The organism is Rhodoferax sp. AJA081-3 (assembly GCF_017798165.1).
In the GTDB taxonomy this organism is placed as follows: Bacteria; Pseudomonadota; Gammaproteobacteria; order Burkholderiales; family Burkholderiaceae_C; genus Allorhodoferax.
The window spans coordinates 111,590-342,275 of sequence record NZ_CP059068.1; the positions used below are offsets into that span (position 1 = coordinate 111,590).

199 protein-coding genes, 2 tRNA genes, 1 other RNA gene, 2 pseudogenes and 3 riboswitches (2 of these 207 cut by a window edge) are annotated in these 230,686 nt (G+C 60.7%); of the genes and pseudogenes, 115 read left to right on the forward strand and 89 right to left on the reverse strand.

Features of this window, described 5'->3' with window-relative positions; genetic code table 11:
• The 11 genes from HZ993_RS00585 to HZ993_RS00635 all read right to left on the reverse strand — a co-directional run.
• A protein-coding gene (locus tag HZ993_RS00585) for a response regulator (protein WP_209395344.1) crosses the window boundary here: on the reverse strand, positions 1-49 show its start. 332 nt of this gene lie to the left of the window's left edge; only the first 49 of its 381 coding nucleotides appear in the window; its start codon is at positions 47-49; its stop codon lies off the left edge, out of view.
• An 8-nt stretch (positions 50-57) separates the two neighbouring features.
• Entirely contained in the window at positions 58-1,680 is a 1,623-nt protein-coding gene (locus HZ993_RS00590; RefSeq protein WP_209395345.1) for a HAMP domain-containing sensor histidine kinase, read from the reverse strand.
• Positions 1,681-1,682: 2 nt separating this feature from the next.
• The gene (locus HZ993_RS00595) at positions 1,683-3,995 is read right to left on the reverse strand and encodes a PAS domain S-box protein (protein ID WP_209395346.1); all 2,313 of its coding nucleotides are present in this window, start codon (positions 3,993-3,995) and stop codon (positions 1,683-1,685) included.
• 30 nt (positions 3,996-4,025) lie between these two features.
• A complete protein-coding gene (locus tag HZ993_RS00600) occupies positions 4,026-6,224 on the reverse strand; it encodes an ATP-binding protein (RefSeq protein ID WP_209395347.1) in 2,199 nt (732 codons plus the stop codon).
• A 35-nt stretch (positions 6,225-6,259) separates the two neighbouring features.
• Positions 6,260-6,853: a DUF4337 domain-containing protein gene (locus tag HZ993_RS00605; RefSeq protein ID WP_209395348.1), complete on the reverse strand. Its 594-nt coding sequence runs from the start codon at positions 6,851-6,853 to the stop codon at positions 6,260-6,262.
• 12 nt (positions 6,854-6,865) lie between these two features.
• On the reverse strand, positions 6,866-7,357 hold the full coding sequence (locus tag HZ993_RS00610) for a dihydrofolate reductase (protein ID WP_209395349.1): 492 nt from the start codon (positions 7,355-7,357) through the stop codon (positions 6,866-6,868).
• 34 nt (positions 7,358-7,391) lie between these two features.
• Entirely contained in the window at positions 7,392-8,291 is a 900-nt protein-coding gene (locus HZ993_RS00615; protein WP_209395350.1) for a DMT family transporter, read from the reverse strand.
• Entirely contained in the window at positions 8,288-9,118 is an 831-nt protein-coding gene (locus tag HZ993_RS00620; RefSeq protein WP_209395351.1) for a thymidylate synthase, read from the reverse strand. The genes HZ993_RS00615 and HZ993_RS00620 overlap by 4 nt, the downstream gene beginning before the upstream one ends.
• Positions 9,118-9,432 (reverse strand): CcdB family protein, encoded by a 315-nt coding sequence (locus HZ993_RS00625; RefSeq protein WP_209395352.1) that lies wholly within the window; start codon positions 9,430-9,432, stop codon positions 9,118-9,120. The genes HZ993_RS00620 and HZ993_RS00625 overlap by 1 nt, the downstream gene beginning before the upstream one ends.
• Before the next feature lies 1 nt (position 9,433).
• Positions 9,434-9,706, reverse strand: coding sequence for a type II toxin-antitoxin system CcdA family antitoxin (locus HZ993_RS00630; RefSeq protein WP_209395353.1), 273 nt, complete (start codon positions 9,704-9,706; stop codon positions 9,434-9,436).
• Positions 9,707-9,772: 66 nt separating this feature from the next.
• Positions 9,773-10,621, reverse strand: coding sequence for a helix-turn-helix domain-containing protein (locus tag HZ993_RS00635; protein WP_209395354.1), 849 nt, complete (start codon positions 10,619-10,621; stop codon positions 9,773-9,775).
• A 128-nt stretch (positions 10,622-10,749) separates the two neighbouring features.
• Between HZ993_RS00635 and HZ993_RS00640 the strand changes: the two genes are divergently transcribed.
• Positions 10,750-11,184, forward strand: coding sequence for a hypothetical protein (locus tag HZ993_RS00640; RefSeq protein ID WP_209395355.1), 435 nt, complete (start codon positions 10,750-10,752; stop codon positions 11,182-11,184).
• Between the two features lie 11 nt (positions 11,185-11,195).
• Here the strand turns inward: HZ993_RS00640 and HZ993_RS00645 are convergent, their stop codons facing one another.
• A complete protein-coding gene (locus tag HZ993_RS00645) occupies positions 11,196-11,921 on the reverse strand; it encodes a carbonic anhydrase (protein ID WP_209395356.1) in 726 nt (241 codons plus the stop codon).
• A 104-nt stretch (positions 11,922-12,025) separates the two neighbouring features.
• Positions 12,026-12,625 (reverse strand): LON peptidase substrate-binding domain-containing protein, encoded by a 600-nt coding sequence (locus HZ993_RS00650; RefSeq protein WP_209395357.1) that lies wholly within the window; start codon positions 12,623-12,625, stop codon positions 12,026-12,028.
• A 43-nt stretch (positions 12,626-12,668) separates the two neighbouring features.
• Between HZ993_RS00650 and HZ993_RS00655 the strand changes: the two genes are divergently transcribed.
• Complete coding sequence (locus tag HZ993_RS00655) at positions 12,669-14,441, forward strand: ABC transporter ATP-binding protein (RefSeq protein ID WP_209395358.1); 1,773 nt, start codon at positions 12,669-12,671, stop codon at positions 14,439-14,441.
• A gap of 81 nt (positions 14,442-14,522) precedes the next feature.
• Here HZ993_RS00655 and HZ993_RS00660 read toward each other — a convergent pair whose 3' ends face one another.
• Together HZ993_RS00660 and HZ993_RS00665 are read right to left on the reverse strand one after the other, a co-directional pair.
• Entirely contained in the window at positions 14,523-15,944 is a 1,422-nt protein-coding gene (locus HZ993_RS00660) for an FAD-binding oxidoreductase (protein WP_209395359.1), read from the reverse strand.
• Between the two features lie 8 nt (positions 15,945-15,952).
• On the reverse strand, positions 15,953-16,381 hold the full coding sequence (locus HZ993_RS00665) for a DUF2069 domain-containing protein (RefSeq protein WP_209395360.1): 429 nt from the start codon (positions 16,379-16,381) through the stop codon (positions 15,953-15,955).
• 20 nt (positions 16,382-16,401) lie between these two features.
• Here HZ993_RS00665 and HZ993_RS00670 point away from each other — a divergent pair, with 20 nt between their 5' ends.
• From HZ993_RS00670 to HZ993_RS00685, 4 genes are read left to right on the forward strand one after another with little or no spacing between them, the layout of a single operon-like run.
• Entirely contained in the window at positions 16,402-17,619 is a 1,218-nt protein-coding gene (locus HZ993_RS00670) for a YihY family inner membrane protein (protein WP_209395361.1), read from the forward strand.
• A complete protein-coding gene (locus tag HZ993_RS00675; RefSeq protein WP_209395362.1) occupies positions 17,616-17,852 on the forward strand; it encodes a hypothetical protein in 237 nt (78 codons plus the stop codon). The genes HZ993_RS00670 and HZ993_RS00675 overlap by 4 nt, the downstream gene beginning before the upstream one ends.
• A gap of 43 nt (positions 17,853-17,895) precedes the next feature.
• Positions 17,896-18,375 carry a CYTH domain-containing protein gene (locus HZ993_RS00680; protein ID WP_209395363.1) on the forward strand — a complete coding sequence of 160 codons (480 nt, stop codon included), beginning with the start codon at positions 17,896-17,898 and terminating at the stop codon, positions 18,373-18,375.
• 5 nt (positions 18,376-18,380) lie between these two features.
• Entirely contained in the window at positions 18,381-19,478 is a 1,098-nt protein-coding gene (locus tag HZ993_RS00685) for a DUF1176 domain-containing protein (RefSeq protein WP_209395364.1), read from the forward strand.
• A 2-nt stretch (positions 19,479-19,480) separates the two neighbouring features.
• Here HZ993_RS00685 and HZ993_RS00690 read toward each other — a convergent pair whose 3' ends face one another.
• Positions 19,481-20,464 carry a GlxA family transcriptional regulator gene (locus tag HZ993_RS00690; protein ID WP_209395365.1) on the reverse strand — a complete coding sequence of 328 codons (984 nt, stop codon included), beginning with the start codon at positions 20,462-20,464 and terminating at the stop codon, positions 19,481-19,483.
• A gap of 101 nt (positions 20,465-20,565) precedes the next feature.
• Here HZ993_RS00690 and HZ993_RS00695 point away from each other — a divergent pair, with 101 nt between their 5' ends.
• A complete protein-coding gene (locus HZ993_RS00695; protein WP_209395366.1) occupies positions 20,566-21,039 on the forward strand; it encodes a tautomerase in 474 nt (157 codons plus the stop codon).
• 2 nt (positions 21,040-21,041) lie between these two features.
• Positions 21,042-21,866 carry a dienelactone hydrolase family protein gene (locus HZ993_RS00700; protein ID WP_209395367.1) on the forward strand — a complete coding sequence of 275 codons (825 nt, stop codon included), beginning with the start codon at positions 21,042-21,044 and terminating at the stop codon, positions 21,864-21,866.
• A 415-nt stretch (positions 21,867-22,281) separates the two neighbouring features.
• On the opposite strand, the gene HZ993_RS00705 is transcribed toward HZ993_RS00700, so the two are convergent.
• Both HZ993_RS00705 and HZ993_RS00710 read right to left on the reverse strand, forming a co-directional pair.
• Positions 22,282-23,394 (reverse strand): hypothetical protein, encoded by a 1,113-nt coding sequence (locus tag HZ993_RS00705; RefSeq protein ID WP_209395368.1) that lies wholly within the window; start codon positions 23,392-23,394, stop codon positions 22,282-22,284.
• 461 nt (positions 23,395-23,855) lie between these two features.
• Entirely contained in the window at positions 23,856-25,013 is a 1,158-nt protein-coding gene (locus HZ993_RS00710) for an alkane 1-monooxygenase (protein ID WP_209395369.1), read from the reverse strand.
• Between the two features lie 94 nt (positions 25,014-25,107).
• On the opposite strand from HZ993_RS00710, the gene HZ993_RS00715 reads away from it, so the two are divergent.
• Both HZ993_RS00715 and HZ993_RS00720 read left to right on the forward strand, forming a co-directional pair.
• Positions 25,108-26,139 (forward strand): AraC family transcriptional regulator, encoded by a 1,032-nt coding sequence (locus HZ993_RS00715; RefSeq protein ID WP_209395370.1) that lies wholly within the window; start codon positions 25,108-25,110, stop codon positions 26,137-26,139.
• 55 nt (positions 26,140-26,194) lie between these two features.
• Positions 26,195-26,974, forward strand: coding sequence for a hypothetical protein (locus HZ993_RS00720; protein WP_209395371.1), 780 nt, complete (start codon positions 26,195-26,197; stop codon positions 26,972-26,974).
• A 26-nt stretch (positions 26,975-27,000) separates the two neighbouring features.
• On the opposite strand, the gene HZ993_RS00725 is transcribed toward HZ993_RS00720, so the two are convergent.
• Genes HZ993_RS00725 through HZ993_RS00735 form a run of 3 tightly spaced genes read right to left on the reverse strand, consistent with a single transcriptional unit; the run spans position 27,001 to position 29,938 of the window.
• Positions 27,001-27,795 (reverse strand): ABC transporter substrate-binding protein, encoded by a 795-nt coding sequence (locus HZ993_RS00725; RefSeq protein ID WP_209395372.1) that lies wholly within the window; start codon positions 27,793-27,795, stop codon positions 27,001-27,003.
• Positions 27,796-27,803: 8 nt separating this feature from the next.
• A complete protein-coding gene (locus HZ993_RS00730) occupies positions 27,804-28,631 on the reverse strand; it encodes an alpha/beta fold hydrolase (protein WP_209395373.1) in 828 nt (275 codons plus the stop codon).
• Complete coding sequence (locus HZ993_RS00735; protein ID WP_209395374.1) at positions 28,628-29,938, reverse strand: O-acetylhomoserine aminocarboxypropyltransferase; 1,311 nt, start codon at positions 29,936-29,938, stop codon at positions 28,628-28,630. The genes HZ993_RS00730 and HZ993_RS00735 overlap by 4 nt, the downstream gene beginning before the upstream one ends.
• Positions 29,939-30,108: 170 nt before the next feature.
• Here HZ993_RS00735 and HZ993_RS00740 point away from each other — a divergent pair, with 170 nt between their 5' ends.
• The 5 genes from HZ993_RS00740 (at position 30,109) to aroQ (ending at position 34,037) form a co-directional block, all read left to right on the forward strand.
• Positions 30,109-30,573 carry a CBS domain-containing protein gene (locus HZ993_RS00740; RefSeq protein ID WP_209395375.1) on the forward strand — a complete coding sequence of 155 codons (465 nt, stop codon included), beginning with the start codon at positions 30,109-30,111 and terminating at the stop codon, positions 30,571-30,573.
• A gap of 418 nt (positions 30,574-30,991) precedes the next feature.
• Entirely contained in the window at positions 30,992-31,453 is a 462-nt protein-coding gene (locus HZ993_RS00745) for a hypothetical protein (RefSeq protein WP_209395376.1), read from the forward strand.
• 97 nt (positions 31,454-31,550) lie between these two features.
• Positions 31,551-32,093, forward strand: a complete 543-nt coding sequence (locus tag HZ993_RS00750) for a hypothetical protein (RefSeq protein WP_209395377.1) — start codon at positions 31,551-31,553, stop codon at positions 32,091-32,093.
• 297 nt (positions 32,094-32,390) lie between these two features.
• Positions 32,391-33,485: a chorismate synthase gene (gene aroC / locus HZ993_RS00755; protein WP_209395378.1), complete on the forward strand. Its 1,095-nt coding sequence runs from the start codon at positions 32,391-32,393 to the stop codon at positions 33,483-33,485.
• Between the two features lie 105 nt (positions 33,486-33,590).
• Positions 33,591-34,037 (forward strand): type II 3-dehydroquinate dehydratase, encoded by a 447-nt coding sequence (aroQ, locus tag HZ993_RS00760; protein ID WP_209395379.1) that lies wholly within the window; start codon positions 33,591-33,593, stop codon positions 34,035-34,037.
• Here aroQ and HZ993_RS00765 read toward each other — a convergent pair.
• The 8 genes from HZ993_RS00765 to gcvT all read right to left on the reverse strand — a co-directional run bounded on the left by HZ993_RS00765 (position 34,020) and on the right by gcvT (position 45,085).
• Positions 34,020-35,654 carry a diguanylate cyclase domain-containing protein gene (locus HZ993_RS00765; protein WP_245213768.1) on the reverse strand — a complete coding sequence of 545 codons (1,635 nt, stop codon included), beginning with the start codon at positions 35,652-35,654 and terminating at the stop codon, positions 34,020-34,022. The two genes, aroQ and HZ993_RS00765, sit on opposite strands and share 18 nt — an antisense overlap.
• A gap of 35 nt (positions 35,655-35,689) precedes the next feature.
• Positions 35,690-37,066: a type II toxin-antitoxin system HipA family toxin gene (locus HZ993_RS00770; RefSeq protein ID WP_209395380.1), complete on the reverse strand. Its 1,377-nt coding sequence runs from the start codon at positions 37,064-37,066 to the stop codon at positions 35,690-35,692.
• Positions 37,067-37,069: 3 nt separating this feature from the next.
• On the reverse strand, positions 37,070-37,345 hold the full coding sequence (locus HZ993_RS00775) for a helix-turn-helix domain-containing protein (RefSeq protein ID WP_209395381.1): 276 nt from the start codon (positions 37,343-37,345) through the stop codon (positions 37,070-37,072).
• Between the two features lie 97 nt (positions 37,346-37,442).
• Positions 37,443-38,831: an L-serine ammonia-lyase gene (locus tag HZ993_RS00780; RefSeq protein WP_209395382.1), complete on the reverse strand. Its 1,389-nt coding sequence runs from the start codon at positions 38,829-38,831 to the stop codon at positions 37,443-37,445.
• A gap of 1 nt (position 38,832) precedes the next feature.
• The gene (locus tag HZ993_RS00785) at positions 38,833-40,146 is read right to left on the reverse strand and encodes a D-amino acid dehydrogenase (RefSeq protein ID WP_209395383.1); all 1,314 of its coding nucleotides are present in this window, start codon (positions 40,144-40,146) and stop codon (positions 38,833-38,835) included.
• 179 nt (positions 40,147-40,325) lie between these two features.
• A riboswitch (glycine riboswitch) is annotated at positions 40,326-40,427 on the reverse strand.
• A gap of 54 nt (positions 40,428-40,481) precedes the next feature.
• Positions 40,482-43,379: an aminomethyl-transferring glycine dehydrogenase gene (gene gcvP / locus HZ993_RS00790; protein ID WP_209395384.1), complete on the reverse strand. Its 2,898-nt coding sequence runs from the start codon at positions 43,377-43,379 to the stop codon at positions 40,482-40,484.
• A gap of 113 nt (positions 43,380-43,492) precedes the next feature.
• Positions 43,493-43,861, reverse strand: a complete 369-nt coding sequence (gcvH, locus tag HZ993_RS00795; RefSeq protein ID WP_209395385.1) for a glycine cleavage system protein GcvH — start codon at positions 43,859-43,861, stop codon at positions 43,493-43,495.
• 51 nt (positions 43,862-43,912) lie between these two features.
• Positions 43,913-45,085 (reverse strand): glycine cleavage system aminomethyltransferase GcvT, encoded by a 1,173-nt coding sequence (gene gcvT / locus HZ993_RS00800; RefSeq protein ID WP_245213769.1) that lies wholly within the window; start codon positions 45,083-45,085, stop codon positions 43,913-43,915.
• A gap of 73 nt (positions 45,086-45,158) precedes the next feature.
• A riboswitch (glycine riboswitch) is annotated at positions 45,159-45,290 on the reverse strand.
• 20 nt (positions 45,291-45,310) lie between these two features.
• Positions 45,311-45,413: riboswitch (glycine riboswitch) on the reverse strand.
• A 126-nt stretch (positions 45,414-45,539) separates the two neighbouring features.
• On the opposite strand from gcvT, the gene HZ993_RS00805 reads away from it, so the two are divergent.
• From HZ993_RS00805 to HZ993_RS00825, 5 genes are all read left to right on the forward strand, one after another.
• Positions 45,540-47,144 (forward strand): methyl-accepting chemotaxis protein, encoded by a 1,605-nt coding sequence (locus tag HZ993_RS00805; protein ID WP_209395387.1) that lies wholly within the window; start codon positions 45,540-45,542, stop codon positions 47,142-47,144.
• An 80-nt stretch (positions 47,145-47,224) separates the two neighbouring features.
• A complete protein-coding gene (locus tag HZ993_RS00810; protein ID WP_209395388.1) occupies positions 47,225-48,379 on the forward strand; it encodes a hypothetical protein in 1,155 nt (384 codons plus the stop codon).
• Positions 48,380-48,405: 26 nt separating this feature from the next.
• Positions 48,406-49,323 carry a MotA/TolQ/ExbB proton channel family protein gene (locus HZ993_RS24915; protein WP_209395389.1) on the forward strand — a complete coding sequence of 306 codons (918 nt, stop codon included), beginning with the start codon at positions 48,406-48,408 and terminating at the stop codon, positions 49,321-49,323.
• 2 nt (positions 49,324-49,325) lie between these two features.
• Positions 49,326-49,766: a biopolymer transporter ExbD gene (locus tag HZ993_RS00820; RefSeq protein ID WP_209395390.1), complete on the forward strand. Its 441-nt coding sequence runs from the start codon at positions 49,326-49,328 to the stop codon at positions 49,764-49,766.
• Positions 49,767-49,780: 14 nt separating this feature from the next.
• Positions 49,781-50,218: a biopolymer transporter ExbD gene (locus HZ993_RS00825; RefSeq protein ID WP_209395391.1), complete on the forward strand. Its 438-nt coding sequence runs from the start codon at positions 49,781-49,783 to the stop codon at positions 50,216-50,218.
• Here the strand turns inward: HZ993_RS00825 and HZ993_RS00830 are convergent, their stop codons facing one another.
• Positions 50,219-50,920, reverse strand: coding sequence for a PilZ domain-containing protein (locus HZ993_RS00830; protein ID WP_209395392.1), 702 nt, complete (start codon positions 50,918-50,920; stop codon positions 50,219-50,221). It lies immediately after the preceding gene.
• Between the two features lie 108 nt (positions 50,921-51,028).
• On the opposite strand from HZ993_RS00830, the gene HZ993_RS00835 reads away from it, so the two are divergent.
• Both HZ993_RS00835 and HZ993_RS00840 read left to right on the forward strand, forming a co-directional pair.
• Positions 51,029-51,562 carry a hypothetical protein gene (locus tag HZ993_RS00835; RefSeq protein WP_209395393.1) on the forward strand — a complete coding sequence of 178 codons (534 nt, stop codon included), beginning with the start codon at positions 51,029-51,031 and terminating at the stop codon, positions 51,560-51,562.
• A gap of 25 nt (positions 51,563-51,587) precedes the next feature.
• Positions 51,588-52,691 carry an NAD(P)/FAD-dependent oxidoreductase gene (locus tag HZ993_RS00840; RefSeq protein WP_209395394.1) on the forward strand — a complete coding sequence of 368 codons (1,104 nt, stop codon included), beginning with the start codon at positions 51,588-51,590 and terminating at the stop codon, positions 52,689-52,691.
• Position 52,692: 1 nt separating this feature from the next.
• Here HZ993_RS00840 and HZ993_RS00845 read toward each other — a convergent pair whose 3' ends face one another.
• Together HZ993_RS00845 and HZ993_RS00850 are read right to left on the reverse strand one after the other, a co-directional pair.
• Positions 52,693-53,694 (reverse strand): tripartite tricarboxylate transporter substrate binding protein, encoded by a 1,002-nt coding sequence (locus HZ993_RS00845; RefSeq protein ID WP_209395395.1) that lies wholly within the window; start codon positions 53,692-53,694, stop codon positions 52,693-52,695.
• Positions 53,695-53,781: 87 nt separating this feature from the next.
• Positions 53,782-54,843: a quinone-dependent dihydroorotate dehydrogenase gene (locus HZ993_RS00850; RefSeq protein ID WP_209395396.1), complete on the reverse strand. Its 1,062-nt coding sequence runs from the start codon at positions 54,841-54,843 to the stop codon at positions 53,782-53,784.
• Positions 54,844-54,891: 48 nt separating this feature from the next.
• On the opposite strand from HZ993_RS00850, the gene rpiA reads away from it, so the two are divergent.
• A complete protein-coding gene (gene rpiA, locus HZ993_RS00855) occupies positions 54,892-55,605 on the forward strand; it encodes a ribose-5-phosphate isomerase RpiA (protein ID WP_209395397.1) in 714 nt (237 codons plus the stop codon).
• Positions 55,606-55,623: 18 nt separating this feature from the next.
• On the opposite strand, the gene HZ993_RS00860 is transcribed toward rpiA, so the two are convergent.
• The 5 genes from HZ993_RS00860 to HZ993_RS00880 all read right to left on the reverse strand — a co-directional run bounded on the left by HZ993_RS00860 (position 55,624) and on the right by HZ993_RS00880 (position 62,636).
• A complete protein-coding gene (locus HZ993_RS00860; protein ID WP_209395398.1) occupies positions 55,624-56,283 on the reverse strand; it encodes a DUF4124 domain-containing protein in 660 nt (219 codons plus the stop codon).
• A 54-nt stretch (positions 56,284-56,337) separates the two neighbouring features.
• A complete protein-coding gene (locus HZ993_RS00865) occupies positions 56,338-58,386 on the reverse strand; it encodes a M3 family metallopeptidase (RefSeq protein ID WP_209395399.1) in 2,049 nt (682 codons plus the stop codon).
• Positions 58,387-58,434: 48 nt separating this feature from the next.
• Complete coding sequence (folD, locus tag HZ993_RS00870) at positions 58,435-59,325, reverse strand: bifunctional methylenetetrahydrofolate dehydrogenase/methenyltetrahydrofolate cyclohydrolase FolD (protein ID WP_209395400.1); 891 nt, start codon at positions 59,323-59,325, stop codon at positions 58,435-58,437.
• Positions 59,326-59,458: 133 nt separating this feature from the next.
• Positions 59,459-60,085 carry a response regulator transcription factor gene (locus tag HZ993_RS00875; protein WP_209395401.1) on the reverse strand — a complete coding sequence of 209 codons (627 nt, stop codon included), beginning with the start codon at positions 60,083-60,085 and terminating at the stop codon, positions 59,459-59,461.
• A 16-nt stretch (positions 60,086-60,101) separates the two neighbouring features.
• Positions 60,102-62,636: a PAS domain-containing sensor histidine kinase gene (locus HZ993_RS00880; protein ID WP_209395402.1), complete on the reverse strand. Its 2,535-nt coding sequence runs from the start codon at positions 62,634-62,636 to the stop codon at positions 60,102-60,104.
• Between the two features lie 154 nt (positions 62,637-62,790).
• Between HZ993_RS00880 and aceE the strand changes: the two genes are divergently transcribed.
• The 8 genes and pseudogenes from aceE to HZ993_RS00920 all read left to right on the forward strand — a co-directional run bounded on the left by aceE (position 62,791) and on the right by HZ993_RS00920 (position 76,886).
• A complete protein-coding gene (gene aceE, locus HZ993_RS00885) occupies positions 62,791-65,496 on the forward strand; it encodes a pyruvate dehydrogenase (acetyl-transferring), homodimeric type (RefSeq protein WP_209395403.1) in 2,706 nt (901 codons plus the stop codon).
• A gap of 21 nt (positions 65,497-65,517) precedes the next feature.
• The gene (gene aceF / locus HZ993_RS00890; RefSeq protein ID WP_209395404.1) at positions 65,518-67,194 is read left to right on the forward strand and encodes a dihydrolipoyllysine-residue acetyltransferase; all 1,677 of its coding nucleotides are present in this window, start codon (positions 65,518-65,520) and stop codon (positions 67,192-67,194) included.
• Between the two features lie 82 nt (positions 67,195-67,276).
• Positions 67,277-69,166, forward strand: a complete 1,890-nt coding sequence (lpdA, locus tag HZ993_RS00895) for a dihydrolipoyl dehydrogenase (RefSeq protein ID WP_209395405.1) — start codon at positions 67,277-67,279, stop codon at positions 69,164-69,166.
• Positions 69,167-69,375: 209 nt separating this feature from the next.
• Positions 69,376-70,344 carry an ABC transporter ATP-binding protein gene (locus HZ993_RS00900; RefSeq protein ID WP_209395406.1) on the forward strand — a complete coding sequence of 323 codons (969 nt, stop codon included), beginning with the start codon at positions 69,376-69,378 and terminating at the stop codon, positions 70,342-70,344.
• On the forward strand, positions 70,341-71,111 hold the full coding sequence (locus HZ993_RS00905) for an ABC transporter permease (protein WP_209395407.1): 771 nt from the start codon (positions 70,341-70,343) through the stop codon (positions 71,109-71,111). The genes HZ993_RS00900 and HZ993_RS00905 overlap by 4 nt, the downstream gene beginning before the upstream one ends.
• A gap of 35 nt (positions 71,112-71,146) precedes the next feature.
• A pseudogene (locus HZ993_RS00910) lies at positions 71,147-71,623 on the forward strand (dihydrolipoyl dehydrogenase); the annotation flags it as partial.
• A 75-nt stretch (positions 71,624-71,698) separates the two neighbouring features.
• Complete coding sequence (locus tag HZ993_RS00915; RefSeq protein ID WP_209395408.1) at positions 71,699-74,692, forward strand: hypothetical protein; 2,994 nt, start codon at positions 71,699-71,701, stop codon at positions 74,690-74,692.
• A gap of 274 nt (positions 74,693-74,966) precedes the next feature.
• The gene (locus HZ993_RS00920; protein ID WP_371816955.1) at positions 74,967-76,886 is read left to right on the forward strand and encodes a DUF4832 domain-containing protein; all 1,920 of its coding nucleotides are present in this window, start codon (positions 74,967-74,969) and stop codon (positions 76,884-76,886) included.
• 48 nt (positions 76,887-76,934) lie between these two features.
• On the opposite strand, the gene HZ993_RS00925 is transcribed toward HZ993_RS00920, so the two are convergent.
• Positions 76,935-79,181: an ATP-binding protein gene (locus HZ993_RS00925; RefSeq protein WP_209395410.1), complete on the reverse strand. Its 2,247-nt coding sequence runs from the start codon at positions 79,179-79,181 to the stop codon at positions 76,935-76,937.
• Positions 79,182-79,446: 265 nt separating this feature from the next.
• Positions 79,447-80,523, reverse strand: a complete 1,077-nt coding sequence (locus HZ993_RS00930) for a tartrate dehydrogenase (protein ID WP_209395411.1) — start codon at positions 80,521-80,523, stop codon at positions 79,447-79,449.
• Positions 80,524-80,632: 109 nt separating this feature from the next.
• Here HZ993_RS00930 and HZ993_RS00935 point away from each other — a divergent pair, with 109 nt between their 5' ends.
• Complete coding sequence (locus HZ993_RS00935; RefSeq protein WP_209395412.1) at positions 80,633-81,556, forward strand: LysR family transcriptional regulator; 924 nt, start codon at positions 80,633-80,635, stop codon at positions 81,554-81,556.
• On the opposite strand, the gene HZ993_RS00940 is transcribed toward HZ993_RS00935, so the two are convergent.
• On the reverse strand, positions 81,516-83,126 hold the full coding sequence (locus tag HZ993_RS00940) for a methyl-accepting chemotaxis protein (RefSeq protein ID WP_209395413.1): 1,611 nt from the start codon (positions 83,124-83,126) through the stop codon (positions 81,516-81,518). The two genes, HZ993_RS00935 and HZ993_RS00940, sit on opposite strands and share 41 nt — an antisense overlap.
• 250 nt (positions 83,127-83,376) lie before the next feature.
• Between HZ993_RS00940 and HZ993_RS00945 the strand changes: the two genes are divergently transcribed.
• Together HZ993_RS00945 and HZ993_RS00950 are read left to right on the forward strand one after the other, a co-directional pair.
• Positions 83,377-84,159: an MBL fold metallo-hydrolase gene (locus HZ993_RS00945; RefSeq protein WP_209395414.1), complete on the forward strand. Its 783-nt coding sequence runs from the start codon at positions 83,377-83,379 to the stop codon at positions 84,157-84,159.
• A gap of 38 nt (positions 84,160-84,197) precedes the next feature.
• Positions 84,198-85,067, forward strand: coding sequence for a DMT family transporter (locus HZ993_RS00950; RefSeq protein WP_209395415.1), 870 nt, complete (start codon positions 84,198-84,200; stop codon positions 85,065-85,067).
• A gap of 17 nt (positions 85,068-85,084) precedes the next feature.
• Here the strand turns inward: HZ993_RS00950 and HZ993_RS00955 are convergent, their stop codons facing one another.
• Positions 85,085-85,801, reverse strand: a complete 717-nt coding sequence (locus HZ993_RS00955; protein ID WP_209395416.1) for a GGDEF domain-containing protein — start codon at positions 85,799-85,801, stop codon at positions 85,085-85,087.
• Positions 85,802-86,202: 401 nt separating this feature from the next.
• Between HZ993_RS00955 and HZ993_RS00960 the strand changes: the two genes are divergently transcribed.
• Positions 86,203-88,059: an ATP-binding protein gene (locus HZ993_RS00960; RefSeq protein WP_209395417.1), complete on the forward strand. Its 1,857-nt coding sequence runs from the start codon at positions 86,203-86,205 to the stop codon at positions 88,057-88,059.
• The gene (locus HZ993_RS00965; RefSeq protein WP_209395418.1) at positions 88,052-89,398 is read left to right on the forward strand and encodes a sigma-54 dependent transcriptional regulator; all 1,347 of its coding nucleotides are present in this window, start codon (positions 88,052-88,054) and stop codon (positions 89,396-89,398) included. The genes HZ993_RS00960 and HZ993_RS00965 overlap by 8 nt, the downstream gene beginning before the upstream one ends.
• A gap of 13 nt (positions 89,399-89,411) precedes the next feature.
• Here HZ993_RS00965 and HZ993_RS00970 read toward each other — a convergent pair whose 3' ends face one another.
• Genes HZ993_RS00970 through HZ993_RS00985 form a run of 4 tightly spaced genes read right to left on the reverse strand, consistent with a single transcriptional unit; the run spans position 89,412 to position 93,559 of the window.
• Positions 89,412-90,335, reverse strand: coding sequence for an amino acid ABC transporter substrate-binding protein (locus HZ993_RS00970; protein WP_245213770.1), 924 nt, complete (start codon positions 90,333-90,335; stop codon positions 89,412-89,414).
• A gap of 31 nt (positions 90,336-90,366) precedes the next feature.
• Entirely contained in the window at positions 90,367-90,765 is a 399-nt protein-coding gene (locus HZ993_RS00975) for a hypothetical protein (protein ID WP_209395419.1), read from the reverse strand.
• Positions 90,762-92,294, reverse strand: coding sequence for a S41 family peptidase (locus HZ993_RS00980; RefSeq protein WP_256440955.1), 1,533 nt, complete (start codon positions 92,292-92,294; stop codon positions 90,762-90,764). The genes HZ993_RS00975 and HZ993_RS00980 overlap by 4 nt, the downstream gene beginning before the upstream one ends.
• 47 nt (positions 92,295-92,341) lie before the next feature.
• The gene (locus HZ993_RS00985; RefSeq protein ID WP_209395421.1) at positions 92,342-93,559 is read right to left on the reverse strand and encodes a M23 family metallopeptidase; all 1,218 of its coding nucleotides are present in this window, start codon (positions 93,557-93,559) and stop codon (positions 92,342-92,344) included.
• A 177-nt stretch (positions 93,560-93,736) separates the two neighbouring features.
• On the opposite strand from HZ993_RS00985, the gene HZ993_RS00990 reads away from it, so the two are divergent.
• The gene (locus tag HZ993_RS00990) at positions 93,737-94,879 is read left to right on the forward strand and encodes a hypothetical protein (RefSeq protein WP_209395422.1); all 1,143 of its coding nucleotides are present in this window, start codon (positions 93,737-93,739) and stop codon (positions 94,877-94,879) included.
• Positions 94,880-95,514: 635 nt separating this feature from the next.
• Here HZ993_RS00990 and HZ993_RS00995 read toward each other — a convergent pair.
• The 3 genes and pseudogenes from HZ993_RS00995 to HZ993_RS01005 form a co-directional block, all read right to left on the reverse strand.
• Positions 95,515-96,726 (reverse strand): IS91 family transposase, encoded by a 1,212-nt coding sequence (locus tag HZ993_RS00995; RefSeq protein WP_209395423.1) that lies wholly within the window; start codon positions 96,724-96,726, stop codon positions 95,515-95,517.
• A gap of 9 nt (positions 96,727-96,735) precedes the next feature.
• Positions 96,736-97,610, reverse strand: a pseudogene (locus HZ993_RS01000) (tyrosine-type recombinase/integrase).
• A 441-nt stretch (positions 97,611-98,051) separates the two neighbouring features.
• A complete protein-coding gene (locus tag HZ993_RS01005; protein WP_209395424.1) occupies positions 98,052-100,877 on the reverse strand; it encodes a DEAD/DEAH box helicase in 2,826 nt (941 codons plus the stop codon).
• A 187-nt stretch (positions 100,878-101,064) separates the two neighbouring features.
• On the opposite strand from HZ993_RS01005, the gene HZ993_RS01010 reads away from it, so the two are divergent.
• Positions 101,065-101,658, forward strand: a complete 594-nt coding sequence (locus HZ993_RS01010) for a hypothetical protein (protein WP_209395425.1) — start codon at positions 101,065-101,067, stop codon at positions 101,656-101,658.
• Between the two features lie 13 nt (positions 101,659-101,671).
• Here HZ993_RS01010 and HZ993_RS01015 read toward each other — a convergent pair whose 3' ends face one another.
• Together HZ993_RS01015 and HZ993_RS01020 are read right to left on the reverse strand one after the other, a co-directional pair.
• Positions 101,672-101,848 (reverse strand): hypothetical protein, encoded by a 177-nt coding sequence (locus tag HZ993_RS01015; RefSeq protein WP_209395426.1) that lies wholly within the window; start codon positions 101,846-101,848, stop codon positions 101,672-101,674.
• 181 nt (positions 101,849-102,029) lie between these two features.
• Positions 102,030-103,730, reverse strand: coding sequence for an electron transfer flavoprotein-ubiquinone oxidoreductase (locus HZ993_RS01020; protein ID WP_209395427.1), 1,701 nt, complete (start codon positions 103,728-103,730; stop codon positions 102,030-102,032).
• A gap of 136 nt (positions 103,731-103,866) precedes the next feature.
• Between HZ993_RS01020 and HZ993_RS01025 the strand changes: the two genes are divergently transcribed.
• Together HZ993_RS01025 and HZ993_RS01030 are read left to right on the forward strand one after the other, a co-directional pair.
• Positions 103,867-104,649, forward strand: a complete 783-nt coding sequence (locus HZ993_RS01025) for an SDR family oxidoreductase (RefSeq protein WP_209395428.1) — start codon at positions 103,867-103,869, stop codon at positions 104,647-104,649.
• 15 nt (positions 104,650-104,664) lie between these two features.
• Positions 104,665-105,564, forward strand: coding sequence for a DMT family transporter (locus HZ993_RS01030; RefSeq protein WP_209395429.1), 900 nt, complete (start codon positions 104,665-104,667; stop codon positions 105,562-105,564).
• 104 nt (positions 105,565-105,668) lie between these two features.
• On the opposite strand, the gene HZ993_RS01035 is transcribed toward HZ993_RS01030, so the two are convergent.
• Entirely contained in the window at positions 105,669-106,427 is a 759-nt protein-coding gene (locus HZ993_RS01035; RefSeq protein ID WP_209395430.1) for a 3-hydroxyacyl-CoA dehydrogenase, read from the reverse strand.
• Between the two features lie 134 nt (positions 106,428-106,561).
• On the opposite strand from HZ993_RS01035, the gene HZ993_RS01040 reads away from it, so the two are divergent.
• The 3 genes from HZ993_RS01040 (at position 106,562) to rimO (ending at position 108,680) form a co-directional block, all read left to right on the forward strand.
• Positions 106,562-106,638, forward strand: a tRNA-Val gene (locus HZ993_RS01040).
• A gap of 142 nt (positions 106,639-106,780) precedes the next feature.
• Positions 106,781-107,230, forward strand: coding sequence for a polyhydroxyalkanoate synthesis repressor PhaR (gene phaR, locus HZ993_RS01045; protein ID WP_209395431.1), 450 nt, complete (start codon positions 106,781-106,783; stop codon positions 107,228-107,230).
• Positions 107,231-107,285: 55 nt separating this feature from the next.
• Positions 107,286-108,680 carry a 30S ribosomal protein S12 methylthiotransferase RimO gene (rimO, locus tag HZ993_RS01050; protein ID WP_209395432.1) on the forward strand — a complete coding sequence of 465 codons (1,395 nt, stop codon included), beginning with the start codon at positions 107,286-107,288 and terminating at the stop codon, positions 108,678-108,680.
• A 125-nt stretch (positions 108,681-108,805) separates the two neighbouring features.
• On the opposite strand, the gene HZ993_RS01055 is transcribed toward rimO, so the two are convergent.
• Both HZ993_RS01055 and HZ993_RS24230 read right to left on the reverse strand, forming a co-directional pair.
• Positions 108,806-108,892: transfer RNA gene (locus tag HZ993_RS01055), tRNA-Leu, on the reverse strand.
• Positions 108,893-108,981: 89 nt separating this feature from the next.
• Entirely contained in the window at positions 108,982-109,164 is a 183-nt protein-coding gene (locus tag HZ993_RS24230; protein ID WP_245214025.1) for a hypothetical protein, read from the reverse strand.
• Between HZ993_RS24230 and rnr the strand changes: the two genes are divergently transcribed.
• Positions 109,117-111,381, forward strand: coding sequence for a ribonuclease R (gene rnr / locus HZ993_RS01060; protein WP_245213771.1), 2,265 nt, complete (start codon positions 109,117-109,119; stop codon positions 111,379-111,381). The genes HZ993_RS24230 and rnr overlap by 48 nt on opposite strands.
• 21 nt (positions 111,382-111,402) lie before the next feature.
• Here the strand turns inward: rnr and HZ993_RS01065 are convergent, their stop codons facing one another.
• Together HZ993_RS01065 and HZ993_RS01070 are read right to left on the reverse strand one after the other, a co-directional pair.
• On the reverse strand, positions 111,403-112,953 hold the full coding sequence (locus HZ993_RS01065; RefSeq protein WP_371816992.1) for an NAD(P)H-hydrate dehydratase: 1,551 nt from the start codon (positions 112,951-112,953) through the stop codon (positions 111,403-111,405).
• On the reverse strand, positions 112,847-113,734 hold the full coding sequence (locus HZ993_RS01070; RefSeq protein WP_209395435.1) for an MBL fold metallo-hydrolase: 888 nt from the start codon (positions 113,732-113,734) through the stop codon (positions 112,847-112,849). Before HZ993_RS01070 ends, HZ993_RS01065 begins: the two co-directional genes overlap by 107 nt.
• A gap of 255 nt (positions 113,735-113,989) precedes the next feature.
• On the opposite strand from HZ993_RS01070, the gene rpsB reads away from it, so the two are divergent.
• The 16 genes from rpsB (at position 113,990) to HZ993_RS01150 (ending at position 129,031) form a co-directional block, all read left to right on the forward strand.
• Positions 113,990-114,742, forward strand: a complete 753-nt coding sequence (gene rpsB / locus HZ993_RS01075; protein ID WP_209395436.1) for a 30S ribosomal protein S2 — start codon at positions 113,990-113,992, stop codon at positions 114,740-114,742.
• Positions 114,743-114,827: 85 nt separating this feature from the next.
• The gene (gene tsf / locus HZ993_RS01080) at positions 114,828-115,751 is read left to right on the forward strand and encodes a translation elongation factor Ts (RefSeq protein ID WP_209395437.1); all 924 of its coding nucleotides are present in this window, start codon (positions 114,828-114,830) and stop codon (positions 115,749-115,751) included.
• Positions 115,752-115,802: 51 nt separating this feature from the next.
• Positions 115,803-116,525, forward strand: a complete 723-nt coding sequence (gene pyrH / locus HZ993_RS01085; RefSeq protein ID WP_209395438.1) for a UMP kinase — start codon at positions 115,803-115,805, stop codon at positions 116,523-116,525.
• 47 nt (positions 116,526-116,572) lie between these two features.
• Complete coding sequence (frr, locus tag HZ993_RS01090) at positions 116,573-117,133, forward strand: ribosome recycling factor (protein ID WP_209395439.1); 561 nt, start codon at positions 116,573-116,575, stop codon at positions 117,131-117,133.
• 32 nt (positions 117,134-117,165) lie between these two features.
• Entirely contained in the window at positions 117,166-117,891 is a 726-nt protein-coding gene (uppS, locus tag HZ993_RS01095; RefSeq protein ID WP_209395440.1) for a polyprenyl diphosphate synthase, read from the forward strand.
• Positions 117,892-117,902: 11 nt separating this feature from the next.
• Positions 117,903-118,748, forward strand: coding sequence for a phosphatidate cytidylyltransferase (locus HZ993_RS01100; protein ID WP_209395441.1), 846 nt, complete (start codon positions 117,903-117,905; stop codon positions 118,746-118,748).
• Positions 118,745-119,944 carry a 1-deoxy-D-xylulose-5-phosphate reductoisomerase gene (locus tag HZ993_RS01105; protein WP_209395442.1) on the forward strand — a complete coding sequence of 400 codons (1,200 nt, stop codon included), beginning with the start codon at positions 118,745-118,747 and terminating at the stop codon, positions 119,942-119,944. Before HZ993_RS01100 ends, HZ993_RS01105 begins: the two co-directional genes overlap by 4 nt.
• A 21-nt stretch (positions 119,945-119,965) precedes the next feature.
• Entirely contained in the window at positions 119,966-121,396 is a 1,431-nt protein-coding gene (rseP, locus tag HZ993_RS01110; protein ID WP_209395443.1) for an RIP metalloprotease RseP, read from the forward strand.
• A 40-nt stretch (positions 121,397-121,436) separates the two neighbouring features.
• Positions 121,437-123,740 (forward strand): outer membrane protein assembly factor BamA, encoded by a 2,304-nt coding sequence (gene bamA, locus HZ993_RS01115; protein WP_371816993.1) that lies wholly within the window; start codon positions 121,437-121,439, stop codon positions 123,738-123,740.
• The gene (locus HZ993_RS01120) at positions 123,740-124,249 is read left to right on the forward strand and encodes an OmpH family outer membrane protein (protein WP_209395445.1); all 510 of its coding nucleotides are present in this window, start codon (positions 123,740-123,742) and stop codon (positions 124,247-124,249) included. Before bamA ends, HZ993_RS01120 begins: the two co-directional genes overlap by 1 nt.
• 24 nt (positions 124,250-124,273) lie before the next feature.
• A complete protein-coding gene (gene lpxD, locus HZ993_RS01125) occupies positions 124,274-125,248 on the forward strand; it encodes a UDP-3-O-(3-hydroxymyristoyl)glucosamine N-acyltransferase (protein WP_209395446.1) in 975 nt (324 codons plus the stop codon).
• Positions 125,245-125,685: a 3-hydroxyacyl-ACP dehydratase FabZ gene (gene fabZ / locus HZ993_RS01130; RefSeq protein WP_209395447.1), complete on the forward strand. Its 441-nt coding sequence runs from the start codon at positions 125,245-125,247 to the stop codon at positions 125,683-125,685. The genes lpxD and fabZ overlap by 4 nt, the downstream gene beginning before the upstream one ends.
• Positions 125,686-125,708: 23 nt before the next feature.
• Positions 125,709-126,497, forward strand: a complete 789-nt coding sequence (gene lpxA, locus HZ993_RS01135) for an acyl-ACP--UDP-N-acetylglucosamine O-acyltransferase (protein WP_209395448.1) — start codon at positions 125,709-125,711, stop codon at positions 126,495-126,497.
• Between the two features lie 2 nt (positions 126,498-126,499).
• Positions 126,500-127,654 carry a lipid-A-disaccharide synthase gene (lpxB, locus tag HZ993_RS01140; RefSeq protein WP_371816956.1) on the forward strand — a complete coding sequence of 385 codons (1,155 nt, stop codon included), beginning with the start codon at positions 126,500-126,502 and terminating at the stop codon, positions 127,652-127,654.
• Positions 127,626-128,264, forward strand: coding sequence for a ribonuclease HII (gene rnhB / locus HZ993_RS01145; RefSeq protein ID WP_209395449.1), 639 nt, complete (start codon positions 127,626-127,628; stop codon positions 128,262-128,264). The genes lpxB and rnhB overlap by 29 nt, the downstream gene beginning before the upstream one ends.
• Positions 128,261-129,031, forward strand: coding sequence for an RNA methyltransferase (locus tag HZ993_RS01150; RefSeq protein ID WP_209395450.1), 771 nt, complete (start codon positions 128,261-128,263; stop codon positions 129,029-129,031). The genes rnhB and HZ993_RS01150 overlap by 4 nt, the downstream gene beginning before the upstream one ends.
• Before the next feature lie 21 nt (positions 129,032-129,052).
• Here the strand turns inward: HZ993_RS01150 and HZ993_RS01155 are convergent, their stop codons facing one another.
• Positions 129,053-129,736: an ABC transporter substrate-binding protein gene (locus HZ993_RS01155; RefSeq protein ID WP_209395451.1), complete on the reverse strand. Its 684-nt coding sequence runs from the start codon at positions 129,734-129,736 to the stop codon at positions 129,053-129,055.
• Between the two features lie 67 nt (positions 129,737-129,803).
• Entirely contained in the window at positions 129,804-130,724 is a 921-nt protein-coding gene (locus HZ993_RS01160) for a LysR family transcriptional regulator (RefSeq protein ID WP_209395452.1), read from the reverse strand.
• A 117-nt stretch (positions 130,725-130,841) separates the two neighbouring features.
• On the opposite strand from HZ993_RS01160, the gene HZ993_RS01165 reads away from it, so the two are divergent.
• From HZ993_RS01165 to HZ993_RS01180, 4 genes are read left to right on the forward strand one after another with little or no spacing between them, the layout of a single operon-like run.
• Positions 130,842-131,042: a hypothetical protein gene (locus HZ993_RS01165; protein ID WP_209395453.1), complete on the forward strand. Its 201-nt coding sequence runs from the start codon at positions 130,842-130,844 to the stop codon at positions 131,040-131,042.
• A 2-nt stretch (positions 131,043-131,044) separates the two neighbouring features.
• On the forward strand, positions 131,045-131,467 hold the full coding sequence (locus HZ993_RS01170) for a tautomerase family protein (protein WP_209395454.1): 423 nt from the start codon (positions 131,045-131,047) through the stop codon (positions 131,465-131,467).
• Positions 131,468-131,499: 32 nt separating this feature from the next.
• Positions 131,500-132,378 (forward strand): DUF3365 domain-containing protein, encoded by an 879-nt coding sequence (locus tag HZ993_RS01175; protein ID WP_209395455.1) that lies wholly within the window; start codon positions 131,500-131,502, stop codon positions 132,376-132,378.
• Positions 132,379-132,380: 2 nt separating this feature from the next.
• Positions 132,381-134,540 carry a protein kinase gene (locus HZ993_RS01180; RefSeq protein ID WP_209395456.1) on the forward strand — a complete coding sequence of 720 codons (2,160 nt, stop codon included), beginning with the start codon at positions 132,381-132,383 and terminating at the stop codon, positions 134,538-134,540.
• A gap of 4 nt (positions 134,541-134,544) precedes the next feature.
• On the opposite strand, the gene HZ993_RS01185 is transcribed toward HZ993_RS01180, so the two are convergent.
• Entirely contained in the window at positions 134,545-135,291 is a 747-nt protein-coding gene (locus tag HZ993_RS01185; RefSeq protein ID WP_209395457.1) for an ABC transporter substrate-binding protein, read from the reverse strand.
• 332 nt (positions 135,292-135,623) lie between these two features.
• Here HZ993_RS01185 and carA point away from each other — a divergent pair, with 332 nt between their 5' ends.
• The 5 genes from carA to HZ993_RS01210 all read left to right on the forward strand — a co-directional run bounded on the left by carA (position 135,624) and on the right by HZ993_RS01210 (position 141,794).
• Complete coding sequence (carA, locus tag HZ993_RS01190) at positions 135,624-136,793, forward strand: glutamine-hydrolyzing carbamoyl-phosphate synthase small subunit (RefSeq protein WP_209395458.1); 1,170 nt, start codon at positions 135,624-135,626, stop codon at positions 136,791-136,793.
• Positions 136,794-136,798: 5 nt separating this feature from the next.
• Complete coding sequence (gene leuE, locus HZ993_RS01195) at positions 136,799-137,458, forward strand: leucine efflux protein LeuE (protein ID WP_209395459.1); 660 nt, start codon at positions 136,799-136,801, stop codon at positions 137,456-137,458.
• A gap of 28 nt (positions 137,459-137,486) precedes the next feature.
• Complete coding sequence (gene carB / locus HZ993_RS01200; protein ID WP_209395460.1) at positions 137,487-140,762, forward strand: carbamoyl-phosphate synthase large subunit; 3,276 nt, start codon at positions 137,487-137,489, stop codon at positions 140,760-140,762.
• Positions 140,763-140,892: 130 nt separating this feature from the next.
• A complete protein-coding gene (gene greA, locus HZ993_RS01205; RefSeq protein ID WP_209395461.1) occupies positions 140,893-141,369 on the forward strand; it encodes a transcription elongation factor GreA in 477 nt (158 codons plus the stop codon).
• 17 nt (positions 141,370-141,386) lie between these two features.
• Positions 141,387-141,794 (forward strand): DUF4149 domain-containing protein, encoded by a 408-nt coding sequence (locus HZ993_RS01210; protein ID WP_209395462.1) that lies wholly within the window; start codon positions 141,387-141,389, stop codon positions 141,792-141,794.
• An 83-nt stretch (positions 141,795-141,877) separates the two neighbouring features.
• Here the strand turns inward: HZ993_RS01210 and yhbY are convergent, their stop codons facing one another.
• Entirely contained in the window at positions 141,878-142,354 is a 477-nt protein-coding gene (gene yhbY, locus HZ993_RS01215; RefSeq protein ID WP_209395463.1) for a ribosome assembly RNA-binding protein YhbY, read from the reverse strand.
• A 59-nt stretch (positions 142,355-142,413) separates the two neighbouring features.
• On the opposite strand from yhbY, the gene HZ993_RS01220 reads away from it, so the two are divergent.
• The 6 genes from HZ993_RS01220 to HZ993_RS01245 all read left to right on the forward strand — a co-directional run bounded on the left by HZ993_RS01220 (position 142,414) and on the right by HZ993_RS01245 (position 148,508).
• On the forward strand, positions 142,414-143,079 hold the full coding sequence (locus HZ993_RS01220) for an RlmE family RNA methyltransferase (protein WP_209395464.1): 666 nt from the start codon (positions 142,414-142,416) through the stop codon (positions 143,077-143,079).
• Positions 143,080-143,236: 157 nt separating this feature from the next.
• Complete coding sequence (ftsH, locus tag HZ993_RS01225; RefSeq protein WP_209395465.1) at positions 143,237-145,156, forward strand: ATP-dependent zinc metalloprotease FtsH; 1,920 nt, start codon at positions 143,237-143,239, stop codon at positions 145,154-145,156.
• A 77-nt stretch (positions 145,157-145,233) separates the two neighbouring features.
• Entirely contained in the window at positions 145,234-146,106 is an 873-nt protein-coding gene (gene folP / locus HZ993_RS01230; protein WP_209395466.1) for a dihydropteroate synthase, read from the forward strand.
• Between the two features lie 37 nt (positions 146,107-146,143).
• Positions 146,144-147,475, forward strand: a complete 1,332-nt coding sequence (gene glmM / locus HZ993_RS01235; RefSeq protein ID WP_209395467.1) for a phosphoglucosamine mutase — start codon at positions 146,144-146,146, stop codon at positions 147,473-147,475.
• Between the two features lie 12 nt (positions 147,476-147,487).
• Entirely contained in the window at positions 147,488-148,012 is a 525-nt protein-coding gene (locus tag HZ993_RS01240; RefSeq protein WP_209395468.1) for a GNAT family N-acetyltransferase, read from the forward strand.
• Between the two features lie 73 nt (positions 148,013-148,085).
• The gene (locus tag HZ993_RS01245) at positions 148,086-148,508 is read left to right on the forward strand and encodes a response regulator (protein ID WP_209395469.1); all 423 of its coding nucleotides are present in this window, start codon (positions 148,086-148,088) and stop codon (positions 148,506-148,508) included.
• Here HZ993_RS01245 and HZ993_RS01250 read toward each other — a convergent pair.
• Together HZ993_RS01250 and HZ993_RS01255 are read right to left on the reverse strand one after the other, a co-directional pair.
• Positions 148,505-149,521 carry a M14 family zinc carboxypeptidase gene (locus tag HZ993_RS01250; protein WP_209395470.1) on the reverse strand — a complete coding sequence of 339 codons (1,017 nt, stop codon included), beginning with the start codon at positions 149,519-149,521 and terminating at the stop codon, positions 148,505-148,507. The genes HZ993_RS01245 and HZ993_RS01250 overlap by 4 nt on opposite strands.
• A gap of 443 nt (positions 149,522-149,964) precedes the next feature.
• The gene (locus HZ993_RS01255; RefSeq protein WP_245213772.1) at positions 149,965-150,915 is read right to left on the reverse strand and encodes an alpha/beta fold hydrolase; all 951 of its coding nucleotides are present in this window, start codon (positions 150,913-150,915) and stop codon (positions 149,965-149,967) included.
• An 84-nt stretch (positions 150,916-150,999) separates the two neighbouring features.
• On the opposite strand from HZ993_RS01255, the gene HZ993_RS01260 reads away from it, so the two are divergent.
• Both HZ993_RS01260 and HZ993_RS01265 read left to right on the forward strand, forming a co-directional pair.
• Positions 151,000-151,758, forward strand: coding sequence for a helix-turn-helix domain-containing protein (locus tag HZ993_RS01260; protein WP_209395471.1), 759 nt, complete (start codon positions 151,000-151,002; stop codon positions 151,756-151,758).
• Positions 151,759-151,833: 75 nt separating this feature from the next.
• On the forward strand, positions 151,834-153,702 hold the full coding sequence (locus HZ993_RS01265) for a diguanylate cyclase (protein WP_209395472.1): 1,869 nt from the start codon (positions 151,834-151,836) through the stop codon (positions 153,700-153,702).
• Positions 153,703-153,736: 34 nt separating this feature from the next.
• Here HZ993_RS01265 and HZ993_RS01270 read toward each other — a convergent pair whose 3' ends face one another.
• The gene (locus HZ993_RS01270; RefSeq protein ID WP_209395473.1) at positions 153,737-154,624 is read right to left on the reverse strand and encodes a CHAD domain-containing protein; all 888 of its coding nucleotides are present in this window, start codon (positions 154,622-154,624) and stop codon (positions 153,737-153,739) included.
• A 293-nt stretch (positions 154,625-154,917) separates the two neighbouring features.
• On the opposite strand from HZ993_RS01270, the gene HZ993_RS01275 reads away from it, so the two are divergent.
• The 6 genes from HZ993_RS01275 to HZ993_RS01300 all read left to right on the forward strand — a co-directional run bounded on the left by HZ993_RS01275 (position 154,918) and on the right by HZ993_RS01300 (position 160,563).
• On the forward strand, positions 154,918-155,148 hold the full coding sequence (locus HZ993_RS01275) for a hypothetical protein (RefSeq protein WP_209395474.1): 231 nt from the start codon (positions 154,918-154,920) through the stop codon (positions 155,146-155,148).
• A gap of 98 nt (positions 155,149-155,246) precedes the next feature.
• Positions 155,247-155,990, forward strand: a complete 744-nt coding sequence (locus HZ993_RS01280) for a GNAT family N-acetyltransferase (protein WP_245213941.1) — start codon at positions 155,247-155,249, stop codon at positions 155,988-155,990.
• Complete coding sequence (locus HZ993_RS01285; RefSeq protein ID WP_371816957.1) at positions 155,990-156,865, forward strand: UDP-2,3-diacylglucosamine diphosphatase; 876 nt, start codon at positions 155,990-155,992, stop codon at positions 156,863-156,865. Before HZ993_RS01280 ends, HZ993_RS01285 begins: the two co-directional genes overlap by 1 nt.
• Positions 156,862-157,944 carry a glycosyltransferase family 1 protein gene (locus HZ993_RS01290; protein ID WP_209395475.1) on the forward strand — a complete coding sequence of 361 codons (1,083 nt, stop codon included), beginning with the start codon at positions 156,862-156,864 and terminating at the stop codon, positions 157,942-157,944. Before HZ993_RS01285 ends, HZ993_RS01290 begins: the two co-directional genes overlap by 4 nt.
• 39 nt (positions 157,945-157,983) lie before the next feature.
• Positions 157,984-160,098, forward strand: a complete 2,115-nt coding sequence (gene ppk1, locus HZ993_RS01295; RefSeq protein WP_209395476.1) for a polyphosphate kinase 1 — start codon at positions 157,984-157,986, stop codon at positions 160,096-160,098.
• 3 nt (positions 160,099-160,101) lie between these two features.
• Entirely contained in the window at positions 160,102-160,563 is a 462-nt protein-coding gene (locus HZ993_RS01300) for a histidine phosphatase family protein (protein WP_209395477.1), read from the forward strand.
• Positions 160,564-160,565: 2 nt separating this feature from the next.
• Here the strand turns inward: HZ993_RS01300 and HZ993_RS01305 are convergent, their stop codons facing one another.
• Positions 160,566-161,015 carry a hypothetical protein gene (locus HZ993_RS01305; protein ID WP_209395478.1) on the reverse strand — a complete coding sequence of 150 codons (450 nt, stop codon included), beginning with the start codon at positions 161,013-161,015 and terminating at the stop codon, positions 160,566-160,568.
• 156 nt (positions 161,016-161,171) lie between these two features.
• Between HZ993_RS01305 and HZ993_RS01310 the strand changes: the two genes are divergently transcribed.
• The gene (locus HZ993_RS01310; protein ID WP_209395479.1) at positions 161,172-163,040 is read left to right on the forward strand and encodes a phosphodiesterase; all 1,869 of its coding nucleotides are present in this window, start codon (positions 161,172-161,174) and stop codon (positions 163,038-163,040) included.
• Here the strand turns inward: HZ993_RS01310 and HZ993_RS01315 are convergent.
• From HZ993_RS01315 to HZ993_RS01340, 6 genes are all read right to left on the reverse strand, one after another.
• Positions 163,033-163,719 (reverse strand): hypothetical protein, encoded by a 687-nt coding sequence (locus HZ993_RS01315; protein ID WP_209395480.1) that lies wholly within the window; start codon positions 163,717-163,719, stop codon positions 163,033-163,035. The genes HZ993_RS01310 and HZ993_RS01315 overlap by 8 nt on opposite strands.
• A complete protein-coding gene (locus tag HZ993_RS01320) occupies positions 163,716-164,678 on the reverse strand; it encodes an MlaD family protein (RefSeq protein ID WP_209395481.1) in 963 nt (320 codons plus the stop codon). The genes HZ993_RS01315 and HZ993_RS01320 overlap by 4 nt, the downstream gene beginning before the upstream one ends.
• A 17-nt stretch (positions 164,679-164,695) precedes the next feature.
• The gene (locus tag HZ993_RS01325; RefSeq protein WP_209395482.1) at positions 164,696-165,517 is read right to left on the reverse strand and encodes an ABC transporter permease; all 822 of its coding nucleotides are present in this window, start codon (positions 165,515-165,517) and stop codon (positions 164,696-164,698) included.
• A 20-nt stretch (positions 165,518-165,537) separates the two neighbouring features.
• The gene (locus tag HZ993_RS01330) at positions 165,538-167,049 is read right to left on the reverse strand and encodes a Ppx/GppA phosphatase family protein (RefSeq protein ID WP_209395483.1); all 1,512 of its coding nucleotides are present in this window, start codon (positions 167,047-167,049) and stop codon (positions 165,538-165,540) included.
• A 152-nt stretch (positions 167,050-167,201) separates the two neighbouring features.
• Positions 167,202-168,338, reverse strand: coding sequence for an ABC transporter substrate-binding protein (locus HZ993_RS01335; protein ID WP_209395484.1), 1,137 nt, complete (start codon positions 168,336-168,338; stop codon positions 167,202-167,204).
• A 147-nt stretch (positions 168,339-168,485) separates the two neighbouring features.
• Positions 168,486-168,986, reverse strand: a complete 501-nt coding sequence (locus HZ993_RS01340; RefSeq protein ID WP_209395485.1) for a fasciclin domain-containing protein — start codon at positions 168,984-168,986, stop codon at positions 168,486-168,488.
• 206 nt (positions 168,987-169,192) lie between these two features.
• On the opposite strand from HZ993_RS01340, the gene pstS reads away from it, so the two are divergent.
• From pstS to phoR, 7 genes are all read left to right on the forward strand, one after another.
• Positions 169,193-170,236 (forward strand): phosphate ABC transporter substrate-binding protein PstS, encoded by a 1,044-nt coding sequence (pstS, locus tag HZ993_RS01345; RefSeq protein WP_209395486.1) that lies wholly within the window; start codon positions 169,193-169,195, stop codon positions 170,234-170,236.
• 111 nt (positions 170,237-170,347) lie between these two features.
• Positions 170,348-171,313 carry a phosphate ABC transporter permease subunit PstC gene (gene pstC / locus HZ993_RS01350; protein WP_245213774.1) on the forward strand — a complete coding sequence of 322 codons (966 nt, stop codon included), beginning with the start codon at positions 170,348-170,350 and terminating at the stop codon, positions 171,311-171,313.
• Entirely contained in the window at positions 171,310-172,170 is an 861-nt protein-coding gene (gene pstA / locus HZ993_RS01355; RefSeq protein WP_209395488.1) for a phosphate ABC transporter permease PstA, read from the forward strand. The genes pstC and pstA overlap by 4 nt, the downstream gene beginning before the upstream one ends.
• Positions 172,171-172,204: 34 nt before the next feature.
• Entirely contained in the window at positions 172,205-172,984 is a 780-nt protein-coding gene (pstB, locus tag HZ993_RS01360; protein ID WP_209395489.1) for a phosphate ABC transporter ATP-binding protein PstB, read from the forward strand.
• A 59-nt stretch (positions 172,985-173,043) separates the two neighbouring features.
• Positions 173,044-173,745 carry a phosphate signaling complex protein PhoU gene (gene phoU / locus HZ993_RS01365; RefSeq protein WP_209395490.1) on the forward strand — a complete coding sequence of 234 codons (702 nt, stop codon included), beginning with the start codon at positions 173,044-173,046 and terminating at the stop codon, positions 173,743-173,745.
• A complete protein-coding gene (gene phoB / locus HZ993_RS01370; RefSeq protein ID WP_209395491.1) occupies positions 173,742-174,464 on the forward strand; it encodes a phosphate regulon transcriptional regulator PhoB in 723 nt (240 codons plus the stop codon). The genes phoU and phoB overlap by 4 nt, the downstream gene beginning before the upstream one ends.
• Before the next feature lie 17 nt (positions 174,465-174,481).
• Positions 174,482-175,825, forward strand: coding sequence for a phosphate regulon sensor histidine kinase PhoR (phoR, locus tag HZ993_RS01375; RefSeq protein WP_209395492.1), 1,344 nt, complete (start codon positions 174,482-174,484; stop codon positions 175,823-175,825).
• Here the strand turns inward: phoR and HZ993_RS01380 are convergent.
• The 4 genes from HZ993_RS01380 to trxA form a co-directional block, all read right to left on the reverse strand.
• Entirely contained in the window at positions 175,758-177,545 is a 1,788-nt protein-coding gene (locus HZ993_RS01380; RefSeq protein ID WP_245213776.1) for a hypothetical protein, read from the reverse strand. The two genes, phoR and HZ993_RS01380, sit on opposite strands and share 68 nt — an antisense overlap.
• An 82-nt stretch (positions 177,546-177,627) precedes the next feature.
• On the reverse strand, positions 177,628-177,894 hold the full coding sequence (locus tag HZ993_RS01385) for a type B 50S ribosomal protein L31 (protein ID WP_209395493.1): 267 nt from the start codon (positions 177,892-177,894) through the stop codon (positions 177,628-177,630).
• Between the two features lie 210 nt (positions 177,895-178,104).
• Entirely contained in the window at positions 178,105-179,367 is a 1,263-nt protein-coding gene (gene rho / locus HZ993_RS01390; protein ID WP_209395494.1) for a transcription termination factor Rho, read from the reverse strand.
• 276 nt (positions 179,368-179,643) lie between these two features.
• The gene (gene trxA / locus HZ993_RS01395; RefSeq protein ID WP_209395495.1) at positions 179,644-179,976 is read right to left on the reverse strand and encodes a thioredoxin TrxA; all 333 of its coding nucleotides are present in this window, start codon (positions 179,974-179,976) and stop codon (positions 179,644-179,646) included.
• Between the two features lie 85 nt (positions 179,977-180,061).
• On the opposite strand from trxA, the gene HZ993_RS01400 reads away from it, so the two are divergent.
• From HZ993_RS01400 to HZ993_RS01410, 3 genes are read left to right on the forward strand one after another with little or no spacing between them, the layout of a single operon-like run.
• Positions 180,062-182,677, forward strand: a complete 2,616-nt coding sequence (locus HZ993_RS01400) for a PD-(D/E)XK nuclease family protein (RefSeq protein ID WP_245213777.1) — start codon at positions 180,062-180,064, stop codon at positions 182,675-182,677.
• Complete coding sequence (locus HZ993_RS01405) at positions 182,674-186,252, forward strand: exodeoxyribonuclease V subunit beta (protein WP_209395496.1); 3,579 nt, start codon at positions 182,674-182,676, stop codon at positions 186,250-186,252. The genes HZ993_RS01400 and HZ993_RS01405 overlap by 4 nt, the downstream gene beginning before the upstream one ends.
• The gene (locus tag HZ993_RS01410) at positions 186,249-187,529 is read left to right on the forward strand and encodes a TIGR03862 family flavoprotein (protein ID WP_209395497.1); all 1,281 of its coding nucleotides are present in this window, start codon (positions 186,249-186,251) and stop codon (positions 187,527-187,529) included. The genes HZ993_RS01405 and HZ993_RS01410 overlap by 4 nt, the downstream gene beginning before the upstream one ends.
• A gap of 67 nt (positions 187,530-187,596) precedes the next feature.
• Here HZ993_RS01410 and ffs read toward each other — a convergent pair.
• The 3 genes from ffs to HZ993_RS01425 form a co-directional block, all read right to left on the reverse strand.
• Positions 187,597-187,693, reverse strand: an RNA gene (ffs, locus tag HZ993_RS01415) — signal recognition particle sRNA small type.
• A 31-nt stretch (positions 187,694-187,724) separates the two neighbouring features.
• Positions 187,725-189,464, reverse strand: coding sequence for a GGDEF domain-containing protein (locus tag HZ993_RS01420; protein ID WP_209395498.1), 1,740 nt, complete (start codon positions 189,462-189,464; stop codon positions 187,725-187,727).
• Complete coding sequence (locus HZ993_RS01425) at positions 189,461-190,534, reverse strand: extracellular solute-binding protein (protein WP_209395499.1); 1,074 nt, start codon at positions 190,532-190,534, stop codon at positions 189,461-189,463. The genes HZ993_RS01420 and HZ993_RS01425 overlap by 4 nt, the downstream gene beginning before the upstream one ends.
• 111 nt (positions 190,535-190,645) lie before the next feature.
• Here HZ993_RS01425 and dnaX point away from each other — a divergent pair, with 111 nt between their 5' ends.
• The 4 genes from dnaX (at position 190,646) to HZ993_RS01445 (ending at position 194,110) form a co-directional block, all read left to right on the forward strand.
• Entirely contained in the window at positions 190,646-192,550 is a 1,905-nt protein-coding gene (gene dnaX / locus HZ993_RS01430; protein WP_209395500.1) for a DNA polymerase III subunit gamma/tau, read from the forward strand.
• Between the two features lie 93 nt (positions 192,551-192,643).
• A complete protein-coding gene (locus HZ993_RS01435; RefSeq protein ID WP_209395501.1) occupies positions 192,644-192,976 on the forward strand; it encodes a YbaB/EbfC family nucleoid-associated protein in 333 nt (110 codons plus the stop codon).
• A gap of 22 nt (positions 192,977-192,998) precedes the next feature.
• Positions 192,999-193,589 (forward strand): recombination mediator RecR, encoded by a 591-nt coding sequence (recR, locus tag HZ993_RS01440; RefSeq protein WP_209395502.1) that lies wholly within the window; start codon positions 192,999-193,001, stop codon positions 193,587-193,589.
• A gap of 107 nt (positions 193,590-193,696) precedes the next feature.
• Positions 193,697-194,110 carry an MAPEG family protein gene (locus HZ993_RS01445; RefSeq protein ID WP_209395503.1) on the forward strand — a complete coding sequence of 138 codons (414 nt, stop codon included), beginning with the start codon at positions 193,697-193,699 and terminating at the stop codon, positions 194,108-194,110.
• 24 nt (positions 194,111-194,134) lie between these two features.
• Here HZ993_RS01445 and HZ993_RS01450 read toward each other — a convergent pair whose 3' ends face one another.
• Complete coding sequence (locus HZ993_RS01450) at positions 194,135-195,688, reverse strand: transglycosylase SLT domain-containing protein (RefSeq protein ID WP_209395504.1); 1,554 nt, start codon at positions 195,686-195,688, stop codon at positions 194,135-194,137.
• A complete protein-coding gene (gene gloB, locus HZ993_RS01455) occupies positions 195,685-196,455 on the reverse strand; it encodes a hydroxyacylglutathione hydrolase (protein ID WP_209395505.1) in 771 nt (256 codons plus the stop codon). Before gloB ends, HZ993_RS01450 begins: the two co-directional genes overlap by 4 nt.
• A gap of 19 nt (positions 196,456-196,474) precedes the next feature.
• Between gloB and HZ993_RS01460 the strand changes: the two genes are divergently transcribed.
• The gene (locus tag HZ993_RS01460) at positions 196,475-197,227 is read left to right on the forward strand and encodes a class I SAM-dependent methyltransferase (RefSeq protein ID WP_209395506.1); all 753 of its coding nucleotides are present in this window, start codon (positions 196,475-196,477) and stop codon (positions 197,225-197,227) included.
• A 20-nt stretch (positions 197,228-197,247) separates the two neighbouring features.
• Positions 197,248-197,697: a ribonuclease HI gene (gene rnhA, locus HZ993_RS01465; RefSeq protein ID WP_209395507.1), complete on the forward strand. Its 450-nt coding sequence runs from the start codon at positions 197,248-197,250 to the stop codon at positions 197,695-197,697.
• A 25-nt stretch (positions 197,698-197,722) separates the two neighbouring features.
• Here rnhA and moaA read toward each other — a convergent pair whose 3' ends face one another.
• The gene (moaA, locus tag HZ993_RS01470) at positions 197,723-198,883 is read right to left on the reverse strand and encodes a GTP 3',8-cyclase MoaA (protein WP_209395508.1); all 1,161 of its coding nucleotides are present in this window, start codon (positions 198,881-198,883) and stop codon (positions 197,723-197,725) included.
• Between the two features lie 91 nt (positions 198,884-198,974).
• The gene (locus tag HZ993_RS01475; protein ID WP_209395509.1) at positions 198,975-201,053 is read right to left on the reverse strand and encodes a sodium-translocating pyrophosphatase; all 2,079 of its coding nucleotides are present in this window, start codon (positions 201,051-201,053) and stop codon (positions 198,975-198,977) included.
• Between the two features lie 247 nt (positions 201,054-201,300).
• Between HZ993_RS01475 and ppa the strand changes: the two genes are divergently transcribed.
• Positions 201,301-201,840, forward strand: coding sequence for an inorganic diphosphatase (gene ppa, locus HZ993_RS01480; RefSeq protein WP_209395510.1), 540 nt, complete (start codon positions 201,301-201,303; stop codon positions 201,838-201,840).
• 137 nt (positions 201,841-201,977) lie between these two features.
• A complete protein-coding gene (locus HZ993_RS01485; RefSeq protein WP_209395511.1) occupies positions 201,978-202,484 on the forward strand; it encodes a chemotaxis protein CheW in 507 nt (168 codons plus the stop codon).
• A gap of 36 nt (positions 202,485-202,520) precedes the next feature.
• On the opposite strand, the gene HZ993_RS01490 is transcribed toward HZ993_RS01485, so the two are convergent.
• From HZ993_RS01490 to HZ993_RS01510, 5 genes are all read right to left on the reverse strand, one after another.
• Positions 202,521-203,930 (reverse strand): wax ester/triacylglycerol synthase family O-acyltransferase, encoded by a 1,410-nt coding sequence (locus HZ993_RS01490; RefSeq protein ID WP_209395512.1) that lies wholly within the window; start codon positions 203,928-203,930, stop codon positions 202,521-202,523.
• A 13-nt stretch (positions 203,931-203,943) separates the two neighbouring features.
• The gene (locus HZ993_RS01495) at positions 203,944-204,768 is read right to left on the reverse strand and encodes a metal-dependent hydrolase (RefSeq protein ID WP_209395513.1); all 825 of its coding nucleotides are present in this window, start codon (positions 204,766-204,768) and stop codon (positions 203,944-203,946) included.
• On the reverse strand, positions 204,765-205,679 hold the full coding sequence (locus HZ993_RS01500; RefSeq protein ID WP_209395514.1) for an alpha/beta fold hydrolase: 915 nt from the start codon (positions 205,677-205,679) through the stop codon (positions 204,765-204,767). The genes HZ993_RS01495 and HZ993_RS01500 overlap by 4 nt, the downstream gene beginning before the upstream one ends.
• An 11-nt stretch (positions 205,680-205,690) precedes the next feature.
• Positions 205,691-207,850 (reverse strand): 3-hydroxyacyl-CoA dehydrogenase NAD-binding domain-containing protein, encoded by a 2,160-nt coding sequence (locus tag HZ993_RS01505; protein ID WP_209395515.1) that lies wholly within the window; start codon positions 207,848-207,850, stop codon positions 205,691-205,693.
• 84 nt (positions 207,851-207,934) lie between these two features.
• Positions 207,935-209,140 carry an acetyl-CoA C-acetyltransferase gene (locus tag HZ993_RS01510; RefSeq protein WP_209395516.1) on the reverse strand — a complete coding sequence of 402 codons (1,206 nt, stop codon included), beginning with the start codon at positions 209,138-209,140 and terminating at the stop codon, positions 207,935-207,937.
• 183 nt (positions 209,141-209,323) lie between these two features.
• Between HZ993_RS01510 and HZ993_RS01515 the strand changes: the two genes are divergently transcribed.
• The gene (locus HZ993_RS01515; RefSeq protein ID WP_209395517.1) at positions 209,324-210,487 is read left to right on the forward strand and encodes an acyl-CoA dehydrogenase family protein; all 1,164 of its coding nucleotides are present in this window, start codon (positions 209,324-209,326) and stop codon (positions 210,485-210,487) included.
• A 58-nt stretch (positions 210,488-210,545) separates the two neighbouring features.
• On the opposite strand, the gene glpK is transcribed toward HZ993_RS01515, so the two are convergent.
• Positions 210,546-212,036 (reverse strand): glycerol kinase GlpK, encoded by a 1,491-nt coding sequence (gene glpK, locus HZ993_RS01520; RefSeq protein WP_209395518.1) that lies wholly within the window; start codon positions 212,034-212,036, stop codon positions 210,546-210,548.
• Positions 212,033-212,833: a DeoR/GlpR family DNA-binding transcription regulator gene (locus HZ993_RS01525; RefSeq protein ID WP_209395519.1), complete on the reverse strand. Its 801-nt coding sequence runs from the start codon at positions 212,831-212,833 to the stop codon at positions 212,033-212,035. Before HZ993_RS01525 ends, glpK begins: the two co-directional genes overlap by 4 nt.
• A 152-nt stretch (positions 212,834-212,985) precedes the next feature.
• Here HZ993_RS01525 and HZ993_RS01530 point away from each other — a divergent pair, with 152 nt between their 5' ends.
• From HZ993_RS01530 to HZ993_RS01575, 10 genes are all read left to right on the forward strand, one after another.
• On the forward strand, positions 212,986-214,059 hold the full coding sequence (locus tag HZ993_RS01530) for an ABC transporter ATP-binding protein (RefSeq protein WP_209395520.1): 1,074 nt from the start codon (positions 212,986-212,988) through the stop codon (positions 214,057-214,059).
• Between the two features lies 1 nt (position 214,060).
• Positions 214,061-215,137 carry an ABC transporter ATP-binding protein gene (locus HZ993_RS01535; RefSeq protein WP_209395521.1) on the forward strand — a complete coding sequence of 359 codons (1,077 nt, stop codon included), beginning with the start codon at positions 214,061-214,063 and terminating at the stop codon, positions 215,135-215,137.
• Complete coding sequence (locus HZ993_RS01540; protein WP_209395522.1) at positions 215,134-216,027, forward strand: carbohydrate ABC transporter permease; 894 nt, start codon at positions 215,134-215,136, stop codon at positions 216,025-216,027. The genes HZ993_RS01535 and HZ993_RS01540 overlap by 4 nt, the downstream gene beginning before the upstream one ends.
• Positions 216,020-216,832, forward strand: a complete 813-nt coding sequence (locus HZ993_RS01545; RefSeq protein WP_209395523.1) for a carbohydrate ABC transporter permease — start codon at positions 216,020-216,022, stop codon at positions 216,830-216,832. The genes HZ993_RS01540 and HZ993_RS01545 overlap by 8 nt, the downstream gene beginning before the upstream one ends.
• Positions 216,833-216,846: 14 nt before the next feature.
• Complete coding sequence (locus HZ993_RS01550) at positions 216,847-217,155, forward strand: DUF2160 domain-containing protein (RefSeq protein WP_209395524.1); 309 nt, start codon at positions 216,847-216,849, stop codon at positions 217,153-217,155.
• Between the two features lie 96 nt (positions 217,156-217,251).
• Complete coding sequence (locus HZ993_RS01555; protein ID WP_209395525.1) at positions 217,252-218,982, forward strand: ABC transporter substrate-binding protein; 1,731 nt, start codon at positions 217,252-217,254, stop codon at positions 218,980-218,982.
• An 84-nt stretch (positions 218,983-219,066) separates the two neighbouring features.
• Positions 219,067-220,674: a glycerol-3-phosphate dehydrogenase/oxidase gene (locus HZ993_RS01560; RefSeq protein ID WP_209395526.1), complete on the forward strand. Its 1,608-nt coding sequence runs from the start codon at positions 219,067-219,069 to the stop codon at positions 220,672-220,674.
• Positions 220,675-220,853: 179 nt separating this feature from the next.
• Positions 220,854-222,557 (forward strand): methyl-accepting chemotaxis protein, encoded by a 1,704-nt coding sequence (locus tag HZ993_RS24815; RefSeq protein ID WP_305847091.1) that lies wholly within the window; start codon positions 220,854-220,856, stop codon positions 222,555-222,557.
• A 48-nt stretch (positions 222,558-222,605) separates the two neighbouring features.
• Positions 222,606-223,775: an FIST N-terminal domain-containing protein gene (locus tag HZ993_RS01570; protein WP_209395527.1), complete on the forward strand. Its 1,170-nt coding sequence runs from the start codon at positions 222,606-222,608 to the stop codon at positions 223,773-223,775.
• Between the two features lie 27 nt (positions 223,776-223,802).
• Positions 223,803-225,131 (forward strand): sensor histidine kinase, encoded by a 1,329-nt coding sequence (locus tag HZ993_RS01575; RefSeq protein ID WP_209395528.1) that lies wholly within the window; start codon positions 223,803-223,805, stop codon positions 225,129-225,131.
• A gap of 80 nt (positions 225,132-225,211) precedes the next feature.
• Here the strand turns inward: HZ993_RS01575 and HZ993_RS01580 are convergent, their stop codons facing one another.
• The gene (locus tag HZ993_RS01580; RefSeq protein ID WP_209395529.1) at positions 225,212-225,772 is read right to left on the reverse strand and encodes a PadR family transcriptional regulator; all 561 of its coding nucleotides are present in this window, start codon (positions 225,770-225,772) and stop codon (positions 225,212-225,214) included.
• Positions 225,773-225,870: 98 nt separating this feature from the next.
• Between HZ993_RS01580 and HZ993_RS01585 the strand changes: the two genes are divergently transcribed.
• Both HZ993_RS01585 and HZ993_RS01590 read left to right on the forward strand, forming a co-directional pair.
• A complete protein-coding gene (locus HZ993_RS01585) occupies positions 225,871-227,892 on the forward strand; it encodes an NADPH-dependent 2,4-dienoyl-CoA reductase (protein WP_209395530.1) in 2,022 nt (673 codons plus the stop codon).
• Positions 227,893-227,924: 32 nt separating this feature from the next.
• Positions 227,925-228,365, forward strand: coding sequence for a nuclear transport factor 2 family protein (locus HZ993_RS01590; protein ID WP_209395531.1), 441 nt, complete (start codon positions 227,925-227,927; stop codon positions 228,363-228,365).
• Here HZ993_RS01590 and HZ993_RS01595 read toward each other — a convergent pair.
• Positions 228,355-230,686, reverse strand: the 3' portion of a protein-coding gene (locus HZ993_RS01595; protein ID WP_371816958.1) for an EAL domain-containing protein. Its footprint extends 407 nt past the window's final position; 2,332 of the gene's 2,739 nt are visible here — the last part of the coding sequence; the start codon falls outside the window, past its right edge; it ends in the stop codon at positions 228,355-228,357. The genes HZ993_RS01590 and HZ993_RS01595 overlap by 11 nt on opposite strands.

The following is a 230,686-nucleotide window of genomic DNA, read 5'->3' on the forward strand; positions in this document are numbered from 1 at the left end:
AATTCTCCCGAATCGGGGCTTCGTCGTCTATGACCAGTATGCGTGCCATGTACAGCCTCAAACAGTGGATGAAGGAGTGGATGCCAGTGTGACACGAAAGCAGGTACCGTGCCCAAGTTCGCTCTGCACGCGTATGTCACCGCCGTGCATTTCTACCGATTTTTTTACGATGGTCAAGCCCAGGCCGGTGCCCTTGATGTCTGCCACATTGCTGCCCCTGTGGAAGGGTTCAAACAGTTCGGGCAGGTCGCTGGCCGGAATACCAATACCCTGGTCCTGCACCTCGAACACGGTGCTGCCGGCCTCACTGTGGGCCCTGAAAACAACTTGCCCATGCCCCGCGGAGTATTTGATGGCGTTGGACAACAGATTGCCCAGTATGTGGCGCAGCAGTTTGGGGTCGTAGTCGCCCATGGGGTCTGCCAGCGCAAATTGGCGGTCGACGCCGGGCTGTGGGTTGCCAGACTGTTGCTCCACTTCATCCACAATGGCGTGACATAGGGCAATGACATCCAGCCGCTCGGGCTCAAACTCCAGCATCTGGGCGTCGGCTTTGTTGATCAGCAGAATGCGGTCCAGCATGGCGGTCATGCGCTGCACGCCAGTCTCTACACTTTGCAACAGCTCTTCCCGGTCCTGCGCCGCCAGCCTGTCCTGGTATTGCTTGATCAACTGGGCGGACGACAGAATGGTGGCCAGCGGCGTGCGGAACTCGTGGCTTGCCATGGCGACAAAACGTGCGCGCAAGTCGTTGAGCTCCTTTTGCCGGTGGAGGGCGGCCAGGGTGTCAGCTTGAGCGGCGCGCAGCTGGGTGACGTCCAAAAACGTGGCTATGAATTTCTGTGTGCTGCCATCGGCCGACCCCACGGCTATGGCCTCTGCATGCACCCACAGGGTTTGCCCTTGCACGGTCACCAGGCGAAAACTGTGGGCCCGGGTCTGCCGCACCTCACCCGGCTGGGCACGGCTGTGTACCAGGCTGAAAAAGTCGTCAACCATGCGCTGGCGGTCGTCCGGGTGAACACACTCCAGTATGTCCCAACCGGGCTGGCTGGCGCCTGAAGGGTTGCCCAGCATGTCCAGCAAACGTGCGGACGGGTGCATGGTGCGCGACTGGGCATCCCACTCCAGACCACCCACGTTGGCACACCGCACCATCAGGTCCAGGTGTTGGCGTTGTTCCTCCTGCCGCGCCTGGTGGGACGCCATGATGCGTGCATAAATGTGCGCAAAAGCACCACTGATGCACAGGATGGCGCCCACCCGAAAGGCCGTGACCCCGTCAAACTGGTAGTAGGTCATGACCACGGCAATCAGCACGGCGGCTGCATCAAAGGTGGCCGACGCCCACTTGTTGGCCACCAGGTGCAGCATCAGCATCAAGGGCGGTGTCCACAAAACACCCACCAATCCACGTCGGTCAATGGTCACGGTCAATACACACACAGCGATGGCGGTGAGCACCGTGTCCGACATGGGCCGTGGGCGGGCGCGGTAGATGGCCTGCGCATAGGCCAGTGCCACCACCATGGCGATCACGCACAGGCCGCCTGTAATGTATTCGCGGTCAACAAAATTCTTGCCCGCCAGCAGCACAAAAAAACCGGCTGCGGCGGCCAGTGCATAACTCACCGGCACACGTTGGGTGTCGATCACACCGGCGCCCACCGGGGTGTCCACGTTCAGGCCTCTTGGCTTTCCAGGCGCACCGTAAAGCAGGTGCCTTTGCCCAGTTCGCTACGGACTTCGATGCGCCCGCCGTGCAGGTCCACCGAATTTTTCACAATGGCCAGCCCCAGGCCAGTGCCCTGGATGTTGCCCACATTGCTGGAGCGGTGGAAAGACTCGAACAAATGGGCGATCTCGTCGCTGGGTATGCCTATGCCTTGGTCGGAGACTTCGAACACCATGTCTCCCGCCTGTTGGTAGATCCTGAAGCCTACCTCACCGCCGTTGGGCGAGTATTTGATGGCGTTGGACAACAGGTTGCCAAAGATGTGGCCCAGCAGTTTTTCGTCGTACACACCCTGGCCGACACCCACTCCAAAATCCGTGCGGACTGTGCAGGTGGAGTCGGGCAACTGGGTGCGCGCCTCTTCCACCAGGCTATGGCACAGGGCAACCAGGTCGATCTTCTCGGGGTTGAACTCCAGCATATGGGCTTCCACCTTGCCGATCAACAACACACGGTCCAGCATGCGTGTCATGCGTTGCACGCTGCTTTCAATGCTTTGTATCACCTCGTTCTTTTCCTGCGTGGGCAGGCGGTCGCCGTAGTACTTGAGCAGCTCCGCCGACGACAGAATGGTGGCCAGGGGTGTGCGGAACTCGTGGCTGGTCATGGCCACAAAACGCGAGCGCAATTCATTGAGCTCTTTTTGCCGGTCCAGCGCATCGCGGATTTCCTGCTCGGCCTGTTTGCGCTCGGTGATGTCCAGAAAGGTCCAGATCACGCCAGAATCAGGGTCCAGCGGGCGCACACAGCGCCCAGCCAGGTGGGCCCAGAACAGGTCACCGTTCTTGCGTTTGAGTTGGCGTTCTGCGGTAAAGGTGCCGACGGTAGACAGGGCCGCACGGGTGGGCGGGCCCGCCAACCTCCACTCGGCTTCACTGGCGTGTACCAGTTGCGAAGACTGGCCTATCAGTTCCTCCCGCTGGTAGCCGACCATTTCGGCGAATTTTTCATTCACCCATTCGTGCTCGCGGTTGCGCGACAGAACAATCCCCACCAGCGCACTGTTGAGTATGGCTTCGCGTTCAGATGAGGTGCGGTGCAGCTCTTCTTCCAGCAGTTTGCGGTCGGTGATGTCGGAGTAAAAGGTGAGTGTGGCGGGCTGGCCCTCCCACGGAACGATGGTGACGCCGATTTCCAGCCACTGGACCTCTCCATCGGGCTGCAACAGCCGGATCTGGTAGTGGTTGATGACATCTTCACCCGCCAGACGGCGGCGTCGTCGTTCCTGGACGATGGCATGGTCGTCTGGGTGTACGCGGTGCAAGAACCCTGTCGACAAAAATTCCTCGTGTGAGATGCGGGCAATCTCGGCAGCACGCTGGTTGGCAAACACGATGTGTTCACCCTGCAGCACGATCATGCCTTCACCCACGTTCTCAATCACCAGCCGGTAGCGTTCTTCCGAGCGGTGCAGCGTATCGATCATCGCTTTGCGGTCGGTGATGTCGGAGAAAAAGGTCATGGTTGCCGTCTGACCCTTCCAGGGGATGACGGAGGCGTGTGCCTCCAGCCAGCGCACACTGCCGTCGGGCTGTATGCAGCGGATCTCGAATCGCTCCGGAATGACTTCTCCCTGTCGGCTCTGGCGGCGCAGTTCGGTGACATAGGCCTGGTCATCCGGGTGTACCCAGGTCATCACACTATGGCCCACCACAGACTCCATCGGCCTTTTCAGGATTTGCAACGCCATGCGATTGACGTACAACACCACCCCGTCTTGGTTGATGGACATGCCTTCACCCAGGTGTTCCACCACCACACGGTTGAAGTCTTCGGACAGCCGGATAGCCTCCTGCGCGGCGCGCCGGTCCGAAATGTCGCGGATGAAGGCCCCAAAGCCCAGGCTTTGACCGGACGGAACAGACCAAATGGCCAATTCAACAGCGATCAGAGTTCCATCCCGGTGCCGCGCCTCGACTTCAATCAACTGGTTCAAGATGGTGGGTTGGCGCGTGGACAGAAACCGTCGCAAGCCGGCCTCGTGCGCCGCACGCTGGTCCTCGGGAACGATCAGGTCGGAGAGTTTGGCGCCCACGGCCTCGGCATGGCTGTAGCCCAGCAGCTTCTCGGCGGCAGGGTTCCAGTCGGTGACAAAACCCTCGGTGTCCATGGCAACCACGGCGTCCCGCGCCAGGCTCAGCAGGTTGAGCAAATGGCTTTCACGTGCCTGCAGGCGTTCAACGGTTTGTTGCAGATCCTGCACGTTGGGCACAAGCGCTGCTGGCGGTACAGAACCAGGTCCGGAGGGGGCGTTTGGCATGGTGTTGAGAAGTCTGGGTTGTACGGGCGACTACAGGGTGACGGTAAAACAGCTTCCTTCACCTATTGTGCTGCGCACGGCAATGGTTCCGCCATGCAATTCCACGGATTTTTTGACGATGGACAGACCCAGGCCCGTCCCAGCGATAGCTCCCACATTGCTGGCGCGGTGGAAGGAGTCAAAGAGATGGTGCAATTCGTCGGCCGGTATACCGATGCCCTGGTCCTGCACCTCCAACACGGTGCGCTCCAATGCGCTGTAGACGCGAAACTGCACCGCTCCGCCCACCGGTGAATATTTAAGTGCGTTGGACAGCAGGTTGCTGAAGATGTGGCGGAACAGTTTTTCGTCATACCCCTGGTTGCCGGGTTCCACGTTCCAGTCCAGCGTGATGCGGCTCTTGGCATCAGCATGTTGCAGCGCGGCCTCCTTGATCAACTGTTCACACAGCGCTTTGAGGTCAATTGGCTTGGGATGGAACTCCAGCATCTCGGCCTCGGCCTTGCCGATCAAAAGAATGCGGTCCAGCATCAGTGTCATACGTTGTACCCCAGCCTCTATGGATTGCAACAGGTTGTCGCGCTCCGCCGCGGATACACGCTCGCTGTAGTAGCGCAGCAACTCGGCGGACGATAGTATGGACGCCAGGGGTGTACGGAACTCGTGGCTGGTCATGGCCACAAAGCGGGAGCGCAACACGTTGAGTTCGCGCTGGCGCTCCAGCGCTTCGCGGATATCGTCTTCGGCCTGCCTGCGGGCAGTGACGTCCAGCAGCGTCCAGATGACACCAGCGTCAGGGTCGTTGTTTTCCACGCAGCGCCCGGCCAACAGCACCCAGATTTTTTCGCCATTTTGGCGCCGTGTATACCGCTCGCCGCTGTACGTGCCGTGTTGGCGCAGGCTGGCTTCGGACCGGGCTTTCTCGGCGACAAAGGCTTCATCGGATTCGTAAAAAATGCGGGGAGACTGGCCTATCAGATCCTCGCGCTGGAAGCCCGACATCTCCGCACATTTCTCGTTGACCCAGACGATTTTGTCTTTGACATTGAAGCTGATGCCCACCAAAGCGGTGTTCAACATGGCCTCACGTTCATAGGTGGTACGCCGCAAGGCCAGCTCAGACCGGTGCACAGCCTCAAAAGCCTGCATGCGTGCAATCGCGCCGCTGACGTGGTGGGCCACGTGTGCCAGCACTTCGGCATCGGCTTCGAAATATTTGGCTCCGGGTGCGTAGCTTTGCACCGCCAACACGCCGTCCGCATGGCCGCGAATGTGCAGGGGCACGCCCAGCCACGCCGTAAAGCTCAAGTCGCCCTGGGCCTGGGTGATATGCCCATCGGCCTGAAGTTGGGCCAGCCGTGCCTGGTCGATTCTCTGGGGTCGGTCGGTGTTCAACACAAATTCGGTCAGCCCCTTGCGCAGAGGCACGTCGGTCTTTTGCAGTGTCTCACCGTCACGTTCGTCCACGTAATAGGGGAAGTGTTTGACGCCCTTGGCCACGTCGCACAGGCTGATATAACAATTGGGCGATGACACCAGTTGCCCCAGCAGCTCATGCACCTTTGCGCAAAAATCGTGCAGGGAATCACCCTGCGCGGCCTGTACCGCCAACTCGTAGAACACCCGGTACATGGCTTCACTTTGGCGGCGTTGTTTGGTTTCGCGCTCCAGCTCCATGTGGGCGGTGCGCAGCGCGTCAAACGACTGTTTGCGCTCTATAGCCGTAGCCACATGGCGGGCGACAAAGGCCAAGAGATGGGCGTCAGACGCCTGGTAGGCCACATCGGCGTCGTAACTCTGCACCGTCAGCACACCGCCTATGCGCCCATTGATGTGCAAAGGCACACCCAGCCAGCTGTTGAAGCTCAGGTCGCCCGTTGCCTCGGTGATGTCGCCACTCTGTTGCAGTGCCATGTAACGCTCGGCACTGATGAGCTCCGTCACGCCGCTGTGCAAGACAAACTCGGTGAGCCCCTTGCGCATGGGCACATCCATCTCCTGCATGGAGTCGCCGTCGCGCTCGTCCACGTAGTAGGGAAAGTTCAGGCGCCCGGGGTGTTCGCTGAGCAGGCAGAGGTACAGGTTTTTGGCGGGTATCAGCTCGGCCAGCAGGCGGTGCAAGGTGCCGCCAAACTCAAACAGGGTCTCTTCCGTCGCCGCACTTTCGGCGATCTGGTAGAGCACCTTGTAGGTCGCGCTGCTGAAGCCCGTTTCGTCAAATGCGTCCATGGTCGGGTTTCAGTGCGCTGGTTAAAACGGCAGGTTTAAATATGCAATGCGGCCAATACACCCACAACCAGGCCCGCTGCACCAGCGACAAACATGGCGTATTCCAGCCACCGTTTTTTGGTCAGCAGGGCAATGGCGGCCAGTGCAATACACACCTGCAGCACGGTGGTGGATTGGGCCCAGCGGTGGTGCTGGTGCATTTGTTGGTCGCTCTTGCGATCCCATTCCGTGGCCTCGGCCTCCAGCTTGTCGGCGCCCAGCTTGATCTCGTTCTTTTCTTTCTCGTAACGGTCAACCTTGGCCTGGTATTTGGCCCGGTCTTCGTCTTTGGTCGACAGGTCGCGCGACATTTCGGCCAGAGACTGCTTGGTGCTCTTGGACTGGAAATAATTCCACTGGTTGGACGCTTCGGTCTTCTTGATGGCCGCATTGTTTTTGTACAGGCCCGCATTGGCTTGGGTGGCGCCACCCATATAACCAAAAATGGCGCCTATGGTGGCGATGATGGCGGTGAACATGGCAATCTGGTTGATCATGCCGTTGCCCTCGTGGTCCCCATGGGCACCTTTTTGTGCGTGCTCCAGCTCGTGGTCGTGGGGACCATGTACGTGAAAACCGTGTCCTGACATCCTGAATTTTCTCTATGGTTTGAAGTGTTGGTAGGTCACAAAGCTGAACTTCAGCCCGTTGACTGAGGTGTGGGGCTCCCGGCTGGTTTCCCGCCACTGTGGACCGAATTGTGGAGCAAACGCGTCGCCCTCAAAATCAGCATCGATTTCGGTGACCACGGCGGTATCGGCTAAGGGCAGGGCCTGGGCATAGATCTGGGCACCACCTATCACCCACACGTGTTCGAATTGCTCACAAAAGGATAGCGCATCATCCAGACTGGACGAGGGATGGGTGCCATTTTCGTTCCAAGCCTCCTGGCGAGTAACGACTACGTTAACGCGACCAGGCAGCGGGCGAAAACGGGGTGGCAAAGAGTCCCAGGTCTTGCGCCCCATGATGACGGGGCTGCCCATGGTGGTGCGCTTGAAATGCGCCATGTCCTCCGGCAGATGCCAGGGCAGGGTGTTGTTGATGCCAATGACGCCATTTCGGGCCTTGGCAAATATCAGATGCAGTTGCATGGGTGACAGATTGTGTATCGGTTTTTTCTTGTATTCAGGCCGCAGGCTGCTTGGGTGCGCTGGCTTGACGTGCCGGCAACAAGACGGCTGCGATGGCCGCCATCACAAACACCATTGCCAGGTAATCTTCCCAGTGTGGCCACTCCCCCACAATCACCGTGGCGGCCAGTGTGCCAACCAGCGGAACCGCCATGATACTCATGGCACTGGTGGCCGGCGGCAAGTTGCGCGCCATGCCAAACCAGATGATCTGGGAGAAGCCGTAGTTGATGAAGGCGCCATACAGCAGACTGCCCCACATGGGCGCGGAGAACTGCCAACGGGGCCAGGGTTCCATCACAAACGCCAAGGCCCACAAGCACAGGCTGGTCAGTATCAGCATCCAGACCGTCAGGGTCTCCACCGGCAGGGTGATGCGGGCGCGCCGCATCATCAGCGTGCCCACCGCCCACAGGATGGCAGCCAGCTCCATCCAGACAATGCCCACCGGCCGTCCGGCCAGAGCACCCAGCTCATTGGAAACCAGCAGTCCTACAGCTGCGGCTACGGCCAGCACGGCAATACCAATGCGCAGCGTCAACTTTTCACCCAGAAACAGCGTGCCCAGCAGCACGGTCCAGATGGGCATGGTGAAGCCCAAAATGGCGGCGCGGCCCGAGGCCAGCTCTTTGACACCCAAAATGGCCGCGGTGTGCCAGCCCAGCATATTGGGCAGGCCCAGCGTCACCACGGTGCGCCATTCGGCGCCCTGCGGCAACATGCGCAGGCCACGGGCACGGTAAAAGAAGAACAGCCACAGGGCACCACCACTCATGGTCAGCGCCCGAAAGTACAGCGGCGACATTTCGCGCAGCGAATACTTCATCATGGGCCAGTTGATGCCCCACATCAGCGTGATGGCCAGCAAGGCCAGCAGTTGTTTGCGAGAAATCAAACGGCGACCGGCGCCTTGATGGCAGCGTGGCTTTGGTAGTCCAGCACTTCAAAATCTTCGAACTGGTAGTCGAAGATGCTGTCCGGCTTGCGCTTGATGTTCAACGTCGGGTAGGGGTAGGGCGCGCGGCTCAACTGCAATTCCACCTGCTCGTGGTGGTTGCTATAAATATGGCAATCGCCCCCGGTCCAGATGAAGTCGCCCACATCCAGGTCACACTGCTGCGCCACCATATGGGTCAGCAGCGCATAACTGGCGATGTTGAAGGGCACGCCCAGAAAAATATCGGCGCTGCGCTGGTACAGCTGGCAGCTCAGTTTGCCTTTGCCACCAGGCTCGGTCGCTGGGGCTACGTAGAACTGGAAGAAGGCATGGCAGGGCATCAGCGCCATCTTGTCCAGATCTGCCACGTTCCAGGCACTGACGATGATGCGGCGCGAATCGGGGTTGCTTTTGAGAGTCTGGATGACCTGGGCGATCTGGTCGATATGGCCACCGTCTGGCGTGGGCCAGCTGCGCCACTGCACGCCGTAGACCGGGCCCAGGTCGCCGTCTGGCCGCGCCCATTCGTCCCAGATGCTGACGCCGCGTTCCTTCAGCCAGTTGTTGCTGGAAGAACCGGTCAGGAACCACAGCAGCTCCTGAATGATGGAGCGCAAATGCACCTTCTTGGTGGTCACCAGCGGAAAGCCCTCGTTCAGGTCAAAACGCATCTGGTGGCCAAACACGCTGCGCGTGCCGGTGCCGGTGCGGTCGGTCTTGGCTACGCCCGTGGTGTACACGTGGCGCATGAAGTCTTCGTATTGGGAGCGGACGGGGTGTTGCATTAATAGCTTCCGAACAATGTATCCAGGGCGTTTTGAATAACCAGTTGATGGGCGCTCAAATTATCGATCGCCCGATTGCACGCGGCGACCGGAACAGCGCCGAGTGCGGGCGTATCCATCACGACGCGCTGTCCCTTGACCTGAAACACAGGGTTGAGGTCCGCAGTCAGTGGTGAGAGTGTCGCAGCGTCCCATAAGGGCACCATCACGCGGGTTTGAAATCCCTGGATGTGGTCATTTTGAACATCCAGGAAGAACGGAATGAGCTTGCGCTCGCGTACGTCAGGGTTGGCATACACATCGAAACGTGCCACCTTAGCTTCCTTCGCGCCCGTCACCCAAGGATTTGCCCCAGGTGCGGTACTTGGCCAGTGGCAAGCCGTGTTTGACAATGCGCGCGTTGTAGGCTGCAACGGCTTCTTTGTTGTCCTCGTTCCACTTTTCCCAGTAGAGCCTTCTGACTTCATCCGCCAGCAAAGTGTCCACGGTTTGGGAAATATTGATACCCATCTCGCGTGCGGCTTCCAAGACTTTGGAGTTCAGCGACAGGTTGGTGGCTTTTTTGGGGGCGTTTTCAAAGTGAAGCATGGGAGGTCTCCAGGAGGTCTGCGCACAGTATATGCGCATCAGCCGTGTTGTTCTCCGATGAAATCCTCAGTCCATCTCAGTTCTACTCTGCTCTGCCAGGGCCAGCAATGCCTGCCGCGTGAAGTCGTCCGCTGGGAAGAAGGTCTCCATGGCCAGTTCTTGCAAGGTCACGTCCACCGGATTGCCGAAGATGGTGATGGTGCTGATGAAGCTCAAAACGCCCTGGGGCGTGCTGAACTGGAAAGGCATGACCACGCCCGGGTGCTCGCCCTCCAGCTGCAGGTCGGCGCCAGCGGGCGTGGGATAGGCCTGCAATTCCTTGAGCAGTGTTTCCAGCGCCGGGTCTGCGCTGGCTGCAATCTGGTGGCGAACCCGCTCAAACAAATGGGTGCGCCACTGCACCAGGTTGGCAATGCGCGGTGCCAGGCCGAGCGGGTGCAGGCTCAGGCGCAATACGTTCATGGGCGCCTGCAGAAGTTCGGGGTCTACACCGACCAACAGATGCGGCACCACGCTGTTGGCAGCAATCAGGTTCCAGTGCCGGTCGATGGCAATGGCGGGGTAGGGCTCGTGGCTTTTCAAGATCAGCTCCACGGCCTGGCGCGCGGGGCTCAGGGCCGGGTCGTCCAGTGCGCGCTCGCGGTACATGGGTGCATACCCAGCAGCCACCAGCAAGGTGTTGCGTTCGCGCAGCGGTATGTCCAGCCGCTCGGACAAGCGCAGCACCATCTCGCGGCTGGGTACGGAGCGACCGGTTTCCACAAAACTCAGGTGGCGGGTGGAAATTGCGGCGTGCATGGCCAGATCCAGCTGGCTCAGGCGCCGGTGCTGGCGCCAGTGGCGCAGGTGTGCACCAAAGGGTTGCGGGGGTTGGCGCGGTGTGCGGGCAGTGGGGTGTTGGCTGGTGGCAGTCATGGCGCGATGGTAAAGCGTGTGGTGACGGTGCGCCCATTACCTCCCAGGTCATCGCATTGCATCGTCTGCGACCCGATGATTCAGCCCAGACACCGCGCTGCGGTTGTCACCAACCCAAGGAGTCTGTCATGTCCTCATCATCTTCTACATCTGTTGTGTCATCGTTCTTTGCGTCCCCGCACTTTTTGCGCCGCGTGTTGTGGGCGGATGCCGCCAGTGGCGTAGGCACTGCACTGCTGCACTGGGAGCTTGCCGATGTACTGGCGCCTGTGCTGGGCTTGCCGGTCAGTTTGCTGCAGTGGTCAGGCTTGGCCTTGGTGGGTTTTGTGCTGTTCATCAGCTGGATAGCCAGCCGCCGCACCATACCCGCGGGCCTGGTTTGGGTATTGATCGCTGCCAACACGGTGTGGGTTTTGGGTTGTGTGGGGCTGCTGGCCAGCAGCCTGGTGGCACCTACCACGCTGGGGATCGCCTTTCTGATCGTGCAGGCAGTGGCGGTGGGGGTGCTGGCCGAGCTGGAGTGGATCGGCGTGCGCAAGATCCAGCCGGCGCACGCCTGGTGACTGTCTGACCCTCAGCTGAAGAACTCGACGCGCCCGTCCTCCAGGTCGTAGCGGCCGGCGATGACTTTGACCTTGCCACTCTTGACCAGCCCGGCCACGATGCTGCTCTTGGTGGCGATGCGGCTGGCGGTACGCATGGCGCTTTCGCGTACGGCGTTGTCCAGAAAGTCACCCGGTTTGCCGTGCACGGCCTTGGCCGCTGGAACAATGGCCTGGACCATCGGGCCGATGGACGCAGGGAATTTGGTCTTCTTCTCGACCACTTCGCAGGCAGCTGCCACAGCGCCACAGCGTTCATGCCCCAAGACGATGATCAGCGGCACACCCAGCACGCCCGAGCCGTATTCAATGGTGCCCATGGTTGCGCTGTCCACTGCCATGTTGCCGGCGTTGCGGGCCACAAAAAGTTCACCCAGGCCCAGGCCGCCAAAGAGCAGCTCGGGTGGCACACGGCTGTCGGCGCAGGACACAATCGTGGCCCACGGCGCCTGTCCTTTGGACACCTGTTCACGTTGGGTACTGAGTTGTGCCGCGCACAGCTCAGGGCCCTTGGTGTATTTCTCGTTGCCTTCCTTGAGCTTGGCCAAGGCTTCGTCGGCCGTCAGGCTGGTTCCCTTGCCGCTGGCGGCCCATGCCGGCACGGCCGACAAGCCCAGCCCGGCCAAGGCGCCGGTTGCAGTCAAGGACAAAAAACCGCGCCGGGAAGCCTGGCGCTCTGCATCACAAACGTGGCACATGGCGAATCTCCTCATTCAAATAGTTGTCAAGGATTGTTCGGCCAAGCGCAGGGCAGTCAGCCGCAAGCCACTATATCCACTGGCTTGCGTTCCGTCACACTTTTTTACAGTTCGACGAAACCGGCGATGTGGCGCAAGCGCTGGGCGGGGTCCAGCTCTGCCAGCAACTGCTGTTTGGCGTCTGCCGGAATGGGCAGCAACTCGGTCCACCGGTTGGCAACCCACCCACATTCTTCCAGGCGGTAGGGTGCAAAGATGGGCAGTGCATGGCGCGACCCGGCCTGCTGCCCATCGGCAATGAGTCGGCCCAGCATATTGGCCAATGGCTGCAGGTCTGGGGGAATGGGCTCGGGCGCGTCGGCGGGCAGGTATTGCACCTGTGCGTACCACACGCCGTACGGGCCCCGCTCGGTGTCTACCAGCGCAAAACGCAGGCCGCCCTGGCAGACCACCTGCAGCAGGGCGGGTTGCACGGTGTCCACCGTTTGCACGTGGGCCAGCGTGCCGATACGGTGTAACTGCGGCACTTCGTCCGGCACCTGCACCTCATGGCCCTGCACCAGGCCCACCACCCCAAACGGGATGGCTTCGCGTTGGCAGCGTTTGATCAGGTCCAGGTAGCGCACTTCAAAGATATTGAGGTGCAACATGCCGTCGGGCAATAAACCCTGGGACAAGGGGAACAGGGGGATGCGGGTGGGCATTGGGGGATTCTAGGCAAAGTGCTCAGCCACAATAGTGACCACCATGCACCCCATTCAGAAATTACTGGCCTATGCCAGCCCCTACCGCCGTGACATCCGCCTGGCCACCGTCTATTCCGTTCTCAACAAGTTTTTTGACATCCTGCCCGAGGTGCTGATCGGCGCAGCGGTGGACGTGGTGGTCAAAGGCGACCAGAGTTTTTTGGCCAAACACATCCTGGTGGACTTCGGCATCACCAGCACCTGGCACCAGCTGCTGGTGCTGGGCGGCTTGAATGTGATGATCTGGGGCGGGGAGTCGCTGTTTGAATACCTGTACCACCTGAAGTGGCGCGGCCTGGCGCAGGACATTCAACACGACCTGCGGCTGGACACCTACCGCCACGTGCAGAAGCTGGAGATGGCCTACTTCGAGAACCAGCGCACCGGCAATCTGATGTCCATACTGAATGACGACATCAACCAGATGGAGCGTTTTCTGAACGGTGGCGCCAACAACATCATCCAGGTGTTCTGCTCGTCGCTGATGATCAGCGCGGTATTCTTCGCATTGCAGCCTGGCATCGCGGTGATTGCCTTGCTGCCCGTGCCTGCCATTCTGTTTGGCGCCTTCTGGTTCCAGAACCGACTGGCGCCGCACTACACCGAGGTGCGTGAAGCGGCAGGAGATGTCAGCGCCCGGTTGAACAACAACCTATTGGGCCTGGCCACCATCAAGGCCTTTGCGACCGAAGGTGTGGAGGCCGACCACATTGCCCAGGCCAGCAATGGTTACCGCGCGGCCAATGCCCGCGCGATTCGCCTGAGCTCTGCCATCACGCCGGTTATCCGCACTGCGATCCTGGCAGGCTTTACCGCGACGTTGTTGTACGGCGGCTGGCTGACGATTGAGGGTGAGCTTGCTGTGGGCGCCTATTCGGTGCTGGTGTTTCTGACCCAACGCCTGCTCTGGCCACTGACCGGCCTGGCTGAGGTGGCCGATATGTACCAGCGCTCCATGTCGTCGATAGACCGGGCGATGGGCTTGCTGCAGACCCCCATCAACATCCCCTACGAAGGCCAGCATTTCCCCATCGACACCGTGAAAGGCGAACTGCGCTTTGAGCAGGTCTGTTTTGCCTATGACACCGTGCCCACGCTGCAGGACATCGACCTGACGATTCCCGCCGGCAAGACCACGGCATTTGTCGGCTCCACTGGCTCGGGCAAGTCCACACTGGTCAAGCTGCTGCTGCGTTTTTACATCGCCCAATCCGGCCGCATCCTGCTGGACGGCCAGGCTATCGACGGCCTGAACCTGCAAGACCTGCGCCGTGCAATCGGTTATGTGTCGCAAGACACGTTTTTGACCGACGGCACGGTGGCGGAGAACATCGCTTATGGCGCAGCCTGGGCCACCGATGCACACATTGCCGAGGCAGCACGCGCGGCGGAGTGCACCGAGTTCATCAACCAACTGCCGCTGGGTTTTGCCACCCGCATTGGCGAGCGCGGCCAAAAGCTCAGTGGCGGCCAGCGCCAGCGCCTGGCTTTGGCTCGCGCCATCCTGAAGAACCCACCGGTGCTGGTGCTGGACGAGGCCACCAGCGCGGTGGACAACGAGACCGAGGCGGCCATCCAGCGTTCGCTGGACGTGGTCAGCCGCAACCGCACCACCATTGTCATCGCCCACCGCCTGTCCACGGTGCGCCAGGCCGATTGCATCCACTTGCTGGAGGCAGGGCGCATTGTGGAGAGTGGCACACACGACGCGCTGGTGGCGCAGGGTGGCGGTTATGCCGCGCTGTGGCGGCTGCAAACGGGGGAGCGGAGCTAGGGTCCGAGGCGGTTGTACGGAGAGCTTGCAAGCCAAATATGGCCCTAGCCCCCTAGAAATATGGCTATACAGCTATCGTTTTTATAGTACCCGCCCCGGGTTCATCGTATTCAGCGGGTCCAGCGCCTGCTTGATGGCGCGCATCATGTCCAACGCGACGGGGGATTTGTGCTGCACCAGCTTGTCGCGTTTGAGGCTGCCCACACCGTGTTCGGCAGAGATGGAGCCCCTGAACTGGTCCACCATGTCGTAGACGATGGCATTGACGCCTTTTTCGTCGTCGCGCAGAAAGGCCTCGGCATCCGCACCCGCAGGGGCCTGCACGTTGTAGTGCAGGTTGCCATCGCCCAGGTGGCCGTAGTTGACCAGGCGCACGCCTGGGTAGGCCTGCTCCAGCTGGGCGTCAGTCAGGCGCACAAACTCGGGGATGCGGGACACGGCAATCGAGATGTCGTGTTTGATATTGAGCCCCTCTTGCGCCTGCGCCAGCGGAATGCTCTCGCGGATATGCCATAGCGCCCGGGCCTGGGTGATGCTCTCGGCCACCACGGCATCGACCACACATCCTTCTTCCATGGCCACCTCCAGCAGGCGCTCAAAGCGTTCGCGGGCATGGGCTTCGGATTCCTGGTCGGAATTCTCCAGCACCACGCAGTACGGCGCGTCACTGTCCTGGAACGGTGCGCGCTGCTGGGGGAAATGCTTGGTCACCAGGCTTAGTGCAAATTTGCCCATCACCTCAAAACCGGTCAGCCCGGCACTCAGGTGCTGGTGCGCCAAGCCCAGTAGTTGCACTGCGGCATCCAGCGACGGCACGGCGGCCATGGCGGTGAGCTGCGCCACAGGCAGAGGGTAAAGCTTCATGGTGGCGCCAGTGATCACCCCCAGCGTGCCTTCGGAGCCAATCATCAAATGGCGCAGGTCGTAACCGGTGTTGTCTTTTCGCAGGCCGCTCAAGCCGTCCCAGATCTCGCCCTGGGCGGTGACAACCTCCAGGCCCAGGCACAACTCGCGGGTATTGCCGTAGCGAACCACCTGCGTGCCACCGGCGTTGGTACCCAGGTTGCCGCCAATGGTGCAACTGCCTTCGGCGGCCAGGCTCAGGGGGAACAGGAAGCCTGCCTTCTCGCAGACTTCTTGCAGGGTTTGCAACACACAGCCGGCGTCCACCGTGACGGTCAGGTTGCCGCCATCCAGTGTTCGCACACTGTTCATGCGCAGCAGGCTCAGCACAACCTGGTTGCCGCTGGCATCGGGCGTGGAGCCGACCACCATGCCGGTGTTGCCGCCCTGGGGCACGATGCTGACGCCAGCCTGTACGCAGGCCTTGACCACCGCAGCCACCTCCAGGGTATTGGCGGGGCGCACCACGGCGAGGGACTTGCCGGTTTCGCGTTTGCGCCAGTCTTGCTCGTACGCGCTCAGGTCGCCATCGGTCAGTACGTTGGCGGTGCCTACGGTCTGACGCAGTTGGTCCAGGAGGGCAGTGTGGGCTGTGGTCATGGTGTGGGCTATAGAGTAGTTGGTGTCACTGGCAGGGTAGCTTCTGCGGCGGCCTGTGCGCGGGCATTGGCCTGGCGCAGTCGCACATGGGCAGCGCAGGCTACAAACAGGGTCATACACAGCAGAATTTCCAGCATGGCCAGATAGTTGCCGGGCGGCTTGTCGCTCCAGGCGCGCACCACACCTTCAATAAAGTAGAGCCACACCACCAGACTGACCCAGCGGTAGGTGTACATGCGGTTTTTCAGCAGACCGGCCAGCGGAATGCACAGCGGCAGCGCCTTGAGCACCAGCCAGGAGCCACCGGGGCGCAAGGGTGCCAACCATAGCTCCCAGGCCAGGGCCAGCAGAATCAGGGCCATAACACTGCCCACGGCAAGCCATCGGGTGAGGTCAACGGAGAAAGAAGTGGGCTGGGGGCGGGTAGGCGTGTTCATGTCGGTGGCATCATAGCGGCATGCATCCAATCGAACGTCTAAGAGGCTGGCTCCATGAAGTCGCCCAAGTACCCTGGCTTGAAGCCATCCGCACCCTGCGTGAGCGTTTCCGCGAGGACCGCCTGGGCCTTACCGCCAGCAGCCTGACATTTACCACCACCATTGCGCTGGTGCCTTTCATCACTGTGGCGCTGGCCGTGTTCACCGCCTTCCCCATGTTTGCCAAGTTCCAGGATGTGCTGCAAAAATGGTTGATCGACAGCCTGGTGCCCGACAACATTGCCCGCCAGGTGCTGGGTTACCTGAACCAGTTTGCCGGCAAGGCCAGCAAGCTCGGCGGCGTAGGGTTGGCTGTGCTGCTGGGTACAGCGCTGGCCCTGGTGTTCACCATAGACCGCACGCTCAACAGCATCTGGCGGGTGCGCAAGCCCCGGCCGGTTGCGCAGCGCGTGTTTTTCTATTGGGCCGCCATCACACTGGGCCCACTGCTGCTGGCGCTGAGCCTGAGCGTGACCTCGTTTGCGGTTTCTTACTCCAAAGGCGTGGTGGGCGCCATGCCCGGCGGGGTGTCGTTGCTGTTGAATGTGTTGCAGTTTGTACTGGTGGCGGCGGGTATGGCGTCCATGTTCCGTTTTGTGCCCAATACCCATGTGCGCTGGGGCCACGCCTGGATGGGCGGCGTATTTGTGGCTACCGGGCTGGAGCTGGCCAAACGCGGGCTCACCGCTTACCTGAGCAGTGTGCCCACCTATTCCGCGGTATATGGTGCGTTTGCCACACTGCCGATCCTGCTGATCTGGATTTATGTGGCATGGGTCATTGTGCTGCTGGGTGCTGCCCTTACCGCCTATTTGCCCAGCCTGCTGGCCGGAAGCACCCTGCGCCGATTGCCTCACGGCTGGCGGTTCCAGTTGTCGCTGGAGGTGGTACAACAACTGGAGCGCACCCGCGGGGCGGACGCCAAAGGCCTGACCTTGGACCAATTGTGCAAAACCTTGCATGTGGACCCTCTGCGCCTGGAGCCGCTGATGCAGACCCTTATTTCCTTTGACTGGATAGGGCAGTTGCGCGAGGTGGTTCAGCCCGGCGCCGAGGCCCGTTATGTACTGTTGGTGGATCCTGAAACCACCTTGCTTGAGCCCCTTTTGAGTGCCTGGCTGGTTGAGCGCACGGCAGCATCGGAAAAAATCTGGCAGATCGGCCGCTGGCACTCTATAACTTTGCGCGAGGTTTTATGAGTACAAAACCCTACTGGACCCACCCCGATGGCTCATGCGCCTGGTACCGCGTGCATATCCACGAAAAGAATTACTCGGTCAAAGTGACCGAGTCGCCGTTTGAAGAGGATGTGGCTGTTACCGAGATCAAGCAGGAGTGGAGCGGTGGCAAGACCGCCTCGCGCAAGGTCGAGGCGGGAGAAGAATATGACCGCGTGAGCGCTGCCTATTTTGCGGCGCGCAAGGCGGGATAACCCAACCGTATCAACAACATGCGGATTGCAAAGAGAGGACCACGTGGCCACTGAAATCGAGCGTAAGTTTCTGGTGATGGGTGACGCCTGGCGCACGGGTAGCGGCACCCGCATCTGCCAGGGATATCTGAACCGCGATAAGACCCGCACCGTGCGTGTACGCATTGCAGGCGAGCAGGCCTACCTGACCGTGAAGGGCGCCACGCAGGGCAATACGCGGGCCGAGTTTGAATATGAGATTCCCGTGCAGGACGCCGAGCAGTTGTTGACCCTGTGTGACGGCCCCACCATCGACAAAGTCCGCCGCAAAATTACGCACGGTGACCATGTGTGGGAGGTGGACGAGTTCCTGGGCCTGAATGCGGGTCTGGTGGTCGCCGAGATTGAACTGGCGTCTGAAGGCGAGGCATTCGCCAAGCCGGCGTGGGTAGGGCGCGAGGTCAGCGACGACGCGCGCTATTTCAACTCGCAACTGGCCACCAACCCCTATGGCAACTGGCGTGACCAGGCCGCATCCACCTAAAGCCCATGACTCGTTCTATGTGTTTGATGTCCAAAGGTTTCGTCGTAGCCTGCCTGGTCATGTTGTCGCTGGGTGCGCAGGCTGCAGCACCATCTACCGCTACCGGATTTAGTTTTTCACACCACGACTGGCAGCTCGTTTGCGACAACACCCGTACTTGCAGGGCTGCGGGCTACAGCAGTGATGGAGACGCCAACCCGGTAACCGTGCTGCTGACGCGCAATGCGGGGCCCGGTCAACAAGTGACGGGTCAGCTGATGTTGGGCGACTATGGCTCCGAAAGCATCACGGCCAAGCTGCAGGCTGTGCTCAAGCTCAGCATGCGCGTCAATGGGCGTACGGTGGGACAGATCGTTATCGAAACCAAAAGCACGATGTCAGCCGATTTGTCCACTGCGCAAGTGAATGCCTTGCTGGCAGCGCTGCCACGCGACAGCACCATCGAATGGGTGGGTGGTGGCAAGAATTGGCAACTATCCGACAAAGGTGCAGCAGCGGCGTTGTTGAAGATGGATGAGTTCCAGGGTCGGATCGGTACTACCAGTGCCCTGATCCGCAAAGGTCCTCGCGGCGATGAAGGTGTTTTGCCGCCGCTGCCCGCGCCGGTCGTCGTGGCTGTTGCACCGGCCAAGCCGCTGCCGGGTGACACAGAGTTTGCCAAAAGGCATGGCAAAGCCTTGCGCGCTGCGCTCTTGCCCTCGGTGAAGGAAGACGGCAACTGCACCAAGCTGACCGAACCCGAAGTAGGGGTGCAGGAAGAGCTCACCGTCTACCGGCTGAGCGCCAGCAAGCTCCTGGTGTCCATGCCCTGCTGGCTGGCCGCCTACAACTTTGGCTCCGGATTTTGGGTGATCAACAGCGCACCCCCTTTCAGCCCTGTGCTGGTGACGGACTCGGGTTCGGACTACAGCGACGGTAGTATTTCTGCTTCGCACAAGGGCAGGGGGCTGGGGGACTGCTGGTCGTCCGATACCTGGACTTGGGACGGCAAGGACTTCGTCCACACAGAGTCATCCACTACTGGCATGTGCAAGCTGATCGCGGCCGGTGGAGCTTGGAGTCTGCCCACGCTCGTCAGCGGGGGCAGTTCTGCGAGCCGCTGATATCAGGTTCCAGCAATCGCAGGCCTGAAACGGCTGGGGTTGGCCCCCGCCACCCTTCGCATCAGCCTGCGCAGCGCAGTCGCATCCTGGTAGCCCACTGCGGCCGCCACCTGCTCCACGGTCATGCGGCTACCCTCCAGCAGCGCCCGCGCCCGGCGTTGCTTGACGCTTTGCACCAGCGCCAGCGTGCTCTTGCCGGTAGCCTTTTGCACATGGCGTGACAGTGTGCGCTCGGACATGCAGAACTCCTGGGCCAGCACGCTGATCTTGGGCGGCGTGGGCAGGGCTGCTTCTATGCGGGCGGCCAGCCGGCCCACCAGATCATCGCCAATGGAGAAGGCCTCGGGCACGATGAACGGCGCCTGGGCCTGGCGGCCATCGAGCAGCAGTACGCGCGATATCGCGTCCACCAGCGCTGCACCACATAGCTTGCGCAGCAGGTGCAGCATCAGGTCCGTCTGCGCAAATGCGGCCCCTGCGGTGATGACCGTCCCGTGGTCACAGACCATCCGGTCAGCGTCGACCTTGCAGGCGGGCTCCAGCCGCTGTAGCGCCGGCGCTAGCCACCAGGTGGTGGTGACACGCTTGTCCCGCAATAATCCCGCCGCCTGCAGCAGGAACACACCGGAGCAAGACGCCGCCACTGTGCCCCCGGCCTGCGCATGTTTGCGCAGTGCCGCAATGGTGGCCTTGGCATCGTCCATAGCGAAGCGCCGAGTTATGGCCGAGAGGGTGTCCAGCCCCAGGCCCGGAAGAACCCACGCCGAGGTGTCTGATACCGCCGCACGTCGGGGGAGCCTTGATGTGTTGACGCTGATGCCACTGTGCAGCGCCACCGCACCGCCTTCGACCGAGCAAACCCGCCAAGTGGGCGGTGCAAGACCGTGTCGGGGTGCAATGGTTGCTGCGGCGCGCAGGATGTCCAGCGTCGCCGCCACGCTGCTGGAATAGGCGCCCTGCAGTACCAGAATCGTGAAATCGTACATTGTCTGAATAGGCCTTAAAACAGTCATAACGGACACTGTCATTGTGACCCGCGCGGTGCTGCAATACAAGCTTCTTTCACAAACCAACCGGAGCGTTTTCTATGCCTAATATTGTTCTGAGAATCCCCAAACACGCGTTCCCTGGCGCGCAACGCGCCGCGTTGGTACACGGCATCAATGAAGCGGCCGCTGCCGCGGAACGCTTACCGGTCGACCCTCGCAAGCGCTTTTTGTGCTGGGTGTTGATTGAAGAGATTGAAGTTGGCAACTGGACCTGTGGTGGCGCCGATGTAAGCAGCCAGTTCCTCCCCTGTATGGCTGTTATCCATGTGCCGGATGGCGTGTTGGACGATGCTGCGCGGGCCGCCTACACATGTTTGCTGCATGCTGCCTTCCAGAACGCGATGCCCGTCGATGAAAAACGCAAGCTGTTGACCTCCATCGTGTTCAATTCGGTGGAGGATGGTTCTTGGGGCGTGGGGAATGAGGTCTGGCGCCTGCCGGACTTTGCGCGCGCCGCAGGTTTTGAACACTTGCAGCATCTGGTGGCGGTTGCAGCGCCCCAAGGAGCCTGACCATGGCCACCGACACCCTGCAGCAGAACGACACGCTGGCTGACTTTGACGCACGGTCTGTCACCCTGGGCGGCATCTGCAAAAAAGTTTATGTCGCCGGCAGCGGCCCTGCAGTCATTGTGATGACCGAGATGCCTGGCATCAGCCCACACGTAGCGCGCTTTGCCCGCTGGGTGCGCGATGCGGGCTTCACCGTTTATATGCCTTCGCTGTTCGGCATAGACGGCGCGGTGCCCAGTGCGAAGGAGGGCATGGCGGTGATGCAGCGGGCCTGTGTCAGTGCCGAGTTTCGCGCGCTGGCTGCCAATCAGACCAGCCCGGTAACCCTGTGGCTGCGCGCACTGGCCCGGTTGGCGCACCAGCAGTGTGGTGGCCCCGGCGTGGGCGCCATCGGCATGTGCTTCACAGGTAACTTCGCGTTGACCATGATGCTGGAGCCCGCGGTGCTGGCCCCCGTGTTGTGCCAGCCCTCGTTACCCTTCAACGACCCCGCGGGCCTGGAGATCGCCCCGGACGATCTAGCCGCCGTGCGCGACCGCCTGGAGCGGGACAAACTCACCGTGATGGCCTACCGCTTTGCGGGCGACAAGTACTGCAAGGCGGAGCGCTTTGCGGCCTACCAGGCTGCCTTGGGCGAACGCTTCGTGGCGCGGGTGCTGCCGGACAGTGCGGCCCAGCGCGAGGGTCTGTCGCCGTTCTTCGAGCACGTGGTGGCCAGCCCGCACAGTGTGGTGACAGCCCATCTGATCGACGAGGCGGGTCAGCCCACGATTGCCGCGCGGGACGAAATACTGGGGTTCTTTGCAGAGCGGCTATTGGGAACTTAGTTGGTTAACAACCATTTTGGTCAAACTGGGCTGTAGCCCCCGTGAAATATGGTTGTATAGCTATAAACTGCATAGCGTTTTTCGCCTCATTTCGCTCAGATCAGCGGTTGAGGCGCTGGCGCGCGGGCTATGCTGGCCCCTGGGGACGCTGGGGATTTGCCATACAGACTACCGGACTGCTGCAGTGGGGCGGAAGCCGATGGCAACCAATGCCGGCTTTCTGGAAATCCAGTGGAAGAGCTCCGCCTCCTCAAAGACCCCTTGGGGGCCTCTAAATCTGCTTGACCTGAGCTGTCTGCGGCCTCCCAAACACTACCCAACACTACACGTCTAGCGTGGTGTCAGAGTTATTGATTTCTATGATTTTGCGGGCTAGCGATGGCAGGGCCCCAGCTAGGAATATTCAAACGCAACTTTACCGATTTGGCATTTTCTGGATGGCTTGTACCGCGCGTTTGCCTTCTGCCGACAAGAAAGGGGCAAGGCGGTCATAGGGCAACGAGACATCCACCGCGCCTTGGCAAAATTGGAAAGGTGTTGGCACGATACCCCTGAATACAAAACCCTCTCGACTGGGATATACATCGGATAGCCTGTATTCGGCAGCTTCAAAGCACGCGACGTCATCTTTGTGCATTTGGGTGCTACCCACTCTTAAGACCAACTTTGCCAACGGCGTTGTTCGCCATTCCTTTTTCCAAAGCGCGTGGAGTTCCGGCTTAAACCATTGACTGGAATCTACCTTCTGGCCATCGGTCAGTCGATAGGTTGCCATCTCTACCCCATACCGCATGCCATAACCACATTCAAATCCACTGTGAGAACTCACAACGACATATGGCCCTGCGGCATGCGAAAACCTCTGCTCGAACCCAAGCGCAGGTGGGTTCTCGCCAAATCGCTGCCGAAATTCGAGCGAACAGCTCAAAATGGATTCCGTGTTGGCCAATAAGTCCGCCCAAAGCAAGCGGTTCACTTTTGCCACACCGGGCTCGGTGCCGAACAATTGAATGCCCCGAATCACGGGTTCATCGCTGCCCTGTATCTTCGGCCCTGTGACAGGGAAAGCTTCACTCCTGCTCTGTGGCTCTTTCGGAGTTTTGATTGGCTTTAGCGCGGAAAAGCGTCGAGCGTTGTATTCATCTTCTGGGCTGCGACTTGCGACCACGGGAAAGCGCTTTTTTCCATCTAGAGAGTGCCATTCGCCAAGGAGTTGCTTGTCATGGCATGTCAGCGTGATACGTCCTGAAGGCTTGTTGTCGCCATCGAACTCTGTCCAAATCGGTTGCATCGACTCTTGCTTGAGCAGCATGTCAACCATGCTCACGCGGTAGTACATGCTCCCAACGCGGCGCTCTTCCAATGATTTTTCGGGTGTGGGGTCTAAGGCCATGGTGATGGGTACGTTACCGATCTTGCCGACATAAACACCCGGATCGCAACTGCTCTCCTGGGCATTGACCGCACCTGCAATGCAAAACCAAACAGGAACAACGAATTTTTGATATCGAAACATCGGCTTTTTCAAGGCGGATTCCCTTCTAGTGCAATCTGCGTTTCACCCCAATCACGCGTTGGGCGAAGACTGGGCAAACTTGCATCGAAATTGAGAGTAGTTTCAAACTGCCACCTAGAGCGCCTACGACCTGACGAATGAGAAGTTCAACCACATTACGCCAAGTATGGCAGGGGTTTGAGCCTCCCATAATCTTTGACCTGTGCAGCTAGGGCCGTCGTAGCAGCTCAAACGCGAGACCTTTGGCGAATGAAATGCTTTGGATCTGCCGCGCACACCGTCAACTCCGTGACGCATGTGAATCGCCGTTTCGCTTCGTTACCAATCTGCGCGTCATCGTCCTCCCCCGCGAAGGCCCGTGTGCAGAGGCGAAGTGCTTATTAAAGTCAGTTATGGAGCGACCAGTTGGCAAACCGCTGCATCCGCTATGTGTCTTAAACGGCTGTTGCCCCCAACATCCCAATCGATACAGCCTAAACGTCGCGCAACCCGTATTTCACAATCAGGCGTGCCCGCCGCTCAGGATCAAAATTGATCCGACTCGGGTCCCGGTTCACCGCAGCCAAGAGCCTTTTGTCCATCACCGCAAACCACAACGGCGGCATATAGGCCAATGGGAACATGCCAAAGTAGCCATTGGGCAGTTGTGGCGCTTCTTCAAAATGCCGTAGCGACTGAAAGCGCCGCAGCGGGTGGGCGTGGTGGTCTGAATGGCGTTGCAGGTGGAAGGTGGCCCAGTTGGAGAACACGTGGTTGCTGTTCCAGGAATGCTGGGGTTTGCATGGCTCGTACCGGCCTTGCGCATTCTTCTGGCGCAGCAAGCCGTAGTGTTCGATGTAGTTGGCGGAGGTAAGTTGAAAGTTGGACCACAGTGCCGCCGGCACCAAAAACCACAACACTCCGGCGCCCAGCCATACACACAAGCTGCCCCACAGTAGTACCGTTATCAGCGCGGGCTGCAGGATCTCGTTGTGCCATGACCAAAAGGCCTGGCCATCAACGCGCATGCGTTCGCGCTCCAGTGCCCACGCACGGCGAAAGGCACCGGGCATCTCGCGCCACACAAAGCGCCAAATGGACTCACCCATGCGAGACGAGGCGGGGTCTTCGGGCGTGGCTACATCGCGGTGGTGGCCGCGGTTGTGCTCTACCGTGAAGTGCCCATAAAACGTGGGTGCCAGGATCAGTTTGGCCAGCCATCGTTCCAGAGGCGCACGCTTGTGGCCGATTTCGTGGCCCAGGTTGATGCAGAAACCGCCTACGCCGCCGGTAGAAATAACCAAGCCCAACAGGCCGAGCCAGGTCAGCGGCGCCGTCTGGCTGAACCATGCTGCGTAGATGAACGCACCCCAGAGCAAGGGCAACAGTGCAAAGGTTACGCGCCGGTAGTACGGGTCGGCCTCCAGGGCTGGCACGGCCGATTCGGGTGGGTTGCTGGTGTCAGTGCCCAATACAAAATCCAGCAACGGGGCTACCAGGTAGGTAAACACCACGGGTATCCACAGCATCAGGGTTATCGGGTGCCATTGCCACAACAGAGGCCCCGCGGCTATGGACAACGGAACGAGCAGCGACACGATCCAGGCCAGGCGTTTGTTGTCACGGTAGGGTGCGGCAGTGGTGTGGGGCATGGCTAGGGTCTCCGGTAGTCAGCGCAGTGTGGATCACCTGGGAGTGGGTAACCACCGATGCAATGGTCAATAAATCGTCATAAAGTGCCAAGCTATGGTTTCCACCTATGCAACCGCAGCCAACCCATCTGGCGTCCACCCCGTCTACGCACGGCTGTTGCGCATGTTGCTGGAACGGTCCGATGTGGACAGCGACCGGGTGTTGGCCAGTGCCCATTTGCAATGGGACTCCCTGGTGCGGGACGAGGCCCGGCTGGAGTCCGCTACGGTGGTCTGTCTGGTGCAATCGGCCATTGCCGCTACGGTCAAGCCATGGTTGGGACTGGATTTGGGCTGGCAGGCACCTATCTCGGCGCATGGTGACCTGGCCTATGCCGCCGTCACCGCCCCCGATCTTGGTACGGCCTTGACGGTGCTGGCGCGTTATGGCGTGTTGCGTGACGACACCTTTAGCTGGACCCTGGACCACAGTCCCCAGGGCGCCACCCTGCACGCCGTGCAACGCACCGATTGGGGTGCCGCCAATGCCTTTGTCATGGATACCGTAGTGGCCGCCTTTTTGCGGGTTATTGAGGCCGCGCTTGGCCAATGGCCCAATGGTGTGCGGCTGGACCTGCCAACGCCCAGGCCACCGTGGGCCGCGCAGTATGCGCGTGTATCGCCGCTGGAAGTGCGTTTTGCGCAGCCAGCCCTGTCGTTCACATTTGCGCGCGCCGCACTGGCGCTGCCGTGTATAGGTAGCGATGCACAGGCCCATGCGAATGCATGCCGTGCCTGCGAGACCCAGCTGTCGGCCATCGGATCGGCAGGTTACACCCACAAGGTGGCGCGCGCACTGGCCAACGCTGGTGCGGGACGCTACCCGCAACTGGACGCGGTGGCAGGGCAGTGCGGCGTCTCTGCCCGCACCCTGATGCGCCAGCTGCGTGCCGAAGGCACATCCTTCCAGGCGCTGTTGGATACAGATCGCAAAGCACGCGCACAATGGCTTTTGCAGCAAAAACGTCTGAGTGTGGAAGAGGTGGCCGCGCAGTTGGGTTATGCAGACACCTCCAACTTCAGCCGCACTGTGCGCCGGTGGTTTGGCGTGACACCACGGGCGCTGCGCCAGGCCCTGCCGTCCTGATCCGGCTAGGATCGAAGGTTTTTGTCGACCGATGCACCCCGGAGTACGGACCCCTATGCACTTCACCCATTTGACCGACCGAGCGCTGGCGCTTGTTCGGCGTGTTTTTTCCATCGGCTGTGCTGCAATGCTGTTTTCTGCCCTGGCATTCGCGGCGGAGCCCGTCGGTTTTGGCTCCCACGGCATGGCCGTGTTTGGTGGGCGCGACGGGCTGTATGCCTCGCACCTGCCCATGTTCCATGCGCCGCACGATACCCAGGTGTTGTTGCGCTTCCACCTGGCAGACCCCCGTGTGGACGCAAGCTTGCGCGCCCGGTTGGCCCTGCGGCCGCAGTTGTGGACGCTGGACCCCGAGCACTTTGACCTGCACCGGCTGCAGCCCGGTCACGAGCAGCCGTTGAAGCAATTCAACGCCCGTTTTGTGCAGGGCCATTTTGAGCGCGGTGGCGTTCAGCGTTTTGCAGGGCAGACCGTGGTGGTGGACGAGGTGTTGCTGTTCAAGCCGCTGGACTTCACGCCCGCCATCGATTCCCAAGTGGCGCGCAGCGCAGGTAGTTATCTGCTGCTGGGCGCTGGGCGGGAGTTTTTTGCGGTGAAAGAGATTGACCGCCGCCCCGACTTTGACACCATTGTGGCCATGAAGCCACTGCCCCATGCCAAACAGCCCAAGTCGGATGGCGGGCAAGCACGCACGCAGATCAGGCGTTTTCTGCTGCCCACCGATGATTTAAAAGCCCCGACCCGGCCGTCTTTACAAACGGCGTTGCAGGCGCAGGTGGGCGGTGCACTGCAGGTGGGTAAAACGCTGTACTTCGAGACCGAAGATCTGAAGTAGCAGGCAAGCCCTCTGGTCGGGGTGGCTCAGGGTGAAACGTTGGGCTCGGGCCTGATGCGCGTTGGCGTTTCGCCTGGCAGCCACTTGGCATAAATGGCGGCGTAACTGCCATCACGTTTCATGCTGTCCAGTGCAGACTGCCACTTGGCCACGATGTCCTTGGAGGTTGTGGCAGAGAAGGCGATGTAGGTCTGTATGCTGGTCACCGTGTACAGCAGCTCCAGGTCGTTGGGCTGGGCACCGGCTTTTTCGAGCAGGTCGGGCAGGGTTACGTTGGACGTAAACATCAGCGGAGCCCGGTCGTTCAGGGCCATCTTCACCATGGTCTCCGGTTTGGGGACCAGCTCCAGATTGGTGAAGCCCAGCTTTTGCAGTAACTGGTGGGTATAAAAGTCTCGCACCACCATGATGCGCTCGACCGACTTGGCGTCGTCCAGGCTGGCAATCGCCAAGCCCGATCCGCGTTTGCCATACAACGACGCCCGGGACGCAGAGATGGGCCCCACCCATTGAAACAATTCCTCACGGGCAGCCGTGCGGGCCATGGCAAAGATCGCCACATTGGGCTCCGAGCTGACCGCACGGTAGGCACGGGTCCACGGCTGTATCTCTATGGTGTTTTTGTTGCCCACGCGGCGCTGTATTTCTTGCACCACGACCACCCCCAAACCCTTGGTCTGGCCGTTCTCAGAAAAACTCAGGGGCCGGTTCTCGTCCGCCAGAATCTGCAAATCCGTAGCAAGCGCACCGCAGGCCAGCAGGGCCAGCCAACCGGCAACAAGGCTGGGCAGGGCGTATCGGCGGAAGGCGAAATCTGGCATTCGGTGGCCTAGGCAGATGGGGTGCGTAAAAAATCGCGGATGGCGAAGAGCGTATTGTCCGGCGTTTCGGTCATTTGGTGGTGGCCTACGGGTAAGTTGACCACTTGCACCGCCTTGCCGCTGGTTTTTGCCTTGGCAATCAGCGGCTGCGCGGCCTTGGCGGCCGTCATTTGGTCCTGCTCACCCAGCACAAACAGCACCGGGCAGGTGAGGGCCTCCATGGCGGCATCCCCATTGGCATATCTATCGCAGGCCACAAAACCACGGTGGAAGACGTTGACGGCCGTGTTGCTGGCCAGCACACGTTTGCCCAGCGCCATGCTGTTGCCAAACACCCAGGTTCCAGGCCCCAGTGCCGAAGGTGGCGCGGCCAGCGTGCTGCGCGAGAACACGTTGATCATGTTCAGCGCCTTCAACGGCTCGTTGAGCGATGTCTCTATCAGCACCGGCGACACCTTCATGGGAAACGCCGTGCCCACCAGCACCAGGTGGGTGACACGTTCCTTGAGCCGCGATGCCGCTTCCAGCGCAATCAGTGAGCCCCAGCTGTGCCCCACCAGCGCGGCCTTTTGCACACCCGCCGCATCCAACAAGGCGGCGATGAAGTCGGCGGCTTCTTCTACCGACGACGGCGCCTCGCCGGCGCTGCGGCAGTGGCCGGGCAGGTCGACAGCCAGCACGTTGTAGCCATGGTTGGCCAGGTAGCGGCTTTGCAGATTCCACACACTGTGGTCGTTGAGTACGCCGTGTATGAACACGACCGTGGGTTTGGCCGGGTCAAGCGCCTTGCCGCCGGTGTAGCAATAGGTCGAGTAGTTGTTGACGGTGAAGATCATGCTGCTTTCTCCGCCACCTTCAGGGCCCGCTTCAGGTCGTCAATCAAGTCATCGGCGTCTTCCAGCCCAATGGAGAGGCGAATCGTGCCCTGGGTGATGCCGGCGCCGGCCAGCGCCTCGTCCGTCATACGAAAGTGGGTGGTACTGGCGGGGTGGATCACCAGGCTGCGGCAGTCCCCCACATTGGCCAGGTGGCTGAACACCTTCAGCGTCTCAATAAACTTCTTGCCTTGCTCGCGGTTGCCCTTGAGGTCAAAACTGAACACCGAGCCCGCGCCGCGTGGCAACAGTTTTTGCGCCAGCGCATGGCTGGGGTGGCTCTCCAGCAGGGGGTGGCCCACGCGGTCCACAAAAGGCTGACTGGCCAGGAACTGCACGATCTTCTCGGTGTTGCGCATGTGGCGCTCCATGCGCAGGCCCAGCGTCTCCACACCTTGCAAGATCAGCCATGCGGTGTGCGGGCTCATACACGCGCCAAAGTCGCGCAGGCCTTCGCGCCGCGCGCGCAGCAGGAAGGCGCCTACCGTGCTTTCCTCGCTGAAGTTCATGTTGTGAAAGCCGGCATAAGGCGCGGCCAACTCTTCGAATTTGCCAGTTCGTTCGTAGGACCGGGCCCAGTCAAAACTGCCGCCGTCGACGACGATGCCGCCCACCACCGTGCCGTGGCCAGACAAAAATTTTGTGGCCGAGTGGTAGACCAGATCGGCGCCCAGTTCTAAAGGCTTCATTAGCCAGGGGGAGGTGAGGGTGGAGTCCACCAGTAGCGGCACACCGGCCTCGTGCGCTATTGCACTGACGGTAGGAATGTCCAGCACATCCAGCCCGGGGTTGCCCACGGTTTCGCCAAACAGCAGTTTGGTGTTGGGCTGTATAGCGGCCTTCCAACCATCCATATCACCGGGTTTGACAAAGGTGGTCTCAATGCCAAAGCGGCGCATTGTGTAGTGCAATAAGTTTTGCGAACCGCCATACAGCGCCGTGCTGGCCACAATGTGTGAACCTGCGCCCATCAGTGTGGCAATGCTCAGGTGCAGCGCGGCCTGACCGCTGGCAGTGGTGATGGCGCCAATGCCGCCTTCGAGTGCCGCTACCCGCTGCTCCAGTACGGCATTAGTCGGGTTGCTGATGCGGCTGTAGACGTGTCCCGCACGTTCCAGGTTGAACAGCGATTGCGCGTGTTCGCTGGACTCAAAAACAAACGAGGTGGTCAGGTGGATGGGCGTGGCCCTTGCACCCGTGGTCGGGTCGGGTGATGCGCCTGCGTGCAGGGCCAGCGTGTCAAAACCGGGGTCGGCGTAGCCGGGCATAAAGTCTCCACGGAGTGTTTGGGTTGTGATCCAGTGATTGTGGGCTATATTTGGGTGAGATTTTTCACCATGCGCCACAGGAAAATAGCTATGAATCCCCACGCTCACAAGTGTTCGCTGCCCCCCGGGGGGGCGCCTGCCTCCTTTGAGGCGGCTCGGCAGGAGGCAATATGAAAGTCAGCGATATTCTGCGCGTCAAGGGCAGCACGCTTTACACCACCACCCCAGAAGACACGCTGGCCGATGCCGCCCAACTGATGGCCGAAAAGGACATTGGATCGCTGGTGGTGATTTCACATGGTCTGGTCGTCGGCATGCTGACTTTCCGCGAAGTGATTCAAGCCACCGTCAAAAACGGCGGCACCTTTGGCACCACCACGGTCTACCGCGCCATGGACTCCGGTCCGCTGATCTGCACCATGGAAACCGAGCTGGACGAAGTGCGCCGCATGATGCTGGAGCGCCATGCACGTTACATGCCAGTCATCAACAACCGCATGCTGATGGGCGTGATCAGCTTTTACGACGTCGCCAAGACCGTGGTTGATAGTCAGAATTTTGAGAACAAGATGCTGAAGGCCTACATCCGCGATTGGCCTGAGGGTGAAGGCGGGGACGCTGCTGCAAAGGTTTGAGTTTGCGTTTGTGTGTGGCAGCAGAGTTCGGGGCAGTAGCCGCCGCCTCATGGTGTCAAATGCCCACAAATCGGCGGCGGCCACTGCCCCGAACTCTGCAGTCGGCTGGCCCGGTTGAATCGATTGACTGATGGCAGTGGGGCGGAAGCGGCCATACAGATTGGGCTTCCAATTCCCCGGAATCGCCCAAAATGGGCGCTAATCTTCTCGGCGACTTTGTCGATTTCAATACACTTGTACATTCACTCATTCGCCAGACGCAAGTACATGATTTTCAAAGAGATTTGTGAAATTCTTCCACGGTGTTGTCTGACTGGTTGCCTTGCTTTACCGTAAAACTGCGGCATTCGTAAAAGTTAGGCAGCCAATGAAACGATTACTAGCGGCAATATCTCTACTCACCTGCATAGAATTCGCCATGCCTGCAGATACCGCCGTCGTCCCGCCCGGTCACAAGGTCACAGTGATTAACCCAACCGCTAACGGCCATGTAAACGTTGTGTCATCGGGTGCTCTGATCATGGACTATGGGCGTAACGGCAACTGGCGGCTCACGAACGCTCAATTTGAGGCAGCGCTTGCGAGGCGCTCCGCGTCGGCAGTCGTAATTCTTCAAGACGAAATGATCGTTGCGCTCAAGCAGTCCAATGACCTTGGCGACTTTTTCGCTTATTGGACAGCGGCGAGAGCAAAAGGTATTTCCGCAGTTTGGGTATTGCCGCTACGCGCGTCAGAGCAGACATCCATCATCAGCTCAATACACAGCGCGGGCTATGGCGTTCACGCATCTGCACCAGACGGCGCCTGCTTCGTAGAGGTACATAAGCCTGATGGAAGCGTTGTCGTGGGCATGCCCGGTGCTTCCCTGCAACCCAAATAGAGACAAGGCGTAAGAAAGAGCTATGCACTTCTGCCCAACATTTCCTTCCAAAGGACTTGCTACGCAAGCCGCTGAAGTCAGGCGTTAACTTGTGCGCATGCAGCTCACATTTGACTATCAATCCGATTGGCGTGCTCAGGCCGTGCTCTTCCGCATTGGTGGAGGCGCTGCCGAACTCGCTAAAGAGGCCGTCTCACTGAGATTGCGCCAACTTGTTTGGCTTTCCCTCTGGGTTCTTATCGGAACGATCGCGCTACACATGCGCTGGTGGCTGCCATTCGCGCTGGTCGTAGTGTTCGTGCTGGCGCTAGTCGCGCATTCGTTTCTTCTGTCCAACCTTGGTCGGAAGGCTGCTTTTGCGTTGCGTGCGCAATGGCGAGAAAAGCCCACAAAGGCAATCCGCCTCGAAGTCTTAGATGAAGGACTTAGAGAAACTGACGGTGGGGTCGTATCCCTCGCGCCGTGGGAAGCAGTAAAGAGTTACTGGCTGTTCCGGAAGGTGCTCTGTATCGAGCTTACTAATGGACAGTCTGCGTTGATACCAATCGCAACGCTAGTTTATGGTTGCGAGCATGCGGAATTGCTGATTGACGAACTCAAGAAGCATGGCATTCAGCGGCGAGAGCCGGTGGATAAATGACCGCTTCCGGGAAACTTCTAGGTCAGCTATGTGTCTTGGATTCAACTGATATTTCACCGACCTCCCAAATCACACCAGTCCAAGGCGGATGGCGGGGCTTGCGGGCGCAGGCCGCATTTGCGGTTGCCATAGAGTGGGGCTACCAACCAAAGCGTTGACGCAACAACATTTCCATGCAAGTAGCGCCCGCCCGCGAGGCGAGCCGAAGAACGTGAGCCCCGCCGTCCGCCGTGCGTGCACCACAAAACCCCCGCACACAATGAACCCACCCCCTCCGCTCTGGGATAATCCCACCCTATGAGCGGAAACACCTTCGGAACCCTATTCGCAGTCACCAACTTTGGTGAATCCCACGGCCCAGCCATTGGCTGCGTGATTGACGGCTGCCCACCGGGCATGGAACTCTCGGAGGCCGACATCCAGGGTGACCTGGACCGCCGCCGCCCCGGCACCAGCCGCCACGTCACCCAACGCAACGAGCCCGACGCGGTGCAGATATTGAGCGGCGTCTACCAGGGCAAGACCACCGGCACGCCGATTGCGCTGCTGATCCAGAACACCGACCAGCGCAGCAAGGACTACGGCAACATCCTCGAATCCTTCCGCCCCGGCCATGCCGACTACAGCTACTTCCAGAAATACGGAATCCGCGACCCGCGTGGCGGTGGCCGCTCCAGTGCGCGGCTGACTGCACCCATGGTGGCGGCGGGTGCGGTGGCCAAGAAATGGCTGTTTGAGAAATACGGCACCGTCTTTCGCGGCTGCATGACGCAGATTGGCGATGCCGTCATTCCTTTCGAGTCGTGGGACCACGTACCCAACAACCCTTTCTTTGCCCCCGTGGCCGACGTGCAGTCTTTGGAAGACTACATGGACGCCCTACGCAAGGCTGGCGACTCGTGCGGTGCGCGCATCCGTGTGAGCGCATCACGCGTGCCGGTGGGCCTGGGCGAGCCGCTGTTTGACAAGATGGACTCCGACATTGCCTACGCCATGATGGGCATTAACGCTGTCAAAGGAGTGGAAATTGGCGCCGGTTTTGCCAGCGTGGCGCAGCGTGGCACCACGCACGGCGACTCGCTGACACCCAACGGCTTTGCCACGAACAATTCGGGTGGCGTGCTGGGTGGCATCAGCACCGGGCAAGACCTGGAGGTCAGCATTGCCATCAAGCCCACCAGCTCCATCATCACGCCGCGCGATTCGATCGACACCGCCGGCAACGCCACCCAGGTGATCACCAAGGGCCGCCACGACCCCTGTGTGGGCATACGCGCCACACCCATTGCCGAGGCCATGCTGGCCCTGGTGGTCATGGAGCACGCGCTGCGCAACCGCGCACAGTGTGGGGATGTGGTGCCCGCGCTGACACCCATACCGGCACAGGCTTGACGCCAGAAGGCTTTAAGCAAAATATGCCTCTAGCCCCCGTGAAATAAGCCTGTATAGCTATTAAATTTATAGTATTTGCCGTCTGCCAACCGAAAGCACCAGCCCATGAAAACCGTGTTTGTCCTGAATGGCCCCAACCTGAACCTGCTGGGCACACGCGAGCCCCAGGTCTACGGCTCACAAACCCTGGCCGACGTACAGACGCTGTGTGAGCGCGCCTGTGCAACCCATGGTTTTGCGCTGGATTTTCGCCAGACCAATACCGAGGGCACACTGGTGGACTGGCTGCACGAAGCCGGGCGCCTGCAGGCCGCAGGCACGCTGGCCGGTGTGGTGCTGAACGCCGGGGCATACACCCACACCAGCGTGGCCCTGCATGACGCCATCAAGGGCACGGGCATCACACTGATTGAGCTGCACATCAGCAATGTGCACGCACGCGAGGCCTTTCGCCACCACTCCTACATCTCGCCCGCGGCCAAGGCCGTGATGGCGGGTTTTGGTGTCAACGGTTACGCGTTGGCCATCACCGGCCTAGCCGGTATGCAGTAAGTAGGGCGACCCGGCCAGCACATAACGCTGGCCACCCGCATGTTTGGCCTGGTACATGGCGCTGTCGGCCGCCAGTTGCAGGGCGTGGGGAGATACCGTACCGTCACCCATGGCAATGCCTATGGATGCACCCATGCTGCGGGTTTGCGACTTCAACAACATGGGTGGCGCAATGGCCTCCAGGCATTTGGTGGCAACGGCTTTGGCGGAAGCCTCTGCAACCTTGGGGTCGGTATCCAGATCAGCCAGCAACACCACAAACTCGTCGCCGCCGATGCGGGCCAGCGTGTCCGACTCGCGCACGACCGCAGCCATACGGCGCGCCACTTCCACCAAGGCCACATCGCCCGCCTCATGTCCCATCTGGTCATTGATGGGTTTGAAATGGTCTAGGTCCAGGCACAACAAGGCCACACGTGTCTTGTTGCGGTCTGCGCGGGCCAGGGCCTGGGTCAGGCGGTCAGCCAGCAGTGCGCGGTTGGGCAGACCGGTGAGCACGTCGTGGTGGGCCATGTGGGCCATTTCGGATTGGCTGGCCCGCAATTTGGTCAACAGGCGGTTAAAGGCCTCGGTCAGATGGCCGACCTCGTCCTGGCGCACCACAGTCAGCGGCTGCAGCGGTGCTTCGCCCCGGGTCATGCGATCGGCCTGTTGGGCCGCACGCAGCAGCGGGCGAAACACGTAGTACAGACCCAAACCTGCCGCCAGCATGAATGCAAGCACGGCCAACACACTGTTGACCGCAATAAACCGCTTGGTTCGGGACACGACGGACAAGGCTTCCTCCGTGGGCAGGCGTGCCACCACAAACCAGCCCGTGCTGGGGACCGATGCAATCGCCGAAATCTCTTCCACGCCAAACGCATTCACGGTTGTGCCGCTGCCACGGTAGCCCTGCATGGCGCGGTCGTGCAGCAGGTTGACGCCGGGCTTGGGTGTGGGCTTGAGCACCATTTCGGGTTTGGTGGAGGCAATAAACAGCTGGTCGCGTGGCGAGATCAGCAGAAAGCCCCCCAGCCTGCCAATACGATCTTGGTCGGTAAACGACAGAAAACCAGGCGCAGACAAGGCGGTGACCCCTACCAGCACCGCGCGCGTGGTGCCCGTTGCGTCCTTTACGGGAGTGGCCATGGGCAATACGGCCTGTTGGCTGCTGGTGTCTATCTGGGGGCGCCCGGTTGTCAGACCGTCAGCGATGGCGGCGTGCACCAAGACCTCCCCACCGTAGTCGGGCCAGTTGTCTTCGTCGCGTTGGGCAAAACCGATGATGGCTTTGCCATCCGGGTTGCTGACGACAAGGCCGCGCGTAAACAGCGGCTGGTATTGGTGGCGCTGGGCCAGCCAGTTTTGCAGGGCCTTGGGCTGGCCCAACAGCTCCAGCGGTAACGAGGCCGCCATCTGCGTCAGCATGGCCTGGCGATCCTGCATTTTCTGATCAACTTCGCGGGCCACATAGTTGGCCAGGGTCAATTGTTGCGAGGCCATCACCGACGTGATTTCTTCGCGCAGATACTGGGATAACACGGAATACCGCAGGCCATTGCCCAGCATCAGCAAGATCACACCCAGCACAATGATGCGTGTGGTGAGGCTATTGGTGATGCGCGTGAGGGTCATGCAAAGATGATAGCGGAGCGGTTTGTTCTGGGGACTTACGGATGTGGCAACTGCGCCTCGCGCAAGAACTGGGCGGCATGTTTTTGTGTACCGGTGCGTATGCTGTCCCACACGGACGCCGGAAAGTTGGCAGGCAATTGCCCTTCAACCGCGCTAAAGGCCTTGTCGACACGGTGGACCATGGCCAGCATGTGCTCCCACATGCCGTCTACACCACTGGTTTGCGCCAGGTGTTTCCAATGCCGTACGCGCATATCGTTTAGCTTGTAATGGGCACTTTTGGCATGTAAGGCCATGGCGAGCTTGACATCTTGCTGGGCCAGCCGGTTGCTGCCTTTGCCGATGATGGGCCATGCGGACAACACGTCGTACAGGGGCGTCATGCGGTACGTGGTGCCACGTTCCAGGAACACCGAAAAATTCTTGGCATGGCCGTCTGTTGCGGCCAGCAGCCAAAACGCCAATTGGGCCAGCACAAAGCTGGCCCGGTCTGCACCGGCATCCTCGCTGCCTGCCAGGTAGCCCAGGCCTTCGCGTATGCCTGGCCCGCCGTCGGTCTCGTATTTTTGGCTGGATGCAACACCGGCTATCTGGCAAAAGTCTTCCTGCGGCAGGCGTGCGATCCAGCTATCGGGGCCCGGCACAAAACCGCGCTTGTCCTTTGCGCCCGCCGGTGTGTTTTGCCATCGCCGGTCGAAGCGCTCCACGACCAGGGCCTTCTGGTCTTCAAACACCTGCATGTCGGTATTGGCCACTTTGAACCCCAGGGCCTGCAGGATTTTCGAGCATAGCCATTCGTTCTCCACCGAGTCATGCATATCGGCGCGCATATTGCCCACCAAGCCAAGTGGCAGTTTCAGAATGTGGGTGGTGGGTGTGGAGCCCAGTGGGCTCCGCCAGCGGCCGCCGAAGCGAAGCAAAGCGGTCTTTTCTTGCGCACCGGCAATGGATATCCGAAAACCAGTGTCATCGGCATGGCGCTGCCCCAAGGGAATGCTGGTGGATGCCGCACGCAGTTGCGAGGCCACCTGGGTCGGCGTCAGCGCTTCGCTGTGGATCGTGTTCCAGCCAGTGGGCTCTATGCCAGGGGGCAGCAGCTGCACGGCACCAACGCAGTCGCGGCCGATGGCCTCCAGCAGTTCAAAGGCCCGTGTGGATGGTGTGCGAAACCTTTGACGGATGCGGTCGCGTAGGGGTTGGCTATCCGGCAGCAGGTTGTCAAAGTAGTTTTCGACGACGGGTCCGCGTATTTCTGTATTGCCAGCTGTCATGGGCAGTGACAGTGACAGGGCGCGCGCTCCTGGGGACTGCACCCACGCAGCCGCATACTGAAAAACCGAAACCTTGTTGCGTGAATGGCTCCACACACCCACATGCTGGCCATTCATCCATACCCAGAGTTCGCTGGCCATGCCTTACCAAGTGTCCGAAGGGCCTGGTTCTGCAACCCCTGGCGCCGGTGAATGGGTGGAGTTGTCTGGGGCTTGCAAGACGACGCTGGTATCCAAAACTGCCAACACGTGCAGAAGCTGGTCCACGCTGATGCTCAGCGGGTCTTTTTCAATGCGGGTGATTCGGGTTTGACTCAGGCCCAGCTTGGCGGCCAGTTGCGCTTGTGTCCACCCTTTGGCCAAGCGCAGCGCACGCAGGTGCGTGGAAAGCTGGTTGGGGGTCTGGATGGCGTAGAACATGGGTGCACTATATGCCGTATTTGGCATATGTGCAATTCATGCTCTATTCGGCATATTTGTCACTTATGCCACATAAAGCATAAATGCAGGTGATGGCTCAGCACTCCACAATATTCACCGCCAGCCCGCCACGCGCTGTTTCCTTGTACTTGGTCTTCATGTCCGCGCCGGTTTCGCGCATCGTCTTGATGACCTTGTCCAGGCTCACAAAGTGGCTGCCATCGCCGCGAAGCGCCATACGGGCGGCGTTGATTGCTTTCACGGATGCGATGGCGTTGCGCTCGATACACGGGATTTGCACCAGGCCGCCGACCGGGTCGCAGGTCAGGCCCAGGTGGTGTTCCATGCCGATCTCGGCGGCGTTCTCCACCTGCTCGGGCGTGCCACCCATCACCGCGCACAGGGCGCCGGCGGCCATGGAGCAGGCCACGCCCACCTCGCCCTGGCAGCCGACTTCGGCACCGCTGATGGACGCGTTTTCCTTGTACAGAATGCCGATGGCGGCTGCCGTCAGCAAAAAGTCGATGACACCTGCGTCGTTGGCGCCCGGCACAAAACGTGTGTAGTAGTGCAGCACGGCGGGAATGATGCCGGCCGCGCCATTGGTCGGTGCCGTCACTACGCGGCCACCGGCAGCGTTTTCTTCGTTCACGGCCAGCGCGTACAGGTTGACCCAGTCCAGCACCTGTAGCGGGTCGCGTAGCGCGGCTTCAGGGTTGTTGCTCAGCGCCTGGTGCAACGCGTGGGCGCGGCGCTTGACCTTGAAGCCGCCGGGCAACACGCCATCAGTACGGCAACCACGCTTGACGCAGTCCTGCATGACCTGCCAGATGCGCAGCAGGCCGGAGTCAATCTCCGCGTCGCTGCGCCAATGCTGTTCGTTCTTGCGCATGATCTGCGCGATGCTCAAGCCGTGTTGCTGCGCCAGAACCAGCAGCGCGTCGCCGCTGGTGAAGGGCAGGGGCAGCACGGTGGCATCGGGTGCAATCACCTTTTGGCGGCTGCCGTCTGCGGCTACTTCGTCGCTGACGATGAATCCACCACCCACCGAGTAATACACACGGTTCGCCAGCTCGTTGCCGGCGGCGTCCAGCGCCACAAAGCGCATGCCGTTGGCATGGAAGGGCAGTGGCGCACGCATGAAGAGCAGGTCTTCTCTTTCATTGAAGCTTATGCCAAGCACGCCGCCCAGGTTCAGGCGTTTGTTACCGCGGATTTCGGCCAGCAGGGCAGGGATCTGGTCCACGTCCACCGTGTCGGGCTCATGGCCACACAGCCCAAGAAGCACGGCCACATCGCTGGCGTGGCCCTTGCCGGTGGCGCCTAGTGAACCGTGGAGCCAGCAGCGCACGGTGACCGTATTCGCCAGCAAGTCCGCATGCTGCAAACGCGCCACAAACTGCCGCGCCGCGCGCATGGGCCCCACGGTGTGGGAGCTGCTGGGCCCCATGCCAATCTTGAACAGGTCGAATACGGATACTGCCATGTCATGCCTCCTGACGGATGTGTTGTGTTTCGGGGTTCATTGTTTTTCCCAGCTCCAGTAGTGTGTAGGATTTGAATGCCTGTGCAAAGTGCGCCTGCACATGGCCCACCAATTGGTGGGCGGTGATGGCCGACAGCGTCCAGCCCAGATGCCCATGGCCGGTGTTGTAAAACACATTGGCCTGACGACCGGGCCCCACGCGCGGCAGCATATTGGGCATCATGGGCCGCAGTCCGGCCCAGGGCTCGACGCGGCGGGTGTTGACGCCCGGAAAGCACTGGTTGACCCAGTCCACCAGCGGGCGGATGCGCTCGGCGCGGATGTCGCGGTTGATGCCGTTGAACTCCGCCGTGCCAGCCACGCGGAAACGGTCCGTGCCTAGGCGGCTGGTCACCAGCTTGGTCTCATCGTCCAGCAGGCTGACCATGGGTGCGGCCTGCTGGCTGGCGGCGTCTTGCAGGTCTACCGTGATGGAGTAGCCCTTGACCGGGTAGATGTTGAGCCGGTCGCCCAGTTGTGCGGCCAATGCCCGGCCCTGCACACCAGCGCAGACCACGACGGCGTCGCACACCAGGGTCTCGTCGCCGTGTTCACTGTGCATGTGCACCAGCGCCGTTTTGCCATTGGACGAGGTGCGCTGCACCGATGTGCCATACAGCGTGCGCACACCCAAACGTGCGCAGGCCTGGGCCAGGCCATGGGTGTATTTGTGGATGTCGCCGGTGGAGTCGCTCTCGGTGAAATAACCACCGTAGTAGTTGCCCTGCAGCGTGGGCTCAATCGCGCGCATTTCTTCGGGTGTGACGGCGCGGCGTTCCAGGCCGCCCGCAGCCAGCAGCTTGGACACTTCACCCGCATGCTCAAAACCGGCCTTGTTGCGGTAGATGTGCAGAATGCCCTTGCGCTCGTGGTTGAAGTCAATGCCCTCGGCCTCGGCCCAGTTGAACAGGTGCTGGCGCGCGGCAATGGCCAGGCGTGTGGTGGCGATGGTGTTGTCGCGGTACTTGGGTATGGCGGCTACAAATTCGGCCATCCAACTGATCTTGTGCCAGGTGGGTGTGGGGTTCATCAAGAGCGGAGCATCCTTGGTGAACATCCACTTCAGGCCCTTGACAATGGTGCTGGGGTGGGTCCAGACCTCGGCATTGGACGCCGACAGTTGGCCGCCGTTGGCATAGGACGTTTCCATCCCCGCGTAGCGGTTTTTCTCGATCAGCGTGACGCGGTAGCCGGCCTTGGCCAAGGTGTAGGCGCTGGTGACGCCGGTGATACCGCCGCCAATGATGGCGATGTGTTTTTGCTGGTGGTTTTGCATGGTGGGCACTCTTCTTTCAGAAGCTGTCGGAAACAGAAAAAGTCGCCTGCCGCACCGCATGTGTGGCCGACGACCCCCTCTGTTTGCGACCTGAGAGATTCGCGTGTTGCCTTGTGGGCTACACGCTTGCTCCTGCGGTGTGCCGGGTGACAAATTCCCGGCAGCTCTTCAGAGTGCTGATGACTGCAGCGGTCCTTTTGCCTGAGAGTTTCCGGGGTGGTTGCTCCTTCGGCGTTGGCACGTTTTTTTATCAACGTACCAAGCTCTCCCGCTGCAGTGCCAGAGCTAGTCTGGCAAGGACGGCTGCATGCAATGCGGTGCCGTCCTTAAGGTTTTTAACTTGCGTATTCGGTCAGGGGAACGCAGCTGCAGAACAGATTGCGGTCACCGTACACGTTATCCACCCGGCCCACGGGCGGCCAGTACTTCACGGCCTTCAGTGTTGCCAGAGGGAATGCACCCACTTCGCGGCTGTAGGGCCTGTCCCATTCGCTGCCCAGCAGGCTGGCCGCGGTATGCGGGGCGTGTTTGAGCGGGTTGTTGTCCTGTGGCCATTCACCCTTCTCGACCTTGGTGATCTCTCCACGGATGGCGATCATGGCGTTCACAAAGCGGTCGATCTCGGCCAGGGTTTCGCTTTCGGTGGGTTCCACCATCAGCGTGTTGGGCACGGGGAAGGACAGGGTGGGCGCGTGGAAGCCATAGTCCATCAGGCGCTTGGCCACGTCTTCGGCCATCACGCCGCTGGTGTCCTTCAGGTTGCGCAGGTCCAAGATGCACTCGTGTGCCACATGTCCGTTGGCTGATGCGTACAGCGTGGGGTAGTGGTCCTTCAGCCGGGTGCTGATGTAGTTGGCCGCCAAAATGGCCGCCTCGGTGGCGTGCTGCAGGCCTGCGGCACCCATCATGCGGCAGTACATCCAGCTGATCGGCAGCACGGCTGCATTGCCCAGCGGGGCTGCGCTGACAGCGCCCGTACCGGGCACGCCGCCAGTGGCGTGTCCAGGCAGGAAGGGTACAAGGTCTTCCACCACACACACAGGGCCGACGCCGGGGCCGCCACCGCCGTGGGGGATGCAGAAGGTCTTGTGCAGGTTCAGGTGGCTCACATCGCCGCCGAACTCGCCGGGCGCGGCCACGCCGACCAGGGCGTTCATGTTGGCGCCGTCCACGTACACGCGGCCGCCGTGCTGGTGCACCAGTGCGCACAGTTCTTTGACCGAGGTTTCGAACACGCCGTGTGTGCTGGGGTAGGTGATCATCACGCAGGCCAGATTGGCGCTGTGCTGTTCACACTTAGCCTTCAGGTCGGCCAAGTCCACATTGCCCATGTCATCGCACTTGGTGACGACCACGGTCATGCCCACCATCTGCGCGCTGGCGGGGTTGGTGCCGTGTGCGCTGCTGGGTATCAGGCAGATATTGCGGTGCGCATCGCCTTTGCTGGCATGGAAGGCCTGGATGGCCAACAGCCCGGCGTATTCACCCTGGCTGCCCGCATTGGGCTGTAGGCTGATGCCGGCATACCCGGTGGCGGCGCACAGCCAGGCGCGCAGTTGTGCGTCCAGCTCGGTGTAGCCCTGGCGCTGGTCGGCCGGGCAGAAGGGATGGATATTGGCGAACTCTGGCCAGGTGATGGGGATCATCTCGCTGGTGGCATTGAGCTTCATGGTGCAAGAGCCCAGCGGGATCATGCTGCGGTCCAGTGCCAGGTCCTTGTCCGAGAGCATGCGGATGTAGCGCAACATGCCGGTCTCGGAATGGTGGGTGTTGAAGACCGGGTGGGTCATGAACTTGGATGTACGGCGCAGCGCGGCGGGGATCAGCGGTGCAGCGCCAGCTTCAAAGTCTGCGAACTTGGGCAATGCCTGGCCGGGCTTGGCGAAGAAGGACCAGATCAGCGCCACGTCGTCACGGGTGCTGGTTTCGTCCAGCGACAGGATGATGTACTCACCCCAGGCAATCTGGATGTTAGCCCCCGCGGATACTGCGCGAGCCGCGATCTCTTTCGTAGCACCTTCGGTCTTGATGGCCAGCGTGTCGAAGGCTTGCAGGAAGGTGTCGCGGTGGCTCATGGTGTAGCCAAGCGCCTGCAGACCCTTGGCCAGGATGGCGGTCAAGGTGGCGACACGGGTGGCGATACGGGTCAGGCCTTCGGGGCCGTGGTAGACGGCATACATACTGGCCACCACGGCTGGCAACACCTGCGCGGTGCAGATGTTGGACGTTGCCTTTTCGCGGCGAATGTGCTGCTCGCGCGTTTGCAGCGCCAGACGGTAGGTCGGGTTGCCGTGCACGTCGATGCTGACGCCCACCAGGCGGCCGGGCAACGAGCGCTTGTATTCGTCGCGGCAAGCCATATAGGCGGCGTGGGGGCCACCGTTGCACAGCGGCATGCCAAAGCGCTGGGTGGTACCGACCACAATGTCGGCGTTCCACTCACCCGGGGGCACCAGCAGTGTCAGCGCCAGCAGGTCGGCGGCCACGATGAAGGCGGCGTTCTTGGCGTGGACCTTGACCACTTCACCCCGCAGGTCACCAATGGCGCCGCTGGTGGTGGGGTACTGGTCCATGACCGCAAAGTAGTCGCGGTTGGCCAGCCAGTCGTTCCAGTCTTCGCCGTTCATGGCCACCAGCACCTCGATACCCAGCGGCTTGGCGCGGGTCTGCACGACCTCGATGGTTTGCGGGTGGCAGTCACCGCTGATGATGAAGGTATTGCCCTTGGCCTTGACCGAGCGCTTGGCCAGCGTCATGGCTTCGGCAGCGGCCGTGGCTTCGTCCAGCATGGACGCGTTGGCGATGGGCATGCCGGTCAGGTCACAGACCATGGTCTGGAAGTTGACCAGCGCTTCCATGCGGCCCTGGGAGATTTCGGCCTGGTAAGGCGTGTAGGCGGTGTACCAGGCGGGGTTTTCCAGGATATTGCGCAGGATGACGCCAGGCGTGTGTGTGCCGTAGTAACCCTGGCCGATAAAGCTCTTGAGCACCTTGTTCTTGCCCGCCAGTACCTTGATCTCGGCCAACGCAGCGGCCTCGGTGATGGCATCGGGGATATCCATCGCCTCGCGGCGCGCAATGGAGCGCGGCACGATGCTGTCGATCAGCTCGCGGCGCGAGCTTTCGCCAATGGTTTTGAGCATCAGCGCTTCGTCGGCGGCGTCGATACCGATGTGGCGGGCGACGAACTCGCTGGCGTTTTCGAGGTCTTTGAGGGTGGGTGTCGAGGACATGGGCGTGGAACAGTGGTGTTGGGGGAGGAGAGGGCAATTTTTCGACGGGCCGCCCCTAGAAAAATTCGCCCCCTCGGGGGGCAGCGACCCGCGAAGCGGTGGAGCGTGGGGGCTTAACCTGCAGCGAAACTGGTGTAGCTGGTTTCGTCCATCAGAGCGTCCAGTTCAGCAGGCGCAGACAGCTTGACCTTGAAGAACCAGCCTGCACCCATGGGATCGGTATTGGCCAGCGCCGGGTCGGCGCGCAGGGCCTCGTTCACTTCGGTGATCTCGCCGGTCACGGGCATGTAGACATCGGCCGCCGCCTTGACGGACTCGACAACGCCAGCAATGTCCTTGGCAGCAAACGACTTGCCCACTTCGGGCAGGTCCACAAACACCACGTCGCCCAGCGCGTCTTGCGCGTGGTGGGTGATGCCGACGGTGGCGATGCCGCCTTCAACGTTCAGCCATTCGTGGTCGGGGGTGTACTTGATGGACATGGTGCTTGGCTCCTGAATTAAGGGATGAATAAATGAGGGGAGTGGAAGAGGTTAACCGCGGAAATAGTTGGTCGGCACAAAAGGCATGGCGCTGACCACCATGGGCACCGGCTTGCCGCGCACGATGGCCACCACCTGGGTGCCCAGCGCACTGAAGGCTGCGTCCACATAGGCCATGGCCACGGGTTTGTCGATGGTGGGGCCGAGCAGGCCACTGGTGACTTCACCGATGCGCTTGCCATTGCCGTCCTGCAGCTCGGTGTGGTCCCGCACAGGCACACGCTCCAGCGCGATCAGCCCTACGCGTTTACGGGATTCTTCCAAGGGTTTTGAGCCTGTAGCCCCCGTCGACGCTGATAGTGCTGCTAGTATTTTGGTAGCACCTGGGAATCCACCTTCGCGTGCACCCCCTGTGCGGCGCACCTTTTGTATGGCCCAGTTCAGGTTGGCTTCTACCGGGTGGGTGGTCTCGTCGATGTCGTTGCCATACAGGCACAGGCCTGCTTCCAGGCGCAGCGAGTTGCGGGCGCCCAGGCCGATAGGCTTGACTTCGGGTTGGGCCAGCAGGGCGCGGGCCAGGGCTTCTGCCCGATCCTTGTGCACTGAAATTTCAAAACCGTCTTCACCGGTATAGCCGCTGCGGGTCAGGAAAACATCGATCTTTTGCGTGCCGGTATCCACCGTGAAGTTGCCGCCGGTCATAAACACCAGCTTTTCGACACCTGGCGCCAGGCGGGCCAGGGCGGTGACAGCCTGCGGGCCTTGCAGCGCCAGCAACGCATGGTCGGGCATGGTGATGACTTCGCAGCGGTGGCCTATGCGGTACTGGATGTGGGCAATGTCGTTGACCTTGCAGGCGCCGTTGACGATCACAAAAATCTCGTTGTTGCCCTTGTTGAAGAACATCAGGTCGTCGATGATGCCGCCATCGTCATTGAGCAGCAGGCCGTAGCGTTGTTTGCCCACCGGCAGGTCGATGACGTCTACGGGGATCAGGGATTCGAACGCCGCTGCGGCATCCGGGCCGACCAGGCGCAGTTGGCCCATGTGGGACACGTCAAACAGGCCGGCTGCCTTGCGGGTGTGGTGGTGTTCGGCCATCAGGCCCGCGGGGTACTGCACTGGCATGGAGTAACCGGCAAAGGGCACCATGCGGGCGCCCAGTTCGATGTGCAGGGCGTTGAGGGGCGTTATCAACAGCGGGGATTCGGTGGGAGCGGACAAGGGCAGTCTCCAGACGGCTGGGGGGCAATGGACTATCCACGGCAATAACTGTTTAGTCAATGCCATGGGCTGGTTTGCCCCCGCTGTCCGCTTTACCTGAGAGATTCGCCGGGCTTGCTGCACACAAACGGTGCGCAAACTGCGGTTTGCTCCTTCGGTGGACGGCATCACGTGTGGTGTGCCGCCTCTCTCCAGTGGGGATCGTCCTGCCCTATCGCTAGGGCAAGGCGTTTGTCAGTCCTTTTGCCTGAGCGTTCAGACTGCTGCAATCAGCGGTCCTGCGCCTTCGGCGGTTTCCTCGGGGGAAACTCTCTCCTGACCCGCGGATTCTAAACCAGTGTGTGCGAAAGTCCGACCAAGACCAAACTGTCATGGAATCAGTGCATGATGTTTGGGTACGCAGTCGCGGGGGCGACGATCTGTACCACCAGAGGCCGATTGAAGAGGAATTCATATGAACTTTTTATTCAACATTCGCATCCGGTCCCGATTGCTGTTGCTGCTGGCGTTTTCGCTTGCAGCACTGTTGGCGTTGGGGGCTTTCTCGTCACTGACCATCCAACGCGAGACCGATCGCGCCACGGCGTTTATTGACGGCGAGTTTGAGGCGGTCCAGGCGGTGAGCGAGGTACGTGCGGCCATTGGCAATGCCCGCCGTTACGAAAAAGACGTGTTTTTGAACATGGGCGACGAGAAGGAAACCCTGCGTTACACCGATCTGTGGAAGGCTGAGATTGCCGTGATACGCGGGGCGATAACACGGGGCCTGACCTTGGCCAGCCCTTCAGAAGCGGCCATGCTGGAGGGCATGCTCAAAGGCATTGACGGGTATGACAAGGGATTCAGGGGCATTCTGGGCCAGTTGGAGCGTGGGGAACTGAACGACCCCTGGGCTGCCAACAAGGCCATGACCCCACTCAAGGCCGACATACGGCAGGCCGACAAGGCGCTAGCTGACCTGAGCGTTTCAATCTCCACCCGGGCGGTTGAACAGCGCAAGGCGCTGGCGGTCACGGGCAACCAGGCGCCCTGGTTGGTGGCGGGTGCCACGGTTGGTGTGTCGGTGTTGGCCACGCTGCTGGTGCTGGCCATCATCCATTCGATTGTGTCGCCCATCAAACATTTGCAGGACACGGCCGATGCATGGGGCAACGGGGATCTGACCGCGCATCTACAAGCAGGCGGCAGGGACGAGATTGGTGACGTGCAGCGCGATCTGGGCAGCATGCATACGGCATTGGTTCGGTTGGTAAGCGAGGTTCAAAGTGGTGTGGACATTGTGCGCAACAACACCGCGGAAATCACCCACGCCAACGGTGATCTGTCGGCCCGCACCGAGCACGCAGCGGACTCCCTGCAACAGGCGACCGCATCCATCGACCAGCTCTCGGTGGCCGTGGAACACACCGCTGGCTCTGCCCTGCAGGCCGTTCGCACCGCCGCACAGGCCATGCAAGATGCCCAGCGCGGCGGGCACGTGGTGGCCGAAGTGGTTCACACCATGAAGGACATCAATACGTCGTCGCACAAGATTGCAGACATCATCAGCGTGATCGATGGCATTGCGTTTCAGACCAATATCCTGGCACTGAATGCCGCCGTGGAGGCTGCGCGGGCCGGAGAGCAGGGTCGTGGTTTTGCCGTGGTGGCCAGCGAGGTGCGGAGTCTGGCCGGGCGATCCGCAGAGGCTGCGCGCGAGATCAGGGCGATTATTGTTTCCTCTGTAGAAAAGGTTGAACAAGGCTCCGCGCTGGTGGAGACTGCGGGGCAGACCATGCGCGAAATTGTTTCCAGTGTGGGCAATGTTTCAACGGTGATCGAGGCGATCCGTGTGGCTGCCAATGAGCAGGTCGAAGGCATACGCGCTATCAGTGCGGCGATGGGCGGGCTGGACCAGTCCACCCAACAGAACGCGGCCATGGTGCAGGAGTCAGCAGCTGGAGCCCGGGGCCTGTCGGCAGAGGCGGATCAGCTGCATGCGGCGGTTTCGGTGTTCCGGTTGACGTCGGGTAGCGGTGTGGGGCGTGGCCCGTTTGCCGTGTTGCCGGCACACGGTTAGTCCCCCGCAATTGGGCAGATTAAACTCAGGCCATTGCAGGCCCAAAGGGCATGCGCCCGTTCTGAGGAAAATCCCTGCCGATGTTTGATCCACTGTCCAAAGCCGAGCTGCAGCAGGAACGCGTGTCCCTGCCCGTGCTGGTGACGGTGGGGCTTGTCCACATTGCGCTGTTGTGGATGATGTTGCAGGCGGCGGCGCCCGCCCTGCAGGTAACGCGTAATGTGGTTTACCAGCTGCTGAATCCCATCACCCCGCCCAAAGAGCGCCCGCCCACCCCGGCGGTGAAGGCGCCACGCGAAGTGCGAGATGTCAAGGCCCCGGTCTCCACCACCAACGCCATCCAGGTCGACAGGGTTGCCAAACGCCCGGTGGAAAAACCACCGCAGAAAATTGCCGAAGTGGTGCCGGTGGTGAAACCCGTGCAGCTTGCGCTGGAGCCCGTGCCCGTTCCGCCCCCCACGGTGGTGCCTCCCCCACCGCCTGCTCCTGCGCCAGAACCGATTCCAGTACCCGTGCCCGTGCCGGTGGTGGAGCCTGCGCCGGCCCCCACGCCAGTTCCGGTGCCCGCCCCGGCGCCTCCACCGGTGCCTGTGCCCACGCCCGAGCCAGCACCCGTGCCAGTGCCAACACCTACTCCGACACCCACTCCGGCGCCTGCGCCAGCCCCGACCCCAGCGCCTGCACCGGCACCTACGCCACCAGCGCCCGCGCCCGCGCCCGCGCCCGCGCCGGCTCCACCGGCCCCTGCGCCAGCACCCAGTCCCGCACCGGTTGCGCCCACCCCAGCACCAGCCCCGGCCCCAGCGCCCAGTCCCGCGCCCGCCCCGGCCCCGGCCCCAGCCCCGGCGCCCGCACCCACAGCCGCTCCCGCACGGGCTTTGGCCATCACGCCGGTGGAAAAACCCGCTGCTTCCGGCCCCGCCGCTGCGGCGCCAGGTGGCGGACCTGCCGGTGGATCGCCAGCAGCCGCTGGCGGCCCCAGTGGCTCCGGCATCATTTACCCGGACTACATGAAGATGCAGCCGCGCCAGAAGAGTTTTGCCGAGCTGGCCAATGAGCAACTGAACCCGGGTGGCCGCAAGAATAAGTTTGTCGCGGCCATGGAGGGTGCAGCCACCCCCGATTGCCTGGGCAAGGAGCAGACCGGCACGGTCAGCCAGGGGCAGGTTAATTTTGGCGGTCTGCTGGCGGGCCCGGCGCTCGCCGCGCAGGCTCTGCAGGGCAAATGCAAATGAATACACATTTCACAGGAAAACTGGTCATGAACCCTATCTCCTCTTTCGTTGTTGTGCCCCGCTCTGTGCGGGCTTTTCAGACCGTTGTGGGTGCCAGCGCATTGGCCGTGGCTTGCCTGTGCAGCGCGCCTGCACTGGCACAGGCGCCTGCGGCAGCCCCCACAGCAACCGCGCCGGCTCCGGTTGGAAATGTGGTGGCGGGTGACAACGCGGCGCAGGCCATGTCACCAGCGTTGGGCAGTGCGGCCACCAGCGCCCACCCCAATCCCTATGGTTTGCAAGTGGCCTGGGGGCAGGGCGATATCGTGACCCGCACAACCCTGATCCTGCTGGTGCTGATGTCGTTGCTGAGCTGGTATGTGATCGTGTCCAAGCTGCTGGAGCAGCGCCGCCAGGCCGCGCAGGCACTTGCGGCCCGCACGGCTTTTTCCAACGCAGACTCATTGCAGAAAGGTGCCACCGCCTTGAGCAAGGAAAGCCCGTTCCGTTTTCTGGTCGACTCCGCGATGGACGCACTGCGCAAATACGAGGCGCTGGCCGGTCAGGTCGAGGTGGGCGCCTGGTTGAGCCAGGACATTGTGCGCAACGTCAGCACCCTGCAGATGCGCATGCAGTCCGGCCTGTCCATACTGGCCACGGTGGGTTCCACCGCGCCGTTTGTAGGCCTGTTCGGCACGGTCTGGGGCATTTACAACGCGCTGGTCACCATTGGCTCTACCGGCCAGGCCTCCATCGACAAGGTGGCTGGCCCGGTGGGTGAGGCGCTGATCATGACGGCACTGGGCCTGGCCGTGGCCGTGCCCGCCGTGCTGGGCTACAACTGGCTGGTGCGGCGCAACCGGGTCGCCCTGCACAGCGTCAAGGGTTTTGGCTCAGATCTGCACACGCTGTTCCTGATCGAGATTGAAAAGAGCCGGCGCGTTGCCAGCCGGACCGCCGCCTAACCATGGCCATCAGTTTCGACTCCGCCGGTGATGGCCTGCACGGGCCGGACAGCGACGACGAGATGTTGTCCGAGATCAACACCACGCCCCTGGTGGACGTGATGCTGGTCCTGCTGATCATCTTCTTGATCACTATTCCCGTAGTCAATGCGGCGGTTGCCGTGAAGCTGCCACGCGAAAGCAACCAGTTGCGCCAGTTGTTTCCCGAGACAGTCATTGTGTCGGTGGATGCAGCTGGTTCCAGCTACTGGTTCGATGTCAAACTGGCTACGCCAGACCTATTGCGTCAGCGACTGGCCAAGATCGCTGCGCAAACGCCGCAGCCCGAGGTCCATATCCGCGCCGACGCAGGGTCCGACTTTGCGGCCGTGGCCCGGGTGGTGCTGGCCTGCCAGACAGCGGGCATAGCGCGTATAGGTTTCCTGACCGAACCGCCCCCCTGAGCCGAGCACCCACCATGGCCATTGAATTCCACGACGACGAAGCGGGTGAAGACCAAGACCACGCCGAGCCCAGCATGAACACCACGCCGCTGATCGACGTGTTGTTGGTGTTGCTGGTGATGCTGATCATCACCATTCCTATCCAGTTGCATTCGGTCAATATGGATTTGCCCGCCGGTCTGCCGCCGCCCGACGCGCCCGAGCCGGTGGTCGTGCGGCTGGAAGTGTCCAGTAGCAACCAGGTGCAATGGAACGGTGAGCCGGTGGCCGACCGCGCCGCGCTGGATGCGCGCTTCATGCAGGCGGCCCAGCAGGCAAAGCAGCCCGAGATCCATGTGCATGCGGATGCCAAGACCAAATACGAAACGGTAGCGGCCGTCTTGACTGCAGCGCAACGCCAAGGCTTGCTGAAAATTGGTGTGGTGGGGCTGGGCGCTTACGCTAATCCCTGACTAAGCGGCTGCAGGTGCCTGGGGTGCCTGCGTGACGAAGTGCAGCACCAGCTTGTCATGCTGGGTCAGGTTCTTGAACGCCAGGCCTATGTAATACGACGCATCGTTGGCGCCGCGGTTGTTGTGGCAAATGCTGGCGGTCAGGTTCAACTGCACCGGTGCGTTGTCAAACGTCACCGTCAGGCCCAGCGTAACCATATCGCCCACGGTGGCCAATGCCGAGCTGGTCTTGATCATGGCGCCCTGCAGGCTGATGTCGACCAGACTGGCCTCTTGAGGGCCTATATCGGCACCGCCGTTCTTGGGGGGTACGTGCACGGTGGACGGCCATGAGGTCTTGGTGCGCATGCTTTGCCGCACCAGCGTGGCATCCACCTGGGCCGGGTAGGCCAGCAGTGCGTAGGCAAAGGGTTTTTGGAAGGTTTGCAACACCTTGCTCAGGAATGAAAACTCGTACTGGCCGGTAAAACCCCGCACCACGCAGATGTCGCCTTCGTCCAGCTCGGTTTTCACACCGTCAGGCCCCAGCGGACCCACCATGACTCCCTTGCCTTCGATGGCACCGTAAAACTGCGCCTCCTTTTTGCTGGCACCTTCCGCCAGGCGGCGGGTCTGTAGCGCCATGCCGGTGCGCAGGCCCAGGGCTTTCAGGGGTACGCGGCTGACATTGGGAGTGGCTGCGGCGGCGTCTTCTAGGCTCATGGGTGCGCTTTCAAGTGCTTTATCGGGCTTACACGGCTTGGCTACTGGCTAAGATAGTACACCGGCAAAGCGTCGGTTTTGGGCGTTGGCCGACTCAAGGAGACCAGAATGAAACACTCGCGCACCCTGACCACTCTGTGCATGTTGGGGCTATTGTCAGCCTGCGCGGATATCAATGACACAGGTCTGGCAGCCCTGGCCACCCGTGTGACGGCCTATGCCATCGTCAACGAACAGTTGGTTCAGGGCGAAATGACGCTGTACACCGACCGCACCGGCACCGTGGCCTTGCGGGTCGACGTGGCAAAACCGGCGAATGACAACCCGTTTGACTTTATGAGCCCCGCAAAACCCTTAGCAAGCCCCGTGGAGCGCCCCATCCTGAACAGCTGCCTAGGCCGTTTTCGTTATACGGCCACAACCTATGGCGTGATTGACCTGCGCTGCAACGAAGGCTCCACCGCCGAAATACGCATGGCGCTGATTGGTGAAACACGGGGTTATGGCTACGGACAAACCGCCACAGGCCAGGCCAGCCTGACCTTTGGCATGGCGCCCACCGAAGCACGGGCGCACCTGAGCGTCCCGCCCGGAAAACAGCTGTGGGAAACCAATAGTGCATCGGGGCTGGAGATGCGATGAGCGATAGCGCGCAGTGGGGTAGCCGGTGAGCGCAGAACACGTCGACTGTGTGGTCGTAGGTGCCGGTGTGGTGGGGCTTGCCGTGGCGCGCGCCCTGGCGCTGGCTGGGCGCGAGGTGCTGGTGCTGGAGGCCTGCCATGCCATCGGCACCCAGACCAGCTCGCGCAACAGCGAGGTCATCCACGCCGGCATGTATTACCCCACGGGTTCACTGAAGGCCGAACTGTGTGTGCGTGGTAAGGCGTTGTTGTACGCCTACTGCGCGGAGCGCGGCATCGGCCACAGCCGCTGTGGCAAATTCATCGTTGCCACAGTGCCGGACCAAGTGGCCAAGCTGCAGGCGATTCAGGACCGCGCCATTGCCAACGGTGTGCACGATCTGGTGTGGCTGGACGCCGCCCAAGCCCAGGCTGAAGAGCCCGAACTGCACTGCATCGCCGCATTGCATTCGACTTCCACAGGCATTGTGGACAGCCATGGGCTGATGCTGTCGCTGCTGGGGGATATTGAGAACCTGGGCGGGATGCTTGCGTTAAATTCGCCTCTAGCCCTCGCGGAATATAAGGATAGTGCTATTGAATTGGTAGCGGTTGACGGAACCCGGCTACTTGCCAAAACGGTGGTCAATGCTGCGGGCCTGCAGGCGCCAGCCCTGGCTGGGCGCTTTGCCGGACTGGCGCCGCGCCATGTGCCCCAGGCTTACTTCGCCAAGGGCAGTTATTTCACCCTGAGTGGCCGCACGCCATTTTCACGCCTGATCTACCCGGTACCGGAAGAAGCTGGCCTGGGTGTACACCTGACGCTGGACCTGGGTGGCCAGGCGCGTTTTGGTCCGGATGTGCAGTGGGTGGACACGCCCGACGACACCGAGGTGCAGGCTGCACGCGGCGACGCGTTCTATGCCGAAGTGCGCAAGTACTGGCCAGACTTGCCCGATGGCGCCCTGGTACCGGCCTACGCAGGCATTCGCCCCAAGATCAGCGGCCCCGGCGAGCCCGCCCGGGACTTCTGCATCCAGGGACCCCAGGTCCATGGTGTGCACGGTCTGGTCAACCTGTTTGGTATCGAGTCTCCGGGTTTGACCAGTTGCCTGGCAATCGCCGAAAAGGTGGTGGCTTTGACGCGGTAAGTCAGGTCTTGAACTTCAGAAGGTGCACCATCACACGTGCGGTGGTGAGGTCAAAGTCGATAAAACTGTTCAGATCGGCACCGGCCAACCACGATGCGGCCCAGTGGTTTTGTTTCAGCGTGTTTTTCCACACGTCCTGCACCGTGGCACGTTGCACGGCATCGACCATTTCTTCGCGGCGTGCGGCGGCCACGCCGGTCCCGGTAAAAACGCCCCGCCAGTTGGCCATTTCCACCTGCACACCCTGTTCACGAATGGTGGGGATGCCAAACATGCTGCGCCTGGACGACAGGCCGATGGCGCGCAACTTGCCTTCGGCCAACTGCGTGCTGAATTCACTGAATCCTGAGATGCCCACCATCGCCTTGTCGGACAACACGGCAGACACCACGTCTGCACCACCGGCAAACGGCAGGTAGTTCAGGTCTTGCGGGTTGGCGCCCACCGCGCGCGCCAGCACACCGGCAAACATATGGTCCACGCCGCCAGCCGAGCCTCCGGCAATGGGCACGGTTTTGAGGTTCTTCTGCATCGCGCTGGCCAGGTCGGCCACGGTCTTGATGGGTGAATGGCTGGCGACCACCAGCACCTCGAAATCACTGGTCAAACGCGCCACGGGCTGGATGTGGCCCAGGTCCACGGCGGGTTTTTGCAATGCCACCGCGCCCACCATCACTGCACCACCCATCAACAGACTGTTGGGGTCGTTTGGGTACTTCTCGGCGTAGTAGGCCAGGCCCAAGGTGCCACCCTTGCCACCCTTGTTTTCATACTCGACCTCGTCCACCACCCCGCTGGACACCATGGCACTGCCCAGGGCGCGGCCCGTTTGGTCCCAACCGCCACCCGGGTTGGCGGGGATAACAATGCGCAGTTTTTGCGCCAGTTTGGAGGCGTTCTTTGGCTTGACCGCTGCAGTTTGTGCCATGGCAGCGGGCCATGTGCTCCCTAACCAGGCAGCGGCGGTAGCGCCCAGGATGTGGCGACGTTGGGGGTGGTACATGACAGGTTTCTCCGATGGGTGGGCGTGGGGCCGATGGTGCGGCTCCAGCCTGTCAATCGGCTGTCCAAAACCCTAGGGAGAAACCCGCTATGGCTTGCGCGGCGCCTGGCTTTTGATCGCCTGGGCCGCGTCCTTCACAAGTGGTGGCCCTTGGTAAATCAGCCCGGTATAAATTTGAACCACGTCGGCCCCGGCCTGGATCTTGGCCACGGCATCGGCCGCACTCATGATGCCGCCCACCCCAATGATGGGGAACTGTGGCCCCAGTGCCGCACGCAGCTGCGTGATCACACGGTTGCTGGCCTCAAACACCGGCGCACCTGAGAGGCCTCCGGCTTCTTCGGCATGGGGTAGGCCCTTGACCGCATCGCGACCCAGGGTTGTGTTGGTGGCCACCACGCCATCCATGCCGTGGCGCATCAACGTGGCGGCAATCACGCCGACCTGGGTTTCGTCCAGATCGGGTGCGATCTTCACAAAAATCGGGATGCGTTTGCCGTGTTTTTGGGCCAGCACCGCGCGCCGCTCGGCAATCGCGCCCAGCAGGCCGTCCAGTGCCTCATCACTCTGCAGGGCCCGCAGGTTCTTGGTGTTGGGGCTGGAGATGTTGACCGTCACATAGTCGGCATGGGGGTAGACGCCGTCCAGGCAGATCAAATAGTCTTCGGTCGCGTTTTCAATCGGTGTGGCGGCGTTTTTGCCGATGTTCAGGCCCAGCAGCAGGCTGTGGTTTTTCTGGCGGCGCAGGGCCGAGCGCTGCACATTCGCCACAAAGGCGTCCAGCCCGTCGTTGTTGAAACCCAGGCGGTTGATCAGCGCGTTGGCCTTGGGCAGGCGGAACATGCGCGGCTTGGGGTTGCCCGGCTGGGCCTTGGGGGTGACCGTGCCCACCTCGACAAAACCAAAACCCATGGCGCCCAGGCCGTCGATGCAGCGGGCATTTTTGTCCAGCCCGGCGGCCATGCCCACGCGGTTGGGAAAGCGCAGACCGGCCAGTTCGATGGGGTCGTCCACCCGGCTCTCACAGTAGGCCATTTGCAGGGGTGTGCCCTGGGTGTGTGCCAGGCCGGCCATGGTGATGTCGTGGGCGGTTTCGGCATCCAGGTTGAAGAGGGCAAGACGGGCCAGGCCGTAGGGGACAAGAGACATTGGATAATTCCTGTAGCAAATAATTTCTAACTTCCCCAATTTTCGCTTATGACCCTATCCAACTCTCCCGCAGCCGCACCGGCAACCCCGCTGACCCAGGATCAGCTCAAAACCCTGGTGGGCCAGGCGGCCCTGCAATACGTGGTGCCCGGCGAAATTGTGGGCGTGGGCACCGGCTCCACGGTCAATAAATTCATCGACGCACTGGCTACCATGAAAGACCAGATCAAGGGGGCCGTGTCCAGCTCGGTGGCTAGCACCGAGCGGCTGCTGGCACTGGGCATTCCGGTGTTTGACTCCAACGATGTGCCACGTCTGTCTGTCTATATCGATGGTGCTGACGAGATTGATGGCAAAGGCCACATGGTCAAGGGTGGCGGCGCAGCACTGACACGCGAGAAGATTGTTGCGGCCCAGTCCGACCGTTTTGTGTGTATTGCCGATGAATCCAAGCTGGTGCAGACACTGGGCGCTTTCCCACTACCCGTCGAGGTGATTCCCATGGCCACGCAACGTGTGATTGCCCAGTTTGCGGCCAAGGGAGGGGTAGCGAAAGTGCGCCTGAAAGACGGCAAACCGCTGGTCACCGACAACGGCCAGGTCATTGTCGATGTGACCGGTTTGCAGATCACCGACCCGGTGGCGTTTGAAGCCGAGGTCAGCCAGTGGCCAGGTGTCGTGACCGTAGGCGTGTTTGCGTTTCAGCGGGCCCAGGTCTGCCTGCTGGGCACGGCCAGCGGCGTGAAGACTCTGACGTTCTAAAAGCCCAAAGCCCCCGCGTTAAAACGTGATGCCGGCTGGGTTTGCCGGGTTGGCGGTGGGTTGCGGTGGGGCTACGGGCTCAGAGGCTGTCGCCGAAGCCGCTTTTTCGGCAGCTTTGGCGGCGGGTGAGCCCGTTGGCAGCGGAACCAGGGGCGTGGGGGGCGCATTTTTGTAGGCTGCGGGCAGGGCTGAGCTCTTGGGGTAACCCGCCGCATCCAGGTACTGCGTCCACTCCGAATCCGAGTAACCGCGGATGCGTTGGCCGCCCACCGTAAGGTATGGCAGGGATGTATCGCCTGTCAGGCGTTGCAGGGCAGCCCTGTCTTCATTGGTGATGACGGTGCGCTCACTAAAGGGTATGCCACGGCTGGTCAACATGGAGCGGCCGCTATCACAGGGCGCACACTTTTCAGAGGTGTACAACACCACCGGATACTTGGTTGCGACCTGGCGCAACTCAAAGGGCAGGCTGCCATTGTTGCTGGCCGCAGCGGCGGCACCCACTCCGGTGGTAGCCACCTTGCCTTGCTGGGCATTGGCGGGTGGTTTGTCCGAAAAAGTGACTTTGCCGTCAGGTCCGACGATGCGGTAAACAGCCTGTGCCTGGGCGCCCAGAGCGCAGAGCAGGGCTGCGCCGCCCAGCAGCAAGGCGGTAGTGCGTTGTGAATTGTTGTTCATGTGCGAGCTCCTGTTCGATAGGCGTAGTGTTGCATAACACGCATGCTAGTGGCTTTATGCCGCCATGCCCTGGTGGCGCAACAGGGCATCCAGCGAAGGTTCGCGGCCGCGGAAGGCCTTGAAGGACTCCATGGCCGGCCGGCTGCCGCCCGACTCCAGGATGGCTTCACGGTACTTTTTGCCAGTTTCCAGGTTGGGCGTACCGTCGGGCCCGGCGGTTTCTTCAAACGCTGCATAGGCGTCTGCGCTCAGCACCTCGGCCCATTTGTAGCTGTAATAACCCGCCGCGTAGCCGCCGGCAAAAATATGGCTGAAGGTGTGGGCGGTGCGGCTCCATTCCGGCGGCATCATCACCGCCACCTCGGCGCGCACCTGGTTCAGCAGGGGCATGAAATCCTGCTGCGGATCATGCGCCGTGTGCAACAGCATGTCGAACAGCGAAAACTCAATCTGGCGCAGGGTCTGCAGGCCGCTTTGGTAGTTGCGTGCGGCCAGCATCTTGTCGAACAGGGCGCGGGGCAGGGACTCGCCGGTTTCCACATGGGATGTCATGTGGCGCAGCACGCTCCACTCCCAGCAGAAGTTTTCCATGAACTGGCTGGGCAGCTCCACGGCGTCCCATTCCACACCGCTGATGCCGGACACGTCGTGTTCGTTGACCTGGGTCAGCATGTGTTGCAGGCCATGGCCAAATTCGTGGAACAGCGTGGTAACGTCATCGTGCGACAGCAGGGCAGGCTGCTTCTTGCCATCGACCTCGATCCCGTCGGCAAAGTTGCACACCAGGTGGGCCACCGGCGTTTGCAGTTGCGCGGTGTCAGGGCGCAGCCAACGGGCGCAGACGTCGTCCATCCACGCGCCGCCGCGTTTGCCCACGCGGGCGGTCGGGTCCAGATAAAACTGGCCAACAAGCTGGCCTTGGCGCTCGATGCGGTAGAACTCCACATTGGCATTCCAAACGGGTGCCTGATCCCGGCGGATGGCGATATCAAGCAGGGTTTCGGAAATCTTGAACAAACCGGCCAGCACCTTGGGGAAGGTGAAGTACTGCTTGACCTCTTGTTCACTGAAGGAGTAACGCGCTTCCTTGAGCTTTTCACCGATGTAGGGCCAGTCCCAGGCCTGCGGGTCGTTGATATGGAGCTCGTCTTTGGCAAAGGCGCGCAGGTCGGCCAAGTCTTTTTCGGCAAAGGGGCGGGCCTTGCGGGCCAGGTCGCGCAGGAAACTGATGACGGCGTCGGGCGATGGTGCCATCTTGGGCACCAGAGACAAGGCGCCAAAATTGGGGTAACCCAGCAACGCGGCTTCTTCCTTGCGCAGGGTCAGTATGTTGCGAATGCCTTCGCTGTTGTCAAACTTCTTCGTGTCAGCATCACCACCTGCCTGGTCCGAGGCACGGGTGACGTAGGCACGGTACAGCGTGGCGCGCAGCGCACTGCTATGGGCGAATTGCATGACGGGCAGGTAGCAGGGCATCTTCAGCGTCAGTTTGTAACCCGCCTTGCCTTCGGCTTGCGCGGCGGTCAGTGCAGTCTGCTGCACGTCATCCGGCACGCCAGCCATCTCGTCGGCCGTGGCGAAGTAGCTGAAGGCATCGGTCGCGTCCAGCGTGTTTTCGCTGAACTTCTGGCTCAGGGCAGCCTGTTGCTCCTGGATCTCGGCAAAACGCTCGCGCTGGGCACCCACCAGGTCGGCGCCGCCCAGCACAAAATTGCGTAGCGCGTTCTTGTGGGCCTGGCGCTGTTCCGGGTTTAGCGTCTGCACGTCGATGGCCTTGTACTTGGCGTACAGCCGCTCGTCGGCACCCAGGCGGGTCCAGAACTCCGTCACCGTGGGCAGGGCCGCGTTGTAGGCGGCGCGCAACTCGGGGGTATCGGCCACATTGTTGAGGTGGCTCACCGAACCCCAGGCGATACCCAGCTTTTCCGTCGCCACGTCCAGCACCTTGGCAATGGCCGCCCACTCGGCGGGGAACTCTGGTGCAGTCACCGTTTCCAGTGCCGCGTTGGTTTGCGCCAACAGGGTGTCAATCGCGGGGCTCACGTGTTCGGGTTGAATCTGGTCAAACAGGGGCAGGGTGGAGGACATCAGCAATGGGTTCATAGGGGCGTTCGCTTGTGGGCTTATAGATAGGGGCAGCGTTACGTTGCTTTATTTGGGGGCTTTGACTGTGGAATCAAGTTGGGCTGCGTTGCGCTCCGCCGCTTCCAGCGTATTGACCAGCAGCATGGTGATGGTCATGGGGCCCACGCCACCGGGCACGGGTGTAATATGGCTGGCTACCTGGCGCACCCCGGCGAAATCCACATCGCCGCAGAGTTTGCCGGCATCGTCCCGGTTCATGCCCACGTCGATAACGATAGCACCGGGCTTGACCATGTCGGCCGTCAACACATTGCGTTTGCCCACCGCAGCAACAATCACATCGGCCTGCCGGGTGTGGTGGCCCATGTCGGCCGTGGCGCTGTGGCACACCGTGACGGTGGCATTGGCCTGCAACAGCAACAGGGCCATGGGTTTGCCCACCGTATTGCTGCGCCCAATCACCACCGCGTGTTTGCCGCGCAGGTCTATTCCGGTGGTCTCGATCAGCTTCATACAACCGTAGGGTGTGCAGGGGCGGAACCCGGCTTGACCCGTCATCAGTTCTCCGGCGCTCAAAGTGCCATAGCCGTCCACATCCTTGCTGGCAGAGATGGCTTCGATAACCTTGTGCGGATTGATGTGTTTGGGCAAGGGCATCTGCACCAGGATGCCGTGGATGCTGGGATCGGTATTCAGGGCGGCAATGCGGGCCAGCAATTCTGCTTCACTGAGCGTTGCCTCATATTTTTCAAAGACCGAACGGATGCCGGTATCTGCGCAGGCCTTGACCTTGTTGCGCACATACACGGCGCTGGCCGGGTCTTCACCGACCAGGATAACGGCCAGACCGGGCGTGACCCCGCGTGTGGTGAGGGCCTGGGCGCGGGCGCCGATGTCTGCACGCAGCTTGGCAGAGAGGGCAACGCCGTCAATGTTTTGGGCAAGGGGTGTGGTCATGTGCTGCTTTCAAATAGAAAACGCCCGCAGTCCTTGTGGGGCGGGCGTGGGGTGCTATGAATAAATAGCTTTGCGGGACAGACCGCAGTGCGTAGCACAAGCTCTGTCCCCAACATATTAAAGGCTTCGGGCTTCAAGCTTTGGGTGCGGCTTGGCCCAGTGCAATCTTCAGCAAGTCTGCCACGGTGTTGGCGCTGAGTTTTTCCATGATGTTGGCGCGGTGCGCCTCTACCGTCTTGATGCTGATGCCCAGGTCGTCGGCAATCTGTTTGTTCAGGCGTCCGGCGACGATGCGCTCCAGCACCTGGGATTCGCGCAGGGTCAGCTTGGACAACAGGGCGTCGCGGCTGGCGGCCAGCTGGAAATCGCTGAAGGAGTCTTTGGCATGGTCCAGCATGCGCTCCACCAGGCCCACCAACTGGTCTTCGTTGAAGGGCTTCTGGATGAAATCCATGGCGCCTTTTTTCATGGTGTCCACCGCCATGGGTACGTCGCCATGGCCGGTGATGAAGACGATGGGCAGTGGCGAGCGGGCTTCGATCAAGCGGCTTTGCAGCTCCAACCCGGTCATGCCACCCATGCGGATGTCGACAATCAGGCATGCGACTTCGCGTGCGTCGTAACGGCTCAGGAAGGATTCGGCAGAGTCAAAACAGCGGACCCTGAAGCCCTTGCCTTCGAGCAGCCATTGCAGCGAATCGCGCACGGCCTCGTCGTCGTCCACAACGTAAACAGTACCTTTTTTGGGAAGCAGGCTCATTCAGGTTTCCAGGGTTTTAGTTGTTTTTGCGCGGATGTCTCGTCAAACTGGGGCTAACTTCGGTCAGCGGTATCCAGAATGAGAATCGGCACCCCGCTACTTCGTCGCCATTGTAGAGGTTCTCTGCCGACATCCGCCCCAAGTGGGATTCCACGATGGAGCGGCACAAGGAGAGGCCAATGCCCATGCCATCGGACTTGGTGGAGTAGAAGGCTTCGTACAACCGGGCCATGACCTCGGGTGCCAGGCCCTTGCCGGTATCCTGCACCGAAAACTCGACAACATGTTTGTCGTCCATCACCTTGGGCACCACCCGTAACTCCACAATACGCTGCGAGGTCTGGCGCAGGGCCATGTCTATCGATTCCGCGGCATTGCGCAGCAGGTTGATTAGCACCTGCTCAATCAATATGGGGTCCACCATCAACGTGGGCAGGCGGGCGGCCACGTAGTGGTTCAGGCGCACATTGAATTTGCGCAGTTCAATTTCGGCCAGTTCCACCGCTTCGGCCACGATGTTGGTCACCTCCGACGGCGTACGGTTGGGCTCGCTGCGTTTCACGAAGGAACGTATGCGGTGGATGATCTGACCGGCCCGCTGGGCCTGTTTGGCAGTCTTTTCCAGCGCACCCAGCAGCTCCTCTTCATTGATTTGTTGCGCCTTGATGCGCGAGACCATGCCGTTGCAATAGTTGTTGATGGCGGTGAGCGGCTGGTTCAGCTCGTGGGCCACACTGGACGCCATTTCGCCCATGGTGATGAGGCGGCTGGCGGTTTGGGCGCGCTCAGTCTGGCTGGCGGCCTGTTCTTCGGTCAGTCGCCGGGAGGTGATGTCGGTGGCAATGACCATCTGGGCCAAACGGCCGTCCACCCAGCTCAGGTAACGGGTGCGCACCTCCAGCCACTGGTTGAGTTCGGGTATAAAAATCTCGGCACTCTCGGTTTCGGTGTCGGGCAGGGCGGTGGTGGGTAAGCCGGCAAAGGAATCCACACTGTCGGATGCCTCGTCGTTGGGCGGGCTGTCCGGCACACCGGCCTGTGCCACCAGCTGCAGGTGGCCGTGGGCCTGCAAACCAAACCACTGGCGGTAGAGTTTGTTGGCAAACAGCAGTTCGTCACTACCCAGGGGTGCCACGGAAATGGAAGCATCCAGCGCTTCTAGCACGGTGGTGAACCGTTCGTGGGATGCCGACAACTGCTCCCGCACCCGGTTGGGTTCGGTGATGTCGGTCATGGAGGTCATCCAGCCCGTTTGTTTGCCCACGGCATCGATCAGAGGCGACACGTAAAGGCGGGCGTCGAACAGGCTGCTGTCACGCCGCTGCACCCGCACCTGTATGCCGCCGGGCGCGCTATTGCCCGCCAGCTCTTCATTCAACAGGGAGTGCAACTGCTCCCGGTCGCTTTCGGGCCAATAGGGAAAGGGAGCGGTGCGGCCCACCAGTTCGGGTTCGGTCCAGCCGGTCATCTGGCAAAAGGCTGCGTTTACATAGGTGATGCGGCCTTGCAAATCCATGGCCCGCATGCCGGTCAACATGGAATTTTCCATGGCGCGGCGGAAGGTGGTCTCAGAAATCAGGGCCTGCTGCGCCTGCATACGCCGGCGCGTGTGGCGCCAGTTGGCAATCAGCATCCAGGCGGTCATCACACTCAGGGTGCTGACCAGCCAGAACAGTCCGCTACCTATGACACCCAATGACGCGCGGTAGGCCTGGCCCCGCACCACCAATGCACTGCCCACGGGAGAGACCGGCATGGAGTATTCATTGGTCGGGCCTGCCCAGGGCAGAAGATTGTCTACCGTTTGTTTGGCGGGTATGGCGATACCCGCCAGCAGCCCGCCCTTGGCGTCTTGCAAGGATATGGCGTAACGGGACGTGACCTCGGTAGGCACACCATACCGGAACAGACCGTCTATGGAGTATTCCGCAATCAACACGCCCGAGAAACGCGTGCGGTCGGTTAACGGCAAGTGCATTTGCAGAAACGGTGTGTCCTGGGGCGTGCCCAGGGGCTGCACGTAGACGGGCTGCTCCAGTTCGCGAGCCGCCAGAAAACCGCTCAGGGTTTCATTACGTTGGCCACCATCGCTGGGGGCATTCAACTGGGCGGCGATCAAAACGGCAGTACCCTGCGCCGATTTGACGCGGCGGCGTTCGTCTACCCAGGCCAGCCCCTGCAGTTCAGGGTATTGGTTGAGCAGGGAGCGCGCGCGGTTGCGAAACTCGTCCACATCCAGCTCACGGTTGGATATCTCCCGTGCAATACGCATCAACTGTTCCTGGCGCTCCAGCAAGCGCAAGCGCAGACGCTGTTGGGTGTACTCCACATCGCGTTGTACGGCCTGTTGTTCGCGGTCCATTTCCTCCAGTCGCAAGTAACCGAGGGCGGCCACGATGGCGGCAAAAAACAACAACACAGCCGCCAAAGGGGCGAGCACGGCCAAGCGGTCCTGGCGGTGGGGCGCGAGCATTTGCCACCAGCGGCGGGCTCGCTCCATGGCTGGCAAGGCCAGCGGGTTTGGCAGGGAAATCAGCTTGGGCAAAGGCATTTCTCTAGTGTAGGTCAGCTCCTAGAAGAGCATTGTTTTGAAATTCATAATATGAAATCAATATGCGCCAGTTGAAATTTTAAAAAACTTATGTGAGAATAGGTAGAACGACCTAAAACGTACTAAATTGCTTCAAAACAACGAGGAGACATCCATGTCAGCAGTTCCCCCTGGCGCCACCAGCGTGCCCAATTCAGATCTGGACAGCCAGGAAACCCGCGAATGGATGGACGCCTTGTCCGCCGTCATCGAGGCCGAAGGCCCCGAGCGGGCGCACTTCTTGTTGGAGCAATTGCTCGAACATGCCCGCCAGAAGAGCATCGACATGCCTTTCTCGGCTACCACCGGTTACGTCAACACCATTGAGCCCGATCAGGAAGAGCGATCCCCCGGCAACCTGGAAATTGAAGAACGCCTGCGCGCCTACATGCGCTGGAACGCCATGGCCATGGTCGTCAAGGCCAACCGCCACCACCCCATTGACGGTGGTGATTTGGGCGGCCACATTGGCTCCTTCGCATCCCTGGCCAGTCTGTTTGGCGCCGGCTTCAACCACTTCTGGCACGCCGAGAGTGAAAACCATGGCGGTGATTGCCTCTACATCCAGGGCCACGTGTCCCCCGGTGTCTATGCCCGCGCCTTTATGGAAGGCCGCCTGACCGAAGAGCAACTGCTGAACTTCCGCCAGGAAGTGGACGGCAAGGGCCTGTCCAGCTACCCACATCCCAAGCTGATGCCCGAGTTCTGGCAGTTCCCCACGGTGTCCATGGGCCTGGGCCCCTTGATGGCCATCTACCAGGCCCGTTTCCTGAAATATCTGCACGCCCGCGGCATTGCCAACACCGAAAACCGCAAGGTCTGGGTGTTCTGCGGCGACGGCGAAATGGACGAGGTCGAATCCCTGGGCGCCATCGGTTTGGCAGCCCGTGAAAACTTGGACAACCTGGTGTTTGTCATCAACTGCAACCTGCAGCGCCTGGACGGCCCGGTGCGCGGCAACGGCAAGATCATCCAGGAGCTGGAAGGCGAATTCCGCGGTGCGGGCTGGAACGTCATCAAGCTGATCTGGGGCTCCGGTTGGGACCCGCTCTTGGCGCGCGACAAGGACGGCGCGCTCAAGAAGGTCATGATGGACACGCTGGACGGCGACTACCAGGCCATGAAAGCCAACGACGGCGCCTATGTGCGCAAGCATTTCTTCGGCAAGGACCCGCGCACGCTGGAAATGGTCGCCAAAATGAGCGACGAAGAGGTGTTTGACCTGCGCCGCGGCGGCCACGATTCCAAGAAGGTCTATGCCGCCTTCCACAAGGCCGTCAACCACAAGGGTCAACCCACGGTGCTGCTGATCAAGACCGTCAAGGGCTTTGGCATGGGCAAGGCTGGCGAGGGTAAGAACAATGTGCACCAGACCAAGAAGCTGACCGACGAAGACATCAAAGCCTTCCGCGACCGCTTCAATATCCCGATTCCCGACAGTGAACTGCCCAAGCTGCCGTTCTACAAGCCGGCCGACGACACGCCCGAAATGCGCTACCTGCATGAGCGCCGCAAGGCGCTGGGTGGCTACTTGCCGCACCGCCGCACCAAGTCGGACGAGCAGTTCACCGTGCCGTCGCTGGAGACTTTCAAGTCCGTGATGGACCCCACGCCCGAAGGCCGTGAAATCTCCACCACCCAGGCCTATGTGCGTTTCCTGACGCAGTTGCTGCGCGACCAGGCCCTGGGCCCCCGCGTCGTACCCATTCTGGTGGACGAGGCCCGTACCTTCGGTATGGAAGGTCTGTTCCGCCAGGTGGGTATCTACAACCCTGCGGGACAGCAGTACACCCCGGTCGACAAAGACCAGGTCATGTACTACAAGGAAGACAAGGCCGGCCAGATCCTGCAAGAGGGCATCAACGAAGCCGGCGGCATGAGCAGCTGGATTGCGGCTGCCACCAGTTACAGCACCAGCAACCGGATCATGATCCCGTTCTATGTGTACTACTCCATGTTCGGCTTCCAGCGCATTGGTGATCTGGCCTGGGCTGCTGGCGACATGCAGGCCCGCGGCTTCCTGCTGGGCGGCACCTCGGGTCGTACCACGCTGAACGGCGAAGGCCTGCAGCACGAAGACGGCCACAGCCATATCATGGCTGGCACCATTCCCAACTGCATCAGCTACGACCCCACCTTCGCGCACGAAGTGGGTGTCATCCTGCACCATGGCCTCAAGCGCATGGTGGAGAAGCAGGACAACGTCTACTACTACCTGACGCTGCTGAACGAAAACTACGCCATGCCCGGCCTCACACCCGGTACTGAAGAGCAGATCATCAAGGGCATGTACATGTGCAAGGAAGGCGCCAAGCTGACACCACGTGTGCAGTTGCTCGGCTCGGGCACCATCCTGCGCGAAAGCATTGCAGCGCAAGAGCTGCTGGAAAAAGACTGGGGCGTGGCGGCAGACGTGTGGAGCTGCCCAAGCTTCAACGAGCTCACCCGTGACGGCCAGGACGCCGAGCGTTGGAACCTGCTGCACCCGCTGGAGACACCCCGCGTGTCCTTTGTGGCGCAGCAGTTGGACAAGGCCAAGGGTCCGGTGGTTGCTTCCACAGATTACATGAAGGCCTACGCCGAGCAGATCCGCCCCTTCATCCCCAAGGGCCGTACCTACAAGGTGCTGGGCACCGACGGTTATGGCCGCAGCGATTTCCGCTCCAAGCTGCGCGAGCACTTTGAGGTGAACCGCCACTACATCGTTGTCGCCGCTTTGAAGGCGCTGAGCGAAGACGGCACCGTGCCGGTGGCCAAGGTGGCCGAGGCGATTGCCAAGTACGGCATCAAGGCTGACAAGATCAACCCGCTGTACGCATAAGAAAAACCGGAGACAACAAAAATGGCATCTATCGATATCCAGGTTCCCGACATTGGCGACTTTGACGAAGTCACCGTCATTGAACTGATGGTCAAGGTTGGCGACACCGTCAAGGCTGAACAATCGCTGATCACTGTGGAGTCTGACAAGGCCTCCATGGAAATCCCGTCCAGCCACGGTGGTGTGGTCAAGGAGATCAAGGTCAAATTGGGCGACAAGGTCAAGCAAGGCTCGATCGTCGTCTCGCTCGAAAGCGCTGAGCAAAATCAGGCTGTAGCCCCCGCCGCCGCTGTACCTACCGCTCCTGTTTCTGTAGCGCCAGCTGCAGCTCCTGCTGCTGCAGCACCCGCACCGGTGGCCGCGGCATCCAGCGGCCCGGTGGAAGTGCGTATTCCCGACATTGGCGATTTCAAGGACGTCACCGTCATTGAACTGCTGGTCAAGGTGGGCGACATGGTCAAGGTGGAGCAAAGCCTAGTGACCGTGGAGTCGGACAAGGCATCGATGGAGATCCCGTCCAGCACCGCGGGTGTGGTCAAAGAGATCAAGGTCAAGCTGGGAGACACCGTGAACATCGGTGACCTGGTGGTGATTCTCGAAGGCGTGGCTGGTGGCGCGGTGGCTGCACCGGCTGCTGCTCCCGCAGCGGCACCTGCAGCGCCTACCGCGGCTGCTCCTGCGGCAGTCTCTGCCCCCGCAGCTGCCGCAGCTGCGCCCGGCTTCGCCGTGCCTGCGCACGCGCCCGGCGCTGCACCCGTAGGCTTGCCGCATGCATCACCGTCGGTCCGCAAGTTTGCCCGCGAACTGGGCGTGCCCTTGAACGAGGTCAAAGGCAGTGGCCTCAAAGGCCGTATCACCGAGGCAGACGTGCAAGGCTTCACCCGATCCGTGATGAGCGGCGCCATCCAGACCTTGGCTGCTGCGGCGCAGAACAAGCCTGCAGCGGGCAGTGGCGACGGTGCCGGACTGGGTCTGATCCCCTGGCCCAAGGTGGACTTCGCCAAGTTCGGCCCCATTGAGCGCAAGGAACTGAGCCGCATCAAGAAGATCAGCGGCGCCAACCTGCTGCGCAACGCCATCATGATTCCCGCCGTCACCAACCACGACGATGCCGACATCACCGACCTGGAAGCCTTCCGCGTCTCCACCAACAAGGAGAACGAGAAGTCTGGTGTCAAGGTGACGATGCTGGCCTTCCTGATCAAAGCTTGCGTGGCCGCGCTGAAGAAGTTCCCCGAGTTCAATAGCTCGTTGGACGGCGACGCGCTGATCTACAAACAGTTCTACCACATCGGTTTTGCGGCCGACACGCCCAATGGCCTGATGGTTCCGGTCATCAAGGATGCCGACAAAAAAGGCATCTTCCAGATCAGCCAGGAGATGAGCGAACTGGCCAAGAAGGCGCGCGATGGCAAGCTGAGCCCGGCAGAAATGTCCGGCGCCAGTTTCACTATCTCCAGCCTGGGCGGCATTGGCGGGCGTTACTTCACGCCCATCATCAACGCGCCCGAGGTCGCCATCCTGGGCGTCTGCCGCTCGACGATGGAACCCGTGTGGGACGGCAAGGCATTCCAGCCGCGTCTGATGTTGCCCTTGTCGCTGACCTGGGACCACCGCGTCATCGACGGCGCCGCCGCTGCGCGCTTCAACGTCTACCTGGGCCAGATCCTGGGTGACTTCCGCCGTGTGTTGCTCTAAGCAGCCAGTCCTTTGTAAAACTCCTTGTGGGACAGACCGCAGAGCAGCGTAGCTCTGTCCCCAACTGATTGGTAAGAACACTATGGCAATCGTAGAAATCAAAGTCCCCGATATCGGCGACGTCACCGACGTCAGCGTTATCGAACTGATGGTCAAACCCGGCGACACCATCAAGGCCGAGCAAAGCCTGATCACCGTGGAGAGCGACAAGGCCTCCATGGAGATCCCGGCCAGCCAAGGCGGCGTGGTCAAGGAACTCAAAGTCAAGCTGGGCGACAAGGTCAGCGAAGGTTCGGTTGTGTTGATGCTGGAAGTGGCCGGTGCAGATGCCGAGCCCAGCCCGGCTCCAGCCAATGCTTCAACGTCAAATCAGGCTGTAGCCCCCGTCGCTGCTACACCAGATGCTCCTAAAACAGTAGTAAATGCACCGGCACCGGCACCGGCAGAGGTCGCTGTGGCTGCACCCGCTGGCGCCAGCTACGCCGGTACCGCAGACTTGGACTGCGACGTGCTGGTTATCGGTGGCGGCCCTGGCGGTTACTCGGCTGCGTTCCGCGCGGCCGACCTAGGCCTGAAGGTCATCCTGGTCGAACGCTACGCCACACTGGGTGGCGTCTGTCTGAACGTGGGTTGTATCCCATCCAAGGCGCTGCTGCACGTGGCGGCCGTCATGGACGAGGTGAGCCACATGTCTGCCCTGGGCGTGGACTTTGGCGCACCGGTGGTCAACGTCGACAAGCTGCGTGGCCACAAGGAAAAAGTCATTGGCAAGCTGACCGGCGGTCTCGCCGCCATGGCCAAGATGCGCAAGGTCACCACCGTGCGCGGCTACGGTGCCTTCGTTGGCGCCAACCATGTGGAAGTGGAAGAAACCAGCGGTGGCGCGCAAGAGAAGACCGGCACCAAGAAGGTCATCGCCTTCAAGAAGGCCATCATTGCTGCGGGCAGCCAAGCGGTGCGCCTGCCTTTCATGCCCGAAGACCCACGCGTGGTGGACAGCACTGGCGCGCTGGAGCTGAAAGAAGTCCCCAAGCGCATGCTGATCCTGGGTGGCGGCATCATCGGCCTGGAAATGGGCACCGTCTACAGCACGCTGGGCGCACGCCTGGACGTGGTGGAAATGCTGGACGGCCTGATGCAGGGCGCCGACCGCGACCTCGTCAAGATCTGGCAGAAGATGAACGCCAAGCGTTTTGACAACATCATGCTCAAGACCAAGACCGTCTCCGCACGCGCCTTGCCCGAAGGCATTGAGGTCACGTTCGCCGCAGCAGAGGAGGGCGGCACGGCCCCCGCGCCCCAGGTGTATGACCTGGTGCTGCAAGCCGTGGGCCGCACGCCCAATGGCAAGAAGATCGCCGCCGAGAAAGCCGGGGTGGCGGTCACCGACCGTGGTTTCATCAATGTCGATATCCAGATGCGCACCAACGTGCCCCACATCTTCGCCATCGGCGACATCGTCGGCCAGCCGATGCTGGCCCACAAGGCGGTGCACGAGGCCCATGTGGCGGCCGAAGTGATTGCCGGTGAATTGCAGGGCAACAAGGAGCTGGCCGCAGCCGCCTTCAACGCCCGCGTCATTCCCAGCGTGGCCTACACCGACCCCGAAGTGGCCTGGGTTGGCCTCACTGAAGACCAGGCCAAGGCCCAAGGCATCAAGGTCAAGAAGGGCCTGTTCCCGTGGACGGCATCGGGCCGCGCCATTGCCAATGGCCGCGACGAAGGTGTCACCAAGCTTTTGTTCGACGATTCACCCGAGGCGCATGGTCACGGCAAGATCCTGGGCGGCGGCATGGTCGGCACGCATGCGGGCGACATGATCGGCGAGATCGCGCTGGCGATTGAGATGGGCGCGGACGCGGTGGATATCGGCAAGACCATCCACCCCCACCCCACGCTGGGCGAAAGCATCGGCATGGCGGCGGAGATTGCGCATGGCAGTTGCACGGATGTGCCGCCAGCGAGAAAGTAAAGTTGGTCTAACCACCAGGTGCTACTGAATCAGTAGCTGGCCGCGAAGTTCCGAAGAGGGCTGCGCGGTTTTCTTTATTGCACTGGTGGCGAAAATGCGGCAGCATTTTTGTCGATCATTCGAGCAATGACCCCATCAGCCCGGAGCGGCGCGGGCTGGCGTGACAATATGCGGTGCCGCTAGTCCTCAACCGCCAATCACCACTCTACATGCTTGCCAATCCCCCCATCGTTTCCGCCGCGGACCCCATAGTCTGCGTGCGGGACCTCAGCAAAACCTATGCGGACGGTTTCCAGGCCCTCAAGACCATCAACCTGGACATCCGGCGCGGCGAGATTTTTGCGCTGTTGGGCCCCAACGGTGCAGGCAAGACCACGCTGATCAGTGTGATCTGCGGTATGAGCACCGCCACCCTGGGCACGGTCACGGCCGACGGCCACGACACGGTGCGTGACTACCGTGCGGCGCGTTCCATCATTGGTCTGGTTCCCCAGGAGTTGCACACGGATTCGTTTGAGACGGTGTGGGCCACGGTGAGCTTCAGCCGCGGCCTGTTTGGCAAGGCGCCGAATCCGGCGTTCATCGAGAAAATCCTGAAAGACCTGTCGCTGTGGGACAAGAAGGACAACAAGATCTTGCAGCTTTCCGGTGGCATGAAACGGCGTGTGCTGATTGCCAAGGCCCTGTCACATGAGCCGAAGATACTGTTCCTCGACGAACCCAGTGCGGGTGTTGACGTGGAGTTGCGCCATGACATGTGGCGCCTGGTGCGCCAACTGCGCGATGCTGGCACGACCATCATCCTGACCACCCACTACATCGAAGAAGCCGAAGACATGGCCGACCGCATCGGCGTGATCCGCAACGGCGAGCTGATCGTGGTGGAAGACAAGCACGTGCTGATGCGAAAGCTGGGCAAAAAGCAACTGACGCTTACGCTGCAGCACCCCTTGGAACGGGTACCGGAGGCCTTGGCATCCTGGTCTCTCGAACTGTCGCAGCATGGCCAGCAGCTGACCTACAGCTTTGACACCCAGCAGGAAGACACCGGCATTGCCGCACTGTTGCGTGCCCTGGGCGAGGCAGGTATTGATTTCAAGGATCTGCATTCCAGCGAAAGCTCGCTCGAAGACATTTTCGTCAGCCTGGTCCACGATACGAAAGCAACGCAAGCATGAACGGCCTCAACCTGCACGGCGTGCGCGCCATCTACCGCTTCGAGATGAACCGCGCCTTTCGCACCTGGATGCAAAGCCTGATTGCGCCCGTGCTCTCCACAGCTTTGTATTTCATCGTCTTCGGCTCGGCCATTGGTTCGCGCATGGGCGACATCGGGGGGGTAAGTTATGGCGCCTACATCATCCCGGGGCTACTGATGCTCTCGCTGCTGTCGGAGAGTATTTCAAACTCTGCCTTTGGTATCTATATGCCCAAATGGTCTGGCACCATTTACGAGCTGCTGAGCGCACCGGTCGGATGGGTGGAGGTGCTGCTGGGCTATGTGGGCGCTGCGGTGAGCAAGTCACTCATGGTGGGCACCCTCATCCTCATCACAGCGCGATTTTTCGTGCCGTATGAGGTGGCGCATCCGCTGTGGATGATGGGCTTTTTGGTACTCACCGCCACAACTTTCTGCCTGTTCGGATTCATCATTGGTCTGTGGGCCGACAGTTTTCAAAAACTGCAGGTCATCCCGCTGCTGGTGATCACCCCGCTTACCTTCCTGGGTGGGGCGTTCTACAGCATCAGCATGCTGCCGCCGCTGTGGCAAGCCGTGTCGCTGTTCAACCCCGTGGTGTATCTCATCAGTGGGCTGCGCTGGGCGTTTTACGGCCAAGCCGATGTGCACATTGGCATCAGCGTGGGCATGACGCTGGGGTTCATGGTGGCATGTCTTGTGGTGGTGTGGTGGGTGTTCAAGACAGGCCGCCGCATCCGCAAGTGAGCCCTTGACTCGACAAAAACCTGGACGTGTCCTTGGAAGCGACCAACCTGGCCGAAGTGGCAGCCGGTGAATTGCAAGGCAACAAGGAGCTGGCCGCTGCCGCCTTCAACGCCCGTGTGATCCCCAGCGTGGCCGACACCGACCCCGAAGTGGCCTGGGTCGGCCTCACCGAAGACCAGGCCAAGGCCCAAGGCATCAAGGTCAAGAAGGGCCTGTTCCCCTGGACCGCATCCGGCCGCGCGATTGCCAACGGCCGCGACGAAGGCGTTACCAAACTGTTGTTCGACGATTCACCCGAGGCCCACGGCCACGGCAAGATCCTGGGCGGCGGCATGGTCGGCACCCATGCGGGCGACATGATTGGTGAGATCGCGCTGGCGATTGAGATGGGTGCGGACGCGGGGGATATCGGCAAGACGATTCACCCACATCCCACGCTGGGTGAATCCATTGGCATGGCGGCGGAAATTGCGCATGGCAGTTGCACGGATGTGCCACCGGCGCGCAGGTGATCTGAGCTAAGCTCCAATCATAATTAGCCCGGACTGGCAACAGTTCGGGCTAATTTTTTTCTGTCTGCGTGTTGAGTGTTGGTTTTTGACTTGGCGGTTGATCAGTTGTTGATAACTGTGCAAAACTTTTGCTCGGATGGGGCGAATTTTTTTCTGCTCATCGCAGGGGGGCGCGGCGGCGTCTATGGCATCCGCGAGACCACCAAATACTTACTTCAACTGTGTGGAGGTTTGTCACTTATGCCATTAGTTCTATTCAACGCGCGGCAAAGAGCCCACCGACGGCTGCTCCGCATGATTCCGGTCCTCAGCGCACTGGTTGCGGGCGTGTTGTTTTCCTCCTCAGCTGCCGCGCAGGCGACTGCCGCCAATTCCACCGTTGACGTGCTGAGCAATGTCCTGAACGTTGGGGCGACCACGACCGCAACGCTGACCCTGAAAGATGCCGGCGGTGTCGCACTCGGCGATGTCAGCGGCAGTGGCGCCACCATCACCAGCGACAGCATCAATTGCACCGTGGGTGTCATAACCCGCAGTGCGACCGATGGCACAGTGACCGCTTCGATCACCGGCGCTGGCGCCGGTTTTTGCATGATCGGTGGGACGCTTGAAGGCTCTACGCCTGTCACTGCCACGCAAGCCGTCACGGTGACCGCAGTGGCGACTGCAGGCAACTCCACGGTTGATGTGCTCAGCAATACCCTGAACGGGGTTGGCGCAACCACCACCGCGACGCTGACGCTACGGGACTCCGGCAATGCCCCGCTCGGCGATGTCAGTGGCAGTGGTGCCACCATCACCAGCAATAGCGGCAACTGCACCGTGGGTAGCTTTACCCGCAGCATGGTCAACGGTACGGTGACCGCCACGATTACCGCGGCCAGCGCAGGCTCCTGCACGATTGGTGGGACGCTTGACGGTACTACTCCCGTCATCGCCACACAGGCAGTCACGGTGACCGCTGTCGCGACTGCCGCCAACTCGACACTGGTTGTGGGCAGTAATACCCTGAACGGGGTTGGCGCCACCACCACCGCGACGCTGACTCTGCGCGACTCCGGCAATACGGCCCTCGTTGACGTCAGTGGCAGTGGCGCCACCATCACCAGCAACAGCGCCAACTGCACCGTGGGTAGCTTTACCCGCAGCATGGTCAACGGTACGGTGACCGCCACGATTACCGCCGCCAGCGCCGGATCCTGCACGATCGGGGCGACGCTTGACGGCACTGCTGCTGTTACCGCCACGCAGGCAGTCACAGTGACCACGGTGGCGACCGCTGCCAATTCCACGCTGACCGTAGGCAGCAACAGCCTGAGTGGGGTTGGTGCTACGACAACCGCTACGCTGACCCTGCGGGACTCCAGCAACGCTGCGCTCGGCAATGTTCTTGCCAGCGGAGCCACCATCACCAGCAACAGCGGCAATTGCACCGTGGGCAGCATTACCCGCAGTTCGTTCAATGGAACAGTGACCGCCACGATTACCGCAGCCAGCGCCGGAACCTGCACGATTGGAGGGACGCTCGACGGCACTGCTGCTGTTACCGCCACGCAGACCGTCACGGTGACGGTTTCCATCACGATCAGCGGCGGTAGCGGCACTATCCCCAGTGGCGGCAGCGGTACGATCACTGGCCCATCTACCGTCACCGTTGGCACGGGTAGCACGGTAGATGTTTCGTCGAGCAACGCTGGCGGTAGCACATTGACGCTCTCGGGCAACAGCTCTGGCGTATCCGTCAATCTGGGGGGTGGGTCGTCGCTCGGAATATCCACTGGCAGCACCGGCGCTACCTTGAGTGTCTCTGCCAGCGGCAGCGGAAATGCCTTATTGGTGACTCAAGGCAGTGCAACGTTGACTGGCTCGGCAGGTGGTCTAGTCCTGCAAGGTACTTCTGGGCAAAATGTTGTAACCGGTAGCAGCGGTGCAACGATCGTCGTAACTGGAAACAGTGGAAGCGGTGGAAGCACCCAGGTCACTGTTCAATCCGGTACGGTGACCGCGCCCCGTAACTGTGGAGTGCGGCCCACGCTCCCCTCTACGCCGCCCTCGGGCAGCAAGAGCAGTGTATGGAATACATACTTCGCAAGCGTCTCAAGTTATCAACGCAATTTGTTGGCGTTCTCGTTGTGTATAGCGCAGGCTGACCAAAGTGTTGACGGTCTACGAGTTGTGCCCCTTGCTACACCACTATCAATGGTTTTGTACAGGGGTGAAAGCATCACTTATGACGTGAACGGTGTCGTGACCGACACGTCGCTGGTGGACGGTGGTGCAGGGGTGGCACAAAATCTCACCTTGCCCATTGGCTTTAGCTTGGAGAGTGTGCCGGTATCCATTGACGGGACTCCGGCACGCCTGAATGGCGCCAATCTGGGCAGCAGCGTGGTCAATGCGCTTCAGACGCTGCTTGGTACAACCCCAACACGCCTGAGCAATAGCAGCATCGGCGGCATTGTCACTTCACTGACAGATGGCACAGTGATCACGGGAGTGCCGATTGGTCAGTTGCAAGTCTCCTCTCGGGACAACAGTGAACTGCAGTCCAACGGCTTGGCAAGGGTCGTCACGAATGGTGTGGTGGTCAATCTTGCGCCGACCGTGGCCAATCCAGACGCAATGGTTAGCCAGATCAAGGGCCTGGATGCACAAGCAACTGTGACGGTGATGGCCAGCGGTTTGCTCAAGGCGACGGTCAGCGGCGTACAGTACTTCTTCCGCCCATCTTGGACGGCAACCCCCAGCACGGCTAGCGGTTTTTCGCCAGATGCAGCTGGTAATCTGGTGTTTGGCGATAGCAAGTTGAAACAGACGCTTTACCCTGCGTTTGCTGACCCTAACAAAGTGATTGCTGTGCTAAGCACGATCTCAGGTGCTGGTTCGCCGGTGCAAGAGGCTGACGGCACGATTTCCGTCGCGGTCGGTAACCAGACCCTGACGCTACGGCCCGGCTACAACCTCATTAGCCGGCCGGTGGCCGACACTGATGTTTTGTGGTGGGTGGATGGTGGCGTCTATTACGTGAATTATTTGGACGGTACTGCTCAGTCATTTACAGTGAAATAAGCCCGTAAGCGGGATGTGGGGCGCAATGTCCGCAAGGCATTGCGCCCCTTTACGTTGGGCGCTCAGCTGCATCGGTCAAATCGGCAATCCTTTTAAAAGACCGACCTGGTTTTGAACGTGATGCCATCCGACCAAGCCGAATGGGGCACTTTCTATTGTTTTCTAGAATACCGCTGGCTCTCAAAGGGAGCCCACCCCACGCCCAGTGTTCCACTGGGCAGCCAGAGTGTTGAGTCTTTGCATTGTTTTTCCGAGAAAGTCGAAAGTTCGCCCTATGAATATCCCACTCAACCGAACGATCTGGTCCGGCGTCGTTGCGCTCGCTTTGGTGGCTTGTGGTGGTGGAGGTAGTAGTGCGCCCAGTGCACCAGCGACAAACTCGGGAACCCCCAGCACTGCGGCTCCCACGGCGACGGGCCAGACACCAGTGTCTCAAAACACCACACCAACCGATGGAACAACAGCGCCTACGGGAACCTCCCCATCGACCGGAGGCACACCTCCTACGTCCACCACACCGCAAGCGAACATCGTTCCGGTTGCATTCGCGGGGGGCGCACAGAACGTTGGCTTGGGTCTTGTCACCGTCAATGGCGGTGGCAGTTCAGACGCTAATGGTGATCCAATAACCTATGCTTGGACGCTGACATCCAAACCGGCAGGCAGCACGGCTGTGTTGACCACCACCACGGCCGTTGCAACCAGCTTCACTGCGGACATGGCCGGAAGTTATGTGGTGTCGCTGACCGTCCATGACGGCAAAGTCAGCAGCAGCGCAGCCAGCGTGACCATTACCGTCGCCGCTGCCGCTTGGCAGGCGCAGTCCACATCTAAGGTTTTCACGGCCCTCGCGCCCACCACGGACGACACGGTCAACCCCATGCGCGGTTATTACCGCTGGCGCGGGCAGGAGAAAGTCACCCAGGTCAGCCCAGCGCTGGATGCCTACCAACGGTACCGCTGGAAGGATCTGGAAACCGGTTTGGGCACTTATAACTTTGCCACCGTGCTCAGTGACCTGCAGACCGCCAAAAGCCAGGGCCGCAAATTCGCGCTGCGGGTGCAAGCCATGTTGGGCTACGACGACGGCCAGGTCTACATTCCCAGCTACGTGGTCAACCATGCCAGTTGCCTAAATGGCTGCGGTTGGTGGGCGGATTACGACGCGGGCACACCCGGGCTGACCTTTGTGCCTGATTGGAACGACCCCTACCTGCAACAACGCGCCAGTGCCTTGCTGCTTGCCCTCTCGACGGCCCTGGGTAGTCAGGACGACATCGCCTGGATTGACATCGGCATGTTTGGACAGTGGGGCGAATGGGCGCTGTCGTCGGGCATCAACTACGCTACCGCGCCGGCAGGCATTGTGGCGGCCACCGATGCCAGCAAACGCGAGTTTGTGGACATGCATTTGCGTGCCTTCCCAACCCGCCAGATGGTGATGCTGGCCATCTACAGCCGCTACAACGAAGTGCGGTATGCCACCACACAGCAAACCATCGCCAGCAAACCGGTTGGCATGCGTATCGATTGCCTGGGGCGTGGCGGGTTCATGAACCAGTGGACGCACCACCCCACCGAGTGGGCCACGCTGCAAGACGTGTGGAAGACCGCACCCTTTGTGGCTGAGTATTGCCAGTTTCCCAGTGGCGACCCCGCCGACACCCCGTTGGTTGCACAACAGCAGGTGCGCGACTTTCATATCAGCACCGTAGGCAATGGCAACATTGGTGATGGAAGCGCCAACAGCTGGGCATCGTATACCCCCACAGAGCAACAACAACTCATCCAGGTTGGCCGCGAGGCCGGTTACCGCTACCGGGTAGACACGGCCAATGTCGGCTTGACTGGCAGCGGGCTTTTGTCCGTGTCTGCTGTGGTGCGCAATGACGGCAATGCGCCCACGTATGAACCTTGGGAGGTGCTGCTGGAACTGACCAACAGCTTGGGTAACACCGTCTGGTCGCAAACAATGGTCGGTGATCTGAAAACCAACCAAGGTGCCGGCAGCATCCAGAGCTTCAGCACCACGGTGCAGTTGCCGTCTCAAAGCACTGGCGACTACACCTTGAAGTTGATCGCCCGTGATGCCCGCCGCCTCAGTGCCACCCCTGTGCGCGCGCCTCTGCGCTGGACAGTGGCAGAACGAACCAGCGATGGTGGTGTGGACTTGGCGAGTTTGCGTAAAAACTAGCAGAGGTGCGTCGTGGCCTCTTGCGTGTTTGGGTGCGCAGGGTACCGGTCAAGTCGCCACGCCGCTGGTACAGCGCAGCAGCACGTCCACCAGGGTGTTGATGTCAAAGGGCTTGCCCACATGGGCGTCCATGCCCGCTTCCACACTGGCCTGGCGGTCGGTGTCCATCACGTTGGCTGTCATGGCGACCACTGGCAACAACCGCAAGCCCAGGTCGGCGCGAATGGTGCGTGTGGCAGTGTAGCCATCCATGACCGGCATTTGAATGTCCATCAACACGACATCCACGTCGCCAGCGTGCGCACGCAGAAAGTCCACGGCCTGCTGTCCATCTGCACGGTGGATGACATGCGCACCTTCACCCTCCAAGGATAGTTTGGCCACCATCACATTGATGGGGTTATCTTCCACTAGCAAAACGCGAAGGCCCTGCAGACGCCGCTGTTTGTGTGTGGGAGGCGGGGTTGCGGGCTGCAGCTCCGCGTCCGACAATCCCAAGGGCAGGATCAGTGCAAAACGGCTGCCCGCGCCCGGTTCACTGTCCACGCTAAGGCTGCCGCCCATCAGATCGGCCAGACGCCGACAAATCGCCAGGCCCAGACCGGTTCCACCAAACTGGCGCGTGGTGGAAGCATCGGCCTGGGAGAACGGCTCAAACAGCCGGGCCAGTTGCTGCGGGCTGATACCGATGCCGGTGTCCTGCACGGCAAAGGTCAGTCGCACGCCCCCAGCTGGCGCTACCGGCGCATCGGGCTCACGCAAAATCTGCAAGCGCACCGTGCCCGTATGTGTGAATTTCACAGCATTGCTCAGTAAGTTGTTGAGCACTTGGGTGAGACGCAAGGCATCTCCACGCAAAGCCAGCGGCACGTCGGGCGCCACTTCCACAACGAAACAGATGCCCTTGTTGCCCGCCATTTGTTCGAACAGGTTGCGCGCCTGATCCAGCGTGCGGGTCAGGTCAAACGGGGCATCCTCCAGTACCAGTTTGCCTGCCTCGATTTTGGAAAAATCCAGCACGTCATTGACCACACCCATCAAGGTCTGGGCCGATGCATGGCACTTCTCGATCAAGTCGCGTTCCCGTGCTGGCAGGTCGCCTTGCAGGCACAACCGGGTCAGACCCAGAACGCCATTCATGGGTGTGCGAATTTCGTGCGACATATTGGCCAGGAACTCGGATTTGGCGGTATTGGCCCGCGTTGCCGCTTCGCGCGCCAGGTTGGCCTGCTCGGTCGCTTCACGGAACGACGAAACATCCAGTGCCGACAATATGAGCTGCTGACGTCCTGCGGCATCCTTGCCAATGCCGCCGTGTACCGACAGCCAGCGCGATTGGTCGGCCACCGCCATGCGGCATTGCCCGGACCAACCGGAGCCACCGTGGTCCAGCAATTGGCGAACCTGGTCGGTCAGCCAGGCCCGGTCTGGTGGATCGAAGAGGGAAACAAAGCCCTCCAGGGTCAAGCCATGCGCCGCATCCGGTCCCAGCCATGCGGCCAGAACGCGGTTGGGGGTTACACGCCCGGTGCCTGGATCCACCACCAGCGATGCCACCTGGGCCAGTTGCTCGGTCGCGTCCAGCAGTTCCTGGCTGTGCTGCAACTCGCGTTGGTTGCGCCGCGAAATCAGCAAAGGCAAACTGGTTGCCAAGGCAATGTTGAAGATCACGCCCATCAAGAAAGAAAGGCCCCAGGTGCGTCCCCCCAGGGTGGCAGTGTCGATCGGGCCGTGCACACCCCAAAATACCGTGCCCCGCCAGGCAAAGGACAGCGCGCCCAGCCCGAATACCGCCACCAAGCCCCACAACACACGCCGCTCTGCTCGGGTCTGGTCTTGCGCGTCGGCGCGTAGCCGTGCGATTTCTGCCAGAAACAAGCCGACCAACACGGTTGCCACGATTCCAACAAAGATCGACGAAATCAGCACCCGCTGACTGGCGTCGGGCTCCACCACCACACACCAGTACAGCCACGGCGCTTGCAGCAACAGCAATGTAAATGCCCAGCCCCGGTGGATGACACCGCGAAAGTACTGGCCAAAGCCCACCGTGAGTTCGGCAAAGCCACCCAATACCAGCATGTTGCCCACTAGAAAGGTCAGCCAATCTGGTGCGATGCCGCGCAAAGACAGCAAGAAGAAACCCAGTGCATAGATCACCGCCCCCCGGGTTATGGTGCGCGTGGCCAGCCGATTGGCCGTGGAAAAACTGGCGCTGCTCGCTAACACCAGTGGTAAGACCAGGCTGGTGAGCAGGGCGACGACACTCAGAGTCGGAATGTCCAATGCAATCATGGGGCCATTCTGGCCCAATTGTCCGGAATCTGTCGATGTTCGATTCTTCCTGGACCAGTGCGCAGTTCTTACAAGGCCCCGTTCTTGCGCGATGTGACCAGGTCTGAGCCGCTATCAACACCGACAAGACCAAAGCATCAAGGTCAAGAAGAGCCCGGTGCTCAGCGCGGTTCGTAGAGTACCGAGAAATCTCATCGGCCATTGGTTGCACCCAATAGGTCGTGCAACTCTAGGCTTTCAGATTTCGAAAGGCTGCGCTGACGCATCAAAGCGCAGCGGCTACCGCAAGTCCTAAGTCGGTCGTGCTGGCCTTGCCACCCATGTCCGGGGTTCGTGGGCCGGTGGACAGGGTGGTTTCGATTGCGCGGACGATGGCGTCGTGGGCGCCGGTGTGTCGCGCATCGCCATTGCCCAGAAAGTCGAGCATCATTGCGCCGGACCAGATCATCCCGATGGGGTTGGCGATGTTTTTGCCGTAAATGTCGGGGGCTGAGCCGTGCACGGGCTCAAACAGCGATGGGTAGGTGCGCTCTGGGTTGAGATTGGCCGACGGCGCAATGGCGATGGTGCCTGTACAGGCGGGCCCAAGATCAGACAAGATATCTCCGAACAGGTTGGATGCCACGACGACATCAAAACGCTCTGGACTCAGCACGAAGCGCGCTGCCAATATGTCAATGTGGTATTTGTCCCAGCGCACGCCAGGGTAGGCCGCCGCCATGGCTTCTACGCGTTCGTCCCAATAGGGCATGCTGATGGCCATGCCATTGGATTTGGTGGCCGACGTCAGATGTTTCTTGGGACGTTGCTGGGCCAGCTCGAACGCATATTGCAGGATGCGATCCACACCTTTTCGGGTGAAAACCGATTCTTGCAGCACCGTCTCGCGGTCGGTGCCTTCAAACAAACGTCCGCCAATCGCGGAGTATTCACCTTCGGTGTTTTCGCGCACCACGTAGAAGTCGATGTCGCCCACCTTGCGATTGACAAGCGGGCAAGGAATACCCGGCATCAGGCGCACCGGGCGCAGGTTTACATACTGGTCAAATTCGCGACGGAACTTGAGCAACGACCCCCACAAGGAAATATGGTCGGGGACGGTTTCGGACCATCCTGCTGCGCCAAAATAAATGGCGTCAAAGTCTTTGAGTTGATCAAACCAGTCGTACGGCATCATCTGCCCGTGCTTGACGTAGTAACCGCAGTGGGCCCAATCGAAGCTTGTGAATTCCAGGGCAATACCGAACTTGCGCGCAGCGGCCTCCACCACGCGCAGCCCTTCGGGCATGACTTCGTTGCCGATTCCGTCACCGGCGATGACGGCGATTTTGTGTGCTTGCATCCCAATCCCTTTTTCCTGTGGAAGTACGGCTGTGCTGCCGTGCCAGGATGCTAGTTTGTGAGGCTGATGAATACAATCTTCTTGAATGTTGACCCAGAGGACACGAAACGTGAACAATCGCCCCTTGTTGGAAGACTTGCGCTTTTTTTGCGCCGTGGTGCGTGCCCAGGCATTTGCCGCGGTGGCGCGTGAGTTGGGCGTGTCAAAGGCCGTTATCAGCAAGCGCATCAACTTGCTGGAAAAGGCACTGGACGTGAAGCTGCTGCACCGCACTACGCGGCGCCTGACCGTCACCGAACAAGGGGAAATCGTTTACCAGCGTGCGGTGCGTATCCTGGAAGATGTGGACGCGATGGCGCAAGCCATCACGACCCACCGGCTTGAGCCCAGCGGCCTGCTGCGGCTGTGCAGCAGTTCGGGGTTTGGCCGCAACCAACTGGCACCTGCGCTGTCGGCGCTGGCACTGCGCTACCCGAAGCTGGAGCTTCAACTGGAATTGCTGGACCGCCCGGTTGACCTGATCGGCGAAGGTTTTGAACTGGATATCCGCGTAGGCGAGGTCAGAGAGCCCAACCTGATCTCCCGCCGTATTGCAAGCAACCGCCGTGTGTTGTGCGCGGCTCCGCGTTATCTGGCGCAGCAAGGTTTTCCATCGGATCTGCAGGCCTTGGCCGGGCACCATTGCATGGTGATCCGTGAACGCGACCAGGACTTTGGGCGCTGGGTACTGAAAGGGCCAGAGGGCCTGGAGACCGTGAAGGTTCGTGGCCCGCTGTCGGCCAACAACGGCGAGGTTGTCCACCGATGGGCCATTGATGGCCTGGGCATCATCTTGCGATCAGAATGGGATGTTGGCCCCAGCATTGCCAGTGGCGCTCTGGTGCACCTCTTACCCGCGTTTGCCCAAGAGGCCCATGTGTGGGCGGTCTATCCAACACGCCTGTCCAACTCGGCCAAGGTTCGCGTGTGTGTCGAGTTTTTGGTGGATTGGTTCAGGTCAGCAAATGGTTACCACCCTGACGGTCCAATTTGAAATGGCTGACGGCCTGTGCCAGGCCCACCGCCAAATCCTTGAGCCCATCGGCCGCCGCAGCACTCTGCTCAACCAAGGCGGAGTTTTGTTGTGTCATTTGGTCTAGCGATGCGATAGACGCATTGATCTGGCTGATGCCGCTGCTCTGGCTGGATGCCGCCGCCGTGATCTCGCCCAGGGTGCTGTTCACGTTGTTGACCGAGCCCACGATGTCCTGCATGGTGGTGCCCGCTTCACCGACCAGGCGTGCTCCGCGCTCTACGCGCTCCACACTGGCGCCTATCAAGGCCTTGATCTCGCGCGCTGCCTCGGCCGAGCGGCCTGCCAGGCTTCGCACCTCACCGGCCACAACGGCAAAACCACGGCCCTGCTCACCCGCACGGGCGGCCTCCACCGCAGCATTCAGTGCCAGGATATTGGTCTGAAAGGCGATGCCGTCAATGACCCCGATGATGTCTGAAATTTTGCGTGAGCTGGTGTTGATCTCGTCCATCGTGGTCACCACCTCGGCCACCACCGCTCCGCCGCGTGCCGCTACGGTGGCAGCGGTCAAGGCCAGGCGGTTGGCTTCTTTGGCGGATTCAGCGCTTTGCTGCACGATGTGGGTCAGGTGGTCCATGGACTGCGCAGTCTGCTGCAAACTGCTGGCGGCTTCCTCGGTGCGGTGGCTCAGGTCCTGGTTGCCGTTGGCCACTTCGCCGCTGGCCAGTTCTATCGAATCTGCGGCCTGGCGTATTCCACCAACCAGGCTGCGCAAGCGATCTTGCATGGCACGAATGGCCTCCAGCAGGCGCCCGGTTTCGTCGTGGATGCGCACCTCGATTTCCGACGACAGATCACCCTGTGCAATACGTTCCGCCACCACCACCGCGCGGCCGATGGGTTGCGTGACGCTGGTGGTGATGCTCCAGGCAATGGCACCACCCAGCACCAAGGCGACCACCACCAGGGTGACCGAAATCACCTGTGCGCGGCGCTCCAGTGAGGACATGGCTGAATTGGCGTCTTCGGTCAGTTGGCGCTGCATCGCCACCAGGGCCTCCACCTTTTGGCGCATTTTTGTCTCTACGGGACGTACGTCATTGACCAGCGTCAGCACTGCGGCTTCGGTCTCCCGGTTGGAGCCCTGTTGTATGGACGTGCGAATGGCAGGCAGCGCAATGGCGGCTGCGGCCGTTACTTCGGCCAGCAGCGCCCGTTCGCTGTCGCTGGAGCCAACAGTGGCCAACAGGTCAGCTAGTTTCTTCTCGGCCGCCAGATACTTGGTTTCGGCTGCCTTGGCCAGGGCTACTTCGGCCTCGGCCTGCTTGCCATCCAGATCGGTTTCCAGGTTCGCAAACAGTGCCACTGAACGGGTCTGGATGGCCAGGTTGTCGATGCTGCTCATCAAATCATTGGCAACGCCGGTCTTGACGTTATTGACTTCCACGATGTTTTGCACCTGCCGCTTTAGCGACTGCACCGAATAGGCACCCGTGACGGCCACCGTAACCAGCAACAACAAAATGCTGGAGAAGCCAAAGCTCAGGCGTTTGGCCAGCGACAAAGATCGGAGATTGAAGGAGTACATGCGAGCCTGCGTTAAAGGTGTGGCGGGACTACCCCGCTATCGTCTGGCCAGTATCAGAAGCGCCCCTAGTGGCGTCAAGGGCGTATACCCCAGCAAGCGCCCGGCTTGTCAGTTCTGCGTCAGATTTACTTCAGCCGCCGCTTGGGACCGGTATGTTGACTTGTGTCAATGCGCGGTCCTGGTAATAACCCTATAGTTTCTCGGTCATTACTTCTTCTGCGGTGCCCCGCACCGCCTAACCCCATCTCCCATGCCAGTAGAACTCTATCGCGACACCCAGCACGCCTGTTTAATGTTTACCGACCTGATCGACGGCGATGCCCAGGCGGTGCAGTCCAACCAGTTCTTGATCATCGACAACGGTACCGCGGCCATCATTGATCCGGGTGGCAACCTGGCGTTCAACGAATTGTTCATGGGTCTCAGCTGCCACTTCAGCCCGCAAAACCTGAGCTACCTCTTGGCCTCCCACGCAGACCCGGACATCATCGCGTCGCTGGACCGTTGGTTGACGTCTACACCGGCCAAGCTGGTGATCTCGCGGGTCTGGGAGCGTTTTGTGCCGCATTTCACCAAGGTGGGTAAAACCGATAACCGCATCATCGGTGTGTCGGACCGTGGTGGACGTTTGCCCCTGGGGAAAAACGAGTTGTGGGTGTTGCCCGCGCACTTCTTGCACTCCGAAGGCAATTTTCACTTCTACGATCCGGTGAGCCGCATTCTCTTTACCGGAGACCTCGGCGTGTCCATGACCAGCGGACTGGATGCCCAGACGCCGGTGACCAGTCTGGCCGCGAACATTCCCCGTATGGAGGGTTTTCACAAACGCTACATGGTGTCCAACAAGGTGCTGCGCCTGTGGGTCCAGATGGCGCGCAAGCTGGACATCAGCATGCTGGTGCCCCAACACGGCGCACCCATCACCGGCCCCGCCATTGCCGAGTTTTTTAGCTGGGCTGAAAACCTGTATTGCGGCGTAGACCTGTTTGATGAGCAGAACTACCAGCTACCCACGGCACGGCTGCCGGTGTGACGGTGTGATACAGCGGGGCGGCTATCATCGCCCGCTCCATGCACTTTAATCTGGTTCTTTTGTTGATCGTCACCCTGGTCTGGGGCACGACGTTTCCCTTGCTCAAAACGGCGTCCAGCACGCTCAGCGGGGTTGAGATTTCCGGCATTCGCTTTGCACTGGCCGCGGTCTGCATGGCGCCGTTCATGCGCAGGGTGCCTAAGCGCACCTGGGTGGACGGTGCGGTATTGGGTGCATTGGCCCTGGTGTCGTATGTGTCGCAGGCCTACGGCATGCAATACATCTCCTCCAACCGCAGCGCATTTTTAACCAGTCTGGCGGTTCTTATGGTGCCCTTTCTGGGTTTGTTCTGGGGTGCCCGGTTGACGGCCACCACGCTGAGTGCGGCCTTGCTGGCATGTGTAGGTATTGGTTTTATGTCCTGGGAGGGCGGGGCGCATTGGCTGGGTGATAGCGCCACGGTTTTGTGCGCCCTGGCCTATGCCTTGTACGTGATCGTGTTGTCGCAGCGTTCCAGCGGTCACGACCCTCGCCAGCTCACTGCTACACAAATTGCGTTTATGGCGGCGTTTTCTGCATTGTGGATTGGCGGTGCAGGCATGGGCAACGACGCACTCAGCACGCTCCCAGAGCGGTTGGCGCCCCATGGGATGATTCTGCTGTACCTGGGCGTGGTGGCTACAGCCGGCATGTTGTGGTTGCAGGCTATTGCGCAACGCCAGGTACCGGCCGACAAGGCCTCGGTCATTTATGCCATGGAGCCCGTTTTTGCTGCGCTGTTTGCCTGGCTGTGGCTCCATGAAGTGCTGAGCAGCCGTGCCACCTTGGGCGGCGCTCTGGTGGTGGTGGCGGTTTTGATCAGCGAGATCAAACCCGGGCAGGCGCGCACCGAAAAGTCGAGCGCCTGATTTAAGAGGCTAAGAGGCTAAGAGGCGTGCTCCAGCGCGCCGAATTCAAACGAAAACAGGCAGTTGCCGCCGGCCTGTTTGGCGTGGTCGGTCACCAGCTCTGCGCGGTCGATCAACACGTCGGTACTGATGAAGTCCTGCAGGCCAATCAGGCACAGGCCCATGCTGACCGAAAGCTGCACCGATGTGCCATTGGCGTCGAAAGTCTCGGCCAAACTATTGCTGATGCGGCTTGCTGTTTGCTGCGCGTTGGTTCCCGCATCTTCTGCCACTGGTCCCAGTTCTTCCAGCACGATCACAAACTTGTCGGCAAAGAGCCGTGCAACCGCCACGTCGGGCCCCAGGGGCTGGCTGATGCGCCGGGCAACCTGCTGTAACAGTATGTCGCCTGCCAGGTGGCCCAGGTGTACGTTGTGGCTTTTGAAATCGTCAATGTCTACCATCAAGACGGCCGCATAACTTTGCAACTCATGGCACTTGTCAATGGCACGTTGCAGGCTGATGAGCAGGGCCGCACGGTTCTTCAGACCGGTCAAGGCGTCAGCGAAGTTGAGTTGGGCCAACTTCTTCTGCAGTGCCGAGTGGGCGCTGAGGAGGCGTGCAAAGGCCTTGTCGAAATTGGGGCTGCAGAAGTCTGCATCCAGATCAATTGATATGCCACCAAGCTCTGGCAGGCCCAGGCCGGGCAGCATGCTCGGTGCATGTTTGCGCTCTGGTGCATAGGCGCGGGTCATGCTTGTGGATCGTCTGGGTTTGGATCCCGATTTCGGCGTTAGCTGGATGGGTGCGCTCGTTGATTCCACGACTGATCTCCTGGTAGTTGTTGGTGTCTGACCCAGGTCTCACCCGGTGAGGGGCAGGCGATGTTGGCGCAGACAATACAAACATCCTGAGCACGGAACATGCCAGCTTTGGCGACCGTCCAACGCTTCCAAGCCATTGATTTGTAAGCAAATTGGTGCGTTTTTCCGAGCCTGTGGGTGCTGCTTGTGTAGAAATCTGCACGGGTGCCGCCGACGGTGTGCGGGTATCTACACAGTCCGAAAAAGTGCACCAGAATTAATTTCTTCGGACCGGCGAAGAGGTGGTGCCTGGTGCCCATTTTGGGGTCATACTGCGCGCATTTGTCGATGATATGCACGGCCCCTTAACCCTGAAACGCCGCCCCGTTCTGCCGCGCTGGCTAGGCTCTGCAATTGCATGGCTGGTGCTGAGCATGGCCGTAGCGGCGAGCATGGCCGTGGCCTATGTGTGGAGCGAACGTTTGGGTTTTGAGAAGCTGGATGACATTGCGAACCGCCATCTGGACCTTTATGCGTCCACACTGGAAAGCGAATTGGGTAAGCATGCCTACCTGCCCAGCCTGATCGAGATAGACCCCGACATCCGGCAACTGTTCGAAACCCCTGACGACCCCATTGCCCGTGCCAATGCCGCCCGCAAGCTGGCCAGTTTCAAGGTCCGCTCCAGTGCCATCACCACATTTGCGTTGGACCCTGTCGGCACCCCACTGGCGTCCAGTGACGGCTACAAGGAGGCTGGCGCCTTGGGACTGCCTTCGTTGTTGTCACGTGCCTTGCAGGCGCAGCGCACGCAGGTCTTTGTTGCCAACCAGGAGAGTGGTGCGTCGGAGTATTACTTCGCGCAGACCGTGTTGCACGACGCGCAGCCGGTGGGTATTGTGGGTGTCAAGCTGAGCCTGGACCCGCTGGAGGCAACCTGGATTGACCTGGGGCTGCGGTCCGAGAGCGAAAAGCTGTTGGTCATTGACGAAGAGGGTGTGGTCATCATGTCGTCCGTGCGCCAGTGGAAGTACAAGTCTGTCGGTGTTGATGGCTCGGAGCCCGGAGTCTTACTGCGCTTCACGGAGCAATATCCGCGGCAGCCAATTCGTCCGCTGAGCATGGTTGTGGAGAGAGTCGGGCCACGCGGCGCACGCCAGGTGCGTATTGTGGAGCCTGATGGCTCGTCCAGCTTTCACGTGGCGCAGGAGCGTGCCATCCCCCTACTGGGTTGGCGTGTCATGATTCTGTCCAACCCCCAGGACATGTGGCGCAATGCCCGCTATAGCGCATGGGGTGGTGGCGCTGTGGCTGCATTTTTTGGCTTGCTGACTCTGTACTTGTGGCAACGCCGGCGGGCCTTGCGTCAGATATCACGGGCCCGCAACGCCTTGCAGGAAGCCAATGCCCAGCTGGAACGCCGTGTGGCGCAACGCACCGATGAGTTGCGCCTGGCCAATGCAGAGCTGGTGGGTGAGATGCAAGAGCGCCAACTGGCACAGGACGAGCTGGTACAGGCCGGGAAACTGGCCGTTCTGGGTCAGATGTCTGCCGGCATCGCCCATGAAATCAACCAGCCCTTGACGGCACTGCGTGCGTTGGCCAAAAACACGTCCATGCTGCTGACCGCGGGCCGCATGGCGGATGTGCATGAAAATCTCCATGCCATCAGCGAGGTGACCGAGCGCATGGGTAGCATCACGGCGCAATTGAAATCGTTTGCCCGCAAGTCACATGGCCAGTACCAGGCGGTATCGTTGGCCGATGCTGTGCACTATATGCAGCGTTTGCTGGAGCACCGGTTCCGTGCCGAAGCGGTGCGTGTGGACTTCAATGTTCCCGAGCAATTGCGGGTCCGTTGCGACCTGAACCGCCTGGAGCAGGTGCTGGTGAATCTGGCGAGCAATGCGCTGGATGCCATGCGGGACCAACCGTTGAAGGTGCTTACCATTAGTACCTTGCCCGCAGAGGGCGGGCGAGTACGGGTGTGTGTTGAAGACACGGGTGCGGGCATGCCCGATGAATTGATGGCACGTTTGTTCGAGCCCTTCTTCACCACCAAGGCCAGTGGTGAAGGGCTGGGGCTGGGCTTGGTGATCTCGTCCAACATCGTGCGCGAGTTTGGCGGCACCTTGCGGGTCCACAAAGGGCGTCAGGGGCTGGTGTTTGAATTTGATCTGGAGTTGGCGCAAGGGGAAAACCATGTTTGAGGGATTCAAGGTGGTGTTTGTAGAGGATGACGCCACGGTGCGGCGCAGCCTGACCCAAACACTGGAGCTGACAGGTATTGAGGTGGAGGCCTGTGCCTCGGCAGAGGCTGCGTTGCCCCATCTGTGGGCGGGCCTGCAAGGCATTGTGATCAGTGACATCCAGCTGCCCGGCATGGACGGCTTGCAGTTGCTGGAGCACATGACAACGGTCAACCCTGCCATTCCGGTCATCCTGATAACGGCCCATGGCGATGTGGCCATGGCCGTGCAGGCCATGCGGGCGGGCGCTTACGACTTTATCGAGAAGCCTTTTTCCCCAGAACGCTTCATCGAAACCGCCCAGCGGGCACTGGAAAAACGGGTGTTGCGCATGGCCGTGGAAGACCTGCGCGCCCAGTTGCAGCAGAAGATCGGGATTGAAGTGGCCCTGCTGGGCAACTCGCCGTCCATGGTCCGCGTGCGGGAGCAGGTACTGCGCCTGGCCAGCACATCGGCCGATGTGATGATTGTGGGTGAAACCGGCACCGGCAAGGAACTGGTCGCGCGCTGCCTGCATGACCACAGCAAACGCCGCGACCGCAACTTTGTTGCGCTCAACTGCGGCGGCTTGCCGGAGACGCTGTTTGAAAGTGAACTCTTTGGGCACGAGGCGGGTGCATTCACCACGGCCAGCAAGCGGCGCATCGGAAAAATAGAACATGCCAACGGCGGGACCCTGTTGCTGGATGAGATTGAAAGCATGCCCTTGCTGTTCCAGGTTAAGCTGCTGCGCGTTTTGCAAGAACGCAAGGTCGAGCGCCTGGGCTCGAACGATGAGGTCAAAGTGGATATCCGTGTGGTGGCGGCCACCAAGAGCGATTTACTGGCACTGAGCCGCGAGCAAAAGTTTCGCAGCGACCTCTACTACCGGCTCAATGTGGCGGTGCTGCAATTGCCGCCCTTGCGCGAGCGCAAGGAAGACGTGCCGCTGCTGTTTGAACACTTTGTGAACCAGGCCGCCCAGCGCTACGGCTGTGCAGTGCCCAAGCTGACAGGGCCGCGTATGCAAGACCTGATGGCCCATGACTGGCCGGGCAATGTCCGCGAAGTCCGCAACGTTGCCGACCGGTATGTGCTGGAGCTGCCGCAGGCCGGCGAGGGGGATATGCCCGTAGCCGAAGAAGACGGATCGTCCACCCTGATGCGGCAAATGGACGTTGTGGAAAAGGTGCTGATCGAGCAGGCGCTCAAAGAGCACAAAGGCCGCCCCGTCGCGGTGGCCCAGGCTCTGGGTATTGCCAGAAAAACGCTGTACGACAAACTACACCGACACGCACTGTCCATCGACAGCTACCGCTGATTGCGGCTATGCGCTACTCATAATGTTTGGGGTCGCCGCTGTCGCTGGGGGCGGCTATGGCCCGCTTCAATGCGGCACTCATGGGCAACTGCAGGTTGATTCCCTTGGGTGGCAAAGGTGATTGGAACCACTTGTTGTAGATGGTGTGAATTTCACCACTGCGAAACAGTCCAATCAGCACATCATCCGCAAGTTGCTTGAAGACTGTGTCGCCCTTGATCATGGCGATGCCGTAGGGCTCAATGGACAGGCTCTCGGCGGCAATGCTGAATTCGCCTGGATTCTTGGCACCCGCCACCAGGCTGCGCAGCAACACATCATCCATGACATAGGCTACCGCACGGTCGGTCTGCACCATCTGGAACGAATCGGTATCGTCCAGCCCTGCAAGGATTTTCATGTCCAACTTCTGCGCCTGGTTTACTTCGTGCAGATGGCGGATGCTGGTGGTCCCCACGGTGGAGGCCACGGATTTGCCCTGCAAGTCGCTGAGCGATTGGATGTCGGAAGACTTTTTGGCCAGCAGGCGGCTCACCGCCACAAACGTGGTCACAGAAAAGCTCTCGCTCTTTTGGCGCTCCAGGGTGTTGGTGGTGACGCCACATTCCAGGTCCACCGTGCCATTCACGACCATAGGAATACGTGTCGCCGACGTCACCGGGATCAGCTTGACCTGAAGGTGCCGCAGCTTCAGTCGGGTCTTGACGGCATCCACAATTCGGTAGCACAGGTCCATCGAGTAACCAATGGGGTTGAGCTTTTCGTCCAGATAGGAAAAGGGCACGGAACCCACGCGATAACCCAGTGTGATGATGCCCGTTTGCTCAACCTTGTTCAGGGTTGCAGAGCCCTGGCCCCAGGCACTGGACGCCAGCATGATCACCAGCCATGGCACAACCAGTGCACGGCGAAGATGTGTCAGGGCGTTGCTTTTCATCCGTTTATGCTAGCACGCACCACGTGCGGCGCTACGGAATGGCCACGCAGGCACAGGCCGCAAGCGCTGTGGCCTTCGCATCGGCCTCGCGAACCAGGGTGCACACACCCTGGTTCAACGTCAACCGAAAACTGTCAGGCCGACCGAGCAGGCGTCCACTGGCGACCTGGCCAGCAGCATCGGCAACAGACTCTGACGGCACAAGGCTTAAGCGGTCATCTTCGGTAAACGCCGCTGGGCTCAGCACCACCGCACTGCCGCCCGGTCGCTGCATGGCCGCCTGCATTTGTGCGATGCATTGCGCATCGTTTTTACCGACCACTCTGAGCGCGCGCGCCGCATCAGCCGCGGGTGCATGGCTGCTGCAGGCAGCTAGCACCAGCACGCTGACACAGCAGGCTGTTCGGCAAGGCACCGCGGGCATGTTCATTGCCGCCACTGGACACCACGCACGATGCGAACAGCCTCTGATGGACTGCGTTCTATCGCATAGTCGCCACCTTGCAATACCTGCTGTACCAAGCCCTTGTCCGCCGCAGTTGGTGTTGCGGGGCAAGCCCCTGTTCGTATATAGCTGAGCGCGCCACTCAGCATGGCCTCCGCAGGGTCACCCCGCTGCCGGGTCAGGTCGTCTGCAACCGCGCAGTGGGGGGCGAAACCGTCAGCATAGTCCCCAAAGCCCAGCGCGTTGAGACCCTTGAACTGCATCGCAGCGTAAGAGGTGCCGCAGTTGTTCTCATAAGAAAACCCATAAGGCTTGCCGCAGCTGGTGTTGCCAATCCGAATGACTTGCATGAATGGTGACAGGCCGTTGAAGACCGACTCACTGGCGGAGCAGGTGCTGCCGGTGGTCAACATGAACACCCGCTTGAGCCCCAGCTGCGGAAGTGTTTGGCCTTGCGCCACCGAGAACCCCTGGCTCGTCTGGTGAAAGGCGCTGGTTGTGTTGCAAAAGGGCAGGTTGTTTTTGTCGTTGCAGGTCAGCTTTTCAAACGTCTTACCCGCCAGGCTGGCATCACCAATCATCCAGGCCAGCTCATTGGCCAGGTCCAGGTAGCCTCCACCGTTGTAGCGCAGGTCTACGACCACTTCATTCACCCCGGCGTTCTTGAACAGCGTGATGGCGTCAATCAGTTGTTTCTCTGCGCTGACCACGCCAAACGAATTGAGCACCAGGTAGCCCACCGTGTTGCCCCCGTCGGTGATCACGGTCGACAGCGCCACAGGTGTTACCGCAATGGTTTGTGAAGAAGTGATGTTGACGAACCGCGGCGTGCTTGTATTCGCTGCCACCAAGCCAAAGCGGGTGGTCTTGTTGGCCACGGTGGGCGCCAGACCGGCGTTGAGCGCGGCGATACCGGCACTGCTGGTGTCGTTGATGTCGACACCGTCAACCGATGTGATGGTGTCGCCCCGCGTGACACCCGCCAACTGCGCAGGTGAGCCTTGTTCCACGTACAGCACCCGCACCACCCGTGGCAGGGAGCTGGTCAGCGTTGAACGGCGAAAACCGTAGCCAGACGTGATGCCCGACTGTTGGTTTTGCAGATCTACCGTAGAGAGGGTAAAGCTGAACTGGTCCACCGGCTTGCCCGAGGCGGTGGTGTTTTTGGTTTTAAGCGCCTGAAAATACGCATTCACGGTTTGCAGGACGCTGTTGCCATTGCCCGCCAGGGTGTAATTGGCCGCATTGACAACCGGCACATCCTTGTACCAAAGGTAGGTCTCGTCCATAAAGGACCGTACCCATGCCTTCTCTGTGTCTATGGATCCCTGGCGATCTGCAGTACCGGCCCGTGGGGCTGTGCATTGGTGCGCCAACGATGCGGCGCTTGGCAGAACCGTGGGTGCTGGCTCTGTGGGGGCGGGTGTGGACGCAGTTGGGCTGGAGTTCCCACCGCCACCGCAGGCTACAAGTAGCCCAACAATAGGGAGGATGGCGATGAGCGTCCGTGGCATGGTTGGCGGTTGTGGTTTTGTTTAGAAGATGGCGGGGAGTGTATCGCTCACTTTTTCTTCGTTGCAGATGGGAAATCGACCACGTAGGCATCCATGGGCAGTGCCGCCCGCTGCGGGCCTTGTTGGGGCAGCGGCTTCACCGTCACCTTGCCCTGCTCGGTCACGTCCACACCGATGCCCTGAACGCTGAAGGCATCGATCACATAGGGCAGACCTTGGGACGACAGGGGGCCGACACCATCTGACACGTGGAAGTGCAGATGGGGTGCCGTGGTGTTGCCCGAATTGCCCACCCGTGCCAGCACATGGCCACGTTTGACGCGGTCGCCCACCCGCACCTTGATGGAGCCGGGCTGCAAGTGGGCATAAAACCCGTAGTGGCCTCGACCCAGGTCCAGGATCACATGGTTGCCGGAGGCATTTTGCACATTGGTGTCATCTGGCAGCGCGTTGGCCACGCGCTCGGGCAAGTCGTCCAGCACGGAGACCACCGTGGCATCCGCCACCGCGATGGCGTTTTGGCCATAGGTGGGCCAGTTTTCATTCTTGCTGCTGTCGCCATAACTTTGTTGGGCGTTGGCGTCCATCTTGACCCAATCAATCGCAAAGCGCTGGCTGACGTAGAGGATGCCATTCACCGGGATGCCAGCCCGGCGGTGCGGGGCCTCTTTGCAGCAGCCGTTAAACGCAATCCAGCCCGTGCCCTCCAGTGGCGGGCCCAAGACCAGCGCCGGTTGCTGGTTCAGTGCGACCGTGCCACCGGTTTGTGTGATCTGGACCGTGCCTTCGCTGGTCGCTTTGACCGCCGGGGTGAGGCGCATTTCGGCCGTGGCGCTGACCACGCGGTGCGACAGGGCCTTGGGCAGGGCCTGCCCGGGCTCCAGCACCACATCGATCCAGAAGTAGCCCGCCTGGGCACCGTCGAGCGCATCGCTGGCTGCGCCACCCATAAGAGAAAAGTTGCGTGCGAGCTCTGAACCCGATACGGTGCCCAACACCTGGCCCGAGGCCGCGTCCAGCACCTCCAGCGAGACCAGCTTGGCCGGCGTTGCCCGTGCATTGATGACCAGCAACTCGTAGTCGATGTGTACCCGGCCATCGGCGCCGCGAAAAGGTGTGGGCCGAACGGTGGCACTGAGCAGCAGAGGCGTGTTCTGGTCGTGAACGCCCGCATAAGCAGGTGGTGCCAGTTGGTTTTGGGGGCCTGCCGCGAGGGCTTGCATGTTGCCGGCCAGCGCCAGCAAGACCATCAGAAAGTGCCGCATGCGATCCTCCTTGTGTGGGGTCGCTCCATCATAGAGGGAAGCGCTGCCTGCGTATTGGTACCAGACGCCTACCGTTTCCGGTCTGCATCCTGCGGGGCCGGTTTTGGCCCACAGCTCTGTTTGCAAGAACGCGGGTTGTGGGTTTTTTCGTGCGGCACGGGTGCGATACTTGCCCTCATGCTGTTATTTGACGCCACCCAACGCACCCTCAGACCCATCGTTGCACAACTCCAGCAAGCCGGCCGCAGTGGCCGCAGTGCAGCCCTGTACAACGAATGCCTGGCCGCACTGGAGCAGGCCCGCAGCCTGGGCGACGACGCAGCCCTGGTGCTGATTGCACAAACTTTTGGCCTGGTGATTGACCAGGACGGCTACTCCGACGCGTCCATCGCTTGGTTGCTGGAAGCCGTGGAATGTGCCAAGCGCTGCGGCGAGTTTGGCGAGCAGGCCCACATGCTGTATCTGGTGGGCCGCGCCTATTACTCCCGCGCCGAATATGGCGCAGCCTTGGCCTACTGGACCGAAGGCATGGAGGTCGGCACGCGCGACGGCGACCGTATCAGCTGGAGCTGGTGCAAACTGGGCATAGGCCAGATTTGCGATGCGCTGGATGCACCGGCCATTGCTGTGAAATTGTTCTCGGACCTGGGTGCCAACCTGGCCCGGCTGGACAGCTCCACCCAACGCCTGCCCATCAGCCAGTGGGCCCGGTTTGACCTGCGCCTGCGCGAGCTCAAAGCCGTCAACACCGTGAACCTGGGGGTCAACCAGATGCACCAGGGCCAATACGACGAGGCCTTGGCCAGCCTGCGCCAGGGGCAAACCATGGCCCAGGCGCAAAAAATGGACGATATCGCTAGCGAATGCCTGGTGCGCATCGCCGAGATCGCCGCGCTACAGGGCGACCACGCCCAGGCGCTGGAACTGCTGGTGCCCGCCCAAAAGGCGCTCAAGGCCTGCTCCCACGTCTGGGGCCTGGCCACGTTATTCCTGCTGCGTGCGCAGTGCCAATCGGCTTTGGGTCAGCTGGCACAAGCCAGTGTGTCCATCGCCTCCGCACGGCAGGCGGCCAAGCAGGCCAATGCCCAGCACATTGCGCTGCGCATTGAGCGCGAGAACGCCCTCATTGCCGAGAAGTCTGGTGACCTGGCCCACGCCCTGGAATCCATGAAAACCGCCGCCGCCCTGCAGACCGCGCTGGACCGCGGCAGCAAAGCCCACCTGCTGCGCCACCTGCAAACCTTGGCCGAGCAGAGTAGTGCCGCTGATCGGGAGGCGCCGGGGTATTCGATGGGGCTTAGGCGCAAGCTTTCGGTTTGATGGGTTTGCTATTGTTTATATAGCGATACTGCTATATTTCTCGGGGGCTAGAGGCATATTTGGCTTGTAAGGCTTTGGGCGGATAGGCACGTGCACGGCGGGCGGCGTGGCTTGCGTTCTCCGGCTCGCCTCGCGGGCGACTGGGTTGGTGCGCTGGTGCTGCTGCGTTAAGGCGGTGACTGCGACGCCGGCTCTTTGGCAACCGCGACTGCGGCCTGCGCCCGCAAGCCCCACCACCCGCCTTGGGTGGGTTACGGCGCTAAATTAAACAGCCGTTTAAGTTTAGGTTTGTAGGATGCCCGCCCGCGCAGGCATGCCAAGGGCGCCACGATCACCCATGAAGGGTGGGCGTCGTACAAGCCTCGAAGGAGGAAACCGCGGCGAGTGCCAATACTGGTTGAGGCCGCTACAAGACTATGGCGATTGGATGCGAAACAGTGCAGCTGGAACCAGAAACGGCGGCCCCCACTGCACGCGCACCAGGTTCAGATCGACGAATCGGCGGGTGAGAAACAGGATACTGCGGTGTGAATGAAGACCCTTCAGATCACTTTTGCACCGTGTGGCAACACCTATCCCCACCAACTGCGCTGAATGCATAGTCAGCCTGCAATAGGTGCTCTTTGGGCAGTGCGTCATAGTGACACCCGCTTTGGCGGTGGCGCGCGAATGGCGTGCCCCCGCACCAAGGTCTCGAGGACGAGCATTGCCGCGCCACAGTGGGCGCAAACAAAGGTCGGGCGAACCCCATCGACTTCAGTTTCAGTGCCGACCTCAGAGGCTTCGGTGATGACCGCTGGCGCAACGCCGAGCAACTCCCGAGCGCGGGCGAGCTTCTCTGTGCGCCCATGGTTGGCGATCAATCCAAAGTGGCGGATGCGGTGAAACCCGCCGGGCAGCACATGCAACAAGAAACGGCGCATGAACTCATCGGCACTCAAGGTCATTGTCTTGTGGCGTGGTCTGTCCGGCTCGCCCTTGTCCCGGTAGTCCTTCCAACGGAAGGTTACCCCACGCTCGTCCATTGTCAGCAAGCGGGAGTTGGCAATCGCCACCCGGTGCGTATAACGCGACAGATAGGCCAGCACGGCCTCAGGCCCGGCAAACGGACGCTTGGCGTAGACAACCCATTCGCATTGGCGCAGTGGCGCCAGCCACTTCGCAAAGGCCTTTGGATCAGCCAGGCCTGCATGGTCACCAAAGAACTGCAACTTGCCGTCATGGTGCGCCTCCTCCAGTGATTCAAGAAACCGCCGGCGAAACAAACGCGAGAGCACCCGCACCGACAGGAAGAAGCCCGGCTTGCAGGATACCCACCGCTTGCCATCGAGCGAGATTCCACCGCCTGGGACGATGCCGTGCACATGCGGGTGATGCGTCAGTGCCGAGCCCCAGGTGTGCAGCACTAACGTCACTCCCACCTGTGCGCCCAAGTGCTTGGGGTCGGCGGCAATGGTGATCAGCGTTTCAGCCGCGATCTCAAACAACAAGCCATAGACCACCGCCTTGTTGTAGTACGCAATATCGCTGATAGGTGCTGGCAGCGTGAAGACCACGTGGTAGTAGTCCACCGGTAGCAGATCAGCTTGTCTGGCTTCCAACCAGCGCTTGGCGGCATTAGCCTGGCACTTCGGGCAATGGCGATTGCGACACGAGTTGTAGGACACCTGATCCTGCTGGCAGTCCGGACAGCGCAAAACGTGTCCCCCCAGTGCCGCCGTGCGGCACTGTTCAATGGCTGACATGGCCTTGAGCTGGCCCAGGCTCAGGTGTGAGCGTTGCGCCGCTCTAAAGGCTGGCCCATGGGTGCGGAAGATGTCCGCCACCTCCAGGGCACCAGGCCCCATGGAGGTGGCCTATGCTGCTTGTAGCGTTTCCAGAGGAGACAGCACTTCGCGCAGGATGTCGGTGGCCACCTGGACATACTTGGAGGTGGTTTCCAGCTTCTTGTGGCCCAGCATGACCTGGATCACGCGGATGTCGACCTTCTGTTCCAGTAGATGTGTGGCAAAGCTGTGGCGCAAGGTATGCATGGATACGCGCTTGTCGATGTGGGCCAGTGTTGCGGCTTCGTGGATGGCGCGGTTGAGTTGCCTGGCCGTCAACGCTTCGATGGGGTCGCGCCCGGAAACAGCCAACCGCCGTCAAGCATCTTGCCCTGGGCCCGTGCCACGCGCCACCAGACCCGTAGGCGCTCCAGCAATATGGGCGAGAGCATGGCATAGCGGTCCTTGCTGCCTTTGCCTTGTTCCACGCGCAGCGTCATGCGCTCGCTGTCGATGTCCGTTACTTTGAGCGCCACCACTTCGCTGACACGCAATCCGGTGCCGTAGGCCACCGATAGCGCGGTCTGGTGCTTGATGTGGCCGACCGCGCCCAGCAGTCTGGCCACTTCCTCGCGGCTCAGGACCGTCGGTAGTTTCTGAGGCACTCGAACCGACTGCATCCTGGCCATCACGTCGGGGCGGCCCAGCGTGACGTCAAAGAAGAACGTCAGTCCGGTGATGGTGGCGTTGAGCGTGATGGGGGAGGTGCCGGCATCGACCATGTGCAACTGGAACCGGCGCAGGTCTTCGGCGCTGGCGGTGTCGGGGGACTGCTTGGTAAACGCCGCAAGTTTGGAGACGGCGCGGATGTAGGCGGCCTGGGTCTTGGGTGCGAGTTGGCGCAGGCGCATGTCTTCGAGCATGCGTAGGCGCAAGGGTGAGACCGGGTGGTTGGGTGATTGCATGGCTGTGCTCCTGTTGTGAAACGAGGCCAATTGCCTCAGTTCACAACATAGGTATGCACAGGTCCTCAGCGCAAACTACATGCGCTGGCGTGGGGACTACCGCGGGAGCGGTTTAGTCCGACGCCCCGCAGCGGACTCACCGACGGAGAGACTCGTCCGAATCTTATCCCGACCACCAACAACGCCCCCCAGGCTGGCGGTCCGGGTGTCCGTTCATCGGCCCCTCATTCGCGGTTGCCACAGAACAGGCGTGCCCACCAAGGTGTTAACGGACCCATGCCCGCTCACCCAAACCGTCCGCCCGCGAGCAAGGGCCAGGGAACGGATACCCGGTCCGCCAGCCCCGCACACACCATGGCGCGCAACCCACCGCTAACCAAAAACGCTCCTTAAAACATAGCGCTACCATCATATTTAACGAGGGATACAGCCCATTTCACCTCATAAGGGTTCTACTAAAACCCCGTGTACCCGCCTTCCACTACTGCCCCAGCGCCGCGCCGCTTCTTCTGGTGTTTGTGAGCCGGCAGTCAAAGCGCCCAGCGGTGCCAATAGCGCTTGCAGATCCGCTTCATCAAACTTCAAGGCACCTGCCGCGTCGTGCCCCAGCACGCTATCGGTCAGCGCCAGTTTGCGCGCCTGCAGCTCCAGCATGCGCTCCTCGATACTGCCTTCCACCACCAGCTTGTAGACAAACACCGGCTGGTCCTGGCCGATGCGGTGGGCGCGGGCGGTGGCCTGTTCTTCCACCGCCGGGTTCCACCACGGGTCCATGTGGATCACCGTGTCGGCGGCGGTCAGGTTCAGGCCTATGCCACCGGCTTTCAGGCTGAGCAGAAAGATAGGTACCTCTTGCGCCTGGAAGCGTTGCACCACACTGGCGCGGTCCTTGGGTGCGGTCTTGCCGGTCAAGCTCAGGAAGGGCAGAGCCTGTGCCTGCAGCTGATCGGCGATCAGGTCCAGCAGCTCGGTGAACTGCGAGAACACCAGCACGCGCCGGCCTTCCTCTACCAGCGCGGGCAACATGTCGGCCAGCAACTCCAGCTTGGCGCGCTCCATGGTGCTGTCGGCCTTGCCGCCCTTGACCAAATGCGGGTCGCAGCAGACCTGGCGTAGCTTCAGCAATGCATCCAGGATGCTGATCTGCGCGCCATTAAAACTCTGGCGCTCCAGTACGCGGCGCACCTGCACATCGGCGGCCACGCGCACGCTCTCGTACAGCTCGCGCTGCTGGCCTTGCAGCTGCACCCGCTTGATGACCTCGGTGCGCGGCGGCAGCTCGCTGGCCACGTCCTGCTTGCGTCGGCGCAGGATGAAGGGTCGCACGCGTTGGGCCAGCAGCGCGGCGCGCAGGGTTTCACCATTTTCTTCAATCGGCTTGCGCCAGCGCGCGGCAAAGTGGCGCGCATCGCCCAGAAAACCAGGCATCAGCCAGTCGAACTGCGCCCACAGCTCGCCCAGGTGGTTCTCCATGGGCGTGCCGGTCAGGCACAGGCTGTGGCGCGTTTGCAGGCGGCGCAGCGCGCGGGCGCTGCGGCTGCCGGCGTTCTTGACCATTTGGGCTTCGTCCAGGATGACGAGGTGAAAGTGCTGCGCAGCCAGCGCATCCATGTCGCGCCACAGCAGGGGGTATGTGGTCAACACCAGGTCGTGTGCGGGCATCTGCGCAAACAGGTCCGCACGGTCCGGGCCTTGCAGCGTCAGTAGGCGCAGCCCGGGCGCCATGCGTTGTGCTTCCGCCTGCCAGTTGAAGATCAAGGAGGTGGGCAGCACCACCAGCACCGGCTGGTCGAGCCGCCCGGCGTGTTTTTCGGTCAACACGTGGGCCAGTGCCTGCGCGGTTTTGCCCAGACCCATGTCGTCGGCCAATATGCCGCCCAGGTTGTGGGCGCGCAGGTACTGCAGCCAGGCCAGGCCCTCCAGTTGGTAGGGGCGTAATTGCACCTGCAGGTCTTGTGGCGCAGGCACGGCTTGCGGTGTGCCAATCGCCTTGAGGCGTTGGGCCAGGCATGCCAGACCCACATCACCCTCCAGCTGCCAGGCGTTGTGCGGGCCCACGCGGTGCGCGTCCAGCAGGCTGGCGCGCAGGGCATCCAGGCGGCGCGCCTCCCACGCGCCCAGCTTCAGCAGGCGCTGGTCCTGGTTGCGCAGCGGGTCGGTCAGCAGGTCCACCATGGCGCTGACGATGGCCTTGATGGGTGCGGCCGGCGCGTCTATGCGTTTGCCACCGGGGGCGCGCAGCGAGACGATGGCCAGGTCGTCGATGGCGGCCATCATGGCGGAATTGAGCCAGCGGGCGTCGCGGCGCAGCAGGTCGGCCAGCATGGGCGCCAGGTCCAGTGTTTGGCCATCAATTTCGATACCTAGGCTCAGCAGCCACGCGCCTTCGCGCGCGGGCAGTTGCAGCTTCTGCACGCCGCGCCCGGGTTTGACCAGGCGCTCGGTCAGCTCTTTGGAGAGGATCTCGCCCGTGTCGGGGCTGACAACCAGTTTCCAGCGTTGGACCGCTACGCTTTCGTGGGCAAAGCCGGGTTTTACGACGACTGCCCATCCCAGGGCTTGCAGCGCGGGCACCTGGTCGGCCCAGAAGTCGCCAAAGAAGGCTTCCTGCGGCAGCGTCCATACGGAGCCCAGGGCAGGGTGTTCACGGCTGCGCCACTGGAAGGATTTTGGCTCCAGCGGTACAAAACCCATGTCCCACACGCGGTCCATGGCATCGGCTTCTGCCGACAGGTCGCGCTGCATGCGCACCACCGGGCCACCGGTGTCGAACAACTCTTGCACGGCAGGCGGGCGGCTGTTCAGGATGGAGGTGGGGGCGGGTGTTTCCCAGCGGTCTCCACTGTCGGTGGTGTAGGTCCAGTCGAACTGGGCCAGCGTCACGCTGTCACCGCGTGGGCCCAACTTGCCCTGGGGCTTGAGGCCCAACAGGCCGTCGCCACGACCCAGGGTTTGCAGGGTCAGGCGGGGGCGGAAGTGGCCAATGACGGGGTTGTGGTGGGGCGTGTCCGGTGGTGGGGTGGGGGCCGCAAGCGGGGTAGGCGTGTGGACTGGCGTGTGTGTTGGCGCATGTGCCTCAGCGGTAGGCAAATCCATGCGCAACTGGGCCATGACCCGCGCCGCATCTGCATCCGACAGCGTTGGCAGGTCCTTCAGCGTGGCCGCGTCGGCCTTGCGACGCAGCGCGTCCACCCAGGCGGCCACCGCATGGTCGCGTGGGTTGGCTGGTTGGGTGGGGGCTGGTGGGCTTTTGCGGGGACGCGGCATGCAGGCATTGTGCCGTGTCGGGGGTGCCCGGCTGGTTGTGCCCACCGCGGTAAGTGTTGTGAGCTTTTTATGCCTCTAGCCCCCGTAAAATATAACGAAGTAGCTCCTAAATATGTAGCAAACGCCATGCCGGCACAGACTCCGCCTGTAACTGCTTTCAACCGCTCTTAACAGTAAAGTACGCCCCATGTTCCCTCGTGCACCACACTTTGTGTCTATGCCCACATCGGGCCAGTTCGCCAAGAATGGGGCGTGGGAGCAAGCCTGGTCGTTTCAGGCTGATGGTCTACCCGATACGGCCAGCCTGCATGCTTATCTGGACGAGAGTACCGAGGTGGCGTTTGAGGCCTTTTTTGGGGATGCGTTTTTTGGTGTTCGTTTGGCAGGGTCACCGTCTGCCATCCGGTCCTTCGCGGGCCAATGTGTGCAGGCCATGCAGGCGGCAAACCAGGGTGAGTACTTGGTGGCAGCCCTCAGTGGTCTGCTGCAGCGGGGTCCGCTTGGAGAGCACCTGGCCTTTGCCGAAGTGGGGGCGGTCAACGCGTGGCGCAGCGTCGGGGCGCTGCGCATTCCAGACCCATGTGGCGCGCTGGCCAATGTGGAATCGGTGTGGGCCGCCCTGGAACGCAGTCCCGTGGGCTGCGATACGCAACACCGCAAGGCCATCGAGTTTGCGTTTGAACACCCGATTGCGCACTGGTTTGGCATCCCCCTCTCAACCCCGAATGACCCTTGCAGGGTATCCCGTGCGCTGCTGGAGGATGCGTTGCGTCTGGTCTAAGGGCGGTTGCGCTTCAGCGCACCACGCTGATGTAGGCGTAGGCGGCTTCGCGCAGCTCTTGCGCGTGGTGGGGGCTGTTACCGGCACAGGCGTCGGCGCTGTCCATCAGTTGACGGGCAGGGCTGGCTTCGTCGCGCACTGCGGGGGTTGAGGACAACAAGCGGACGATCTGGGCAAACAAGGTATACATACAAGAAATGCCACCGGTCAAGGTGGAGAGTTGCGATACCAGTAGATTAAGGGTTTTCCCTAGGTTTGCCAGCTTAATGCGGCTTCTTTCCTATGCACATCTCGCATAGTCTGCGTCTGCGTGGTGCATATCGAGGGCGCCGGGCCCGGTGCAAACACCTGTGGCCCGCGCCCACCGGTGCTTACATGCCCGCGTAGTTAGGTCCGCCGCCGCCTTCGGGCGTGACCCAGACGATGTTTTGCGTAGGGTCCTTGATGTCGCAGGTCTTGCAGTGCACGCAGTTTTGGGCGTTGATTTGCAGGCGCTGGGCATCACCGCCCTTGGCGGTGTCGGGCACAAATTCGTAGACACCGGCTGGGCAGTAGCGGGCCTCGGGGCCTGCGTACTGGTTCAGGTTGATGTTGACGGGAACGGATGCATCCTTCAGCGTCAAATGCGCGGGTTGCTGCTCTTCGTGGTTGGTGTTGCTGATGAAGACGCTGCTCAAGCGGTCAAAGGTCAGCTTGCCATCGGGCTTGGGGTAGACGATGGGTTTGCACTCGGCGGCGGGCTTCAGGTAGGCGTGGTCGGGCTTGGTGCGGCGCAGTGTCCACGGGATATGGCCGCGCAAGATCAGTTGCTCAAAGCCGTTCATGATGGTGGCAACTGTCAGGCCGTACTTGAACCAGTTCTTGAAATTGCGGTCCTTGTTCAGCTCGGTGTGCAGCCAGCTCTTCTCGAACGCTTCGGGGTAGGCGCTCAGCTCGTCGTGCTGGCGGCCGGCCACTACGGCGTCGTACGCAGCCTCGGCGGCCTGCATGCCAGTCTTGATCGCGGCGTGGCTGCCTTTGATGCGGCCCACGTTCAGATAACCCGCGTTGCAGCCAATCAGCGCGCCACCCGGGAACACGGTTTTGGGTAGGGCGTTGATACCACTGGCGTTGATGGCGCGTGCACCGTAGCTCAGGCGCTTGGCGGTGATTTCACCCTTGGCGTTTTCGAAGTAGTAGCGGATGTTGGGGTGCGTCTTCCAGCGCTGGAATTCTTCGAACGGGCTGAGGTAGGGGTTGGAATAACCCAGGCCGGTCACAAAACCGATGGCGACCTTGTTGCCCTCCAGGTGGTACAAAAATGCACCGCCATAGGTGTCGGATTCCATGGGCCAGCCGGCGGTGTGCATCACAAAACCAGGCTCGTGGCGGCTGGGGTCGATCTCCCACAGTTCCTTGATGCCCAGGCCCCAGCTTTGTGGATCCTTGCCGTCGTCGAGCTTGAATTTTGCAATCAGTTGTTTGCCCAAGTGGCCACGGGCGCCTTCGGCAAACACGGTGTACTTGCCCAGCAACTCCATGCCGAGCTGGAAGTTCTCGGTGGGCTCACCATCTTTGCCAACACCCATATTGCCAGTGGCCACGCCCTTGACGGAGCCGTCGGCGTTGTAGAGGACTTCTGCGGCCGCAAAGCCCGGGAAAATTTCAACGCCCAGGCCCTCGGCTTGCTCAGCCAGCCACTTGGTCACAGCGCCCAGGCTGACGATGTAGTTGCCATGGTTTTGTGCGAACGGTGGCAGGACCACATTGGGTATGCGAACACCAGTCGTCTCACTAAGGAGCATGTAGGCATCGTCGGTCACCGGCTGGTTCAGCGGTGCGCCCATTTCCTTCCAGTTGGGAAAGAGTTCATTCAGCGCAATCGGGTCCATGATGGCACCCGACAAAATGTGCGCACCGGGCTCGGAGCCTTTTTCCAGCACCACAACCGAGACATCCTTGCCCTTTTCCGCCGCGAGCTGTTTGACACGGATGGCGGTGGCAAGGCCACCGGGGCCGCCGCCCACGACCACAACGTCGTATTCCATCGCTTCACGGGGGCCGAATTGGGCAAGAATTTCCTCGTTGGTCATGGTGTGTCTCGTTCAATAATGGGAATTGTTGGGATTCGGTCAACCAGGCCCGGCCCGGTTGGGATTGCTTGGCATTTTAGGGCCTGAATCTGCGCAATAGCACGGTCGTTCTTTTTTATTCGTGGAGGTTCTCTAAATGGCATACAGCATCGATCTCTCGGGGCGTGTCGCCTTCATCACCGGCGCTTCCAGCGGCTTGGGCGCCCAGTTTGCGCGCACCTTGGCGACAGCGGGAGCGGCCGTGGTCCTGGCCAGCCGCCGGGTTGAAAAACTCAAGGACCTGCGCGCCACCATCAACGGCGAGGGCGGTGACGCCCATGTGATCGAGTTGGACGTCAACGACCACGACTCCATCAAGTCGGCAGTAGCCCATGCAGAGACCGAGGTCGGTTCCATCGACATCCTGGTCAACAACTCCGGCGTCAGCACCACGCAGCGTCTGCAGGACGTGTCGCCCGACGATTTTGATTACATGTTCAACACCAACGTCAAAGGCGCCTTTTTTGTGGCGCAAGAGGTGGGCAAACGCATGCTGGCGCGGGCCACGGGCTCGGCACCCGGTAGCTACACGGGTGGGCGCATCATCAACGTGGCGTCCATGGCCGGCTTGCGTGTGCTGCCGCAGATTGGCGTGTATTGCATGAGCAAGTCGGCCGTGGTGCAGATGACCAAGGCCATGGCGCTGGAGTGGGGCCGTTTCGGCATCAACGTGAACGCCATCTGCCCGGGCTACATCGATACCGAAATCAACCACCGCCACTGGCAGACCGAAGCCGGGCAAAAGCTGATTCAGATGTTGCCGCGCAAGCGTGTAGGTCAGCCGCAGGATCTGGACGCGCTGATCGTGATGTTGTGCTCGGACCAGAGCCATTTCATCAATGGCGCGGTGATTGCCGCAGACGATGGTTTTGGTGCCTAAGGGCACCTGCGCCTGATGTTGGGCGGCATTCTTGCGGGTCTGGCAGCGGGCGCGCTATGGGGGCTAGTGTTTATCGCGCCCCAACTGGCCCCCAATTTGTCTGCAGTGGATCTGGTTGCAGGGCGCTATCTGTTTTACGGGCTCACGTCCCTGGTGGTGATGGTGGTGCAGATTCGCACCCGCGCGCTGCCCACGCTGCGGCAAGCGCTTGTGGCCACCGGTTTGAGTGTGCTGGGTTTCTCGGGCTATTACCTGTTGTTGGTGTTGGCCATTCGTGATGCCGGTCCGGCCTTGCCCACGCTGATGGTGGGGGCGATCCCGCTTTGGGTCATGCTGCTGGGCAAACCCGCGGATTTGCATTGGCGCCAACTGGTGCCGGGTTTGTTGCTCACGGCTTTGGGTCTGGGTCTGATGCTGGAGGTGCCGGATGCAGCGACGCCAGGGCAAGAGAGTAGCGCCTGGGTGTATTGGCGCGGCGTGGCTTATGCGATTGCTGCCATGCTCAGCTGGACCGGTTTTGCGGTGCTCAATTCCGCATGGCTGAAGCGGCACCACAGTGTTTCCACCACCGATTGGGCCAATTGGATGGGCGTGGCCGCCGGTGTGGCGGCCGTGGCCTTGTGGGGAGCAATAGGCACTGAGCTAAAAGTGCTTCTAGCCCCCGCGGATATTGGTCAATCCGCTATTGTTTGTGTAGCAATCGGTGTGGGGTCGGGCTGGCTGGCCACGGTGCTGTGGAACCACGCAAGCCGCCGCCTGAGCGCCAGTTTGTGTGGGCAGCTGATCGTCAGTGAAACATTGTTTGGTCTGGCGTTTGCGTTTGCCGTGCTGGGGCAACACTTCACGCTGGCGCAGATGGTGGCCAGCGTGTTGTTTGTGTTGGGTATCCTCGCATCCATTCGGGCGCATAGATAGCCCCCACGCTCCGCCGCTGCGCGGGTCGCTGCCCCCCCCGAAGGGGCTAATCTCCCTTGGGGCGGCCCGGCGGGAAATTGCGGTCTTTGGCTTCGGGGTTGTGCTCAGCGGGGCGCCAGGCGAATAGCGCCGTCCAGGCGAATCACTTCGCCGTTGAGCATGTCGTTTTCGAAAATGTGCACGGCCAACTTGGCGTAGTCTTGTGGCGTGCCCAGGCGCGAAGGGAAGGGCACGGCGGCAGCCAAAGAGTCTTGCACTTCCTGGGGCATGCCAAACATCATGGGTGTACCAAAGATGCCAGGGGCAATGGTCATGTTGCGGATGCCGTTGCGGGCCAGGTCGCGTGCAATGGGCAGTGTCATACCAACCACGCCACCTTTGGACGCGCTGTAGGCTGCCTGGCCCATTTGGCCGTCGTATGCTGCCACTGATGCAGTGGAGATGATGGCACCCCGTTCACCGGTGGATTCGGGGTCGTTCTTGGACATCGCTTCGGATGCCAGACGGATCATGTTGAAGCTGCCGACCAGGTTGACGGTGATGGTTTTGCTGAATACGGCCAGGCTGTGCGCGCCGTTCTTGCCAATGGTTTTTTCGGCGGGTGCAATGCCCGCGCAGTTGACCAGGCCCATCAGCTTGCCCATGGAAACAGCCTTGGCAACAACCGCCTGGCCATCGGCTTCCTGGCTCACATCACACTTCACAAACGCGCCGCCGAGCTCCTTGGCGATGGCTTCGCCTTTTTCGACTTGCATGTCGGCAATGACGACCTTTGCGCCCTTGGCGGTGAGCATGCGGGCGGTGCCTTCGCCCAAGCCTGACGCGCCACCGGTGACGATGAATACTTTGCCTGCGATTTCCATGGTGTTTTCCTTGTGGAGTGGATGAAAAGTTGACGTTTACGTTAACGTCAATTATGGCGTAAGACGGTGTTGTGGCGCCGCATGTTCAGAACCCCAATTTTTTACTGCTATACTTCGGCCTCTCGAATACTTGTAGGCGCATAGCTCAGCTGGTTAGAGCACCACCTTGACATGGTGGGGGTCGTTGGTTCGAGTCCAATTGCGCCTACCAAAATATGCCCCGTATCCTTTTTGGATGCGGGGCTTTTTTGTTTTTGTCCCTAGGGTAATCCCAGGCCGGCCTCTCTTTGGCAGTCCCTAGAATGTGTTGCACTGCAATACATTTTTGCTCCCCAGGGAAGCCGTCACTCGCTATGCAAAGCAAAACCAATACCGATAAAAAACCAACGCAGCGGGTCATCAAGAAGTACCCCAATCGGCGTTTGTACGACACCGATACCTCCAGCTACATCACGCTGGCCGAGATCAAACAATTGGTCATGGAAAACGAACCCTGTGTGGTGCGTGATGCCAAGACCGGAGAAGACCTGACACGCAGCATCCTGTTGCAAATCATTCTGGAAGAAGAAGCCAACGGCACGCCCATGTTCACGGCCGCTGTGCTGGCCAATATCATCCGTTTTTACGGCCACACCATGCAGGGTCTGATGGGTGGCTACCTTGAGAAAAACATGCAGGCCCTGATGGACATGCAGGCACCGTTGGTGCAGGGCACCATGGGCAACAACCTGTTCCAGCAGATGCAGGAGCAGATGCAGAAACAAACCGAGCAGCTTTTGGGCACCTTCGGTCTGAAGCGCTAGGTGTGCGACAGGCCCGCAACGGGCCTTCTGGAGCAAAAGCGGCGACAATCGCTGCATGAGTGAAGCAATTTCTACCCCCGCACGTGTTCCCACCGTTGGCTTCGTGAGCCTTGGATGTCCCAAAGCCCTTACGGACTCCGAACTGATCCTGACCCAACTGAGTGCCGAGGGTTACCAAACCTCCAAGACCTTCCAGGGTGCTGATCTGGTGATTGTCAATACCTGCGGCTTTATCGACGATGCCGTCAAGGAAAGCCTGGACACCATTGGCGAGGCCTTGGCGGAGAACGGTCGCGTGATCGTCACCGGCTGTCTGGGGGCCAAGACAGCAGAGAACGGCGACAACATGGTGCGCCAGATGCACCCCAAGGTCCTGGCCGTCACTGGTCCACATGCCACCCAGGAGGTGATGGATGCGGTACACACCAATTTGCCCAAGCCGCACGATCCCTTCCTGGATTTGGTGCCCAATTCCTTTGGTGTGGCGGGTATCAAGCTCACGCCCCGGCATTACGCCTACCTGAAGATCAGCGAAGGCTGCAACCACCGTTGCACCTTCTGCATCATCCCGTCCATGCGGGGTGACCTGGTGTCACGCCCCATTGGTGATGTGCTGACCGAAGCCCGTGCCCTGTTTGAAGGCGGCGTCAAGGAGTTGCTGGTGATCAGCCAGGACACCTCGGCCTATGGTGTTGACGTTAAATACCGCACCGGTTTCTGGGACGGCAAACCTGTCAAGACACGGATGCTGGAACTGGTGCAGTCTCTGGGCGAGATTGCAGAGCCCTATGGCGCCTGGGTGCGCTTGCACTATGTGTACCCCTATCCCAGCGTGAACGACATCCTGCCACTGATGGCAACCGGCAGTGTGTTGCCGTATCTGGATGTTCCTTTGCAGCACAGCCACCCTGATGTGTTGCGCCGCATGAAGCGACCTGCCAGTGGCGAGAAGAATCTGGAGCGTTTGCAGGCCTGGCGTGCGGTGTGCCCCGAGATTGTGGTGCGCAGCACCTTTATTGCGGGCTTCCCGGGCGAGACCGAAGAAGAGTTTTCACACCTGCTGGACTTTATCCGTGAGGCCGAGATTGACCGCGCCGGATGTTTTGCCTACAGCGCCGTGAATGGTGCAACAGCCAATGACATTCCTGGCATGTTGCCCGTAGAGTTGCGCGAGGAGCGCCGTGCGCGTTTCATGGCTGTGGCAGAAGAGGTGTCCATCGCCAAGCTGCAGCGTCGCGTGGGGTCCACGATGCAGATCCTGGTGGACTCTGCGCCCGGCATGGGTAAAAAGGGTGGTGTTGGAAGAAGTTATGCCGATGCGCCTGAGATTGATGGCGTGGTGCGTTTGCTGCCGCCCGAGAAAATCAGCAAAACTTTGAAGGTGGGTGATTTCACCAAGGCCCGCATCGTTGCGGCGCAGGGACACGATTTGGTTGCCATACCGATATGACGGTGCATGGGTTGTAGCCAGAATGCAAAAAGCCGCTGCGACCCAGCGGCTTTTTTTTATGTGTTGTCGCGTGCTGCGGAAATAGAAAAAGGCCTGTAACTTGCGTTACAGGCCTCATCTAACTTTGGTGCCCAGAAGAAGACTCGAACTTCCACGGTCTTGCAACCGCCAGCACCTGAAGCTGGTGCGTCTACCAATTTCGCCATCTGGGCAACGAATTGAATTCTAGCATGATTTTTGGCCCCTAAATTGGGCCGACTTCTGAATTCACATGTCCATGGCGAAGATTTTTTCTGGGCCATCAAGGCTTCTCGTTGAAAGCATAAGCGTCTTCAGGGATCCGTGAAAGTGGTGTGCGATGATGTCTAACATTCCGCCACTTGGGCATCTCAGGAAAGAGAGCAATCGTATTAAAAATATTAGCCAGACCAGCGGCTTGCTGGATGAAGTTGAAGGAATAGTCCAAGGCCATCGGGATGGCCATGGATTTGTGTCCCGCGACGACGGCGCGCCCGACATTTACCTGCCTCCCAACGAGATGCGTGCGGTGTTGCACAAGGACAGAGTGAAGGTACGCATCGTGCGCAGTGACCGCAAGGGGCGGCCCGAAGGGCGGGTGGTCGAAATACTGGAGCGGTCGAACCAGCCCATTATTGGCCGACTGCTGCAAGAAAGCGGCGTGTGGCTGGTGGCGCCAGAAGACAAGCGTTATGGCCACGATGTACTGATTCCCAAGGGCGCCACCAGCGTGGCGAAGCCAGGGCAGGTGGTTGTGGTCGAGTTGGTGGAGCCGCCTGCACTGTTTGGTCAGCCGGTTGGGCGTATCAAAGAGGTCCTGGGTGAGGTGGATGACCCCGGCATGGAAATAGAAATTGCCGTGCGCAAGTTCAGTGTGCCGCATGAGTTTTCGGAGGCCTGTATTGCGTTGGCGCGCACACTGCCCGACAAAGTTCGACCCCAGGACAAAGTAGATCGCATCGACTTGACCGATGTGCCCTTGGTCACCATCGACGGTGAAGATGCACGAGATTTCGACGATGCGGTGTATTGCGAACCTGCTACCAAGGGTCGTGGCAAATCAGGTATCAAAGGATGGCGCTTGCTGGTGGCCATTGCAGACGTTAGCCATTACGTAGAAAACGGTTCGGCCATTGATATCGACGCCTATGACCGCGCGACCAGCGTGTATTTCCCGCGGCGGGTTATTCCCATGCTGCCGGAGAAACTGTCCAACGGCTTGTGCTCACTCAACCCCGAGGTGGAGCGCCTGTGCATGGTGTGCGACATGTTTGTCACCGCCGATGGCGAGGTCAACGCCTACCAGTTCTACCCGGCTGTCATGTGGAGCCACGCACGGTTCACCTACACCGAGGTAGCGGCTATTTTGGGCAATACCCGTGGGCCGGAAGCCATCAAACGCAAGGACCGCGTGGGGGATTTGCTCAACCTGCACGGTGTGTTCCAGGCGCTGCTCAAGTCCCGTCAAAAACGTGGTGCGGTCGATTTTGAAACCACTGAAACACAAATCGTGTGTGATGAAAACGGCCGTATCGAAAAAATTGTGCCGCGCACGCGCAATGTGGCACACCGGGTCATCGAAGAGGCCATGTTGGCCGCGAACGTCTGCAGTGCGGATTTCATTGCGCAGAGCAAACACCCCGGCCTCTTCCGGGTGCATGAAGGACCTACGCCGGAGAAGAAGGAGATTCTTCAAAATTACCTGAAGGTGACCGGTTTGGGCATGACGATCAGTGACGATCCGTCGCCCGGTGAGTTTCAGGCGATTGCGGTGGCCACCAAGGACCGCCCGGACGCGCAACAAATTCACTCCATGTTGTTGCGCTCCATGCAGCAGGCGATCTATACGCCTACGAACAGTGGCCACTTCGGTTTGGCCTATGACGCTTACACCCATTTCACCAGCCCAATTCGCCGTTATCCGGACTTGCTGGTGCACAGGGTCATCAAATCCATTCTGGCGAAGACGCGTTACCAGTTGCCGGTGTTGCCGATTCCGGGTGAGGCGCATGCCAAATTGGCCCGCAGGCTGGAGAAAGGTGCCGCGTCCCGTATGGGGCAACCCAACCAGGTACCCAAGAAGACCAACGCCGAAGGTATGGCCTGGTTAGCGGCTGGCTTGCATTGCAGTGCCAATGAACGCCGTGCAGACGAGGCCAGTCGTGACGTAGAGGCCTGGCTCAAGTGCAAGTACATGAAAGAACACTTGGGTGAGGAGTACGGTGGCGTGGTCACTGCGGCCACCAGCTTCGGTGTTTTTGTCACCTTGGACGCGATGTATGTGGAAGGCTTGGTCCACATCACCGAACTCGGTGGTGAGTACTACCGTTTTGACGAAGCGCGCCAGGAGTTGCGCGGCGAACGATCGGGTATGCGTTACGCCATCGGCACCCGTGTACGTATCCAGGTCAGTCGCGTGGACCTGGATGGGCGGAAGATCGACTTCCGGTTGATACAGGAAGGTGATGGCCTAGTATCGCGTGCCATGGCGGACAAAAACGGTGGGCGTGAATCCAAACCTCGCAGTTCAAAATCTGAGCGTTCGGATATGCCCGTTGGTGGTCGCTCGGTGCCGTTTATGGACGAGCCGCGCAAGCGATCAACTGCAAAGTCTGCGAAGACGTCCAAATCAGCGGACAAGGGTTCGGCGTCACAGAAAAAGGCGCCTCGTAAACGCCGTTGACAACGAAGGGCGGGGCGCGGTTTACAGCGCTCGCGCCAGGTCTTGGGCGGTCATGGTGGTATCAGAGCGCCATTCGTCCGCCACCTGGCCGTGTTGATACACGGCGTCATACGCGCTAATAAACACATCAGCGTTGGCCGTGAGGCGCGCGCCAATCAGTCCGGCCAATACATCGCCTGTACCAGCCGTAGCCAGGCGCCCATTGCCGGTCGGGTTGATGTGTGGTAAGACGCCAGGCGCGGCAATCACCGTGCCTGAACCTTTCAAAACTACGACGCAGGCAAAGCGATCCGCCATGGCCTGGGCAACGCCAAGCCGGTTCGCCTGAACTTCTGTCGTGCTGGTTTTCATCAATCGCGCCGCTTCCAGCGGGTGTGGTGTTAGCACCGTGGTGTGGGCGCGTCGTGCCCTTAACGCATGTTGAAGGCCAGTGTCTTTGGCAATAACGTTCAGTGCATCGGCGTCCAGTACCAGTCGGGCGGACTGCTCTAGTAGCTGTGGCATACATGCATGGATGGCATCGCCACCCCCGCAACCAGCCACCACAGTCATGGATGCCAGGTTCATCTCAGACAGACCGCGGAACATGAGTTCAGGATGGGTAGGGTCCAGCCGCATAGTTCCGGCGTCCAGCATGCTGACATACACAAGCCCGGCACCGCCCATCAGCGCGCTGCGCGCCGCCAGCAGGGCTGCACCGGTCATGCCGGACATGCCTCCCACCACACACAAGTCGCCAAAACTACCTTTGTGGGTGTTGTGTGCCCGTCTTGGGTAGGGTGGTCGCCTGGTCAAGCGTGCGCCAGCATGCGCATGCGGGGTCACTCCGAGGCTGTTGAACCAGATATCTCCGCTGGCCTCGCGTCCGTCTGCCGTGAACAGGCCGGGTTTGAGCGTTAAAAGACTGAGCGTGTAGTTCGCCTTGACGTGCAGTGCAGGCGTTGCGCCCGTATCGGCATCCAGGCCCGAGGGCAGGTCAACTGCCAACACGGGCGCGGGCCCGGTGTTCATCCGTTGTATCCACGCTGTGCAAAGGTGGTTCCACGGACGGATGCGGCCGATGCCAAACAAAGCGTCGATACACAGATCGTATTGCTGGGGCGCAACGTCAGCAAACGCCACCCCTGTATCTATTGCTCTCTGTCGTGCAGCTTTTGCGTCAATGGGAGCATGGTCTGGGCTGTCCATACCGGTCACGACAGGTGACTTGCCCCACGACTTGAGGTGTATTGCCGCCTCGTAACCATCACCGCCGTTGTTTCCGGGTCCGCAAGGTATCCAAATTGCTTTTGCATGGGGTGCAATGGCCATCGCGAACTGAGCAACCGCAAGTCCTGCCCGTTGCATCAGCATGTGGGGCGGAAGCAGCTTTGCAGCATTGGCCTCCACAGATCGCGACTGGGCGGTTGTGTAGAGCAGATGGGCGTAGTCAGTGGGGCTGGCGCCGTGAATGCCCAGTATGCGTTCAGAATTCGTAGGTATCTCCTTCGCGCGCCAGCCGGATATCCATTCCATGGGTGATGGCCGCGTTGGTTTGCAATGCGTCTTTGAATGCCTCCTCAAGCGCGTCATCGCTGCGCGTGGGCTCATGGTGCGTACAAAACAGTACTTTTGCGTTCGCTTGTTTAGCGCTTGTAATACTGGAGCTGAAGGTGCCATGTCCCCACCCTTTTTTCGAAGGGTACTCCGCGTCGGTGTAGGACGAGTCTGCAATCAGCACGTCCACATCCCGGATGGCGTCCAGGATGGCTGCGTTTTTGTCGTCAACAAAACCCTGGTATTCGGCGTATCCCTCGTCTCCGGGTTCATAGATGTTGTACGGTGGTTCGTGGTCACCGGTAAAAAACACGGATTTGCCGTTGCTTTCGATGCGGTAGCCGAAGTCGATGACCGGATGGTTGAGCATGCATGGCGTAATCGTTGCGGACCCTATGGTGTGCGATTCGCCAGGAACCAGGGTCACGTACTCCATGCGTGCCTTCATCTCTGCCTCACGGACGGGGAAAAAGCTGTACTGCAGCTGAACCGACATAACCTGCTCAATACCCTTGCCGGAAACCGGGTCAAAACCACCGTGCAGACGCAGGGTGTTGCCTGGAATGAAGTTTGGAATAAAAAACGGCAAACCCTGGATGTGGTCCCAGTGGGAATGGGTAATCAGTATGTTGGCTGTGACCGGCAATTCCGCAAGCAGGGTTTGAGACAAGGGAAAGATGCCGGTACCTGCGTCCAGAATGATGAGCTCGTTGTTGTCGGTGCGAATCTCGATGCAGGTGGTGTTGCCGCCATAGCGCACCGTTTTGGGGCCAGGCGAGGCAATGGATCCGCGAACACCCCAAAATCTGACCTTCATGGCGATTCCTTACAGTTTTTGTCCATCCTGCCACATTGTCGGCCGGAAATCCCAAGGATTTGAGCTGGTAGAGGAGTGGTCAGCGGCACTTGCCGGCATGTTATACTCGACTGGCTTTGCTGATGGTGCATGTAACCGTTGGTGAGCAAATCGCAGATTCGCCCCGTCAAGGTGTTACCGGCTTGAGCAATGCAAATTGCTGCTTGGGCTGGCGATAAGGGGGCTGAATCTTAGACCTAACCTTTGGAGTAATTTATGGCAGTAACAATGCGCGAAATGCTGGAAGCCGGCGTTCATTTCGGACACCAAACCCGCTTCTGGAACCCCAAGATGGCCCCGTTCATCTTCGGTCACCGTAACAAAATCCACATTATCAACCTGGAAAAGTCGCTCCCGATGTTCCAGGAAGCGGCCAAGTTTGTCCGCCAGTTGTCGGCCAAGCGCGGCACCATTCTGATGGTTGGTACCAAGCGCCAAGCGCGCGAAACCGTGGCTGAAGAAGCGCAGCGCGCTGGTGTTCCTTTTGTGGACCAGCGTTGGTTGGGCGGCATGTTGACCAATTTCAAGACGGTCAAGACTTCGATCAAGCGCCTCAAAGAGATGAAGGCCCAGCAGGAAACTGGCTTGGACAGCATGAGCAAGAAAGAACAGCTGATGTTTGCCCGTGAGTTGGCCAAGTTGGAAAAAGACATTGGCGGCATCCAGGATATGGCTGCGTTGCCAGACGCGATTTTTGTGATCGACGTGGGTTACCACAAGATCGCCATCGCCGAAGCACGCAAGCTGGGCATTCCTTTGATTGGTGTGGTGGACTCCAACCACTCGCCTGAAGGCATTGACTACGTGATTCCTGGCAACGATGACTCTTCCAAGGCTGTGACGCTGTACGCCCGTGGCATCGCTGACGCGATCCTGGAAGGCCGCGCCAACCAGATGGACGATGTGGTCAAGGCGGTTGCCGCTGAGAGCAGTGACGAATTCGTTGAGGTGAGCGACGCTTCTGCTTGAAGTTGTCCCGCCTGAAAAAGGGGGCTTCGTTGCCCCTTTTTTTTAGCCCTTTATTAAACTATTGAACTGATTACGGAGATACGAAATGGCTGCAATTACCGCTAGCATGGTTGCTGAACTGCGTGGAAAAACTGATGCCCCTATGATGGAATGCAAAAGGGCACTGACCGAAGCCGAAGGCGACATGGTCAAGGCTGAAGAGTTGTTGCGTGTGAAACTGGGTAGCAAGGCTGGTAAAGCCGCGGCCCGCATCACTGCTGAAGGCGTTGTGGTTACCAGCATGGACGGCAACGTAGGCGCCTTGCTCGAAGTCAACTGCGAAACCGACTTCGTGACCAAGAACGACAGCTTCCTGGGTTTGGCCAATGCGGCCGTGGCCCTGGTAGCGAAAAACAATCCGGCAGACGTGGCTGCATTGGGTGCATTGGCCTACGAACAAGACGGTTTTGGCCCCACATTGGAAGATGTGCGCAAGGGTCTGATTGGCAAGATCGGTGAAAACATGACTTTCCGCCGTTTCAAGCGTTTTGCTACGGGCGCGCAATTGGCTTCCTACCTGCACGGCACCCGCATCGGTGTGGTCGTAGAGTTTGAAGGTGATGCCACAGCGGCCAAAGACGTAGCCATGCACGTCGCGGCCATGAAACCCGTGGCCTTGACCAGCAACGATGTGCCCGCTGAACTGGTGGAACGTGAACGTTCAGTGGCTGCTGCCAAGGCGGCTGAAGATGCTGCGGTCGCGACTGCTGCCGGCAAGCCTGTACAGTCAGCGGAAATTGTTGCCAAACGCATCGAAGGTGGCGTGCAAAAGTACCTGAAAGAAGTTTCGCTGTTCAACCAGACGTTCGTCAAGAACGACAAGCAAACGGTTGAGCAGATGCTCAAAGCCGCTTCTACTAACGTCAAGGCGTTCACCATGTATGTGGTCGGCGAAGGCATTGAGAAGAAGGTTGATGACTTTGCAGCAGAAGTGGCTGCGCAGGTCGCGGCTGCACAGCAAGCTGCTTAATTGACAGCCTTTGCACGCCACACGGTCTAATCGCGATAACTGGAGTCACCCATGAGCCAAGAAAAACCTGCTTACAAACGCATACTGCTGAAGTTGTCGGGTGAGGCCTTGATGGGTGACGACCAGTTTGGCATCAACCGCGACACCATTGTGCGCATGGTGGATGAAATCGCCGAGGTGACACGTCTGGGCGTGGAAATGGCGGTGGTTATTGGTGGCGGCAATATTTTCCGTGGAGTGGCTGGCGGGTCTGTGGGCATGGACCGCGCCACTGCTGACTACATGGGAATGTTGGCAACCGTGATGAATGCATTGGCCTTGGGCGACACCATGAACAAGGCTGGTTTAACCGCCCGCGTGATGTCGGCCATTGGGATTGAGCAGGTCGTCGAGCCCTATGTGCGGCCCAAAGCCTTGCAGTACCTGGAAGAAGGCAAGGTTGTCATCTTTGCGGCCGGTACTGGCAACCCCTTTTTCACGACCGACACTGCGGCGGCTTTGCGCGGCGCAGAAATAGGCGCGGAAATTGTGCTGAAGGCCACCAAGGTGGACGGTGTGTATACGGCAGATCCCAAGAAGGATGCACACGCGACCCGGTACTCCAAGATCACGTTCAATGAAGCGATGTCCCAGAATCTGGGAATCATGGACGCAGCCGCATTTGCCTTGTGCCGTGACCAAAAACTTCCCATCAAGGTGTTCTCCATTTTTAAACATGGCGCGCTCAAGCGGGTGGTCATGGGTGAAGACGAAGGCACCCTGGTGCACGTGTGAGAGTTTGTTTGAACTTGCTAGCGGGCTTGACATTCAGAGGATGAACTATGGCAATCGAAGAAATCAAAAAAACGCTTGATACAAAAATGGACCAGTCCATTGCGTCTTTTAAGAACAATCTGACCAAGATTCGTACCGGACGCGCCAATCCAGCTTTGTTGGACACGGTTCACGTGGACTACTACGGCGCCATGCTGCCGCTCAGTCAGGTCGCCAATCTCTCCTTGTTGGACGCTCGCACCATCAGCGTGCAGCCCTGGGAAAAGGGTATGGGTGCCAAGATCGAAAAAGCCATTCGCGACAGTGATCTGGGGTTGAACCCCACCAGCATGGGTGATCTGATCCGTGTCCCTATGCCTGTGATGACGGAAGAACGCCGCAAAGAACTGACCAAGGTCGTCCGCGGTGAAGGTGAAAATGCGAAGATCGCCGTGCGCAATTTGCGTCGCGATGCCAACGAGGCTGTGAAGAAGCTGGTGAAAGAAAAGTTGGCGTCCGAAGATGACCAAAAACGCTCTGAGGCCGAGATTCAGAAGTTGACGGACAGGCACATTATTGATATCGACCGCCTGGTCGTGTCCAAAGAACAAGACATCATGGCGGTTTGATACCCGTGATGACCTGAAACCAGCACGTCCCTATGGCAGAACTGCATAACGTGCCACGCCATATTGCCATCGTCATGGACGGGAATGGCCGCTGGGCTTCCAAGCGTTTTTTGCCCCGTATTGCGGGGCACAACCGGGGCGTAGAGACGCTCAAGCGCATCATCAGCGCTTGCCCCAGTCGGCATATTGACACCGTGACCGTGTTCGCCTTTTCTTCTGAGAACTGGAACCGTCCGGTTGAAGAGGTGTCTGGCCTGATGGATATCCTGGCCATGGCCTTGTCGCGTGAGGTACCCAAGCTGCAGCGCGATGGCGTCCGCTTGCGCTTCGTTGGCTCGCGTGAAGGCCTGTCTGAACGCGTCAAAAAAGGGCTGGAGGATGCGGAAGCCTTGACAGCTGGCAATACCTTGTTGTCGCTCAATGTCTGTTTCAACTACGGTGGCCGTTGGGATATCGCGTCAGCCGCTGCGCGATTGGCGGCGGCAGGTACACCGATCACAGAACTATCCCTGTCTCAAGCTCTCTCTTTGTCCTTCTGCTCAGATCCCGATTTGCTGATTCGAACCGGCAACGAGATGCGACTGAGCAATTTTCTGTTGTGGCAGTCCGCCTATACAGAGCTGTATTTCAGCGAATTGTTGTGGCCGGACTTTGACGAAGCGGCCCTGGACGCGGCCTTGTCGGACTACGCGTCACGTGAACGGCGGTTCGGAAAAACGTCAGATCAACTGGTCGGCAAATCGGTCACGAAAGCCTAAAAAGGGACCCCATGCTGAAGCAAAGAATCATCACGGCCTTGTTGATGCTGGCCGTTTTGCTGCCGGCCGTTTTTTATCCCGTACCTGAAGTATTTGCTGGGGTCGCGGTTGTTCTGATTTCCGCTGCTGCATGGGAATGGGCGCGCATGAACCAAAGTGGCCCGTTGGCTTCGTTGGCAATCGGCGGCGTGTGTGCAGCGGTGTGCCTGTTGTCCTGGTACGGCGGCTTACTCTATGTCCCGCTCAAGTCGCTGTGGATTGTTGCGGGTAGTGCCTGGGTGTTGTTGGGTGCCTGGCTTTTGTACCGCGGTGTTGCGGTCTGGGGCTGTGTTCCCAGGTCCCTGCGTCTGGTTGGTGGTGTGCTGACGTTGTGGGTGGCCTGGATCGCCGTGGCGCAGGCGCGCATCGAAGGTATCAATTTCCTCTTTTCCATATTTGTGCTGGTGTGGGCGGCTGACATTTTTGCGTATTTCGCTGGTCGGGCGTTGGGTGGGAAGTTTTTCTCCCGCAAGCTGGCGCCATCCATCAGCCCTGGCAAGACCTGGGAAGGGGCTTTTGGTGGAATGCTCGGTGTGCTGGTGTGCGCCGTGGTGTGGCGCTCTCTGGATGCCTCCATGTCCCTGGGGGCGGCAAGCCTTTACACCCGCTTGGGCGTTGTGCATGTGGCCTTCATGGTTTTGGCGCTGTTGTTTTTGGCGACGATGAGCATCGTGGGTGATTTGGTTGAGTCCTTGTTCAAACGCAGTGCGGGTATCAAGGACAGCAGCGGCTTGTTACCAGGGCATGGAGGCGTTTTGGACCGGGTTGATGCATTGCTCCCCATATTGCCGCTGGCGATGATGTTCTCCACTTTATGAACGCAGAAAAAACTAGAGTAGTCGTTCTAGGCTCCACCGGATCCATTGGCGTCAACACGCTTGATGTTGTTGATCGTCACCCCGAACGGTTTGAAGTGTTTGCGCTGACAGCTTCAACCAGTGTTGATGCAATGCTGGCCCAATGTGCGCGGCACAAGCCAGCATTTGCGGTGATGGCCAGTGAGACACACGGCAAACAACTGCAAGACAGCTGCAAGGCCGAAGGTTTGTCCACCACAGTTTTGTGGGGCGATGAAGCCATCGAAATGGTGGCAAGGCATGAGTTGGCTGACACGGTCATGGCTGCCATTGTGGGTGCCGCCGGCCTAGCACCCTGCCTGGCTGCTGCCCAATCGGGCAAGCGCTTGCTGCTGGCCAACAAGGAAGCGCTGGTCGTTGGGGGGCAGCTCTTCATGGACACCGTTGCCTTGGGCGGTGCCCGGTTGTTACCCATTGACAGTGAACACTCTGCAGTGTTCCAGTCCTTGCCGCAAGACCCCAAGGATTGGGCGGCACGTATCGACAAGATCATCTTGACCGCGTCCGGCGGCCCCTTTCGAACCCGCGATCCCATGACCTTGCACCAGGTCACGCCGGAAGAGGCTTGTGCCCATCCCAATTGGGTCATGGGCCGCAAGATTTCCGTCGACTCTGCGACCATGATGAACAAGGCCTTGGAGGTCATTGAGGCCAAGTTCCTCTTTGGTGTGGCGCCGGAGCAGATCCAGGTCATCATCCATCCACAAAGCGTAATCCACTCCATGGTGCAGTACGTGGACAACTCGGTTGTTGCACAGCTGGGCACACCGGATATGCGGGGCCCTATCGCGTATGGATTGTCTTGGCCTGAGCGTGTTACATCGGGAGCAACCGCGCTGGATTTTTCCACGATGGCCGGGCTCAGCTTTGAGACCTTCGATTCCGAAGACCACAAAAAGCGTTACCCGGGCCTTGATCTGGCATGGCAGGTTTTGAGAGCACCTGCAGGCTCAACAGCCGTTTTGAACGCCGCCAATGAGGTCGCCGTTGCGGCCTTTCTCACGCGCAGGATTCGGTTTGACCACATTCACCAGATCAACACCGAGACCTTGAACGTGATCACTCCCGAGACGCCTGCATCATTGCAAGACCTGTTGGCCTTGGATCAGTTGTCAAGGCGTGCCGCAGAAACTGCCATCTCGCGTTTGTCGGCTTGATGGGATAGGTCTGCTCAGTCGATGACGCTACTCGCCTTCCTCGTCGCCATAGTCATCCTGGTCGCCGTGCATGAGCTTGGCCATTTTTCGGTTGCACGTTGGTGTGGTGTCAAGGTTCTGCGGTTTTCCGTAGGTTTTGGCCCTCGGCTGTGGGGGTGGACATCGGCGACCACAGGTACGGAATTTGTCGTGGGCATGTTGCCATTGGGTGGTTATGTCCAGATGCTGGATGAGCGTGAAGGCCCCGTCGAGCCGAACGAACGTGCACAGGCCTTTAATGCACAGCCGCTGCGCAACAAGGTTGCCATCGTGCTGGCAGGGCCTGTGGCCAATCTGATCCTGGCGGTTGCCTTGTACAGCTGGGTCAACTGGACCGGTATCGAAATGGCCCAGGCTGTCGTGGCCAAGCCGCCGCAGGGTTCGGTGATGGCAACGGCTGGCTTTACCGGAGGTGAGCGTATTCTCCAGGCTGGTTTCGAAGGCGAGTCTCTGGAGGACGTGGTGTCTTTTGATGGCTTTCGCTGGTGGCTGGCGCGGGGCGCGATTGAGCAACGCAATGTGCAGGTGGAGTTTGTATCCACTCAGCGACAAACCCCGCAGGCTGCACTGTTGCAGCTCAAGGGTGTCGATGCCAGCAGCGCGGATGCCAAATTGTTCCAGCACATAGGTGCGTCGGCACCGTTCATGCAGGCACGCATCGGTATGGTGGCGCCCGGTGAAGCCGCACAGCAGGCCCAATTGCAATCGGGCGATCTGGTGTTGCGGGTGGACGCCGTCGACATTGTGGATGCTGCACAGTTGCACGCCATGATCCGCGCCTCTGGTCGCAATGGCGTGCCACCCGCACAACGCTGGCTCGTGGAGCGCAATGGTGTGCGTTTGACCGTGCTGGTAGAGCCCAGATCGGTGCAAGAAAAGCCTCCCGCCGTGAACCGCTTGAGAGCAATGTTCGCTGACTGGTTTGGTACCCCTGCGGGGCCAGACACAGCGGTTCCCACGGTGGGCCGCATTGGGGCCGGAATTGCTGCGCCGCCAGAAGCAGCGGTTGTTCGTTATGGTTCGCTGGACAGCGTGGCGCAGGCCGTCGCGCGAACCTGGGAAACCTCGGCTTTGTCGCTTCGCGTCTTGGGGCAAATCGTGACCTTGCGGGCATCACTCGACAATTTGAGTGGTCCTATCTCCATTGCCGACTATGCCGGCAAGTCAGCCGCCATGGGCCTCACACCGTTCCTGCTTTTTCTCGCTTTGATGAGTGTCAGTCTTGGGGTTCTGAACCTGCTGCCGCTCCCCATCCTCGACGGAGGGCACCTGATGTATTATCTTTGGGAGGCACTTTCCGGCAAGCCTGTGTCGCAACCGTGGACAGAACGGCTGCAAAAGTTTGGGTTGGTGATCTTGCTGATGATGATGTCCGTTGCCATCGTTAACGATGTGACGCGTTTGCTGCGGTGAGCAACCGGGCCGACCTCAAATTTCCGGAATACTTAAATTGATAAAAATGCAATTCAATCGTAATTTTTTACGCCGCGCTTCCGTGGCGGCGGTCTCGCTTCTCTTCCTGCAGAGCGGGTGGGCTGTTGAGCCATTCACCGTCAAGGACATCCGTGTTGAAGGCTTGCAAAGAGCCGAGGCGGGGACAATTTTTGCGTCCTTGCCCGTTCGGGTCGGTGATACCTACAGCGATGACAAGGCCGCGGCGTCCATTCGGGCGCTGTTCGGGCTCGGTTTGTTCAAAGATGTCCGTATCGATGTCAGTGACGGTGTGCTGATTGTTATTGTCGAAGAGCGTCCCACCATTGCCGAGATTGATTTTTCGGGCACCAAAGAGTTTGACAAAGATGTGCTGAAAAAAGCGCTGCTGCAGATCGGACTGGCCGATGGAAGGCCTTTTGACAAGGCACTGGTCGACAAGGCTGAGCAGGAGTTGAAGCGCCAGTACATCAACCGCAGCATGTATGCCTCGGAAGTGATTACCACGGTCACGCCAGTGGATCGCAACCGTGTGAATTTGAGTTTTGCGGTGCAGGAAGGTGAGCCTGCCAAGATCAGTGAAATCCGCATCGTGGGTAACAAGGCATTTTCCGAGTCAACCCTGCGTGGCCTGTTTGATCTGGACACCGGTGGCTGGTTGAGCTGGTACACCAAGTCGGACCGTTATGCGCGCGCCAAATTGAATGCCGATCTCGAGTCGCTGCGTTCTTATTACTTGGCACGGGGTTATCTTGAATTCAAGGTGGACTCCACCCAGGTAGCCATTTCTCCGAACAAACAAGACATCAGCCTCACGATCAATGTGACCGAGGGTGACCAGTTTGTGGTGTCCAAGGTTAATTTGGTGGGCAACTTCCTCGACAAGGATGCCGAATTCAAGTCGCTGGTCGCCATACAGGTCGGGCAACCGTACAACGCGGACCAAGTCGCCGTCACCAGCAAGGCGTTTACCGATTACTTTGGCAACTTTGGGTATGCCTTTTCGCGGGTGGAACCGCGTACCGTGATTGACCGGGCCACCAATCGGGTGGAGGTGACCTTGCAGGTAGACCCGTCGCGCCGTGTCTACGTCCGCCGCATCAATGTAGCGGGCAATGACCGTACCCGTGACGAAGTGATTCGCCGTGAGTTCCGGCAACTGGAGGCATCCTGGTATGACGGTGAACGCATCAAGCAGTCCCGCAACCGGGTGGACCGTTTGGGTTACTTCAAGGAAGTCACCATGGACACCTCGGAAGTGCCAGGTTCCTTTGACCAGGTGGACTTGACCATTTCGGTGGTCGAGAAGCCAACGGGCAGCATCAGTCTGGGTGCGGGCATCTCCAGCGCAGACGGCGTTGGCCTGTCGTTTGGATTCAAGCAAGACAATGCCTTTGGCTCTGGTAACTCGCTCGGTGTTGAAGTGAACACCAGCAAGCAGAACCGCGTACTGGTGTTCAATACAACCAACCCCTATTTCACCGAAGACGGGGTGTCACGCTCCATCGATATCTACAAGCGCGATTCCAAACCCTATCTCGATATTGACAGTTATAAGATCGAGACCACGGGTGGCAGCGTCCGTTTCGGTGTGCCGTTCAGTGAATACGACACCGTATTTTTTGGACTGGGTATAGACCAAACCACCATCGTGCCGGGCACTCTGCTGCCTGTGGTGTACCAGGACTTTGCCAACAAGTTTGGCTTCACCAGCAATGCTGTGCCACTCACCGTGGGTTGGGGGCGCGATTCGCGTGACAGCGCCCTGGTGCCAACCGTTGGCAAGGTGATCAAGACCTCGGCCGAATGGAGTGTGGCGGGCGAGCTGAAATATGTCCGCGGAACCGCCGCCTACCAACAGTACTTACCGGTGACCAACAAGATCACCGCGGCACTGAACGCCGAACTGTCGGTAGGCTCTGCAACGGGTGATTCGTTTTACCCCATCTTCAAGAATTTCTATTCCGGCGGTCTGGGAACGGTGCGCGGCTTCGAGCAGGGTAGTTTGACAACCGAGTCACAACGTACATTGGGCCTAACCGCAACCGGTGGTACTAAAAAAATCAATTTCAACGCCGAATTGTTGTCTCCTCTGCCCGGTGGCGGTAAGGACCGTACGCTGCGGGTCTATGCCTTTGCGGACGCCGGTGGCATTTATGGGCCTGACGAAGGTCTGCAACTGCAAGACATGCGCTCGTCCTACGGGTTTGGTATCAGCTGGATATCCCCAGTTGGCCCCCTGCGCCTGGCCTATGCATGGCCCGTCAAGAAATTCGAAGGCGATAGAATTCAACAACTGCAATTCCAGATCGGAAGCTCTTTCTAATGAATACTTCAAAACTGCGTTGGTTGCTGTCAGCGCTGCTCGTGGTTGGCTCCATCGGTGTCAACGCCCAGGATTTCAAAGTGGGTGTTGTCAACATCCAGCGCATCACCAACGAATCCCTGCCCGCCAAGACGGCGCAGTCCAAACTGGAACAAGAGTTTGCCAAGCGCCAGAAAGAACTGGTTGAGTTGCAGGGCGCGTTCAAGGCCTTTGGTGAAAAGTTTGAACGCGACGCACCCACGCTGAGCGAAAGCCAACGCGCAGCGCGCCAAAAAGAGGGTGCAGAGCTCAGCCGCGATCTGCAGCGTCGCAACCGTGAGTACCAGGAAGACCTGAATGGCCGCCGCAACGAAGAGCTGCAACAGGTGCTGGACCGTGCCACCAAGGCTGTTAAACAGGTTGCCGATTCTGAGAAATACGACATCGTGATCCAGGAAGTGGTCTACGTGAACAGCAAACATGACATCACCGACAAGGTCCTCAAAATCCTCAACGCAGGCTCCAAATAAAGCCCGGGCAACCGGGTTTGGGGTATGAAGCTTGATCTGGCTTCCATCGTCGCCGCTCTGGGCGGCGAGTTGTTTGGAGACCCGTCCCTGGTGGTGACGGGCCTGGCGCCGCTGGAAACCGCGACACCCGAGCACCTGAGCTTTCTCAGCAATCCGCGCTACCAGCAGCAACTGTTGGCTTCCCGGGCGGCATGTGTCATCGTGGCGCCGCAGATGCAAGAGGCGGCTATACCCCGCGGCGCCTGCATCGTTACCGACAACCCCTACCTGTACTTCGCCAAGCTGACCCAGCTGTGGAAACACGGGCCTGGGCCGCGCGCGCGGGCGACCATCCACCCCAGTGCGGTGGTGGATTCTGCAGCTGTGGTTCACCCCACAGCCTCCATTGGCGCCTTGTGCGTGGTGGAGCGGGGCGCACGCATCGGTGCCCATACAGTACTCAAATCCCGCGTGACGGTGAGTGAAGACTGTGTGATCGGGGACCGCTGCATCCTCCACTCCGGTGTGGTCATTGGTGCAGATGGATTTGGTTTTGCACCCAATGGCGAGGCCTGGGAAAAAATCGAACAACTCGGTGCTGTGCGCATTGGCAATGACGTCGAAATCGGCGCCAACACCTGTATAGACCGCGGCGCCTTGCAAGACACCATCATTGAAGACGGCGTCAAGCTCGACAACCTGATCCAGATCGGCCACAACGTGCGTGTGGGTCGCAACACGGCCATGGCCGGCTGTGTGGGTGTTGCCGGCAGTGCCACCATTGGTGAACACTGCACGGTGGGCGGTGGCGCCATCATCCTGGGCCATTTGACCCTGGGCGCCAACGTCAATATTTCGGCCGCCACCCTGGTCACCAAATCGATCCCGAAACCGGGCCACTACACCGGCATTTTCCCGCTGGATGACAACGCAACATGGGAGCGCAATGCCGCAGCCTTGAAGCAGTTACACAGCCTGCGCGACCGTATTAAAACTTTGGAAAAAGAGACAAAAAAATGATGGACATCCACCAAATTCTCAAGAAGCTCCCGCACCGCTACCCCTTTCTGCTGGTGGACCGCGTATTGGAGTTGGACAAGGGCAAAACCATCAAGGCCTTGAAGAACGTCACGATGAATGAGCCCTTTTTTGAAGGGCATTTCCCCCACCGTCCGGTGATGCCAGGGGTGTTGATGCTTGAAGCCCTGGCGCAAGCGGCGGCATTGCTGTCGTTTGATGCGCTGGGTGTCGAACCCGATGACAACATGATTTATTACTTTGCAGGCATTGATGGCGCACGCTTCAAGCGCCCGGTGGAGCCGGGAGACCAGCTGATACTGGAAGCAGAATTGTTGCGCATGAAAGCCGGCATCTTCAAGTTCAAGACCTGGGCCACGGTGGGCGGCGAGTTGGCGGTAGAGGCTGAACTTACCTGCGCGGTGCGCACCATTGCCTGAATGCAGCAGAAGGCGTACCGGTCATGAGCCATATCCACCCCAGCGCCATTGTGGACCCGGCCGCCGAGCTGGACAGCACCGTCACAGTCGGGCCCTACACCGTCATCGGTCCGCACGTGCGCATCGGCGCGGGCACCACGGTGGGCCCGCACTGCGTCATCGAAGGCCACACCACGATTGGCTGCGACAACCGCATCTTTCAGTTCAACTCGCTGGGGGCCATTCCACAGGACAAGAAGTACAACGGTGAACCCTGCGAGCTGCGCATCGGCGACCGCAACACCATCCGCGAGTTTTGCACCTTCAATATTGGTTCGCCCGGCGACGCCTTTGTGACGCGCATCGGCAGTGACAACTGGATCATGGCCTACACACACATTGCGCACGATTGCCAGTTGGGCGACCACATCACGATGGCCAACAACGCCACACTGGCCGGCCATGTGCATGTGGGCGACTGGGCCACAGTCGGTGGCCTGACCGGTGTGTTGCAGCGTATGCGCATTGGCGCCCATGCCATGGTCGGTTTTGCCAGCCATGTGGGCAAGGATGTGCCTCCCTTCATGGTGGTGGACGGCAACCCGCTGGCGGTGCGTGCGGTCAACCTGGTCGGCCTGCGCCGGCGTGATTTTTCGGCCGAACGTATCACCGCCATCCGCGAGATGCACAAGTTCCTGTACCGCCAGGGCAAGACGTTGGACGAGGCGCGCACAGCCATCCAGGGCCTGGCGGCCACTATGCCTGAAGCCGCGGCGGACATCGCGTTGATGGACGGCTTTCTCGCCACCTCTGCCAGCGGCATCGCGCGCTGACCATGCCGCAGCCGCAAGTAGCCATGGTGGCCGGCGAGGCCTCCGGCGACTTGCTCGCCGGGCTGGTGCTCGATGGTTTGCGCGCGCGCTGGCCGGGTCTGCAGTCCAGCGGCATCGGTGGCCCACAAATGGCCCAGCGCGGCTTTAAAGCCCACTGGCCCAGCGAACGCCTGGCCGTTCACGGGTACAGCATCGAAGTTTTCAAACGGGTGGCCGGCCTGCTGCGCATCCGCAAACAGCTGCGTGAACGCCTGCTACAGGAGCGCCCCGGCGTCTTCATTGGTGTGGACGCACCAGACTTCAATCTGGGTCTGGAGGCCGCACTGAAGGCCCAGGGCATTCCCACCGTGCACTTCGTCTGCCCGTCGATCTGGGCCTGGCGCGCTGACCGGGTCGAGAAGATCCGCCGTGCGGCCGACCATGTGTTGTGCATCTTCCCGTTCGAGCCGGAACTGCTGGCCCAGCATGGCATCGCCGCCACCTATGTGGGCCACCCGCTGGCCAATGTGATCCCGCTGCAGCCGGACCGCGCCGCTGCCCGTGCCAAGCTGGGCCTGGCGCCCGATGCGCGCGTGGTGGCCATACTGCCAGGCAGCCGCAAGTCCGAAGTGGAATACCTGGCCCTTAGGTTCTTTCAGGCTGCGGCCCGCATGCAAAAAGCCTATCCTGCTATGCAATTTGTAGTGCCCGCGGTACCCACGCTGCGCGCGCGCATAGAAGCACTAGCCGCAGAGGCTGGATTGGCGGGCCGCATCCAGATCGTGGCGGGCCAGTCACACACCGTGCTGGCCGCCTGCGATGCCACGCTGATCGCCAGTGGCACGGCCACGCTGGAGGCCGCGCTGTTCAAACGACCCATGGTCATTGCCTACAACATGCACTGGCTGTCCTGGAAGCTGATGCAACGCAAGCAACTGCAGCCCTGGGTGGGCCTGCCCAATATCCTCTGTGGTGAGTTTGTGGTGCCCGAATTGTTGCAAGACCAGGCCACGCCCCAAGCCCTGAGTGATGCCATGCTGCAATGGTTTGACGCCATGGACCGCGAGCCTGCGAAAATCACCGCTTTGCAAGACCGTTTTCTGGCGCTGCACCACACGCTCCAGCGCGACACCTCTACTTTGGCAACCGATGCGATCGAAAAAATTCTTGCACGCTGAGCAGGTCTCGCTCGCGTGGGACACCCCGGGCCTGATGGCCGGCGTGGACGAGGCTGGCCGCGGTCCACTGGCCGGGCCCGTGGTGGCCGCCGCTGTGATACTGGACGAGCGCAACCCCATTGAAGGCCTGGCCGATTCCAAGGTGTTGACTGCGCGCCGGCGCGAGCAGCTGTATGACGAGATCCGCGCCAAGGCGCTGTGCTGCTCCATCGCCCAAGCCAGCGTTGAAGAGATTGACCAGATCAACATCCTGCAGGCCACGATGCTGGCCATGCGCCGTGCGGTGGAAGGTCTGCGCCTCAAACCGGTGCTGGTGCTGGTGGATGGCAACCGCCTGCCGGTGCTGAGCATGCGGGCCGAGGCGATTGTGAAGGGCGACAGCAAGGTCGCTGCCATCTCGGCCGCGTCCATACTGGCCAAGGTGACGCGCGACCGCTGGTGTGCCGAGCTGGACGCCCAGTACCCCCAATACGGTTTTGCCGGTCACAAAGGATATGGCACGGCCGAACACCTGGCGGCCCTGCAAGCCCACGGTGCCTGCCCGGAGCACCGCAAGAGCTTCAGCCCCGTGACCCAGGTTCTGGCCGGCGCACAGGGGCGCGCGGCATGAATCAACCGGTTGCCATCACCTCGCGCGAGAATCCGCTGCTTAAAGAGCTGCGCAAGGTGGCGCAGGACAACACCGCCTACCGCAAGGCCGGGCGCTTTTGGGTGGAGGGGGACCACCTGTGCAGTGCAGCGCTGCAGCGTGGCCTGAAGCCTGCTGTGGCGGTATTCACTGAGGAGTTTTACCCTCTAGCCCCCGTGCAATATGCACAGAGTGCTATAAAAAGCATAGTGGTTCCGGCGCAACTGTTTCGGGAGCTCAGTGGCCTGGAGTCGCCCGCAGGGGTTGGTTTTGTATTGGACCTGCCGGCCGAGGCCGCCTTGCTGCCAAATGCAGCCACCGTCATCCTGGACCGTGTGCAAGACGCGGGCAACGTGGGCTCCATCCTGCGCAGCGCCGGGGCCTTTGGCTTCAGGCAAGTGGTGGCGCTCAAGGGCAGTGCCGCGCTGTGGTCACCCAAGGTTTTGCGGGCTGGCATGGGTGCCCACTTCGGCCTGCACCTGATCGAAGGTCTGGGTTTGGACGATTTGCAAGCCTTGCAGGTACCCATCGTGGTGACCAGTTCGCACCAGGGTGAACTGATCCAGAACCTGCGCCTGCCCATTGCCACGGCCTGGGCCTTTGGCCACGAAGGGCAGGGCGTTAGCCCCGAGCTGATGGCCCGTGCCGCGGTGCATGTGCGCATAGGGCAACCCGGCGGCGAGGAATCGCTCAACGTGGCAGCCGCAGCCGCCATCTGCCTGCACGCCAGCAGTTTGGCGGCGGGTTAACCGATTCGCCCGGCCAAACTATCAGTAGCCTGCAATCAGTTTGGCCCAGCGTCCGTCGGCCTTCAAGGCCTTCACCGCGGCGTCTATTTTGGGCACATAAGCCGCCCACTTTTTATTCACCACGTGGACCACTTTGGATGTGGCCACGGGGCGTTCCAGCGTCTTGAGCGAACCCGAAAACTCCGGGTACATGGATACAGGTGTGACCGAGCTGACCAGCGCCACATCAAATCGCCCGGCGTTGAGCATCTGGTAGGTTTGCAGGGTGGAATTGGCCGCTGTGGCCTCCAGCCCCAGTTTGGCGACCAGGCCTTCGGCCAGTTTGGTGCCGCGGTAAAGGCCCAGTTTGTAGGCCTTCAAATCGGCAGGTGCCAGTTGCTTGGCCTTGAAGTCTTTCCGGACGACCGCCAGCAATTGCAGCTCCAACAAGGGCTCGTGTGTCTCCACCACGTTTTGGTATCCCGCCGTGCCGCCCACCACACGCGCCATTTCGGCATCAATGACACCACTTTCCACACTCTTGAGTGAACGCTCGGGTGGCAGCAGTACAAACTCCACTTGCAACCCTATTTCTTTGTAGACGGCGGCAATGGCTGGCTCAAAACCCTGGGCGCCTTCCAATGTGCCAACGCGTATGACCTGCTGGGCCAACACACTGGTATGGGCGGCCACCAACCACAGAAAACAAACGAAGAGCTTGTTCATACAACCCTTTCAGGGATAACCTCGATTGCTATAGTTTGCATAGCAATGTGTTGATATTTCACTGGGGCTAGATGGTGTTTTTGCCTAAAGCCGTCTCGGCTATCCACTCTGCCCAGTAGTCAATACACGCCCGTATCTTAGGCAGGCGGTGCCGCTCCTGCAGGATCACAGCGTAAATGGGTACCTGGGGGCTGACGAAGTAGTCTTGCAAGACGGGTACCAGTCGCCCTTGGCGTATCAGGGGCAGGGCAGATAGGTCATGGATGCGGGCAATGCCCAGACCTTGCAGCGCCAGGCTCACGACCAGGGCGGTGTTGTCGGCCCGTGTGTGGGCGTTGACCTGCCACTCGGCCTGGCCCTGGCCCAGCGGGTCGGCCCACGCCCAGCGGTTCAGGCTAGGGCTGACGCTGTTGGCCAGCAGGCGGTGGTGTTCCAGGTCACGGGGATGGCTGGGTATGCCATGGGCGCGCAGGTAGTCGGGCGAGGCGCACACGGTGCGGCCAAAAGTGCCAATTTGGCGTGCCACCACGGTGTCGCTGTTGGGCGTGCCGCTGCGGATGGCGATGTCAAACCCTTCACGTGCCATGTCGGCAACACGGTCGTCGGCGCTGATGTCCAGGTGCAGATTGGGGTACCGCTGGTACAGGCCACCCAGGCTGGGCGCAAGCACACAATCGGCCATCAGCGGGCTGGCGGTCACCCGCACCCAGCCGCTGGGGCCACCGATCTTGCCGGTGAGCTCGCTATCCAGCTCGGCCGTGGTGTCCAGCAGGCGGCGGCCATAGCTTAAAAAAGTGTCACCCTCGTCGGTCAGGCTCAGTCCATGGGTGGTTCGGTGCAACAGGCGCACGCCGCAGGCCGCCTCCAGCCGGGCCAGCGAACGTGTGACCTGGCTGACCGGCACATCACGCTCGCGGGCGGCGGCCGACAGGGTGCCCAGCTCGGCGATACGGGCAAACAGGGCGACGTCATCGAGTTGGAGTTGCATGGCGGCATTTTGCTGTGGTTTTGCAGTTAATGCAAAACCAATAGGCATTTGGTGCTGTTTCCGTGGATTGGATTTATCAATAAAGTTCATTCCACACCACTTGATAAGGAATACACCATGTACCCCACCACCGCACTTACTCCCGCCCAACGGGCCGATATGTACGCACAGGCGCGCCGCCAAGCCCAATTGCTGCGCCGTGCTGCCATTGCCGATTTTTGGAGCGCCGCCTACCGCCTTGCCGCAGATGCCCTGCGTGCCGTACAGCACGTGCTGCAACGCGCTGTACCCCATTCCAAGCACCCATCCGGAGTCTGAACATGCCTACCCTGCAACTCAAAGTCGCCCCTTTGCTCAACCCGGAGCGTTACCGTGCCCTGGCCCAGGCGCTGACCCGCATCACCGCGCAGCACTTGGGTAAACGCGAAGACGTCACCGCAGTCGTCATAGACGATCTGCCTGCCGCACGTTGGTATATCGGCGGCCGCGGTGTGCAAAGGGCCACGGCCTTGTTGGAGATCACGGTTACAGCCGGTACCAACACGGTGGCGCAAAAGCAGGCATTTATCGTTGCCGCGTTTTCTGAATTACAAGCGCAACTGGGCCATGGCCAGCCGCTGGAAGATGCCAGTTATGTGACCGTGCGTGAGGTGCCTGCCAGCGACTGGGGTTATGGCGGCCAAAGCCAGGCTGCTCGGCGGCAAAAGGCAGCCCAGTTAACACCGCAGACCGCAGTCTTTTGAACAATAATGGCCTGCGTCGATGCGGAGGCCTTATGGGATTGCGACTGAAATTTAATCTGGTGTTGATCGTGGTATTTCTGGCAGGGTTTGCAGCGGCGGGGGTGCTGTCGCGCCAGCTGTTGCAAGACAACGCGCGGGATGAAGTGCTGCGCAACGCCCGCCTGCTGATGGACACCGCACTGGCCGTGCGGGCCTACACCGTGGACCAGATCAAACCCCACCTGGACCCGCGCCTGGACGAGGTGTTCTTGCCGCAGACCGTGCCCGCCTTTGCCGCCACCGAGACCCTGGGCCATATCCAGAAAAAGTACCGTGACTATGCCTACAAGGAGGCCACGCTCAACCCCACCAATCCGCGCGACCGCGCCACCGACTGGGAGAGTGACCTGGTCCAGCAATTTCGCCAGAACCCCGAGACCAAGGAGCTGGTGTCCGAACGTGACAGCGCCACCGGGCGACTGCTGTATATCTCCAAGCCCATCCAGATCACCAACCCCACCTGCCTGCGTTGCCACAGCGAGCCGTCTGCCGCTCCCGCCACCATGATCAAGATCTACGGCGAGGCCAATGGTTTTGGCTGGAAACACAATGAAATCATTGGCGCCCAGGTGGTCACCGTGCCCATGAACATTCCCATCGCCAATGCAGACCGTGCGCTCAAGACCTTTATGGCGTCGCTGGCCGGGGTGTTCTTGGTCGTATTTTTGGTGCTCAACCTGATGCTCAGCTGGTTCATCATCCGGCCCATTCGCCGCATGTCCCTGGCCGCCGATGCGGTCAGCACCGGCAATTTTGACGTGCCGGAATTTGCCGAAGGCGGACGTGACGAGGTGGCTGTTCTGAGTAGCTCCTTCAACCGCTTGCGCCGCAGCATTGAAAAAGCCATGCAGATGATTGAGCGCGGCAACTGAGTATGACCACCCCACAAGCGCCTGGCCCCACGCCCCCGCGCAGGGCCGCAGTGCCTGCCGACGGGGTGGCGCTGTCGCCAGGGCAGACCGTATTGGAATACCAGGTTGAAAAGGTTCTGGGCGGTGGCGGATTTGGCATCACCTACCTGGCACACGACGTCAACCTGCAACTGCCGGTGGCCATCAAGGAATATTTTCCGGCCGATCTGGCGGTGCGCGGTGCCGATCATTCCGTGCGTATGCGCTCTACCGACAGCGCGGCCCAGTTCCAGTGGGGGTTGGAGCGTTTTATCGAAGAGGCCAGGGCGCTGGCATCGTTTCGCCACCCCAACATTGTTCGGGTGCTGCGCTACTTCAAGGAGCATGGCACGGCGTACATCGTCATGGAGTACGAGTCGGGCGACCCGCTCAAACACTGGTTGGCCGACCACCCCGGCCTGAGCCAGCAAAGCCTGTTGCAGATTGTCTTTCCCTTGCTCGATGGCCTGGAGGCCGTGCACAAGCTCAATTTCCTGCACCGCGACATCAAGCCCGACAACATCTACATGCGGGCCGATGGCACACCGGTGTTGCTGGATTTTGGCGCCGCACGGCGCCTGACTGGCACCCAGGACATGACCAACATCGTCAGCCCCGGCTTCGCCCCCTTTGAGCAGTACCACAGCAAGGGCAACCAGGGCCCGTGGACCGATCTGTACTCGCTGGGCGCCGTGATGTACTGGATGGCTACGGGGCGTAAGCCACTGGAGGCAGCGGCCCGTGTGCGGGTGGACGACATGCCCAAGGCCTTTGGCAACGCCAGCACGGCAGTGTTTGGCGACGTGTTGTTGCGCGCCATCGACTGGGCCATGACACCCGACGAGACCCTGCGCCCGCAAAACGTGGCGGCCTTTCGCAAGATGCTGCAGGAGGCGCAGCGCATCGGCACACAAAACACACAAGGGTTCTCCACACACCGCCTGGCCGACGGTGGTGTGCCGGGCAACAGCCAGCCTGCGGATGCAGTGCTGGCCTTTGTGGCGCATTCACAGTCGGTGCCGGTCAGCAACGCCGATGCTATGCGCAAGAATGTGCTGGGCACCATCATGTTCATGGACCTGGTGTCGTACTCTACCTATTCACTGGACCAGCAGGTGCTGATGAAGGCCCTGTTCAACGAGCTGATCGCCAAGGCCATCGCCGGTGTCAAGGAATCGTCCCGCATCATGTTGGATACGGGTGACGGGGCTGCCATTTGCTTCCTGGGCGACCCCGAGGAGGCTCTGCAGTCTGCGCTGCTGATGCGCGACCTGCTGGTGCACAAATACGGCAAGAAAATGTCGATGCGGGTGGGCCTGCACCTGGGCCCCATTCGTATGATGATGGACATCAACAACCGCGTGAACGTGGTGGGCGACGGTATCAACGTGGCGCAACGGGTCATGGACTTTTCCAAACCCAACCAGGTGGTAGTGTCGCGCGCCTATTACGACGTTATTTCGCAAATCAGCGACAACGCGGCCAAGCTGTTCAGTTACCTGGGCCCACACACTGACAAACACCACCGCCAGCACGAGATTTATACGGTGTTGGACCGCGATGGCGCGTCGCCACAATTGGTACACGCGGCAGACCAGACATTCGCATCCACCCGTACGGTGACACCGGCCGAGCTGATGACCGCCGAGGCGGCCCTGGAGGTGGAAACTGCATTGGCCCGCATCATCGGGCCGCTGGCCCATGTGCTGGTCAAGAAAGCCTTGCCCCGTGCGACCGATGCGCAAAGCCTGCGCGAGGCCTTGGCGGTGTCTATCCCCGATGCTCTGGCGCGTGAGAGTTTTGTGCGTGGCCCTTCGCTCAGCCGCCCGTTGTCCCCGTCCACAGCCATTTCCGGCTTCCCGCGCAGCGGGCTGAGTCGACCGTCTGAATTTCGTCCGGAGGGCCGGTCGGAGACACGGTCGGACTCCATGAAAGTGTTGGCCGTTAATGCAGAGCAACAGGCTGCGCTGGAGAAGGCCTTGGGGCAGTATCTGGGGCCACTGGCAAAGACCCTGGTACGGCGCGAAGTGGCGCGCCAGCTCAGCTTCAACACCCTGTTGCAGGCGCTGTCCGATCACATCGACAAGCCGGACGAAAAAGCCAAATTCCTGGCCAATGGCAAGAAGGTATCGGGCGGGGGGTGACCATTTATTGGCTCAGCGCTTCGGTCGCAAGGGTGTTGAGTTGGCCCGTTTTTTTCAGGTGGCTTATGGCCTTATTGAACTTCTCCAGAGTTGTCTTCTGGTCGGCGCTTTTGTTGAAGGCCAGGTAAGTGGGGTTTTCAAACAGGTAGCGCGGGCTTTTCTGCACGTCGGCGGATGGCTTGGTCTTGAGCAGTGCCGCACCGGCTTCTTCGATGGCCAGCACCGCGTCCAGTCGCTTGGCGGCGAGTTTCTGGAAATTTTGGGCATCAGATGCCACTTCTTCTACCGTGAGCTTTCCATCCCGAACGGCTTTGTCGAACGTGTCACCATAACTCCAGCCACGCACCACACCGACGCGCTTGCCTGCCAAAGATTCTGTACCGGCAAAATCCAGCGGACGGGATGTATGGAAATACACCGCCATCTTCTCGACAAAAATGGGCTCACTGAAGTCGTATTTCCGGAGCCGCTCCTCGTTCTTGTAGATGCCACCCACCCCTAACCGGGCTTCGTCCAGGTCTGCAATACAGCGCTTCCACGGTCGGGCATCCAGTTTGGCGCTGACCCCGGCGACCTGCAGCGCAGTGGCAATGAGTCTCGGGTACAGGCCTGCCGCCTTGCCATCCACCAGCGACATAAAGGGCGGGTTGGCGGCATCTACACACACAAGCACCGGAACGTCGGCGCTGTTCGCGTGAAGTGCAGCCACCAGAGCCAGCAGTGGCACACATTTTGGTGCTTTGAAGTGCAAGGCAGTTCTCCAAACGGCTTGAAAGTCCAACACCCCCTTGCGCAGATTCTTTGGTTCATTGTGCGCCCAAGTTGTTGGCTGTGTCGAGATGCGCCACATACAGAGTTGCGCAGGCACGGTGTTTCCTGAAAATTTTCAGATAAGACGGCCTAATAGCATGCGCATATTGCATAGAAGAGGGAAGGGTGGCCACCATCACCCGCTATAATGAGAGGCTTTCCAGAAAACTGCCGTCCCAAGCGCATTTCAAGCACCTTTCCCAACCTACATCAGCCGCCAAGAATTGTTCTTGAGCTCGCTTGGGCGTACCCGTAACACACTCGGAGAACCCAGTGCTTTTGTCTCTCAAGGGAACCACCCCCCCCGCCATCCTGGCGCTCGCAGACGGCACGGTCTATATTGGCAATTCCATTGGAGCGGCAGGCTCCACCGTCGGTGAGGTCGTGTTCAACACGTCCATGACCGGCTACCAGGAGATCCTGACCGATCCCAGCTATTGCCAGCAGATCGTTACCCTCACATACCCCCACATCGGCAACTACGGCACCAACCCTGAAGACATCGAGTCTGACAAGGTCCATGCCGCAGGTTTGATCATCCGTGATCTGCCAATGGTGGCCTCCAACTTCCGCAGCACGGCCAGTTTGAGTGAATACCTGGTGCAAGCCGGGACAGTTGCCATTGCCAACATCGACACACGCCAGCTGACCCGCCAGTTGCGCACCCAGGGCGCGCAAAACGGATGCATCCTGGCGCTGGCCGCTGGTGAGGCCGTGACGACCGCGCTGGTGGACAAGGCGATTGCTGCAGCCAAGGCTGCGCCGGCCATGTCGGGTCTGGATTTGGCCAAAGTGGTAACTGGCGATTCGAGCTACGAATGGGATGAAACCGAATGGGTTTTGGGCAAGGGGTACGGCGAGTTAACCACTCCGAAATTCCGTGTCGTGGCCTATGACTTTGGTGTCAAGAAAAACATCTTGCGCATGCTGGCTGAGCGTGGTTGCGATGTTACGGTGGTGCCCGCGCAAACACCTGCTGCCGACGTGCTTAAGCATCGGCCTGACGGAATTTTTCTAAGCAACGGCCCCGGCGACCCAGAGCCCTGCGACTACGCCATTGCCGCTACCCGCACACTGATCGATTCCGGCATCCCCACTTTTGGCATCTGCCTGGGCCACCAGATTCTGGCGTTGGCGTCCGGCGCCAAGACCTTCAAGATGAAGTTTGGCCACCACGGCGCCAACCACCCGGTAAAAGACCTGGACAGCGGCCGAGTCTCCATCACCAGCCAGAACCACGGTTTTGCAGTGGATGAGAAAACACTCCCCGCCAACCTGCGCGCCACCCACATCAGCCTGTTTGACAACACGCTGCAGGGGCTGGAGCGCACCGATAAGCCCGCGTTCTGCTTCCAGGGGCATCCTGAAGCATCGCCCGGACCGCACGACATTGGTTACCTGTTTGACCGCTTCATCACGATGATGGAAACCGCGAAGGGTTAAGGCGCATGAATTTCTACGGTGTCACCGATATCTGGACCTACGTGGTGGGGGCGATCGGCATTATTTTGCTGCCCGGTCCCAATTCGCTGTTCGTGTTGTCGGTGGCAACGGCGCGCGGGGTAAAGGCCGGTTACCAGGGCGCCATGGGCGTTTTTGTGGGCGACACCATTTTGCTGATGTTGACCGCGCTGGGGGCAGCCAGCCTGTTGCGCGGCAACCCGGCCTTGTTCATGGTTGTCAAATACGCTGGCGCTGCGTACCTGGCATGGTTGGGCCTCAACCTGTTGTGGGCTGCCATCCAGAAATGGCGCAGCGCGCAGGTTCCCGAGGCACAGGCGACCGCAGAAGCCCCGGCCAATCTGGCGCACCCGTTTAAACGGGCACTGGTCATCAGCCTGCTGAATCCCAAAGCGATCTTGTTTTTGCTGTCGTTTTTTGTGCAGTTCATTGACCCGACCTACGAGACGCCTGCCGTGCCGTTTTTGATACTGAGCACCATCGTCATGGTCTTCAGTGCCCTGTATTTGTCTGCACTGATTTTTGCCGGTGCCCGCTTGGCCCAGTTGTTCCGTGCCCGCAAGCGCTTGTCCAGTGCGTTGTCCAGTTCCGTGGGCGGCCTGTTTTTGTGGTTTGGCGCCAAGCTCGCCACCGCAAGCCTGAATTGATTGAATAGTAAAGAGCAGAGAAGAAGAAATGCCAAAACGTACCGACATCCAAAGCATCCTCATCATCGGCGCCGGCCCCATCATCATCGGCCAGGCCTGTGAGTTCGATTACTCCGGCGTGCAGGCCTGCAAGGCACTGCGCGAAGAGGGCTACCGCGTCATCCTGATCAACAGCAACCCCGCGACAATCATGACCGACCCGGCCACGGCGGATGTGACCTACATCGAGCCCATCACCTGGCAGACGGTAGAGAAGATCATCGCCAAGGAAAAGCCCGATGCGATCCTGCCGACCATGGGCGGCCAGACCGCGCTGAACTGCGCGCTGGACCTTTGGCACAACGGCGTGTTGGCCAAGTACACCGGTGCTGCCACCGGCAAGCCGGTGGAGCTGATCGGCGCCACACCCGAGGCCATCGATAAAGCAGAAGACCGCTTGAAGTTCAAGGATGCCATGACCAAGATCGGTCTGGGCTCCGCGCGTTCCGGCATTGCCCACAGCATGGCCGAGGCTTGGGAAGTGCAAAAGACACTGGGTTTCCCCACGGTTATCCGCCCTAGCTTCACACTGGGCGGCACGGGCGGCGGCATTGCCTACAACCCCGAAGAATTTGAAGTCATCTGCAAGCGCGGCCTGGAAGCCTCGCCTACCAACGAGCTGCTGATCGAAGAATCGCTGTTGGGCTGGAAAGAGTACGAGATGGAAGTGGTGCGCGACAAGGCGGACAACTGCATCATTGTCTGCTCCATCGAGAATTTGGACCCCATGGGTGTGCACACCGGCGACTCCATCACCGTGGCACCGGCGCAAACGCTGACCGACAAGGAATACCAGATTCTGCGCAATGCATCGCTGGCAGTGCTGCGCGAAATCGGTGTGGACACCGGCGGATCGAACGTGCAGTTCTCCATCAATCCGGATGACGGCCGCATGGTTGTCATCGAGATGAATCCGCGTGTGTCGCGTTCGTCTGCCTTGGCTTCCAAAGCCACGGGTTTCCCCATCGCCAAGATTGCGGCCAAGCTGGCCGTGGGCTTCACACTGGACGAGCTGCGCAATGACATCACCGGTGGTGCAACTCCTGCATCGTTTGAGCCCAGCATCGACTACGTGGTCACCAAGATTCCACGTTTTGCCTTCGAAAAATTCCCCGCTGCTGACAGCCGCCTCACGACACAGATGAAGTCCGTGGGTGAGGTCATGGCCATGGGCCGCACCTTCCAGGAATCCTTCCAGAAAGCCCTGCGTGGTCTGGAAGTGGGCGTGGATGGTTTGAACGAAAAAACGCAAGACCGCGAAGTGCTGGAAAAAGAGCTGGGCGAGCCCGGCCCAGAGCGCATCTGGTACGTGGGTGATGCCTTTGCCCAGGGTCTGAGCGTGGACGAAGTTTTTGCGCTGACCAAAATCGACCGCTGGTTTCTGGTGCAGATCGAACAAATCGTCAAGATTGAACTGGAGATTGAACGTCTGCCGCAACCTGCCAGCGGCACGGCCTTTGACAAGATCGACGCGGCCACGCTGCGCAGCCTCAAGCAAAAAGGTTTCTCGGACCGCCGCCTGGCGCGCCAGTTCAAGACCACCGACAAGGCCATCCGCGAAAAGCGCCGCGCTTTAGGCGTGCGCCCGGTCTACAAACGGGTCGACACCTGCGCCGCCGAGTTCGGCACCAACACCGCCTACATGTATTCGACTTACGAGTCCGAGGGCGCGGAGTGTGAAGCCGAGCCGACCACCAACAAGAAGATCATGGTGCTGGGCGGGGGCCCGAACCGTATTGGCCAGGGTATCGAGTTTGACTACTGCTGCGTGCACGCGGCGCTGGCCATGCGCGAAGACGGTTACGAGACCATCATGGTCAACTGCAACCCCGAGACCGTGTCCACGGACTACGACACCAGCGACCGCCTGTACTTCGAGCCACTGACGCTGGAAGACGTGCTCGAAATCGTCGACAAGGAAAAACCGGTTGGTGTTATCGTGCAATATGGCGGCCAGACGCCCTTGAAGCTGGCGCTGGATCTGGAAGCCAATGGCGTGCCCATCATCGGCACCAGCCCCGACATGATCGACGCCGCCGAAGACCGTGAGCGTTTCCAGAAACTGCTGCACGAACTGAAGCTGCGCCAGCCACCGAACGCCACGGCCCGTACCGAACCCGAGGCGCTGGAAAAGGCTGCCGCACTGGGTTACCCCCTGGTCGTGCGCCCCAGTTATGTGCTGGGTGGCCGCGCCATGGAAATCGTCCACGAGCAGCGCGACCTGGAGCGTTATATGCGCGAAGCGGTCAAGGTCAGCCATGATTCCCCAGTGCTGCTGGACCGTTTTTTGAATGATGCGATTGAGTGTGATGTGGACTGCATCCGCGATGCCACCGGCGTGACCTTTATCGGTGGTGTCATGGAACACATCGAACAAGCCGGCGTGCACAGTGGTGACTCTGCCTGTTCGCTGCCACCGTACAGCCTGAGTGCTGCCACAGTGACCGAAATCAAGCGCCAGACCGCCGCCATGGCCGCTGCGTTGAACGTGGTAGGCCTGATGAATGTGCAGTTTGCCATCCAAAGTGTGGATGGCAAGGATGTGATCTACGTGCTGGAAGTCAACCCCCGCGCCTCACGTACCGTACCGTTTGTGTCCAAAGCGACCGGCATCCAGCTGGCCAAGGTGGCGGCACGTTGCATGGTGGGCCAGTCACTGGCGTCCCAAGGCGTCACCCAAGAGGTGACACCGCCGTATTTCAGCGTCAAGGAAGCCGTATTCCCGTTTGTGAAGTTCCCCGGTGTGGATACCATCCTCGGACCCGAGATGAAGTCCACCGGTGAAGTCATGGGCGTGGGCAAGACCTTTGGCGAAGCCTTTGTGAAATCGCAACTGGGTGCAGGCACACGGCTGCCACGCACTGGCAAGGTGTTTTTGACCGTCAAAAACAACGACAAGACCCGTGCCATTGGTGTGGCGCGGGCATTGGTTGATCTGGGATTCACGCTGGTGGCTACCAAGGGCACGGCGGCTTCCATCAGTGCGGCCGGTGTGCCCTGCGCAGTGGTCAACAAAGTGGCCGAAGGCCGCCCCCACATTGTGGACATGATCAAGAACGAAGAAATCGCGATGGTCATCAACACGGTGGAAGAGCGCCGCAACGCCATTGCCGACTCGCGCCAGATCCGCACATCCGCGCTGCTGGCACGGGTGACGACCTACACCACCATTGCCGGTGCCGAAGCAGCAGTGGAGGGCATGAAGTACCTGGACAAACTGGATGTGATCTCGGTGCAGGAAATGCACGCCTTGTTGCAAGCCTAAGTGGCCAGAACATTGGCATAATCCAGTCAGTTGTGAAGGACAGTGCAGCGCGTAGGCGTTGCGCTGTCCTTGTTACTTTTACGGGCCGAATTCGGCCTTTGTTTACTCCGAATATTCTGGTTTTTAAACTATGGCAACCTTTCCTATTACCAAGCGTGGCGCCGAACTGCTCAAGGCCGAGTTGCACAAACTCAAGACCGTGGAGCGTCCTGCGGTGATTGCGGCTATATCCGAAGCCCGTGCCCAGGGCGACCTGAGTGAAAACGCCGACTACGATGCGGCCAAGGAGCGCCAGGGGTTTATTGAAGGCCGTATCCAGGAAATCGAAGGCAAGTTGGGTGTTGCCCAGGTCATTGACCCCTCTTCCATCCACGCCGAAGGCCGCGTGGTGTTTGGCGCCACGGTCGAGCTGGAAGACGAAGAGTCAGGCGACCGCGTCAAATACCAGATCGTGGGTGAGGATGAGGCCGACATCAAACTGGGCCTCATCAACATCAGCAGCCCGATTGCCCGTGCCTTGATCGGCAAGGAAGAAGGCGACACGGCGGTGGTGTTTGCCCCCGGCGGCGAGCGCGCCTACGAAGTCGTGGCGGTGCACTACATCTGATCGGCGCGGACCGCTACATGCGTAATGTGCCCGTTTGGGTCGCGGCTGTTTGGTGGGGGAGTCTGAGCACCCTGGGTTTTTTTGTTGTGCCCATGCTGTTTATGCACCTGCCAACGCCGGCTATGGCTGGAACCATGGCTGCCAAGCTTTTCAGCGCCCAGACGGCCATCTCTACGGGAAGTGGCATGGTCCTGCTGATGCTCTTTAGATCAAACAAGGCTCTAGCCCCCGTCAATATTGTACAGGCTGCTACACTTTTTGTAGTGGGTGGCGTGCTGATGGCACTGTTGGTCGAGTTTGCTGTTGCGCCACGCATCGTCGCCCGCGAAAACCTGGCCTTGTGGCACGGCGTTGGAACGGGGATGTATGTGGTGCAGTGGCTCTGCGCTGCGGTTGTGTTTGGCAAGCTGGCCAAACGAACCTGAAGTAGCCCGCCGTGGCAGGCGACAACCCCCTTGATCAGTTTGAGGACAGAGCTACGCTTCGCTTCGGTCTGTCCCGCAAAGTTTCAGGTTTGGCTGCGTTTCTTCACGCTGACCTGTGGCTTGGGCTTGGCACGTTTCACATTGCCGCCTGCTGTCAGTCGCTGGTTACCCAAAACGCGCAGGGTTTTGACTTCTGGCCGCTGACCCGCACGTTTGCTGTACTTTAAAACCTTGACGTCGCGGGGTCCCGCCATGCGGTCTTCGTCCACGGTTTTTTCTTTCTCGACCTTGGGGCGCCACAACACCAGCAACTTGCCGATGTGTTGAATGGGCGCTGCGTTGAGTTCTTCGGCCAAGGCCTGGAACATGGCTTCGCGGGCCACACGGTCGTCGGAGAATACGCGGACCTTGATCAGCCCGTGGGCATTGAGGGCAGCGTCAATTTCTTTTTTGACGTTGTCGGTCATACCGTCGTTACCTACCATGACCACGGGGTCCAGGTGGTGTGCTTCGGCACGGTGTTCTTTGCGCTGGGCAGGGGTCAGTTGAATTAGGGGCATACCTGTATTATCGGTTGAACGGAAACAGGGCGGTAGAGCCGTCCCTTTAGAAAGTACCCATGAAAACCAAAGCCGGCAACAAAAAGGTCAACAAGGCCTGGCTACACGACCATATCAACGACCCCTACGTCAAATTGGCGACCCGGGAAGGCTACCGCGCGCGCGCCGCCTACAAACTCAAAGAGATCGACGAAACCCTGGGTTTGATCAAACCAGGCTACCTGGTGGTGGACCTGGGCTGCACACCCGGCGCGTGGAGCCAATACGTGCGCAGGCGCCTGTCACCCACCGGTGCGGCGGTGGGGGCGCTGAACGGCACCATCATTGGCCTGGACCTGCTACCCATGGAGCCCATCGAGGGTGTGACCTTTATCCAGGGCGACTTCCGGGAGGCCGATGTGTTGGCCAAGCTGGAGCAGGCTTTGCAAGGCCGCCAGGCGGACTTGGTGGTGTCGGATATGGCCCCCAATTTGTCAGGCATCTCCTCTGCGGATGCGGCACGTATTGAACACCTGGTCGAACTGGCGATTGAATTCGCCCAAAACCATATGAAACCCCAGGGCGCGCTGGTCGCCAAGGTGTTCCATGGCGGCAGTTACAACGACGTGGTGCAACACTTCAAAGCCGCCTTTGACGTGGTGAAACCGCTCAAACCCAAGGCTTCACGCGACCGCTCGTCCGAGACGTTTTTGGTGGGGTTGGGGTTGAAGCGGCAGGGCGGGTAACCGTCTCCGTGCGCCCGGTGTCGGGACACGACAGTTACATAAGCTTGCGGTATATGGGGCTTAAAACTGCAAAAAGCCGCGTTGCACACCTTGAAACGCCTAAAATGCGACTCAGATATGCACAGTGTCCTAGTCTGTGCCCCTATTGGAGCTTCGCTTGAATAATCAGTGGTTTTCTAAAGTTGCAGTGTGGTTGGTGATTGGCCTGGTGCTTTTCACCGTGTTCAAGCAATTTGACAAAGGCGGTGTCGCCGGTGCCAGCATGATGGGGTATTCGGACTTCCTTGAAGAAGTGCGAAACAAACACATCAAGAGTGCCATCATCCAGGAGGGTCCGGGCGGCACCGAAATTCTGGCCATCACCACCGATGACCGCAAGATTCGATCCACGGCCACCTACCTGGACCGCGGTCTGGTCGGTGACCTAATCAGCAACAACGTCAAGTTCGACGTCAAACCCCGTGAAGAAAGCTCGCTCTTGACCACCCTGTTGGTCAGCTGGGGCCCCATGCTCTTGCTGGTTGGCGTGTGGATTTATTTCATGCGGCAGATGCAGGGCGGCGGCAAAGGCGGGGCATTCAGCTTTGGCAAGAGCAAGGCGCGTCTGCTCGACGAAAACACCAATACCGTGACCTTTGCCGATGTGGCCGGTTGCGACGAAGCCAAGGAAGAAGTCAAGGAAGTTGTCGACTTCCTGAAAGACCCGAGCAAATTCCAGAAACTGGGCGGCCGTATTCCCCGCGGTTTGCTGCTGGTGGGCCCGCCCGGAACCGGTAAAACCCTGCTGGCCAAGTCCATCGCCGGTGAAGCCAAGGTGCCGTTCTTCAGCATTTCGGGTTCTGATTTTGTGGAAATGTTTGTCGGCGTGGGTGCATCCCGCGTGCGCGATATGTTCGACAACGCCAAGAAAAACGCACCGTGCATCATCTTTATCGATGAAATTGACGCCGTGGGCCGCCAGCGTGGCGCAGGCCTGGGTGGTGGCAATGACGAGCGTGAACAAACCCTGAACCAGATGCTGGTCGAGATGGACGGTTTTGAAACCAATGTCGGTGTCATCGTGGTGGCAGCCACCAACCGCCCTGACATTCTGGACGCTGCGCTGCTGCGTCCCGGTCGATTCGACCGTCAGGTTTATGTGACCCTGCCCGATATCCGTGGCCGTGAGCAGATCCTGGCCGTACACATGCGCAAGGTTCCCTTGGGCCAGGATGTGAACCCCAACACCATTGCCCGGGGCACACCCGGTATGTCGGGCGCCGATCTGGCCAACCTGTGTAACGAAGCCGCCCTGATGGCCGCCCGCCGCAATGCCCGTGTGGTGGAGATGCAGGATTTTGAAAAGGCCAAGGACAAAATCTTCATGGGCCCCGAGCGCAAGAGCATGGTCATGCCCGAGGAAGAGCGCCGCAACACGGCCTACCACGAGTCCGGCCATGCCCTGATTGGCAAGATGCTGCCCAAGTGTGACCCTGTGCACAAGGTCACCATCATTCCCCGTGGCCGTGCCCTGGGTGTGACCATGAGCCTGCCTTCGCAAGACCGCTACAGCTACGACAGCGAATACATGCTGAACCAGATCAGCATGTTGTTCGGTGGCCGTATCGCCGAAGAAGTGTTCATGAACCAGATGACCACTGGCGCCAGCAACGACTTTGAACGAGCGACCCACATTGCACGCGACATGGTCACGCGTTACGGCATGACCGACGCCCTGGGTCCCATGGTGTATGCCGAAAACGAAGGTGAAGTCTTCCTGGGTCGCTCGGTGACCAAGACCACCAATATGAGCGAGCAGACCATGCAAAAGGTCGACTCCGAAGTGCGGCGCATCATCGACCAGCAGTACACACTGGCACGCAAGCTGATTGAGGACAACAAAGACAAGATGCACGCCATGGCCAAAGCCTTGCTGGAGTGGGAAACCATTGACAGCGACCAGCTGGACGACATCATGGCTGGCAAGGAGCCACGTCCTCCCAAGGACTGGACGCCCCGCGCGCCCGGCCCATCCGGTGGTGGCGGTAGCGGCGGTGCACCCGCAGTGGCGGCTGATCCGACCCCCACCGCCGCCTGATAATGGTTTGAACCTTAAGCAGACGGGGCCTTGTGCCCCGTTTTCTTATTTCTGGAACGTGTTGGGAGTTGATATCCATGCAATGGCAAACCGGCCGCTACCTGGTTGATCTGGCTTCGCCCAAAGTCATGGGCATTGTCAACGTGACGCCGGACTCGTTTTCCGACGGTGGACAACATGCCAGCCGCCAAGCCGCGTTGGCACATTGCGAACGCTTGGTCAAAGACGGAGCGGACATCCTCGACATCGGTGGAGAATCCACGCGCCCTGGCGCGCAGGAGCTGCCGGTGGAGGAGGAGCTGGAGCGTGTGTTGCCCGTGGTGCGCCACGCGGTCACCCTGGGTGTGCCGGTATCGGTGGACACCTACAAGCCCCAGGTCATGCAGGCCGTGCTGGACCTGGGTGCCGACATCATCAACGACGTATGGGCCCTGCGCTGGGCCGGTGACACCAGTGGCCGCACGGGTGCGGATGTGGTCAGCCAGCACCGCAGCTGTGGCGTGTGCCTGATGCATATGCACCGCAACCCGCAGACCATGCAGGCCGCACCCATGGAGGGTGATTTGATGCCACAGGTGCTATCGTTTCTAGAGCATTCTGCCCAGCATTTACGGGGGCTAGGGGTCGAAATGACCCGCATCTGTATTGACCCAGGCATTGGTTTTGGTAAAACGGTGCAACAGAATTTTGCGCTACTGGCGCAACAGGCTGCCTTGTTGCCCATGGGGTATGCCGTGCTGGCGGGTTGGTCGCGCAAGTCCTCACTGGCTGCGGTGACCGAGCGCTCGTTGTCTACGGTTGCCACGTTGGATGTCCGTGACCGTTTGGTGCCCAGCGTGACCGCCGCCTTGCTGGCGGTGCAAAACGGTGCCCACGTGGTGCGGGTGCATGACGTACGGGAGACGGTGCAGGCACTTAAGGTATTCAGCGCCATGCAGCAACAATGCTGATGGTGGTTCAGGTTTTTAGAAAAGCAGACACATTCACATGACACGACAATATTTCGGCACCGACGGCATCCGTGGCACGGTGGGCCAGGCCCCCATTACCCCTGACTTTGTGATGCGCCTGGCCCATGCCGTAGGCCGCGTCCTCAAACGGACGGAGGCCCGCCCCACGGTGCTGATTGGCAAAGACACCCGCATTTCCGGCTACATGCTGGAGAGTGCACTGGAAAGCGGGTTCAATTCCGCCGGTGTCGATGTGGTGCTGCTGGGGCCACTGCCCACACCGGGCGTGGCCTACCTGACGCGTGCACAGCGCGCCTCGCTGGGAGTGGTCATCAGCGCCAGCCACAACCCTTTTGCTGACAATGGCATCAAATTCTTCAGCGCCCAAGGCACCAAACTCTCTGACGCCTGGGAGCTGGCGGTAGAAGCCGCGGTGGAAGAGCCCCCCGTGTGGGCCGATTCGGCGTCGCTGGGCAAGACGCGGCGCCTGGACGATGCCGCTGGCCGTTATATCGAGTTTTGCAAGAGCACCTTTGCCAATGACCTGACCCTGAAAGGCATGCGCATAGTGGTGGATGCCGCCCACGGAGCGGCCTACCATATCGCGCCCAAGGTTTTCCACGAACTCGGTGCCGAGGTGGTTGCCATTGGCTGCACGCCCGACGGCCTGAACATCAACCATGACGTGGGTGCCACCCATCCCGCGGCACTGGTGGCTGCGGTCAAGGACCACCGGGCTGACTTTGGCGTGGCGCTGGATGGTGACGCCGACCGCCTGCAGGTGGTGGATGCACAGGGCCGCCTGTACAACGGCGACGAGCTGCTGTACCTGATGGCCGACGAGCGCTTGGGCCGCGACGAACACGTGCCCGGTGTGGTGGGCACGCTGATGACCAACATGGCGGTTGAAGTGGCGCTCAAGGCCCGTGGTGTGCAGTTTGTGCGGGCCAAGGTCGGTGACCGTTATGTGCTGGAAGAGCTGGAAAAGCACCACTGGATACTGGGCGGCGAAGGCTCGGGCCACTTGTTGGCGCTGGACAAACACACCACCGGTGACGGCCTGATATCGGCCCTGCAGGTGCTGCAGGCCCTGCAACGCAGCGGCAAGACACTGGCGCAGTTGCTGGCCGATGTAACGCTGTTCCCCCAAACCCTGATCAATGTGCGGCTCAAGCCCGGCCAGGACTGGAAGACCAATGTGCGCATGGAGCAGGAAACCCGCGCCGTGGTGGCCGAGCTGGGCGACACCGGCCGTGTCTTGATACGCCCCAGTGGCACCGAGCCCTTGCTGCGCGTGATGGTGGAGGCGCGCGACGCCGTGCAGGCCAAAACCTGCGCCCAGCGTATTGCCGACACCCTGGCCAGCTGAGAAACACGCCACATGACAAAAACGGATAACGCCACAGCCACACCGGTCTCCACCTCGGTCCAGGTGGTGCGCGCCGACTACGCCAACCCGGTCCACGCACAAGCCTTGGTGGACTTGCTCGATGCTTACGCCCGCGATCCCATGGGGGGAGCCCACCCCCTGAGCGACTTTGCCAAGGCCAACCTGGTGCAGGCACTGGCGGCGCGCCCCCAGGCCTACAGCGTGTTGGCCCTTGACGGTGAACATGCCATTGGACTGGTGAACTGCATCGAAGGATTCTCCACCTTTGCCTGCCGTCCCCTGGTCAATGTGCACGACGTGGCCGTGTTGGCCAGCCACCGCGGACGCAAAGTGGCGGAAAAGATGCTGGCCCTGGCGGAATCCATAGCGGTAGAGCGCGGCGCCTGCAAGCTGACACTGGAGGTGTTGTCTGGCAATACCGGCGCCTGCCGGCTCTACCAGCGGCTGGGATTTGCCAATTACCAGCTCGATCCCGCCATGGGACATGCACAATTTATGCAGAAGTGGTTAGACTGAGGGGCCACGCCCTGGTTTGACACCCTCCACAGAAGGGGGCTCAATAGTTTGGGCACCGTCAGGAGGGAGCCCCATGACTACGCCAAGCCACAAACAACCGATTGCGCTGGTTGAAGACGATCCGCTGATGGGATCGTTGGTTGTCCAGATGCTGGGTCTGCATGACCTGCCGACAGACCACTACCAGACTGGGTTTGCGTTCCTTAAAAGCAGCGCCTTGCAGAATTATGAGACCGCCATCCTGGACCTGTCCCTGCCCGATATCGACGGTTTTGATCTCATCGACGCATTGGCCGACCTCGCGACCCATATCGATCTGGTGCTCATCAGCGGACGCGGCCATGCCACCCTGGACAGTGCGCGCCTGGTGGCCGAGGGATTGGGCCACACCGTGCTGGCCACCCTGAACAAACCCTTTTCCAGCCAGGAGCTGTGCATGGCCCTCAAGCTGGAGGCAGCCTTTGCCCATACGACGCAAAGCAGCCCCTTCGCCTAGTCGTACCAGGCCCTCAGTGCCTCGGCGTGCAACTTGGCCCGCGCATCACCTGTGGGCACCCAGCGTGTGTGGCTGGCGGAAGCACGGCACAAAAAATCCAGCAGAGACAAATGCCTGCGCAGCACGCGGTGTTGGCGGTGGGCGATCAGCGGGTTGAAGATGCCTTTGAGCGAAAACACCTGGCGCGGGTTTTTCTTGATCCAGAGCCACGAACCCATCTCCAGCGTCAGCGGCAGGAACATGCGCGCTGGGTCCGTGCAGGCTTCCAGGTACAGGTAGTCCCAGATATCCCCATGGGCCAGGTATTGCAGGCTTTGCGGCTCGAACACATAGGGGTGGTGGCTGTAGGTTTGCAAAAACACGTCTTTGAGTGCCTGCATCTCCGCCAGGTGGGTGATCGGTTTGCGGGTGTGGGCGTAGGGCAGCCAGATGCGGTCGCTGGCGCCAAAACCCGAGTGGCAGTCCAGCGCCATGCTGAAGGGGCGTGATAACAATTCGCTGCGCACTTCGGCACACAGCGCCAGGTTCTCGGCCTCCATGGGTCGGTCGGCCAGCCCGCGGTACCAGGGCAGGGTGGCGCTGATGCGTTGGCCACCGACCAGGAACGGCACCTTGTCCACCGCATCCACCGGCGCGTTGCGCATCAGGTCCACACCCTGGGGGTTGGCACGTGTACCCATCAGCATGCCGCCCGGGTTGACGATGGGCATAAACAACAGTCTGACCGACTCCAACTGGCTGTGCAGTGTGGCATCCCACTGCAGGCGCATCACCAGGTTGTGCAAAAACGCGATGACCACCTCGGCGCCAATGCGCTCCAGACCGTGTACGCCACCGAAAAAACCGATGGCGGGCACGTCGGGGTCAGGGTTGCCCAGACCGATGGCGTAGACGGGCAGGGCGGTGCCCGCAGGGGATGTCACCTGGTGCACCACCTTGACCTGCAGGTGGGGTGCGCCCAGGTCCAGGATGCGCTCCAGGGCTTCGAGTTCCGGCAGATGGGTGGCTAACACGTAGGGCTTGGTATGGGGTTTGTCGCCCCAGCATAGTCTGCAAACCACGTTTGTCTGGCATGGCACAGTGCCGCCCTGGGGTATGGTCGTTTGACGCACGCCTGTCACAAACGACCGCTAGCCTAAGGGCTCCTACAACCACGCAATAGGAGACTGCCATGATCTGGAAACTCTTGGGCTTGCAAAAGAAGCTGGATGCCCTGTTTGACGATGGCTGGGTCAGCCTGGGCCTGCCCACCGAACGCAGCGCTGCTGCCAAGGGCTGATGCCATGCGCCGCTTGTATGTATTGAGCAGCATCACCTGGGGTGTCGTGGAGCTGCTGGCCCTGCAGCGTTCGCGCTTGCAGGCGTGGAGGCAGAGAAGTTAGTAAGAACGGGCTGTAGCCCCCGATTTTGCTAGATGTATTGCTATCGTTTGAATAGCTAATACGTTGCGTCCATACTACGGCCGCAACGTATCCAGGAAGCTGGCGTATTGCTGCGCCGTGGCGCTGGGCGCCTCCATCATCGGCAAGTGCCCCACGCCGGCCAGCACTTCAATCTGCGGGTTCTTCAGGCGGTTGCGCAGCAACTCGGCGCCGGATGCATCAAAAACCTGGTCCTGGCCACCCCACAAAACCAGCGTGGGCTGCTGCAGCCCGGTGATGCGACCGTCCAGCAGGTAGCGGTCTTTCAGCTGCGCATTCCACAGGCGCATATTCGAGTCGGCGTTGCGCAATGCCGCCTGCTCGGTGGCCTGCAGGATGGGGTAGGGCAGAAAAGGCTGTTTGGCGAACACCAGATCCATCATCTGCGCAAACTCGGCCGTGTTGTGTGCGATCAGGGGCGCCTTGCCCGCATCGATCAATCCGTCCATGCGGCTGGGCTGTGGCGAGCGTATGCCGTGTGGTGCACCAATCAAGGCCACGCTGGCCACGCGCTCCGGGTGGGCAACGGCAAACAGCACGGCGATGGTTCCGCCCATGGAATTGCCGGCCAGGTGCACGCGGCGCACACCCAGGGCATCCAGCAGGTTTTTGAGGCGGTCGGTCTGCGCCGCATAGTCGTAGGTCTGGTCAGGCAGGCGGCCACTCTCACCAAAGCCGGGCAGGTCGGGCGCGATGATGCGGTAACGGCCGGTGAGCGGGCGTGCAAAGTCTACCCAGTGGTCTTTCTCCGCAAAAATGCCGTGCAGCAGGACCAGGGGCTCTTTGCCAGCGTCGCCCACGCCGCCCTCCAGGTAATGCACGGCATGCGGTCCCACGGTGATGGTTTTCTCCGACAGACCGGACAGGGCCCGGTTCACATCCAGCAGCGGCTGGGTGAAGTGCTGCGGCAGGCTGTAGTAGGCCACGGCCAGCGGGGACAATACAAACAACAAGACGATGGTCAAACCAAGGGCAAAACGTTTCAAAACAAATCTCCGGGCTAAGGTGTCGATCAAACAGACGGACCAAGGCTACGCGAACCATCCCCAGAAAACTTGTATGTTTAGGCTATGTGTGCAACACCCACCAACACCCTGACCCTGGGCGCCAACCGTGCGCTGTACCAGGGCGAGCTGCCGGCCACCGGCTGGCACCGCCATGCGTCACCCGTGCTGCTGATGGGTTTGTCGGGTCGTTTTGCGCTGCACCTGCCCCCAAACGGTTTAGGCGGAAGTTGCGTTGTGCAGACCTGCCACAGTGCCCTGGTCGATACCGGTGTGGAGCATGTATTTGACCCTTGTGGTGAGCAGGTGGTGACCATGTACCTGGAGCCTGACTCGCCCGAGGCCCGCAGCCTGCGCCCGCACTTTGCGGCGCAGGGTGGCGTGATTTTTGACCCGGCAGTGGCGGTGCAGTCGCGCAGCAGCATGGACGCCTATTTGCGCAGCTTCGACCTGCCGTCGCTGTTGCAGCTGGATTGCCCGGCGATGGCCCCGCTGGACAGCCGCGTGGCCCGCAGCCTGCTGGTCCTGCGCCAAACCGGTGGGCTTGTTGCGGGGCGCGACGCGGCAGCGGCCATGGCCCACCTGTCGGCATCCCGTTTCAACCACCTGTTCCGTGCCGAGATGGGTGTCAGCTTTCGCAGCTACCGGGTCTGGTCGCAGGTGCGTGCGGCCATGGTGGCGCTGGCTGCCAACCCCACACTGACACATGCTGCGCTGGATGCGGGTTTTGTGGATTCATCCCACTTCAGCCGCATGTTCCGCCAGACCTTTGGCATGACGCCGTCCAGCGTGCTCAAGCCCCTGAAAGAGATTGCGCGGATTTAGTCGGGTGCGCTGCCGCGCAGACATGCGCTTCATCCATAATCAAAATCCGTACTCCCTAACACCCTCGGTATCTCCATGCCCCCACGCTGGCTCGCCACCCTGCAGCAGGCACACCGGTGTTTTCAATGCCGCCTGTGGTTGCTGTTGTGTGCCAGCGTGTTGTTGGCCACGCAAGCCCTGGCGGGCGAACGTGCGCTGGACACCAGCCGCATGGACAACCGCCCGGTCTCGTTGACGGAGTATTTTGCGGTGCTGGAAGACCCTGGCAAGGCGCTGGGTGTGCAGGATGTGCAAAGGCCCGGTGTCGCCAGCCGTTTTACCGGTGGCACGGCATCGGGTGAATCACTGAATATTTCTTATACCGCGTCGGCCATCTGGTTGCGCCTGCATCTGCAGAACACCAGCGCCGCCCCGCTGGTGCGCATGCTGGAGATTGCCAACCCGCTGCTGGCCGAACTGACGCTGTACCAGCCGGTAGACGGCCGGGGCTACCAGGCCCTGGAGACGGGTTATGCGCTGCCTTTTGCTGCACGCCCCCACGCCAGCCGGTTTTTTGTGTTGCCCATTGCGCTGCCGGCCCATGCTGACCAGGCGCTGTACCTGCGGGTTGCCACACCCAATGCCATGATCCTGCCCGCCAAGCTGTGGGAGCCACAGGCCTTCCACGCGCATGAGCGGTCCGACTATGTCTTCCAGGCCCTGTACTTTGGTGCCGCCCTGGCCATCATCCTGTACAACCTGATGCTGTTTGTGGCCCTGCGGGATACCAGTTACCTGTTGTACGTGGTGTCAGCCGCCTTCAGCGCACTCACGGTGGCCGCCTTTGTGGGCGTGGGCACGGAATACATTTGGGGCGACCGCCCGCAGATCACCATGTTGGCGACCAATGTGTCGCTGGCCATTGCGCTGACGGCCTTCCTGTTGTTTACCCGGCGCATGTTGTTCACTGCCGAACGTGTGCCCCGGTTGGACCAGCTGTTGAAGCTGTTTGTGCTGGTCAACATCGCGTTTTGCGGCCTGCTGGTGCTGTGGTTTGGGCACTTTGCGCGCCTGTTTGTCATCAACTACGCCCTGACTGCCGTGCTGCTGCTGGTCACCGGCACGGTGTGCGCCTTCAAACGCGAGCGTAGCGCGTATTACTTCATGGCAGCTTTTGTGGTGGTGCTGCTGGCGCTGGCCATGTTGTCCATGCGGCAACTGGGCATTTTGCCCACCAATGCCTTGACGACATCGGGTGCGCAGATCGGCTCGGCGCTGGAGATGCTGCTGTTGTCCTTTGCGCTGGCAGACCGCTACAACGTGATTCGCCGCGAGAAGGAAGCCGCGCAGCAGCGCCTGGTGGAAAACCTGCGCACCTCCGAGGCCAACCTGGAAGAGCGGGTGGCCGAGCGCACCCAGGCGCTGCAAGTCCTTAACCAGCGCCTGGAGGCCTTGAGCACCACCGACGGGCTGACCGGCATCGCCAACCGCCGCCAGTTTGACAAACTGCTGGCCAATGAATGGCTGCGTTGCACACGCCTGGCCCAGCCCCTTGCGCTGGCCATGGTAGACATTGACTGGTTCAAGAAATACAACGACTGTTATGGTCACCAGGCGGGTGACGAATGCCTGCGCAATTTCTCGCGCATCCTGGCCGCCACGGTGTGCCGCAGCGGCGATATGGTGGCCCGGTATGGTGGTGAAGAGTTTGTGTTTTTCGCCCCAGCCACCGATGCCGAAGGGGCCTTGAACATGGCGCAGAAAGTCTGTGAAGAATTGCAGGCCGCGGCGTTGCCCCACGCGTTTTCCATCTTTGGCATCGTGACGGCCAGCATCGGTGTGGCCGTCATGGTGCCGCGCGAAGGCCAAGACCCCAGCGCGCTGATCCAGGCTGCAGACGCATCGCTGTACCTGGCCAAGACCCAGGGCCGCAACCGTGCGGTGTTGGCGGCCATGGTGGCCTAACGGCCCAAACGGTGGCCGACCTGGCGGTGCCGTTTTACCGGTTTTGCGTTTGCCCCACGGCTACACCACGTAAAAATTCCAACAAACTGGGGTCCACCGGGAGGCCGGCGGCAATGGCCAGTGCCTGCTGCACATCGCGCTGCGATCCCATTTCGTTTTGCAGTTGGCTGGCCTGCAGGTGCCAGTGTTTGGCACGCCGCTGGGGCAGCAGCGGGCGCAAGGCCTCTATGCCATAGCGCAGGCGCTTGGCCAGGATGCGCGTGCGGTGGGCGCTGTCGGCATCGGTAGTTCGGGCCAAAGCGGCTTTCAATTGGCTGTGCCAATGCCGGATGTGTTGCCGGGCCCAGTCTTGCAGGCTGTTTTTGGGGTCGACCACGGCGTCCTGCGCCAGCTGCGCCAGGTCACTTTCGAGCCATTGGGTGAGCGCCAGCAGGGCTGCGCCGGTCTGGGGTTGACTCAGCGCGTGGTGCAGCCTGTCGCGTTGCTGGTCTGCGGCATGTGCCAGGGCCTGTTCCATGGCGCGCCAATGGCCCTGGCGTGTTCGGTCACCGTCGGTGTAGGCATTGGCCAGCATGGGCAGCGTTTCCAGGCTGGCCACTTCCAGGTCGCGCAGGGCGCCAAGTGCATCCAGCAGGGGGCGCAGGGATTGCAGCTCGGGCGGTGTGCTGGCATGGGTGAATGCCTGGAACAGTTTCAGGCTGGTTTTGAAACGCCGCCAGCCAACACGGGCCTGGTGCACCAGCTCGGGGTCGTCCGCATGCTGCAGGTTGTTCAGGTTGGTCGTGAAATGGGAGAACGCCTCACGCAGCACGTGCAGTGCCGCCACGGGCGTGGCCATGTCTGTGGTCAGCACAGGGGGCTTGGCCTGCCGGGGCGCATGCGATGGATTGGTTGGCAAGGCCAGCTTGGGTTGAATGTCCATGGAAAACAGCCTTCTATGGTGTGGATTGTGCTATTACTTGTATAGCGACATCCTTAGACTATTCGGGGGCTACAGCCATATTTTGCTTAAAAGACCCAGCGTAGGCTACCGTCCCATGTGGGTGTGTACCACCGTTTGGACATTCCATTCTATGGACTAGACATGACGCGCCCATGGCCCCAAGGCAAGTTTTTTCGCGTGCGCCATGTCACACAACTGCCATCGAACTGACGTGAACCCGTCACTTCGGGCTCTCACAATCGCCGCACAACAAGCACGATGGAGAGCAGCAAATGGGAAAACATCTGGATGCAGCCGTAGAGTTTGGCAAGTCGCTTGCGACGTCTGCCAGCCGCCCGACCCATGACTTTGAGCAGCAGTGCCTGCGCATCCTGCGCTGTACGGCGCAGGCGCTGGCCAATAGCCCCGGTGGACTGCGCTTCAAGGCCGGTACCCAGCCTTGGCTGGATGCGCTGACCGAGCGACGTGCCAATGTGCACCTGAGCATGCAACAAGGGAGCTGAATATGGCAGACAACTTTGGCATCAACATGGCCCAAGCTGCTGCAGCCTCCCGCGAATCCACTGGCGCGCTGGGTATCCAGCGCCCAGAGGGTGTGCAAATGGCGCCGTCCCAGCCGCTGGCGATCAAGGTCTTCTGGGCCCAGCACCTGGACGAAGTGCGCGCCGCCCAGCGCCTGCGTTACGACATCTTTGCCGGTGAAATGGGCGCCCGCCTCAGCACCACACTGCCGGGCCACGACATCGATCTGTTTGACAACTTCTGTGAACACCTGTTGGTGTGTGACGAGATCACCGGCCAGGTCATCGGCACCTACCGCGTGTTGACGCCGGTGCAGGCCCAGCGTGTGGGCAGCACCTACAGCGATACCGAATTTGATTTGACCCGTCTGCGGTCCCTGCGTGAGCGCATGGTGGAGCTGGGCCGCAGCTGTGTGCACAAGGACTTCCGCCACGGCGGCGTGATCATGGCGCTGTGGGGTGCCTTGGGCGCCTTCATGGTGCGTAACCAGTTGGACACCATGATCGGCTGCGCCAGTATTCCCATGCTGCACAACGGCGTGGTCAGTGGTGACCTGGCGGCCAGCATCTGGCGCAAGGTGGCCGCCACCCACCTGGCACCGATTGAATACCATGTGCGGCCCCGTCTGCCGCTGCCGATCGAACAGCTAGACGCGTCGCTGGATGTGGAGCCTCCTGCGCTGATCAAGGGGTATCTGCGCCTGGGCTCCAAGGTGCTGGGCCCCCCGGCCTGGGACCCAGACTTCAACTCGGCCGACCTGCCCATGCTGATGCGGCTGGAAGACCTGCCCGCGCGGTACCGCAAACACTTTCTGGGGGCCTGATGCGCGCCGGCCCCGACGCCTTTGCCCCGCTGATGCAGGGCATGTTCGCCGGTGCACATTCCGACAGAAAGGACGACGATGACGACGACAAACCGGGCCGCCGCTACCGCGCCATTTTTGTCTCCGACATCCACTTGGGCACCGCGGGCTGCCAGGCCCAGGCGCTGCTGGGTTTCTTGAAGGCCCACCCCAGCGACACGCTGTACCTGGTGGGCGATATTGTGGACGGCTGGCAGCTGCGCCGGCGCTGGTACTGGCCGCAGTCGCACAACGACGTGGTGCAAAAGCTATTACGCCGGGCACGCAAGGGCTGCAAGGTCATTTTTATCCCCGGCAACCACGACGAGTTTGCACGTGGCTTTTTGGGCCATGAGTTTGGTGGCATTGAAGTGCGCGAAGATGCGGTGCACACCACGGCCGATGGCCGGCGCCTGTGGATCACCCACGGGGATTACTTTGACGGCGTGATCCAGTGTGCCAAATGGCTGGCCTTTTTGGGTGACAACCTTTACGAGTTCACGCTCAGACTGAACCGACACCTCAACAACCTGCGCGGGCGTATGGGGCTGCCCTACTGGTCGCTCTCGGCCTATCTGAAGCAGAAGGTCAAGACTGCGCTGAACTACGTGACCGACTTTGAGGTGGCGGTGGCCAATGCCGCGCGTTCACTGGGCCATGACGGCGTGGTGTGTGGCCATATCCACCGGGCAGAGATGCGCGACATCAACGGCATCTTGTACTGCAACGACGGCGACTGGGTGGAAAGCCGCAGTGCCCTGGTCGAGCACATGGATGGTCGCCTGGAGCTCATTTATTGGAACGCAGAACAGACCAGCACGGCGCTGGTGCATAGCGCTCAGGAGGTAGCCGCATGAAGTTGGCACTGGTAACGGATGCCTGGCAACCCCAGGTCAATGGTGTGGTGACCACGCTGGTGGAGCTGGTGCGCGAGATGGAGGTATTGGGCCACCAGGTGGAGGTGATACACCCCGGTCTGTTTGACACCCGGCCTTGCCCGGGGTACGCCGGTATCGACCTGGCCGTGCGGCCCGCCAAGGCCTTGGCACGCCGTCTGGACGCCATTGGCGCCGATGTGATCCACTTGGCCACCGAAGGCCCACTGGGTTGGGCGGCACGGCGCTACTGCCTGCGCCGCGGCCTGTCGTTCACCACGGCCTTCCATACCCGATTCCCCGAAATTTTGAAGGCGGCCATCGGCTTGCCGCTGTGGATCGGTTACGCGTTGTTTCGCCACTTCCACCGGCCGTCCTCTGGCGTTCTGGTGCCTACCGACAACGTGTTGCGCATGCTGCAGGCGCGCGGCTTTCGCAACCTGCGCAACTGGACACATGGTGTGGATGTGCGGCTGTTCCAGTACCAGGAAGAGCCCCAGGTCTATGCGCCGCTGGGGGTGTTGGCACGGCCGGTGTCCCTGTATGTGGGTAGGGTGTCGTACGAGAAAAACATTGAAGCGTTTCTGCGCCTGGATGTACCCGGCACCAAGGTGGTGTGTGGGGTAGGGCCCTTGGAGGCCAACCTGCGCGAACGCTATCCCCATGTCCGCTGGTTGGGCGTGTTGCCCCGCGGCGTGCTGGCCCAGGTCTATGCCGCGGCCGATGTGTTTGTCATGCCCAGCCGCTCCGAAACCTTTGGCCTGGTCATGCTGGAGGCAATGGCCTGTGGCACACCCGTGGCCGCTTACCCGGTGGATGGTCCGCTGGAAGTGGTAGGTGAGCCCGCCTGCGGAGGCGCCCTACACGCCGACCTGGCCAGCGCCTGGTACCAGGCGCTGAGCATTCCACGGCATGCGGCGCGGGCACGGGCGCAGGCCTTCAGTTGGGTCCACGCATCCCATCTGTTTGTGGGGCATCTGGTGCCGGCCCATCACGATGCACCAGGGGGTAAGGAACTTCCCGTTCACACAACTGTCACACAACTGTCATCCCGTTCGTAAACAATTCTTCACTGTTGTGTCATAGTGAAGATCCTTTCTATGTTGCCCTTTTTGCGCAGGTCCCCGTTGCACGCCACTGACAAGCCCTCAAACAAGGCCCCGGATCTACTGGACCGAGACCACAGCATCCTGGCGTTTAACGAGCGTGTGCTGGACTGGGCGGTGCGCAGCGATGTGCCCTTGCTGGAGCGTCTGCGCTACCTGTGCATCGTGTCGTCCAACCTGGACGAGTTTTTTGAAGTGCGGGCCGAGCCCCATGTGATTGCCATGCAGGCCGGTGACCGCAAAGGGCAGTTTTCGGTCGCGTCGTTTGAACGATTGGCCGCATCCCTGCATGACATGGTGGCGCGGCAGTATGCGCTCTACAACGAAGAGCTGCTGCCAGCCTTTGAGCGCTTGGGCATCAAAATTGTGTCGCACGGCGACCGCAATCCGGCACAGCGCCAATGGGTCAAACAGTATTTTGAGCGTGAAGTGCGCCCTTTGCTGATACCGGTGGGCCTGGACCCCTCCCATCCGTTCCCCCAGGTAGCCAACAAGTCGCTGAACTTTATTGTGCGATTGGGTGGCCCAGACGCCTTTGGGCGTGAAAACGAAATCGCCATCGTCAAGGTGCCGCGGGTTTTGCCCCGTATCGTGCGTATGCCGGCCAAGGTGTCGGGTACACGCACCTTGTTTGTATCTCTGTCCAGCGTGATCCGCGCGCATTTGTCCGAGCTGTTTGTAGGGCGCCACGTGGGCCAGTTTTCCCAGTTCCGCGTCACGCGGCATTCAGACTTGGCGGTGGACGAGGACGATGTGCAAAACCTGCGCATGGCCCTGCGCCAGGGCCTGGTGCACCGCCACTATGGGCAGGCTGTGCGGCTGGAGGTGTCGGCAGGGTGTTCGGAATACCTGTCCGACTTTTTGCTGCAGCAATTTGACCTGCCGGCAGGGGCTTTGTATCGCGTGCACGGCCCGGTGAATCTGGTGCGGCTGACCCAGTTGATTGATTTGGTGGACCGGCCGGACCTGTGTTTCCCTCCTTACAAGGCCTCGTACCCGGCGCGCATGCATTCCAACCTGTCGGTGTTTGACCAGCTCAAGCAGGGTGACATCCTGATCCACCAGCCCTTCGAGAGTTTTGATGCGGTGCTGGAGTTTCTGCGTCAGGCGGTGAGCGATCCACAGGTGTTGGCCATCAAGCAGACGATTTACCGCACCGGCCCCAACTCCGAACTGATGGATTTGCTGCGCGAGGCCGTGCGCAAGGGTAAAGAAGTGACGGTGGTCGTGGAGCTCAAGGCCCGCTTCGACGAAGAGGCCAATATCAATTGGGCCGAGATGCTGGAGTCCATCGGTGCACAGGTGTTGTACGGGGTGGTGGGCCTCAAGACCCACGCCAAGATGATGCTGATCACCCGGCGCGAGGGCAAGGCACTCAAGCGGTACGGCCATTTGTCCACCGGCAACTACAACCCCCGCACCGCCCGCCTGTACACCGATGTAAGCCACATCACGGCCGACCCGGCGCTGACCACCGACATGGAGCATGTGTTTGTGCACCTGGCCAGCCAGAGTAAGTTGCCGCCCCTGCGCAAGCTGTGGTTCGCGCCGTTTTACCTGCACCGCAAGCTGATAGACCGCATCGACACGCTGGGCGCGGCAGCCGCCCGTGGCATGGAGGCACGCATCGTCGTCAAGATGAATTCGCTGACGGATGAGGCACTGATCCGCAGCCTGATGCGCGCGGGCAGTAATGGGGTCAAGATCGACCTAATTGTGCGCGGGGCCTGCATGTTGCCGGCGCAGGTTCCGGGCCATACAGAAAACATCCGTGTGCGCTCCATCATTGGCCGCTTTCTGGAGCATTCGCGGGTGTTCTATTTCCGGGAAGGCGACGTGGAAGATCTCTACCTTTCCAGTGCTGACTGGATGAACCGCAACATGGTCCGCAGGGTTGAGTTGGCCTGGCCGGTGACCGACCCGGTGCAGCGCCAGCGCATTGTGGATGAGTGCCTGGTGGCCTACCTGCACGACGGTGTGGACGCCTGGGACCTCGGGCCCGACGGCACCTACACCCGCAAGCAGGGTGACGGCAAAAAGCCGGTGCACGGGGCACAAGCCGCCCTTATGGCCCGCTACGCAGACACTGGAAAATCAAACGGAGCCTAAACCATGGACCTGATCCTGTGGCGGCACGCCGAGGCGGTGGAAGAGGGGCGCGATGGTGATGACATGGCGCGGGTTTTGACCCCCCGCGGTGAGAAGCAGGCTGCACGCATGGCGGCCTGGCTGGACCGCCAGTTGCCAGACAGCGCACGTATCTGGGTGAGCCCTGCACGGCGCACCGAACAAACGGCACACGCCCTGCAACGCAAATTCCGCTTCAGCCCGGCCATAAGCCCGATGGCGAGCAGCGCCCAATTGCTGGAGCTGGTGCAGTGGCCCCAGGCCAAGGGCTGTGTCCTGGTAGTGGGCCACCAGCCCACACTGGGCCAGACCATTGCCAGCCTGTTGGGCCTGAGTGCCAGCGAATGCGCTGTGAAAAAAGGCGCATTGTGGTGGCTGCGCTACCGCGAGCGTGAGGCCGGCGCGCAGACCGTGGTGGTAACCGTGCAATCACCCGAAGTGTTGTAAGCCTAGGCTTTGGCGGGACGCCCGGTCTTGAGGCTGGGCACGGCCTTGAGTGCGGCCACAAACGCGGCATCTTGCATGGCCGCTAGGGCCTTGATACCGGCACGCAGCAACTCGGTCTTTTTGGCGGGGTTGCCCAGTTTGGCGGCACGCATTTTCAGGCCATCCAGCACGGCGTATTCGGCCTTGGGAAAGGTGAAACTGTCGCGCACCATTTTTGGTTTCTTCAGCTTGACGTCTTGTGCGGGGGCGGGCTTTGCAACTGGCTTGGCAGCCGGTTTCGCGGCCGGCTTGGCTACCGCTTTGGCCTTTGGCTTTGCAGGCGCTGCGGTTTTTTTGGTTTTGCTGGCTGCCTTGACAGCGGATTGGGAGGCTGTTTTAGTGGCGGGCTTGGTTGCTACTGGTTTTGTAGCAACGGTCTTGTCTGCGGCGGCAGCTTTTACGACTTCGGTCATGAATCCTCTTTCAAGTTAAACGGTATATACAGTTTATATGGTTCGACAAAATCGGTCAAATGCCTATGCGTTGACTTTAATCTGTCACGGTTTTGTCATGTTTACGTCACCCCGCAGTTCTACAGTGGGCTGCCTACATTCTGGTGAGCAAACCCCATGGCGCACACGTCCGACTATTTTGAAAGCACGCTGGCCCAGCGTGTGAGTAAAGCCTCCCTGGGGATATCCGGCAGTGGCCGCGCCGTGCGCATTGCGGCTATTGAATCCCCGGAAGATGTTGGGCCCTTGCAGCGTGTATTGAATGCGTCCAGCCTGTATCCGGTGTTCCAGCCCATCGTGAATCTGGGCGACGCGACGATTCACGCCCACGAAGCATTGATCCGTGGCCCAGGCGGCAGCGCGCTGCACACGCCGGACGCACTGTTGCGTGCAGCCGCCAGCGAGGGGTTGGAGTTTGAGTTCGAGTACGCTTGTGTGGTTGCCGCTCTGCGGGCCTGGGGAAAAATGGATGTGCCGGGCCGCCTGTTTGTCAACATGAGCGCAGCAGCCTTGACCCAACTGCTGACCACCAAAGGCACCGGGGAGCTGTTGCGGCAGATGAATGCCTTGGGCGTTTTGCCGCGAATGCTGGTCCTGGAAATTACCGAGCATGAGCGGGTGGAAGACATGGACGCCCTCGCTGACGCTGTGGCACAGATCCGTGGAGCTGGTGTATCGCTGGCGCTGGACGACTTTGGTGATGGTCGCTCCAGCTTGCGCCTGTGGTCACAACTCAAGCCTGAGGTGGTGAAGATCGACAAGTACTTCACCAAAAACATCAGCCAGCACGGCGACAAGTTGAAGACCATACAGGCCCTGTTGCAGATTGCCGATATTTTTGGAACAGCCTTGGTCGCAGAGGGCATAGAGCGGCAAGACGATCTGCGGGTGCTCCGGGATTTGGGTATCAGTTACGGTCAAGGTTATTTTTTGGGGCACCCCAACCTGGCGCCCCTGCAATACCTGGGTGCCGATGCGCAGCGGGTCTTGGCCGAGCGCCAAATTGTGGTGTTCCCCGAACTCAGCCGTGCCACCCCCAATGGGCAGTTGCGCAACCTGGCTCTGGTGGATGCCCCCACGGTGCATGCCGACACCAGCAACGACGAGCTGGCCGCCTGTTTCGCACAGTGGCCCGATTTACACGCCGTGGCGGTGCTGGACCGTGCGCAGCCGGTGGCGCTGATCAACCGTGCACAGTTCATGAACCAGTACAGCAAGCTCTACTACCGCGAGGTATGGGGCCGCAAGCCCTGTGTGGTGCATGCCAATTTTCAACCCCGGCTGATCGAGCGGGGCCACAGTGTGGATGAGTTGGTTGGCATCCTCACATCAGAGGATCAGCGCTACCTGGCCGATGGATTTATCGTGACCGATAACGGCCGTTATGTGGGTCTGGGTACCGGAGACCAGTTGGTGCGTTCGGTGACCGAAACCCGCATTGAGGCGGCCCGCCATGCCAATCCGCTGACATTTTTGCCGGGCAATATCCCCATCAGCCAACACATCGAGCGCTTGATCAAGAAGAAGGTGCGTTTTGTCGCCTGTTATGCCGACCTGAACAACTTCAAACCGTTCAACGACTACTACGGCTACTGGCGGGGTGATGAAATGATCCGTCTGTTGGCGCGCCTGGCCATGGAGCAGTGTGATCCGCAGCGGGATTTCTTGGGCCATGTAGGCGGTGATGACTTCATGCTGTTGTTCCAAAGCCCGGACTGGCGTGCGCGTGGTGAGCGTCTGGTGCAAGCGTTTAATACCCAGGCGCTCGGCCTGTTTGATGTGCAGGCCAGAGATGCGGGCGGCATCGAGGCCGACGACCGACACGGGTCGCTGCGGTTTTTCCCCTGTACATCCGTGTCGATTGGCGCCGTGGTGATTGATGGTGGCCGTTTTACGCGCGCCGAAGATGTTGCCAATTTGGCGGCCCTGGCCAAACATGATGCCAAGCGGGCCGGTTCGGGCCTGGTGGAGCGCCCTGTTATTTAGGAACAGCCGTTTCGCTGGTCACCAATTGGATGCGACGTTGTACGCGCTCGGCCTCTGCCGTCTGACCGGCTTGTGAAGCACGCTGCAACTGCACGCCCAGCCAGGCCAACAGCGGCCGACGCCAACCTTGGCTAGAGGCTGTGTCCACGGCTTGTGCTATGGTGGCGGGATTGGCTTTGCCCGTCTGCAGCAACACGCCGGCGGCCACCAAAAGCGACATGGGGTCTTCAATCCCTTGCAGGGCACTGGGGTCAGCCGCACTGCGAGCGGCCGCGCCCTGCTGGGTTGTGGGCAGCAGCGCAATCTGTGCGGGGGCAAGTTGCCCGCGCAGGTAATTTGCATAGGCTCGCTGTGCCTCGGTGGCATCGGGTTTGAGCGCCTCATAACCGGCACAGGGCTCGAACACCAGGCTGGCCACGTGGGCCGCGCAGTGCAGCAGCTCGGCGCCTGCCACCAGGTCGGCACGGCCGGTGCGGGATAGTTGTGCGCGTGCTCTTGCCAGTTCGGCCCGTTCGATGCGAGTGTTGCCCTCAAGGTAGGCGGCGACGGAGCGGTCCATGGCGCCTTTGGCTTCCAATTGCCAGTCGGGTATGGGGGGCGCGCTGGAGCACCCATACAGCAGCGGGGCGCCCACCACTAACAATATGGCAGTGCGAAGGCTTGTGTGGCGGATGTTCATGGCAACTGGATATCGGTGTTGCGGGCAAAGGGCCATTTGCGGTTGATCTCATTGACCAGGCCGTCAATTTTGCGCAGACTGCTTTCTACATCGGTGCGCAGCACGCCCAGGTCTGTCGTGGCGTCCTTGGCGTTGGCGCTGATGGCCTGCGCGTTTTGCAGCACGGTGTCGACCTTTTTAAGGCTCTCACGGGCGTCGCCCAGCAGGGCATTCAGTTGCACGACGGTGGCACGGGTCTCCGGCAGCACCCCCTTCTCACCAAACACCTGGGTATCGGTTTTGGCGGCCAGTCCATCCAACCGGGCGAGCAGGGCATTGGTGCGATCGAGCGTGGCAACAATCTTCTTGGCGTCCTGCTCATTGCCCAGCAGCACACCCAGCGCACCACCAGGGCCGTTGAGTTTGGCGGTCAGGGTCTGGATGTTGCCCAGTGTGCCGCCGACTGCGCCACCGCTGCCGACCAGGGTGTTGAGATTTTCCAGGAGTTCACGGGTGGCGGAGATGACCTTGGGTATCTCGGCGCTGACGTCTCCTTGCAGCACCGTGCGCACAGCGCCGTCTGGTAGGGCAGGGTCGTCCAGTACACCGGTGTAGGCGCGGATGTTGGGCGCGCCGACCACACCGCGCACCAAGGTAAAGACGCTGCTGGTGCGCAGCCAGTGGGCGTCTTTTTGGGACACATCCACCAGGATGCGGACCTTGCCGGTTTCGGCCAGCTCAATGCCGCGCACGCGGCCAATGGGAAAACCCGAGAAGGTCAGGTCCATGCCAATCACAACACCTTCGGAGTCTTCCGCCATCAGCACCAGGCGTTGTGTGGCGTCAAACGCGCCACGGGCATACATCACAAACAGCACAGAGCCACACACCAGCAGCAGCATGAACACCATCAGCAGCCGTGCTTTGAACTCCAGACGGTCAGTGGTGACGGGGGCGAGGGGTACTTCGGGTTCGGTCATGGGCGTGGGGCTTGCGGTCAGTAGTAGTTTCCGGCCAGGGAAACCATTTCGATCAACAGTATGAGGCTGAACATGCGCACCAGTCCACGCATCTCGGCGCTGGTGCGCACGGTGGTGGCATACATGCCCGCGGTGCCACGCATGCCCACCAGTGCCGAGGCCATGGGCACCAGGGCCACCGTCAGGCAGAAGAAAAAGATCTTGAGCACAAAAATCACCGTCACCGCGGGGTTGAACACCTGGCCGAACAACCGTGTGAAATTGGCCAGGCCTGACAGCGTGAAGCCATAACTGGTCAGGTAGGCCACCACCAGCACCACCACGCTGCTCAATGCCGCCAGTGTTGCACCGGCAAACAGGCCGGCAATGAGCCGTGGGGGAACCTCGCGCTGCATGCCCGACCAGGCTTTGTCGGGTGACATGTCCAGCTTGCCTTTGGCGTGCAGCGCCAGCAGTTCGGCACCATCCGGTATGGTGCAACGTAAGGCCACAAACAGGGCGGCGGTGATGGGTATCAGCTCCAGCACCAGCACCCGTATCACCAACTGCAGGGCATAGTGGGAGAGGCCATAACTGTGTGCCGTGACCACCACGATGCGGGTCAGGATCACGGTCACCAGAGCACACAGTACGGTGAACCCCAAAAGGATGGGGGCCGTATTGGAATACATGTTGCGCAGCAGAAAGCCGCGGTTGTCCAGGGTGTAACTGCTGGGGCTTAGCGCCAGCACCAAAATCTTCGCCGACAGGCTGAACAGGTGAAGCCAGTCAACAACCGCCTGTTGCCCGGTACGGCCCATCTGAGCCAGCCACTGTTGCAGAGATACCGTTAGGGACATGCAAACATGATAGCTGCCGGTCAACAGCCTATGACATCCAGAGACCAGGGGGTTTTTTGCCAGGCCTGTACCTCTTCACGCAGCAGGTAAGCAGACTGGGGAAAGGCCTCCGCCCAGCCCGCGCGGCAGCGCAACTGCAGGGTTCGGCCTTGCGCATCGACCCGTTCCAGCCGCATGCCAACCAAATCCGGGTCGCGCCGGGCGTGGCACAAGATGACAGCAAGACGCAGCGCCATCAACTGGGCCAACAGGTCCGTGTCGGCCAGAGCCGCCTCCAACTTGCGCAGCTTGCCGCGGTGGCCTAGCACCAGCAGGCTGAGGCGGTGCATTTCGGACAGCGAGAAGCCCATGGCGTCAGCGTGGTCCAGAATGTAAGCGCCGTGTTTGTGGTACTCGCTGTGGGAGATGTGGCTGCCAATCTCGTGCAACTGGGCGGCCCAGCGCAGCTTGCGCAGATGGCGGTCACTTTCGCTGGGGTCGGTCGTACCGGATGAAGCCATCAATTGCCCAAACAAATGGGTGGCAACCTTGCCCACGCGTTCACCATGCACGGTATCCACGCCAAACTTGGTCGACAGACGCTGCACGGTTTTCACACGCAGGTCGTCGGTGTGGTTGTTGGTGGTGCCCAGCAGGTCACAAATCAAGCCATGGCGCAAGCCACCCGCCGCTTGGTGCAGAGTGTGGATGCCCAGCAGATTGAAAATGGCGCGTACGATGCTGACACCACCACCGATGATGGCCTTGCGGTCTTCCCGCATGCCAGCCAGCTTGAGGCGGTCGGCACTCTGTGCCGCCACCAGCTTGTCCAGCAGCCAGTCCAGGCCATCCTGGGTTACGGTGCCTGCGGGCCAGCCGGAGGCCACCAGCACATCGGCAATAGCGCCTACCGTGCCTGCGGAGCCATAGGCCACGTCCCAGCGGTCTGGGTGGTAGGCATCCAGCGCTTCGTCCAACACGGCCTTGGCCGCGATTTCGGCTATGGCAAACGACTTCTTGGAAAACTGCCCGTCGGAGAAATAGCGGGTGGACCAGGCAATACTGCCCACGCGGAACGATTCCATCACCAAGGGGTTGGCACCTTGGCCCAGGATGAGCTCGGTGGAGCGCCCGCCAATGTCCAGAACGATGCGGCGCTCGTCGGACGGGGGCAGCATCTTCGCCACACCCTGATAGATCAGTCGGGCCTCTTCACGGCCGGATATGACGTTGATGGGGAAGCCCAGTATGGTGTTGGCACGCTCCAAAAATGCGTCGCGGTTGCGGGCCTCACGCAGGGTCTGGGTGGCCACGGCGCGTACCTCGCCCGGTTTGTAGCCGGCCAGGCGTTCGCCAAAGCGGGCCAGGCAGTCCCAACCGGCCTGCATGGCCTGGGGGGTCAGGTTGCGGTCATCGTCCAGCCCGCCACCCTGGCGCACGGTTTCCTTCAGGTATTCGGTACGGACAAAACTGCAGTGTTCCACGCGCCCGATTTCGAGTCTGAAACTGTTGGACCCCAAATCCACGGCGGCCAGGCGATTTCCCATGTGCATCAATACTCTCAAGAAGGATAGAACTCGTCAGAGCATAGCACCGGCCTGCGCCGGCCTCGAAGCCCATATTAGGTTTCGCCGCCGGGCCGCCCCAAGGCGAAATGTGGCCCCCTTGGGGGGCAGCGCAGTACGCGAAGCGACAAGCGTGGGGGCTATCCAACCAGGCGGCCGTCGGCAGAAATCATGCTCTGGGTGACGTAGGCGGTGCCACGTGTGCGGCTGTCCGGGGCGATGCGAAAACCGCCCAGGTCGACCGCGCTGCGCCGTGCAAAAGCCTGCAAGGTGTTCGAGCGGTGGATACTGCCGTCCACCGTTTGCAACACCTCATAGGTGTAACGTGCTGACATGTAACCGGCTAGGCTCAGCGGCGTGGGCGGCTCATCGTACAAACGACCCAGTGCGGTGCGGTAGGCTTTCACCACCGGCAAGCTGGAATTGACCATGGGCACCACCTGCGTGGCAATCATGGGGGTAAAACGCGACATGCCCATCTGCTGGATGCTTTGCAGGTTCACGTCCGACATGGCGATGATGTAACGCTGCGCGGCCTGTTTCTCCACACCTTGCGAGAAGCGCACCAACTCCGGTGTTCCACCCACAAACAACAGCACCCGGGGGCTGTTCGCCTGCAGGGACTGCGCCAGATCACGCAGATCACCCTGGGTGGCGTAAGAAACGATGGAGAGATTCAAGGCGCGGGCCACCTGCTCCAGATCGGTACGGTAGGCGGCATGTTCTTCTGCGGAGCCATACACCGCGCCCACCTGGGTGATACCCATGACGGACAGCGACTTGATGGCATGGGCGATTTGCTCCTGGCGCGACGCAAATATGGGGAAGGTATTGGGCATGGCTGCGGCTTCCACGTTTTGCAGCCAGGGCGCTACGTGTGCCAAGTCTGGCAATTCGCGTCCCAAAGCATTCACCAACTGGGAGGCTGCCCGGTCACCACAGGAGCCAAACACGGCGACGCACTGCGGTAACCCTTTGAGCGAATCCACCGCGGAGCGCAGGCTGGCGGCGCTGCCGTCAACTTCGATGACCAGGTGTTTGACGGCGTTGCCTTGCAGGCCACCACGGCTGTTGATGTCTTGCCAGGCCACGCGGGAGCCGACCAGAAAGTCCTTCGACACATCGATCTGGTTGGTGGACATGTCGGCTATTTGCGCGACGGTAATGGCGCGCGCGCCTTTGGATGGCTGTGCCCAGAGGGGCGTCGTTCCGGCAAGGCCTAGGCCGGCCAGGGTGCGCAGAAGTGCGCGGCGGTGGGGGTTTTGAGCGGAGGGCATGGCTGGGGTCCTTGGCCAAATGGGGAAGCGGTGGCGGACAAGCGCCCACCACGCTATGGAAATAATAGCTATTGAGGCAATACCGACGGGGGCTAGAGCCTTATTTGATCAACAACAAGGTGGCCAGGGGCCACCGGGGCAATTGGTTTACTTCTTGGGAGGCATCACGACGGCGTCGATGGTGTGGACCACACCGTTGGTCGCGCCCAGGTCTGCCACCACCACGGTGGCGCTTTCCACGATGACAAAGTCACCAGCCTTGGCCAGGGCCAGGTTGGCACCGTTCAGGGTCTTGGCGTTGCTGTTCTTGATGTCGGCCGCCATCATCTTGCCGGGCACCACGTGGTAGCTCAGTACGGCTTTCAATTTGGTGGGGTCTTTGCTCAGGTCGGCCATGGCGGCGGCGGGAACGGCCTTGAAGGCGTCATTGGTTGGCGCAAACACGGTGAAAGGGCCGCCGGACTTCAGGCTTTCGGACATGCCTGCTTGCGCCACCAGTGTGTTAAAGGTGCTCAAGGATGGGTTGTTGGCCACGCTGTCGGCGAGGTTGGCAGGGGAGGGCTTGGTGGCGCAGGCACCCAGGGCCGCAGCGGCGACAAGCACCAAAGCGGTGCGGCGGAAGGTGGAGATGGCTTGGTTTTGCGACATGGTTCAGTCCGATGGTTGGTTGAAAACGGTTTAGCTTAAAAAGCTGATGTGACGGCTATGTGACAGTTTCTTGAAGCTTGTGCGACAGCGCGGCAAGGGCTTCCACAGGTGTCGCAGGTCGGGAAAATAGGCGAATTTGTCACCGACTTGTCACAAAACTTTCTTAAAGTTCACCCATTCCTCAACCAACCGAATAAAGGTTACTCATGCGAATCGCGTTCAAATTGCCTCTTTTGTCTCTGGCTCTGGCCTCTACAGTGGGTTTTTCTGGTGCGGTTGGCGCCCAGGAAATCACCGGTGCAGGCGCATCGTTTCCCGCGCCCATCTATTCCAAGTGGGCCTCTGAGTACAACAAGGCCACTGGCGTCAAGGTGAACTACCAGTCCATCGGTTCTGGCGGCGGTATCAAGCAGATCGACTCCAAGACGGTGGACTTTGGCGCTTCCGACGCGCCGTTGACCGACGAAGTGCTGAAGGCCAAAGGCCAAATGCAATTCCCAACGGTGCTGGGCGGTGTGGTGCCTGTTATCAACGTCAAGGGAATTGAGCCTGGCCAATTGAAGCTGACGGGCGCGGTATTGGGTGACATCTACCTGGGCAAGGTTTCGCGCTGGAACGATCCCGCCATCAAGGCTTTGAACCCCACCCTGGCTCTGCCAGATGCAGCCATCGCCCAAGTCCGCCGTGCGGATGGATCTGGCACCACTTTCATCTTCACCAACTACCTGAGCAAGGTGAATGCGGAGTGGAAAGCCAAAGTGGGCGAGGGCACAGCCGTGAACTGGCCCGTGGGCGCCGGTGGCAAGGGTAACGAAGGTGTGGCGGCATTTGTGAGCCGTTTGCCCAACTCCATGGGCTACGTGGAGTATTCCTATGTCAAGCAAAACAAGCTGAACTATGCGGTGATGCAGAACCAGGCCGGTAACTTTGTGAAGCCGGACGACGAGACCTTTAAGGCCGCCGCAGCTGGTGCGGACTGGAGCAAGTCCTTCTACCAAATCTTGACCAACCAGCCTGGCAAGGATGCCTGGCCCATCTCTGGCGCCACTTTCATCCTGATGCACCTCAAGCAAGACAAACCCGCCAGTGCGACGGAAACCTTGAAGTTCTTCAACTGGGCTTACACCAATGGTGGCAAGTCTGCCGCGGACCTGGATTACGTACCCATGCCACCGGCAGTGGTTGCGGCCATCCAAAAATCCTGGGGTGAGATCAAGGACGGCGCAGGCAAGCCAGTCGCATTCAAGTAAACCACCACGTTTGGGTTCAGAAGGGATTTGCGAGGCAAAACAACCATGTCAACTACACTTGTACACGACGATTTTTCATCCAATCCCTCTGTAACCCAGTCGGTTCGCGCAATGACCCAACCTCCTCCTGTAAAAAGAGCCCGTTCGGGCCCCTGGGCTGATCTTGTCTTTGGCTGGCTGGCCAAAGGTGCCGCCCTGTTGACCCTGTGTTTGTTGATCGCGATTTTGGCGTCACTGACCATCAGTGCCTGGCCGGCGATTGAAAAGTACGGTTTCAGCTTTTTGACCAGCACCACCTGGGACCCCGTCAAGGAAGAGTTTGGCGGTCTGGTCATGATTTATGGCACGCTGGCTACGTCTTTCATCGCACTGCTGATCGCCGTGCCCGTCAGTTTTGGTATCGCCCTGTTTTTGACCGAGTTGTCCCCCGCCTGGCTCAAGCGGCCCCTGGGCACCGCCATCGAACTGTTGGCTGCCGTGCCATCCATTGTGTATGGCATGTGGGGTTTGCTGGTGTTTGGCCCCGTGTTGGCCACCTATGTACAGCAGCCCGTTCAGGCCGCATTTGACGGCGTGCCGTATCTGGGTGCCTTTGTGTCGGGCCCGCCGGTGGGTATTGGCATCTTGTCGGCCGGCATTATTCTGGCCATCATGATCATTCCCTTCATCGCCGCCGTGATGCGGGATGTGTTTGAAGTGACCCCCCCTTTGTTGAAAGAGTCCGCCTACGGCCTGGGTGCCACCACCTGGGAGGTGGTCTCCAAGGTAGTGTTGCCCTACACCAAGACCGGTGTCATCGGCGGCATCATGCTGGGCCTGGGCCGTGCCATCGGCGAGACCATGGCTGTGACCTTTGTCATCGGCAATTTCAACCAGCTGGACTCCTTGAGCCTGTTCCAGGCGGCCAATAGCATCACATCTGCACTGGCCAACGAATTTGCCGAGGCAGGCGAGGGCCTGCACCAGGCTTCACTGATGTACCTGGGTCTGGTCCTCTTCTTCATTACGTTTGTGATTTTGTCGCTCTCCAAACTGCTGCTGGCGCAATTGCGCAAAAACGAAGGTTCCAAGACATGAACGCGTCCGCCCATCAACTCAAGCTCGCCAAGTTTGCGTATCGCAAACGTGTGAACCAGGTGGCGACCGGCCTGGCCTTGGCTGCCATGTCTTTTGGCCTGTTCTGGTTGTTCTGGATTTTGTGGGAAACCATTCTTCTGGGGCTGGGTGGCCTGTCGGTTGCCACGTTCACCCAGATGACCCCACCGCCCAATGACGAGGGTGGTCTCGCCAATGCGATCTACGGCTCGTTTGTGATGGTGGCTCTGGCCACAGGGCTGGGAACCCCCATCGGTGTGATGGCCGGCATTTACCTGGCAGAGTTTGACACCAAGAGCTGGTTGGCGTCGGTCACCCGCTTTGTGAACGACATTCTGTTGTCGGCACCATCCATTGTGATTGGCCTGTTTGTCTACGCCGTGGTGGTGTCGCGTTTCAAGTCATTCTCGGGGTATGCCGGTGTGTTGGCGCTGTCCCTGTTGGTGATACCGGTGGTGATTCGCACCACCGAAAACATGCTGCAGTTGGTGCCAGCCGGCTTACGTGAAGCGGCTTATGCCTTGGGTGCGCCCAAATGGAAAGTCATTTTGAGCATCACACTCAAAGCAGCCCGCACCGGTGTGATCACGGGCGTCTTGCTCGCCGTGGCCCGTATTGCTGGTGAAACCGCACCCCTGTTGTTTACGGCCTTGAGCAACCAGTTCTGGACCTCTTCCCTGAGTGAACCCATGGCCAGTTTGCCAGTGACCATCTTCAAGTTTGCGATGAGCCCGTATGAAAACTGGCAGAAGCTGGCCTGGGCTGGTGTCTTCATCATTACCGCAACGGTGCTGGGTCTGAACATTCTGGCGCGGGTGCTGACCCGCAACAAGATTTGAGTTTGCTTGCTGTCACCCATTTAAAGAACACTTTATGTTGAACACATCTACTGCTCCCGAGAAGACAAAGATTGCCGTCAAGGATTTGAACTTTTACTACGGCAAGTTCCACGCCCTCAAGGGCATCAATCTGGAAATTCCCCAGAACAAGGTCACCGCTTTTATCGGTCCGTCGGGCTGTGGTAAGTCCACCCTGTTGCGGGTGTTCAACCGCATGTTTGAACTCTACCCCGAGCAACGGGCCGAAGGCCAGATCATGCTGGATGGTGAAAACCTGTTGACCAGCAAGGAAGACGTGGCCCTGCTGCGTGCCAAGGTCGGCATGGTGTTCCAGAAGCCCACGCCATTTCCCATGTCTATCTTCGACAACATCGCCTTTGGCGTGAAACTGTTTGAATCGCTGAATGCCAGCGACATGGAAGAGCGTGTGGAGTGGGCCCTGCGCAAGTCAGCGCTGTGGACCGAAGTCAAAGACAAACTCCACCAAAGTGGTTCCAGCCTGTCGGGTGGGCAGCAGCAGCGTTTGTGTATTGCGCGCGGCATTGCCATCAAGCCCGAGGTCTTGCTGCTGGATGAACCCTGCTCGGCGCTGGACCCCATTTCCACTGCCAAGGTTGAGGAATTGATTGTGGAACTGAAGAATGACTACACGGTGGTCATCGTCACCCACAATATGCAGCAGGCAGCACGCTGCAGCGACTACACGGCGTATATGTACCTGGGTGACCTGGTGGAGTTTGGTTCTACGGAACAGATGTTCTTCAAACCCACGCGCAAAGAGACTGAAGACTACATCACCGGCCGATTCGGTTAATTCAATGGTTTTGCGGGGCAAACCTTCAGCGCTGTCCTCAACTGATTAGTAGGAGTTATATGTCCGACAAACACTTGTCAACACAATTCGATAGCGAACTGACGTCCGTCTCATCCCAGGTCATGGAGTTGGGTGGTCTGGTGGAGTCGCAAATTCGCCGTGCCATCTTTGCGCTGTCACAGTTCAGCGTAGAGGTTGCCAACGAGGTGACCGCGAATGAGGCCCGTGTGAATGCCATGGAGATAGAGATCGACCGCGATCTCTCCTCCATCATTGCCCGGCGCCAGCCTACAGCCCGCGATCTGCGCCTGCTGATCGCCATTTCTAAAACCACGGCCAACCTGGAGCGGGTGGGTGACGAGGCGGAAAAGATTGCACGCATGGTGCGCTCCATCATCCAGAGCGGATCACCCCGTTCACTGCCGTCGCTGGAGCTGCGGGTCGCCGCGGATCTGGCCTCGGGTTTGCTGAACAAGGCGCTGGACGCGTTTGCGCGGCTGGACGTGTCGGCCGCCGTGGCAATCATGAAAGAGGACGACTTGATTGACGCGGAGTTTGATGGGTTTGTGCGCAAGCTCATCACCTACATGATGGAAGACCCGCGCATGATTTCGCCCAGCCTGGACCTGCTATTCCTGGCCAAGGCCATTGAGCGTATTGGTGACCATGCCAAAAACATCGCCGAGTTCATCATCTACGTGGTCAAAGGTGAGGATGTGCGCCACACGTCCATGGAAAAAATCGAGTCGGTAGTCAAATGAGAACGATGCCTTCTGTGCTGGTGGTGGAGGATGAATCTGCCATCGCGGAACTCATCGCGGTCAACCTGCGGCACAACGGCTTTCGCCCTATCTGGGCCAGCGACAGCATCACGGCCCAGCGCGACCTGGATGCGGGGCTTCCGGATCTCATCTTGCTGGACTGGATGCTGCCTGGCGAAAGCGGTCTGGTGCTGGCCAAGCGTTGGCGCGCCGATGCGCGTACCCAGGGAGTCCCCATCATCATGCTGACGGCGCGAGGTGACGAGGCGGACCGTGTGGCAGGACTGGATGCTGGCGCCGACGACTACATTGCCAAGCCTTTCTCGACCAAAGAGCTGCTGGCCCGCATACGTGCCGTTTTGCGGCGCCGCACCCCAGAGCAGGCGGGTGAGACCCTGACGATCGCTTCGCTGGCGCTGGACCCGGCTACACATCGGGTGTCCTTCCAGGACAAACCCCTGAAGCTGGGCCCCACAGAATTCAAGTTGTTGCATTACCTGATGGGACATGCAGAACGGGTGCACAGCCGTGCGCAGTTGCTGGACAAAGTCTGGGGCGACCATGTCTTCATCGAGGAGCGCACGGTGGATGTACACGTCAAGCGCTTGCGTGAGGCGATGGCCGGTGCAGGCGCGATGGTGGAGACGGTTCGTGGCGCGGGCTACCGTTTGACTGCAACGCCCGCAGTGGCGACGGCTGCAGAAAAAGTCAGCCCGTAGTTGCGTTTTCTTATTGCATGTACTGGCGGTTTTTTACACTGGTTTTGTGCCAAGCTAGCGCTGCTGGTTTCGCGTGGTTGTTAGCGCCCAAGGGGCAGGCATTGCAATGGACATTGGGAATGGCCCTGTTGGGCGGCTACCTGTGGGTTGTACTGGATAGCGTGCGTGGTGTCCGCCTGTTGCGGTGGCTGCGCGATGGCGCGGTCGCTGATCTGGCCCTCGGAAACGGGCTCTGGGGCGAGGCTTCTGACCGGGTACGGCGCATGCTGCGGGCGAGTAGCCGGCTGACCGTGGAGAGTGAGAGCCGATTGAAGGACTTTCTGGCCGCCTTGCAGGCGTCTCCCAATGGCGTGGTGTTGCTGGACGCCGAGGCCCGTATTGAGTGGTTCAACCAAACAGCGGCCGACCATTTCGGCTTTGATGTGCGCCGAGACCTGCTCCAGCATTTTGGCAATCTGGTGCGTGACCCCAGCTTTGCGGCATATCTCAACCAGCGCGACTTTTTGCACGGCATCAACATGCCGGGGCGGGACAGCAGCAACGCCAAACCCGTCACCTTGTCAGTGAATTTGCATGCCTATGGTGAAGGCCGCTTGTTGCTGCTTTCCAGGGACATCACGGCAGTGGAGCAGGCGGAAGCCATGCGGCGCGATTTTGTTGCCAATGTTTCGCACGAAATTCGCACACCCTTGACCGTGCTGGCGGGCTTTGTAGAAACCCTGCAGACTCTGCCGCTGGACGATCAGGAGCGCCAACGGTACCTGGGGTTGATGTCGCAGCAGGCAACCCGTATGCAAACCCTGGTAGTTGACCTGTTGACCCTCTCACGGTTGGAAGGAAGCCCCTTGCCATCCACCCATGAATGGGTATCGGTTGACGTGTTGATGCAGCAGTGTGAGCAGGATGCGAGGGACCTGTCACACCTGTTGTTGTCTGAATCGCATGACTTGGTGTTTGAGCGTGTCCAGGGGTGCGAAATTGCGGGCTCAGCTCTGGAACTGCACAGTGCGATGTCCAACCTGATTGGCAACGCGATCCGTTACACGCCGGCGCAGCGCCGCATCGAAGTGGGCTTTAATGCGCTGGCCGACGGTGGCGCCCTGTTTTTTGTCAAAGACCAGGGGCCGGGCATTGCACAGGAGCACATCCCGCGGCTGACAGAACGTTTTTACCGCGTAGACCGCAGCCGTTCGCGGGAGACAGGTGGAACCGGTTTGGGCTTGGCCATTGTCAAACATGTGGCCCAGCGGCATGGGGCGGAGCTGACGATTGAAAGCCAGCCCGGGAAAGGCTCTACTTTTTCTCTGACGTTTCCGCCACAGCGGGTTCGATCTGCACTGCAGGTGCCGAGTCTTCATTAGCTTCACTTGCAACAGGTACGCTGCGTTTGAATAGCAGGACGGACTCGCCCCGGTTGGCGGGGTGTTGAATCAACAGGGGCTGTGTCCATACGGATGCATCCAGGTTGGTGGGAACCGACAGGTCTGGCAGGGGTTCGACCAGCAACCACGGGCAGTTTGCACCTGCGCGCATGGGCACCAGGTGCAGGTTGCCGTAGAACTGGAAGGCTGCGATTTGGCCCTGTCCAAGACCCAAAACCTCTACACATCCGGGTGTTGTCAACTGGGCCTGGGTACGCTGTACCAGCACCGTGTAGCTTTGGGCATAGTTGAGCAATGGCATCCACAGGGTCATGAACAGCAGCCAACTGAGTGCCGCCCCCCCTGCGGGCAGTACCAGACTCTTCCAAATGGCGGCGCGGTGGCGACCCACCCGCCATTTCACCAGCGCGACCCAGGCAAGGGTGGCTAGCGTCGCGATGGCAAACGCCAGGAACGAGAAGCTGGATTGAAAACCTGGCGCCAAGCGGGCCACATTGGCCGCCGGTTGTGCAGGCACGCCCGTTTGCATGGCGATCCAGACAACCCAGATGGTCAAGGCGCAGCCCGAAAAGAACAGCAGCGTGAACCAGTCAATCAGGGCGGAAACCTGGCGTTTCAGCGTGGGCAAGGCAAACGCCGCCAGTGCTGCCAGTGCAGGTAGTGCCAGCAACAAGGTACGGTCTGACGAGCCGGTCATCAAGGTCGCGACGGCACAGACGGCGAAGAACCAGGCCGGCAATGCGACATGCCGGCTGATGCGGCGGTTGAACAACTGGTGGCGCCAGCGCCACAATGTCCATAGCGTCAAGGGCCAGGCCGGCCACGTGAACCACACGAGCAACTCCGCGTAGCCGCTCCAGTCGGCCAAATAGGCGTGCGGTAGCTGGATTTTCCAGTTTAAGAGACCCAGTGCCATGGCCAGCGCGGCGCTGACCAGGGTGATGAGTGCAATGGCGATACTTTCCCGTGTGATGCGGCGGTTGCGGGCAGAGTCGGCAAGCTCAGTCGCGCGGTCCGCGTAGTGCAATACCGCGCTGCCCAAACCGAACAGAATCGCCAGGCTGGGGGCGCCAGACAGCGACAGGCCAATAAGTCCCAGCGCTGCGGCGACAGCCGGCCCATGTTTGCGGTAGGGCAGTGCAGCCATGGCAAAGAAGAACAGGGCGGAGAAACCCAGTTGTGCCAGGGCAGGTGTTGTTTCGTGCGCCAATTGCGCCAGGCCTAGACAGGCGATAAACGCCAGCAGTCCGCCGTCGGCCATGGCGCGTGCGTAATCTGCTGGCAGTGCCTCACCACCAAAAGCAAAGGGGACAGGTTGCGCCAAAGGGTTGCGCGCCAGGTAGTAGGTGCCATACCAGGTCGCAACCATCGCCATGCCCAGCAACAACAAAAACGGCAGGCGTACAACAAAGTCCGGGCTGATCCAGGTTGGCGCCAATTGCATGGCCCAGGCGCCCAGCCAATACGGTAAAACAGCCGGGTTTTCCGGTGGGAGGCCGATCAATGTCGGCTGCAACCAGTTGGATGTGCCCTGTACCAACTCCGCCATAAAACCCAGGGCCGCCATGTCTTCGCTTTTCCAGGCGTCACGGCCCAGAAAACCGGGCAAAGCATAGGCAAAGCACAGCAGAAACAAGGCCCAGCGCGGGAGGCGTCTGGCACCAGCCTGGGTGACGATGGCGGGATTGGGGTGGTTCACTGATTCAAATGCAATAAAAAAAGCAGCGCGGAAATCCGGGCTGCTTTTTTGGTGACGGTTCAGGCCAAGACCTGAAGTCGGATTACTTCGCGGCTGTAGCGGCTGTTTTGCCGAAACGGTTGCGGAAGCGCTCCACGCGTCCACCCATGTTGTCCACAGATTTCTGTGTACCAGTGTAGAAAGGGTGCGATTCGCTGGTGGTGTCCAACTTGTACAACGGCAGTTCGCGGCCGTCTTCCATCGTGATCATTTCCTTGGTGTTGGCGCAAGAACGTGTCACAAACTTGAAGTTGTTGGACATGTCCATGAAACACACTTCACGGTAATTGGGGTGAATGCCTTCTTTCATACTCTTCTCCATCAGTTGCGCCAGCCGCGCTGGCCAATCCAGCGTACTTTTCGCGTAAACCCGGCATTATAGCCTAGCCGGGGAAACAGGCAATTTCCCGCCGGGCCGCCCCAAGGGTTCTGGACCGCTTGGCGGCCAGCGGCGCCAGCCAAATTAGCCCCCTTGGGGGGGCAGCGACCCGTGAAACGGCGGAGCGTGGGGGTAATATTTCTATCCACCCCGACGCATCATGTCGAAGAACTCACTATTGGTCTTGGTGGCGCGCATTTGTTTGAGCACCATTTCCATGGACTCGATTTCGTCCATGTTGTACAAAAACTGGCGCAGGATGCGGGTCTTCTGCAAAATTTCGGGCTGCAGCAGCAATTCTTCGCGGCGGGTACCGCTGCGGTTGAGCTGGATGGACGGGAACACACGCTTTTCGTACAGGCGGCGGTCCAGGTGGATTTCGCTATTGCCCGTGCCCTTGAATTCTTCAAAAATCACTTCGTCCATGCGGCTGCCGGTGTCGACCAGCGCGGTGGCAATGATGGTCAGCGAACCGCCTTCTTCCACATTGCGCGCAGCACCCAGGAAACGCTTAGGGCGCTGCAGGGCGTTGGAGTCCACGCCGCCGGTCAGGACCTTGCCGGATGAGGGCACCACATTGTTGTAGGCGCGGGCCAGACGGGTGATGGAATCCAGCAGGATGACCACATCTTTTTTCAGTTCGACCAAACGCTTGGCACGTTCAATCACCATTTCGGCGACGTGCACGTGGCGTGCGGCGGGTTCGTCGAAGGTGGAGGCAATCACCTCACCCTTGACGGTGCGCTGCATTTCGGTCACTTCTTCTGGACGCTCGTCGATGAGCAGGACCATCAGGTAGCTGTCGGGGTAGTTGGCGGAAATGGCGTGTGCAATGTGCTGCATCATCACCGTTTTGCCGCTCTTGGGTTGGGCGACGATCAGTGCGCGTTGGCCTTTGCCAATGGGGGCGATGATGTCGATGACACGGCCGGTGATGTTTTCTTCACCCTTGATGTCGCGCTCCAGACGCATTTGTTCTTTAGGGAACAGGGGCGTCAAGTTTTCGAACATGACCTTGTGTTTGTTCTCTTCGGGTCCACCACCGTTGACCTTGTCCAGCTTGTTCAGAGCAAAGTAACGCTCACCATCTTTGGGGGTGCGCACTTCGCCTTCAATCATGTCGCCGGTGTGCAGGTTAAAACGGCGCACCTGGCTGGGGCTGATGTAGATGTCGTCCGTGCTGGCGGTGTAGCTGGTGTCGGGGCTGCGCAAAAAGCCAAAACCATCGGGCAGGATTTCCAGCACACCGTCGGCAATGATCTGCTCGCCGGTACGGGCCCGCTTCTTGATGATGGCGAACATCAGCTCCTGCTTGCGCATGCGGCCGGTGTTTTCAATCTCAAGCTCTTCAGCTTGCTTCAGGACTTCCGACACGTGCAGTGCCTTGAGTTCGTTTAAGTGCATGGAATGGGTCCCGTAGGGGAAATGACCGAAAGTTCGGAGTAGTGAGAGAAGAAAGTCAGGGGGAGGGGGGTGAGGCAAGACCTGTCACTTGGCCTCGGTGTTCTTAGCCCGGGAAGCGGGACCAGCCCTTGTGGGTTGCTGGTAAACGGTTTGAATTATGACAGGAAAAATGCCAACCCCCACGCTCCGCCGCTTTGCGGGTCGCTGCCCCCCGTGGGGGCTAATTTGCCTTGGGGCGGCCCGGCGGCAAATTGCCAGGGGGAGGGCACACGGAAATTACGCCAGTTGCTGGTCAATAAAAGCAACCAACTGGGCCTTGCTCAGGGCGCCAACCTTGGTAGCCGCCAGCTGGCCGTCCTTGAACAGCATCAGGGTGGGGATGCCGCGGATGCCGAACTTGGCGGGGATCTCGCGGTTCTCGTCCACATTCATCTTGGCAATATTGAGTTTGCCAGCGTAGGTGGTGGAGACTTCGTCCAGAATCGGGGCAATCATTTTGCAGGGACCGCACCATTCGGCCCAATAGTCCACCAGAATCGGCTGCTCAGACTTCAGCACATCGGATTCGAAGGTGGCGTCGGTTACATGTTTGATCAGGTCGTTGGCCATGGAGGTTCCTTTTGGAGTTTTGTGATACGTCTAAAGTGGCGGCCATTGTGACAGAAAGCAAGACCTTCCCCAGCCCGCGCTGCCTATGACCAGCATAGCGAAAATTGATTTCCCAGGCGCACGGAACGCCGACGCGGCAGAGCGCCACCCGGCCGTGCAGTTGTGGACCCACGCGGTCCACGGGTTGTTACCGCGGGTCCATGCCGAGATGTCGCTACGCCGTGCGCACCCGGCCCGCACCTTGGTTCTGTTGCCCTATGCGCAGTTGCGCCCGTTGGCCACACGGCTGTGGGCGCAACAATTTCCCGACGGTTTTGCGCCGCAGTTCGAGACCACGCAAAACTGGAGCACCGCCATGGGCTGGCCCAGGCCGGGTGCCACCGACATCGCCTTTGACATGGCGCAGGACACCTTGACAGCATCGGCCCTGCTGCGTGCGGCCGGGCTGGGCGCACAGCAGGACGCATTGGCCGGCCTTTTGGTGCAGGCCGCACACCAACTGGGCCCGTTGGCCGCCGCCCGCGCGCCCGGCGATCGCGTCACCTGGGTGTTGGAAGCGCGGGATGCGGCGGTGACGGGCATGGAGTCTGCCGTTTTGGCGATGGAGGCCGCTGTTGCCCGTATTGCCGTTGAGTGGGCGGGCCAATCGGCCTATGCCAGCGACTTGTTATTTGACGCAGGCATACGCGACGGTGTGGATTGCCTGCTGATGGTCCAAGGCCTGGCCACAGACCCCATGCTGCCCGCCTTGCGGCAGGTTTGGGGCGAACTCATGACCAGCCTGCCCCTGGCGGTGAACCCGGCGTCGGAGTCGGGCGTGGATGCCAGCGCCATTGCCTGGCACGCATGCCGCGACGCCGAAGACGAAGCGCACCGCACCGCAGCCTGTGCCATCGCCCATATTGCCGCTGGGCGCTACCCGCTGGCGCTGGTGTCCTCGGACCGTGCGTTGACTCGCCGGGTACGTTCCATGCTGGAGGGTGTGGACGTACAAATCCGTGATGAAAACGGCTGGAAGCTGTCCACCAGCCATGCGGGGGCGCAAGTCATGGCCCTGCTCAAGGCCGCTGTGTGGAACGCATCCAGTGACGCCGTGCTGGGCTGGCTCAAAGGCGCACCGGCCTTCGCATCGTCCGTGGCCGAGCTGGAAACCGCCATCCGGCGCGATCAGACCAGCGACTGGCGCCGTGTGGTCCAGGGGACTGCGGTGCAAAAGTCTCCGTCCTGCCAGCAATGCCATGCCGCAGCCAACGCCGTGCGGGATGGTCTGCAAGGCAGCCGTACGTTGACGGGTTGGTTGCCCGCGCTGCGCGCTGCATTACAAGCCAGTGGCCTGTGGGACTATCTGAACACCGATGAAGCGGGCACCAAAGTGCTGGCGGCCTTGCGGCTGGCGGGGCCTGCGCTGCAAGCCTGGGAGGCCCTGTCGCAGCAGGCCTTGTGGTCGGCGCGGCGCATGGATCTGGCGGAGTTCACGCACTGGGTCAACCAGGCGCTGGAAGGTGCCAGTTTCCAGCCCCCGTACCCCTTGCACGAACAACTGGTGATCCTGCCCATGAGCCAGATGCTGGGCCGCCCCTTCGCCGCCGTGGTGCTGGCGGGCTGTGACGAGGTGCGCCTGAACCCCTCACCCGAACCGCCTGGTGGCTGGACCGCCGCGCAGCGCGCGGCTTTGGGTCTGCCATCGCGCGACGACCTGCAGGCCATCGCCCTGGCCGCCTGGCAACATGCGCTGCAGACGCCTTTTTGTGATGTATTGTGGCGCTGCAGTGACGACACCGGCGAAACCCTGTTGCCCAGCGTGTTGGTGCAGCAGGTGCAATTGGCCAGAGGCAATCCGCCGTTGGCAGAAGACCCCCGGTTGAACCGGGACCTTGTGCCCGCACCCGTGTTGCAGCCCTTGCCCGTGGGGCAATTGGTGCCGGTGGCCCATCTGTCGGCCAGCGCATACGAGGATTTGCGCAACTGCCCATACCGCTTCTTTGCGATGCGCCAGCTCGGCCTGCAATCGGTGGATGAGCTGGAAACCAGCGTGGATAAACGCGACTTTGGCCTGTGGATACACGAGGTGCTGAAGCGTTTCCACGAAGCCCTTGCCCTGCGCAACCACCCCGATGCTGCAGTAAAGCTGCAGCTGCTGGACGAAGCCAGTGTGGCAACCACCGAGTCCATGGGCCTTGGGGAAGGTGAATTTTTGCCATTCGCCGCCGCCTGGCCCACGGTGCGTGATGGTTATCTGCGCTGGCTGGAGCGCCACGAGGCCAGCGGCGCCACCTTCAACAGCGCGGAGGTCGCGCAGACCCAGCGTATTGGCCCGGTCAAGCTGCTCGGGCGCATTGACCGCATAGACCAACTGGCGGATGGATCGGTGCTGGTGCTGGACTACAAAACCGAGGCCAGTGCCAAGACCGCAGGCCGTGTCAAAGACCCGCTGGAAGACACCCAACTGGCCTTCTACGCCGCTTTGTTGCCCAACGACACGCTGCAGGCCGCCTATGTGAATGTGGGTGAGAAGGATGGCACCAAATCCCATGCCCAGCCCGATGTGGTTGAGGCGCGCGACGCCTTGATCCACGGCATCGTGGTGGACATGGAACGTATTGCGAAGGGCGCTGCCTTGCCTGCATTGGGCGAGGGCGCCACCTGCGACTTTTGCCAGGCCCGCGGCCTGTGCCGCAAAGACTTCTGGAAAACCGTATGACAACCGCGCACGACGATTCCGCGTCCCCCCCGCTAGAAGCCTGGGCGGCAGAGCGTTCTGCTCCGTGTCCCCCGCCCGCTTTGCGGGCTCCTCCTTTACCTGCGCAGAACGCTCTGCCGCCCAGGCTTCTAGCTGCTTTCGAGCACAACGGAGCAACCGTCGAGCGCGCCCGCTTTTACGCCATTGCCTGCGACCCTCGCCGCAGCGTTGCTGTAGAGGCCTGCGCCGGTGCGGGTAAGACTTGGATGCTGGTGTCCCGTATCGTGCGGGCCCTGCTGGAAGGCAGTGCGCCGCATGAAATATTAGCGATCACCTTCACCAAAAAGGCCGCCGGGGAAATGCGCCAGCGCCTGCAGGAATGGCTGCTGCACTTCTCCCACCAGAGTGACACCGAACTGCGCCAGGAGCTGATCCACCGCGGCCTGACCCAGGAACCCACACCCGCACAACTGCAAACCCTGCGCGGCTTGCATGAAACCTTGCTGATGGCCGGCCGCCCTGTGCAGATCCGCACCTTCCACAGCTGGTTTGCCGCTTTGTTGCGCAGTGCGCCGCTGCAGGCCCTGGCCGACCTGGGCCTACCCACCCAATACGAATTGCTGGAAAACGACGCCAAGGCCGTGGCCCTGGTCTGGCCGCGTTTTCAGTCGGGTGTGGCGGCTGAACCCGACGCACGCCAGGACTACCTGGACGCCGTCGCCACCCACGGCCGCCACCAGACCCACAAGGCGCTGGAGGAGGCGCTGAACAAACGGGTGGAATTTGCACTGGCGGATGAACAGGGCATCGTGGATGCCTCGGTGTTGCACTTTGCGCAGCAATTCCCCGCCTTTACCGATGTGCCAACCCCCGCGGCCTTGTTGCGCAGTGCACGGGTCCGCGGGCTACTGCTGGACGCGGCACGGCTGCTGGGCGCATCCACGCTCAAGACCTGCCTGGAGGCCGCCACCGCACTGGAGCAGGCCGTCAGCGCAGACGACCTGGCCGCTGTTCAGGACGCACTGCTGACGCAAAAGGGTACGCCCCGCAAGCTCAGCGACAAGCTGACTGGCATAGAAACCGTGCGCCAAGCGCAGGACTGCCTGATAGAGATCGCGCAGGCCCAGGCCCAACACGCGGCCTGGCTGCACCAGCAGCGCATGGCGCGGCTGACGCGCCTGCTGGTGGTCGAATACGCCCAGCTAAAGCGTGAGCGTGGCTGGATCGACATGGGTGACCTGGAGCGCTCTGCGTTGGCCTTGATGTCGGACGAAGTGCTCAGCGGCTGGGTGCAAGAGCGGCTGGATGCGCGTGTGCGCCATCTGTTGATCGACGAATTCCAGGACACCAACCCGCTGCAATGGCAAGCCCTGAGCGCCTGGTTGTCCAGCTACGCCGGTGCCGGTAACGCGCCCAGCGTGTTCCTGGTGGGTGACCCCAAACAAAGCATCTACCGCTTCCGCCGCGCCGAGCCCCAGGTGTTCAAGGCCGCGCAGCGCTTTGTGGCCGATGGTCTGGGCGGCGATTTGCTGAGTTGCGACCACACACGGCGCAATGCGCCCGCCATCATCGGCCTGGTGAACGACGTGATGGCACAGGCCCAGGAAGCGCGCGAGTTTGAAGGCTTTCGGGCCCACAGCACCGAGTCCCAGGCGGCTGGCGCCATCTTCAAGCTGCCGCGCCTGGGGCGAGAAGCGGCTGACGAAGCAGCCGCCAGCGCCACAGTGGGCGAGTGCGCGAATGCCGAATCGATGGACGCAGCGCCCGCTGAAGAAGGCCTTGCCGCCCACTGGCGCGATTCCCTGACCACGCCCCGCCTGGTCGCCGAAGAAACCCGCAAAACGCTGGGATGCCGCCAGGCCGCCCGCTGGCTGGCGCAGCAGTTGCAAACGGGAGCGCTAAAGCCCCAGGACATCATGGTGCTGGCCCGCAAACGCGAGCGCCTGAGCTTGATGCAGGCCGAACTCTCCAAATTGCGCATCCCCGCCCAGCAGCCCGAGAAGAGTGAGCTGGCCGATATGCCTGAGGTGCAGGACCTGATAGGCCTGCTGGACGCCCTGGTGTCGCCCGCGCACGACCTGTCTCTGGCCCGGGCCCTGAAGTCGCCGTTGTTCAGCGTGACGGACGACGACCTGGTGCAACTGGTGCTGCGCCAGCGCGCCTTCCTGGCCGCGGGCAAACTGGCGGCGCAGGCCTCACTGTTTGACGAGGTGGATGCGTCGGCAGAGGCGGCCACCAAACCACTGGCCAAGCTGTCGTGGTTCCAGGTGTTACAACAAACCACCGATCTACCACCCACGCTGACCCCTATCGGCGCCACGTTGGCGCTGTGGAAAAGCTGGGTCGATACCTTGCCCCCGCACGACGCCCTCAGCGCCATCTACCACCACGGGGATGTGCTGGCCCGGTTTGCCTCTGCCACACCCGCCAACCAGCGTGATGCGGTGCTGGCCAATCTGCGTGCGTTGTTGTCCGCTGCCCTGCAGGTGGACGGCGGGCGCTACGTCACCGCCTATGCGCTGGTGCGGGCCCTGCGTGCGGGTGGCAACCCCGCGCCGGTTCGCGCCGATGCCCAGGCGGTACGTCTGCTGACCGTGCACGGCGCCAAGGGTTTGGAGGCGCCGCTGGTGTTGTTGCTGGACACCGATGGAGAGGCCTTGAAGGCCCAGACCATGGGTGTGCTGGTGGACTGGCCAGGCGAGGCCGCCTACCCACAGCGTTTTGTCTACCTGGCCAGTGAATCCAAACCACCGTCCTGCGTGGCCGATGTGCTGGCCATTGAACAAGCTGCGCGCAAACGCGAAGAGCTGAATGCCCTGTACGTGGCGCTGACGCGCACCCAGCACACGCTGGTGGTGTCCAGCCTGCAGCCACACATTCCCAATGCGGGCAGTTGGTGGCAACGGCTGGAGGCCCATGCGGCCGAAGCGCCCTGGCAAGCGGTGGACAACGCCGCCACCACCAGCGTAGAGGGCGTTGTGGAGGCTCTTTTCAGCCTGCCTGTTTTGCCAAATATGCCTCTGGCCCCCGTCGAATATAGCTATGCCGCTACCAATTCAATAGTAGATGCCGAAACCGGGGATGCTGCCGACAGCCTGGACAGCCGCATAGGCCAGGCCATGCACCGCCTGCTGGAGCGCTACGTGCCTGCGCCATCCGGCGCCAGCAGGGCCCCGGCTTGGCCCGATGCGCTGCACAGTAGTGTGGCGCAGGAGTTTGACCTGGACGCCGCCCAGCTCGCCACCGCCCAGGGCATGGCCGTTCGTATCCTGCAGGGCGAGGGCGCCTGGGCCTGGGATGCAACGCAATTGAACTGGCAAGGCAACGAGGTGGGCCTGGTGTACCAAGGCCGCCTGTTGCGCCTGGACCGGCTGGTGCAGCGCCGGACGGATGGACGGAGCGGGGCGGGTGGAGCCGATGACGGACAATGGTGGGTGCTGGACTACAAATCCAACGCCCAACCGCACATGCAACCCGCGTTGTGTGCCCAGCTCCTGGAATACCAGGCTGCGGTTGCCAAGGCATACGCCGGACACACGGTCCGCGCCGCTTTTTTGACTGCCTTTGGCACTTTGATTGAACTACCCACCCCATGAATGCTGATACCCCTTCGTCGTCGTCACCATCGTCCCTGCCCGTTGTGGTGATCGGGGGCGGCCCCGCCGGCCTGATGGCCGCCCAGGTGATCAGTGATGCCGGCCTGCCCGTGCACCTGTATGACGCCATGCCGTCCATTGGCCGCAAGTTTTTACTGGCTGGCAAGGGTGGACTGAACCTGACCCACTCCGAAGGCGCCGACACCTTTGCCGGCCGTTACGGCGCGCGGCGCGAAACCATTGCCGGCCTGTTGCAGGACATGGACGCCACGGCCGTATGTGCCTGGGCCCAAGGCTTGGGTATAGAGACCTTTGTGGGCTCTTCCGGGCGCGTATTCCCCAAGGACATGAAGGCCGCGCCGCTGTTGCGCGCCTGGTTGCAGCGCCTGCGCAACCCTAACTCTGGCGTTGGTGTGCAGTTCCACATGCGCCACCGCTGGACCGGCTGGTCGCAGGACACCGGCACTCTGCAGTTCGATACTCCACAAGGCCCGGTACAGGTGCAAGCCGCTGCCGTGGTGCTGGCGCTGGGCGGCGGTAGCTGGGCCCGCCTGGGCTCCAACGGCGCCTGGGTGCCGCTGCTTGCCGCGCGCGGCGTGGCCGTAGCGCCCCTGTTGCCCGCCAACTGCGGTTTTGACGTGAAAGGCGGCTGGAGCGAACACTTCTCCAGCCGTTTTGCCGGCCAGGCCTTCAAGACGGTGAAGATTGCGGTCAAGACCTCGCAAGGCGTTGAGTTTGTCCGCAAGGGTGAATTTGTGGCCACCACCACCGGTGTGGAGGGTAGCCTGGTCTATGCCGCATCCAGCCTGTTGCGTGACGACATCATCCGCACCGGCAGCGCCACCTTCCACCTGGACCTGCTGCCCGACATGAGCCCCGAGAAGGTGCTGGCCGACGTGCGCCACCCGCGCGGGACCCGGTCGCTCTCCAGCCACCTGAAAAGCCGCTTGAACATCGACGGCATCAAGGCCGCCATCCTGTACGAACTGGTATCCAAAGAAGCCATGGCCGACCCTGCGCAGTTGGCCGCAGCCATCAAGGCCGTGCCCATCACGCTGACGGCCACCCGGCCCATCGACGAAGCCATCAGCACCGCCGGCGGTGTGTTGTTTGAGGCGCTGACGCCGGGCCTGATGCTGGAGTCGGTACCCGGTGTGTTTTGCGCCGGTGAAATGCTGGACTGGGAAGCCCCAACCGGCGGCTACCTGCTGCAAGCCTGTTTTGCCAGTGGCAAACGTGCAGGGCAGGGTGTGGCGGAGTACTTGCAAGCGAAATAGGGCTGTAGCCCCCGCAAATGCTGGTTGGTGTGCTACAACTACAGTAGCAAACAACTAAAGAAATGAGGTTGACGAGCCTTGACCCCAGCACTAGCTCCACAGTTAGGGCTGCTTGGTTCCCCACCTGACCCGGTTGGCCGCTTCACCATGTGGGAAGGCCCGTCAGCCGCAATTGTAGCCCGACAAGCAGCACCCCTATAGCGGCGTCGGCGATGTGGGTTGTGTTTTGCCGTTGGAGAAGCGGAAACCATTGCGCCCGGCGTCCTTGGCCTCGTACATGGCGCGGTCGGCGCGTGCCATCAGTTCGCTTGCGGTGCGGCCGTCGTCCGGGTACAGGCTGATGCCGATGCTGAATCCCACCTGCAATTCCGTGCCGCGGTGAAGAATCGGGGAGCGCACGCTCTCCAGCAGTTTTTCGGCAATCAGAATCACGTCTTCACGGTTGGCGGTATTGTCCAGCAGCACCACAAACTCGTCGCCACCCAGGCGGGCGATGGCATCGGCCTTGCGGGTGGTGGCCACCAGCCGCAGGGCCACGATCTTCAGCACGGCGTCCCCTCCTTGGTGGCCAAAGCGGTCGTTGATGCTCTTGAAGTTGTCCACGTCGATGAAAAACAGCGCAAAGTGCTCGCCGCTGCGCTGGGCGCGCGACAGGGCGTGTTCCAGTCGCTCCTGGAATGCCCGCCGGTTGGGCAGGCCCGTCAACACGTCATGGCGGGCCATGTGTTCGAGTTCTTCACGGCTTTGCTGCAGGGCCTCCAGCTGCTGGTGGATTTCGTCCTGCATTTGTTTGAAGCTGCGCGCCAACACACCAATCTCGTCCTGGCGTTCTACGGCTGGCACGGCGGCCAGGCTGTGGTCTAGCGCAAAGTTTTGCACGGCAACACTCATGGAGTTGATGGGCTGGGTAACGGCCCGCGCCACCAGGGTTGCGATGAAGATGCCCAGCAGGCACAGGGCCAGCACCAGCTGCAGCACCACCGCGCCCAACTTGTTGGCCTGTGCCAGTACATGGGATAGTGGTTGCGCCAGGCCCAACACAAATTTGTCTTCGTCGCCGGGGACCTGTGCGGTACGGCTGACAAAGGCGGCCACCACCGGTGCCTCGCTGTAGCGGCCGTCGTTGACCTCTACCAGCGCCTGCTGCGACCTGCCCGAGACCAGGTCACGTGTGGCCGCAAACTCGTCTTGCACCAGCACACGGCGCCCCCTGTCAAAGCCAAAGGTTTGGCTGGCGTCGGGGTGGATCAGGTAGTCGCCCTTGCCATTGGCCAGGAACAGCTGGAAGTCTTTGGGCAGGTCCGCTGCCAGCGTGGCAAACACATTGTTCAGGTCCACATTGATCACCACCGCGCCCACAGCTTTACCGTCCGCGCCCGCAACCGGCATGGCCAGGATGACCGAGGGCTGGTCCAGCCCGGCATGGGCGCCGCGCTCGTGGTTGATGACGATGCGCGACAGGTAGGTGGAGCCAGGGGGCAGCTTGAGCGCCCCCGATACGTAGGAGAAGTGGCCCTTCTCCTGCAGGTCATCACCCCGCACGCGGATGAGGCGGTCATCCGCACGGTCGATCCGCACCCGCTCCAGGCCGTTGTCACTGGCCGAGATCAGCCGGATCTGGAAATACGTCGGGTTGGCCTGCATGATGGATTCAAACAGCGCTGCCAGCGGGTCTTCCTGGCCAGACGCGGTTGAACGCAGGGCATTGAGGGCCATGGGGCTGCTGGTCAGCACCTGCAGGTTGCGGGATATTTCATCGCGGCTCAGCGTGACCCGGCGGGCCAGCACCAGTGTGGTGGTCAACAGCTCGTCTTTGGCCGATTGCACCAGCATGTTGCGGCTGGCCTGGTAGGCATAAAAGCCGGTCATGCCCGAGGCCAGGATGCTGACCCCAGCCAGCAACAAGCCCAGCTTCAGCGCAATGCCGAATTTCATGGCGCCAACACCTTGCTGGCGCGGTCTCCAGCGATGATGCGTTCCCAGAGTTTGGCTCTGCGGTCCACGTTTTCAACCGGCTCCAACCACAACAGCCGGTCCTGGGCCCGCAGGTAGGGGGATTCAGAGGTGGTATTGGCCAGGCCTTGGCGTGTCAGCAGGGCCTGCCCGGGCGCGGTTTCCAGCATGTAGTTGATCCAGGCTTCGGCCAGTTGGGTGTTTTTGGCGCCCCGGGTGATGGCCCAGCAGTCCAGCCAGGCCAGTGCACCTTCCTGGGGGACCACATAACCCACGTCAATGCCGGCCCGTTTGAGCAGTTGCACCTGCTGCGAGCCGTAGTTGGCAAACATGATGGCGGTGTGGCCGTTTTTGAACATCTCGACCGACTCTTCGGGCTGGGTGTAAAAACCCTGGGCGTTGCGCCGCAGGTTGATCAGGTGGTCCACAACAGCGGGCCACTCGGCATTGCCCAATTGGTAGGGGGTGGTGTCGCCCATGGCCTGGGCTGCCAACGAGAAATTGTGTGAACCCCCGTTGTACAGCAGCACCTTGCCACGGTAGCGGGGCTCCCACAAGGCGCGTATGGAGGTGGGGGCGGGTTTGACCTGTTGTTTGTCAAAAATCAGGCCCATCTCGGCATAGGTGTAGGGTATGGCGTAGGCCTTGTCGCCATGCACCAGGCCGGCGATGCCCTTCAGGTCGCGAAAGCGGGGCAACTGCCGGGCCGTGTTGGGGATGTTGGCGGTGCGCACAGGAACCGCCAGACCACCCTTTATGTAACGCTGCAGCTCGGCCGTGTTGACGGCAAACACGTCGAAATCGTCTGCCTTGTTTTTGTTGAGCTTTTGCCACATCACGTCATCGGAGTCGATGGTGGTGACCTCTACCTTGCTGCCGGTTTGCTGCTCAAAGACTTTGACCAGGTCCGGGTCGGCATAACCGGGCCAGGTCAGCACCCGCAAGGTGTCCTGTGCCATGGCGACCTGGGCCACAGACAGTGCAAGCACCCATGCCACGGCCTGCTTCAGGCCGCAAAGCGTTTGCCTCCAGCTGAATGTGCGGATTGCCATGGGTCAATTGCAGCAAGGAATGTATAGACAGTCAGTCTAGCGCAGCCGGGGCCTTCTGGACATGGCATATGGCAAAGAAAAGTGGCCCAGGCCGCCCTTTAGAATCGGCGCATGTCCTACCTCGTGCTCGCCCGCAAGTACCGCTCCCGCAATTTCACCGAAATGGTGGGGCAGGACCATGTGGTGCAAGCCCTGACCAATGCGCTGACCACCCAACGGCTGCACCACGCCTACCTGTTCACCGGCACGCGGGGCGTGGGCAAGACCACCGTTTCGCGCATCCTGGCCAAGTCGCTGAACTGCCAGGGCCCGGACGGCAATGGCGGCATCACCGCCACCCCCTGCGGCGTCTGCCAGGCCTGCACGGACATCGACAGCGGCCGTTTTGTGGACTACACCGAGCTGGATGCTGCCAGCAACCGCGGCGTGGACGAGGTGCAGGCCCTGCTGGAGCAGGCGGTCTACAAGCCGGTGCAGGGCCGCTTCAAGGTCTTCATGATCGACGAGGTGCACATGCTCACCAACACGGCCTTCAACGCCATGTTGAAAACGCTGGAAGAGCCGCCCGAGTACCTGAAATTTGTCTTGGCCACGACCGACCCGCAAAAGGTGCCGGTCACGGTGCTTAGCCGCTGCCTTCAGTTCAACCTGCGGCCCATGGCGCCCGAGACCATCCGCGAACACTTGACCTATGTGCTGGGCCAGGAAAACGTGGCCTCCGAGCCCCAGGCCCTACGCCTGCTGGCCCGCGCCGCCCGCGGCTCCATGCGCGACGCCCTGAGTCTGACCGACCAGGCCATTGCTTTTGGCTCCGGCCAGTTGCAAGAGGCTACCGTGCGCCAGATGTTGGGCAGTGTGGACCGCTCCTACGTGTTCCGCCTGATCGAGGCCCTGGCCACCGGTGACGGCAAGACTGTTGTGGAAACCTCGGAAGCCTTGCGCCTCAATGGCCTGAGCGCCGCCTCCACGCTGGAAGAAATGTCCACCGTGCTGCAACGCATGGCCGTGGTGCAGGCCATGGGTGGTGCTGCCGTGGCCGACGACGACAGCGACCCCGAGGCACACGATACGGCCCGCCTGGCATCGCTGATGCCGGTGGACGAGACCCAGTTGCTATACAGCATTTGCCTGCACGGCCGCGCCGATCTGGGCCTGGCGCCAGACGAATATGCCGCGCTGACCATGGTGCTTTTGCGCCTGTTGGCCTTTAAACCCCAAGGCACACAGCCAACGGCTGAAAAAAAAACTCTAAATAGACCTGCGGCCCCTGCGCCGACACCCGTGGCGCCAGTGTCCGCGCCAGCTACCGCTACCGCGCAACGGCCTTCTGTGCCGAAGCCAGCCGCAATCCAGCCCTGGGATGACGAACCGGTAGCGCCAGACACGGAGCAGAGCGCTCTTCCACCACCCGGCCAGGTGTTGCCCGTGCGGGAGAGCGCCAGGCCCGCTCCCCACTCGGATGCCGATGACGACGGCAGACCGGATGTACCAGATGACTATGAGCCAAATTGGCCTGTAGCCCCCGCAGAATATGAACCAGTCGCTACCAAAATAGTAGCAGTTCCGGTGCGCACCCAAACCGAATCCCGCGCCGATGTGGCCGCACAGCAAGCCCCCCATGCGCTGGTGCCCACCGAAGAAGGCGACTTCTGGCATACCACCGTGCAGCAACTGATCAAGGCCGAGGCCATCAACGCCATGGTGCGTGAGCTGGCCTTGCAGTCCCAGCTGATAGCCCGTGATACCGACCAGTGGATCTTGCGCGTAGAGCGCGAATCGCTGAACCAGGCTGGTACCCGTGACCGGTTGACCAATGCCCTGAAGACTGCCGGGCACGACGTGAAACTGGTCGTGGAGATTGGCCGTGTCAACGACTGCCCGGCGCGGCGCAATGCAGCGGCATCGGAAGAGAAGCAACTGGCCGCGGAGAAGATTATTTTTGATGACCCGTTCGTGCAGAGCATGATGCGGGACTTTGGCGCGAAAATCGTGCCTGGTTCCATCAAGCCGCTGTAGCGCGGATGCGTCCCTGTTCAGTTGGGGTCAGAGCACATCGCATGCGCGAGTGGTCTGACCCACAAAGTTATTTTTTACCAAAGGAAACTCCCCATGTTCAACAAAGGACAACTCGCCGGCCTGATGAAACAAGCCCAGGCGATGCAGGACAACATGAAAAAGGCCCAGGACGAGCTGGGCAACATCGAAGTCACCGGTGAATCGGGTGCCGGTCTGGTCAAGGTCACCATGACCTGCAAACACGACGTCAAACGCGTCACCATTGACCCCAGCCTGCTGGCCGACGACAAGGACATGCTCGAAGACCTGGTGGCAGCCGCGTTTAACGCCGCCGTGCGCAAAGCCGAAGACCTGTCGTCGGAAAAGATGGGCAAGCTCACTGCGGGCATGCCAGGTTTGCCGGGTGGCATGAAGTTCCCGTTCTGATCCAGCACTAGCCCAACCGCGCGTGTCGGACACCCATTCACTGGACCTTTTGGTCCAGGCGCTCAAACGCTTGCCCGGCGTGGGCATCAAGTCGGCCCAGCGTATGGCTTTTCACCTGCTGCAGCATGACCGGGGCGGGGCGCAGGCCTTGGCCCGTGCGCTGGAGCAGGCGGTGACGGGGGTGCGGCACTGCGAGCGCTGCCACACCTTCACCGAGGCGGAGGTCTGTGCCACCTGCCTGGACCCGCGGCGGGACCGCAGCAAGTTGTGTGTGGTGGAGACCCCGGCCGACCAGTCCGCGCTGGAGCGCACGGGTGCCTACAAGGGCCTGTACTTTGTGCTGATGGGCAAGTTGAGCCCGCTGGACGGGGTAGGCCCGCACGACATTGGTCTGAAAAAGCTGTTCGACCGCGCGCTGGATGGCGAGGTGCAGGAGCTGATTCTGGCCACCAATTTCACCGCCGAAGGTGAAGCCACGGCCCATGTCATCAGTGAAGCGCTGAAGGCCCGCGGCCTGGGTGTGACCCGCCTGGCGCGGGGCGTACCCGCCGGCAGCGAACTCGAATATGTAGACCTAGGGACCATTGCGCACGCATTGGTCGATAGACGATAGTATGTGGCCCCCACGCTTGTCGCTGCGCGTACTGCGCTGCCCCCCGAGGGGGCGGTTGTCGCCTTGGGGCGGCCCTGCGGCGACAGTCTCTAAATTTTTTCTATCTTATGCAACACCCCCATTTCACGCTGGCCCACTGGTGCCTGCTGGTCGCCGCGTTGTTACCCATAGCCTGTGCCTGGCTGGCCAAGGCCGGCATGATAGGCAAACCCCGGCGCGAGGGCGGTTATGACAACACCAACCCGCGCAACTGGCTGGCGCGGCAGAAAGACTGGCGCGCCCGTGCCAACGCGGCCCAGGCCAATAGTTTTGAGGCCCTGCCGCTGTTCATGGCGGCTGTCATCATTGCCCACCAGTTGGGTGCCAACCAGGCTTACCTGGACATCCTGGCGTTTTTGTTTGTGGTGCTGCGCATCCTGTACGCCATGATGTATGTTGCCGACATGCCCCGGGCCCGCAGCAGCGTCTGGGCCATTGCACTGCTGGTCAATATCGCCATCCTGTTTATCGGTTACCGCTAACGCGGCCAGGCTGCGGGCAGGTGCTCAGCGTTTTGCGGGGCGCGTACCCGCTGAACCGCGTACCGCAGGGCGGGTCGCCGCTTTGCGCACGGGAGCCCGTGCACTGCTGCTGGCGCGCCGTACGGCCTTGTTGGCGGCGGGCAGAAACACCACCACCTGTTGCCCTGGCTTGAAACTGGCCGAGGCGCCGACCTTGTTCCACTGCGCGACCTGGTCCGCCTGGACGCGGAATTTGCGCGCAATACTGGCCACACTGTCACCTTTGCCGGCTTTGACCGTGGTGCGGCGCAGTACCACCTCTGGGGCCAACGAGAGCTGGCCGTTGTCCGCAAGCTTGACGGCCACGTCGTCCTTGATGGAATCGGTGCGTGGCACCAGCAGTGAAGACCCGGCCTTGATCAACACCCTGGGCGGTATGGCATTCACCGCGCGGAACTCTGCTTCACTGATCCCCATGCGTTTGGCGGCATCGGCCGGGCGCATGGTGGTGGGAGCCACCCACACGGTCCAGCTGGCCAGGCGGCCGCCAGAATAAGACTCCAGGTTGCGTTGGAAGACCTCGGCATTGTCCCAGGGCAGCAGGATCTGCGGCGTGCCGGAAGCCATGATGACGGGGCGGTTGATGGAGGGGTTGAGTGCCTTGAAGTCGTCCAGCGCCACTTCGGCCAGTTTGGCGGCCAGTACCACGTCGATATCACGGCGTATCGTGACCGACTGGAAGTAGGGGTGGTTCTCAATCAGGGGCAGCTTGGAATTGAAAATGCTGGGCTGGCCCACAATGTTTTTGACCGCTTGCAGTTTGGGCACGTACATGCGGGTTTCCATGGGCATGGTCAGGTCCATGTAGCCGGTGGCCAGGCCTGCCCGCTGGTTCTTGGCCATGGCGCGGCCCACGCTACCTTCGCCCCAGTTGTAGGCGGCCAGCGCCAGGTGCCAATCGCCAAACATGCCGTACAACTTTTGCAAGTAGTCCAGCGCTGCGCGGGTGGATGCCAAAACATCGCGGCGGTCATCCCGGAAGGCGTTTTGCTTGAGCTCAAAGTATTTGCCGGTGGCTGGCATGAACTGCCACATACCCGCCGCCTTGGCGCTGGACACTGCCTGTGGGTTGAATGCACTCTCAATGAAGGGCAGCAGGGCCAGCTCGGTTGGCATATTGCGCAGCTCCAGCTCTTCGACCACATGGAACAGGTATTTTTTCGACCGTTCGGTCATGCGAAAGATGTAGTCCGGGCGGGTGGCGTACCACTGCTCACGGTCACGCACCAGGTCGTTGTCCAGGTCGGGCATGGCATAACCGCGGCGTATGCGTTCCCACAGGTCCGCTGGTGGCGCCAGGGCTGCCACGCTGCGCGAGGCCGTCTCTTGGGCAGAGAGCGGTGCAAACGGTGGGTGGGTATTGGACGAACTGGTGTAGGCCGGGCGGCTGGTTCTGGGCTGGCCGGTTGTTATTTCACGGCTGGGTTGCAAGACGATGCCGCTGCCGTCGGCCGCGGGTTCTGTTGGGGCTGGCACTGTTGCACAAGCACTGAGCCATACAACAGCCAGCAGGCTGAAAACTTTTAAGAAAGGTGTCATCGGTATTGGTTTTTCCATTGGCGCAGCGTAGAAAACGCGCCGTTGTGCGCACAGCCTTGAGCATCAAAACGGCGTGCCGATGCAAGTATGGTGGGCTGTTCGCTGCGCAAAAAAGGGTTGATAAGGCGTTCGGTTTCAAGGGTGGAGGGCAGGGTGGGCAGGCCTTGTTCGCGCAGTGCCTGGCATTGGGCTTGGTAGGCCAGCAGCTGCGGGTTGTCTGGTTCGACCTCCACCGCAAATTTCAGGTTGCTCAAAGTGTATTCGTGGGCGCAGCATACGCGAGTGGCGCCAGGCAGCGCGGCCAGCCGTGCCAACGAGGCCTGCATTTGCTGCGCTGTGCCTTCAAACAGGCGCCCGCAGCCACCGCTGAACAGCGTGTCGCCGCAAAACAGCACGGGGGCTTCACCGGGGACCTCGGCAAAGTAGGCGATGTGGCCCGCCGTATGGCCGGGTACGTCCAGCACCTGAAATGCCAGGCCCAGCAATGGCACCTGTTCGCCTCCATACACGCGTTGCAGCGGTTCGGGCATGAGCTCAAAGGCAGGGCCAAAGACGGCAGCATCCGTAGCGGTGCGAAGGACATCGACTCCGCCGGTGTGGTCTGCATGGTGGTGCGTGACTAAAATGCCCTGCAACTGCAGGTTCTCGCGTTGCAAAGCGGCCAGCACCGGTTGTGCATCGCCCGGGTCTACCACCAGCGCTCTGTGTCCATCGTGGAGCATCCAGATGTAGTTGTCGTCAAATGCGGGCAGCGGTATTAACTTCATGAGCGAACAAAGTATAGCGATGCATGATTGGTTCCAGACGCCCGCCGGGCGTTACCTGCTGGAGTGGGAGCGCAGGTGTGTGGACGCTGCGGTGGTTGACATATTTGGTTACCACGCCCTGCAACTGGGCGTGCCCGAGCTGGATGGCCTGCAGGCCAACCGCATGCCGCACCAGTGGCTCGCCTGTGAGACGCCAGCCATCGACGATGGCATGGGTGAGGCCAAAAAGGCGGCTTTGTTGTGCGACTTTTCGGCGTTGCCGTTTCCGGCCAATAGCCTGGACTTGGTGTTGTTGCCCCATAGCCTGGAATTCACCGCCGACCCCCATGCCGCATTGCGCGAGGTGGAGCGTGTGCTGGTACCCGAAGGGCGGGTGGTCATTTGTGGTCTGAACCCGGCCAGCCTGTGGGGCTTGCAGCAAAGGCGTGGCCACCTGTACCGCAGAATGGGTTTTGGCCACCTGTTTTTGCCCGACGGCGGAGAATTTATTGGTTATTGGCGGCTGCGCGACTGGTTGCGTCTGCTGGGTTTTGAGGTCGAGGTAGGGGAGTTCGGTTGTTACCGCCCCGGCGTGACCAGCGACACATGGCTGCAGCGCTTTGAGTGGATGGACAAGGCCGGCGCGCGCTGGTGGCCGATATTTGGTGCGGCCTATTTTCTGGTGGCGGTCAAGCGGGTGCGTGGTGTGCGCCTGCTGGGCCCGGCCTGGAAGACGGCGCCGGTCAGTCCGCGCAAATCGGTGTCGGTGGCCAACCGCACGCACAAGAATTGATGTGAAACGGAGAGTAAGGTTTGAACGAAGTTGTGATTTACACGGATGGCGCCTGCAAGGGCAACCCCGGCCCGGGTGGTTGGGGTGTCTTATTGCGCTCGCCCGATGGAACCGAAAAAGAGTTGTTTGGCGGCGAACTGGCAACAACCAACAACCGCATGGAGATGATGGCGGTGATTCAGGCCTTGCAGGTACTCAAACGCCCTTGCTCGGTGACCCTGCACCTGGACAGCCAGTACGTGCTCAAGGGCATCACCGAGTGGCTGGCCGGCTGGAAAGCCAAGGGCTGGAAAACGGCCGCCAAACAGCCGGTCAAAAACGTGGACTTGTGGCAGCAGCTGGACGATTTGGTGGCGCAGAAGGGCCATACCATTGACTGGCGCTGGGTCAAGGGCCACGCCGGAGACCCGGGCAATGAACGGGCCGATGGACTGGCCAACCGTGGGGTTGAGTTGGCGTTGCGGCGCTAAAGCGCGCCAGGTACCGACCCGGCCCTCAGCCGCCGATGTAACTCATCTCCACACGGCGGGCACCCCCGCCGGTATCGGGGGCCTGGGCGCCGCGCAATTCTGAGTAGCGGTCGCTGCGTCCGGTCCAGATATGCCCAATGGCATGGGCCAGGTCGGCGTCGCTGGCTTCTCCCCTGACCAGGCTGCGCAAGTCGTAACCCTGGTTGGCAAACAGGCACAGGTACAACTGCCCTTCGGTCGTCAGGCGCGCACGGTTGCAGTCGCCACAAAATGCCTGGGTTACGCTGCTGATCACGCCGATTTCTCCGGCCTGCGGGTCATGCGCGCCAGATGCATCGGCATATCCCCAGCGCTGGGCCGTCTCGCCAGGGCTGGTGGGTGCCAGGGCCAGCAGCGGAAATTCGGTTTGCAGGCGCTGCACCACCTCGGCGGAGGGCACAACATCGTCCATGCGCCAACCATTGGTGGCGCCCACATCCATGTATTCGATAAAACGCAGGACCAAGCCGCTTCCCTTGAAATAGCGGGCCATGGGCAGGATTTCCTGGTCGTTGGTGCCACGCTTGACGACCATGTTGACCTTGATGGGGCCCAGCCCGGCGGCCTGCGCGGCCCGTATCCCATCCAGCACGTCGGCCACCGGAAAGTCCACATCGTTCATCCGACGAAAGACCGCATCGTCCAGTGCATCCAGGCTGACCGTCACACGCTGCAGGCCAGCGTCCTTCAAGGATTGGGCTTTGCGTGCCAGCAATGCGCCATTGGTGGTGAGTGTGAGGTCCAGCGGGGTGCCATCTACGGTGCGCAGCCGGGACAATTTTTCAATCAACACTTCGATGTTCTTGCGCAGCAGCGGCTCTCCGCCGGTCAGCCGGATTTTTTGCACGCCATGGTTCACAAACTGCTGGGCCAGGCGGGTAATTTCTTCAAAGCTCAGCAGCGACGCATGGGGCAGGTAGGTGTAGTCCTTGTCGAAGATTTCCTTGGGCATGCAGTACCCACAGCGAAAGTTGCAACGGTCGGTCACGCTGATGCGCAGGTCGCGCAGGTTGCGGCCCAGGGTATCGGTCAGCAGTCCGTTGGCCGTGATGCGCCCGCCTGGCAGGTTCGCTGCAGCAGGGACCGGCAGGGCACCCGCACGTAAATCGACCAAGGGCACAACTTTGGGGCTGAATCGTTCGGACATGGTGTCCTATTGTCCCTCGTTGGCGTGGCCTTGGCTGTCACCCATGAAAAAAGCCCGCTTGCGCGGGCTTTCTGGAGTTTGCTGTGGGGGATCAGCCGCCGTGGATTTTCATCATCAATGGCACGATCAGCAGGGCCACGATGTTGATGATCTTGATCAGCGGGTTGATGGCCGGGCCTGCTGTGTCCTTGTAGGGGTCGCCCACGGTGTCTCCGGTGACGGCGGCTTTGTGTGTCTCAGAGCCCTTGCCGCCGTGGTGGCCGTCTTCGATGTATTTCTTGGCGTTGTCCCAGGCGCCGCCGCCGGTGCACATGGAGATGGCCACAAACAGGCCGGTGACGATGGTGCCCATCAGCAGGCCCCCCAGCGCTGCGGGGCCCAGGGCCAGGCCCACTACGATGGGCACGACCACCGGCAGCAGCGAGGGGATCATCATTTCCTTGATGGCGGCGGTGGTCAGCATGTCCACCGCGGTGTCGTACTCGGGTTTGCCCGTGCCATCCATGATGCCCTTGATTTCCTTGAACTGGCGGCGCACTTCCACCACCACGGCACCCGCTGCGCGGCCCACGGCCTCCATGGCCATGGCACCAAACAGGTAGGGAATCAGGCCACCGATGAAGAGACCAATGATGACCATGGGGTCGCTCAGGTCAAAACTGATGTGTTTGCCAAACGCGTCCAGCTTGTGGGTGTAGTCGGCAAATAGCACCAGGGCGGCCAGGCCGGCGGAGCCAATGGCATAACCCTTGGTCACGGCCTTGGTGGTGTTGCCCACGGCGTCCAGCGGGTCGGTGATGTCGCGCACGCTGGCGGGCAGCTCTGCCATTTCGGCAATACCACCGGCGTTGTCGGTGATGGGGCCGTAGGCGTCCAGTGCGACCACAATACCGGCCATGCTGAGCATGGAGGTGGCGGCAACAGCAATGCCATACAGGCCACCCAGGCTGAACGCGGTGTAAATGGCGATACAGACAAAAATCACGGGCCAGGCCGTGGAGCGCATGGACACCCCCAGACCGGCAATGATGTTGGTGCCGTGGCCGGTGGTGGAGGCCTGGGCAATATGTTGCACCGGTGCGTACTGTGTGCCGGTGTAGTACTCGGTGATCCAGACCAGCGCGCCGGTCAGTACCAGGCCCACAGCGCAGGCACCCATCATGCTGCCAGCGTTGATCACACGGCCATCGGTCAGGGTGATGGCGGCGGGAAACATCGCGTGGGTGACAAAGTAGAACGCGATCAGCGACAACACGCCGGCGATACCCAGCCCCTTGTACAGGGCGGGCATCACGTTTTTCATGCCCGGTGACGCCTTGACAAAGAAGCAACCAATGATGGACGCCACAATGGACACAGCGCCGAGGACCAAAGGATATAAAACGGCTGTGGCCCCCGCGCTGCTTGCCAGTAGTGCTCCTAAAACCATAGTGGCGATCAGGGTGACGGCATAGGTCTCGAACAGGTCGGCGGCCATGCCGGCGCAGTCGCCCACGTTGTCGCCCACGTTGTCGGCAATCACAGCAGGGTTGCGTGGGTCGTCTTCGGGAATACCGGCTTCGACCTTGCCCACCAGGTCCGCGCCCACGTCAGCACCCTTGGTGAAAATGCCACCGCCCAGTCGGGCGAAGATGGAAATCAGAGATGAACCAAAGGCAAAACCAATCAGCGGATTGAGCAACTGAGCATAGGCCTTGCCATCGGCAGGCACGCCGCCCATGGTCAGGTACCAGTAAAAACCGGTTACACCCAGCAAACCCAGGCCTACCACCAGCATGCCGGTGATGGCGCCACCGCGGAAAGCAACATCCAGCGCGGGGCCAATGCCCTTGGTGGCGGCCTGCGCGGTGCGCACATTGGCACGCACCGACACATTCATGCCGATGAAGCCGCAAGCGCCAGACAGTACGGCACCCACAACAAAACCAACGGCGCTCAAGGGGTCCAGGAAGATGCCAATCAGTATGGTCAGCACCACACCCACCATGGCAATGGTCTTGTACTGCCGGGCCAGGTAGGCCGCAGCACCGGTCTGGATGGCAGCTGCAATTTCTTGCATGCGTGCATTACCGGCGTCTTGGGAAAGAATCCAGCTGCGTGCCCAAAAACCGTATGCAACGGCAATGAACCCGCAGACAAGCGCCAGAATCAGCGCTGAGTTGCCTGTCATAAACATCTCCTCTATTGTTGTTTCGCGAAGGAGGAGGCAACGCTAGTGATGATGCCCCCACTGCGTTGCTTCCTCTAAGCTCCAGCCCAACAGAGCGTCACGGAGATGATTGGCCAACGAGCGGAATGTAACGTGAAAAAAAGGCGATTTTGTGAATCGCAAGAGTCGAGTCAGTAAAATGAGGGTAAATACTGACCGCTTACGCGCTTCGGTATAGCCCTTTTTACATAGCCCTTAGAGAGTCCCCATGTCCCTTGATAAAGTCACCCCCGGCAAAAACGCCCCCGAGTCCTTCAACGTGATCATCGAGATTCCCATGAATGCCGACCCGGTCAAATACGAGGTGGACAAAGACAGCGGCGCCATTTTTGTGGACCGCTTCATGAGCACCGCCATGCACTACCCGACCAACTATGGTTATGTGCCCAAGACCATCTCCGGTGACGGTGACCCGGTGGATGTGCTGGTGATCACCCCTGTGCCCCTGATCCCCGGTGTGGTTGTGCCTTGCCGTGCCATTGGTATTCTGAAAATGACCGACGAAGCCGGCGAAGACGGCAAAGTGTTGGCCGTGCCCATCGACAAGATCCTGTCGCTGTACAGCCAGTGGAAGAAGCCTGAAGACCTGAACCCCTTCCGCCTCAAGACCATTGCCCACTTCTTTGAGCACTACAAAGACCTGGAAGAAGGCAAGTGGGTCAAGGTGCAGGGCTGGGAAGGCCCAGAGTCTGCCAAGAAGGAAATCATGGACGGCATCGCCAACTACAACAAAGAGCATTCGGCATAAGTGCCAAGGACCAACGGCCGTACGGTGGCCGTTGGTTCATTTTTCCGTGCAACGGCCCGGCAGTGGCGTGTATGATTCTTTGACGAGCCCAGCGTTTGAGCGAGGGTTGGCTTTTCTGAGTGAAGAAGGACACAGCCATGCAAACACTTTCGAACCCGAACCCCTTTGACCAAAAGGCCGCGCCGGGTGCCGCAGCAACCGCGGATTCCGGGCAGTATTTGACCTTGCGGCTGGGCGACGAAGAGTACGCCATCGACATCATGCGTGTGCAGGAGATCCGCTCTTACGAAGAGCCGACCCGCATGGCCAACTCCCCCAGTTTCATCAAAGGCGTGATCAATTTGCGCGGTGTCATCGTCCCTATCGTGGACCTGCGCATGAAGCTCAATATCTCCAACGTGGAGTACACCGAGTTTACGGTGGTCATCATCCTCAAGCTCAAGGGCGCTGTGACTGGCGCCGTGGTTGATGCGGTGTCAGATGTGGTGACGCTGGACGCCAAGACCATCAAACCCGCCCCCCAGTTCGAGTCGGCCATAGACTCCCGCTTTATCCTGGGCCTGGCCCAGGTGGGCGAACGTATGCTGATTGTGATGAATATGGAAGCCTTGCTCAGCAACGCGGAGATGGGGATGGCGGCCTAGCTAGCACTGTTGCCCCCACGCTTCAACGAAGCCGCGCTAGGTCGCGGCTTTTTTCTTGCGTGGTTTTTTGGCGGCAGGGGCTGCGGTGATGCCCAAGGCTGATTCCAGCTCCGTGATCGCGTTCTGCGTGTAGTCCAGCATGCGCTGCAGAGCGGGCACCGAACGGCGGCAGGCGATGTAGCCAAAACCCAGGTTGTCGCCATAACTGCTGATGGTGATGTTCATCGCCAGGTAGTGCGTGGGTATGGAGACCGGGTAAGCCTCGTCCAGCCGTGCGCCATTGAGGTACAGCGTATCCCGCGGGCCGGGCACGTTGGAGATGACCAGGTTGAACAGCGGGTGTTTTTCGGCCGTGCCGGTGACAATGCCCACGCCCAAGGGTGAGATAGACGTGATGCCGTGCGCCATCTTTTGCAGGCGCGGCATTTTGGTCAGCCGGTCTTTGGCGTGGGTGGTGGATTCCACAATGCGTTGCAGGCGCTTGAGCGGATCGGCAATGTGGGTCGCCAGGCTGGCCAACAACAGCGACACCTGGTTGCCACCGGCCGTGGTTTCCCCGTGCAGCGACACCGGTACCATGGCGACCAGCGGCTTCTTGGGCAGCTTGTGTTGCGCCAACAGGTATTCGCGCAGGGCGCCGCCACAAATGGCCAGCGTCACGTCGTTGACGGTGGCGCCCGCGGCCTCACCAATCTTCTTGAAACGGGCCAATGAATACGACTGCGACGCAAAGCGGCGCGAGCCCGAAATCTCCACATTAAAGGGCGTGGGTGGTGCCTGAAAGGGCAGTGCGCCCACGGTCTCGTCGTCAGACGGACGCATGATGTCCCACAGCCCGCTGCCAATGCCGGGCAGGATGTCTTTGCCCGCCTTGGCCGCATTGCCCAGTTGCTCCAGCCAGCTCGGTGGTGCGGATTTGGTGCGCGACGTGGGGTGCTGGCCAAAGGGCAGGGCCCACATGGGCGCCTTGGTGTCTGCTGCGTTGGTGCTCATGGCGTTGGCCGCCATGCGGGCACCGGTCACACCGTCGATCAGCGCATGGTGCATCTTGGAGTAGGTGGCAAAACGGCCACCCGGCAGGCCTTCGATGACATACATCTCCCACAGCGGGCGGTTGCGGTCCAGCAGGTTGCCGTGCAGCCGGGACACCATGGCCAACAGCTCGCGGATGCGGCCGGGCTGGGGCAAGGCCAGGTGGCGCAGGTGGTAGTCCAGCTCGAACTCTTTGTCTTCTTCCCAGTACCACAGGCCCATGCGCAACACCGGTCGCAGGTTGAAGGGTGCCAATGCCTTCGTGTGCTGGTTCCAGTGGGCCAGCAATTGGCTCACATAGTCAGGCACAGAGCCCGCAGGCGGTGTGTAAATGCTCAAGCCCGCAACGTGCATGGGCTGGTTGCGTGTCTCCATCCACAGGAATGCGGAATCGGTGGGGCTGAGTGCGTGCATGGTCGTGTGGGGTTTAGGCTGTTTGGCCTACGACTGTATAACGTTCACGGTTGTCCTGCAGCCACTGAAGCGACATTGATATGTCCTGCTGGCGCGGGTGGAAGGTGGGTGCCTTGTAGGCGCGCCATGCCGCCACGTTGCCCCGCACCATGCCGTCCTTGGCAAACAGCAGTGTGAAGGCGCTTTTCCAGGTGCTCCACTGGAACAGGCTGCCGTCGTGCCACAGGTTGCGCACGGTCTGCCGGGTGATGTCTGCGGCAAAGGTCCAGGTGATGTAGTGCAAGAGGCGCAGGCGCCACTGTTCGGAGCCATCCAGCGCCCGGTAGACATCAAAGGCCGTGCTGCAGTGTTCGGCCTCTTCGGATGCATGCCACATCCACAGCGTCTGCAGCCGGGGCTCTGCACCGTGCAGGGCTTCAGGGTGGCGGAACATCCAGTCGGCAAACATGGCGGTCAGGTGTTCGGTGGCGGCGGTGGCGGCCACATGCAGGCGCACGTCCAGGTGGGCGTTGTCGCGTATGCGTTTGGCCGCGCGTTGCTCCAGTACATTGTTGAAACCCAGCTTTTCCAGATGGCCGTTGAATAAGGCGTGGATGCGGCGGTGGGTGGCCTCTTGGCCTACAAAACCTTGCACCTCGGCGGCCAATGCTGGCTTTTTTTCATCGGGCAAGGCCTTCAACCCAGCGCGCACCGAATCCATGAAGTACTGTTCCCCCACCGGGAAACTCATGGACAGGGCGTTGAAGAAGGCGGATCGAAAGGCATCACCCCCATTCCAGCGGGCCGGAATGGGTTCGGCCAGGTCAATCAGCAGCCTGCGCACCACGAGATCGGTCATGTTGTTGCTCCTTGGGTGTCGGGAAGAAGCCCGCGCAACTGCGCGATAACCCATTCCCGAACGGATCGGTCCAGGCACATTTGCAGATGGCCAAGGCCGTCAAAAACCGTGGCCTCCACGCCGTGCAAGACCTGGGCCCGTTGTGGGTACACGATACCGTCTTGCGGCGTGATCGCAATGCGCATGCGCGCGCGCACCGCATCACTTTCGCTGGCCGCGAGTTCCGCCAGCCAGGTACTTTGCCAGCCCATCTGTTTGCCGTTGGGTGTGCGCGTGTTGGGTGCGAGTTGTGTTCCCGCATGGGGGGTACCCAGCGTCAGAACCCGTGCCACGCGGTCCACGCCACAGGTGCGCATCCACGTGCGTATGGCCAGCCCGCCCATGCTGTGGCCGACCAGGGCCACTTGGGAGGCGCCGGTTTGCTGGCACAGCTCCATCACGGCTACTTCAATAGGCATCACATACTTGTCGATGGACGTGAACAGCGGCTCCAGGTTCACCGCCAGCACGGTGTGCCCCTGGGCGCGCAAGCCCTGCGCAACCGTATCCCATATACGGTGGTTGCAGACATAACCATGCACCAGTACAACAGGGATTTGCGGGGTGGCGCCCGTGGCGGGCAGGATGTGGGGGGTGTCAACGGTCCAGGGCTGGCGCAGCATAAAAATCAACACACTGGCCCGGAACTCTCCCCACACCGCACGCAGCCAGGCCCCCAACGGTTCACCATGGGCCTTGGACTTGAGCCCGGTCACCAGGCACACCAGCAGGGTGGACAACAGGGGCACCAGCAACGCACCCACCAGCGAGCTCCAGGGCGTAGTACCGGCCAAGCGGTGCAGCAAAAACCCCACGATGGCGCCTGCCGCCGCCTGGATAAAAATCAAACGTCTAAGCAGGCTGGCGAGCATGGGGATGGTCCTCAGTATTGGGGTTGGTGTTTTCGGATAGCAGCTTTGACTGCATCGGTCAGTGTAAAGCCCGCCCCATACCGCTGGGCCAGTTCCGCCGCACGCGCCTCAAAGGCTTCAATACCCATGCCATAGATGAATTGCATGGCGCCACCGGTCCAGGCCGGGAAGCCAATGCCGAAGATGGAGCCGATGTTGGCATCGTGCACCGTGGTCAGCACGTTTTCGCTCAGGCAGCGGGCGGTTTCCACCGCCTGGCGGTAGAGCAGGCGGTCCTTTAGGTCGGTGATGTTCCACTCTGCGCCGGGCTTCTCGAACAGTTCCTTGAGCCGGGGCCACAGGAATTTTTTGGCGCCTTTTTCAGCGGGGTATTCATAAAAACCACCGCCACCTGCGCGGCCAGGACGCTCGTGTTTGCGCACCATGTCGGCCACCAGCAGTTCGCCGGGGGAGGGTGTGTAGGTTTTGCCCTCTGCCTCATAGTCAGCGCGGGTCTGGTCCATGACATGCAGGCTCAGCGTCAGCGCGGTCTCGTCCAGCACGGCCAGGGGGCCCACTGGCATGCCGCACTGGATGCCCGCGTTTTCAACCGCCGCGGCAGGTATGCCTTCGCCCACCATGGCCACACCTTCCATGACAAAGGTGCCAAACACGCGGCTGGTGAAGAAGCCGCGCGAGTCGTTGACAACGATGGGCATCTTGCCAATGGCCTGCACATAGTCAAAGGCGCGGGCTACCGTCTCGTCGTTCGTTTGTTTGCCGCGAATGATTTCCACCAGCTTCATCTTGTCCACCGGGCTGAAGAAGTGGATGCCGATGAACTTCTCGGGCGCAACACTTGCGGTGGCCAGACCGCTGATGGGCAGGGTGGAGGTGTTGGAGGCGAAGAAACCACCGGCGGCCAGCAGGGGCTCAGACTCCTTGGTCACACGGGCCTTGAGCTCGCGGTTTTCAAACACGGCCTCGATGATCAGGTCGCAATCTTTCAGGTCGGCTACCGAGCCGGTGGCATGGATGCGGTCCAGCACGGTCTTCTGCTCCTCGGCCGTCATGCGGCCCTTGTCCACGCGCGCTTGGGTCAGCTTGGCGGTGTAGCCCTTGCCCTGGTCGGCCTTATCCTGGCTCACGTCCTTCAGCACCGTTGCGATGCCCTTGGTGGCCTGGGCGTAGGCGATGCCCGCGCCCATCATGCCGGCGCCGAGCAGGCCCACCTTGGCGGGCTTGAAGCGCGGCACATCCTTGGGCCGACTCTGGCCACTCTTGATGGCGTTGAGGTTGAAGAAGAAGGTGTTGATCATGGCCCGGGCGTTGGTGCCGGTCATCAGCTTGGCCAACGCGCGGCTTTCGATGCGCAGCGCGGTTTCGATGTCCACCTGCAGGCCTTCCACCATGCAGGCCATGATGGCCTCGGGAGCAGGGTAGAGGCCACGGGTTTGTTTCTTGATCATGGCCGGTGCCACCGGCAGCATCTGCGCTACCGCGGGGTTCGATGGCAGGCCGCCGGGTACCTTGTAGCCCTTGGCCTCCCACGGATGTTGGGCCGTGGGGTTGGCGGCGATCCAGGCCAGGGCCTTGGCGCGCATCTCAGCCGCGGCGTTGTCGCCGGGGGCGACCAGGTCATGCACCAGGTTTAAGCCCTTGGCTTCAGCGGGCGAAAAGATCTTGCCCTCGACCAGGTAGGGCTGCGCACCCATCAGACCCAAATGGCGGGTCATCTTGGTCACGCCGCTGGCGCCGGGCAGCAGGCCCAGCGTGACCTCGGGCAGGCCCAGCTGGATCTTGCGGTCGTCAATGGCGATGCGGTGGTGGCCCACCAGGGCTACCTCCCAACCGCCGCCCAGCGCCGTGCCGTTGATCAGGCTGACCACCGGCTTGCCCAGGGTTTCGATGGTGCGGAAGTTCTGCTTCAGCTTTTCGATCTCGGCGTAGATCGTGGGTGCGTCGCTGGGCTTCAGACGCATGGCGCCCTTCAGGTCGGCGCCGGCAAAGAAGGTGGATTTTGCCGAGGCCAGCAGGATGCCGGTGATGGCGTCCTTGTCCTTCAGAACCTGTTCGGCCAAGGCCGTCATGTCTTCCTGCCACTGCAGGCACATGGTGTTGACGGGAGAGTTGGGCTCGTTGAAGGTGATGGTGGCGATGCCGTCGGTTAGGGAGTATTGGATAGTTTTCATGGTGCTATATAATTAGGAGCGTACTAGGTATATTTCACGGGGGCTAGAGGCCAATTTCTTATAAATGGATTTCTAGCGAGGCATTTAGATTGCTTCCACAATCGTCGCAATCCCCATGCCCCCACCCACACACAGCGTTGCCATGCCATACCGCAGCTTGCGCCGGTGCAACTCGTCGATCAGCACGCCCAAAATCATCGCGCCGGTGGCACCCAGCGGGTGGCCCATGGCGATGGCGCCGCCGTTTACGTTGACCTTGTCGTGCGGCACCTTCATCTCCTTCATGAAGCGCATCACTACGGCGGCAAAGGCTTCATTGACCTCAAACAGGTCGATCTGGTCAATCGTCAGCCCGGCTTTGGCCAAGGCCTTGCGCGCGGCGGGCATAGGGCCTGTCAGCATGATGGTGGGGTCAGCGCCGCTCAGCGCAGTGGACACGATGCGGGCGCGGGGTGTCAGGCCGTGGGCCTTGGCGGCGGCCTCGTTGCCGATCAGCACGGCAGCCGCGCCGTCAACGATACCGGACGAGTTGCCCGCATGGTGCACGTGGTGGATGCGCTCCACGTGGGGGTAACGTGTCAGCGCCACCTGGTCAAAACCCATGCCACCCATTTGCTCGAATGCGGGTTTTAAACCAGCGAGTCCTTCCAGCGTGGTGTTGGGTTTGATGAATTCGTCCTTGCCCAGAATGACCTGGCCCAGGCTGTCTTTCACCGCAACCACCGAGCGGTCGAAGTAACCAGCCGCCTGCGCCTTGGTGGCGCGGCGTTGGGATTCCAGTGCGAAGGCATCCACGTCGGCGCGGCTAAAACCTTCCAGCGTGGCGATCAGGTCGGCGCCAATGCCCTGGGGCACGAAAGCCGTTTGCGAATTGGTTTCGGGGTCCATGGCCCAGGCCCCGCCGTCGGAACCAATCGGCACGCGGCTCATGCTTTCCACACCGCCGGCTACGACCAGGTCTTCCCAACCCGAGCGCACCTTTTGCGCCGCCATGTTGACAGCCTCCAGGCCCGAGGCGCAGAAGCGGTTGATCTGCACGCCCGACGCCCGAAAGTCCCAACCGGCCTTCAGCGCCGCCACCTTGGGGATGACCGAGCCCTGGTCGCCCACGGGGGAGACCACACCCATCACCACATCGTCGACCAAGGCGGTGTCGAACTTGTGGCGCTGTTGCAGGTCGGTCAGCAGGCCGGCCAGCAGGGTCACGGGCTTGACCTCGTGCAGGCTGCCGTCTTTTTTGCCCTTACCGCGCGGGGTGCGGATGGCGTCAAACACAAATGCTTCGGTCATGGTGGTGGTCTCCGGTTCAAAGAGGGTTGGCACGGGTGTGCAAGACGCAGTCTTTTGCATCGAAATTGCAGTATATTCTTTTTGCCAAGCAAATGCTTTGTAAAATTAATGTCCTTGCGGGACAGACCGCCGCAGCGCAGTTGCAAGCTCTGTCCTCAACTGATCAAAAACCCGAGGTGCACAATGATTGACAGAACGCTCTTTTCCTCCGACCACGAATCCTTTCGTGACAGCTTCCGCAAGTTCGTTGAGAAGGAGATTGCGCCTTTCCACGCCGATTGGGAAGAGCAGGGTTACGTGGACCGCGCGGTGTGGACCAAGGCCGGTGAGAACGGCTTTTTGTGCATGAGCATGCCCGAGGAATACGGCGGCTCCGAGGCCGACAAGTTGTATTCGGTGATCCAGTTCGAAGAGATTGCCCGCGCGGGGTGCACAGGCATTGGCTACAGCCTGCACAGCGAGATCGTGGCACCCTACATCTTGCACTACGGCACACCCGAACAAAAGGCACGTTACCTGCCCAAGATGGCCACCGGCGAAATGATTGGCGCCATTGCCATGAGTGAACCCGCTGCGGGCTCAGATCTGCAAGGCATCAAGGCCACCGCCATCCAGCAACCAGACGGCAGCTATTTGCTGAACGGCAGCAAGACCTTTATCACCAACGGCTGGCACGCGGATGTGGTGGTGGTCGTGGCCAAGACCAACCCGGCGGCTGGTGGCAAGGGCACCAGCCTGCTGCTGGTGGAGCGCGGCATGCCCGGCTTCTCAGTGGGCAAACGCCTGAAGAAAATGGGCATGAAGGCGCAGGACACGTCCGAGCTGTTTTTCGACAATGTGCGGGTGCCGGCGGAGAACCTGCTGGGCGGCGCGGCCTATGAAAACAAGGGTTTTATCTGCCTGATGGAGCAGTTGCCGTGGGAGCGCCTGCAGATTGCCATCTCCGCAGTGGCTGCAGCACAAGCCGCGATCGACTGGACCGTGGACTATGTCAAAGAGCGCAAGGTTTTTGGCCAGCCCGTGGCGTCGTTCCAGAACACCCGCTTCAAACTGGCAGAGCTGCAGACCGAGGTGCAGGTGGCCCGTGTCTTTGTCGACAAGTGTTGTGAGTTGATTTGCCAGGATAAGCTGGACACCGCAACCGCCAGCATGGCCAAGTACTGGACCACCGACCTGCAGTGCAAGGTCATGGACGAATGTGTGCAGCTGTTTGGCGGCTACGGTTATATGTGGGAATACCCCATCACCCGCGCCTATGCCGATGCACGGGTGCAGCGCATCTACGGCGGCACCAACGAGATCATGAAAGAGGTCATCACCCGGGCTATGGGCCTTGGTGCCAAATAGGTCGGTAGCCCCCGTATTGATTGACTGTGTTGCTATAAATACAGTAGTAAATTGCGTTTTACAGCACGGTCTGGCGAACGGCGTGTTCCCAGCGCTCCATCAACTCCAGCGCCCGTGACCGCTCTAGCGTGGGCAGGAAGCGCCGCTCGGAGCGCCACAGTGCCGACAGCTCGTCGGTGTTTTTGTATACGCCTACGGTAAGCCCGGCCAGGTAGGCAGCGCCCAAGGCCGTTGTCTCAATGACGGCAGGGCGCACCACCGGAATACCCAGCAGATCGGCCTGGAACTGCATCAACAGGTCGTTGATGCAAGCCCCACCATCCACACGCAACTCTGACACGGTGGCGCCACCCACATCCGCCACATCGCGGCCCATGGCCTGCAGCAGCGCCGCGCTCTGGTAGGCAATACTTTCCAGCGACGCCCTGGCAATGTGGGCCACGGTGCTGCCCCGTGTCAGGCCGGTGATGGTGCCGCGCGCATCGGGTTTCCAGTAGGGCGCGCCCAGGCCGGTGAAGGCCGGCACCACAATCACGCCACCCGAATCGGGCACGCTCTGCGCCAAAGCCTGCACTTCGCCACTGGCCTGTATGGCGTGTAAGCCGTCGCGCAACCACTGCACCACCGCACCACCCACGAACACGCTGCCTTCGATGGCGAACTCGGTCTTGGCGGTAGCCTGTGCCGCGCTGGTGGTGATCAGCCCATTGTGGGATGTTTGGAAGTTGCCGCCAGTGTGCATCAGCATGAAACAACCCGTGCCATAGGTGTTTTTCACCATGCCGGCCTTGAAGCAGGCCTGGCCAAACAGGGCGCTTTGCTGGTCGCCCGCAACGCCGCCAATGGGAATGGCATGGCCCAGCAGATCGGGCGTTACCTCACCGTATTGCGAGCTGGACGGTTTCACCATGGGCAGCAGGCTTGTCGGAATATCCAGGGCCTGCAGCAGTTCGGCATCCCACGTGTTGGTGTGTACGTTGAACAGCATGGTGCGGGATGCGTTGCTGACATCGGTGGCGTGTACGGCCCCGTTTGTCAGGCGCCAGATCAACCAACTGTCCACCGTGCCAAAGGCCAATTCGCCGTTGCCAGCCTGTTGCCGTGCGCCGGCCACGTTGTCCAGAATCCATTTCAGCTTGGTACCCGAAAAATACGCGTCTACCAGCAGGCCGGTCTTAGCCTGGATGGTGTCTGCCAGACCCCGCTCGCGCAGCGCCACGCAGGTGGGCTCGGCACGGCGGTCTTGCCACACGATGGCGTGGTGTAGGGGCAAACCGGTCTTGCGGTTCCATACGACCGTGGTTTCGCGCTGGTTGGTTATGCCCAGGGCCTGCACCTGGCCGGCCTGTATGCCGGCCTTGGCCAGGGCTTCGCGGGCAGTGGCCAGCTGGGTGCGCCAGATCTCCTGCGGGTCGTGCTCCACCCAGCCGGGCTGGGGGTAGATCTGGGGCAGCTCCAGCTGGGCTTGTGCCACCACGTGGCCCTCTGCGTCGAACACAATGCTGCGCGAGCTGGAGGTGCCCTGGTCCAGGGCAAGCAGATAGGTCATGGATTCACCTTGGGAGTAGCGGGAGGCGTGGTGGTGGATGCCACGGTGTATCGCACCTGCGCATCCGTGAGCAGGTCAGGAAAGGGGTCTGGCGGCGTGTCGTCGGTGAACAGGCGGTCGATCTGCGATAGCTTGGCCACCTCGACCATGGCGGGGCGGTTGAACTTGCTGCTGTCTGCGGCCACCCAGACCTCGCGTGCGTGGGCAATGATGGTTTGTGACACCTTGACCTCGCGGAAATCAAAGTCGCGCAGCGTGCCGTCCGATTCGATTCCCGAAATGCCGATCAGCGCAATGTCCACCTTGAACTGGCGGATGAAGTCCACCGCGGCTTCACCCACGATGCCCTGGTCCCAGCCGCGCACCACACCGCCGACCACGATGACTTCGCTGTTGGCATTGGCGCTCAGGATACTGGCCACGTTCAGGTTGTTGGTGATAACGCGCAGCCCCGTGTGGTTGAGCAGGGCCCGGGCAATGGCCTCGGTCGTGGTGCCAATGTTCAGGATCAAGGAACAGTCATTGGGCACGGCAGCGGCCACATCGCGGGCGATACGCACCTTGCCTTCGGCGTTGAGGTTCTCGCGCTGTTTGTGGGCAATGTTTTCGATAGTGGAGCTGGGCACCCGCACACCACCGTGGAAACGCGCCAACAAGCCCTCATCGGCCAGGCGCTGCACGTCACGGCGTACGGTCTGCAAGGTCACACCCAGTGTGTCGGCCAACTGCTCCACGGAAACCGTGCCGTGGGTTTGCACGTAGGCCAGTAATTCAAACAATCTGGGGTGTCGATTCATTTATGTTCCTTTGGCGGATCACGCCTTGGGTCGGTATCTTAAATCGAATAAAAACGAACCAAACTAGGGTAAATACCGATAAAAAACGAAAGCAAAAGAATAACAATCGCTGAATTCGAATTCAGACGAAAACACAAAGAAAAGGTGGCGTGATGCAGTTGACCCTTGAAGGCATCAACAAAAAAGTGGGCCCGCAGACCTGGTTGCACAACATGAGCATTGCACCCCGAAGCGGCGCAGTCACCGTGTTGTTGGGTGCAACCCAGGCCGGCAAAACCAGCCTGATGCGCATCATGGCCGGGCTGGATGTGCCCACCTCCGGCCGCGTGATGGTGGACAGGCGCGATGTGGTGGGTGTGCCGGTGCGCGACCGCAATGTGGCCATGGTCTACCAGCAGTTCATCAACTACCCCTCACTCAAGGTGCGCGACAACATCGCATCTCCTCTCAAACTGCGTGGCGAAAAAAATGTAGACCAGCGCGTGCGCGAGCTGGCCGAAAAATTGCACATTGAAATGTTCCTGGACCGCCTGCCTGCAGAACTGTCGGGCGGGCAGCAGCAACGTGTGGCCTTGGCCCGTGCATTGGCCAAGGGTGCGCCGCTGATGCTGCTGGATGAACCGCTGGTGAACCTGGACTACAAGTTGCGCGAAGAGTTGCGTGACGAATTGACTGCGCTGTTTGCAGCGGGCAACTCCACCGTGGTGTACGCCACCACCGAGCCAGGCGAAGCCCTGCTGCTGGGCGGCTACACCGCCGTGCTGGACGAGGGCGAGTTGCTGCAATACGGCCCCACGGCCGAAGTTTTCCACAAGCCGGCGTCGTTGCGGGTGGCACGCGCCTTTAGCGACCCCCCCATGAATTTGTTGTCTGCCATGGCAACCCCCGAGGGTGTGCAACTGGAGGGTGGGCCGCTGTTGGCGCTGGGGCTGGCGTCCAAGGCGACACCCAAGTTGACGGTTGGCATGCGCGCCAGTGCGGTGCGTGTGCAGGCCCAGCCGGGCGACGTGGCACTGCCGGGCAAGGTGGAGCTGGCCGAAATTTCAGGGTCCGACACCTTTGTGCACGTGCACACCCTGGTGGGCGAACTGGTGGCCCAGCTCACCGGTGTGCACCACTTTGAGCTGGGTGCCCAGGTCACTCTGTATTTCAACCCCGCACAGGTTTATGTGTTTGATGCCCAGGGCATGCTGGTGCTGGCGCCCGTGCGCGGCGGAGGACGTTGATATGGCACGTATAGAACTCGACATGGCCCATGCCTACCGGCCCAACCCCAAGCAGGACAGCGATTACGCGTTGCTGCCGCTGAAGATGACATTCGACGACGGTGGCGCCTATGCGCTGCTGGGCCCGTCTGGCTGTGGCAAGACCACCTTGCTCAACATCATGTCTGGCCTGGTGACCCCGTCGCAGGGCACGGTGTTGTTTGATGGCCGTGATGTGACCCAAGCGTCGCCCCAGCAGCGCAATATTGCCCAGGTGTTCCAGTTTCCTGTCATTTACGACACCATGACGGTGGCCGAAAACCTGGCATTCCCCCTGCGCAACCGCAAGATGCCCAAGGAACAGATTGCCAAACGCGTGGGCGAGATTGCCGAGATGCTGGAAATGAGTGGCCAGTTGAACCAGCGCGCAGCCGGTTTGGCCGCGGACGCCAAGCAAAAAATTTCCCTGGGCCGTGGTCTGGTGCGCCCTGATGTATCGGCGGTGTTGTTTGACGAACCACTGACCGTGATCGACCCGCATCTCAAGTGGCAGTTGCGGCGCAAGCTCAAGCAGATCCACCATGAGCTCAAGCTCACCTTGATCTATGTGACCCACGACCAGGTGGAGGCGCTGACTTTTGCCGACCAGGTGGTGGTGATGACACGGGGCCGCGCGGTACAGGTGGGCTCCCCAGCGGATTTGTTCGAGCGCCCCAGCCATACCTTTGTGGGCCACTTCATTGGTTCACCGGGCATGAATTTTCTGGCGGGGCAGGTCAATGACCAGGGTGTGCAGGTGGGTGGCAACACACTGGCCTTGCCGGCTGGCCGCACCCTGCCGGCGGGCGACATCAAGCTGGGCATACGGCCAGAGTATTTGACCCTGGTGCCTGCACAAACCGACGGTGCGCTGGCGATGACCGTGTCACGCGTGCAAGACGTGGGCACCCATGTGATGTTGAGCGCAGATTTTGCCGGCACAACGCTGAAGGCCCGCCTGTCCACAGACGCGGCCCAACTCGCACCGGGTGACACCGTGTGGCTCAAGGTGCTGGGTGAACACACCTGCGTTTACAAGAATGAGGAGATCGTGGCATGAGCACCACCACCAAACCGGTGAATCAGAAAGCCTGGTTTTTAATTCTCCCGATGCTGATCTGCGTCGCCTTCTCGGCGGTGCTGCCACTGATGGTGGTGGTCAACTACTCGGTGCAGGACATCATCTCGCCCGAGCGCAGGGTGTTTGTCGGCACCGAATGGTTTGCCGCCATCATGCGCGACGAAGAGTTGCACGGCGCCCTGTGGCGGCAGATCACCTACTCGTTTGCCGTGCTGGCGGTCGAGCTGCCTTTGGGCATTTTGCTGGCCCTGGCCATGCCGGCCCACGGATGGAAGTCATCCGCCGCGCTGGTGATTGTGTCGCTTTCACTGCTGATCCCTTGGAACGTGGTGGGCACCATCTGGCAGATTTTTGGCCGAACGGATATCGGGCTGATGGGGGCGGCGCTGCTGGGCATGGGTATTGATTTCAGTTACACCGGCAATCCGGTGCATGCCTGGCTCACGGTGTTGTTGATGGACGTGTGGCACTGGACGCCGCTAGTCGCCTTGCTGGGTTATGCGGGTCTGCGCTCCATACCCGATGCCTACTACCAGGCCGCCAGTATTGATGGTGCCAGCAAGTGGGACGTCTTCCGGTATGTGCAGCTGCCCAAGATGCGCGGCGTGCTGATGATTGCCGTGCTGTTGCGCTTCATGGACAGTTTCATGATCTACACCGAACCCTTTGTGCTGACCGGTGGAGGGCCAGGCAACTCGACCACTTTCCTGTCGCAGTTCCTCACACAAAAGGCCGTGGGCCAGTTTGACCTGGGACCTGCTGCGGCGTTCTCGTTGATCTACTTCCTGATCATTCTGCTGATGTGTTTTATCTTGTACAACTGGATGCAGCGTGTTGGCACCCAGGCAAAGGAGGGTGGCCATGAATAAGCCCAAGTTTCAGAAGCGATCACTGTTCATGGTCGCCTATGTGGTGTTTGCGCTGTTGCCCATTTACTGGATGGTCAACATGTCCTTCAAGACCAACAATGAAATCCTGGCCGGGTTCTCGCTGTTCCCGCAGCATTTCACGTGGGACAACTACAAGACCATCCTGACCGATCCGGCCTGGTACTCGGGCTACATCAACAGCCTGATCTATGTGGGTATCAACACCGTCATTTCGCTGACCGTGGCGCTGCCGGCGGCCTATGCGTTTTCGCGCTACAGCTTTCTGGGTGACAAACATGTGTTCTTCTGGTTGCTGACCAACCGCATGACACCGCCTGCGGTTTTCCTGCTGCCGTTCTTCCAGCTCTACACCTCGGTGGGCTTGATGGACACCCATATCGCCGTGGCACTGGTGCACCTGTTGTTCAACGTGCCTTTGGCGGTGTGGATTCTGGAAGGTTTCATGAGCGGCATTCCGCGGGAGATTGACGAGACCGCCTATATCGACGGGTATTCCTTCCCCCGATTCTTTGTGCAGATTTTCCTGCCGCTGATCAAGGCCGGTGTGGGTGTTGCCGCGTTCTTCTGCTTTATGTTTAGCTGGGTGGAGTTGTTGCTGGCCCGCACCTTGACCAGTGTGAATGCCAAGCCTATTGCCGCCACGATGACCCGCACGGTGTCAGCCTCTGGCATGGACTGGGCCACGCTGGCTGCGGCTGGGGTGCTGACCATTGTTCCTGGCGCCATCGTTATTTGGTTTGTTCGCAACTACATCGCCAAGGGTTTTGCGATGGGTCGCGTGTAACAGAGGAGTTCAAGATGTTTGAATGGATGGCATGGACCACCCCCGTGGCAGTGTTCTTCTCGTGCATTGTGCTGATGCTGGCTGGCATGACGGTGTGGGAGGTCAAATCGCCCACCACCCTGCGCAAAGGTTTTCTCCCCATGGAAACCACCCGTGGTGACCGCCTCTTTATCGGCCTGTTGTCTGCAGCCTATGTGAACCTGGCCTTTGTCGGAATCAGCGGAAAACTGGTGACCTGGATGGGCCTGGAGGCAGAACCCTCCATCTGGATCAGTTTTGTACTGTCCATGGTCTTGCTCGCCCTGATCATGCGCAAAGGCTGACATTCATTTTTTTCTGGATCAAGGATCGGCTTGTTTCCCCCCTGGAGCCGTGACAGCCTTGCAAACAGGGGTTTATTAGATCTGAGGAGATTGACGATGAAATTGAGGTATTCCGTATTGGCAGTGGCAGCCGCCTGTGCCATGGCTAGCCAAGGCTGGGCTGACGAAGCCGCCGCCAAAAAATGGATTGACAGCGAGTTCCAGCCGTCAACCCTCTCCAAGACCCAGCAAGCGGCCGAGATGAAGTGGTTCATCGATGCGGCTGCCAAGCTCAAGACCAAGGGCGTGAAAGAGATTTCCGTCGTATCAGAAACCATCACCACCCACGAGTACGAGTCCAAGACATTGGCCAAGGCCTTTGAAGAAATCACCGGCATCAAGGTCAAGCATGACCTGATCGGTGAAGGCGACGTGGTCGAAAAACTGCAAACATCCATGCAGTCTGGCAAGTCCATCTATGACGGCTGGATCACAGACTCCGACCTGATTGGTACCCACTACCGCTACGGCAAAATTTTGAACCTGACCGACTACATGGCTGGTGCGGGCAAAGAGTGGACCAACCCGGGGCTGGACATCAAAGATTTCATCGGCACCAGCTTCACCACCGGTCCCGATGGCAAGCTGTACCAATTGCCTGACCAGCAGTTCGCCAACCTGTACTGGTTCCGCGCCGACCTGTTTGACCGCCAGGACCTGAAAGACAAGTTCAAGGCCAAGTATGGCTACGACCTGGGTGTGCCATTGAACTGGAGCGCTTACGAAGACATCGCCGAGTTCTTTACCAATGACGTGAAGAATATCGACGGCAAGCCCATCTATGGCCACATGGACTACGGCAAGAAGGATCCATCGCTGGGCTGGCGCTTCACCGATGCCTGGTTGTCCATGGCCGGCTCTGCCGACATTGGCATCCCCAACGGCAAGCCGGTGGACGAGTGGGGTATCCGTGCCTCTGCTGATGGTTGTACACCCCAAGGTGCATCCGTGGCCCGCGGTGGTGCAACCAACTCGCCTGCAGCGGTCTATGCACTCACCAAGTACATCGACTGGATGAAGAAGTACTCGCCCAAGGAAGCCATCGGCATGACCTTCGGTGAAGCCGGACCTGTGCCTGCACAAGGCCAGATCGCCCAGCAGATCTTCTGGTACACCGCCTTCACCGCCGACATGGTCAAGCCTGGTCTGCCCGTGGTCAATGCCGACGGCACGCCCAAGTGGCGCATGGCCCCCGGACCCAACGGCCCGTACTGGAAACAAGGCATGCAAAACGGCTACCAGGACGTGGGCTCGTGGACCTTCTTCAAGGACCACAACGCCGACAAGGTGGCAGCCGCCTGGCTGTACGCACAGTTTGTGACCGCCAAGACCACGTCCCTGAAGAAGACGACCGTGGGCCTGACACCGATCCGCGAGAGCGACATCAAATCCAGCGCGATGACGGCCATGGCACCCAAATTGGGTGGTCTGGTGGAGTTCTACCGCAGCCCAGCCCGCGTGGCCTGGACACCCACTGGCAACAACGTGCCTGACTACCCCAAGCTGGCCCAGCTGTGGTGGAAAAACGTGGCAGTCGCTGTGACCGGTGAGAAGACACCCCAGCAAGCCATGGACAACCTGGCCAACGAAATGGACGACGTGATGGGTCGCCTGGAGCGTGCCGGCATGGCCGTGTGCCCACCCAAGCTCAACGCCAAGCAGGATCCATCCAAGTGGCTGAGCGACAAGGGCGCGCCGTGGGCCAAGCTGGCCAACGAAAAGCCAAAGGGTGAAACCATTGGCTACAACACGCTGCTGACAGCCTGGAAGAACGGCAAAACGCGTTAAAGCGTCCAACTGAAGTCTCCAAGCTCTAAAAGTTGGCCGTGTGCGCACATCTGCCACACGGCCTTTTTTTCTAATCTATAGCCTATGCCCACACACATGCAGCCCCAATTGACGCAGCGCGACGCGCTGATGGCCCAACTGGCACAGGCGCAGTCTTATGACATTGCCATCGTCGGTGGTGGCGCGACCGGTCTGGGCGTAGCGCTGGACGCGGCGGCCCGAGGATTCAAAGTCGTCCTGGTCGAATCCCATGACTTTGCCAAAGGCACGTCCTCCCGGGCAACCAAGCTGGTGCACGGTGGTGTGCGCTACCTGGCCCAGGGCAATATTTCGCTGGTGCGCGAGGCCCTGCATGAGCGCACCACACTGCTGAACAATGCGCCCCACCTGGCGCAACCCTTGCCGTTCATCATGCCTTCTTACAAATGGTGGGAGACACCGTTTTACGGCATAGGGCTCAAGATGTACGACGCCTTGGCAGGCAAAGCCGGCCTGGGCAAGACCGAATTTTTGAACCGCGACCAGACGCTTAAATACCTGCCCACTGCATTGCCGCAGGGTCTGCAGGGTGGCGTCAAATACTGGGATGGCCAGTTCAACGACGCCAAACTGGCCATGGCCTTGGCCCGCACCGCCGCATCGCGCGGCGCGCTGTTGGTCAACTACTGCCGTGCTGCCCATTTGACCTATGACGACAGCAAGGTGTCTGGCCTGGTGTGTGAAGACACGTTGACCGGCAAGCAATACACCATCAAAACCCGTTGTGTGGTGAATGCCACCGGCGTCTGGGTGGACGAGCTGCGCCAAAAGGACGGCGCCGCCAGCGGTGCCAGCAGCAAACGCGCGACAAAACCCATGGTCACACCCAGCCAGGGTGTGCACATTGTGGTGGACCGGTCGTTCCTGGACAGCGATGTGGCCCTGATGGTGCCTAAGACGGCCGATGGACGTGTGTTGTTTGCCGTGCCATGGCTGGGCAAGGTCATTCTGGGGACGACTGACACCCCCCGCAACGATCTGGCACGCGAGCCCCTGCCGTTCAAGGAAGAGGTGGACTTTATCCTCAACGAATCCGCGCGTTATCTGCGCAAGGCGCCCACCCGCGCCGATGTCAAAAGTGTCTGGGTGGGCCTGCGCCCCCTGGTCAAGCCGCAGGACGACGATGGCGACAACACGAAGGGCATCAGCCGCGAACACACGGTCATGGTCAGCCGCAGCGGCATGGTGACCGTGACCGGTGGCAAGTGGACCACCTACCGTGCCATGGCCGAAGACGTGCTGGACGCCTGTGCGGACAAGTCTTTGCTGGAGCGGCGCGCCAAAGGCGTCACCACCCATCTCAAACTGGTGGGCGCCGGAATGCCTGCGGCGCAGGTAAGGTCCATTTGTCTGGCGCCCGGATTGCACTCTTACGGTGACGAGCAGAGTACGGTGCAGGCCATGCCAGGTTCAGACAGGATGTTGTGCGATGGCCTGACCGAAGGCATGGTGCGTTTTGCTGCGCGTTATGAATACGCCATCACGGTGGAAGACATGTTGGCGCGGCGCTCACGCTTGTTGTTTCTGGACGCCCGACTGGCTGCAAGCCTGGCACACGAGGTGGGACGTATCCTGCTGCAGGAGACCGGTATCGACCCGCAGGTTGATGCGTTTACAGCCCTGACCCAGCACTATTTGCAATTGCCCGTATAGAGAGCGCAAAGGCTGCGTCGGGCAGCAAGTTTCTACCTATTGACGCCGCTGGACAATTCCCCGACCATGGCTCGGAAGCGGCTGGAAACTGCTTGCGAGTCCAGCAGTCCCGATTAAAACAAAGTGCTTGAATTTGCCATCGTTGGTTCTGGCTTAGGCCATCAAGAGGAGACAAAATCGTGAGAATATTTACACGCTTGGCCTTGCTGGGTGGCATCTTGTCTGCCCTTTTGTTGCTGGTGGGTGGCACGGGACTCTACGGTCTGGGTGCAACCAACGAAGCCCTGCGCTCGGTGTACGAAGACCGCACCGTACCTGCAGGGCAGTTGGGTGATATTGGTGCCAAGCTGATCAGCAACCAGTTGGCCTTGTCGGCAGCGCTGATCACCCCTACTGCCGAGGTGATTGCCGCCAGCACGGCAACGGTGGACGCCAATATTGCGGCCATCTCCAAACTCTGGTCGGCCTACACGGCACTTAAGCTTTCGGACGAAGAACAAATGCTCGCCAAGGCATTTGTTGAAGACCGCAAGAAGTTTGAGGAAGGCCTGCAACCCGCGCTGGTAGCCTTGCGCGCCAATGACGTGATTGAAGGCCAGAACATTCTGGTCAACAAGATCCCACCGCTGTACGCGCCGGTCAAGAAGGGTATTGATGCCCTGAGCCAGTTGCAGGTGGATGGTGCCAAGAAGGCCTTCACCGATGCATCTGCCCGCTACAGCACCATCAAATTCATCTCGCTGGTCTCCATTGTGGGCGGCTTGGTGTTTGCTGGTCTGTTTGGATTGGTCACATTGCGCACCATCACTGGTCAACTAGGGGCTGAGCCGTCCGAGGCTGCCGTGTTGGCCCAAAGCGTGGGTTCGGGCGATCTGGCAACGGCCGTCACGCTCAAGTCTGGCGACAGCACCAGCCTGATGGCACAACTCAAAGCCATGCAGGACAACCTGACCCAGGTGGTCACCAATGTGCGCAATGGCTCTGAAGGTGTGGCCACCGCCAGTGCCGAAATCGCGCAAGGCAACCAGGACCTGAGCGCGCGCACCGAACAACAGGCCAGTGCGCTGGAGAAAACGGCATCCAGCATGGAAGAACTCAGTTCCACCGTCAAACAGAATGCCGACAGTGCCCGCCAGGCCAACCAGCTGGCCATGAACGCCAGCACGGTAGCCGTCAAAGGGGGGGAGGTGGTGACCCAGGTGGTGGAGACCATGAAGGGCATCAACGAGTCCAGCCGCAAGATTTCCGACATCATCAGCGTCATCGACGGTATTGCCTTCCAGACCAACATCCTGGCGCTGAACGCCGCCGTGGAGGCCGCCAGGGCAGGGGAGCAGGGCCGTGGATTTGCCGTGGTGGCCAGCGAGGTACGGTCCTTAGCCGGGCGCAGCGCCGAGGCGGCCAAAGAAATCAAGCAACTGATCAATGCCAGCGTGGAGCGGGTCGAGCATGGCAGTGCCCTGGTCGACCAGGCCGGTGTCACCATGACCGAGGTGGTGAGCAGCATCCAGCGGGTCACCGACATCATGGGCGAGATCAGCGCGGCCAGCAACGAGCAATCTTTGGGCGTGTCGCAGGTCAGCGAGGCCGTGGCCCAGATGGACCAGGCCACCCAGCAAAACGCCGCGCTGGTGGAGCAGATGGCGGCGGCGGCCAGCAGTCTCAAATCACAGGCCCACGATCTGGTGGGCACGGTGGCCGTGTTCAAGCTGGCCCACGGTGCTGGTGGCCATGCCTTTGCGGCGTCCAGCCCACGGCCCGCAGCGAAGCCGGCACCTGCCGTCACCGTGGCCAAGAAGCCGGCGTTGGCCAGCAAACCCAAGGCCTTGTCGGCACCTGGGTCTGCGACCGCGACCGACAACGGCAGTTGGGAGAGTTTTTAGTCCGGCTTGCTGTGGCCAGCCCGGCAACGGGCATGAAAGGAGCGGACCATGCGCACCAAGTCAGTCAGCACGACCATTGTTGACCCCTACCGTGCGGCGTTGTTTCTGGGGCAGGCCCTGTCCGAGATCCAGCCCGAGGTGGTCTTTCTGTTCGCCACCGTCCACTACGAAGACTGGGCCGAGTTCATGGACGGCCTGTACGACGGGTTGGACAATCCGTATGTCCGCATCATTGGTGCCAGCGGAGACGGCGTGCACGAGCGCGAACGCACATCGGATGTGGGTGCGGCGGCCCTGGGCCTGAGCTCGGGCGGCGCGGTGCAATGGCATGTGGCCAGTGGTGACCAGGTCGGCGCCGACCCCGAGGGCGCGGTACGGCGTGCCCTGGGCAAACTGGCTGTGCCGCTGCAGGGTCGCAAGCCCGCCTTCTACTTTCTGGTGTCGGACTTCCACACCGATGCCAGCCGCATTGAGCTGGTGTTGCGCGACGAAATCGACGTGCCGGTGATTGGTGGCATGGCCGCCGACGACAACGACAAGATGGAGCGCTGTTGCCTGTTTGCCGACCGGGCCATGGTGCATGACTGTGTGGTCATGCTGGCGGCCGATGGGCCATTGTCTTTCCAGGTGCATATCGGCAACTCCATCACGCCGGTGGGCCAGCCGGGCGCTGTGGACGAGGCGGATGGCAAACTGCTCAGCCGCGTGGGCGGTACCGACGCCGCATCCTTTGTCGAGCGAGAAACCGGCAAACCCTTTTTGCGTTCGGACCAGGGTTCGGTGGCGCTCACCATTTTGAATGCTGGCCAGGTCGGTGAAAAAAAGCTACGCGCCATCGCACAAAACTCCCACGCCGAAGCCGGGGGATTGACGCTGCATGGTGGCATCCAGGGGGGTGAGCTGGTGCAGGTTTGCCTGGCCAAGCCGGAGGACCTGGTGGCCGAGGTGCATGCGATTGCGGGGCGGGCCGCAGCCTCGGGGTTCCATCCCAGCGCTGCAGTGATTGTGAGTTGTGCCGGGCGCAAGTGGCTGTTGGGCGGGGAGATCGATTTTGAGGTCGGCGCCATCGAAGACGCCTTTGGTAACAACCTGGCCATTGCCGGATTCCCATCGTTTGGGGAGATCGGTCCTTTGTTCCACGAGGGCGCTTACACACGCAACCTGTTCCACAACATGACCTACGTCCTGCTGTTGTTGGGCAACTGCGATGGGGGCTAAGCCCCCACACCCAGGGAAGGTCCTGCGGTGAATGTGCCCCCCATTCGGATGCTGACTACGCTGGAGCCGGCGCCGCTGGGCTTTGTGGCGGTGCAACTCACCAAGCGGCACGTGTTGTCGGGACCGGTTTTGTTGCTGGTGCGGGACCTGGCCGAAATCCAGCACGTCGCGGCCGACTATGCGCTGCGCATGCAGGGCGTCATCGTGGTCCTGGGTGTCCCCATGCAGCTGGAAGCCATCACGCCGGTGCTGTGGCAGGTGCGTCTGCCCATAGCGCAAGTGGAGGTAGCGGCCGCACTGGCCCCCGGTTGGTTGGCCACCATCGCGCGGGCCGATGTGGTCACGCAGCAGCTGTTTGCCATGGAGACCAAGACCGAGCGCATCGAGCGGCAGATGCGGCAAACCCGCCACGATTACAACGAGTTGACCAACCGCCTGTTGGCCCAGGTACAGGACTTGACGGTGGCCAAAGACGCGCTGGGCGAACTCAATCTGCATCTGGAGTCGCGGGTGCAGGCGCGCACGGCCGACCTGGCCCTGGCCAATGCCAACCTGTCGGCCACCCTGGACGAACTGAGAACCACACAAAAGGAACTGGTCCGTTCGGCCCAACTGGCGGGATTGGGGTCCATGGTTGCGGGCATTGCCCATGAGCTCAACACCCCCATTGGGACCGCGCTGACCGGCGCCACCGCGCTGGCCGAGTCGGCGCGCGCCATTCATGCCCAGTATGCGCAGGGGCAGTTGGGGCGCAAAACCCTGGACCAGTTTTTTGTGGACACACGGGAGGTGACCGACCTGCTGGAGCGCAATTTGTTGCGGGCGGCTGATCGTATTGGCCAGTTCAAGAATGTGGCCGTCGACAGCGGATCGGAGGCGCGCCGCCGCTTCCGGCTGATGGACGTGGTCACGGGCACCCTAGCATTTTTGGCGCCCAAGATGGAGCATTGCCCCTACCGCCTGAACCTGGAGCTGGACCACAGCATAGAGCTGGACAGCTACCCCGGTGCCATAGGCCAGGTGCTGACCCACTTCATCACCAATGCACTGGTGCATGCATTTACCGGGCGTGGTGGCGGCAGCATGCTGCTGCGCATAGCACTGGTCAGTGCGGATGAGATGGAAATCACTTTCAGTGACGACGGCAACGGTGTGCCCGCGGATCGCATTGCCCATCTGTTTGAACCCTTTTTCACCACCCGGCTGGGGCAGGGCAGCTCGGGCCTGGGTTTGTACATCGCCTACACCCAGGTCCGGGACCTGTTGGGGGGACGTATCGAGGTCAGCAGTGTGGCGGGGCAGGGCACCTGCTTCACCGTAATCGTGCCACTGGTAGCGCCCAACCTTGTGGCGTAACAGTATCTAAATTGGCCTTTACCGGAAAATGCTTAAGGAAAATCGGCCTCTAGCCCCCGTATTTGCTTATGGTGATGCTATCAAGTTTGTAGTGTTTCAGGGTTGACGCCTGACGTTTCACCCAGAATTGCCAGGGCCTTTTCGGAGAACTCTATCCACGATGTTTCTTGCGTGATGCCTGCCGAGAGCACCAGATGCTGTAGCCGTGCCTTGCGCGAAGGGTCTCCACGGGAAAAGTCGCGGGCCTCAATGGCGCGGTATACGGCCAGCTTCTGGCGGTGTAGCTCCAGTCGGCGGCGGATGTCGTCTGCCAGGCCGGTGGGGCCAACCACGGCCTCGGCCCGCAGGCGCACCATGAATTCGTCGCGCAGGGGTTTGGGGTCTTGGTCTTCCGCCACCCAGCGTTCCAGTTCGGCGCGGCCAGCGGGCAAGACCTGGTAGACCTTTTTGCGTCCCCGGCCCGCTTCGGGCGGCAGGGATTCCACCCACCCGGCTTCCTCCAGGCGACCCAGCTCGCGGTAGATCTGCTGGTGCGTGGCATGCCAGAAGTAACCAATAGAGCGGTCAAAACGGCCCGCCAGGTCGGACCCAGAGCTGGGCTGTTCAACCAGGGCGGTGAGTAAGGCGTGGGGGAGGGACATGGGTGTGTTTTGGCGGAAAGCTCTATTTTATGCAACCAGTTGCATAGTCGGCAGGTTTTTGCGTAGAATTGTGCAACCAGTTGCATAAAGGACCCCTGATGACCGCCTACCCCAACATGCTGAAGCCGCTAGACCTGGGCTTTACCACCCTGAAAAACCGCGTCCTGATGGGCTCCATGCACGTGGGCCTGGAAGAGGTACCCAATGGTTTTGAGCGCATGGCCGCCTTCTATGCCGAGCGCGCCCGGGGCGACGTGGGCCTGATCGTGACCGGCGGCATTGCGCCCAACGAACGTGGCCGCCCCATGAAGGGTGGCGCCATGCTGACCACGGAGGCCGAAGCCGAACACCACCGCGTGGTGACGGACGCAGTGCATAAAGAGGGCGGCAAGATCGCCATGCAGATCCTGCACTTTGGCCGCTACTCGTACCAGAAGGACCTGGTGGCGCCCAGCGCGCTGCAGGCGCCTATCAACCCCTACACGCCGCACGGATTGAGCACGGACGAGGTGGAGCAGACCGTCGAAGACTTTGCGCGCTGTGCGGGGTTGGCCCAATTTGCCGGGTATGACGGCGTGGAGATCATGGGCTCCGAGGGCTATTTGATCAACGAATTCATCGCCGCCCGCACCAACCACCGCGACGACGAATGGGGCGGCAGCTACGAGAACCGCATGCGCTTTCCGGTCGAGATCGTGCGTCGGGTTCGCGAGCGTGTGGGAGCCAACTTCATCATCATCTACCGTCTGTCCGCATTGGACCTGGTCGAAGGCGGCTCCACGCTGGACGAGGTGATCCAGTTGGCGAAGGCCATCGAGGCGGCTGGCGCCACCATCATCAACACCGGTATTGGCTGGCACGAGGCACGCATCCCCACTATTGCCACCAAGGTGCCACGCGCCGCCTTTGCCTGGGTGACCCAGCGGCTCAAGGGCCAAGTGGGCATTCCGCTGGTGGCTACCAACCGCATCAACACGCCCGAGGTGGCCGATCAACTGCTGGCCGATGGGTTCTGCGACATGGTGTCCATGGCCCGGCCGTTCCTGGCCGATCCGGAGTTTGTGCGCAAGGCTGCCGAAGGCCGTGCTGACGAGATCAATACCTGCATAGGCTGCAACCAGGCCTGTCTGGACCACACCTTTGGCGGCAAGATCACGTCCTGCCTGGTCAACCCGCGTGCTTGCCACGAGACCGAGCTGGTGATAACACCTGCTACCCAGACCAAGCGCATTGCAGTGGTGGGCGCAGGCCCCGCTGGGCTGAGTTTTGCCGTCACCGCGGCCGAACGCGGCCATAGTGTTGAGCTGTTTGATGCTGCCAGCGAGATTGGGGGGCAGTTCAACATCGCCAAGAAGGTGCCGGGCAAGGAAGAGTTTTACGAAACGCTGCGCTACTTTGACCGCCAGTTGGCGTTACGTGGCGTCAAGGTGTCGCTGAATACCCGCGTTACGGCCGACGCTTTGAAGGCCGGTGGTTTTGACGAGGTGGTGCTTGCCACGGGTGTCACACCGCGCACGCCCGATATCGAAGGCGTGGACCACCCCAAGGTCATGGGCTACCTGGATGTGTTGCGCGACGGCAAGGCCGTGGGCCAGTCGGTTGCGGTGATCGGTGCGGGTGGTATCGGCTTTGATGTGTCCGAATACCTGACCCACTCGGGCACCAGCCCCAGCGTGGATGCACCGAAGTTTTATGCCGAGTGGGGCATTGATACCAGCTACGCCCAGGCGGGTGGCATCAAGCCTGCGCACGCGGAAACCTCGCCACGCAAGGTGCACCTGCTGCAGCGCAAAGAGAGCAAGGTTGGTGATCAGTTGGGCAAGACCACCGGCTGGATACACCGCACGTCATTGAAGGCCAAACGAGTGGGCATGACGCCCGGTGTGCAGTACCAGAAGATTGACGATGCCGGTTTGCACATCCGTGTGGGCGACACAGAGCAGGTGCTGGCGGTGGACAACGTCATCCTCTGCGCGGGCCAGGAGCCTCAGCGTGAGCTATATGGCGCTTTGCAGGCCGCAGGCTGCTCGGTGCACCTGATTGGCGGCGCTGATGTGGCCGCCGAGCTGGACGCCAAGCGCGCCATCAACCAAGGCACGCGCCTGGCCGCCTCGATTTAATTTTCTTCACACCCTAACCGGAGCACACACCCATGCACCCAGCACCCAGCCAGTTGAAGCCCGCCGTTGCCGCATCCCTCGCCAAATGGCATGCCATGGTCGCCACCAAAGACCTGCAAGACCTGCCCAGCATCGTGCACCCCGACGCGGTGTTTCGCTCACCGATGGCGATCCACCCCTACCAGCCGGCTGCTGCGCTGATTTTGGCCTTGAGCACCGTGATCCAGGTTTTCCAGGACTTCACCTACCACCGCCAACTGGCGTCGGAAGACGGCCTGAATGCGGTGCTGGAGTTCAGCGCCCGCGTGGGTGACAAACAGCTCAAAGGCATAGATCTGGTGCGTTTTGATGAAGACGGAAAAATCGTCGAGTTTGAAGTCATGGTGCGCCCCTTGAGCGGCCTGCAGGCCCTGGGGGCCGAGATGGGTGCTCGGTTGGCGGAGAAAATGCCGGCGTTCAAGGTCAAGGGATGACGGAATACGGCGGTGCCGTGGTTTCCATGGCATACGCCTCAAAGTGATCTAGGGGTAGGGGGCGGCTGAAGTAATAACCCTGGTAGGCATGGCAGCCTGCATGGGCCAAAAAATCGCGCTGGGCACTGGTCTCAACACCCTCGGCAATCACGTCCAAGCCAAGGCTTTTTGCCAAGGCCACCACGGTACCGGCAATCGCCGCATCGTTGGGGTCCGTCAAGATGTCGCGAACAAAGGACTGGTCAATTTTCAGTTGGTCCAGCGGCAAGCGTTTCAGATACGACAGCGACGAATACCCGGTTCCGAAATCGTCTAGCGAGAATCCCACGCCATGTGTTTTGAGTGTGGTCATCTTGTGTATGACCTCCTCCACATTGTCGGCCAGCAGGCTCTCGGTCAGCTCCAGCTTCAGGCGCGCAGGGTTGGCCCCTGTTTGCTGGAGTACCGCCAGCACATCGTCGACAAATCGGGGTTCGCGGAACTGCAGCACGCTGAGATTCACGGCCAGCGTCAAATGGCAGAGCGCAGGGTCTGATGCCCAGGCCGTGAGCTGCTCGCACGCGCGGGCCAGCACCCAGTGACCCAACGGAAAAATCAGGCCGCTGTCTTCCGCAAGGGGAATGAACTGCGCGGGTGGCACCATGCCGCGCTCGGGGTGCATCCAGCGCACCAGGGCTTCGGCCCCTGTCACGCGGCCGCCATCCACCACCTGGGGCTGGTAGTGAAGAAGGAACTGGTTCTCCTGGATGGCGTGGCGCAACTCCACTTCCAGCCGCGCACGCTGCATGACGACGACCTGCATGTGCGGGTCAAAGAAGCGCAGTGCGTTGCGCCCGGTGTCCTTTGACTTGTACATGGCCAGATCGGCCTGCTTCAACAAATCATCGATGGAGGTCTCCAGACCCAGAAACAAGGTGGCACCGATGCTGGCGGTGCTGCGGTGGTCCAGGTCGTCCAACCGGTACTTCTGGTTCAGGGCCGCCAGCACCTTTTTGCCAATTGTTTCCGTCTGGCTGGCGGCGTCCTCCAGGGATTCGCTCAGGTTGGACAGCACAATGACGAATTCATCTCCACCCAGCCGTGCCACGGTATCGCCCTGGCGCACGCACTCCACCAGACGCTGCGCGACGTGCTGCAACAAAAGATCCCCCTTGTCGTGGCCGAAGGTGTCGTTCAGGGTTTTGAACTGGTCCAGATCAATGAACAACACCGCACCAAAGGTTTTATTGCGGTTGCCAATGGTCATGGCCTGCTTCAAGCGGTCTACCAGCAACGTGCGGTTGGGCAAATGGGTCAGCGTGTCGAAGAAGGCCAGCTCTTCAATCTTCTCCAGTGCCCTCTTTCGGTCGGTGATGTCATGGATGATGGAGAACAACATGGGCCGACCATTGCGGCTGATGGGCGTGGAATGCACCTCCACATCGCGCATGGTCCCGTCCGCCAGCCGGTGTTGGAAAAGAAAGTAACTGCGGTCTGAGCGCAAGGCCCGTTGTCGCTCCTCGGCAATCAGCTCTGGGGCAAGTGTGTTGATGTCGCTGATCATCATGCCGGTCAGCTGCTCGCTCGGATAGCCATAAAAGGCTGCTGCCGCCCTGTTGGCGGACACAATGGCACCCGATTCAGGTTCGATGAGCAGCATCACCGACGAATTTTTTTCAAAGAAGTTGCGGAAGTGCTCCTCACTTTGTCGCAGTTCACCGGTCATGTGGTCCGCCATGCGCAGTGCTCGTGCACGCCCCGTGGTCAGCAGCCATGCCAACACCGCCAACAGGACGCTTAAACCTATGCCTGCGCCAGCAATCAAAAGAGATGCGCTGCGCCCAAAGCGGGCCTCAAACGCGGGCAATGCCGCCATGGACAGTGTCCAGGTGTGGCCGCCTGCAACGACGTATTCATTCGCTGCCAGAGTGCCGGCACTGTTGGTGGGTTGGGCCTCGTCGCTGCGGTAGAGCAGCGCGGCGTCGGATGTCTCCACGCCGTCATACAGCGCGAATGAGAGTCCGGGAAGCGGTTCACCATAAAGGCTGGCAACCAGTTGGTCCATGTGAAAAGACGCGAATACCCAGCCTATCAGGTGTGCGCGGCGCTGGGCAACACTGTCATGTGCTTGACCGCGCGCATAAACGGGCAGGTACATGATCAAGCCGGGCGGCGCCTGGGTGTCGGCATCGACCTTGAGCTGGACCTTGCTAGAAATAGCCGCCATGCCCGAATCGCGCGCCCGTTCCATGGCCAGGCGCCGCGGGATGTCTGACCAGGTATCAAAGCCCGGTTCCGTCTGGGCCTGGCGGCCATACGACTCGCGCATCGTGACCGGTGCA

Coding starts and splice junctions, on each gene's coding strand:
- HZ993_RS00595 (WP_209395346.1), bottom strand. CDS start 3,995: ATGCCAAACGCCCCCTCCGGACCTGGTTCTGTACCGCCAGCAGCGCTT.
- HZ993_RS00600 (WP_209395347.1), bottom strand. CDS start 6,224: ATGGACGCATTTGACGAAACGGGCTTCAGCAGCGCGACCTACAAGGTG.
- HZ993_RS00605 (WP_209395348.1), bottom strand. CDS start 6,853: ATGTCAGGACACGGTTTTCACGTACATGGTCCCCACGACCACGAGCTG.
- HZ993_RS00610 (WP_209395349.1), bottom strand. CDS start 7,357: ATGCAACTGCATCTGATATTTGCCAAGGCCCGAAATGGCGTCATTGGC.
- HZ993_RS00620 (WP_209395351.1), bottom strand. CDS start 9,118: ATGCAACACCCCGTCCGCTCCCAATACGAAGACTTCATGCGCCACGTG.
- HZ993_RS00630 (WP_209395353.1), bottom strand. CDS start 9,706: ATGCTTCACTTTGAAAACGCCCCCAAAAAAGCCACCAACCTGTCGCTG.
- HZ993_RS00635 (WP_209395354.1), bottom strand. CDS start 10,621: ATGACTGCCACCAGCCAACACCCCACTGCCCGCACACCGCGCCAACCC.
- HZ993_RS00640 (WP_209395355.1), top strand. CDS start 10,750: ATGTCCTCATCATCTTCTACATCTGTTGTGTCATCGTTCTTTGCGTCC.
- HZ993_RS00645 (WP_209395356.1), bottom strand. CDS start 11,921: ATGTGCCACGTTTGTGATGCAGAGCGCCAGGCTTCCCGGCGCGGTTTT.
- HZ993_RS00650 (WP_209395357.1), bottom strand. CDS start 12,625: ATGCCCACCCGCATCCCCCTGTTCCCCTTGTCCCAGGGTTTATTGCCC.
- HZ993_RS00655 (WP_209395358.1), top strand. CDS start 12,669: ATGCACCCCATTCAGAAATTACTGGCCTATGCCAGCCCCTACCGCCGT.
- HZ993_RS00660 (WP_209395359.1), bottom strand. CDS start 15,944: ATGACCACAGCCCACACTGCCCTCCTGGACCAACTGCGTCAGACCGTA.
- HZ993_RS00665 (WP_209395360.1), bottom strand. CDS start 16,381: ATGAACACGCCTACCCGCCCCCAGCCCACTTCTTTCTCCGTTGACCTC.
- HZ993_RS00670 (WP_209395361.1), top strand. CDS start 16,402: ATGCATCCAATCGAACGTCTAAGAGGCTGGCTCCATGAAGTCGCCCAA.
- HZ993_RS00675 (WP_209395362.1), top strand. CDS start 17,616: ATGAGTACAAAACCCTACTGGACCCACCCCGATGGCTCATGCGCCTGG.
- HZ993_RS00685 (WP_209395364.1), top strand. CDS start 18,381: ATGACTCGTTCTATGTGTTTGATGTCCAAAGGTTTCGTCGTAGCCTGC.
- HZ993_RS00690 (WP_209395365.1), bottom strand. CDS start 20,464: ATGTACGATTTCACGATTCTGGTACTGCAGGGCGCCTATTCCAGCAGC.
- HZ993_RS00695 (WP_209395366.1), top strand. CDS start 20,566: ATGCCTAATATTGTTCTGAGAATCCCCAAACACGCGTTCCCTGGCGCG.
- HZ993_RS00700 (WP_209395367.1), top strand. CDS start 21,042: ATGGCCACCGACACCCTGCAGCAGAACGACACGCTGGCTGACTTTGAC.
- HZ993_RS00710 (WP_209395369.1), bottom strand. CDS start 25,013: ATGCCCCACACCACTGCCGCACCCTACCGTGACAACAAACGCCTGGCC.
- HZ993_RS00715 (WP_209395370.1), top strand. CDS start 25,108: ATGGTTTCCACCTATGCAACCGCAGCCAACCCATCTGGCGTCCACCCC.
- HZ993_RS00720 (WP_209395371.1), top strand. CDS start 26,195: ATGCACTTCACCCATTTGACCGACCGAGCGCTGGCGCTTGTTCGGCGT.
- HZ993_RS00725 (WP_209395372.1), bottom strand. CDS start 27,795: ATGCCAGATTTCGCCTTCCGCCGATACGCCCTGCCCAGCCTTGTTGCC.
- HZ993_RS00730 (WP_209395373.1), bottom strand. CDS start 28,631: ATGATCTTCACCGTCAACAACTACTCGACCTATTGCTACACCGGCGGC.
- HZ993_RS00735 (WP_209395374.1), bottom strand. CDS start 29,938: ATGCCCGGCTACGCCGACCCCGGTTTTGACACGCTGGCCCTGCACGCA.
- HZ993_RS00740 (WP_209395375.1), top strand. CDS start 30,109: ATGAAAGTCAGCGATATTCTGCGCGTCAAGGGCAGCACGCTTTACACC.
- HZ993_RS00745 (WP_209395376.1), top strand. CDS start 30,992: ATGCCTGCAGATACCGCCGTCGTCCCGCCCGGTCACAAGGTCACAGTG.
- HZ993_RS00750 (WP_209395377.1), top strand. CDS start 31,551: ATGCAGCTCACATTTGACTATCAATCCGATTGGCGTGCTCAGGCCGTG.
- aroC (WP_209395378.1), top strand. CDS start 32,391: ATGAGCGGAAACACCTTCGGAACCCTATTCGCAGTCACCAACTTTGGT.
- aroQ (WP_209395379.1), top strand. CDS start 33,591: ATGAAAACCGTGTTTGTCCTGAATGGCCCCAACCTGAACCTGCTGGGC.
- HZ993_RS00765 (WP_245213768.1), bottom strand. CDS start 35,654: ATGACCCTCACGCGCATCACCAATAGCCTCACCACACGCATCATTGTG.
- HZ993_RS00770 (WP_209395380.1), bottom strand. CDS start 37,066: ATGGCCAGCGAACTCTGGGTATGGATGAATGGCCAGCATGTGGGTGTG.
- HZ993_RS00775 (WP_209395381.1), bottom strand. CDS start 37,345: ATGTTCTACGCCATCCAGACCCCCAACCAGCTTTCCACGCACCTGCGT.
- HZ993_RS00780 (WP_209395382.1), bottom strand. CDS start 38,831: ATGGCAGTATCCGTATTCGACCTGTTCAAGATTGGCATGGGGCCCAGC.
- HZ993_RS00785 (WP_209395383.1), bottom strand. CDS start 40,146: ATGCAAAACCACCAGCAAAAACACATCGCCATCATTGGCGGCGGTATC.
- gcvP (WP_209395384.1), bottom strand. CDS start 43,379: ATGTCCTCGACACCCACCCTCAAAGACCTCGAAAACGCCAGCGAGTTC.
- gcvH (WP_209395385.1), bottom strand. CDS start 43,861: ATGTCCATCAAGTACACCCCCGACCACGAATGGCTGAACGTTGAAGGC.
- HZ993_RS00805 (WP_209395387.1), top strand. CDS start 45,540: ATGAACTTTTTATTCAACATTCGCATCCGGTCCCGATTGCTGTTGCTG.
- HZ993_RS00810 (WP_209395388.1), top strand. CDS start 47,225: ATGTTTGATCCACTGTCCAAAGCCGAGCTGCAGCAGGAACGCGTGTCC.
- HZ993_RS24915 (WP_209395389.1), top strand. CDS start 48,406: ATGAACCCTATCTCCTCTTTCGTTGTTGTGCCCCGCTCTGTGCGGGCT.
- HZ993_RS00820 (WP_209395390.1), top strand. CDS start 49,326: ATGGCCATCAGTTTCGACTCCGCCGGTGATGGCCTGCACGGGCCGGAC.
- HZ993_RS00825 (WP_209395391.1), top strand. CDS start 49,781: ATGGCCATTGAATTCCACGACGACGAAGCGGGTGAAGACCAAGACCAC.
- HZ993_RS00830 (WP_209395392.1), bottom strand. CDS start 50,920: ATGAGCCTAGAAGACGCCGCCGCAGCCACTCCCAATGTCAGCCGCGTA.
- HZ993_RS00835 (WP_209395393.1), top strand. CDS start 51,029: ATGAAACACTCGCGCACCCTGACCACTCTGTGCATGTTGGGGCTATTG.
- HZ993_RS00845 (WP_209395395.1), bottom strand. CDS start 53,694: ATGTACCACCCCCAACGTCGCCACATCCTGGGCGCTACCGCCGCTGCC.
- HZ993_RS00850 (WP_209395396.1), bottom strand. CDS start 54,843: ATGTCTCTTGTCCCCTACGGCCTGGCCCGTCTTGCCCTCTTCAACCTG.
- rpiA (WP_209395397.1), top strand. CDS start 54,892: ATGACCCTATCCAACTCTCCCGCAGCCGCACCGGCAACCCCGCTGACC.
- HZ993_RS00860 (WP_209395398.1), bottom strand. CDS start 56,283: ATGAACAACAATTCACAACGCACTACCGCCTTGCTGCTGGGCGGCGCA.
- HZ993_RS00865 (WP_209395399.1), bottom strand. CDS start 58,386: ATGAACCCATTGCTGATGTCCTCCACCCTGCCCCTGTTTGACCAGATT.
- folD (WP_209395400.1), bottom strand. CDS start 59,325: ATGACCACACCCCTTGCCCAAAACATTGACGGCGTTGCCCTCTCTGCC.
- HZ993_RS00875 (WP_209395401.1), bottom strand. CDS start 60,085: ATGAGCCTGCTTCCCAAAAAAGGTACTGTTTACGTTGTGGACGACGAC.
- HZ993_RS00880 (WP_209395402.1), bottom strand. CDS start 62,636: ATGCCTTTGCCCAAGCTGATTTCCCTGCCAAACCCGCTGGCCTTGCCA.
- aceE (WP_209395403.1), top strand. CDS start 62,791: ATGTCAGCAGTTCCCCCTGGCGCCACCAGCGTGCCCAATTCAGATCTG.
- aceF (WP_209395404.1), top strand. CDS start 65,518: ATGGCATCTATCGATATCCAGGTTCCCGACATTGGCGACTTTGACGAA.
- lpdA (WP_209395405.1), top strand. CDS start 67,277: ATGGCAATCGTAGAAATCAAAGTCCCCGATATCGGCGACGTCACCGAC.
- HZ993_RS00900 (WP_209395406.1), top strand. CDS start 69,376: ATGCTTGCCAATCCCCCCATCGTTTCCGCCGCGGACCCCATAGTCTGC.
- HZ993_RS00905 (WP_209395407.1), top strand. CDS start 70,341: ATGAACGGCCTCAACCTGCACGGCGTGCGCGCCATCTACCGCTTCGAG.
- HZ993_RS00920 (WP_371816955.1), top strand. CDS start 74,967: ATGAATATCCCACTCAACCGAACGATCTGGTCCGGCGTCGTTGCGCTC.
- HZ993_RS00925 (WP_209395410.1), bottom strand. CDS start 79,181: ATGATTGCATTGGACATTCCGACTCTGAGTGTCGTCGCCCTGCTCACC.
- HZ993_RS00930 (WP_209395411.1), bottom strand. CDS start 80,523: ATGCAAGCACACAAAATCGCCGTCATCGCCGGTGACGGAATCGGCAAC.
- HZ993_RS00940 (WP_209395413.1), bottom strand. CDS start 83,126: ATGTACTCCTTCAATCTCCGATCTTTGTCGCTGGCCAAACGCCTGAGC.
- HZ993_RS00945 (WP_209395414.1), top strand. CDS start 83,377: ATGCCAGTAGAACTCTATCGCGACACCCAGCACGCCTGTTTAATGTTT.
- HZ993_RS00950 (WP_209395415.1), top strand. CDS start 84,198: ATGCACTTTAATCTGGTTCTTTTGTTGATCGTCACCCTGGTCTGGGGC.
- HZ993_RS00955 (WP_209395416.1), bottom strand. CDS start 85,801: ATGACCCGCGCCTATGCACCAGAGCGCAAACATGCACCGAGCATGCTG.
- HZ993_RS00960 (WP_209395417.1), top strand. CDS start 86,203: ATGCACGGCCCCTTAACCCTGAAACGCCGCCCCGTTCTGCCGCGCTGG.
- HZ993_RS00965 (WP_209395418.1), top strand. CDS start 88,052: ATGTTTGAGGGATTCAAGGTGGTGTTTGTAGAGGATGACGCCACGGTG.
- HZ993_RS00970 (WP_245213770.1), bottom strand. CDS start 90,335: ATGAAAAGCAACGCCCTGACACATCTTCGCCGTGCACTGGTTGTGCCA.
- HZ993_RS00975 (WP_209395419.1), bottom strand. CDS start 90,765: ATGAACATGCCCGCGGTGCCTTGCCGAACAGCCTGCTGTGTCAGCGTG.
- HZ993_RS00980 (WP_256440955.1), bottom strand. CDS start 92,294: ATGCCACGGACGCTCATCGCCATCCTCCCTATTGTTGGGCTACTTGTA.
- HZ993_RS00985 (WP_209395421.1), bottom strand. CDS start 93,559: ATGCGGCACTTTCTGATGGTCTTGCTGGCGCTGGCCGGCAACATGCAA.
- HZ993_RS00990 (WP_209395422.1), top strand. CDS start 93,737: ATGCTGTTATTTGACGCCACCCAACGCACCCTCAGACCCATCGTTGCA.
- HZ993_RS00995 (WP_209395423.1), bottom strand. CDS start 96,726: ATGGGGCCTGGTGCCCTGGAGGTGGCGGACATCTTCCGCACCCATGGG.
- HZ993_RS01005 (WP_209395424.1), bottom strand. CDS start 100,877: ATGCCGCGTCCCCGCAAAAGCCCACCAGCCCCCACCCAACCAGCCAAC.
- HZ993_RS01010 (WP_209395425.1), top strand. CDS start 101,065: ATGTTCCCTCGTGCACCACACTTTGTGTCTATGCCCACATCGGGCCAG.
- HZ993_RS01015 (WP_209395426.1), bottom strand. CDS start 101,848: ATGTATACCTTGTTTGCCCAGATCGTCCGCTTGTTGTCCTCAACCCCC.
- HZ993_RS01020 (WP_209395427.1), bottom strand. CDS start 103,730: ATGACCAACGAGGAAATTCTTGCCCAATTCGGCCCCCGTGAAGCGATG.
- HZ993_RS01025 (WP_209395428.1), top strand. CDS start 103,867: ATGGCATACAGCATCGATCTCTCGGGGCGTGTCGCCTTCATCACCGGC.
- HZ993_RS01030 (WP_209395429.1), top strand. CDS start 104,665: ATGTTGGGCGGCATTCTTGCGGGTCTGGCAGCGGGCGCGCTATGGGGG.
- HZ993_RS01035 (WP_209395430.1), bottom strand. CDS start 106,427: ATGGAAATCGCAGGCAAAGTATTCATCGTCACCGGTGGCGCGTCAGGC.
- phaR (WP_209395431.1), top strand. CDS start 106,781: ATGCAAAGCAAAACCAATACCGATAAAAAACCAACGCAGCGGGTCATC.
- rimO (WP_209395432.1), top strand. CDS start 107,286: ATGAGTGAAGCAATTTCTACCCCCGCACGTGTTCCCACCGTTGGCTTC.
- HZ993_RS24230 (WP_245214025.1), bottom strand. CDS start 109,164: ATGGCCATCCCGATGGCCTTGGACTATTCCTTCAACTTCATCCAGCAA.
- HZ993_RS01065 (WP_371816992.1), bottom strand. CDS start 112,953: ATGACGCGCTTGAGGAGGCATTCAAAGACGCATTGCAAACCAACGCGG.
- HZ993_RS01070 (WP_209395435.1), bottom strand. CDS start 113,734: ATGAAGGTCAGATTTTGGGGTGTTCGCGGATCCATTGCCTCGCCTGGC.
- rpsB (WP_209395436.1), top strand. CDS start 113,990: ATGGCAGTAACAATGCGCGAAATGCTGGAAGCCGGCGTTCATTTCGGA.
- tsf (WP_209395437.1), top strand. CDS start 114,828: ATGGCTGCAATTACCGCTAGCATGGTTGCTGAACTGCGTGGAAAAACT.
- pyrH (WP_209395438.1), top strand. CDS start 115,803: ATGAGCCAAGAAAAACCTGCTTACAAACGCATACTGCTGAAGTTGTCG.
- frr (WP_209395439.1), top strand. CDS start 116,573: ATGGCAATCGAAGAAATCAAAAAAACGCTTGATACAAAAATGGACCAG.
- uppS (WP_209395440.1), top strand. CDS start 117,166: ATGGCAGAACTGCATAACGTGCCACGCCATATTGCCATCGTCATGGAC.
- HZ993_RS01100 (WP_209395441.1), top strand. CDS start 117,903: ATGCTGAAGCAAAGAATCATCACGGCCTTGTTGATGCTGGCCGTTTTG.
- HZ993_RS01105 (WP_209395442.1), top strand. CDS start 118,745: ATGAACGCAGAAAAAACTAGAGTAGTCGTTCTAGGCTCCACCGGATCC.
- rseP (WP_209395443.1), top strand. CDS start 119,966: ATGACGCTACTCGCCTTCCTCGTCGCCATAGTCATCCTGGTCGCCGTG.
- HZ993_RS01120 (WP_209395445.1), top strand. CDS start 123,740: ATGAATACTTCAAAACTGCGTTGGTTGCTGTCAGCGCTGCTCGTGGTT.
- lpxD (WP_209395446.1), top strand. CDS start 124,274: ATGAAGCTTGATCTGGCTTCCATCGTCGCCGCTCTGGGCGGCGAGTTG.
- fabZ (WP_209395447.1), top strand. CDS start 125,245: ATGATGGACATCCACCAAATTCTCAAGAAGCTCCCGCACCGCTACCCC.
- lpxA (WP_209395448.1), top strand. CDS start 125,709: ATGAGCCATATCCACCCCAGCGCCATTGTGGACCCGGCCGCCGAGCTG.
- lpxB (WP_371816956.1), top strand. CDS start 126,500: ATGCCGCAGCCGCAAGTAGCCATGGTGGCCGGCGAGGCCTCCGGCGAC.
- rnhB (WP_209395449.1), top strand. CDS start 127,626: ATGCGATCGAAAAAATTCTTGCACGCTGAGCAGGTCTCGCTCGCGTGG.
- HZ993_RS01150 (WP_209395450.1), top strand. CDS start 128,261: ATGAATCAACCGGTTGCCATCACCTCGCGCGAGAATCCGCTGCTTAAA.
- HZ993_RS01155 (WP_209395451.1), bottom strand. CDS start 129,736: ATGAACAAGCTCTTCGTTTGTTTTCTGTGGTTGGTGGCCGCCCATACC.
- HZ993_RS01160 (WP_209395452.1), bottom strand. CDS start 130,724: ATGCAACTCCAACTCGATGACGTCGCCCTGTTTGCCCGTATCGCCGAG.
- HZ993_RS01165 (WP_209395453.1), top strand. CDS start 130,842: ATGTACCCCACCACCGCACTTACTCCCGCCCAACGGGCCGATATGTAC.
- HZ993_RS01170 (WP_209395454.1), top strand. CDS start 131,045: ATGCCTACCCTGCAACTCAAAGTCGCCCCTTTGCTCAACCCGGAGCGT.
- HZ993_RS01175 (WP_209395455.1), top strand. CDS start 131,500: ATGGGATTGCGACTGAAATTTAATCTGGTGTTGATCGTGGTATTTCTG.
- HZ993_RS01180 (WP_209395456.1), top strand. CDS start 132,381: ATGACCACCCCACAAGCGCCTGGCCCCACGCCCCCGCGCAGGGCCGCA.
- leuE (WP_209395459.1), top strand. CDS start 136,799: ATGAATTTCTACGGTGTCACCGATATCTGGACCTACGTGGTGGGGGCG.
- carB (WP_209395460.1), top strand. CDS start 137,487: ATGCCAAAACGTACCGACATCCAAAGCATCCTCATCATCGGCGCCGGC.
- greA (WP_209395461.1), top strand. CDS start 140,893: ATGGCAACCTTTCCTATTACCAAGCGTGGCGCCGAACTGCTCAAGGCC.
- HZ993_RS01210 (WP_209395462.1), top strand. CDS start 141,387: ATGCGTAATGTGCCCGTTTGGGTCGCGGCTGTTTGGTGGGGGAGTCTG.
- yhbY (WP_209395463.1), bottom strand. CDS start 142,354: ATGCCCCTAATTCAACTGACCCCTGCCCAGCGCAAAGAACACCGTGCC.
- HZ993_RS01220 (WP_209395464.1), top strand. CDS start 142,414: ATGAAAACCAAAGCCGGCAACAAAAAGGTCAACAAGGCCTGGCTACAC.
- folP (WP_209395466.1), top strand. CDS start 145,234: ATGCAATGGCAAACCGGCCGCTACCTGGTTGATCTGGCTTCGCCCAAA.
- glmM (WP_209395467.1), top strand. CDS start 146,144: ATGACACGACAATATTTCGGCACCGACGGCATCCGTGGCACGGTGGGC.
- HZ993_RS01240 (WP_209395468.1), top strand. CDS start 147,488: ATGACAAAAACGGATAACGCCACAGCCACACCGGTCTCCACCTCGGTC.
- HZ993_RS01245 (WP_209395469.1), top strand. CDS start 148,086: ATGACTACGCCAAGCCACAAACAACCGATTGCGCTGGTTGAAGACGAT.
- HZ993_RS01260 (WP_209395471.1), top strand. CDS start 151,000: ATGTGTGCAACACCCACCAACACCCTGACCCTGGGCGCCAACCGTGCG.
- HZ993_RS01265 (WP_209395472.1), top strand. CDS start 151,834: ATGCCCCCACGCTGGCTCGCCACCCTGCAGCAGGCACACCGGTGTTTT.
- HZ993_RS01270 (WP_209395473.1), bottom strand. CDS start 154,624: ATGGACATTCAACCCAAGCTGGCCTTGCCAACCAATCCATCGCATGCG.
- HZ993_RS01275 (WP_209395474.1), top strand. CDS start 154,918: ATGGGAAAACATCTGGATGCAGCCGTAGAGTTTGGCAAGTCGCTTGCG.
- HZ993_RS01280 (WP_245213941.1), top strand. CDS start 155,247: ATGGCGCCGTCCCAGCCGCTGGCGATCAAGGTCTTCTGGGCCCAGCAC.
- HZ993_RS01285 (WP_371816957.1), top strand. CDS start 155,990: ATGCGCGCCGGCCCCGACGCCTTTGCCCCGCTGATGCAGGGCATGTTC.
- HZ993_RS01290 (WP_209395475.1), top strand. CDS start 156,862: ATGAAGTTGGCACTGGTAACGGATGCCTGGCAACCCCAGGTCAATGGT.
- ppk1 (WP_209395476.1), top strand. CDS start 157,984: ATGTTGCCCTTTTTGCGCAGGTCCCCGTTGCACGCCACTGACAAGCCC.
- HZ993_RS01300 (WP_209395477.1), top strand. CDS start 160,102: ATGGACCTGATCCTGTGGCGGCACGCCGAGGCGGTGGAAGAGGGGCGC.
- HZ993_RS01305 (WP_209395478.1), bottom strand. CDS start 161,015: ATGACCGAAGTCGTAAAAGCTGCCGCCGCAGACAAGACCGTTGCTACA.
- HZ993_RS01310 (WP_209395479.1), top strand. CDS start 161,172: ATGGCGCACACGTCCGACTATTTTGAAAGCACGCTGGCCCAGCGTGTG.
- HZ993_RS01315 (WP_209395480.1), bottom strand. CDS start 163,719: ATGAACATCCGCCACACAAGCCTTCGCACTGCCATATTGTTAGTGGTG.
- HZ993_RS01320 (WP_209395481.1), bottom strand. CDS start 164,678: ATGACCGAACCCGAAGTACCCCTCGCCCCCGTCACCACTGACCGTCTG.
- HZ993_RS01325 (WP_209395482.1), bottom strand. CDS start 165,517: ATGTCCCTAACGGTATCTCTGCAACAGTGGCTGGCTCAGATGGGCCGT.
- HZ993_RS01330 (WP_209395483.1), bottom strand. CDS start 167,049: ATGCACATGGGAAATCGCCTGGCCGCCGTGGATTTGGGGTCCAACAGT.
- HZ993_RS01335 (WP_209395484.1), bottom strand. CDS start 168,338: ATGCCCTCCGCTCAAAACCCCCACCGCCGCGCACTTCTGCGCACCCTG.
- HZ993_RS01340 (WP_209395485.1), bottom strand. CDS start 168,986: ATGTCGCAAAACCAAGCCATCTCCACCTTCCGCCGCACCGCTTTGGTG.
- pstS (WP_209395486.1), top strand. CDS start 169,193: ATGCGAATCGCGTTCAAATTGCCTCTTTTGTCTCTGGCTCTGGCCTCT.
- pstC (WP_245213774.1), top strand. CDS start 170,348: ATGACCCAACCTCCTCCTGTAAAAAGAGCCCGTTCGGGCCCCTGGGCT.
- pstA (WP_209395488.1), top strand. CDS start 171,310: ATGAACGCGTCCGCCCATCAACTCAAGCTCGCCAAGTTTGCGTATCGC.
- pstB (WP_209395489.1), top strand. CDS start 172,205: ATGTTGAACACATCTACTGCTCCCGAGAAGACAAAGATTGCCGTCAAG.
- phoU (WP_209395490.1), top strand. CDS start 173,044: ATGTCCGACAAACACTTGTCAACACAATTCGATAGCGAACTGACGTCC.
- phoB (WP_209395491.1), top strand. CDS start 173,742: ATGAGAACGATGCCTTCTGTGCTGGTGGTGGAGGATGAATCTGCCATC.
- phoR (WP_209395492.1), top strand. CDS start 174,482: ATGTACTGGCGGTTTTTTACACTGGTTTTGTGCCAAGCTAGCGCTGCT.
- HZ993_RS01385 (WP_209395493.1), bottom strand. CDS start 177,894: ATGAAAGAAGGCATTCACCCCAATTACCGTGAAGTGTGTTTCATGGAC.
- rho (WP_209395494.1), bottom strand. CDS start 179,367: ATGCACTTAAACGAACTCAAGGCACTGCACGTGTCGGAAGTCCTGAAG.
- trxA (WP_209395495.1), bottom strand. CDS start 179,976: ATGGCCAACGACCTGATCAAACATGTAACCGACGCCACCTTCGAATCC.
- HZ993_RS01400 (WP_245213777.1), top strand. CDS start 180,062: ATGACCAGCATAGCGAAAATTGATTTCCCAGGCGCACGGAACGCCGAC.
- HZ993_RS01405 (WP_209395496.1), top strand. CDS start 182,674: ATGACAACCGCGCACGACGATTCCGCGTCCCCCCCGCTAGAAGCCTGG.
- HZ993_RS01410 (WP_209395497.1), top strand. CDS start 186,249: ATGAATGCTGATACCCCTTCGTCGTCGTCACCATCGTCCCTGCCCGTT.
- HZ993_RS01420 (WP_209395498.1), bottom strand. CDS start 189,464: ATGAAATTCGGCATTGCGCTGAAGCTGGGCTTGTTGCTGGCTGGGGTC.
- HZ993_RS01425 (WP_209395499.1), bottom strand. CDS start 190,534: ATGGCAATCCGCACATTCAGCTGGAGGCAAACGCTTTGCGGCCTGAAG.
- dnaX (WP_209395500.1), top strand. CDS start 190,646: ATGTCCTACCTCGTGCTCGCCCGCAAGTACCGCTCCCGCAATTTCACC.
- HZ993_RS01435 (WP_209395501.1), top strand. CDS start 192,644: ATGTTCAACAAAGGACAACTCGCCGGCCTGATGAAACAAGCCCAGGCG.
- HZ993_RS01445 (WP_209395503.1), top strand. CDS start 193,697: ATGCAACACCCCCATTTCACGCTGGCCCACTGGTGCCTGCTGGTCGCC.
- HZ993_RS01450 (WP_209395504.1), bottom strand. CDS start 195,688: ATGACACCTTTCTTAAAAGTTTTCAGCCTGCTGGCTGTTGTATGGCTC.
- gloB (WP_209395505.1), bottom strand. CDS start 196,455: ATGAAGTTAATACCGCTGCCCGCATTTGACGACAACTACATCTGGATG.
- HZ993_RS01460 (WP_209395506.1), top strand. CDS start 196,475: ATGCATGATTGGTTCCAGACGCCCGCCGGGCGTTACCTGCTGGAGTGG.
- moaA (WP_209395508.1), bottom strand. CDS start 198,883: ATGTCCGAACGATTCAGCCCCAAAGTTGTGCCCTTGGTCGATTTACGT.
- HZ993_RS01475 (WP_209395509.1), bottom strand. CDS start 201,053: ATGACAGGCAACTCAGCGCTGATTCTGGCGCTTGTCTGCGGGTTCATT.
- ppa (WP_209395510.1), top strand. CDS start 201,301: ATGTCCCTTGATAAAGTCACCCCCGGCAAAAACGCCCCCGAGTCCTTC.
- HZ993_RS01485 (WP_209395511.1), top strand. CDS start 201,978: ATGCAAACACTTTCGAACCCGAACCCCTTTGACCAAAAGGCCGCGCCG.
- HZ993_RS01490 (WP_209395512.1), bottom strand. CDS start 203,930: ATGCACGCACTCAGCCCCACCGATTCCGCATTCCTGTGGATGGAGACA.
- HZ993_RS01495 (WP_209395513.1), bottom strand. CDS start 204,768: ATGACCGATCTCGTGGTGCGCAGGCTGCTGATTGACCTGGCCGAACCC.
- HZ993_RS01500 (WP_209395514.1), bottom strand. CDS start 205,679: ATGCTCGCCAGCCTGCTTAGACGTTTGATTTTTATCCAGGCGGCGGCA.
- HZ993_RS01505 (WP_209395515.1), bottom strand. CDS start 207,850: ATGAAAACTATCCAATACTCCCTAACCGACGGCATCGCCACCATCACC.
- HZ993_RS01510 (WP_209395516.1), bottom strand. CDS start 209,140: ATGACCGAAGCATTTGTGTTTGACGCCATCCGCACCCCGCGCGGTAAG.
- HZ993_RS01515 (WP_209395517.1), top strand. CDS start 209,324: ATGATTGACAGAACGCTCTTTTCCTCCGACCACGAATCCTTTCGTGAC.
- glpK (WP_209395518.1), bottom strand. CDS start 212,036: ATGACCTATCTGCTTGCCCTGGACCAGGGCACCTCCAGCTCGCGCAGC.
- HZ993_RS01525 (WP_209395519.1), bottom strand. CDS start 212,833: ATGAATCGACACCCCAGATTGTTTGAATTACTGGCCTACGTGCAAACC.
- HZ993_RS01530 (WP_209395520.1), top strand. CDS start 212,986: ATGCAGTTGACCCTTGAAGGCATCAACAAAAAAGTGGGCCCGCAGACC.
- HZ993_RS01535 (WP_209395521.1), top strand. CDS start 214,061: ATGGCACGTATAGAACTCGACATGGCCCATGCCTACCGGCCCAACCCC.
- HZ993_RS01540 (WP_209395522.1), top strand. CDS start 215,134: ATGAGCACCACCACCAAACCGGTGAATCAGAAAGCCTGGTTTTTAATT.
- HZ993_RS01545 (WP_209395523.1), top strand. CDS start 216,020: ATGAATAAGCCCAAGTTTCAGAAGCGATCACTGTTCATGGTCGCCTAT.
- HZ993_RS01550 (WP_209395524.1), top strand. CDS start 216,847: ATGTTTGAATGGATGGCATGGACCACCCCCGTGGCAGTGTTCTTCTCG.
- HZ993_RS01555 (WP_209395525.1), top strand. CDS start 217,252: ATGAAATTGAGGTATTCCGTATTGGCAGTGGCAGCCGCCTGTGCCATG.
- HZ993_RS01560 (WP_209395526.1), top strand. CDS start 219,067: ATGCCCACACACATGCAGCCCCAATTGACGCAGCGCGACGCGCTGATG.
- HZ993_RS01570 (WP_209395527.1), top strand. CDS start 222,606: ATGCGCACCAAGTCAGTCAGCACGACCATTGTTGACCCCTACCGTGCG.
- HZ993_RS01580 (WP_209395529.1), bottom strand. CDS start 225,772: ATGTCCCTCCCCCACGCCTTACTCACCGCCCTGGTTGAACAGCCCAGC.
- HZ993_RS01585 (WP_209395530.1), top strand. CDS start 225,871: ATGACCGCCTACCCCAACATGCTGAAGCCGCTAGACCTGGGCTTTACC.
- HZ993_RS01590 (WP_209395531.1), top strand. CDS start 227,925: ATGCACCCAGCACCCAGCCAGTTGAAGCCCGCCGTTGCCGCATCCCTC.